184 protein-coding genes, 1 tRNA gene, 2 rRNA genes and 1 pseudogene are annotated in these 191,371 nt (G+C 41.9%); 130 read left to right on the top strand and 58 right to left on the bottom strand.

From position 1 onward, the window contains the following. The 3 genes from A9260_RS12445 to A9260_RS12435 form a co-directional block, all read left to right on the top strand. Nucleotides 1-260 (top strand): 23S ribosomal RNA (locus A9260_RS12445); the annotation flags it as partial. 91 nt (nt 261-351) lie between these two features. After that, nucleotides 352-467 (top strand): 5S ribosomal RNA (gene rrf / locus A9260_RS12440). An 86-nt stretch (nt 468-553) separates the two neighbouring features. Further along, a tRNA-Ser gene (locus tag A9260_RS12435) sits at nt 554-644 on the top strand. An 858-nt stretch (nt 645-1,502) separates the two neighbouring features. Here the strand turns inward: A9260_RS12435 and A9260_RS12430 are convergent. The 4 genes from A9260_RS12430 to hemC are packed head-to-tail and all read right to left on the bottom strand — an operon-like array spanning nt 1,503 to nt 5,518. After that, nucleotides 1,503-2,681, bottom strand: coding sequence for a heme biosynthesis protein HemY (locus tag A9260_RS12430; RefSeq protein WP_068699445.1), 1,179 nt, complete (start codon nt 2,679-2,681; stop codon nt 1,503-1,505). Continuing rightward, nucleotides 2,678-3,832 (bottom strand): uroporphyrinogen-III C-methyltransferase, encoded by a 1,155-nt coding sequence (locus A9260_RS12425; RefSeq protein ID WP_068699443.1) that lies wholly within the window; start codon nt 3,830-3,832, stop codon nt 2,678-2,680. Before A9260_RS12425 ends, A9260_RS12430 begins: the two co-directional genes overlap by 4 nt. Next, a complete protein-coding gene (locus tag A9260_RS12420) occupies nt 3,832-4,578 on the bottom strand; it encodes a uroporphyrinogen-III synthase (RefSeq protein ID WP_068699441.1) in 747 nt (248 codons plus the stop codon). The genes A9260_RS12425 and A9260_RS12420 overlap by 1 nt, the downstream gene beginning before the upstream one ends. Nucleotides 4,579-4,582: 4 nt before the next feature. Further along, nucleotides 4,583-5,518 (bottom strand): hydroxymethylbilane synthase, encoded by a 936-nt coding sequence (hemC, locus tag A9260_RS12415; RefSeq protein ID WP_068699439.1) that lies wholly within the window; start codon nt 5,516-5,518, stop codon nt 4,583-4,585. A 334-nt stretch (nt 5,519-5,852) separates the two neighbouring features. On the opposite strand from hemC, the gene A9260_RS12410 reads away from it, so the two are divergent. After that, nucleotides 5,853-8,378: a class I adenylate cyclase gene (locus tag A9260_RS12410; RefSeq protein ID WP_068699435.1), complete on the top strand. Its 2,526-nt coding sequence runs from the start codon at nt 5,853-5,855 to the stop codon at nt 8,376-8,378. A gap of 9 nt (nt 8,379-8,387) precedes the next feature. Here A9260_RS12410 and cyaY read toward each other — a convergent pair whose 3' ends face one another. Next, entirely contained in the window at nt 8,388-8,702 is a 315-nt protein-coding gene (gene cyaY, locus A9260_RS12405) for an iron donor protein CyaY (protein WP_068699433.1), read from the bottom strand. A 73-nt stretch (nt 8,703-8,775) separates the two neighbouring features. On the opposite strand from cyaY, the gene lptM reads away from it, so the two are divergent. Genes lptM through A9260_RS12380 form a run of 6 tightly spaced genes read left to right on the top strand, consistent with a single transcriptional unit; the run spans nt 8,776 to nt 13,360 of the window. After that, nucleotides 8,776-8,901 (top strand): LPS translocon maturation chaperone LptM, encoded by a 126-nt coding sequence (gene lptM, locus A9260_RS16820; protein ID WP_082957112.1) that lies wholly within the window; start codon nt 8,776-8,778, stop codon nt 8,899-8,901. 22 nt (nt 8,902-8,923) lie between these two features. Then, complete coding sequence (gene lysA, locus A9260_RS12400) at nt 8,924-10,177, top strand: diaminopimelate decarboxylase (RefSeq protein ID WP_068699431.1); 1,254 nt, start codon at nt 8,924-8,926, stop codon at nt 10,175-10,177. A gap of 9 nt (nt 10,178-10,186) precedes the next feature. After that, the gene (dapF, locus tag A9260_RS12395) at nt 10,187-11,017 is read left to right on the top strand and encodes a diaminopimelate epimerase (RefSeq protein ID WP_068699426.1); all 831 of its coding nucleotides are present in this window, start codon (nt 10,187-10,189) and stop codon (nt 11,015-11,017) included. Between the two features lie 24 nt (nt 11,018-11,041). Beyond that, nucleotides 11,042-11,743 (top strand): DUF484 family protein, encoded by a 702-nt coding sequence (locus A9260_RS12390; protein ID WP_068699424.1) that lies wholly within the window; start codon nt 11,042-11,044, stop codon nt 11,741-11,743. Next, nucleotides 11,724-12,644, top strand: a complete 921-nt coding sequence (xerC, locus tag A9260_RS12385) for a tyrosine recombinase XerC (protein ID WP_068699422.1) — start codon at nt 11,724-11,726, stop codon at nt 12,642-12,644. The genes A9260_RS12390 and xerC overlap by 20 nt, the downstream gene beginning before the upstream one ends. Next, nucleotides 12,644-13,360, top strand: coding sequence for an HAD-IA family hydrolase (locus A9260_RS12380; RefSeq protein ID WP_068699420.1), 717 nt, complete (start codon nt 12,644-12,646; stop codon nt 13,358-13,360). The genes xerC and A9260_RS12380 overlap by 1 nt, the downstream gene beginning before the upstream one ends. Nucleotides 13,361-13,363: 3 nt before the next feature. Here A9260_RS12380 and A9260_RS12375 read toward each other — a convergent pair whose 3' ends face one another. The 4 genes from A9260_RS12375 to A9260_RS12360 form a co-directional block, all read right to left on the bottom strand. Continuing rightward, nucleotides 13,364-13,948 carry a tRNA-uridine aminocarboxypropyltransferase gene (locus A9260_RS12375; RefSeq protein WP_068699418.1) on the bottom strand — a complete coding sequence of 195 codons (585 nt, stop codon included), beginning with the start codon at nt 13,946-13,948 and terminating at the stop codon, nt 13,364-13,366. Further along, nucleotides 13,948-14,970: a hypothetical protein gene (locus A9260_RS12370; RefSeq protein WP_068699416.1), complete on the bottom strand. Its 1,023-nt coding sequence runs from the start codon at nt 14,968-14,970 to the stop codon at nt 13,948-13,950. The genes A9260_RS12375 and A9260_RS12370 overlap by 1 nt, the downstream gene beginning before the upstream one ends. 34 nt (nt 14,971-15,004) lie before the next feature. Further along, nucleotides 15,005-15,832 (bottom strand): Cof-type HAD-IIB family hydrolase, encoded by an 828-nt coding sequence (locus tag A9260_RS12365; RefSeq protein WP_068699463.1) that lies wholly within the window; start codon nt 15,830-15,832, stop codon nt 15,005-15,007. 140 nt (nt 15,833-15,972) lie between these two features. Beyond that, on the bottom strand, nt 15,973-16,950 hold the full coding sequence (locus A9260_RS12360) for an alpha/beta fold hydrolase (protein WP_068699414.1): 978 nt from the start codon (nt 16,948-16,950) through the stop codon (nt 15,973-15,975). A 70-nt stretch (nt 16,951-17,020) separates the two neighbouring features. On the opposite strand from A9260_RS12360, the gene rhtB reads away from it, so the two are divergent. From rhtB to A9260_RS12330, 6 genes are all read left to right on the top strand, one after another. Beyond that, nucleotides 17,021-17,638: a homoserine/homoserine lactone efflux protein gene (rhtB, locus tag A9260_RS12355; protein ID WP_068699412.1), complete on the top strand. Its 618-nt coding sequence runs from the start codon at nt 17,021-17,023 to the stop codon at nt 17,636-17,638. Nucleotides 17,639-17,761: 123 nt separating this feature from the next. Further along, a complete protein-coding gene (locus A9260_RS12350; RefSeq protein WP_068699411.1) occupies nt 17,762-18,097 on the top strand; it encodes a metalloregulator ArsR/SmtB family transcription factor in 336 nt (111 codons plus the stop codon). A gap of 44 nt (nt 18,098-18,141) precedes the next feature. Then, entirely contained in the window at nt 18,142-19,149 is a 1,008-nt protein-coding gene (locus A9260_RS12345; RefSeq protein ID WP_068699410.1) for an ArsJ-associated glyceraldehyde-3-phosphate dehydrogenase, read from the top strand. Nucleotides 19,150-19,200: 51 nt separating this feature from the next. Next, the gene (locus A9260_RS12340; protein WP_068699408.1) at nt 19,201-19,695 is read left to right on the top strand and encodes a phosphatase domain-containing putative toxin; all 495 of its coding nucleotides are present in this window, start codon (nt 19,201-19,203) and stop codon (nt 19,693-19,695) included. 59 nt (nt 19,696-19,754) lie between these two features. Beyond that, a complete protein-coding gene (arsJ, locus tag A9260_RS12335; RefSeq protein ID WP_068699406.1) occupies nt 19,755-20,960 on the top strand; it encodes an organoarsenical effux MFS transporter ArsJ in 1,206 nt (401 codons plus the stop codon). Between the two features lie 96 nt (nt 20,961-21,056). Next, nucleotides 21,057-22,070: an acyltransferase gene (locus A9260_RS12330; protein WP_068699404.1), complete on the top strand. Its 1,014-nt coding sequence runs from the start codon at nt 21,057-21,059 to the stop codon at nt 22,068-22,070. Nucleotides 22,071-22,123: 53 nt separating this feature from the next. On the opposite strand, the gene A9260_RS12325 is transcribed toward A9260_RS12330, so the two are convergent. After that, nucleotides 22,124-22,453, bottom strand: a complete 330-nt coding sequence (locus A9260_RS12325; protein WP_068699402.1) for a DUF2500 domain-containing protein — start codon at nt 22,451-22,453, stop codon at nt 22,124-22,126. A 331-nt stretch (nt 22,454-22,784) separates the two neighbouring features. Between A9260_RS12325 and A9260_RS12320 the strand changes: the two genes are divergently transcribed. From A9260_RS12320 to A9260_RS12290, 7 genes are all read left to right on the top strand, one after another. Continuing rightward, nucleotides 22,785-23,150 (top strand): DUF4145 domain-containing protein, encoded by a 366-nt coding sequence (locus A9260_RS12320; RefSeq protein WP_068699400.1) that lies wholly within the window; start codon nt 22,785-22,787, stop codon nt 23,148-23,150. 82 nt (nt 23,151-23,232) lie between these two features. Then, the gene (locus A9260_RS12315) at nt 23,233-23,466 is read left to right on the top strand and encodes a YecH family metal-binding protein (protein ID WP_068699398.1); all 234 of its coding nucleotides are present in this window, start codon (nt 23,233-23,235) and stop codon (nt 23,464-23,466) included. A 590-nt stretch (nt 23,467-24,056) separates the two neighbouring features. Then, nucleotides 24,057-25,784 (top strand): dipeptide ABC transporter ATP-binding protein, encoded by a 1,728-nt coding sequence (locus tag A9260_RS12310; protein WP_068699395.1) that lies wholly within the window; start codon nt 24,057-24,059, stop codon nt 25,782-25,784. Between the two features lie 108 nt (nt 25,785-25,892). Then, complete coding sequence (locus A9260_RS12305; RefSeq protein WP_068699391.1) at nt 25,893-27,446, top strand: ABC transporter substrate-binding protein; 1,554 nt, start codon at nt 25,893-25,895, stop codon at nt 27,444-27,446. Between the two features lie 176 nt (nt 27,447-27,622). Then, nucleotides 27,623-28,600, top strand: a complete 978-nt coding sequence (locus tag A9260_RS12300; RefSeq protein ID WP_068699390.1) for an ABC transporter permease — start codon at nt 27,623-27,625, stop codon at nt 28,598-28,600. A gap of 2 nt (nt 28,601-28,602) precedes the next feature. Continuing rightward, the gene (locus A9260_RS12295; RefSeq protein ID WP_068699388.1) at nt 28,603-29,541 is read left to right on the top strand and encodes an ABC transporter permease; all 939 of its coding nucleotides are present in this window, start codon (nt 28,603-28,605) and stop codon (nt 29,539-29,541) included. A 214-nt stretch (nt 29,542-29,755) separates the two neighbouring features. Next, a complete protein-coding gene (locus tag A9260_RS12290) occupies nt 29,756-30,169 on the top strand; it encodes an SPOR domain-containing protein (RefSeq protein WP_068699386.1) in 414 nt (137 codons plus the stop codon). 55 nt (nt 30,170-30,224) lie between these two features. Here A9260_RS12290 and gorA read toward each other — a convergent pair whose 3' ends face one another. Both gorA and A9260_RS12280 read right to left on the bottom strand, forming a co-directional pair. Continuing rightward, a complete protein-coding gene (gorA, locus tag A9260_RS12285) occupies nt 30,225-31,580 on the bottom strand; it encodes a glutathione-disulfide reductase (protein ID WP_068699383.1) in 1,356 nt (451 codons plus the stop codon). Between the two features lie 47 nt (nt 31,581-31,627). Further along, nucleotides 31,628-32,467, bottom strand: a complete 840-nt coding sequence (locus tag A9260_RS12280) for a 23S rRNA (adenine(2030)-N(6))-methyltransferase RlmJ (RefSeq protein ID WP_068699381.1) — start codon at nt 32,465-32,467, stop codon at nt 31,628-31,630. 117 nt (nt 32,468-32,584) lie between these two features. Here A9260_RS12280 and prlC point away from each other — a divergent pair, with 117 nt between their 5' ends. Continuing rightward, nucleotides 32,585-34,627: an oligopeptidase A gene (prlC, locus tag A9260_RS12275; protein WP_068699379.1), complete on the top strand. Its 2,043-nt coding sequence runs from the start codon at nt 32,585-32,587 to the stop codon at nt 34,625-34,627. 238 nt (nt 34,628-34,865) lie between these two features. Here the strand turns inward: prlC and asnC are convergent, their stop codons facing one another. Then, complete coding sequence (gene asnC, locus A9260_RS12270; protein WP_068699377.1) at nt 34,866-35,327, bottom strand: transcriptional regulator AsnC; 462 nt, start codon at nt 35,325-35,327, stop codon at nt 34,866-34,868. Between the two features lie 93 nt (nt 35,328-35,420). Here asnC and A9260_RS12265 point away from each other — a divergent pair, with 93 nt between their 5' ends. Continuing rightward, nucleotides 35,421-36,197 carry a class I SAM-dependent methyltransferase gene (locus tag A9260_RS12265; RefSeq protein ID WP_068699461.1) on the top strand — a complete coding sequence of 259 codons (777 nt, stop codon included), beginning with the start codon at nt 35,421-35,423 and terminating at the stop codon, nt 36,195-36,197. Between the two features lie 75 nt (nt 36,198-36,272). On the opposite strand, the gene A9260_RS12260 is transcribed toward A9260_RS12265, so the two are convergent. Beyond that, nucleotides 36,273-36,704 carry a universal stress protein gene (locus tag A9260_RS12260; RefSeq protein WP_068699376.1) on the bottom strand — a complete coding sequence of 144 codons (432 nt, stop codon included), beginning with the start codon at nt 36,702-36,704 and terminating at the stop codon, nt 36,273-36,275. 212 nt (nt 36,705-36,916) lie between these two features. Here A9260_RS12260 and ftnA point away from each other — a divergent pair, with 212 nt between their 5' ends. The 3 genes from ftnA to A9260_RS12245 all read left to right on the top strand — a co-directional run bounded on the left by ftnA (nt 36,917) and on the right by A9260_RS12245 (nt 39,146). Next, on the top strand, nt 36,917-37,444 hold the full coding sequence (gene ftnA / locus A9260_RS12255) for a non-heme ferritin (RefSeq protein WP_068699373.1): 528 nt from the start codon (nt 36,917-36,919) through the stop codon (nt 37,442-37,444). A 78-nt stretch (nt 37,445-37,522) separates the two neighbouring features. Beyond that, nucleotides 37,523-37,846 (top strand): universal stress protein UspB, encoded by a 324-nt coding sequence (uspB, locus tag A9260_RS12250; protein ID WP_068699371.1) that lies wholly within the window; start codon nt 37,523-37,525, stop codon nt 37,844-37,846. 112 nt (nt 37,847-37,958) lie between these two features. After that, nucleotides 37,959-39,146, top strand: coding sequence for an NAD(P)/FAD-dependent oxidoreductase (locus A9260_RS12245; protein ID WP_068699369.1), 1,188 nt, complete (start codon nt 37,959-37,961; stop codon nt 39,144-39,146). 40 nt (nt 39,147-39,186) lie between these two features. Here A9260_RS12245 and A9260_RS12240 read toward each other — a convergent pair whose 3' ends face one another. Next, nucleotides 39,187-39,522 carry a hypothetical protein gene (locus tag A9260_RS12240; protein WP_068699367.1) on the bottom strand — a complete coding sequence of 112 codons (336 nt, stop codon included), beginning with the start codon at nt 39,520-39,522 and terminating at the stop codon, nt 39,187-39,189. Nucleotides 39,523-39,903: 381 nt separating this feature from the next. Between A9260_RS12240 and A9260_RS12235 the strand changes: the two genes are divergently transcribed. Beyond that, nucleotides 39,904-41,166: a hydroxymethylglutaryl-CoA reductase gene (locus A9260_RS12235; protein WP_068699366.1), complete on the top strand. Its 1,263-nt coding sequence runs from the start codon at nt 39,904-39,906 to the stop codon at nt 41,164-41,166. Here A9260_RS12235 and A9260_RS12230 read toward each other — a convergent pair whose 3' ends face one another. After that, on the bottom strand, nt 41,167-42,048 hold the full coding sequence (locus A9260_RS12230) for a DMT family transporter (protein ID WP_068699365.1): 882 nt from the start codon (nt 42,046-42,048) through the stop codon (nt 41,167-41,169). A 314-nt stretch (nt 42,049-42,362) separates the two neighbouring features. Here A9260_RS12230 and ubiE point away from each other — a divergent pair, with 314 nt between their 5' ends. The 6 genes from ubiE to tatC are packed head-to-tail and all read left to right on the top strand — an operon-like array spanning nt 42,363 to nt 46,820. Beyond that, nucleotides 42,363-43,136 carry a bifunctional demethylmenaquinone methyltransferase/2-methoxy-6-polyprenyl-1,4-benzoquinol methylase UbiE gene (gene ubiE, locus A9260_RS12225; RefSeq protein ID WP_068699364.1) on the top strand — a complete coding sequence of 258 codons (774 nt, stop codon included), beginning with the start codon at nt 42,363-42,365 and terminating at the stop codon, nt 43,134-43,136. A 12-nt stretch (nt 43,137-43,148) separates the two neighbouring features. Continuing rightward, nucleotides 43,149-43,754 (top strand): ubiquinone biosynthesis accessory factor UbiJ, encoded by a 606-nt coding sequence (locus A9260_RS12220; protein ID WP_068699363.1) that lies wholly within the window; start codon nt 43,149-43,151, stop codon nt 43,752-43,754. Then, a complete protein-coding gene (ubiB, locus tag A9260_RS12215; RefSeq protein ID WP_068699362.1) occupies nt 43,751-45,388 on the top strand; it encodes a ubiquinone biosynthesis regulatory protein kinase UbiB in 1,638 nt (545 codons plus the stop codon). The genes A9260_RS12220 and ubiB overlap by 4 nt, the downstream gene beginning before the upstream one ends. Nucleotides 45,389-45,415: 27 nt before the next feature. Continuing rightward, a complete protein-coding gene (gene tatA, locus A9260_RS12210; protein WP_068699361.1) occupies nt 45,416-45,673 on the top strand; it encodes a Sec-independent protein translocase subunit TatA in 258 nt (85 codons plus the stop codon). A 3-nt stretch (nt 45,674-45,676) separates the two neighbouring features. After that, entirely contained in the window at nt 45,677-46,018 is a 342-nt protein-coding gene (gene tatB / locus A9260_RS12205; protein ID WP_068699360.1) for a Sec-independent protein translocase protein TatB, read from the top strand. Between the two features lie 46 nt (nt 46,019-46,064). Then, the gene (gene tatC / locus A9260_RS12200) at nt 46,065-46,820 is read left to right on the top strand and encodes a twin-arginine translocase subunit TatC (protein WP_068699358.1); all 756 of its coding nucleotides are present in this window, start codon (nt 46,065-46,067) and stop codon (nt 46,818-46,820) included. Nucleotides 46,821-46,892: 72 nt separating this feature from the next. Here tatC and A9260_RS12195 read toward each other — a convergent pair whose 3' ends face one another. Continuing rightward, nucleotides 46,893-47,654 (bottom strand): TatD family hydrolase, encoded by a 762-nt coding sequence (locus A9260_RS12195; protein ID WP_068699356.1) that lies wholly within the window; start codon nt 47,652-47,654, stop codon nt 46,893-46,895. A 128-nt stretch (nt 47,655-47,782) separates the two neighbouring features. Between A9260_RS12195 and hemB the strand changes: the two genes are divergently transcribed. From hemB to polA, 3 genes are all read left to right on the top strand, one after another. Beyond that, nucleotides 47,783-48,796, top strand: a complete 1,014-nt coding sequence (hemB, locus tag A9260_RS12190; RefSeq protein ID WP_068699354.1) for a porphobilinogen synthase — start codon at nt 47,783-47,785, stop codon at nt 48,794-48,796. Between the two features lie 114 nt (nt 48,797-48,910). Beyond that, nucleotides 48,911-49,357 (top strand): GNAT family N-acetyltransferase, encoded by a 447-nt coding sequence (locus A9260_RS12185; RefSeq protein WP_068699352.1) that lies wholly within the window; start codon nt 48,911-48,913, stop codon nt 49,355-49,357. 335 nt (nt 49,358-49,692) lie between these two features. After that, on the top strand, nt 49,693-52,518 hold the full coding sequence (gene polA / locus A9260_RS12180) for a DNA polymerase I (protein WP_068699350.1): 2,826 nt from the start codon (nt 49,693-49,695) through the stop codon (nt 52,516-52,518). A gap of 534 nt (nt 52,519-53,052) precedes the next feature. Here the strand turns inward: polA and yihA are convergent. Continuing rightward, the gene (gene yihA, locus A9260_RS12175; protein WP_068699348.1) at nt 53,053-53,709 is read right to left on the bottom strand and encodes a ribosome biogenesis GTP-binding protein YihA/YsxC; all 657 of its coding nucleotides are present in this window, start codon (nt 53,707-53,709) and stop codon (nt 53,053-53,055) included. Nucleotides 53,710-53,920: 211 nt separating this feature from the next. On the opposite strand from yihA, the gene A9260_RS12170 reads away from it, so the two are divergent. From A9260_RS12170 to hemN, 5 genes are all read left to right on the top strand, one after another. After that, on the top strand, nt 53,921-54,538 hold the full coding sequence (locus A9260_RS12170; RefSeq protein WP_068699345.1) for a c-type cytochrome: 618 nt from the start codon (nt 53,921-53,923) through the stop codon (nt 54,536-54,538). A 658-nt stretch (nt 54,539-55,196) separates the two neighbouring features. Next, the gene (locus A9260_RS12165) at nt 55,197-55,847 is read left to right on the top strand and encodes a class I SAM-dependent methyltransferase (protein ID WP_068699342.1); all 651 of its coding nucleotides are present in this window, start codon (nt 55,197-55,199) and stop codon (nt 55,845-55,847) included. Next, nucleotides 55,834-56,394, top strand: a complete 561-nt coding sequence (yihI, locus tag A9260_RS12160) for a Der GTPase-activating protein YihI (RefSeq protein ID WP_068699340.1) — start codon at nt 55,834-55,836, stop codon at nt 56,392-56,394. The genes A9260_RS12165 and yihI overlap by 14 nt, the downstream gene beginning before the upstream one ends. 5 nt (nt 56,395-56,399) lie before the next feature. Then, nucleotides 56,400-56,894, top strand: coding sequence for a DUF2489 domain-containing protein (locus tag A9260_RS12155; RefSeq protein ID WP_068699338.1), 495 nt, complete (start codon nt 56,400-56,402; stop codon nt 56,892-56,894). Between the two features lie 130 nt (nt 56,895-57,024). After that, nucleotides 57,025-58,398 (top strand): oxygen-independent coproporphyrinogen III oxidase, encoded by a 1,374-nt coding sequence (hemN, locus tag A9260_RS12150; RefSeq protein ID WP_068699336.1) that lies wholly within the window; start codon nt 57,025-57,027, stop codon nt 58,396-58,398. Between the two features lie 76 nt (nt 58,399-58,474). Here the strand turns inward: hemN and glnG are convergent, their stop codons facing one another. The 3 genes from glnG to glnA all read right to left on the bottom strand — a co-directional run bounded on the left by glnG (nt 58,475) and on the right by glnA (nt 62,605). Continuing rightward, nucleotides 58,475-59,884, bottom strand: a complete 1,410-nt coding sequence (glnG, locus tag A9260_RS12145; protein WP_068699334.1) for a nitrogen regulation protein NR(I) — start codon at nt 59,882-59,884, stop codon at nt 58,475-58,477. A gap of 23 nt (nt 59,885-59,907) precedes the next feature. Continuing rightward, nucleotides 59,908-60,963, bottom strand: a complete 1,056-nt coding sequence (gene glnL, locus A9260_RS12140; RefSeq protein ID WP_068699331.1) for a nitrogen regulation protein NR(II) — start codon at nt 60,961-60,963, stop codon at nt 59,908-59,910. Between the two features lie 232 nt (nt 60,964-61,195). Further along, entirely contained in the window at nt 61,196-62,605 is a 1,410-nt protein-coding gene (gene glnA, locus A9260_RS12135) for a glutamate--ammonia ligase (protein WP_068699329.1), read from the bottom strand. Between the two features lie 565 nt (nt 62,606-63,170). On the opposite strand from glnA, the gene typA reads away from it, so the two are divergent. The 4 genes from typA to A9260_RS12115 all read left to right on the top strand — a co-directional run bounded on the left by typA (nt 63,171) and on the right by A9260_RS12115 (nt 67,512). Next, nucleotides 63,171-65,000, top strand: coding sequence for a translational GTPase TypA (gene typA, locus A9260_RS12130; RefSeq protein ID WP_068699327.1), 1,830 nt, complete (start codon nt 63,171-63,173; stop codon nt 64,998-65,000). A 223-nt stretch (nt 65,001-65,223) separates the two neighbouring features. Continuing rightward, entirely contained in the window at nt 65,224-66,138 is a 915-nt protein-coding gene (locus A9260_RS12125) for a virulence factor BrkB family protein (RefSeq protein WP_068699325.1), read from the top strand. Then, on the top strand, nt 66,110-66,544 hold the full coding sequence (dtd, locus tag A9260_RS12120) for a D-aminoacyl-tRNA deacylase (protein ID WP_068699323.1): 435 nt from the start codon (nt 66,110-66,112) through the stop codon (nt 66,542-66,544). The genes A9260_RS12125 and dtd overlap by 29 nt, the downstream gene beginning before the upstream one ends. Nucleotides 66,545-66,588: 44 nt before the next feature. Continuing rightward, complete coding sequence (locus A9260_RS12115; protein WP_068699321.1) at nt 66,589-67,512, top strand: bifunctional GNAT family N-acetyltransferase/hotdog fold thioesterase; 924 nt, start codon at nt 66,589-66,591, stop codon at nt 67,510-67,512. Between the two features lie 14 nt (nt 67,513-67,526). Here A9260_RS12115 and A9260_RS12110 read toward each other — a convergent pair whose 3' ends face one another. From A9260_RS12110 to hslR, 4 genes are all read right to left on the bottom strand, one after another. Further along, nucleotides 67,527-69,434, bottom strand: a complete 1,908-nt coding sequence (locus A9260_RS12110) for an AsmA family protein (protein ID WP_068699320.1) — start codon at nt 69,432-69,434, stop codon at nt 67,527-67,529. A 104-nt stretch (nt 69,435-69,538) separates the two neighbouring features. After that, nucleotides 69,539-71,167, bottom strand: a complete 1,629-nt coding sequence (pckA, locus tag A9260_RS12105; protein ID WP_068699319.1) for a phosphoenolpyruvate carboxykinase (ATP) — start codon at nt 71,165-71,167, stop codon at nt 69,539-69,541. Between the two features lie 348 nt (nt 71,168-71,515). Next, nucleotides 71,516-72,385 carry an Hsp33 family molecular chaperone HslO gene (gene hslO, locus A9260_RS12100; protein WP_068699317.1) on the bottom strand — a complete coding sequence of 290 codons (870 nt, stop codon included), beginning with the start codon at nt 72,383-72,385 and terminating at the stop codon, nt 71,516-71,518. 14 nt (nt 72,386-72,399) lie between these two features. Continuing rightward, nucleotides 72,400-72,786 carry a ribosome-associated heat shock protein Hsp15 gene (gene hslR, locus A9260_RS12095; protein ID WP_068699315.1) on the bottom strand — a complete coding sequence of 129 codons (387 nt, stop codon included), beginning with the start codon at nt 72,784-72,786 and terminating at the stop codon, nt 72,400-72,402. Between the two features lie 172 nt (nt 72,787-72,958). Here hslR and gspC point away from each other — a divergent pair, with 172 nt between their 5' ends. From gspC to cysQ, 14 genes are all read left to right on the top strand, one after another. After that, nucleotides 72,959-73,915, top strand: coding sequence for a type II secretion system protein GspC (gene gspC / locus A9260_RS12090; RefSeq protein WP_082957111.1), 957 nt, complete (start codon nt 72,959-72,961; stop codon nt 73,913-73,915). A 92-nt stretch (nt 73,916-74,007) separates the two neighbouring features. Further along, on the top strand, nt 74,008-76,035 hold the full coding sequence (gene gspD, locus A9260_RS12085) for a type II secretion system secretin GspD (RefSeq protein WP_068699457.1): 2,028 nt from the start codon (nt 74,008-74,010) through the stop codon (nt 76,033-76,035). Further along, nucleotides 76,035-77,543, top strand: a complete 1,509-nt coding sequence (gene gspE / locus A9260_RS12080; RefSeq protein WP_068699313.1) for a type II secretion system ATPase GspE — start codon at nt 76,035-76,037, stop codon at nt 77,541-77,543. The genes gspD and gspE overlap by 1 nt, the downstream gene beginning before the upstream one ends. Continuing rightward, nucleotides 77,543-78,760: a type II secretion system inner membrane protein GspF gene (gspF, locus tag A9260_RS12075; protein WP_068699311.1), complete on the top strand. Its 1,218-nt coding sequence runs from the start codon at nt 77,543-77,545 to the stop codon at nt 78,758-78,760. Before gspE ends, gspF begins: the two co-directional genes overlap by 1 nt. Before the next feature lie 28 nt (nt 78,761-78,788). After that, nucleotides 78,789-79,232: a type II secretion system major pseudopilin GspG gene (gspG, locus tag A9260_RS12070; RefSeq protein WP_197485279.1), complete on the top strand. Its 444-nt coding sequence runs from the start codon at nt 78,789-78,791 to the stop codon at nt 79,230-79,232. Between the two features lie 11 nt (nt 79,233-79,243). Further along, entirely contained in the window at nt 79,244-79,843 is a 600-nt protein-coding gene (gene gspH, locus A9260_RS12065; protein WP_068699307.1) for a type II secretion system minor pseudopilin GspH, read from the top strand. Continuing rightward, nucleotides 79,830-80,189 carry a type II secretion system minor pseudopilin GspI gene (gene gspI / locus A9260_RS12060; protein WP_068699304.1) on the top strand — a complete coding sequence of 120 codons (360 nt, stop codon included), beginning with the start codon at nt 79,830-79,832 and terminating at the stop codon, nt 80,187-80,189. Before gspH ends, gspI begins: the two co-directional genes overlap by 14 nt. After that, the gene (gene gspJ / locus A9260_RS12055; protein ID WP_068699302.1) at nt 80,176-80,817 is read left to right on the top strand and encodes a type II secretion system minor pseudopilin GspJ; all 642 of its coding nucleotides are present in this window, start codon (nt 80,176-80,178) and stop codon (nt 80,815-80,817) included. Before gspI ends, gspJ begins: the two co-directional genes overlap by 14 nt. Beyond that, on the top strand, nt 80,798-81,859 hold the full coding sequence (gene gspK, locus A9260_RS12050) for a type II secretion system minor pseudopilin GspK (protein ID WP_068699300.1): 1,062 nt from the start codon (nt 80,798-80,800) through the stop codon (nt 81,857-81,859). Before gspJ ends, gspK begins: the two co-directional genes overlap by 20 nt. Next, the gene (gspL, locus tag A9260_RS12045; protein WP_068699298.1) at nt 81,828-83,081 is read left to right on the top strand and encodes a type II secretion system protein GspL; all 1,254 of its coding nucleotides are present in this window, start codon (nt 81,828-81,830) and stop codon (nt 83,079-83,081) included. Before gspK ends, gspL begins: the two co-directional genes overlap by 32 nt. Beyond that, the gene (gene gspM / locus A9260_RS12040; protein ID WP_068699296.1) at nt 83,081-83,581 is read left to right on the top strand and encodes a type II secretion system protein GspM; all 501 of its coding nucleotides are present in this window, start codon (nt 83,081-83,083) and stop codon (nt 83,579-83,581) included. Before gspL ends, gspM begins: the two co-directional genes overlap by 1 nt. Further along, nucleotides 83,581-84,354: a type II secretion system protein N gene (locus tag A9260_RS12035; RefSeq protein WP_068699295.1), complete on the top strand. Its 774-nt coding sequence runs from the start codon at nt 83,581-83,583 to the stop codon at nt 84,352-84,354. The genes gspM and A9260_RS12035 overlap by 1 nt, the downstream gene beginning before the upstream one ends. 55 nt (nt 84,355-84,409) lie before the next feature. After that, nucleotides 84,410-84,973, top strand: a complete 564-nt coding sequence (gene nudE, locus A9260_RS12030; RefSeq protein ID WP_068699294.1) for an ADP compounds hydrolase NudE — start codon at nt 84,410-84,412, stop codon at nt 84,971-84,973. Beyond that, the gene (gene cysQ / locus A9260_RS12025; protein WP_068699292.1) at nt 84,973-85,791 is read left to right on the top strand and encodes a 3'(2'),5'-bisphosphate nucleotidase CysQ; all 819 of its coding nucleotides are present in this window, start codon (nt 84,973-84,975) and stop codon (nt 85,789-85,791) included. Before nudE ends, cysQ begins: the two co-directional genes overlap by 1 nt. Nucleotides 85,792-85,796: 5 nt before the next feature. On the opposite strand, the gene bioH is transcribed toward cysQ, so the two are convergent. Continuing rightward, nucleotides 85,797-86,561: a pimeloyl-ACP methyl ester esterase BioH gene (gene bioH / locus A9260_RS12020; RefSeq protein WP_068699290.1), complete on the bottom strand. Its 765-nt coding sequence runs from the start codon at nt 86,559-86,561 to the stop codon at nt 85,797-85,799. 286 nt (nt 86,562-86,847) lie between these two features. Between bioH and A9260_RS12015 the strand changes: the two genes are divergently transcribed. From A9260_RS12015 to nfuA, 15 genes are all read left to right on the top strand, one after another. Further along, the gene (locus A9260_RS12015; RefSeq protein ID WP_231892595.1) at nt 86,848-87,444 is read left to right on the top strand and encodes a ComF family protein; all 597 of its coding nucleotides are present in this window, start codon (nt 86,848-86,850) and stop codon (nt 87,442-87,444) included. Between the two features lie 247 nt (nt 87,445-87,691). After that, entirely contained in the window at nt 87,692-88,978 is a 1,287-nt protein-coding gene (urtA, locus tag A9260_RS12010; protein WP_068699288.1) for an urea ABC transporter substrate-binding protein, read from the top strand. A gap of 119 nt (nt 88,979-89,097) precedes the next feature. Continuing rightward, entirely contained in the window at nt 89,098-90,726 is a 1,629-nt protein-coding gene (gene urtB / locus A9260_RS12005) for an urea ABC transporter permease subunit UrtB (protein WP_068699286.1), read from the top strand. Between the two features lie 10 nt (nt 90,727-90,736). Continuing rightward, complete coding sequence (gene urtC / locus A9260_RS12000; RefSeq protein WP_068699284.1) at nt 90,737-91,903, top strand: urea ABC transporter permease subunit UrtC; 1,167 nt, start codon at nt 90,737-90,739, stop codon at nt 91,901-91,903. Next, nucleotides 91,900-92,751: an urea ABC transporter ATP-binding protein UrtD gene (urtD, locus tag A9260_RS11995; RefSeq protein WP_068699282.1), complete on the top strand. Its 852-nt coding sequence runs from the start codon at nt 91,900-91,902 to the stop codon at nt 92,749-92,751. The genes urtC and urtD overlap by 4 nt, the downstream gene beginning before the upstream one ends. A gap of 1 nt (nt 92,752) precedes the next feature. Beyond that, nucleotides 92,753-93,448, top strand: coding sequence for an urea ABC transporter ATP-binding subunit UrtE (gene urtE / locus A9260_RS11990; protein ID WP_068699280.1), 696 nt, complete (start codon nt 92,753-92,755; stop codon nt 93,446-93,448). Beyond that, nucleotides 93,445-94,362: an urease accessory protein UreD gene (locus tag A9260_RS11985; protein WP_068699278.1), complete on the top strand. Its 918-nt coding sequence runs from the start codon at nt 93,445-93,447 to the stop codon at nt 94,360-94,362. Before urtE ends, A9260_RS11985 begins: the two co-directional genes overlap by 4 nt. Before the next feature lie 25 nt (nt 94,363-94,387). Further along, nucleotides 94,388-94,690: an urease subunit gamma gene (ureA, locus tag A9260_RS11980; RefSeq protein WP_068699276.1), complete on the top strand. Its 303-nt coding sequence runs from the start codon at nt 94,388-94,390 to the stop codon at nt 94,688-94,690. A 9-nt stretch (nt 94,691-94,699) separates the two neighbouring features. Then, nucleotides 94,700-95,035 (top strand): urease subunit beta, encoded by a 336-nt coding sequence (locus A9260_RS11975; RefSeq protein WP_068699274.1) that lies wholly within the window; start codon nt 94,700-94,702, stop codon nt 95,033-95,035. Between the two features lie 68 nt (nt 95,036-95,103). After that, complete coding sequence (ureC, locus tag A9260_RS11970) at nt 95,104-96,807, top strand: urease subunit alpha (protein ID WP_068699272.1); 1,704 nt, start codon at nt 95,104-95,106, stop codon at nt 96,805-96,807. A 42-nt stretch (nt 96,808-96,849) separates the two neighbouring features. Next, nucleotides 96,850-97,299: an urease accessory protein UreE gene (gene ureE, locus A9260_RS11965; protein ID WP_068699270.1), complete on the top strand. Its 450-nt coding sequence runs from the start codon at nt 96,850-96,852 to the stop codon at nt 97,297-97,299. Between the two features lie 40 nt (nt 97,300-97,339). Then, nucleotides 97,340-97,903: a HupE/UreJ family protein gene (locus A9260_RS11960; protein ID WP_068699268.1), complete on the top strand. Its 564-nt coding sequence runs from the start codon at nt 97,340-97,342 to the stop codon at nt 97,901-97,903. 19 nt (nt 97,904-97,922) lie between these two features. Beyond that, a complete protein-coding gene (locus A9260_RS11955; RefSeq protein ID WP_068699266.1) occupies nt 97,923-98,615 on the top strand; it encodes an urease accessory protein UreF in 693 nt (230 codons plus the stop codon). Nucleotides 98,616-98,653: 38 nt separating this feature from the next. Then, nucleotides 98,654-99,286 carry an urease accessory protein UreG gene (ureG, locus tag A9260_RS11950; RefSeq protein ID WP_068699264.1) on the top strand — a complete coding sequence of 211 codons (633 nt, stop codon included), beginning with the start codon at nt 98,654-98,656 and terminating at the stop codon, nt 99,284-99,286. A gap of 93 nt (nt 99,287-99,379) precedes the next feature. After that, entirely contained in the window at nt 99,380-99,970 is a 591-nt protein-coding gene (nfuA, locus tag A9260_RS11945; protein ID WP_068699262.1) for a Fe-S biogenesis protein NfuA, read from the top strand. A 74-nt stretch (nt 99,971-100,044) separates the two neighbouring features. On the opposite strand, the gene envZ is transcribed toward nfuA, so the two are convergent. The 4 genes from envZ to A9260_RS11925 all read right to left on the bottom strand — a co-directional run bounded on the left by envZ (nt 100,045) and on the right by A9260_RS11925 (nt 104,820). Then, entirely contained in the window at nt 100,045-101,436 is a 1,392-nt protein-coding gene (gene envZ, locus A9260_RS11940; protein ID WP_068699260.1) for a two-component system sensor histidine kinase EnvZ, read from the bottom strand. An 18-nt stretch (nt 101,437-101,454) separates the two neighbouring features. After that, entirely contained in the window at nt 101,455-102,174 is a 720-nt protein-coding gene (gene ompR / locus A9260_RS11935; RefSeq protein WP_068699258.1) for an osmolarity response regulator transcription factor OmpR, read from the bottom strand. Nucleotides 102,175-102,414: 240 nt separating this feature from the next. Further along, on the bottom strand, nt 102,415-102,894 hold the full coding sequence (gene greB, locus A9260_RS11930) for a transcription elongation factor GreB (RefSeq protein WP_068699256.1): 480 nt from the start codon (nt 102,892-102,894) through the stop codon (nt 102,415-102,417). Between the two features lie 24 nt (nt 102,895-102,918). Beyond that, nucleotides 102,919-104,820 carry an ATP-dependent zinc protease family protein gene (locus A9260_RS11925; protein WP_068699254.1) on the bottom strand — a complete coding sequence of 634 codons (1,902 nt, stop codon included), beginning with the start codon at nt 104,818-104,820 and terminating at the stop codon, nt 102,919-102,921. A gap of 224 nt (nt 104,821-105,044) precedes the next feature. Here A9260_RS11925 and A9260_RS11920 point away from each other — a divergent pair, with 224 nt between their 5' ends. Beyond that, nucleotides 105,045-107,369, top strand: a complete 2,325-nt coding sequence (locus A9260_RS11920; protein ID WP_068699252.1) for a Tex family protein — start codon at nt 105,045-105,047, stop codon at nt 107,367-107,369. Between the two features lie 97 nt (nt 107,370-107,466). Here the strand turns inward: A9260_RS11920 and recG are convergent, their stop codons facing one another. Further along, a complete protein-coding gene (recG, locus tag A9260_RS11915; protein ID WP_068699250.1) occupies nt 107,467-109,545 on the bottom strand; it encodes an ATP-dependent DNA helicase RecG in 2,079 nt (692 codons plus the stop codon). Between the two features lie 380 nt (nt 109,546-109,925). Here recG and rpmB point away from each other — a divergent pair, with 380 nt between their 5' ends. From rpmB to A9260_RS11895, 4 genes are all read left to right on the top strand, one after another. Next, entirely contained in the window at nt 109,926-110,162 is a 237-nt protein-coding gene (gene rpmB, locus A9260_RS11910; RefSeq protein WP_004728407.1) for a 50S ribosomal protein L28, read from the top strand. Nucleotides 110,163-110,175: 13 nt separating this feature from the next. Then, nucleotides 110,176-110,343, top strand: a complete 168-nt coding sequence (gene rpmG / locus A9260_RS11905; protein WP_017029383.1) for a 50S ribosomal protein L33 — start codon at nt 110,176-110,178, stop codon at nt 110,341-110,343. A gap of 106 nt (nt 110,344-110,449) precedes the next feature. Further along, nucleotides 110,450-111,271 (top strand): bifunctional DNA-formamidopyrimidine glycosylase/DNA-(apurinic or apyrimidinic site) lyase, encoded by an 822-nt coding sequence (mutM, locus tag A9260_RS11900; RefSeq protein ID WP_068699248.1) that lies wholly within the window; start codon nt 110,450-110,452, stop codon nt 111,269-111,271. Beyond that, nucleotides 111,268-112,272, top strand: coding sequence for an NAD-dependent epimerase (locus A9260_RS11895; RefSeq protein ID WP_068699246.1), 1,005 nt, complete (start codon nt 111,268-111,270; stop codon nt 112,270-112,272). The genes mutM and A9260_RS11895 overlap by 4 nt, the downstream gene beginning before the upstream one ends. Before the next feature lie 30 nt (nt 112,273-112,302). On the opposite strand, the gene coaD is transcribed toward A9260_RS11895, so the two are convergent. Further along, complete coding sequence (coaD, locus tag A9260_RS11890) at nt 112,303-112,779, bottom strand: pantetheine-phosphate adenylyltransferase (RefSeq protein WP_068699244.1); 477 nt, start codon at nt 112,777-112,779, stop codon at nt 112,303-112,305. A gap of 3 nt (nt 112,780-112,782) precedes the next feature. Further along, nucleotides 112,783-113,826 (bottom strand): glycosyltransferase family 9 protein, encoded by a 1,044-nt coding sequence (locus A9260_RS11885; protein WP_068699242.1) that lies wholly within the window; start codon nt 113,824-113,826, stop codon nt 112,783-112,785. 92 nt (nt 113,827-113,918) lie between these two features. Here A9260_RS11885 and A9260_RS11880 point away from each other — a divergent pair, with 92 nt between their 5' ends. Then, nucleotides 113,919-114,623 carry a 3-deoxy-D-manno-octulosonic acid kinase gene (locus A9260_RS11880; protein WP_068699240.1) on the top strand — a complete coding sequence of 235 codons (705 nt, stop codon included), beginning with the start codon at nt 113,919-113,921 and terminating at the stop codon, nt 114,621-114,623. On the opposite strand, the gene waaA is transcribed toward A9260_RS11880, so the two are convergent. After that, a complete protein-coding gene (gene waaA / locus A9260_RS11875) occupies nt 114,600-115,886 on the bottom strand; it encodes a lipid IV(A) 3-deoxy-D-manno-octulosonic acid transferase (RefSeq protein WP_231892594.1) in 1,287 nt (428 codons plus the stop codon). The genes A9260_RS11880 and waaA overlap by 24 nt on opposite strands. A gap of 318 nt (nt 115,887-116,204) precedes the next feature. On the opposite strand from waaA, the gene A9260_RS11870 reads away from it, so the two are divergent. From A9260_RS11870 to A9260_RS11840, 7 genes are read left to right on the top strand one after another with little or no spacing between them, the layout of a single operon-like run. Beyond that, a complete protein-coding gene (locus A9260_RS11870; protein WP_068699238.1) occupies nt 116,205-117,395 on the top strand; it encodes a UDP-N-acetylglucosamine 4,6-dehydratase in 1,191 nt (396 codons plus the stop codon). A 12-nt stretch (nt 117,396-117,407) separates the two neighbouring features. Then, complete coding sequence (locus A9260_RS11865; protein ID WP_068699236.1) at nt 117,408-118,562, top strand: LegC family aminotransferase; 1,155 nt, start codon at nt 117,408-117,410, stop codon at nt 118,560-118,562. 10 nt (nt 118,563-118,572) lie between these two features. Continuing rightward, entirely contained in the window at nt 118,573-119,745 is a 1,173-nt protein-coding gene (gene neuC, locus A9260_RS11860; RefSeq protein WP_068699452.1) for a UDP-N-acetylglucosamine 2-epimerase, read from the top strand. Between the two features lie 7 nt (nt 119,746-119,752). Beyond that, nucleotides 119,753-120,826: an N-acetylneuraminate synthase gene (neuB, locus tag A9260_RS11855; RefSeq protein ID WP_068699235.1), complete on the top strand. Its 1,074-nt coding sequence runs from the start codon at nt 119,753-119,755 to the stop codon at nt 120,824-120,826. Further along, a complete protein-coding gene (locus A9260_RS11850) occupies nt 120,819-121,469 on the top strand; it encodes an acetyltransferase (protein WP_068699233.1) in 651 nt (216 codons plus the stop codon). Before neuB ends, A9260_RS11850 begins: the two co-directional genes overlap by 8 nt. A gap of 26 nt (nt 121,470-121,495) precedes the next feature. Further along, nucleotides 121,496-122,560, top strand: coding sequence for a nucleotidyltransferase family protein (locus A9260_RS11845; protein ID WP_068699231.1), 1,065 nt, complete (start codon nt 121,496-121,498; stop codon nt 122,558-122,560). Next, nucleotides 122,557-123,255: an acylneuraminate cytidylyltransferase family protein gene (locus A9260_RS11840; RefSeq protein WP_068699229.1), complete on the top strand. Its 699-nt coding sequence runs from the start codon at nt 122,557-122,559 to the stop codon at nt 123,253-123,255. The genes A9260_RS11845 and A9260_RS11840 overlap by 4 nt, the downstream gene beginning before the upstream one ends. Here A9260_RS11840 and A9260_RS11835 read toward each other — a convergent pair. The 7 genes from A9260_RS11835 to rfaD all read right to left on the bottom strand — a co-directional run bounded on the left by A9260_RS11835 (nt 123,252) and on the right by rfaD (nt 130,388). Further along, nucleotides 123,252-124,313 carry a glycosyltransferase family 52 gene (locus tag A9260_RS11835; RefSeq protein WP_068699227.1) on the bottom strand — a complete coding sequence of 354 codons (1,062 nt, stop codon included), beginning with the start codon at nt 124,311-124,313 and terminating at the stop codon, nt 123,252-123,254. The genes A9260_RS11840 and A9260_RS11835 overlap by 4 nt on opposite strands. Next, a complete protein-coding gene (locus A9260_RS11830) occupies nt 124,314-125,396 on the bottom strand; it encodes a glycosyltransferase family 4 protein (RefSeq protein ID WP_068699225.1) in 1,083 nt (360 codons plus the stop codon). Then, nucleotides 125,377-126,189: a glycosyltransferase family 2 protein gene (locus A9260_RS11825; RefSeq protein ID WP_068699223.1), complete on the bottom strand. Its 813-nt coding sequence runs from the start codon at nt 126,187-126,189 to the stop codon at nt 125,377-125,379. Before A9260_RS11825 ends, A9260_RS11830 begins: the two co-directional genes overlap by 20 nt. After that, nucleotides 126,186-127,205, bottom strand: a complete 1,020-nt coding sequence (waaF, locus tag A9260_RS11820; protein WP_068699451.1) for a lipopolysaccharide heptosyltransferase II — start codon at nt 127,203-127,205, stop codon at nt 126,186-126,188. Before waaF ends, A9260_RS11825 begins: the two co-directional genes overlap by 4 nt. Before the next feature lie 43 nt (nt 127,206-127,248). Next, entirely contained in the window at nt 127,249-128,400 is a 1,152-nt protein-coding gene (locus A9260_RS11815; protein ID WP_231892631.1) for an O-antigen ligase family protein, read from the bottom strand. A 68-nt stretch (nt 128,401-128,468) separates the two neighbouring features. Beyond that, nucleotides 128,469-129,434 carry a lauroyl-Kdo(2)-lipid IV(A) myristoyltransferase gene (gene lpxM / locus A9260_RS11810; protein ID WP_068699219.1) on the bottom strand — a complete coding sequence of 322 codons (966 nt, stop codon included), beginning with the start codon at nt 129,432-129,434 and terminating at the stop codon, nt 128,469-128,471. Nucleotides 129,435-129,446: 12 nt separating this feature from the next. Further along, nucleotides 129,447-130,388, bottom strand: a complete 942-nt coding sequence (rfaD, locus tag A9260_RS11805; RefSeq protein ID WP_068699217.1) for an ADP-glyceromanno-heptose 6-epimerase — start codon at nt 130,386-130,388, stop codon at nt 129,447-129,449. Nucleotides 130,389-130,502: 114 nt separating this feature from the next. Here rfaD and A9260_RS11800 point away from each other — a divergent pair, with 114 nt between their 5' ends. Beyond that, on the top strand, nt 130,503-131,669 hold the full coding sequence (locus A9260_RS11800; RefSeq protein WP_068699215.1) for a nucleotide sugar dehydrogenase: 1,167 nt from the start codon (nt 130,503-130,505) through the stop codon (nt 131,667-131,669). Between the two features lie 73 nt (nt 131,670-131,742). On the opposite strand, the gene hslU is transcribed toward A9260_RS11800, so the two are convergent. The 5 genes from hslU to priA form a co-directional block, all read right to left on the bottom strand. Further along, nucleotides 131,743-133,077, bottom strand: coding sequence for an HslU--HslV peptidase ATPase subunit (gene hslU, locus A9260_RS11795; RefSeq protein WP_068699213.1), 1,335 nt, complete (start codon nt 133,075-133,077; stop codon nt 131,743-131,745). A 9-nt stretch (nt 133,078-133,086) separates the two neighbouring features. After that, nucleotides 133,087-133,611 (bottom strand): ATP-dependent protease subunit HslV, encoded by a 525-nt coding sequence (hslV, locus tag A9260_RS11790; RefSeq protein ID WP_068699211.1) that lies wholly within the window; start codon nt 133,609-133,611, stop codon nt 133,087-133,089. A 147-nt stretch (nt 133,612-133,758) separates the two neighbouring features. Continuing rightward, nucleotides 133,759-134,310, bottom strand: coding sequence for an SPOR domain-containing protein (locus A9260_RS11785; RefSeq protein WP_068699209.1), 552 nt, complete (start codon nt 134,308-134,310; stop codon nt 133,759-133,761). A gap of 66 nt (nt 134,311-134,376) precedes the next feature. Further along, nucleotides 134,377-135,381, bottom strand: a complete 1,005-nt coding sequence (cytR, locus tag A9260_RS11780; RefSeq protein WP_068699207.1) for a DNA-binding transcriptional regulator CytR — start codon at nt 135,379-135,381, stop codon at nt 134,377-134,379. Between the two features lie 190 nt (nt 135,382-135,571). Beyond that, nucleotides 135,572-137,773 (bottom strand): primosomal protein N', encoded by a 2,202-nt coding sequence (priA, locus tag A9260_RS11775; RefSeq protein WP_068699449.1) that lies wholly within the window; start codon nt 137,771-137,773, stop codon nt 135,572-135,574. 287 nt (nt 137,774-138,060) lie between these two features. Between priA and rpmE the strand changes: the two genes are divergently transcribed. Both rpmE and A9260_RS11765 read left to right on the top strand, forming a co-directional pair. Further along, the gene (gene rpmE, locus A9260_RS11770; RefSeq protein ID WP_068699205.1) at nt 138,061-138,279 is read left to right on the top strand and encodes a 50S ribosomal protein L31; all 219 of its coding nucleotides are present in this window, start codon (nt 138,061-138,063) and stop codon (nt 138,277-138,279) included. Nucleotides 138,280-138,450: 171 nt separating this feature from the next. After that, nucleotides 138,451-139,713 carry a malic enzyme-like NAD(P)-binding protein gene (locus A9260_RS11765; RefSeq protein ID WP_068699204.1) on the top strand — a complete coding sequence of 421 codons (1,263 nt, stop codon included), beginning with the start codon at nt 138,451-138,453 and terminating at the stop codon, nt 139,711-139,713. A gap of 115 nt (nt 139,714-139,828) precedes the next feature. On the opposite strand, the gene metJ is transcribed toward A9260_RS11765, so the two are convergent. Then, the gene (gene metJ / locus A9260_RS11760) at nt 139,829-140,146 is read right to left on the bottom strand and encodes a met regulon transcriptional regulator MetJ (RefSeq protein WP_068699201.1); all 318 of its coding nucleotides are present in this window, start codon (nt 140,144-140,146) and stop codon (nt 139,829-139,831) included. Between the two features lie 193 nt (nt 140,147-140,339). Between metJ and A9260_RS11755 the strand changes: the two genes are divergently transcribed. The 3 genes from A9260_RS11755 to metF all read left to right on the top strand — a co-directional run bounded on the left by A9260_RS11755 (nt 140,340) and on the right by metF (nt 144,986). Beyond that, nucleotides 140,340-141,503: an O-succinylhomoserine (thiol)-lyase gene (locus A9260_RS11755; protein WP_068699199.1), complete on the top strand. Its 1,164-nt coding sequence runs from the start codon at nt 140,340-140,342 to the stop codon at nt 141,501-141,503. A gap of 2 nt (nt 141,504-141,505) precedes the next feature. Continuing rightward, the gene (locus A9260_RS11750; protein ID WP_068699197.1) at nt 141,506-143,914 is read left to right on the top strand and encodes a bifunctional aspartate kinase/homoserine dehydrogenase II; all 2,409 of its coding nucleotides are present in this window, start codon (nt 141,506-141,508) and stop codon (nt 143,912-143,914) included. 172 nt (nt 143,915-144,086) lie between these two features. Beyond that, nucleotides 144,087-144,986, top strand: a complete 900-nt coding sequence (gene metF / locus A9260_RS11745) for a methylenetetrahydrofolate reductase (RefSeq protein WP_068699195.1) — start codon at nt 144,087-144,089, stop codon at nt 144,984-144,986. Between the two features lie 69 nt (nt 144,987-145,055). Here metF and A9260_RS11740 read toward each other — a convergent pair whose 3' ends face one another. The 3 genes from A9260_RS11740 to argE form a co-directional block, all read right to left on the bottom strand. Beyond that, entirely contained in the window at nt 145,056-145,586 is a 531-nt protein-coding gene (locus A9260_RS11740; RefSeq protein WP_068699193.1) for a PadR family transcriptional regulator, read from the bottom strand. 592 nt (nt 145,587-146,178) lie between these two features. Then, nucleotides 146,179-148,809, bottom strand: coding sequence for a phosphoenolpyruvate carboxylase (ppc, locus tag A9260_RS11735; protein ID WP_068699191.1), 2,631 nt, complete (start codon nt 148,807-148,809; stop codon nt 146,179-146,181). Nucleotides 148,810-148,974: 165 nt separating this feature from the next. Next, on the bottom strand, nt 148,975-150,153 hold the full coding sequence (argE, locus tag A9260_RS11730) for an acetylornithine deacetylase (protein ID WP_068699189.1): 1,179 nt from the start codon (nt 150,151-150,153) through the stop codon (nt 148,975-148,977). A 133-nt stretch (nt 150,154-150,286) separates the two neighbouring features. Here argE and argC point away from each other — a divergent pair, with 133 nt between their 5' ends. The 6 genes from argC (at nt 150,287) to oxyR (ending at nt 156,856) form a co-directional block, all read left to right on the top strand. Next, complete coding sequence (gene argC / locus A9260_RS11725) at nt 150,287-151,306, top strand: N-acetyl-gamma-glutamyl-phosphate reductase (RefSeq protein WP_068699187.1); 1,020 nt, start codon at nt 150,287-150,289, stop codon at nt 151,304-151,306. Between the two features lie 21 nt (nt 151,307-151,327). Next, the gene (gene argB, locus A9260_RS11720) at nt 151,328-152,110 is read left to right on the top strand and encodes an acetylglutamate kinase (protein WP_068699185.1); all 783 of its coding nucleotides are present in this window, start codon (nt 151,328-151,330) and stop codon (nt 152,108-152,110) included. 76 nt (nt 152,111-152,186) lie between these two features. Continuing rightward, nucleotides 152,187-153,401, top strand: coding sequence for an argininosuccinate synthase (locus tag A9260_RS11715; protein ID WP_068699183.1), 1,215 nt, complete (start codon nt 152,187-152,189; stop codon nt 153,399-153,401). 52 nt (nt 153,402-153,453) lie between these two features. Further along, entirely contained in the window at nt 153,454-155,328 is a 1,875-nt protein-coding gene (argH, locus tag A9260_RS11710) for an argininosuccinate lyase (RefSeq protein WP_068699181.1), read from the top strand. 228 nt (nt 155,329-155,556) lie between these two features. Further along, nucleotides 155,557-155,904, top strand: a complete 348-nt coding sequence (locus tag A9260_RS11705) for a RidA family protein (RefSeq protein WP_068699179.1) — start codon at nt 155,557-155,559, stop codon at nt 155,902-155,904. A 67-nt stretch (nt 155,905-155,971) separates the two neighbouring features. Further along, nucleotides 155,972-156,856: a DNA-binding transcriptional regulator OxyR gene (gene oxyR / locus A9260_RS11700; protein WP_068699177.1), complete on the top strand. Its 885-nt coding sequence runs from the start codon at nt 155,972-155,974 to the stop codon at nt 156,854-156,856. A 70-nt stretch (nt 156,857-156,926) separates the two neighbouring features. Here the strand turns inward: oxyR and A9260_RS11695 are convergent, their stop codons facing one another. Continuing rightward, on the bottom strand, nt 156,927-159,578 hold the full coding sequence (locus A9260_RS11695; protein ID WP_068699175.1) for a penicillin-binding protein 1A: 2,652 nt from the start codon (nt 159,576-159,578) through the stop codon (nt 156,927-156,929). Between the two features lie 132 nt (nt 159,579-159,710). On the opposite strand from A9260_RS11695, the gene A9260_RS11690 reads away from it, so the two are divergent. The 16 genes and pseudogenes from A9260_RS11690 to A9260_RS11615 all read left to right on the top strand — a co-directional run bounded on the left by A9260_RS11690 (nt 159,711) and on the right by A9260_RS11615 (nt 175,140). Then, entirely contained in the window at nt 159,711-160,529 is an 819-nt protein-coding gene (locus tag A9260_RS11690) for a hypothetical protein (RefSeq protein ID WP_156684052.1), read from the top strand. Next, nucleotides 160,529-161,089 carry a hypothetical protein gene (locus A9260_RS11685; RefSeq protein WP_068699171.1) on the top strand — a complete coding sequence of 187 codons (561 nt, stop codon included), beginning with the start codon at nt 160,529-160,531 and terminating at the stop codon, nt 161,087-161,089. The genes A9260_RS11690 and A9260_RS11685 overlap by 1 nt, the downstream gene beginning before the upstream one ends. Continuing rightward, nucleotides 161,086-161,706, top strand: coding sequence for a hypothetical protein (locus A9260_RS11680; RefSeq protein WP_068699169.1), 621 nt, complete (start codon nt 161,086-161,088; stop codon nt 161,704-161,706). The genes A9260_RS11685 and A9260_RS11680 overlap by 4 nt, the downstream gene beginning before the upstream one ends. 178 nt (nt 161,707-161,884) lie before the next feature. Next, nucleotides 161,885-162,904: pseudogene (gene pilQ / locus A9260_RS11675) on the top strand (type IV pilus secretin PilQ); the annotation flags it as partial. Nucleotides 162,905-163,052: 148 nt separating this feature from the next. Next, entirely contained in the window at nt 163,053-163,571 is a 519-nt protein-coding gene (gene aroK / locus A9260_RS11670; protein WP_068699165.1) for a shikimate kinase AroK, read from the top strand. A gap of 35 nt (nt 163,572-163,606) precedes the next feature. After that, nucleotides 163,607-164,710 carry a 3-dehydroquinate synthase gene (gene aroB / locus A9260_RS11665; protein ID WP_068699163.1) on the top strand — a complete coding sequence of 368 codons (1,104 nt, stop codon included), beginning with the start codon at nt 163,607-163,609 and terminating at the stop codon, nt 164,708-164,710. A 23-nt stretch (nt 164,711-164,733) separates the two neighbouring features. Next, nucleotides 164,734-166,146 carry an SPOR domain-containing protein gene (locus tag A9260_RS11660; RefSeq protein WP_068699161.1) on the top strand — a complete coding sequence of 471 codons (1,413 nt, stop codon included), beginning with the start codon at nt 164,734-164,736 and terminating at the stop codon, nt 166,144-166,146. A gap of 67 nt (nt 166,147-166,213) precedes the next feature. Continuing rightward, nucleotides 166,214-167,035, top strand: a complete 822-nt coding sequence (locus A9260_RS11655; protein WP_068699159.1) for a Dam family site-specific DNA-(adenine-N6)-methyltransferase — start codon at nt 166,214-166,216, stop codon at nt 167,033-167,035. Nucleotides 167,036-167,138: 103 nt separating this feature from the next. Beyond that, the gene (gene rpe, locus A9260_RS11650; RefSeq protein WP_068699157.1) at nt 167,139-167,813 is read left to right on the top strand and encodes a ribulose-phosphate 3-epimerase; all 675 of its coding nucleotides are present in this window, start codon (nt 167,139-167,141) and stop codon (nt 167,811-167,813) included. Between the two features lies 1 nt (nt 167,814). Next, complete coding sequence (locus A9260_RS11645; RefSeq protein WP_068699155.1) at nt 167,815-168,498, top strand: phosphoglycolate phosphatase; 684 nt, start codon at nt 167,815-167,817, stop codon at nt 168,496-168,498. Between the two features lie 132 nt (nt 168,499-168,630). Continuing rightward, nucleotides 168,631-169,653 carry a tryptophan--tRNA ligase gene (gene trpS / locus A9260_RS11640; protein ID WP_068699153.1) on the top strand — a complete coding sequence of 341 codons (1,023 nt, stop codon included), beginning with the start codon at nt 168,631-168,633 and terminating at the stop codon, nt 169,651-169,653. 79 nt (nt 169,654-169,732) lie between these two features. Further along, nucleotides 169,733-170,323, top strand: coding sequence for an aminodeoxychorismate/anthranilate synthase component II (locus tag A9260_RS11635; RefSeq protein ID WP_068699151.1), 591 nt, complete (start codon nt 169,733-169,735; stop codon nt 170,321-170,323). Nucleotides 170,324-170,599: 276 nt separating this feature from the next. Beyond that, nucleotides 170,600-171,808 carry an aspartate aminotransferase family protein gene (locus A9260_RS11630; protein WP_068699149.1) on the top strand — a complete coding sequence of 403 codons (1,209 nt, stop codon included), beginning with the start codon at nt 170,600-170,602 and terminating at the stop codon, nt 171,806-171,808. A gap of 23 nt (nt 171,809-171,831) precedes the next feature. After that, the gene (gene astA, locus A9260_RS11625) at nt 171,832-172,851 is read left to right on the top strand and encodes an arginine N-succinyltransferase (protein WP_068699147.1); all 1,020 of its coding nucleotides are present in this window, start codon (nt 171,832-171,834) and stop codon (nt 172,849-172,851) included. A 23-nt stretch (nt 172,852-172,874) separates the two neighbouring features. After that, on the top strand, nt 172,875-174,338 hold the full coding sequence (gene astD, locus A9260_RS11620) for a succinylglutamate-semialdehyde dehydrogenase (RefSeq protein WP_068699146.1): 1,464 nt from the start codon (nt 172,875-172,877) through the stop codon (nt 174,336-174,338). Between the two features lie 10 nt (nt 174,339-174,348). Then, nucleotides 174,349-175,140: a DUF1338 domain-containing protein gene (locus A9260_RS11615; RefSeq protein WP_068699144.1), complete on the top strand. Its 792-nt coding sequence runs from the start codon at nt 174,349-174,351 to the stop codon at nt 175,138-175,140. Between the two features lie 92 nt (nt 175,141-175,232). Here A9260_RS11615 and crp read toward each other — a convergent pair whose 3' ends face one another. From crp to A9260_RS11585, 6 genes are all read right to left on the bottom strand, one after another. Next, entirely contained in the window at nt 175,233-175,865 is a 633-nt protein-coding gene (crp, locus tag A9260_RS11610) for a cAMP-activated global transcriptional regulator CRP (RefSeq protein WP_017036097.1), read from the bottom strand. Nucleotides 175,866-176,084: 219 nt separating this feature from the next. After that, a complete protein-coding gene (locus A9260_RS11605) occupies nt 176,085-176,954 on the bottom strand; it encodes a phosphoribulokinase (RefSeq protein WP_068699142.1) in 870 nt (289 codons plus the stop codon). Between the two features lie 72 nt (nt 176,955-177,026). Then, the gene (locus A9260_RS11600; RefSeq protein ID WP_068699140.1) at nt 177,027-177,248 is read right to left on the bottom strand and encodes a YheU family protein; all 222 of its coding nucleotides are present in this window, start codon (nt 177,246-177,248) and stop codon (nt 177,027-177,029) included. A gap of 26 nt (nt 177,249-177,274) precedes the next feature. Next, entirely contained in the window at nt 177,275-178,249 is a 975-nt protein-coding gene (locus A9260_RS11595; protein ID WP_068699137.1) for a hydrolase, read from the bottom strand. Beyond that, nucleotides 178,246-178,791, bottom strand: coding sequence for a TIGR02444 family protein (locus tag A9260_RS11590; RefSeq protein ID WP_068699135.1), 546 nt, complete (start codon nt 178,789-178,791; stop codon nt 178,246-178,248). Before A9260_RS11590 ends, A9260_RS11595 begins: the two co-directional genes overlap by 4 nt. 10 nt (nt 178,792-178,801) lie before the next feature. Then, nucleotides 178,802-180,721 (bottom strand): ABC transporter ATP-binding protein, encoded by a 1,920-nt coding sequence (locus A9260_RS11585; RefSeq protein ID WP_068699133.1) that lies wholly within the window; start codon nt 180,719-180,721, stop codon nt 178,802-178,804. 118 nt (nt 180,722-180,839) lie between these two features. Here A9260_RS11585 and kefG point away from each other — a divergent pair, with 118 nt between their 5' ends. The 4 genes from kefG (at nt 180,840) to slyD (ending at nt 184,060) form a co-directional block, all read left to right on the top strand. Continuing rightward, nucleotides 180,840-181,436, top strand: coding sequence for a glutathione-regulated potassium-efflux system ancillary protein KefG (gene kefG / locus A9260_RS11580; RefSeq protein ID WP_068699131.1), 597 nt, complete (start codon nt 180,840-180,842; stop codon nt 181,434-181,436). Beyond that, entirely contained in the window at nt 181,423-183,234 is a 1,812-nt protein-coding gene (gene kefB / locus A9260_RS11575) for a glutathione-regulated potassium-efflux system protein KefB (RefSeq protein WP_068699129.1), read from the top strand. Before kefG ends, kefB begins: the two co-directional genes overlap by 14 nt. Beyond that, the gene (locus A9260_RS11570; protein WP_068699127.1) at nt 183,224-183,421 is read left to right on the top strand and encodes a YheV family putative zinc ribbon protein; all 198 of its coding nucleotides are present in this window, start codon (nt 183,224-183,226) and stop codon (nt 183,419-183,421) included. Before kefB ends, A9260_RS11570 begins: the two co-directional genes overlap by 11 nt. 87 nt (nt 183,422-183,508) lie before the next feature. After that, nucleotides 183,509-184,060 carry a peptidylprolyl isomerase gene (gene slyD / locus A9260_RS11565; RefSeq protein WP_068699125.1) on the top strand — a complete coding sequence of 184 codons (552 nt, stop codon included), beginning with the start codon at nt 183,509-183,511 and terminating at the stop codon, nt 184,058-184,060. Nucleotides 184,061-184,181: 121 nt separating this feature from the next. Here the strand turns inward: slyD and A9260_RS11560 are convergent, their stop codons facing one another. After that, nucleotides 184,182-184,424, bottom strand: a complete 243-nt coding sequence (locus A9260_RS11560; protein ID WP_068699123.1) for a SlyX family protein — start codon at nt 184,422-184,424, stop codon at nt 184,182-184,184. Nucleotides 184,425-184,758: 334 nt separating this feature from the next. On the opposite strand from A9260_RS11560, the gene fkpA reads away from it, so the two are divergent. The 9 genes from fkpA to A9260_RS11515 form a co-directional block, all read left to right on the top strand. Continuing rightward, a complete protein-coding gene (fkpA, locus tag A9260_RS11555) occupies nt 184,759-185,553 on the top strand; it encodes an FKBP-type peptidyl-prolyl cis-trans isomerase (RefSeq protein WP_068699121.1) in 795 nt (264 codons plus the stop codon). 145 nt (nt 185,554-185,698) lie between these two features. Then, nucleotides 185,699-186,424: a helix-turn-helix transcriptional regulator gene (locus A9260_RS11550; RefSeq protein ID WP_068699447.1), complete on the top strand. Its 726-nt coding sequence runs from the start codon at nt 185,699-185,701 to the stop codon at nt 186,422-186,424. 1 nt (nt 186,425) lies between these two features. Continuing rightward, a complete protein-coding gene (gene tusD, locus A9260_RS11545; protein WP_068699119.1) occupies nt 186,426-186,818 on the top strand; it encodes a sulfurtransferase complex subunit TusD in 393 nt (130 codons plus the stop codon). Continuing rightward, complete coding sequence (tusC, locus tag A9260_RS11540) at nt 186,815-187,171, top strand: sulfurtransferase complex subunit TusC (RefSeq protein ID WP_068699117.1); 357 nt, start codon at nt 186,815-186,817, stop codon at nt 187,169-187,171. The genes tusD and tusC overlap by 4 nt, the downstream gene beginning before the upstream one ends. Before the next feature lie 2 nt (nt 187,172-187,173). Continuing rightward, the gene (gene tusB / locus A9260_RS11535) at nt 187,174-187,449 is read left to right on the top strand and encodes a sulfurtransferase complex subunit TusB (protein WP_068699115.1); all 276 of its coding nucleotides are present in this window, start codon (nt 187,174-187,176) and stop codon (nt 187,447-187,449) included. Between the two features lie 195 nt (nt 187,450-187,644). Continuing rightward, nucleotides 187,645-188,019: a 30S ribosomal protein S12 gene (rpsL, locus tag A9260_RS11530; protein ID WP_005417208.1), complete on the top strand. Its 375-nt coding sequence runs from the start codon at nt 187,645-187,647 to the stop codon at nt 188,017-188,019. Between the two features lie 117 nt (nt 188,020-188,136). After that, nucleotides 188,137-188,607: a 30S ribosomal protein S7 gene (gene rpsG / locus A9260_RS11525; RefSeq protein WP_017073678.1), complete on the top strand. Its 471-nt coding sequence runs from the start codon at nt 188,137-188,139 to the stop codon at nt 188,605-188,607. Between the two features lie 137 nt (nt 188,608-188,744). Further along, complete coding sequence (fusA, locus tag A9260_RS11520) at nt 188,745-190,838, top strand: elongation factor G (RefSeq protein WP_068699113.1); 2,094 nt, start codon at nt 188,745-188,747, stop codon at nt 190,836-190,838. 148 nt (nt 190,839-190,986) lie between these two features. Beyond that, nucleotides 190,987-191,371, top strand: a 385-nt coding sequence (locus A9260_RS11515) for a GTP-binding protein (RefSeq protein ID WP_231892593.1), incomplete at its 3' end; no start/stop codon positions are given.

Below are 191,371 nucleotides of genomic sequence, written 5' to 3'. Positions count from 1 at the left end.
GCTGCTCCTAGTACGAGAGGACCGGAGTGGACGAACCTCTGGTGTTCGGGTTGTCATGCCAATGGCATTGCCCGGTAGCTAAGTTCGGAATCGATAAGCGCTGAAAGCATCTAAGCGCGAAGCGAGCCCTGAGATGAGTCTTCCCTGGCACTTTAAGTGTCCTAAAGGGTTGTTCGAGACTAGAACGTTGATAGGCAGGGTGTGTAAGTGCTGTGAGGCATTGAGCTAACCTGTACTAATTGCCCGTGAGGCTTAACCATACAACACCCAAGGGGTTTTGTGGACTCGAAGAAAGAACGTTGAATGTGTGACATAACTTTTAAATAACAGTTTTCCGAATTTTAAAATTTGCTTGGCGACCATAGCATTGTGGACCCACCTGATTCCATGCCGAACTCAGAAGTGAAACACAATAGCGCCGATGGTAGTGTGGGGCTTCCCCATGTGAGAGTAGGACATCGCCAGGCTTTAATTAAGTTTTTAGATATTGAAAAATACCTAGAGACAAAAACTAGATAAGGCATCTATAAGACCTTAACTAGTAACAGTTTGTGGAGAGATGGCTGAGTGGTCGAAAGCACCGGTCTTGAAAACCGGCAACCGTTAATAGCGGTTCTAGGGTTCAAATCCCTATCTCTCCGCCACATTTAAGCCCCTGATTTATCAGGGGCTTTTTTTGTTTATAAGCTAATAAACCACTTCAAATCCAATGAGGTGAGTCAATTGGGCCTTTATAAATATCCCAACTCGGTGTTCTACACCAGATTCCCCCCCTCAAAGAAGTTAGTAAAACTGAGCTTCCCGTTCGATTTTAGAATGATCTTTGTACCAAATCATATCCAATAGCAGCGAACCAATATGGGAAATGATCAATTCAGCTTTGACTACACATTTTCGTGACACGATCTGTACACTACAGAAGCTATTCCAGGACTCTTTCAATATCGTTGTAATCAATGAGGTTCTGATTGGCTAAATAGTGTTGGTTCTTAATGTGTTCTGTATATCATCCGGTACAGGTTATGTATTGCGACCTTTAACATTTGTTCTAAGTAATTGAATATGATGTTTTTATTGAGCTGAGATAAGCTCGTACAACGCAACAACGCAACAACGCAACAACGCAACAACGGCATCAAAGCCTCAATGAGTTGTGGTATCAATCGTAGTAATCCCGATGGTAATAATACCAATCGTAGTAAATCTCTGATCAGCCTAGCTGGTTAAAACACTTGATAACCGCGTTGAAATTTTTGATTGTAGAATAACTACTTATCAAAAATATTCGCCTTGTTCTCAAGTGTTTTTCCTGCGCTATTTCTGATCATTTACTTACTGTGATTGGTATAAGTCACTGATCAGCAGAGCTGGTTATCAAGTGTTTTCTCTGCACTATTTCGGCGAATAATCTTACTGTGATTGTTATGAATTACTGTGAATTTAAGAAACGACAGACATAAAAAAACCGCTGATATACAGCGGTTTTGATGTATTAGGAGAGATTACTTGCCTAATAGTAATAGTGCTTTCTGTGAGACATCGTTAGCAGCATTGGTGTAGTTTTGCTGATGCAGTGCATTAGCTAATTGACCGTAATCATGCGCGCTTGGACGAATCTTTAATGCAGACTCAAAGTAGCCTTGAGCATCAGCCCATTTAGCTTCTAGCATTAAGATTTGGCCTATAACGCTGTGGATGTCAGCATTGTCGGAGAATCGCTTCTCTAGCCCTTTTAGATGCTTAAGTACTGAATGCCAATCGGTAATGTTTAAGGTTGGGTATACATTGAGTATCTCAGCCTGTTGGGACTTTTGAGTCGCCTCTTTGAGCACTGTAATTGCGGTATTGTCCGCGCCTCGCCCGATTAACTCGGTAGTAAAAGTTACCACGATCTGGCTTTCTGCTTTCATACTTTTAGATAGACTATCCCAATATCTGATTATGCCATCGACACCTTGTTGGTTAGATAGCTCAGAGATTCGACCAGCGTGCGCTTGTACTAATAGAGAGTGATGTTCTGCCTTAGAGACGCCTTTTGCTTTTTTAAGAATAGGTAGAAGATCCAATAGAGGCTGCCAACAATTTAATTGGACATAGCAGACTTTCAGAAGATTAAGCAAACGAGGGTTGTCAGGATGCTCAGCTTTTAAACTTGATAGAACATCAAAGGCACTGGCAAAATCACCCTCAGCCATTGCTTGCTTACCTTTGGTTAACCCAATCGCTAAATCAGAGTTTTTTTGCTTAGCAGCAAGCTCAAAGTATTTATCACGTTTTTCATGTTTACCGAGTTCATGGGCTGCTTCTGCGGCAACTAGATAACACAGTAGTGGCATGTCGTGAGAATTAGACCAACGAGTCACTTTCTTTTCAGCGGATTGCCAGTCACCTTCAATGAGCTTAATAATGCCTTCATTGGTTAAACGGCGAGCCTTTTTAAGTTTACGGTTACTAAACCAATTCCAAGTAGCGCTAGAGGCGCGAAGAGATCGTTTAATTAAAAATTCCGCTAAGAACAAAGCAACTAAAGCACCGATGACAAAGATGACCAGAGTGGTGACGCTCATCTCTATAGTGTAGTTAGCGAGTGATATTAGGACATAGCCTTGTTGACCTGCGTACTGCGTCCCTAAAAACAGACCAATACCTAGTGCGATAAAAACAAAGAATATACGGATCATTTGTTTACCTCCGTCGCAATGGTAGTCACTTCTCTGCGTAGACGCTCACGGATGATATCTGCGATCAATTGGTTCGTTTCTAACTTAGCTGGGTATTTTAAATCCACTTTTACTTTAGCTAGGCTAGCCAGTGAGCTTTCAAACTCTGTCACTGATGTTGCATCTTGGTCTAAATAGGTTTTGCTCCATTGCAGTGCCACATTAAGACTTTTTTGGTAGATCTCTTCTTGTTCAGAGTACGTTGCTTTGATCGCTGTCTCGAGTTTCGCTTTAATATTCTCTCTTAAGTAAAAGTGTTGCTGAGGAGAGAGTAGTGGTACAGCGCTGCCATCGCGCACTCTAAAGGTAATGAAGTGCTCAGCAAAGTTCTCTAGTGATGTAGAAAGGTTTGCCTTCCAGTCTTGAATATCTTGAGAGACATGCTTTTGAGTTTCTTGGGCTGCTTCAGGAAGAATCGCATTGGCTAAAGGAAGCTTATCGACTTGCTCTTGTAGAGCGATCAATTTAAGTGCAACACCATCTCGATCGATTAGAGGTAGGCTACGCAGTTTTGTAATGTCTTTTGCCATTGCTTTACGTAGTGGGACAAGGCTTGGATCATTTAGCGTAGCAATGCGTTGATCTGCCGCTTCCATTAACTTAGTTGTCGTTACTAGGTCGTGTTCTAGGTATAGTTTTCTTCCTGCTAGTTTTACTAAGTAGTCGGCTTCGGCTAATAACCAGTCATTTGGGCGACGACCTTTGACATCGGCGATAGCAAGTTGCAGGCTCTCAATACTTTTCTGTTGTTGATTAATCAGCACTTCAGCTTTATTGACTGCTTCATTAACCGCTTGAGTATTGGTTTGTTGAGATGCTTGGAGCTGAGAATTAATGCTTTGTTGTGCTGTTTTTAGTTGGCCTGATACGCTGAATAATTGCTGTTGTAGTTGCTGATTTTGTAGATTAACGTAATAAAACCCAGCGCCCGCAGTTATCAGTGAAATCACTACAGCGGCAATGGCAAGTCGTTTAGCTGGCTTGTTTGATGGTGTGTTTTGTTTGGTTTTTTGCTTAGCAGGGGTTATTGCTTTCTCTGACTTAGGCGAAGCAGGAACGGGTTTACTCTTGTCAACATGGTTGTCGTTATCGAGTTTTTTATCGTCAGTCATTATATTTTCCTATGTAATTCGCCTTGGATACTATTCATGATGGTTTGATTTGAAGCGCCCTTAATATTGCAGGTTTGTATAAAACCTAGCTGCAAGGCTAATTGAGCAACTCTTTCACTTGGAACCATCAACTTTAGAGAGTGTAACCAATTTTTATGCTGGTTAGGTATTTGTTGTGCAAAGAATTTTAATTGTTCGTAGCTGGTGACAATCAAAGTATCTATTTCACTCGCTTGCCATTGCAAGCTTAAACGGTGGCCATCGAAGCTGATCCATTGACGTGTATAGCTTTCTATATAGGCAACATCAGCGCCAAATTGCTGTAATTGATTAAAGAGCAGTTCGCGACCACTATCTCCCCGAAGTATCGATACTTTCTTGTTTTTAAGGCTTTTGAGGAAAAGTAGTTTAAGTAGTCCTTCGCTATCTTCAGAGCGTGGAGAATGGACCGTTTGCTGGCTATAAGATTGTAGGTAAGAGGCTGTTTTAGTCCCAACTGCTAAATATTGGCTGTGTTGAGGCCATTTTTTAGCTTTGTCTGACAATATCTCATGAGTAAAGTGAACCGCAGGTTGGCTTACACCAATGATAATCTCGGACTGATATAAGTGCTGTAGTTGGTTGTCGGATAATGCGGATTTTTGAAAAGAAACAACAGGGCAGTACTCAGAGACCACCCCTATATTATTTAGGGCATTACACAGTTCTATTGCCGTCGGTTGAGGTCGAACTATTAATGCCCTCATAACCTTATCCTTGGCTATAAACTTCGCTAAGAATCTCTTTGGCACCTGCGTTTAATAATTCCTGTGCAAGTTCCTCACCCATAGTGATGGCTTGAGAGCGTTCACCGCGGATTTCTGCTCTAATGATTTCAGTACCATCGGGTCTGCCAACTAAGCCTCTTAAATAAAGTTGGTTATCAGGTGTGATGACACAATAACTTCCAATCGGAACCTGACAGCCGCCCTCTAGAGCTAAGTTCATTGCTCGCTCGGCAAGTACTCGATCAGAGGTGTCGGTATCATTCAGTGGTTTGATTAAATCAAGAACACGCTGATCATTGAGGCGACACTCAATACCGACTGCACCTTGTCCTACCGCAGGAAGAGAAGTTTCTGGTTCAAGGTAGCTTTGGATACGTTGTTCCATTTCTAATCGTTTTAGGCCTGCCGCCGCTAAGATAATTGCGTCATATTGCCCGTCGTCTAGCTTCCCTAGTCGAGTTCCAACATTTCCTCTTAACTCTTTGATGATGATATCGGGTCTTGCCGCGCTGATTTGGCATTGACGGCGCAAGCTACAGGTACCGACAGTTGCTCCGTGAGGCAATTCATCAATAGAGTTATAAGTATTGGAAACAAAAGCATCTCTAGGATCTTCTCGCTCACAAATAACAGCAAGACCTAGCCCTTCAGGGAAATCCACCGGAACATCTTTCATTGAATGAACGGCAATATCTGCGCGCTCTTCTAACATCGCGACTTCCAACTCTTTGACGAACAACCCTTTACCGCCCACTTTAGCCAACGGTGTGTCTAGAATGATATCGCCTTTTGTCACCATAGTGACGAGCTCAATATCTAAGTCTTGATGAATTTCTTCTAAACGAGATTTAATATAGTGAGCTTGCCATAGTGCAAGAGGGCTTTTTCTTGTTGCTATTCGCAGAGTTTGTTTTGACATAATGACACTAAGAATATGAGAGATGAGGTAATTCTATCACTGCTAGTGGTAATTTTTCAGTAGGTAGTTCAGAGCTTGATGATATGACGCGTTATAATAATAAATTATCTAACTATCTGTGAGATCAGTCACGCTATTTATTGTATAAAGGGTTCATTTACGTGACCTTTCAGATCTTTCAGTTATCCTGCTGTGTCTAAATGTTACCACATGGTTGTGATAGGTGATTTTCTTTACCTATTGGCTCAAAAGTGTTAAATTGCTCACGTTTTGTGGGGTTTTTGTATAAAAATAAGGCACTCACCTTTTTTGTTTTTTTAGTTGGGAAGTTGACTTGCAGGCATACACTCATACATTAATTGCTAGACTCGATACGTTAAATGAACAACGTACACACCGTGCTCTAGGTATGATGGATGCTCAAGGTAGATACGTCTTTTCTCTTATCCCTCTTTTATTCCATTACAATCATCCTGCATTGCCTGGCTATGTCTCTGATAACGTACCGCAAGGTATTTTTGATTACTGTGCTGATACTGAACAACTCTGCTTTCTTGAAAATAGCGCTCGTTCTTACGGAGAACAAGTTGCCTCCCCTACGCAAACTGAAATCTTAGCTCTCTATACGATGGGGAGTACTTCCTCTATTGGTCAGAGCCTTACCAGTGATCTGGATATTTGGGTGTGTATTTCACCTGAAATGTCGACGGATAAACGCAGCATTCTAGCCAGTAAGTGTTTAAGTATCACCGAATGGGCACAGCAGCAGGGTGTAGAAGCAAATTTCTTCTTGATGGATGATCAGCGCTTTAAGGTTTCTAATCAAAGTGAAGCGATGACCGGTGAGAACTGTGGTTCTTCACAGCATATGTTGCTTCTTGATGAGTTTTATCGCTCGGCAATGCGCATGGCAGGTCAGAGATTGCTATGGAGCATCGTTCCTCCAGAAATGGAAGAGTGCTATGACCAATATATTTTTGAACTGTGTAATAGCGGGGAGATCAACTGTAATGAGTGGCTTGATTTTGGTCAGCTCAATAAAATCCCAGCAGAAGAATATTTTGGTTCTAGCCTTTGGCAACTATTTAAAAGTATCGATTCCCCTTATAAATCGGTATTAAAAGCAATTTTACTTGAAGCTTATTCTTGGGAATACCCACAGACTCAGTTATTAAGTATTGATACTAAACGTCGCTTCTTTATGGGTGATCCAGATCTTCACAGTATGGATGCCTATTATGTCATGCTGGAAAAAGTCACACGATACCTTGAAATGATCGGTGATCAGACTCGTCTTGATCTTGTTCGTCGTTGTTTTTACTTAAAAACTCACGAAAAGCTTTCGCAAACACCTAAACCCGGTTCTGTACCGTGGCGTCGTAAAGCGATGCAACAGATGACCTTGGGTTGGGGTTGGAGTGAGCATGATATTCAAGAGCTTGATACACGTCGAGACTGGAAAGTAGAGCGAGTCAAAGTTGTGCACCACAACTTGCTTGATGCTTTGATGGAAAGTTACCGTAATCTGATTCAGTTTGCGCGTCGTAACGACATCACCTCGGTGATAAGCCCACAAGACATCTCTATTTTAGCTCGTAAACTGTATGCCGCTTTTGAAGTTTTACCTGGCAAGGTGACATTGTTAAATCAGCAAATATCGCCTGATTTACATGAATCTGATTTGAGCTTTATTCAGGTAGAAGAAGGTCGTAGCAACCCTAAAGGTTGGTATCTTTATAAGCAATCTTTAGAAGCGAAGCACATTATTGGCCGTGCTCCTATAGAGCATCACCGCTCTTTGAGTAAATTGGTTGCTTGGGCTTTCTTTAATGGTTTGATTACCGAATCGACACGCTTACATTCAGTTGTTCGCAGTGCTGATATCGATATTGATAAACTGTATCAGATGGTTAGTGACCTAAGAAATACCTTTTCTTTGCGTAAGCGCCGTCCGACGATGGAAGCGCTTGCTAGCCCTTGTGAGATCAGCCAATTGGTTATGTTTATTAACCTTGAGGATGATCCCACAGCCAAGTTAAATCCACGCCAAGCTAAGAAAGATGGGCGCAACGTTAATTTGTTCTCTTGTGGTAAAGATAAAACCAGCATGATTGGCAGTGTCGATCTGGTGTATCGAAACTCTTGGCATGAAGTGCGTACACTGCATTTCCGTGGAGATACCAGTATTCTTGACGCACTAAAAACAGTGTTAGGTAAGATGCACCAAGATGCGTTACATCCAGAGTCAGTCGACGTATTTTGTTATAGCCAAAACTTCCGCGGACTGATGCGTAATACGGTATATCAGCTGTTGGCTGAGTGTATTGAGTTGCGTTTAAAACCCGTAGAGCAAGAAAAGCGTCGTCGTTTTAAAGCGATTGGTGTTGGTAGCAAAATGTACGGTTTATTCTTTGAGCGTCGAGGAGTATCAGTACAAACTTTAGAGAACTCGATAGATTTTTATCAAAGTATCTCTACTAATAAGCTGACCGGCTCACCGCTAGAGAAATTGAATAAAGAAAATGATTTCTCTTTACCTGATGTTATTGATGGGTTTGCTAGTGAAGGCTTAATTCAGTTTTTCTTTGAGGACACTGAAAACGGTTTCAACATTTATGTACTGGATGAAAGCAACATAGCTGAAGCTTATCATCGACGTGGTCATGACAAGAATGACGTGGTGGGAGAGATTAATAACTTCTACACCAATGATTTAAATGTTGAAGGAGAAAAGGCTAACTTTAACCTTCCTCAGTACTATCAAATTATCCATCAGCACGATAAAGATAGCTTTATCGTGCCATATCGTAGCGATAGTGAGTTCCACTCGACACCTTCAGCTGTCGTTGGTGCTTACTAATAGAGTGGCTTATTGCCACTCTATTTCTTCATCTGCCTGCTTTTCACATTCGGCTTTAACGAGTGCTAAAAGCTCTGCGCCTGTTTTAGAACAGATCCAAGCTCCCTCTTTTAAAGAAAAATGATACCCTCCCGATTTAGAGGCAAGCCAAATTTCACGCATTGGCTCTTGTTTATTAATAATGATTTGAGTGCGGTCTTCAAACTCTAAAGTCATTACATTACCTGATGTTTCAAAATCAATATCAGCGCCTGATTCTTCTATTGCTTGTTCAATGTTTTCTAGCTGTTTGTCAGCCAATTGATGAAACTCACTACTGTTCATGCATACTTCCTATTGCTTTTATTAATGGTGGTGCGATTATAGAGGTAAGGTCAAATATATCATCAACATCATCATGAAAAAAATTATCTCGCTATTGTGTTTAGGTTCTACATTGCTGTTGGCTGGTTGCGGTCAAACTGGCCCATTATATATGCCTAGTGATGCAGGGCAGGATACGCCCGCACAACCCACACAATAGTTATTGAAGTAAGGAAAGAATCTTGGACTATTTTAATTATCAGGAAGATGGTCAGCTTTGGGCTGAAGGTGTCTCCCTCACTCAAGTTGCAGAAAAATTTGGTACTCCAACCTACGTATACTCTCGCGCAACATTAGAACGCCACTGGAAGGCTTTTGACCAATCTGTTGGTGAGTTTCCACATTTAGTTTGTTATGCCGTAAAAGCAAACTCTAACCTTGGCGTACTCAATGCTTTAGCTCGACTGGGCTCTGGCTTTGATATTGTTTCGTTGGGTGAACTAGAAAGAGTTGTTGCCGCAGGTGGTGAACCATCAAAAGTGGTTTTTTCTGGGGTTGGTAAAACAGCAGCAGAAATTAAACGTGCTTTAGAGCTAAAAATTAAGTGCTTCAATGTCGAATCTGAGCCAGAGCTAGAACGAATTAGCCAAGTGGCTGAAGAATGCGGTGTAATCGCGCCGGTTTCTTTGCGTATTAACCCAGATGTTGATGCTAAAACACACCCTTATATTTCAACTGGCCTACGTGATAATAAATTTGGTATTGCGTTTGATCAGGCGCCACGCGTTTATCAGTACGCGCAGAAGATGCCAAACCTTAACGTGGTTGGTATTGATTGCCATATTGGTTCTCAGTTAACGGATATTGACCCATTTATTGATGCTGTTGATCGCCTTCTTGGCTTGATTGATAAATTAAAAGCACAAGGTATCAATATTAAGCATTTAGACGTCGGTGGCGGTTTAGGCGTGGTCTATCGTGATGAGATGCCACCTCAGCCTTCTGATTATGCTAAAGCGTTATTAGCTCGTTTAAGTAATCACCCTGAGCTTGAGCTGATATTTGAACCTGGCCGTGCAATTGCCGCTAATGCTGGCGTGTTGCTGACAAAAGTCGAATTCTTAAAGCATACCGAGCATAAAAACTTTGCGATTATTGATGCGGCAATGAATGACCTTATGCGTCCTGCGCTGTATCAAGCTTGGCAAGATATTGTTCCTTTATGCCCAAGAAAAGGCGAAGCAACAACCTATGATCTTGTTGGCCCTGTATGTGAGACGGGAGACTTTTTAGGTAAAGACCGTAACTTGGTATTAGAGCAAAATGATCTGCTGGCAGTGCGCTCTGCAGGTGCGTATGGCTTTACCATGTCTTCAAATTATAACTCTCGTCCACGAGTGGCGGAAGTTATGGTAGATGGCGATAGTATGCATTTGGTTCGTCAACGCGAGAGTGTTGAAAGCCTATGGCAACTTGAAAGCACCTTACCGGAGTAATTAAATAGCATGCATTTCCATTTTTCTAAAATGCACGGACTGGGCAACGACTTTATGGTCGTTGACTGCATTACTCAAAATATTTTCTTTTCTCCAGAATTGATTCGTCGTCTTGCTGATCGTCATACCGGTGTGGGCTTTGACCAACTATTGGTTGTAGAAGCACCTTATGATCCTGAGACCGATTTTCACTATCGTATTTTTAATGCTGATGGTTCGGAAGTCGAGCAGTGTGGTAACGGAGCTCGTTGCTTTGCACGTTTTGTGGCGATGAAAGGGCTAACCAATAAGTACAGCATTCGAGTGAGTACTAAAAAAGGCAAGATGCTGCTGCAGTTGGGAGAGGAGGATCAGGTTCGAGTCAATATGGGTATTCCTGAGTTTGAACCGAGCAAGATTCCTTTTAAAGCTAAGCAAAAAGAGAAAACGTATATCTTGAGAGTGGGACAGAGCACATTATTTTGTGGCTCAGTCAGCATGGGAAATCCGCATGTGGTTACGGTTGTTGATGATGTTGCAACGGCCAATGTTGAAGAACTGGGCCCACTGCTTGAGTCTCATGAACGTTTTCCTGAGCGTGTTAACGCAGGTTTCATGCAGATTATTGACCGTAGCCAAATCAGCCTAAGAGTTTATGAGCGTGGTGCTGGTGAAACTCAGGCGTGCGGCAGTGGTGCTTGTGCTGCGGTTGCTGTGGGCATTTTACAAGGCTCATTGGATGAGTCTGTTGAGGTTAATTTAACAGGTGGAAAGCTGCAGATTGAATGGGAAGGCCCAGGCCAACCACTGTTCATGACAGGCAGTGCAACCCATGTATTTGATGGGCAAATCAGCTGTTAACTCATTGCTATGTAGGGATAAGTATTGGATTCAACAGCAAAAAATATATCTACAGAGGTAGATATAGAACAATATTTGTTAGATAACCCTGACTTTTTTGAAGGCAGGGAATATCTTATTGATTCGTTAAGTGTCCCTCATCAACAAGAGGGTGCTATCTCTTTATTTGATCTGAAGCTAAAGCGCCAGCGCGAACAAATACAGGCTTTAGAAGATCAGAAAAACGAGCTACTTGCCGTTGCCAGTCGCAATGACAGTATCTTTCGCCATTTTATGGAGTTAGAAAAACGCATCTTGGTGGCTCATTCTGGTGAACAGATAATTAGCGCACTAGAGCAAAAATCTCAGCAACTTGACCTGACGGTTGTGGTTGGAGTCGTGGATCATGTTAGCTCGCAGCTTTGTTTAAATGAAGAGAGTTGGTCTAAGTTTAAAACTAAAAATATGGCGCAGCGTGGCGCTTATCTTGGCCGTCTTAAACGCAGTGATCGTGAGCTTATCTTTAAGCAAGGTACGCCGGTTTCTGAGTTAGGCTCTTATGCTGTACTTTCATTTGAGCATCCAAATTTAGACGGTTTTCTCTGCTTTTGTAGCGAAGATGGCGGACGGTTCCAGCCAAGTCAGGATACTTTATATTTAAGCCATTTAGCGATGGTCATCGCTCATCAACTTTATCATCTCGAGTGGCAAAAGGTTCAAACGCTACATGCTCAGCCCCATATCTAACGCCTATCAAGGGTGGATCGACTCATTCGTTTCTTATCTTCACAATGAGAAAGGAATGAGTGCGCATACTCAAAGTAACTATCAAAATCAGCTGCATATTATTGCGACTCAATTAACCAGTTTTGGGGTTGAGAATTGGCAACAGCTTGATATTGCCTGGGTCAGACAAATAGCCGCAAAAGGTGCGAGAGAAGGGTTAAAGCCCAATAGCTTAGCCACTCGACTTTCGTGTCTGCGTAGCTTTTTAGATTATATGGTTTTAAGGGGAGAGTTAAACGCCAACCCTGCCAAAGGAGTCAGTACTCCTAGAAACCATAAACGTCTTCCTAAGAATTTGGATGTGGATGAAACTGGCCAACTTCTTGATATTGATATGGATGATCCGTTAGCAATTCGTGATCGCGCGATGATGGAACTCATGTATGGTACTGGTATGCGTCTTTCTGAATTAATTCAGTTAAATGTTCGCGATGTACAAGGTGGACGTGGTGAGATCCGAGTTATTGGTAAAGGGGATAAAGAGCGTATTGTCCCGTTCAGTGGTGAAGCTAAGCGCTGGATATTGCAATGGCTGAATGTGCGTCCCTCTTTGTTAAAGCTAGAAGAAAATGCCTTATTTATTTCTAAGCGAGGTAGCCGGATTTCTCATCGAAATGTACAAAAGCGTATGTCGGAATGGGGCATTAAACAGGGCGTTTCTAGCCATATCACTCCGCATAAATTAAGACACTCATTTGCCACGCATATTTTAGAATCCAGTGGTAACTTGCGCGCAGTACAAGAGATGCTAGGACATGAAAGCCTATCAACCACTCAAGTTTATACACACTTGGACTTTCAGCATTTAGCCCAAGAGTACGATAAAGCTCACCCGCGAGCGAAAAAGAAACCGGAGTCTTAATGCGTTTTTATCGAAGCTTAAATCCAATACAAGCGATGACCTTCGACCTTGATGATACTCTGTATGATAATCATCCGGTAATTAGGCGATTAGAGCGAGATTTAAGGCACTGGATTAATCAAACTTACCCTAAGCTTGCAACCCTGACTGAGAGTGACTGGAAGGCTTTTAAACAGCAAGCACTGCAAAGTAGTGAGCGTTGTCGCCATGATGTGACTGTCGCTAGAGAGACCCAGCTAGGCTTTGCTTTTAGCTCTGTTGATATTATTGGCTCCAGTCAGATTGAGGCAATTAAACAGACTATGGAGCAAGTGACGATATTGAGAAATAGAGTCGATATACCTGAGTTAACATTTAAAACATTGGATGCGTTGCTTGGTCAGATACCTTTAATTGCCATCACCAATGGCAATGTGGATATTGAGCGTATTGGGCTACAACCTTACTTCACTGCGACGCTAAAAGCTGGGCCTGATGGCGCGGCTAAACCAAACTCAGATATGTTTGTTCAAGCGGCTAATATCTTACAGCTTCCGGCACATTCTATTTTGCATGTGGGTGACCATTTAGTGACGGATGTACTTGGCGCAAAAGCTTCGGGTTTTCAGGCTGCTTGGTTTAATAATTCTTCTATTGGTATTAAGGGAAATCAAAAAGCTAAGATCATGCCAGATGTTGAAATTAGCCGTATTGATCAGCTACTTCACTTTATTTGAGCACTATTTCTTCGCTAATGAGTGACCACACCGGTCAGCTTGAAAAACGTCTAGGTAGTACTGTAAAAAATCAGTGAGCGTCTGTGCTTGCTGATCCCATTCTTCTAAGCGCATGAGTTCAATGCCTACTTCACAAGTACATAAATTCCCCTCGCTTTGATTTCTTCTTAGGCTGTAGCTTGAAGTCTTGGATGGCGGTAAGTGAAATTGAGGCAGTGCTTGTAACCATGGGCTTTGTCGCCACATCTTCTTGGCTTCTTGCCAGGTGGCATCGAGCACAATATAAAGTCGCGCTTCTGCTTTCCCTTCAATATTATTTTTTTGCACAGGCAGGCTATGCTCACCAGGAAAAAGTAGTATTGGATTGGGGTGCTGAGCAATCAGTTCTAATAATTCTGTGGGTGATTCGCTTCTACTCCAAACAAACTGTTTCACCTCAGATTGCGTTTTTAGCAGGATCTTGCCGGTGTTTGTGGCTCTTTTTAACTCATTGGGATGGCACAGTAGTGCCACCTCAATTGAGTGTGCAAATACAGGAAACTGTTCACATAAGCAGTGATGTTTAAACCCGCAACCTGAGCAGACCATTACTGATCCTTTTTGAGGGTTAGTCCATCATTGGTCAAAGGGTAAGTCGCGCCATTGATGGTTTCATGCTGTGTAGAAAGAGTGTCATCTTTACGCTCAAACTCTCGAATAGCGATAATTGGCTGACCTTGATAGGTAACTGAGGTGACTTGTATTAGCCCGCTAATTAAGGTCTGCCAATGACCACTTTCTTTAATATCACCACTGCCATCGCTATAAGAATAACGAGTTTTAGCTTGGTGATCGGAGCTGAGTGTTAGAGTCAGATTGGTCGTCGCATCAATCGATTGGCTGTATTGACCTACGACATCATCAGTCGATAAATTGCCTTCAGAGTAGCAACCAGTAACAGTGCTTGTTGCTGTTTTAAGATCGGCAGTCCAACCATAAATGGAGTTACTCATCGTATCGCGACAAACTTGCGGACGAATATTGAGTTGCCCTTTAGTTAGATCGTAACGAGTATTCTCTATACTCTGTTCAAGGTTAACTACTGGCAGTTGTTGAGGCTCTTTTCCCAGAATATTAAGCTCTACGTTAGAGTCTGAAACACTTGCTGTCCATGCCGGCTCATTACCAAAGGCGCGTGCACCTTGTGTTGGTTTTTCACAGCGGTTAGGGTTTTCTGCGGTAATAATATTAAATTCAGTGACCACAAACTGACTACCAAACTCTGCTGCAAAGCCTGTTGTTGCAGGCTCAAAGTAACCAAAAACTTCGGCATACATAGCTTGGTGAGGTTCGGTTTTCATGGACTCAGTCATAGTGCGAACAGCATCAGGAAGTTTAAGCCAATAAGTGGCGTTGCTGTTGCATGGCTGGATAGTTCTAGATTCATGACCAACGATAATTTGCCCGCGCACAAGTACGCGAGCAGGCGCTTCTTTACTAGGAATGAGCTGCGGTAATGGTTGGGTGGTGTTATCAATAGCCGCTGTTTGAGGTTGCTGTGACTGCTCTGTGCTACTACAACCCAGTAGTACGATAGAAGTCAAAATAGAAAATAGTGCGCATTTTTTCATTATCTAGCCTGTAGTAGAACGATGGATCACTGGTCTATCTTAACAGGTGTTCCACTAGATAGTGAGCCACTGCATCATCTTCGTTGCTACCAATTATTTCATTATTAGGTAGAGCGTCTTTTACTTTTTGATGAGAGGTTTGCATCACTTTGCCCATACCAGCCATTAATAGCATCTCGGCATCATTCATGCCGTCACCAAATGCGATACAGTTACTAAGATCTTTATTTAAGGTTTTTGCTACCGCTTGCAGTGCATTTCCTTTTGAAACATTACCTTGCATCACTTCTAAACACCAAGGTGTAGAGAAGGCGATATTTAATTCGTCACCAAATACTTGGTTTAATTTGTCTTCAAAAGTGGCGAGGTACTCATGGCTTTCATGAGTAAAGAACACTTTTGCAATGCCTTCTTTTGGCGCATTCGTGTCATCAAAAAGTGCAAAGGCAAAGCCTGAGTGTTTGCTAAAAGCAAGCAACTGCTCATCAGTTTGATTTACCCACCATTTGTCATCTTGATAGATGTGAATAATGATTTCTGGGTCTTGGCGAATAATATCAATAACGGCTTGTACACGATCTGGATTAACGTTTTGGCTGTACATTAAATTGTTATTGATATCATGCACACGAGCGCCATTAGAGGTGATCATGTAGGCTGGTATGTCTACGTCTTGTCGAATATAAGCAACATCAATATGATGACGACCAGTTGCAAAAATGAAGGTATAACCTTGTTCATGCAACTGCTTTAATGTTTGCTTGGTGAAATCAGATAGCTGGTGGTCGGGAGCCAAAAGAGTGCCATCTAAATCAGAAGCGACAATAGAGATGTTTTCGAAATTTGTATTTTCAACAGTCATATTATTTAAAACCAGGTTGTCCAAGGTAGGCTTATTTATATTCAAAAGCCAATACATACTACGTTATTCAATGAGCAAGAAAGAGGGTAAACTGCGCTTTCCTCTTTTCCTTATTTTTTAAATTACCATTCAAAAGCTTATCACTGTTCAAAAAATCCAAGAATGGCGTCTAAGGCTTGGTTTCTTGCTTGGTCTTGCTCTATGAGTATTTCATGCATGGCATCTGCTACGGGTAATAAAATAGCGTCTTGTCGTACACGACTCAGTTTTGCGATAAATCTGTTTTGCGCGACATTATCGACAACAGAGTCCAGCGCTGGCTGTACTAAAAGCAAAGGAATATTGACCTTTTGAGCGTGTTTAACACATTGCTCAGAACCGAGCATTGCTTGCCAAACCCACTGCGATGTCGGCCCACCCATTTGAATTTCTTCTACTGCATCAAAAAGATCCGCTGACCATTCAAATCGAGCTTTGCAGCTACTTAATCTATTTTCTGCAAAAGAGGTTCTTTGATAGCCAGTTTGGCCTATCGCATAATGAGGTTCTTTCTTCCAATGGATTAATGTTTTACAAAGAGGTTTTGCAATCGCGCGAAGTGGAGAAGGCATTTTTATGCCAAACATTGGAGCACTAAGGGCAATAGCGTGAAATGGATGTGCAGGTGTGTTTTGAATGTAACGAGTGGAAATAGCTCCGCCCATTGAATGGGCCAAAATAAAGCGGCGACTATAGCGGTTGAGATCAAATTGTTTGGTGATGATTGCTAAGTCATCAACATAGTCTTCAAAGTCTTCGACATGCCCCATATGATAGTCATCAAGTAAGCGCTGAGACATACCTTGACCGCGATGATCGTAAGAGTAAATATCAAAGCCTTGCTTAAACAAGTCATAAAATAATTCTTGGTAACGGCAGGCACTTTCGGTTCGTCCATTGACAACCAAGATGGCCTTGTCATGCAGGGGAGAGGTGAGGCTAATCCAATACAGTTCTTTGTGGCCGACGCCTTTCACATACCCCTGCTGACGGTTTTTCCAGAAGCGTGCGATAGGCTGTTTTATTTGATATTCATAGTCATGTTCTTGAGTACAAACATCAATCGCGTTATTTGACATTGCATTAGTTCCCTGTTCACGTTACAAACAGCATAGCACCCACAATTGATAGTGAATACAAGGTATTAGCATGGAGTTGAAAGTTTGGTTAGCATACGTAGCTACGGCTGTTATTTTTAGCTTAGCACCGGGTTCAGGAACCGTTAATTCTATTGCCAATGGAATTAATTTTGGCATGCGAAAATCACTGTCGGCCATTGCCGGGCTGCAATTGGGGTTAGCCTTTCATATTGTATTGGTTGGCGCAGGAATTGGTGCATTAGTGGCTCAATCTGCACTGGCATTTACTTTAATTAAGTGGGTAGGTGTTGCTTATTTAATCTGGCTTGGCATTCAAAAATGGCGAGATAATAAAGGATTTAAGTTAGTCGAAAGTCATCAGCAGATTTCAGCGGGGACACTGCTCAAGCAAGCTGTCTTTATCAACCTAACCAACCCTAAGTCTATTGTTTTTTTAGTAGCGCTGTTTCCTCAATTTATTGATCCTAGTTTGCCTCATCTGCCGCAATTATTAATTTTGGGTGTGACCACGATTGCTATCGATGGCATGGTGATGCTCGGTTATACCGGGTTGGCGGCTCAAATGGGGCGCTTTATTCGCTCAGATAAGATCATCGGTAAGTTGAATAAAATATTTGGCTCTATGTTTATCGGATGTGGCTTATTACTGGCGGCAGCCAAAGGTTAATCAATTTTAATCTGACATTTTTTGTAACATGAATCTTTGATGACATCGGCGGGTTTTACTTGCTGATGTCTTTTTTTTGCCTAGTATATATGGATATTCGTATATGGTTATTTGGCGGTCGCAATGTTACCTCATCAGTTCTTTAAATTGCTTGCAGATGAAACGCGTTTACGTAGCTTACTGCTTATTGCTCGAGAGGGTAGTTTGTGTGTTTGTGAGTTAACACATGCTCTGCAAGAGAGTCAGCCAAAGGTATCGCGTCATTTAGCACAGATGCGCCGCTCGGGCATTTTAGTCGATGAAAGGCGAGGCCAGTGGGTTTATTACCATGTTGCGCTCGATCTGCCTGGTTGGGCTAAAAAAGTACTGGATGGTTTAAGGGATTCAAACTGCCTTAAAGAACAATACCAACAAGATACGCAAAGATTAGTTCACATAGACGCAATGTCTTGTGTGTAGCGGGTAATTTAAATGCTCACCTAGGTGGCAATAAAGGATAGAACATGACTATTAAAATCGGTATCAATGGCTTTGGTCGTATTGGACGCTTGGCATTAAGAGCTTCTTTTGATTGGCCAGAAGTTGAGTTTGTACAAATTAATGATGTTGCAGGTGATGCAAAAACACTGGCTCATTTATTGGAGTTCGATTCAATTCAAGGTCGCTGGCAGCATGCAGTAACTGCAGATGGTACGGATATGATCATTAATGGTCATGCAATCCAAACCTCTCAACAGCGTGATATTGATTCTGTCGATTGGTCTGGTTGTGATGTTGTTATTGAAGCAACGGGTGTTCATCGTAAGACGGCATTCCTTAATAAATACCTAGAGCAAGGTGTAAAGCGTGTCGTGGTCTCTGCGCCAGTGAAAGAGTCAGGCATCGCTAATATCGTGGTCGGTGTTAATGATGACATCTTTGATCCTGCGATACATAAGATTGTGACGGCGGCATCTTGTACCACCAACTGTCTTGCGCCAGTGGTTAAAGTTATCCATGAGAAATTAGGCATTGAACAAGCCGCATTTACCACGATTCATGATTTAACTAACACGCAAACAATTTTAGATGCACCGCATAAAGATCTGCGCCGTGCACGAGCGTGTGGCATGAGCTTAATTCCGACCACTACTGGCTCGGCAACCGCTATCGTTGAGATTTTCCCAGAGCTTAAAGACAAAATTAACGGTCATGCTGTGCGCGTTCCTCTCGCAAACGCTTCTCTTACTGACATTATCTTTGATGTTAAGCGAGATACCACAGCCGAAGAGGTCAACGCCTTACTAAAAGAAGCTTCTGAAAATGAACTAAAAGGCATTCTAGGTTTTGAAGAGCGTCCGCTAGTCTCTATCGATTATAAAGGCGATCAGCGTTCAACCATTGTTGATGGCCTGTCGACTATGGTCGTCGGTACTCGCATGCTGAAAATTTATGCTTGGTATGACAATGAAATGGGTTATGCGACTCGCACCGCTGAACTGGTGCGCACTGTTGGTTTGGCAGATAAATAATAAATTAGATTAATAAGCATGTTTCGACGTGCTTTATATAAGGAAAATAAAATGACGCATCCTACTTGGGAACTTTCTATCGATCATGGCGCAACACTTGTCCTTACGCCGTGTCCTGGAACTAAAGAGCTGGGTTTAGACGAATCTCTCCTTCAGCTAAAAGAGCAGGGGGTAAAAGCCATTGTGACAGCAATAAATCAGGCAGAAATGACCGAAAAGAACGTTGAAGCGCTAGGCGAGAAAAGTAAAGCGCTGGGTTTGCAATGGTTTCACCTGCCTATCGAAGACGATGATGTGCCTGATGGTGAGTTTGCTGAGCTTTGGGCAGAGGTAAGCCCAGAGCTACATAAGTTAGTTAATAGTGGCGACAAGATTGCAATGCACTGTATGGGCGGATCGGGTCGTACGGGTCTATTAGCGGCTAACTTATTGTTGGAGCTTAATTGGTCATTGCCAAAGGTTGTAACAGAAGTGAAAGCGCTACGTCCGGGGGCATTCACTAAGCCTGCGCAAGTGAATTACGTTGAAGCTCTCGTTCAAGGTTAATTTTATCTGTATACGTGCCTTTCTATGAGGGGCGCGTTTTAGTCGATGAGACTACTTCGATGCTATCAAGCTTAAATAAAAGTGTTCGCCAATATATGTTGGTGACATTTAATTATTGGAACTTCACTCTGACAGACGGCGCTTTGCGTATGTTGGTGGTGCTGTATTTCTATGATTTAGGATACAGCAGCTTAGCGATTGCCTCTTTATTCTTGTTCTATGAATTTTTTGGTGTGGTCACTAATCTTGTTGGAGGCTGGCTAGGCGCAAGACTTGGTTTAAATCGAACCATGAATATGGGCTTAGCACTGCAAATCTTTGCCTTGCTTATGCTCGCAGTCCCCCAAACGTGGCTAACAATACCGTGGGTAATGGCCGCGCAGGCATTCTCGGGTATTGCCAAAGATCTGAATAAGATGAGCGCTAAAAGTGCAATAAAAACACTGGTTCCTAACGAAAAGCAGGGCGCTTTGTATAAGTGGATTGCTATTTTAACGGGTTCAAAAAATGCGTTAAAGGGCGCCGGTTTCTTTTTAGGTGGTGTTTTACTGTCGGTTATTGGGTTTCAGGGGGCGGTACTTGCTATGGCGTCGGTATTACTACTGGTGCTAATAGGGAGTCTTACTTGGCTTGATAACGATATGGGTAAAGCCAAGAATAAACCTAAGTTTAAACATCTATTTTCTAAGTCGGGTAGCATCAATCGCTTGTCGGCAGCGCGCTTATTTTTGTTTGGCGCAAGAGATGTTTGGTTTGTGGTTGCGTTGCCCATTTACTTAGGCAGTGTTTTTGGTTGGAACCACTCAATGGTAGGTGGGTTTCTGGCAATATGGGTGATTGCCTATGGTGTTGTGCAAGGGTTTGCCCCTCGTATTACGGGCAAAGCAGAAGGCAAAGTACCCGATGGTAAATCGGCTCTTATTTGGGCTGTGATGCTATCGGTAGTGACCGGTATAATTGCTTATGGCGTACAAATCGGTTGGCAACCAGAGCTTGTGATTGTGGTTGGCTTGCTTATCTTTGGTGCAATATTTGCGGTGAACTCGTCACTGCATTCATACCTTATTGTAAGCTACGCTAAAGGTGATGGGGTTTCTATGGACGTTGGTTTTTATTATATGGCCAATGCTATGGGACGTCTTATCGGCACGATTTTATCGGGCTTAGTTTTTCAGATGGCAGGACTTGCGGCGTGTCTTTGGCTCTCATTTGCTTTTTTAATGCTGGCTAGCATTATTTCAATAAAGCTTCCGCGACATAGCTAATTGATTAAAAAATAACGATAAAAAGCTAACAAGGATTTCCTTCGCTAGCTTTTTTATTGTTATGATGCCAGTAGCATAAATTAAGGAAGCGGTATAATGAGACAAAGGGTTTTGTTTTTCGATCTAGCAAGATGTGTAGCGGCCATTGCTGTGATCGCAATCCATGTGTTAGCTCCTTATCGATATCAATTTGGTGAAATTCCATTTGCTGATTGGTCTACTGCGATCAGCATTAATAGTATTAGTCGCTGGGCTGTGCCGGTATTTATTCTTATTTCTGGCGCTTTGATGTTGAGTGACAGAAGACCCTTCGAATTTAAGTACTATGTTAAACGCCGCCTTGGCAAGGTCTTAGTACCGTTTGTTATTTGGTCAATCTTCTATGCGTACTTATCGGGTTGGAGTGTTTACGGCTTTGATACTGCTCATGCCAAAGAAGTGCTGGTGGATAGCTTAGATCATGCCACTTATTATCATTTAGGCTTCTTTTACTACTTTATTCCTCTTTATTTTGTGATTCCTTTTTTACAGATCTTTGTACGCCGTTACGATGATAAAGCGCTGTACGCTCTGACTGCTCTGTGGCTGTTCACAACAGCACTATTTTTATTCCGCATCGATGGATTATGGAATAACCAGATGTGGCTTTATTCGGGTCTACTGCCGCTAGGCTATATCTTGTATCAAAAAGTGCCATTGACTAAAGCATCGGTGAGTACGTTTGTGGCTATTGGGTTAGCAGCATTTGCGGTGACCATCTATCAGGTAATCTCTATGAGCATAGAGGCAAATGATTACACTTATGGTCGCTGGCTATCTTATAAAACACTAAATACTATCTGCGCGGCTAGCATGATCTTTATGGTCTGTCGTTACTTTGGTGAGGGGCTTTCTGCAGGGGCGAATAAGATTGTGGGCTTTATCAGTACTCACAGCCTAGGCATTTATATTTTGCATCCTATCTTCTTATGGCCAATGAAAGAGTTTGAGTGGTATCAAGGGCATCCAGCTTTGGTGATTCCACTGTGGATTGTGATTAGTGGCGGCGGTTCGTTATTGCTTAGCTGGCTTGTGTCTCGTTCAAGTAAAACCGCGTGGTTATTACCTTAATATTCGATATTCAGAGCCTATTGTTTGTTGTCATCAATAGTGCTCTGATTTTTCTATCGCTTTAACGCAAAGTGCATGAACTTATCACCTTGATAGGTGAGCACGCCTTGATGGCCTGGTGATAGGGCGTGATAGTAATGAATGCCAATTTTAAACTCTCGTTTTGGTCCAAAGCGGCCTTTCTGCACGTATATCCAATATTCTTGATCGTCTTCCCCAGGTTTTGCGTCGGGAATATCTACTGCTTGCTTATCAATAACGGTAACTTTTGCCGTTTGCTCTGGTGCATCCGCGCCATGTATGTGCTTACTGACAACGTATTTACAAGCAAAGGCGGCGATTACAACCAGCACTGCAACTAGAACAAATAGGGATATTGGCATATAGGTTATCCTGATAGTTTTTAGCTGAATGGTTTTTAGGCACTGAGTGTAGCCTGCGTCTATCTGGGATTAGTACAATTAGTGAGATAGCGTGATCTAAACGCCAAGTCGCGATAAGAAATGGTAATTAGGTCACAAAGTTTGCTGAACCTCATTTATAAATCATGGTCTTATTTTAAATATATAAAGAGTGAAATGATTGCTAAGCTTGATTTAGGTTCAATAATCCGCAGGCTTATTCAATTTTTTAGGCGGAACGGTATTAAATAGTCACTTGGATACGCAATGTGCAGATTCTTTGAATCAACAGGGTTTTAGACGGGGTAAGGATATGTCCGATATTGATCAGGTAGTAGTACGAACAAGACGTCTAGAAGGGATTCTGCGTACCCGTTTTCATGCCCGTGGACGAGGTCTTCATCAGTTGATTACAGATAGTGAAGAGCGCCTACCTAAAGAAGTGATCAGTAAATTACGTTATATCGCAACCGTGCGTAATAAGATGCTGCATGAAGATGGTTTCAAATTAGAAGACAGAAAAGAATTTGTGGAAGCATGCAGTACGTGCGAGAAAGAACTTACTCCTCGTAGTGGGCGTTTTATTTGGGGGATTGCGATCGCTTTAATGACGTTACTGACATTTGCCGCCGGTCTTTTTTACTATGTGAACTGGGCTGAGTTCAGCGTTCACCTTTAGCTTTATTTCCCCTCTTTAATTTACGGTAAGTTGTTTAATCTGTACCATTGCGACATTCAGATTCAACCTTTAGGAGTCTCCCATGTCTGTACATGCACATAAAATTTTAAACCAACTTCGCCTACAACCAATGTCAAAAGAAGAATTGAAAAGTTGGGTTACAGCTGAGTTTGGTGAAAATGCTCAGTTTAGAACTTGTAGTAAAGAGGGTTTTGATTTTGAATCTATCTTGGAATTTTTCTTATTGAGAGAAAAGGTTGTTTTAGACAATAACCAATTCAAACTTAATGAAGCAAACGTGTGCTCTCATAACTAATTTATATTTATTTAGAATGATTGTAAGGCTCCTTTAAAGGAGCCTTTTTTATTTGCATTACATTAACATTTATCAGTGCCTACTTGGTTGGAAAACTCTGCATATATGCTACTTGTTGGTGTTAAGTGTTGTTTTTGTGGTGATCTACGTCGTAATAATTAACGTAAATTGCTTTGTTTTTAGTCGTTTACTCTGTCTGTTCTGGTGGGGTAAAAAAGCATAAAAATTCGGGGGTTAGCTAGGGTTTTTATGTTTTTTTGATTGCCACACCGAAGATGCCAGATGTTTTGGGGCTTTTTAATATCTGACAAATACTCAAATTGCATTTGTATGAGTATTTATTCAGTGGGGTGGCATTTTCATTCATGGAATTATCTTTTATTTAGCGACAAAGCCAGTTTTTATCCTTTAAATGTTGCTTTTCTGTGTCTTTTTTGCCAAATTGTGCGTCGAACACAATATTTATCATTGTGTTTTGAGCGGAGGCACCACTTAAGGTGCAGACCTGAATTAAGACGGGTCACGTTCATTTCGAATGGATTCAATTTTGCAGACAAGGCAGAAAACTGTCCAGCAGTAGAGGTCTGGTAATGTCGTTATTAGAAGTAAAAAATCTTCGCATTGAGTACCCGTCAAGACACGGTGTTCACGCAGCAGTAAAATCTCTGTCGTTTAATATTGAACGCGGTGAAATCGTCGGTGTCGTAGGTGAATCTGGCGCGGGTAAATCCACTGTCGGCAACGGCGTGATTGATTTATTAAGCCCTCCTGGCGTTATTGCTGGTGGTGAGGTTTTTCTCGATGGGGAAAAAATATCAGGTTTATCTGCAGAAGAGATGCGTCAGGTACGTGGCTCTAAAATAGGATTTATCTTTCAAGATCCTATGACGTCTTTAAATCCGTTATTTACCGTAGAACATCAACTTAAAGAAACCATTCATGCCAATATGAAGGTCTCTGACGCAGAAGCCTATAAGCGTTCTTTAGAATTGATGAACAAGGTGGGTATTCCACAGCCAGAAAATCGTCTAAAACAATATCCGCACCAGTTTTCTGGTGGTATGCGCCAGCGTGTTGTTATTGCTATTGCGCTAGCTGGTGAGCCGGATCTGATTATTGCGGATGAGCCAACTACAGCATTGGATGTTTCTATCCAAGACCAAATTCTTAGCCTAATTCGTGATTTATGTGTTCAGCAAAATGTAGGCTGTATGCTAGTAACTCACGATATGGGCGTGGTTTCAAACGTCACTGATCGCGTTGCGGTAATGTACCGAGGCGATCTGGTTGAGTTTGGACCAACCAGTAAAGTGTTGGGTGACCCAGATCATCCTTATACGCGCAGTCTTATCTCAGCAGTACCTCGTTCAGACGTTAAATTAGACCGATTCCCATTGGTCAGTTACATCGAAGAAGCGGCAGAGCACGAACCTCTTAATGTAAAAAATCACTGGTTAGGTCAAAGCCAAGATCAGCGTGATTACACTGGACCTTTGCTGAACGTTGAAAATGTCGATCTTCGTTTTATTACCAAAGACTCACTGTTTGAAAGCCGCAGAGAATACGTGCAAGCGTCAAACAATGTCAGTTTTGAAGTGTTTGAAGGCGAAACCTTTGGCTTGGTGGGTGAATCTGGTTCTGGTAAGTCGACGATTGCTCGCATCATTGCCGGTCTGTATGCACCTGACGCCGGTAAAGTGACTTTTGAAGGTATCGATTTAACGGGACTAAAGAGCGAAAAAGAGCGTCGTCCAATGCGTCGCCAAATGCAGATGGTGTTCCAAAATCCTTATACGTCTATGAATCCACGTATGAAGATTTTCGATATTATCGCAGAGCCGATTCGTTTTCATAAGCTAACGGCTAATGAAAATGAAACTCGTCAGATCGTCAACGATCTACTTGATCATGTTGGTTTGGGCCGTATGGCCGCCGTTAAGTATCCTCACGAGTTCTCTGGTGGTCAGCGCCAACGTATTTCTATTGCCCGCGCGCTTGCTACTCGTCCTAGATTATTAATTTGTGATGAACCCACTTCGGCATTGGATGTTTCGGTGCAGGCGCAGATTCTTAATCTTTTGAAAGACCTTCAAGATGAATTGAACTTAACCATGCTGTTTATCAGTCACGATTTGCCGGTAATTCGTCAGATGTGTGATCGCATTGGTGTGATGCAGCAAGGTGCTCTTCTGGAAGTTGCGCCAACCGAGCAGTTATTTAAGTCACCACAACATGAATATAGCCAACATTTGATTTCACTGATGCCCGAGTTTAAAGGTTTACGCGAAGGCAGTGGTGAAGTAGCAGAATTAGCTTAGTCGTTTAAGCAAAAGCTCATAAGAGCGCAATACATAACACAACACACAGCAATCAATAATACATCGCAAACACAATAGGGATTCCATCCCGCATGAAGGAGATATGCAATGAAAACTATTAAGACCAAACTGGCTGTAGCACTTGCAGTCGCTGGCCTTGCATTTAACGCCGCCGCTGCTGATATCAAAGTCGCTTATGATGCTGACCCAGTATCTCTTGACCCACAAGAGCAACTATCTGGCGGCACGCTTCAACTGTCTCACATGGTCTTCGATCCATTGGTACGTTATAAGCAAGATTTATCATTTGAACCTCGCCTAGCAACTAAGTGGGAGCGTGTGAACGAAACTACAATGCGCTTTACATTGCGTGAAGGCGTTAAGTTCCATTCTGGTAATACTCTGACTGCTGACGATGTAGTTTGGACGTTTGACCGTTTGAAAGATTCACCTGACTTTAAAGCAATTTTTGCACCATTTGAAAAGGTGACAAAAGTTGATGACTACACATTTGATCTTGTATCTAAAGGCGCTTTTCCGCTAGTTCTACAAACTGCGACCTACATTTTCCCAATGGATAGCAAGTTCTACACTGGTAAAACAGAAGATGGTAAAGACAAGTCTGAGATTGTGAAGCACGGCAACTCTTTTGCTTCGACTAACGTTTCAGGTACAGGTCCATTTATCGTGACTGAGCGTGAGCAAGGCGTGAAGGTTGAGTTTAAACGCTTTGATGGTTACTGGGATACAGAGTCAAAAGGCAACGTTGATAACCTAACACTGGTACCAATCAAAGAAGATGCAACTCGTGTTGCTGCGCTACTTTCTGGCGGCGTAGATATGATTGCTCCTGTTTCACCAAACGATCATAAACGTGTTGAGTCAGCTAAAGGCGTTGAGCTAGTGACTCTGCCGGGTACTCGTTTGATTTCTTTCCAAATGAACCAAGAGAGCAACCCAGCTCTTAAAGATGTTCGTGTTCGTCAAGCTATCGTATACGCGATTAACAATGACGGTATTGCTAAGAAAATCATGAAAGGTTTTGCAACCACTGCTGGTCAGCAAGGTCCTGAAGGTTACGCAGGCTACGATGCAGATCTTAAACCTCGTTACGACTTGAAGAAAGCGAAGCAACTAATGAAAGAAGCAGGCTACGCAGATGGCTTCTCTCTAACCATGATTGCGCCTAATAACCGTTACGTGAATGATGCAAAAATTGCTCAAGCAGCGGCTGCGATGCTGGCTAAGATTGGCATCCGTGTTGATCTGAAAACAATGCCAAAAGCGCAATACTGGCCTGAGTTTGATAAGTGTGCAGCAGACATGCTAATGATTGGCTGGCACGCCGATACAGAAGATTCTGCGAACTTCTCTGAGTTCCTAACCATGACTCGTAACGAAGAAACGGGTAAAGGTCAGTACAACTGTGGTCACTACTCTAACCCTGAAGTGGATAAGTTAGTTGAAGCAGCGAACGTTGAAACAGACCCTGCAAAACGTTCACAAATGCTACAACAAGTAGAGAAGACGCTTTATGACGAAGCGGCTTATGTTCCTCTACATTGGCAGAACCTAGCGTGGGGCGCAAAGTCTAACGTTGAGATTAAACCAATCGTTAACGCAATGAACTTCCCTTACTTTGGCGACCTAGTTGTTAAGTAATAAGTAGCATAGTAAATAAAGGTGCGCTGCTCTTAATAATGCACGTACCTTGTTGCCTTTAAGCAACGTTTTTAAAAACGCAGTAATGCGCTTTTCGGTGCCTGACCTTGTTTCAGTCGGGTCAGGTACCATTTTTAAGACTGAAAATTGTTAGATTGGAAGAAAGGGGCAACGGAATGTTTTCGTTTCTAGTCAAGCGCCTGTATCAGGCACTGGTAGTGATGTTTGTGATCAGTTTGGTGGCGTTTGCTATCCAAGATAACCTTGGTGATCCCTTACGTGAATTAGTTGGTCAGTCGGTATCAGAATCTGAGCGCCAAGCGCTACGAGATGATCTCGGTTTGAACGACCCATTTGTGACTAAATATACTCGCTTTATTACGGCTGCCGTACAGGGTGATTTAGGTACATCTTATTTCTTTAAACGCCCAGCAGTGGACGTTATTTTAGATAAGCTGATTGCGACGTTAGAGCTCGTATTTGGCGCGACATTAATTATTGTCGTATTGTCGATTCCGCTCGGCGTTTATTCGGCAATCAATCCCAAAAGTTTTTTTACCAAGGTCATCATGGCGATGAGCTCGGTCGGTATTTCGATCCCCGTATTCCTTACCGCAATTATGTTGATGTATATATTCTCCATTACCTTAGGTTGGCTTCCATCCTATGGGCGAGGGGAGACGGCAAACGTTCTAGGTTGGGAGTCTGGCTTCTTCACCGTTGATGGTATTAAGCACTTGATATTGCCGTGTGTTTCATTGGCTTCGATCATGCTTCCTCTGTTTATTCGCCTTGTTCGTTCAGAGATGCTTGAGGTGTTAAGTTCGGAATACATTAAGTTTGGTAAGGCTAAAGGTCTGCCACTTAAGAAAATTCATTATCAACACGCATTAAAAAATACCCTTTTACCCGTATTGACGGTAGGCGGTGTACAGATCGGTACTATGGTGGCTTACACCATACTGACTGAGACAGTATTCCAGTGGCCGGGTACAGGTTTTCTATTCCTTGAAGCAATCAACCGTGTCGATACGCCATTAATTACCGCATACGTTATTTTTGTGGGGCTGATTTTTGTTGTTACCAACACCATTGTTGACCTTCTGTATGGACTTATTAACCCAACCGTAAACATTACTGGTAAAGGAGCATAATCATGGAACAGACTACACAAGCTCCAAGTCACTGGCAGCGTTTCAAAAACTCGAATATCGTTTATTACTTCTTGCGTGACAAAGTGGCTATGTTCTCGGCCTTTGTTTTTGCTTGTTTTTTAGTTGCTGCTTTAGCTGCGCCAATCATCGCCCCTACTGACCCATACGATCTGATGTCAATTGATATTATGGACTCAGAGCTGCCTCCATCGTGGATGGAAGAAGGGGATGCAAACTTTGTACTCGGTACGGATGAGCAAGGCCGTGATATTTTCTCAACCATACTGTATGGCTCAAGGTTATCACTGACCATTGGTTTTCTTGCGGTAGGCTTACAGCTCATTTTAGGTATTGTTATTGGTCTATCTGCCGGTTACTTCGGTGGACGTATAGATAACTTCTTAATGCGCTTTGCTGATATCCAATTATCGTTTTCAACCATGATGGTGGCAATTATTGTTTCCGCCATATTTAAGGCCAGTTTTGGTAGTGCTTTCTACAGTGAATACGCCGTAATCATGCTGGTGGTGATTATCGGTATTGCGGAATGGCCTCAATATGCTCGTACTATTCGAGCGTCTGTATTAGCCGAAAAGAAGAAAGAGTATGTCGAAGCGGCGCGAGTGATGGGCTTTAAAGCTCCTCGAATCATGTTCCGCCATATCCTTCCTAACTGTCTGTCACCAATTTTGGTTATCTCAACAGTACAGATTGCTAACGCAATCATGTCAGAGGCGGCGCTGTCGTTTCTTGGCTTAGGTCTACCGGTTGACCAACCCTCACTAGGCGCGCTGATCAGTACAGGCTTTAACTACATCTTCTCTGGTGCATGGTGGATTACCGCCTTCCCTGGCATTGTATTAGTGACCTTGGTGTTAGTGATTAACCTATTGGGTGACTGGCTACGTGATGTGTTTAACCCTAAATTATACAAAGGCTAATAGAGCTATCTTTGCATAGAGATATTTTTCTATAGAACGGCTTTTGTATAGATCCCAAAACGCCCAGTGATTTTTCTCACTGGGCGTTTTGAGTTTTACGGAACGGTGCTGGAGAGAAAAGATACTACGACCGTGGTTAATATTGGCGAATAACTAAACAATCGACTAACATTCTGTAGTGACTATTGAATAAAATTAGAGGGTTATAAATAAAATGAAAGGCATCAAACTACCTCTAATCGCATCAATTGCGCTGTTATCTTTAGCAGCCATCCCTGCCAAGGCAAATAGCTATCTCTGCTCTGCTACTCAAGAATCCTACGATAAACCTGCTCAGTTAGGAGAGGAGTGCCCCATAGGCATATCCCTTGTGGGAAAAAGAGACCCGGTTTACCGTAAATCGACCTTTTGGATTCAATGCGGCTTCTTTCCTAAAGAACTCACTCTTAAACAAGTTAATCTAATTTACCCCAACGTCTCCGCATCTATCTGGAATAAAGCCGAGTCCAAAGGTAGACGTTGCCTAATTGGCCCTTATGACGATTTTGAGCAAGCAAATCTAGAAGTAACACAGTTGCGAACGATAAATGGTTTTGAAAAGTCCTTTATAAGGGAAGTAGAAAAATAGAAAACATAAAAAAAGGATGGCGATTGCCATCCTTTTTAATTTGTAGATAATGCGATCAACGCATGGTGACAAATTCCTCAGAACCCGTAGGGTGTATTGCGACTACTGAGTCAAAGTCTGCTTTAGTTGCGCCCATTTTCATTGCGACTGCAAAGCCTTGGATCATTTCGTCAACGGTGAAGCCGATGCCGTGTAGGCCGACAACTTGCTCGTTATCACCAGCACAAACCAGCTTCATTTTACATGGCTGACGGTGCTTGGTTACCGCTGAGTACATTGCGGTAAAGCCAGAGGTGTAAACTTTCACATTGCCTTCGCCGTATTGGTCGATAGCTTGTTGCTCTGTTAGACCAATGGTGCCAATTGGTGGGTGACTAAATACCACGGTTGGGATTAGGCTGTAGTCCATTTTTGCATCTGGTTTGTTGTTGAACAAACGCTCAGATAGCTGACGACCCGCTTTTACTGCAACAGGTGTTAGCTCAACGCCACCTTCCATGATGTCACCAACACAGTAGACACCACTAACATTGGTTTCTTGGTATTCATTAACTTTAATGTAGCCACGTTGATTGGTTTCAACGCCAGTATTGCTTAGGTTAATGGTATCGGTTGCTGGGTGGCGACCAATGGCCCAAATTAGCTGATCAACGTTGTGGCTGCTGCCGTTTTCTAGGTGCAGAGTTAGGCTACCGTCAGCTTCTTTTACCACTTCTTTTGGTACAGAGTGAGTATGTAGAGTTGGCCCTTCTGCTTCCATAACCTCGGTAAGGGTATCGATGATCATTGGGTCAAAGCTACGCAAAGGAGACTCTTTACGTACAAATAAGTCAGTTTTGGTGCCGAGTGCGCTTAGTACGCCAGCGATTTCGACAGCGATATAGCCTGCGCCAACTACAGCAACACGCTTAGGTTGTTCGTTTAGTTCAAAGAAGCCATTTGAATCAATGCCGTATTCAGAACCTGGAATATTAGGAATAGTAGGGCGACCGCCTACAGCAATTAAAATATGATCAGCGGTATATAGCTCACCATCAACTTCAACGGTTTTCGCATCAACAAACTTAGCAAAGCCTTTGATAACATTAACTTTGTTGTTACCTAGAACGCGGTCGTATGATTGGTGAATACGTCCAATGTAGGCTTGACGGCTTTCGATAAGTTTTGACCATTTAAAGCTCTTTAGATCAACATCAAAGCCATAATCTTCAGCATAAAGATTGATAGCTTCGGCAATTTGCGCCCCATGCCACATCACTTTTTTAGGTACACAACCTACGTTGACACAAGTGCCGCCTAAGTCTTTTGCTTCGATTAGAGCAACTTTAGCCCCATACATTGATGCACGGTTAGCCGAAGCGATGCCACCACTACCACCACCAATACAGATATAGTCAAAATGCGTTGCCATTGAGTTCTCCAAAGTCGTTGTTGTCTTTATTGTTATATTGGGTGAATTTATTCAGGTACAACCCATTCAACCTTAAAATGTCCCGTTGCGGGTGCTATCGCTTGTTTTAGCGCAGGCAAGATTTCTTGCATTTGGCTTTCTAATTTCCATGGTGGATTAATGACAATCATGCCAGAGGCTGTCATACCACGTTCGTTGGTATCAGGAGATACGCCAAGCTCTATTTGTAGAATCTTACGAATGCCTAAACCTTGCAGGCCTTCTAGCATATCTTCGATATCGTAGCGATTAACCACAGGATACCAGATTGCATAGACTCCTGTTGCCCAACGCTTATAACTTTGCGCGATAGCTTGTACGACATCGCGATATTCTTTTGCTAGCTCATAAGGCGGATCTATGAGCACTAATCCACGGCGTTCTTTTGGTGGCAAACTGCCTTTTAAGCGAGAAAAACCATCTTCTTTGAATATCTTAACTTGGCGATCGCGGTGAAATTCTTGTTCCAACAATGGAAAATCACTTGGGTGTAATTCCGTTAGAACCATTCGGTCGCCACGACGAATTTGCGCTCGAGCAACACGAGGTGAGCCAGGGTAGTATCTAAGCTCGTCGCCATCGTTAAGTACACGAATAGACTCAAGATAGCTGGAGATTGCTTCTGGTAAGTCGCTTTGTTGCCAAAGTTTGGCTATACCTTGTTTGTATTCGCCCGTTTTTTCTGACCACTCATGGGTCAAGTCGTAACGACCGACACCTGAGTGAGTATCGTGATAGACAAATGGTGTCTCTTTTTGCTTTAACGCATCAAGAATAAGGCTTTGTACAATGTGTTTTAGTACATCTGCATGGTTTCCAGCATGAAAGCTGTGACGATAACTGAGCAAGGTAATTCCCCAAGTGAGTGTGTGACGGGATCAATCAACATTATACTCGACTATTGAATTTTGCATAAGTCGTCACCATCTAAACTCTCATAAGACGAAAATATACAGAGGATCATTATGTCTAATCCGCTTCTCAATGTTACGGATCTACCAAGTTTTGCACAAATTAAGCCTGAGCATATTAAGCCAGCTGTTGAAAAAGCTATTGCTGATTGCCGTAACAAGGTTGAACAAGTATTAGAAAATAATACTCAACCGACATGGGACAATCTGTGCTTACCTCTTGATGAGACTGACGTTGTACTTTCGCGTATATGGTCGCCAGTCGGACATTTAAATGCTGTAGCAAACAGTGAAGAGCTTCGTGAAGCTTACGAAAGCTGCTTACCAATTTTATCTGAATTTGGTACTTGGCTAGGCCAACATAAAGGTCTTTATGAGGCATATAAATCGATTCGTTCTGATTCGAGCTTTGAGCAACTAAGCCAAGCTCAACAGAAAACAATTAAAGACGCACTACGTGATTTTGAATTGTCAGGTATTGGTCTACCTGCTGAACAGCAGAGCCGTTATGGTGAGATCAGCAAGCGTTTATCTGAGCTTGCTTCTAAGTTCTCTAATAATGTACTTGATGCCACTATGGGTTGGAGCAAGCACATTGCTGATGTAGCCGATCTGTCTGGTATGCCTGAGTCAGCTCTAGAAGCGGCTAAAGCGGCAGCGCAAGCAAAAGAGCTTGATGGCTACTTGTTGACGTTAGATATCCCTTCTTATCTGCCAGTAATTACTTACTGTGATAACCAAGCATTACGTCAAGAAATGTACGAAGCATACAACACTCGTGCATCTGATCGTGGTCCGAATGCAGGAGAGTGGGATAACACAGAAATTATTGCAGAAGAGCTTAAACTACGTCATGAAATTGCACGTATGCTAGGTTTCTCTATGTATAGTGAGCGCTCACTTGCAACTAAGATGGCGGAGTCACCAGAGCAAGTACTTGGCTTCCTAAATGATTTAGCAGTTAAAGCAAAACCTCAAGGTGAGCGTGAAGCTGAAGAATTACGTCAATTTGCTGAGAAAGAGTTCGGTGTTTCTGAATTAAATCTGTGGGACATTAGCTACTACAGTGAAAAACAAAAACACAGCTTGTTTAGCATCTCTGATGAAGACCTACGTCCTTACTTCCCTGAACAAAAAGTAGTCTCTGGCCTATTTGAAGTGCTGAGTCGCGTTTTTGGAATGGAAGTAAAAGAGCGTCAAGGTGTGGAAGTTTGGCATGACTCTGTACGCTTCTTCGATATCTTTACTAAAGACGGTGAGCTTCGAGGCAGCTTTTATCTAGACCTATACGCTCGTGAACATAAGCGTGGCGGCGCCTGGATGGATGAGTGTCGTGTTCGTCGCATCGCTCAATCTGGCGAGCTTGAAACTCCGGTTGCTTACCTAACTTGTAACTTCAACAAGCCAGTAGGTGATAAACCTGCACTGTTTACTCACAATGAAGTCGTGACATTATTCCATGAGTGTGGACATGGTATTCACCATATGCTGACTCAAGTTGATGTATCGGCTGTTTCTGGTATCAATGGTGTTCCTTGGGATGCGGTTGAATTGCCAAGTCAGTTCCTAGAGAACTGGTGCTGGGAAGAGGAGGCACTTGCCTTTATTTCTGGTCACTACGAAACGGGTGAACCACTTCCTAAAGCAATGCTAGATAAAATGCTAGCGTCGAAGAACTTCCAATCAGCAATGTTCATCTTGCGTCAAATTGAACTGGGCTTATTTGATTTTACTTTGCATACCGAGTATGACCCTCAAGTCGGCGCTCAAGTATTAGAGACTTTAGCTCAAGTAAAAGAAAAAGTGTCAGTATGGCCTAGCGTAGAATGGAACCGTTTCCCACATGCATTTAGTCATATTTTTGCGGGTGGATATAGCGCGGGTTACTACAGCTACTTATGGGCAGAAGTGTTGTCTTCTGATGCATTTTCTCGTTTTGAAGAAGAAGGTATCTTCAATAAAGAAACGGGACAAAGCTTCTTAAACAACATCCTAGAAATGGGTGGCAGTGAAGAGCCAATGACGTTGTTCAAACGTTTCCGTGGTCGTGAGCCTCAAATTGATGCGCTACTACGACACGCAGGTATCGAGGCTTAATTGCTCGTACTTATATAGATATGTAAGCAGGGTGAGATCACGAACATTATTTGAACAAAATCATGTGGATTATAGGAACCAGTTTTTGTTGCATGGATTTGTGGCATGGATGCCACAATGAAGCCATCAAGGATGATTTCACGGCGTCTTGTGGAGATGATGCGCATGATTGGTCGAAAACTGTTCACTCATGCGTTCGCCCTAGATATGTAAGCCACCTCAAATGAGGTGGCTTTTTTTATGGATTCACATTGCGGTTAATTGGATTTTGTAGCGAAATTAGCGTTTCGGTTGATTGCACTTCATCAATCGCTTGCAGTTTGTTGATGAGCACATGCTGTAATTCTTCTATAGAGCGGCACATTAATTTGACAAAAATACTGTAAGCGCCGGTGGTGTAATAGGCTTCAACCACTTCATCAAGTGCATTGAGCTTTTCTAATGCCGAGTGATAATCTTTGGCTGCATTAAGGTTAATCCCAATAAAGCAGCATACGTCGTAGCCTAGCTTCTTGGTATTAACGATAACTTCAGTCCCTTCAATCACGTTAGCCGCTTTCATTTTCTCTATACGGACATGAATCGTTGCAGGGCTTACATTAAATCGTTTGCCCATCTCTGCATAAGGGGTGCGAGCATCTTCCATGAGCGTTTTGAGAATATCTTTATCTAGCTGGTCTAGCATGGGGTTGTTGTTCATTGATGTTCCTTAAGAGACAGAGATAAGAAGAATGCGGTAAACTATGAAATATCTTAAAAGGTCTGTAGACCCATAAACTTTAGAGAGATGACGTTGCAGATTCAACTTCTAGCACAGTCCGAAGACAAACAATCACACATTCAAGTTCTTGCTCAGCGTTGGGGGTTACAACATGATCCCGATAGCCAGTTTGCACTGCGACTAGGCGATCGTCTAGAGCTAATCAAACTTGATGAACCCAAGTTAGGTTCAATATGTGTTGATTTTGCTTCTGGAGCGGTAGCGCATCGTCGTAAATTTGGTGGCGGAAAAGGCCAAGCGATTGCCAAAGCTGCGGGATTGAATAAAGGGGCGCTACCGAGTGTGCTTGATGCAACCGCAGGGCTTGGCCGAGATGCGTTTGTATTGGCATCTCTAGGCTGCAAAGTGCAGATGATAGAGCGTAACCCTGTCGTTGCCGCTTTACTTGATGATGGACTTGCTAGAGCCAAGCAAGACCCAGAAATTGGTGGTTGGGTAACTGAGCGAATGTCTTTGCTGCATGCTTCAAGCTTGGATGCATTATCACAACTTGCTGCCGATGATGAGTTTCACTGCCCAGATGTTATCTATCTTGATCCTATGTACCCGCACCCAGAAAATAAAAAGAAAAGCGCATTGGTAAAAAAAGAGATGCGAGTTTTTCAAACTTTAGTCGGCGCTGATCACGATGCTGATGGTTTATTAGCACCTGCATTGCAACTTGCGAGTAAGCGAGTGGTGGTTAAAAGGCCGGACTATGCGGATTGGTTGGATCAAATAAAGCCGAGCATGGCGATAGAAACTAAGAAAAATAGATTTGACGTGTATGTCATTTCATCCATGAAATAACGATAGAAATGTCTGGAAACAGCAGAGGTTACATTACTTGATTTTTGTAGCCTCTAGCTGTTTTTCTAACCGTTGTTATTGGTCGTCGTGAAGTGGCACAATCAGAAGATCAACAGGCATATCGTGAATCATGTGACGCGTATTAGAAAGTAGCTTGCCCCAGAAATCATGATGATGTCCTGAAACAACAAGATCAAACTTTCTTTCATGAATCGCATCAGCTAACTCTTCAACCAGATCCCCGCGACCTAACAGTATATTACTCACTGGGTAATCAATTTTGTTGCTTAATTCTTGTAGCATTTTAGTTGAGGCTTTAACGACTGCAGCTTCACTATCCACTAGGTTCACTTCGATAAGCCCAGTATAAATTTCTGTATAATTTACATCGATATGAATAAATGACAGTTTAGCACCAAGAGCTTTAGCAAGATCAGCTGCTCGGTTTGCTAAGTATTCACTTTTGTCCCCTAAATCAAGGGTAACGACAATATTGTTATAGCTCATGATGACTCCTTGTTAAGAATATAAATAGAGTACGACTTATTATATTTTAGCAGGGAGTGCGCCCTTTTCTGTCTAAGTTATCTTAGGTTTAAGTAATAGATGAACAAAACAAAGACAATTTTGATTTGGAGCAAAATCTGTTAATTTAGTGCACAGAATCAAGTTGTATATTGAACTTAACGATACTAGACCATAAAGAAGAGGAATGTCTTATGCTGTCACAACAGATGGTTGATAATTTAAACGCACAAATAAACCTAGAATTTTTTTCATCCAATCTATACTTACAGATGAGTGCTTGGTGTGAAGACAAAGGTTTTGAAGGTGCAGCAGAATTTATGCGCAAACATGCCACTGAAGAAATGGAACATATGCAGCGTTTATTCACCTATGTGAGTGAGACAGGAGCATTACCAATTCTAGGGGCAATAGAAGCGCCAAAATATCAGTTTGCCAGCTTAGGCGAAGTTTTTCGTGAAACCTATGAGCATGAGTGCATGATCACTGAAAAGATCAACAAACTTGCTCATGTTGCCTTTACATCTCAGGACTACTCAACGTTCAATTTCTTACAGTGGTATGTGGCAGAGCAGCACGAAGAAGAGAAATTGTTTAAAGGGATTTTAGACAAGTTAGAGTTAGTTGGTGAAAACGGACAAGCGCTGTTTTTTATCGATAAAGACCTAGCAACAATGGCTAAAGAAGGTTCATCTTCAATAATGGATGTGGCACCCGAGTAAGGTTACCCTTATTCGTTTAAACAACTAATTTACACTGGTTGTCTTGCCACTTTCTAGAGGAAGTAGGGAGGAATAAAGATGATCAGTGGAGATTTGATTATTTTTGCGCTTATGACGGTGACTGCCGTTAATTTTATGCGGTATATCAGTACATTAAGAGCTCTTATTTTTGTTATGCGTGAGGCACATCCATTGCTCTATCAACAGGTAGATGGACGAGGTTTTTTTACTACTCAAGGTAATGTCGTAAAGCAGTTTAGACTATTCCATTATTTGAGAATTAAAGAATACTCCCAGCATCATGACCCAATATTTGTTGATAAATGCGACAAAGTGCGAGAACTATTTATATTGAGCTGTGTCCTGTTAGGCGTTACTTTACTAGCCGCTTTTAGCGTATAAAAATAAATCTAGTTTGAAAGTTTCCCCTGCATCTGGGTAAAATGTATTTCTTTAGAAGGGTATGCGAGTGTTCGCATGCCCTTTGTTGTTTTAATAGTTTGAGATATAAAGAATGAGTGAACACTTTGATGTCGTGATTATTGGTGCTGGTGCAGCGGGTTTGATGTGTGCGGCGCAAGCTGGAGAACGACACAAACGAGTGCTGGTGGTTGATCATGCCAAAAAGCCAGGTCGGAAAATTCTTATCTCTGGCGGTGGTCGTTGTAACTTTAGTAATTACGATGTATCCCCTGCTAACTTTATCTGTAATAACCCACATTTTGTAAAATCCGCATTGTCACAATATACCAATTGGGACTTTATCTCCTTAGTCAGCAAGCATGGTATCGAGTTCGAAGAGCGCGATCATGGGCAATTATTTTGTCAAGATTCAGCCAAGCAAATCGTCAAAATGTTGATCGATGAATGTAACCCTGACTGGGTGCAATTTCAGTATCAAGTTGCGGTTAGCAATATCGAGAAAACCGACAGTGGCTTCACATTGTTAGCAAATGGCAAGGCTATAAGCTGTGACTCTTTAGTGGTGGCAACGGGCGGGCTATCAATGCCTAAGCTAGGTGCAACTCCGTTTGGTTATCAAATTGCAGAACAGTTTGGTTTGGATGTTGTGCCAACAACAGCAGGCTTAGTTCCATTTACCCTGCATAAGCAAGATAAGATCGATTTTAGCGAATTGTCGGGTATTGCTGTGCCGGCAGAACTTACTGCCGAAGACGGGACGGTATTTAAAGAGGCATTATTGTTCACGCATCGAGGTTTATCAGGCCCTGCTGTGCTGCAAATTTCATCTTATTGGCAAGCAGGTCAAAAGGTAACTGTAAATCTTGTACCAGAAGCAGATGTCTCTGAATTGTTAGTACAAAATCGTGAGAATCACCCAAATCAATCATTAAAAAATACTTTATCTAAAGTGCTACCTAAGCGCTTAATCGAAGTGATGATTGAGCGTAAATTATTGGTAGATAAACCTTTAAAACAGCTAGATCATAAAGAATATGATCATATCGTCGCAACACTGGAAGGATGGCAAATTGTACCCAATGGTACAGAAGGTTATCGAACAGCAGAAGTGACATTAGGTGGTGTGAATACCGATCATCTATCATCAAAAACAATGGAATGTAAAACCATTCCTGGCTTGTACTTTATTGGCGAAGTGATGGATGTTACTGGCTGGTTAGGGGGCTTTAATTTTTGTTGGTGCTGGAGTTCTGGTTACGTTGCAGGGCAGAGCGTGTAATAACCACAATGGTCGGCACGAACAGTATGTTTGTGTCGTACTAGTAGGCTAACTCTTGATAGCGCTGCTGTGCTCTTTGCATTCTCTGTTTTCTTTGCTCAACGTGTGCTGTTAATTCGTTAAGTGCTGCACTATGTGCTTGTTGCTGTGCGGGGCTTAAACGATGAAAGTTAGCAATAGAATGAGATAATTCAATTTGCAGTCTTTGATAACTCGACTGCGCCTTTCGATATTCATCAGCCCAATAACCGGTTTCTTTAAGGTATTGACTGATTTCTTCATTGGTTTCATCTGCGACATTAGGGCGTTTTTTTCTTACAATGCCTACTGCTAGACTGACACCTGATAACGCCACTAAAGAATACATAAATAACATGATGACAAAACCCCTAAAACCACAATATCTGTGCGGGCTGTAGTGTGCCATCGTTTAAAAAACAATCAATACGCAGAACAGACAATGTTACATTCCATTTTTATGCCCATTGAGCATATAAAGTGGTTTATTTAGGATTATCTATTTGTTATTTAGTGAAATAATGCAGGCGCATATCCATAACTGACAAAAACTGTACATTGCTTGTTACATTTGATTGATGAATAGATTTATTATTGTTTATATAACGATGTAGGATTCAGTTTGCATTGTAATTGGTAAGGAATGTTCGTATTCTGCTCAATTATGCTATTTGTATGATTAAAAAATTGCACTAGGGAAGGAATCTTAGCAATTAGTGATAACTCCAAAGTGAGAAATATGCCTAAATTAAATCTGCACCGACGTGACCACACTTCATCTATTAGTTCTGAACTTGACTCATCATTTCGTAATGAGGCTTTGCAACCTCACTTTGAGCAGCCCAAAGTAAAGCTGACTAAAAGCCCTTATCTGACCGAAAAAAATGTTCAGCGTCGCTGGGATACTTTAGATAACACGGATGCTAAACAACACCTTTTAGATGCACACACCCAGCAGCATATGCTTGATTATTCAAAGAACATTGAGCACTTTATTGGCACGATTAAGATGCCCGTGGGTATGGCTGGACCTTTAAGGGTCAATGGTTTGTTTGCAAAACAAGATTTTCTGGTGCCACTAGCAACGACCGAAGCGGCTTTGGTTGCGTCTTATAATCGAGGCTCACAACTGTTAACCGCTGCTGGTGGTGCGACGGCGATGCTACTAAATGAAGGGGTGACTCGTACTCCTGCATTTGCATTTTTTAATCTTAGTGAAGCGGGCCAATTTGTTGCATGGGTTGTTAATCAATACGCCACCTTTAAGACGATTGCTGAGCAAACCACATCTCACGGTAAGTTAACTGATATCAGCGTTAATATTGAAGGCAATCATGTTTATCTCGTGTTTGAATTTTTGACCGGTGATGCGTCTGGTCAAAATATGGTGACGATTGCGACCAATGCTGTGCTTGAGTTTATTTTGGAGCACACACCTGTAGAGCCAGAGCATGCTTTTCTTGATGGTAACTTGTCTGGTGATAAAAAAGCCAACGCACAAACACTGCGTAGCGTTCGTGGCAAGAAAGTGACTGCCGAAGCACATATCCCAGCTAAACTCATTGAGAAATATCTACATACAACACCACAAAAGATGATGCAGTTTGCGCAAATTACCACTGTGGGCGGCGCATTAAGTGGCACTATTGGTATTAATGCTCACTACGCGAATGCATTAGCTGCTTTGTATATTGCCTGTGGTCAGGATGCGGCGTGTGTTGCCGAATCGGCAGTGGGTATGACGCGACTTGAAGTAGATCGAAATGGCGATCTTTATGCCAGCGTAACCTTACCTAACTTGATGGTTGGTACTGTTGGCGGAGGTACGGGATTACCTAGCCAGAAAGCTTGCTTGGATTTAATGGGCTTACATGGCAACGGTAAGTCTCAGGCACTTGCCGAGGTTGCGGCTGCATTGTGTCTTGCGGGTGAACTCTCGATTGTGGGGGCTTTTTGCGCTGGACACTTCTCAAGAGCGCATCATAAATTGGCTCGTAAATAATTACGCCTTCTTTAGTTTAAGTTGCTGGACGAGCAGTCCAGCAACAATCAAAATCAAACCGACTAAGGTTGAAGCGTGAATCTCTTCTCCAACAATTTGTGAAAGTAGAATTAAGGAGATAAAGGGCGAGATAAAAATTAGGTTACTAATTCTTGCCGTATTTTGTGTTGCTTTTAAAGCGCCTAGCCATAATACAAAAGTAATCCCCATCTCAAATAGCCCTACATAAGTTACCGCTAGCCAACCTTTTGTGCTCATCTGCCAACTTGCTCCCTCCCAGACTGCCAGAGCGATAATTAAAGGGATGGCAACTAAGAAACCTAGTAAAACAGCAATCACTGGGTCAGCTTTATTCTTGGTATTTAAGATCCAATATCCAGCCCATAGCAGGGTGGATAATAGTGCTAATGCGACGCCTAAGCGACTTTCAAACTGCAATCCTAATACATCGCCTTGAGTGGCAATCACGACCACACCTAAATAACCTAATGCGCAAGCAGCCCAGTCTTGAGCTCGTATCTTTTGCCCAAGAAAAACCGCTGCCATCAAGGTAAGGGTTATCGCCCAGCTGTAATTAATGGGTTGCGCTTGCGAGGCGGGCAACAGGTCATAGGCCTTAAACAGAATAAGATAATAGGCAAGCGGGTTAATGAGGCCGAGCAACAAATAATATAGAGGATTTGCGGTAAACGTTTTGACTATGATGTGCGTTTTTCTTTGGGCAATACATACGCCTAGCAATGTGATTGCAGAAACAACACTGGCACAGGTGAGCATTTGAATGGGCGTAAATTCAGCTAATGTTAGCTTAAAAGCGGTTGCGACTGTTGACCACAGTAATACAGCGCTGAGTCCCAAAAGAAGGGCTTTACGTTCATTCATAGCTTGTTCGGTGCTCCAAATTATCGAGTCGATATCAAAGAGAGCTCAGTCTATAGATTTTATAGTTATGCGCCAATCGGCAATTTCTGTGACGCATAAAATCATTATGGGGTGAGTTTTTTTGAATGTACCATTCACACTTATATAAACTGAGTGAGATTGAATATACATCAACAAAGACAAGCGCTAACGTATGAAGTAAACTGCTTTATTCGCTTGCATGCCTTTTGTGAGCGTAGCCGAAAGAGAGGCCTAAATAATACATTTATCGGCCCCTTTCGTTTGGAATACGAATTCAGAGAAAGAACATAGATATGAGTGTTAAAGAATCCCAAGAACAAGCCTCGCAGAATACTACTCACTTTGGCTTTGATACTGTCGCAAAAGATGAAAAGGTCGCCAAGGTCGCTGAGGTTTTTCATTCGGTTGCGAGTAAATATGACCTGATGAATGATTTAATGTCTGGTGGAATTCATCGCTTATGGAAACGCTTCACCATTGATTGTAGTGGCGCACGTCCAGGACAACGTATATTAGATTTAGGAGGCGGTACCGGAGATCTTACTGCTAAGTTTTCTCGTATTGTTGGGGATAAAGGACACGTTGTTCTTGCAGATATCAATAACTCAATGCTCAATGTCGGTCGCGATAAACTAAGAAATGTTGGTGTCGTTGGAAATGTACATTATGTACAAGCCAATGCCGAAGAACTGCCGTTCCCTGATGATTATTTTGATTGTATTACTATCAGCTTTTGTCTGCGTAATGTAACGGATAAAGATAAAGCATTGCGCTCTATGTATCGCGTATTGAAGCCAGGTGGCCGTTTATTGATACTTGAGTTCTCAAAGCCTGTTTTTTCGCCACTTTCAAAAATTTACGATACCTATTCATTCCATATCTTGCCTAAAATGGGCGGTTTAATTGCCAATGATGCGGAAAGTTATCGCTATCTTGCAGAATCTATTCGTATGCATCCAAACCAAGAAACATTAGAAGGTATGATGCAAGACGCTGGATTTGAGCAAACTAACTATTACAACCTCACCGGTGGCATTGTTGCTTTACACCGCGGTTACAAATTTTAGTGGATTGTCGAAATGCCTATTGATGCCTTAGTGACCGCAGCCGTTGAAACTTCATTTAATGCGCTGATAAAAGAGCAGCCAGAGAGCCAAAAACAATTGGCTCGAATGAAAGGTTTAATTATTCGCTTAAATCTTAAAGAGCTGAATAAAAGCCTCATCTTTATATGTAGCCAGCAAGTCGATGTACTGGCTGTATTTGAGGGTAAAGCGGATTGTGAGTTAACTTTAAGCTTAACGGCATTGAGAGACTTACAGCAGCAAGCCAATATAAATGAGTTGTTTAAGCAAGATAAGCTCATGGTTGCTGGAGATATGCAGGTAGCACAGCAATTTGCGACCTTAATGCAGCTTAGCAAGCCAGATATTGCTGAGATTTTATCAAAGGTGGTAGGTGATGTTGCCGCTCATACGTTAGTCAGTGGTGCGAAACATAGCTTGTCATTTTTAAAGAGCAACGCACAAAAGCATACTCGCCATTTAAAACATGCGATTACCGAAGAGTGGGCGCTGGCTCCTTCTCCGTTAGCGGTAGCCAACTTTTGTGATCAAGTTGAAGAGGCGCAATTGCAGCTAACCTCTCTTGAACAGCGTTTATCGCATTTATTGGAGACGGAATGACGCCCTCAGAGCTAAAGCGCCTTTACCACATTACACGAGTTCAACTTGAGTACGGGCTAGATGAACTCATTCCTGAGCACGATCTTGCTAAATTTCCTCGCCTAGCTCGCAAGGCACTATTTTGGGTCAAAAACAAACATCCAGATAAAGACTTAGGTCAGCGCATGCGTTTGGCATTGCAAGAACTTGGGCCTGTCTGGATCAAGTTTGGTCAGATGATGTCTACTCGTCGCGACCTTTTTCCTCCCTATATCGCCGATCAACTGGCTTTGCTACAAGATCGGGTTGACTCCTTTGATGGTCAATTGGCAAAAAAACACATTGAACTTGCTTTGGGTGGACCGGTAGAAAAGTGGTTTGATGATTTTGATATCAACTGTCTAGCTTCTGCTTCTATTGCCCAAGTTCATACCGCAAAACTGAAAGATTCAGGGCGCGATGTCGTTCTAAAAATTATCCGTCCCGATATTCGACCTGTTATCGATGCTGACATAAAACTCATGCTACGCATGGCTCGTCTACTGACCAAAATGGTACCAGAAGCTCGCAGGCTTAAACCTGTGGAAGTAGTGGCCGAATACGAAAAAACACTACTTGATGAACTGGATTTACGCCGAGAAGCGGCTAATGCAATGCAGCTGCGACGTAATTTCGCAGAAAGTGAAGAGCTATATATTCCTGAGATTATCCCTGATCTAAGTAGCCGGAACCTGATGGTTTCTGAGCGAATCTACGGAATCCAAGTTTCGGACATCGAAGGCCTGAAACGCAATGGCACTAATATGAAGTTGCTGGCGGAGCGAGGGGTAACGGTTTTCTTCACTCAGGTATTCCGAGACAGCTTTTTTCATGCCGACATGCATCCTGGCAATGTATTTGTGCAGTATTCTCATCCTGAAAATCCACAATGGATTGGTTTAGATTGTGGCATTGTTGGGACACTGAATGCTGATGACAAGCGTTACTTAGCAGAAAACCTGTTAGCCTTTTTTAATCGAGACTATTACAAGGTGGCACAGCTACACGTTGATTCAGGTTGGGTCCCCGCTGACACTAATGTACAAGAGTTTGAGTTTGCGATTCGCATGGTGTGTGAGCCTATTTTTGCCAAGCCATTATGTGAGATCTCTTTTGGGCATGTATTGCTGAATTTGTTTAATACGGCTCGTCGTTACAATATGGAAGTTCAGCCTCAGTTAGTATTACTGCAAAAGACGTTATTGTATGTCGAAGGGCTCGGAAGACAGTTGTATCCGCAATTGGATTTATGGCAAACCGCAAAGCCATTTTTAGAAAAATGGATGGGTCAACAAGTTGGTCCGCAGGCTATGATTAATTCAATCAAAGAACGTGCGCCATTTTGGGCTGAGAAATTGCCAGAATTGCCAGAGTTACTGTACGACAACCTAAAGCATGGTAAGCAATTGTCTATAAAAGTCGAACATTTATATGAGGGATATCGACAAACGAAAAGACAACACGCTACAGGCCAATTTATGTTTGGAATAGGGGCTACATTTATCGTATGCTCGTCCATACTTTATGTTAACGATAACCCTTTGATTTCTTCAGGGGTTGGCGGACTTGGGGTGCTAGCTTGGGTTTTCAGCTGGCTCACTTACCGCAAAAAATAATTTATCTAAAGGATAAGGGTAATTACAATGGGTGGAATTAGTATTTGGCAACTTTTGATCATTGCAGTGATCGTAGTTCTATTATTCGGTACCAAAAAACTTCGTGGCATGGGTGGAGATCTCGGCTCTGCGGTTAAAGGCTTTAAAAAAGCAATGTCAGAAGATGACGTAGCAACAAAGGACTCAAAAGAAGCTAAAGATGCAGACTTTGAGCAGAAAAACATCTCAGAAAAACAAGCTGCTGAGAAAAGTGCTGAAAAGCAAAAAGATAAAGAGCAGGTTTAATCTGTGTTCGATATAGGTTTTTGGGAGCTTATATTAATCTCGGTATTGGGATTAGTTGTATTGGGCCCTGAGCGTCTCCCTGTCGCTATCCGCAGTGTTGTTCGCTTTATCAGTTCTGCAAAATCTATGGCCAATAACGTCAAAGATGAACTTGAGCATGAACTAAAAGTGCATGAGCTTCAGGAGAACCTGAAAAAAGCGGAAAATTTGGGGATGAAAGATATGTCACCTGAATTACGAGAATCTGTGGAAGAGCTCAAAGAGGCTGCTAAGAGTGTTCAGCAACCTTATAAACAACCCTCAGAGAATTCAAGCACAGCGTCTTCTCCCAAATCACAAGATTAATCAATAGGGGCCAAGTTGCCCCTTTTGTTATTTTATAGAGGTTTCTATGTCTTCGGTTGATTCCAACCAGCCATTGATGAGTCATTTAATTGAGCTAAGAACTCGTCTATTGCGCGCGATTAGTGCCGTGATGGTTGTATTTTTATGTTTGATATATTTTTCTGGTCATATCTATGAGTTTGTTTCAGCCCCTTTAATTGATCGTTTACCTGAAGGGGCAACGATGATTGCAACAGACGTTGCATCACCGTTTTTTACGCCACTTAAATTGACGTTAATTGCATCGGTGTTTATTGCCATTCCGTTTGTATTGCATCAGGTTTGGGCGTTTGTTGCGCCGGGGCTTTATAAGCATGAAAAGCGTTTAGTCATGCCTTTGATGTTCTCTAGCTCATTACTTTTTTATTGTGGTGTAGCATTTGCGTATTTTGTTGTGTTCCCGCTGGTTTTTGGCTTCTTTACTGCTATTTCATTGGGCGGTGTAGAGTTCGCAACTGACATTTCCAGTTATCTGGATTTTGTCTTAGCGCTATTTTTAGCTTTCGGTATTGCCTTTGAAGTGCCTGTTGCCATCATCTTGCTGTGCTGGACAGGTGCAACCGACGTCGCCACGCTGAAAAGAAAAAGACCATTTGTGGTGGTTGGGGCTTTTGTCATCGGTATGATGTTAACGCCTCCAGATATTATCTCGCAGACGCTACTGGCCATTCCAATGTTGCTTTTATTTGAAGTGGGTTTGTTTTTTGCTCGCTTCTATACCAAAAAAGACGATGAGAATGAGGCTGAAAACGAAGAGGCTTAATTGCTTTGAGTTGATGGTTATACTAAAAAATCCCCTTTATTAAGGGGATTTTTTATAGGTGCTATATAAGCCTTATAAATTAAACAGTGTCGTCGCATTTTGCGTAGTGATGCTATCGACTTCTTGTAGGCTGAGTTGTCTTAGGTCGGCTACTCGCTGCGCCACTAACTGCGTGTATGCGGGCTCGTTACGCTTTCCTCTGTGCGGTACTGGCGCAAGATATGGACAGTCGGTTTCAAGGATGACCCGCTGCATATCTAGGTGTGGAATAATCTTATCCATACCGCCATTTTTAAATGTAGAAACGCCGCCAAGTCCTAGATGAAAGCCTAAGTCATTAATGGCTTTAGCCTCTTCTACACTGCCACCAAAGCAGTGAAATACCCCTCGCAAAGAGCCGTCTTGTTCTTTGCTGAGTATTTTTAAAGTATCTTCTATTGAATCACGAGTATGGATAACGACCGGTAGTTCTCTTTCTTTTGCCCAGTTAAGTTGGGTTGTAAAGGCATACTCTTGTTCTTGACGAAAGGTTTTATCCCAGTAGAGGTCAATGCCAATTTCGCCAACAGCAATAAAGTTATGTTTATCAAACCAGCTTTCAACTTCAGCTAAAGCTTGTTTAAAATCTTGCTTAACATAACAAGGATGTAAGCCCATCATCGAGCGACAGATCTCAGGAAATTGCGCCTCGGTGGATAGCATAGGTTGAATTGAATCAAGGTCGATATTAGGCAGTAAAATTTTCTGAATACCTTGCTGCAGAGCTCGCGCTACGACTTGCTCTCGGTCTTGGTCAAATTCACTGGCGTAGATATGTGCGTGGGTATCGATCATGGATAAACATCATTAGTTGGCGATTTTTGCCTAGTATATGTGCATTCGTTTTATTTTTCATGTTTGCGCCATTTATACATTGAGCTTAGTGGTATAATTTTTTGATTGATTTACACAAGGAGCGAACCGTGTCCACACTTATTCAGAGTCCATTTCCTGCGCGTAGAATGCGCCGTATGCGTAAGCATGATTTTAGTCGTCGATTGATGGCTGAAAACAAAATCACGGTAGATGATTTGATTTATCCAATGTTCATTTTGATGGGGAAAAACCGTCGTGAATCCGTTGAATCAATGCCGGGTGTTGAGCGTCTTTCTATTGATCTGATGTTAGAAGAAGCGGAAAGGTTAGCCAATCTTGGTGTACCTGCAATTGCTCTATTTCCAGTGGTAAATCAGGATGCAAAAAGTATCTGCGCAACAGAAGCATACAACCCTGAAGGCTTGGTGCAAAGAGCGGTTCGCCTGTTAAAAGAACATGTGCCACAAATGGGCGTCATTACTGATGTTGCTCTGGACCCTTATACCACTCATGGTCAGGACGGCATTATTGATGACGAAGGTTATGTCATTAATGACCAAACCACTTCGGTACTGGTTAAACAGGCTTTGTCTCATGCTGAAGCGGGAGCCGATGTGATTGCACCGTCAGATATGATGGATGGACGTATTGGTAAAATACGTGAAGCACTAGAAAAAGCTGGCTTCATCCACACTCAAATCATGGCGTACTCGGCAAAATATGCTTCAAATTACTATGGACCATTTCGTGATGCGGTCGGTTCGGCGAGTAACTTAAAAGGCGCGGATAAGAAAAACTATCAGATGGATCCGGCCAATAGTGATGAAGCACTACACGAAGTTGCACTCGATATTGCTGAAGGTGCAGACATGGTGATGGTGAAACCTGGTATGCCGTATCTAGACGTTGTACGTCGCGTTAAAACAGAACTACAAGTACCTACTTTTGCTTACCAAGTTTCTGGTGAATATGCGATGCATAAAGCCGCTATTCAAAATGGCTGGCTAAAAGAAAGAGAAACAGTTTTAGAGTCGCTATTGTGCTTTAAACGTGCAGGCGCTGACGGCATTTTGACTTACTTTGCAAAAGACGTTGCGCAGTGGTTAGCCGAAGATAAGTAAACGAAATAATCGATACGATGCAGGCCCTCACTTTTGAGGGCTTTTTATTTTTTAACTCGCTAGACTGATCGGATATTTACTGCGATTGGTATAATCGGCGCTAAAGGAAGTGCGATGTCAGTTATTGTTCGTCAAGGTTCGCTATCAGAAGCACTCGCTGTCATGGATTCTATTTCTGAGTTTGCCAAGCCAGAAAGCGTTGACTCTTTTCGGAGGCGTTTAGCCGATAAAAAACATCTAGTGCTAGTTGCACAAGAGCATGACTGTGTGCTTGGTTTTAAAATTGGTTATCAACAAGATAATGATACGTTTTATAGTTGGCTCGGGGGCGTAAATTGTGCGGCTCGCGGCAAGGGAGTGGCGCAATTACTACTTAATGAACAGCAAAACTGGGTCATTAATGAAGGTTACTCTTGGTTGACGGTTAAATCTCGCAACTGTTTTCCTGCAATGTTACGACTGCTACTGAGAAATGGATATTGGATAGAGAAATGTGAATCCTATTCTAATCCAATGAATAACAGGCTTTATTTCAAAAAGTCGATGCTGTCTGAAAATTAAGCGACTCTGTGCGTAGTATTTGTTGCGCAACTATTAGCGTAGTTATTTTCCACTGAAAATCTTTGTCCACACGCCCCGATCACGCAAGGATCTTTCTGTATAATATTAGATCTATATTAAGCTGTTGATTTTAAATGGCTTTAATGTGTGATTTTGATTTTTATCTACAGGCTTTTTTATCCAGAAAATAATTTGCACACAAACTTATCCACAGTCTGAAGCTTTGTGTTAAGTAATATTTGTTGGTGTAAATAAAGGCTATCTAGATAAGCGAGGTGACTCGTGGCATCCTATACCTAAGTTATCCCACTTCTTAATAAGCTGGACACCAATACATGGCAACTATTCCTGAAAATCCACTGATATTAATCGATGGCTCTTCATACCTATATCGAGCATTTCATGCTTATCCGGGCACTATGAGCAATGGCGAGCATCCAACAAACGCAGTTTATGGCGTTATGAATATGCTGAGAAGCATGATGCGTCAGTTTTCTAGTGACCGTATTGCTGTCATTTTTGATGCAAAAGGTAAAACATTCAGAGATGACATGTATCCGGAATATAAGGCCAATCGTCCACCGATGCCGGATGATCTTAGAAGCCAAATAGAACCATTGCATAATATGATTAAGGCAATGGGTTTACCTCTAATTTCAGTGTCTGGTGTTGAAGCCGATGATGTTATTGGTACATTATCCGCAGCTGCCTCAAAACAAGGTATGCCAGTGCTGATCAGCACCGGTGATAAAGATATGGCTCAGCTAGTTGATGAGCATGTGACTTTAATCAATACCATGACCAATGTTGTTTCAGACAGAGAAGGGGTGATTGAAAAGTTTGGTATTCCACCTGAGCTTATTATTGATTACCTCGCATTAATGGGCGATAAGGTTGATAACATTCCCGGTGTACCTGGTGTTGGTGACAAGACTGCGACTGCACTTTTGCAGGGCCTTGGTGGGCTTGATGATATTTATGGCAAGCTTGATGATATTGCCGCTCTAGGTTTTCGCGGTTCTAAAACGATGGCGAAGAAGCTCGTCGAACATAAAGACTCGGCTTACCTTTCTTATCAGCTTGCGACCATAAAACTGGATGTTGAATTAGAAGTCGGCCTAGAAGACCTCGTTAAATCGACGCCAGATAAAGATCTGTTAATTTCTTACTATGGTCAAATGGCATTCAAATCTTGGCTTAATGAGTTACTTGAAGGTGGCACGGGTATTGTTGAGGCTGATGAGAAATCAGGCCGTACAATAAGTGCTGGTTCTAAGGGTGCTAGTAGCAAGGGCGCTAACAGTGCAGTCTCATCATCTGTTGCGACAAAAGCAATCACCATAGATCGCAGTCAGTACCAAACAATTCTAGATGAACAAAGCTTCAATACTTGGTTAGAAAAGCTCACTAAAGCTGAGGTTTTTGCTTTTGATACTGAAACAGACAGCTTGGATTACATGGTGGCTAATTTAGTCGGCTTATCTTTTGCCACAGCGGAAGGTGAAGCCGCGTATGTACCTGTCGCTCATGATTATTTAGATGCACCGGCACAGCTTGATCGCGATTGGGTGTTAGAGCAACTTAAGCCTCTACTTGAAGATCCACAACAAGCAAAAGTGGGTCAAAACTTAAAATATGATATGTCGGTATTGGCACGATACGATATTGAAATGCAAGGTATCGCGTTTGATACCATGCTTGCTTCATACGTTTACAATAGCGTAGGTGGCAAACATGACATGGATAGTTTAGCGCTGAGATTCTTACAGCACCCATGCATCTCTTTTGAGCAAATCGCGGGTAAGGGTAAAAAGCAGCTAACGTTCAATCAGATCGATCTTGCTGAAGCATCGCCATACGCGGCAGAAGATGCTGATGTTACCCTGCGTTTACACAATCATATCAATGGACTTTTAAAAGAGAATGAACAGATCAACTCTGTTTACCTTGATATTGAAATGCCTTTAGTTCCTGTTCTTTCTCGTATCGAACGTCGCGGTGTCTTAATTGATGACATGTTATTAGGCACTCAATCCCAAGAAATTGCACAGCGTCTTGATGAGCTGCAAATTAAAGCATTTGAGCTGGCAGGCAAAGAGTTTAACCTTAGCTCGCCAAAGCAGCTACAAGCCATCTTGTTTGAGGAAATGGGGCTGCCGGTTATTAAGAAAACCCCATCAGGTGCTGCTTCAACCAACGAGGAAGTGCTGCAAGAGTTGGCACTAGACTACCCACTACCTAAGCTTATTCTTGAGCATCGTGGGCTGGCTAAACTCAAATCTACCTATACCGATAAGCTACCTAAGATGATCAACCCCACTACTGGGCGAGTGCATACTTCTTATCATCAAGGCGTGACGGCGACAGGTCGTTTATCTTCAACCGATCCTAACTTGCAGAATATCCCAATTCGTAATGAAGAAGGTCGTCGCATCCGTCAGGCATTTGTCGCGCCACATGGTTGGAAAATATTAGCGGTCGATTACTCTCAAATCGAACTGCGTATTATGGCGCACCTATCGGCTGATAAAGCGTTACTGGAAGCATTTAGAACTGGTAAAGATATTCACGCTGCTACGGCCGCAGAAATCATTGGTGTTGATATTAATGAAGTATCAAGCGAGCAACGTCGCCGAGCCAAAGCCGTTAACTTTGGTTTGATTTATGGCATGAGTGCATTTGGCTTAGCTAAGCAATTGGGTATCCCTCGTGGTGAAGCTCAGCATTATATGGATACGTACTTCGAGCGTTACCCGGGTGTTATGCAGTACATGGAAGAGACTCGTAGCCAAGCAACAGAGCAAGGCTATGTTGAAACCTTGTTTGGACGTCGTTTACATCTGCCTGAGATCAACGCTAGCAATGGTATGCGTCGAAAGGCCGCTGAACGTGCTGCAATCAATGCGCCAATGCAGGGTACTGCGGCGGATATCATCAAGAAAGCGATGTTATTAGTTGATGAATGGATTGAAAGCCAAGAGGGTGAGCCTAAAGTTCGTATGTTAATGCAAGTACACGATGAATTGGTATTTGAGGTTCGTGAAGATGTATTACAAGAAATTGAAAGTAACATACAGAAATTGATGGAAGCCGCTGCAGAATTGGCAGTACCGCTAGTGGCTGATGCAGGGCACGGTGACAACTGGGATCAAGCGCACTAACGCGTTATTGAAGTATAATTGCAACATTACTGAGATGCCGATCACTTAACCAATATTTATTTTAGTGTTAAACGCACAACATAGCTCTGTTAAGTGGTGGTGTCTTTTTTGAAAAAAAACTACAAAAAGTGTTTGCTTTTGCTCTCAGATCGGGTAAATTTATCTGTGTAGGGTACAGAGGTAAGATGTTCCATCTTTCAGACCTTTTGTTTCACGTTATTAGAATTTATATAAATTCATACGCCTCAGCCGTTATTTGGCTGAGGCGTTTTTTATTGCCTAAAAGAAAATATTCCTCTTTATATATTAGTATATTAGCTTTCCATTCTATACATTAAACTAGCCTGTATAGGCTTATTCCCAGTCTGTAAGCTTGTTCAGTTATTCATGTGCTACTGAGCCATGTATGGGATGAATTCGATTGATATGTAGCGTATGGGCGGTATTTGAAGACTTGTTAAGGTTTGTATGTAACTTACAAACAAAAAACGCGACCAATAGGCCGCGTTCGATATTACTGAGTAAATTTAAGCGTTATTCTTGCTCTGGAGCATCGCTATTGTTTTCTTCTTCTATTACTTGCTCAAAAGCAGGTGCGAACCAAGTGTCTAGACGGGCGCGAAGTTGATCAACGCCAAATCCTTTCAATGAAGAGAATGCTTCAACATTCACATCACCACCAAAACCAATAGCATCGTTTTGAACTTTAAGCAGTGCCGCTTTACGAGCACCACTTTTCAGTTTATCTGCTTTTGTTAATAGCACTTGCACCGGAATACCTGAGTCTACCGCCCAAAATATCATCTGCTGATCAAGATCTTTCATTGGATGACGAATATCCATCAATACCACAAGACCTTTTAGGCATTGACGCTTTTGCAGGTATTCACCCAAGCTTTTTTGCCATTTCTTTTTAAGTTCGATAGGAACTTGAGCAAAGCCATACCCTGGTAAATCGACGATATGACAGTTTTCATCAACTTTAAATAAGTTAATAAGCTGAGTACGGCCTGGGGTTTTACTGGTTTTTGCTAGTGAACGTTGGTTCGTTAGGCGATTGAGCGCACTAGATTTTCCCGCATTAGAACGACCAGCGAATGCAATTTCGATACCTTCATCTTCTGGTAGGTGGCGAATATCTGGGGCACTGGTTATAAAATGAGTATTTTGGTAATGAATTTTTGCGCTCACTGTTAACTCCATCGCGACTTTGTGTAGTCGACTGATTACTTTTTTGTGAATTTGTGTAAAATAACCGTGTTCGGCATTAGTACGCCTATTCTAGCACGACAAAAGGCGGCACCTATGGCTTGTTCAACTTTTCGGGTACTTTTATTCAATCTAGTAGATAAATACTGAGCAAAACTTCGCCTTGGAAGCTCAACTATTATAATGGAATGTCATGAAGAAATTAGTTCTAATCGCAACTCTTTTTGCTAGCTGCTCTGTATTGGCTGCAGGTAGTATTGAAGCAGGCAAAACAAAATCAACAACTTGTGTCGCTTGTCATGGTACAGACGGCAATAGTCTAGTGGCTATTTACCCAAAACTGGCTGGCCAACATGAAGGCTATATGATCAAGCAGCTTAAAGATTTTAAATTAGGCGCAACCAGTGGTGGTAAGCAAGGTCGTTATGATCCTGCGATGAGTGCGATGGCTATTCCTTTATCTGAACAAGATATGGCTGATTTGGCTGCTTATTATGCCTCTATACCAACGTCAGAAAATACCACACCAGAAAATGTTATTGAGCAAGGCCAAGAGTTGTATCTAGCAGGGAACGCAGAGCGCGGAGTTACCGCTTGTGTTGCTTGTCATGGACCACGAGGTAACGGTACTAGCTTGTCAGGTTTCCCTAAAATTTCTGGACAGCACGCCGATTACATTAAGTCGCAATTACAGAAGTTTGCCTCTATGGATAGAGATAATGACCTCAATGGCATGATGCACGATGTAGCCAAGAAGCTAACAGAAGAAGAAATGGACGTATTAGCGAAATATGTCGGTGGTCTTCACTAATTTATGTACTTTATAAAGGCTCATTTTTTGAGCCTTTTATGCATATGGTTTTGATTTTATTCATGCTTAATTAGTTATAAAACAGACAGTTTAATCAGAGTGTGATTTTTTATCCTTGTATATTGAATATCCCGTTAACTAATTGAATAATAATACAATATAGTGGTTTTGTTTAAAGTGTGATCAGCCGGGTTGTTTAGTAATTGCACATTTTTCTATCAAGAGTAAAGTAGTCGCTGTTGAAGGATATGATGATTGACGATTTAATCTTACTCAGGATGAGTAGAAGGAATCCATCGCCTTTGGCGATCTTGGGATAACATTGGATGGTTTGTTTTCTCATGTGAGAACCCGAATAGGAATGGCTTGAATGAGCCTCTGCAAATGGATATTTTGCCACGGATAATAAAAATCATCAGGATGATGAATAACAAAATACTGGCACGGAAAGCACTAATAACAAATGGAATTTAGAGAGCGATAGGGCAACCTATCGCTTTTTTATTGCCTATAGATTCCAATGTAGAGAATTTAGCCCTCTTTGTTTTATTCGTTATTGCCTAATAAACAGAAAAAAACCGCTAAATTGCAGATTTTTTCTACACTCTTTCTTCATATTTTGTTAAGTTGCGCCTCTTAAGCTAAATAGGCGTCTTGAATGTTTGATTGTCCACTTTGTCATCACGATGACATTCAATTTTATTGGGAAGACAAGCGTAGGCAGTATCATCAGTGCCAGCGTTGTCAGCTGGTGTTTGTTGATCCCAATCAGAGATTAGATTCAAGCCAAGAAAAGGCCCACTACGATCTGCATGATAATGACCCATCCGATGCTGGATATCGTCGATTTTTATCTCGTGTACAGAAGCCTCTTATTGAGAGAGTCGGTCAGCAAAAGCAGGGATTAGACTTTGGTTGTGGTCCAGGCCCTACATTATCTTTGATGATGCAGGAAGCGGGTCACAATGTAGACTTATACGATCTCTACTACTATCCAGATACCAGTGTATTAAATAAGCAATATGATTTTGTTACCGCAACTGAGGTAATAGAGCATTTGTATACACCAGATACTGTTTGGAATCAGTGGATTAACTTGCTGAAACCCGGTGGTTGGTTAGGCTTGATGACAAAAATGGTACATGATGTCGATGCCTTTTCTACTTGGCATTATAAGAACGACCATACCCATGTGGTATTTTTTAGCAGAAGCACTTTTGAGTTTTTAGCTGACAGAGACAAGCTAGAACTAGAGTTTATTGAAAACGACGTAATTTTATTGAGGAAGTCGAGCCATGAGTCGACATAAAAAATCGAGAAAAGCAGGTTCAACCGGCGATGTAGATCTAATTGTAACCCGTAACCGCTCTGAGTCAGATGTTGAGGGACGTGAACGCAAGAAAGTGAAAAAGCGTAAAGGTCAGAAAGCTGGTAACCGCCACTCGGCTGGCAATGAGTCAAAAGATATTCTTGGACGCGGTCAACGTGATCCTCGTATTGGCTCTAAGAAAAAAATTCCGCTTATTATAGAGGCGAAAGTGAAGCCGACTAAGCAGCAGCGTAAATTGACTGCTGAGCAAGAGTTGGATGCACTAGAGAATGATGCACAACTAAATGTGTTACTTGAGCGTATCGAAAACGGTGACTCTCTAGGTGTAGGTCTACAGTCTTATGTTGACCAAAAATTGGATCGCATTGAAGCACTGATGAATCAACTGGGTTTACTTGAACCAGAAGAAGAGCCAGAAGCGGTTGTAGAAGCGCCAAAAGCAGAACGTAACAGCAAGAAAGCTAAAACGGAAGACGAGCTACTTGCATCATTTGAAGACCTAGATTTAGGCGACTTTAGGGACTAAAGGCAATGGATATGGCTGTGCTGGCTTTAATTGGAGCTATCATCATCCTTGGGTTGGGGAGCTATGCGGTTTATTTACTTAATAAACTCAAAAAGCAAAAGCAACTCATTCAGCAGCATCAAGCTTTAGCAATTGAAAAGCGTAATGCCAAGATTTTTGAAAGCGTTGATACCTTATGCCTTGCCGGTATACAGGGGCAATGTGACCTTTCAGAGCTGAGTATTCGTCTTTGTAATATTCTGGATTACGTTCAAGGGGAGCAACGAATTGACGTTGCTTCTCGTCATCCAGCATTAAGTGAGTTATTTGAGATTGTTAAGGGTATGGAGCGAGGCGAAGAGCGTCAGAAACTAGCCAAGCAAGATCGAATGAAACAGAACTTAGCTCGCCATAAAGCAGAGAATCGCTTAAATGATGCAATTATTGAAGAGTTAAAAGATCTTCAAAGTCAGGTTGCTCCTCTAAATAACCAAATATCCATTCAAATGCGCAACATCTAATTGGTAGCATTGATGTGATTTAGCTAGAAAATATGCAGGGTTTTTCTCGATATTTGCTGGCTATCATCATTGTCTATCGATAGATGTGGCAAAATACCCACCCTTAATTAGTAGTACTCAGGATATAGACATGTCTAGTCAACAAATTATCTGGGATCAGAGTGTATTAGATAAATACAATTATTCTGGACCACGTTATACCTCTTACCCAACGGCTGTGGAATTCCATGAAGCATTTACCGTTGCAGAGTTAGACATTGCGTATATGCAGTATCCTGAACGTCCATTATCTCTTTATATCCATATCCCATTCTGCCATAAGCTTTGCTATTACTGTGGCTGTAATAAGGTGATTACTCGTCATCAGCATAAAGCGGATGAGTACCTTGATGTTTTAGAGTTTGAGATTCGCCAGCGCGCAGCTTTACTTACCGATCGTAAAGTAAATCAACTGCACTTTGGTGGTGGCACACCTACTTTTCTGACCAAACCACAAATCACTCGCTTAATGACGGTGATTTATGACGAATTTAACTTCAATGACAGTGCAGAAATTAGCATAGAAGTTGACCCGCGTGAGATTGAACTAGATATGCTCGATCATCTGCGTGAGAGTGGCTTTAATCGCTTGAGCATTGGGGTTCAAGATTTTAATAAAGAAGTACAAAAGGTAGTAAACCGTGAGCAAGATGAAGAGTTCATTTTTGCTATGGTTGATCGAGCGAAAACGTTGGGTTTCCGTTCAACTAACCTAGACCTTATTTATGGTCTTCCGTTACAAACGGCCGCTTCATTTGCCGAAACAATGCGTCAGGTTCTGACAATGCGTCCTGGACGTCTATCTGTGTTTAACTATGCGCACATGCCTCAATTGTTTGCCGCGCAGCGTAAGATCAGAGATGAAGATTTGCCAGTGGCCTCTGAGCGTATGGCTATTTTGCAACAAACTATCGAGACACTGACCTCTGAAGGGTATCAGTTTATTGGTATGGATCACTTTGCATTGCCTGAAGATGAATTAGCGGTTGCTCAGCGTAATGGTGAGTTGCATCGTAATTTTCAAGGTTACACCACTCAGGGTGATTGTGATTTGATTGGTTTTGGTGTGTCGGCTATCTCTATGGTTGGAGATACTTATGCGCAGAATCAAAAAGAGCTAAAACTGTATTACGCGCAGATGGAAGAAAAACGCTATGCACTATGGAAGGGCGTGTCTCTTGATAGTGATGATTTGATTCGTCGCGAAGTGATTAAACAGCTGATTTGTAACTTTACTCTTAATAAGGGTGAGATAGAGCAGCAGTTTGGTCTGACTTTCAATGAGTATTTTGCTGAAGATTTACAGCTTCTACAGACCTTCATTAATGATGAACTGGTTGAAGTGACTGATTCGGATATCTCAGTAAATTTACGTGGTCGTTTATTGATTCGAAATATCTGTATGTGTTTTGATAAGTACTTTAGAGCTAAGGCTCGCCAGCAACAATTTTCACGCGTTATTTAACCGAAAATAAAAAAAGTGGTCTGCATATTGCGACCACTTTTTTGTTGTTATTTTCGGGGGATATTACCGCACCAAATTAAGTCAGGCTGAGTTCTTTTAGCTTCCGAGTCAGGGTGTTTCTTCCCCATCCCAGTACTCGCGCCGCATCTTGTTTATGTCCATTGGTGTGGTTAAGAGCCGCTTTCAATAAGATGCGCTCAAATTCTGGCAATGCGTGGGAGAGTATTTCCGTTTCACCAGACGCCAAAGCCGTTCTCGCCCACTTATCTAATAACTCCTGCCAATCTGAATTATCACTAGTGAAGGAAATACTGCGCTCTTCAACCAACTCTTGTGGTAAATCCGATGGTAATATTTCACTGCCGCTTGCCATTACGGTTAACCAGCGACAAGTATTCTCCAGTTGTCTTACGTTTCCGGGCCAGCTTAATCGCGTCAGAATTTCGATGGCTTCCTTCGACAGTGTTTTGACTTCTACAGTGAGTTCTTCTGCGGCGAGATTAAGGAAGTGCTGCGCAAGCTTTTCGATGTCTTGCTTGCGCTCTCGTAGCGAGGGAATGTGCACTCGAATGACATTTAAGCGATGAAACAGATCTTCTCGAAAACCGCCGTCCTTAACCAATGATTCTAAGTTTTGGTGAGTTGCCGCAATAATACGTACATCCACTTTAATCGCTGAGTGTCCACCGACACGATAAAACTGACCGTCGGCTAAGACACGCAATAATCGAGTTTGGATATCCAACGGCATATCACCGATCTCATCAAGAAACAGCGTGCCACCGTTAGCTTGTTCAAAGCGGCCTTGGCGAACACTATTCGCGCCTGTGAAAGCCCCTTTTTCGTGACCAAACAGCTCTGATTCAATGAGATCTTTTGGAATTGCCGCCATATTAAGTGCGATAAAAGGGTTTTTACTACGAGGGCTATGTTTATGCAGAGCGTGAGCAACTAGCTCCTTACCTGTCCCTGACTCACCATTAATAAGTACCGAAATAGACGATCGAGAAAGGCGTCCAATAGCTCGAAACACTTCCTGCATCGCAGGCGCTTCACCGATAATTTCTGGTGTTTCATCTCGGCTAATATGAGCAGGGTTGTTGCTTTGTTTCTGTTCATGGCTATGCGTAATAGCACGTACCGATAAAGCCAGCGCCTCATCAATATCAAAGGGCTTAGGAAGGTATTCAAATGCCCCTTCTTGGTAAGCATTGACTGCCGCATCAAGATCGGAGTGTGCCGTCATAATAATGACCGGTAAGACAGGATCCGCTTTTTGAATCTGCTTGAGCAATTCCAGCCCGTCCATACCGGGCATACGGATATCCGATATGATGACGTCGGGAACCTCGCGCTCTAATGCTAAGAGTACACTCTCAGCATCGGCAAAAGTTTCACACTTAATATTTGCGCTTGAGAGTGTTTTCTCTAGAACCCAGCGTATAGAACTGTCGTCATCAACGACCCATACATAGCCTTTACTCATTGTTATGTCTCCTAGCGCTGTTTCTAATAATCTAAAATGGGTAGATACACGGTGAATGTTGTTTTTCCGGGCCAACTGTCTACGTCAATTTTTCCATGGTGTTGGTCTACGAGGTTTTGCGAAATAGAGAGTCCGAGTCCGGTTCCTCCTTCACGCCCACTGACCATGGGATAGAATAATGTATCGAGTAGCTCAGGCTTGATACCGGGGCCGTTATCTACGATTTCAATTTTTGCCGCGAGCTTAACGCGCTCGCCATGGATATTGACCTGATGTTCTGTACGAGTGGTTAAAGTGATTAAAGCATCACTATTACCTTGTAGAATTTGCGCCGCATTACTGACGATATTAAGTAATGCTTGTTCGATTTGTTCGCAATCCATTTCGATATCAGGAAGGCTAGGGTCGTAGTCTCGTTGAATACGAACATTATCGCCTACTTCCAGTGCGACCAGCTGACGTACCTTTTCTAATATTACGTGAACATTTTCAGGCTTTTTGGTGCCTAACCTTTGTGGACCCAGTAAGCGGTCAACCAAATTTCTTAATCGATCAGCCTGCTCTATGATGATTTGAGTGTATTCACGCAGTGATTCTGACGGCAGCATTTTTTCGAGTAATTGCGCCGCGCCGCGTAAACCACCAAGTGGGTTTTTTATTTCATGAGCAAGGCTTCGTACTAGTAGTTTTGCTGCTTGTTGCTGAGCATGCTGGTTGAGCTCTTGGTTCAGTCTTCTTTGCTGATCTACCTGTCTTAATTCCACAAGTAGCATTAATTTCTTTTCCCAAGAGACCGGGCTAATAGTGAGTTCTAATAGAAGTGGTTTTCCGTCAATAACAAAAGTAACACCACTGTCGGTGATGCTTTGCCCTGAAATCAGAGGCTGCTCAAATACGGAAAAGTCGATTGAAGAGTGATCAACCATTTCTGGCAAGTGCTGATGAATGCAACGGCTTTTGCTTTGCCCGAACAGCTGTTCAGCTGATGGGTTTAAATAGCAAACTGTTAATGATTCGTCCAATAGCAAGGTGGCTGTAACAAGTTGCTCTAAGACGGTTTCAGCTAATGCTTTACTCACAGAAAGTCCTTTTTGGTGCACTGGGTTAGTCCATATAAATTATTGCACATATTTGGTGCAATAAAAGCTACAGCTTAAGGTTATTGTTGCTTATGTTTAATGATGCAAAAAGCTTGCCGTTTATTAATGTTATTTCGATTGAGATGGGTGGTTTGTATTAATTATTGAGTGAAAAATTTGGGTAAAAAAAAGGCCTACCAATGGTAGGCCCTTTCAATGTTTAAATTAAAGATTAAACAGAGTAGTAAAGTTCAAACTCAAGTGGGTGAGTTGTCATGTTGATTTTCTCAACATCTTGAGATTTCAGAGTGATATAAGAATCAATGAAATCATCAGAGAATACGCCACCGGCTGTTAGGAACTCACGGTCTCCATCAAGAGCTTCTAGAGCTTCCTGTAGTGAAGCTGCAACTGTTGGGATTTCAGCTGCTTCTTCTGCAGGAAGGTCGTATAGATCTTTATCCATAGCTTCGCCAGGGTGGATCTTGTTCTTAATTCCGTCAAGGCCAGCCATTAGCATTGCAGAGTATGCAAGGTATGGGTTTGCCGCTGGGTCACCAAAACGAAGCTCGATACGACGTGCTTTAGGGCTTGGTACTACTGGGATACGGATAGAAGCAGAACGGTTACGTGCAGAGTATGCAAGCATAACAGGAGCTTCAAAACCAGGAACTAGACGCTTGTAAGAGTTAGTTGCTGGGTTAGCAAATGCGTTGATTGCACGTGCGTGTTTGATGATACCACCGATGTAGTAAATCGCTAGGTCAGAAAGGCCGCCATATTTATCACCAGCAAATAGGTTTACGCCATCTTTTGCTAGAGATTGGTGAACGTGCATACCAGAACCGTTATCGCCAACAAGTGGTTTAGGCATGAAAGTTGCTGTTTTACCGTAAGCGTGAGCTACGTTATGAACAACATACTTATAAATTTGAGTTTCATCAGCTTTAGTTGTTAGCGTGTTAAAGCGAGTAGCAATCTCGTTTTGACCAGCAGTAGCAACTTCGTGGTGATGCGCTTCAACTACTAGACCCATTTCTTCCATGATTAAACACATAGCAGAACGGATGTCTTGAGATGAATCAACAGGAGCTACTGGGAAGTAACCGCCTTTAACGCCAGGACGGTGACCTTTGTTACCGCCTTCAATCTCAGAACCTGAGTTCCAAGAAGCTTCAATGTCATCAATCTTGTAGAAAGAACCTGACATGTCAGTGTTAAATTTAACATCATCGAATAGGAAGAATTCTGGTTCTGGACCGATTAATACGGTGTCAGCAATACCAGTAGAGCGCAAGTACTCTTCAGAACGTTTAGCAATAGAGCGAGGGTCACGATCGTAACCTTGTAGCGTAGCTGGCTCAAGAATATCACAACGAATGTTCAGAGTTGAATCTTCAGTAAACGGGTCAAGAACAGCACTTGCTGGATCTGGCATCATTACCATGTCAGATTCGTTAATGCCCTTCCAACCTGCAACAGATGAACCGTCGAACATTTTACCTTCTTCGAAGAAGTCAGCGTCAACTTGGTGCGAAGGAATAGAGATATGTTGCTCTTTACCTTTAGTATCTGTGAAGCGTAGGTCTACAAACTTAACTTCGTTTTCTTGGATCAGCGATAATACATTTTCAACTGACATCGTGGATAACCTCCAGTGTTGTTAAACGTGATTGCTCAATTTTGGTGAGCGTAAAGTCCTAAGACTCAATTTACACTCTTTTTTAGTCATCGAACAATGAATATTTTCTATTGATTTTCTTAATGCGAAAGCTGTGCCAACTTTAATTAACTCTTTAATATCAATGGTTTGACGTTATTTGCACTGTTTTGATTTGTCTTTGATGCACCATAATGATCCGCTAATGCACTGTTTTGGATCAATAAATTGCATGGTTTATCGACTTTGATTTCATTTCGTCGACGGACTTAGAGTTAAAAATACAAAATAGTGTGAGATCGCCCAACCTTGGTGCGAATAAGTATCGGTTGATGATCCATCTCTATATAGGTGTTTTTTTGTTTGTGCTGCTCATAATTTGGCGATTTAGAAAGAAAATGGTCGATTTATAGAAAATATGGCAGGAATAAGTAAGGGATAGATCACATCTTGTTGGGATTTTGGTTAAAATCTGATACATTACGGCAAATTTTTTTTATTCCTGTCATCGGCAAACCGCCGAGACGCTACTGAGTGAACTCTATTCATGTCTACTCCACAGATTGAAAAGTTAAGAAATATCGCCATCATTGCGCACGTTGACCATGGTAAAACAACACTGGTTGACAAGCTGCTACAGCAATCGGGTACGCTTGAGTCTCGTGGTGAAGCTGAAGAGCGCGTAATGGACTCGAATGATATCGAGAAAGAACGTGGTATCACCATCCTGGCTAAAAACACGGCGATCAACTGGCACGATTACCGTATCAACATCGTAGATACTCCTGGACACGCCGATTTCGGTGGTGAAGTTGAGCGTATCATGTCTATGGTTGATTCTGTTTTGCTAATTGTTGATGCAGTTGATGGCCCAATGCCTCAAACTCGCTTCGTAACACAAAAAGCATTTGCACACGGCCTTAAGCCAATTGTTGTTATCAACAAGATTGACCGCCCTGGCGCTCGTCCTGATTGGGTTATGGACCAAGTATTTGACTTGTTCGACAACCTAGGCGCAACTGATGAGCAACTAGACTTCACTGTTGTTTACGCTTCAGCACTTAACGGCTGGGCTTCAATGGAAGAAGGCGTTGTTGGCGAGAACATGGAACCATTGTTCCAAGCAGTAGTTGATACTGTTGAAGCGCCAAAAGTTGATATCGATGGTGCATTGCAAATGCAAATCTCTCAGCTTGATTACAGCTCATACGTTGGTGTTATTGGTGTAGCTCGCGTAACTCGCGGTAGTGTTAAACCTAACCAGCAAGTAACGATTGTTAACGCTGAAGGCAAAAAACGTAATGGTAAAGTAGGTACTGTTCTTGGTTACCTAGGTCTTGACCGTCACGAAGTTGACCAAGCTAACGCGGGTGACATCATTGCAATTACAGGTCTTGGTGAACTGAAAATTTCAGACACTATCTGTGACGTTAACAATGTTGAAGCTATGGAACCACTTTCTGTTGATGAACCAACAGTAACAATGACTTTCCAAGTAAACACTTCTCCGTTCGCGGGTAAAGAAGGCAAGTTCGTTACTTCACGTAACATTCTTGAGCGTCTTGAAAAAGAATTGGTTCATAACGTTGCATTGCGTGTTGAAGAAACTGAAAGTCCAGACCGTTTCCGTGTATCAGGCCGTGGTGAGCTTCACCTATCTATCCTGATTGAAAACATGCGTCGTGAAGGCTTTGAGCTTGCTGTATCTCGTCCAGAAGTAATCATCAAAGAAGAAGATGGTCAAAAACTGGAACCGTTTGAAACGGTAACTATCGATGTAGTTGAAGAGAACCAAGGTGCGATCATGGAAAGCATCGGTCTTCGTAAAGGTGAGCTAACAGATATGGCACCAGATGGTAAAGGTCGTGTTCGCATGGACTTTATGATGCCTTCTCGTGGTCTTATCGGTTTCCAAACTGAATTCCTAACAATGACGTCTGGTTCTGGTCTTATCTACCACTCATACGATCACTACGGTCCATACAAGGGCGGTATCATTGGTCAACGTAACAACGGTGTTCTAGTTTCAAATGCAACTGGTAAAGCACTGACTTACGCATTGTTCTTCCTACAAGCGCGTGGCCGTCTGTTTACTCAGCATGCTGATGAAGTTTATGAAGGTCAGGTTATCGGTATTCATAACCGTTCAAACGACCTAACTGTAAACTGTCTTAAAGGCAAGCAGTTAACTAACGTTCGTGCATCTGGTACAGATGAAGCACAGGTTCTTTCTCCACCGATCAAACATACTCTTGAGCAAGCTCTTGAGTTTATCGATGAAGATGAACTAGTAGAAGTAACGCCACTAAACGTACGTATCCGTAAGAAACTTCTTACTGAAAACGAACGTAAGCGTGCATCTCGCCCAGCAAAATAAGAGTGCATTAGCTTTTAGCTAATCTGCTAACTTATTAAGCCCTGCAGTAGTCGTCTTTGGACTGACCTCTGTGGGGCTTTCTTTTACTGTTGAATGAGTTTTGCTAAACTGATTTAACTTTGTCAGGGAATTGATTTTAAGACTTATTTTTTAACCACTTAATTTCCCAAACCTCACTCTGTAGGTTAGAAATTAAGATTGGTATTACAGCAGGATGCAGTAAATGCTCAATCTTCCAAACTGGGTGCATGTGATGTTGCACTACTTTAGCTACCTTTACCAAAGAGGCAAACACGATAGGTTACCTGTGAATGCAGGTTATATGGCCTACATTACGTTGCTCTCTTTAGTGCCGTTGACCACGGTGACTTTAACCGCATTATCGCGAGTGCCGATGTTTGATGGTGTCGGAGATACTATTCAGAAGTTTGTGTTTAGTAACTTTGTCCCGACAGCGGGTGAAGCCATTCAGCATACGCTTAACGAGTTTATTGCAAATACCGGTAAAATGACCTCAATCGGGTTGGTTTTCCTATTTTTTGCCGCATTATTGCTGATCTCCGCTATCGATAAAAACCTCAATTATATTTGGCGTGTTCGTAAGAAGCGTCGTACGGTTTATTCGTTCTCAATGTACTGGATGGTATTAACCTTAGGTCCGTTACTAATGGGGATGAGCCTAGTGTTTTCTTCTTACATCAGTTCCCTAAAAGTTTGGAATGAAGATACGCTTCATCTGATGTACAGCTTACTTCCTATTACATTTTCTTTTTTAGCATTCTTTGGGCTTTATTTATTAGTGCCTAATATTAAGGTTCGTTTTAATCACGCACTTGCTGGCGCATTGGTTGCCGGTTGCTTATTTGAAGTCAGTAAAAAGCTGTTTGCGTATTATGTGTCTCAATTTCCATCGTACCAGTTAATCTATGGGGCTCTAGCTGCGGTACCGCTATTGTTCATGTGGATTTATTTGTGTTGGATGATCGTATTGATAGGCGCTGAAATCACCGCCAGTTTGGGTGAAGATGAAGTATGGCGAGTGAATGAACCATTTAGTATTGAGTGGTTTTTGCATTACCAAACATTATTAATGAGAAAAAGGATTCGAAGTGATAGCTCTGATACAGAGAGTGAGTGAAGCGGCAGTTAAAGTTGATGGCAAAGTTATCGGTGAAATAGAACAGGGCTTACTTGTTCTATTAGGCGTTGAAAAAGACGATGATGAAGCGAAAGCCAAACGACTGATGGAACGCGTCACCACTTATCGCGTCTTTAGTGACGAGCAAGATAAAATGAATCTGAACGTAAAGCAGGTTAATGGTAGTGTATTAGTAGTGTCTCAGTTTACGTTGCCTGCTGATACTAAGAAGGGGACGCGAGCAGGTTTTTCTCGTGGCGCAGCGCCGCAAGATGCACAGCGACTTTATGATTACTTCTCCGATAAATGTGAGGAAGTACTTCCGACCCAACGTGGTCAATTTGCAGCAGATATGAAGGTCTCTTTAGTCAATGATGGACCGGTGACTTTTTGGCTGCAAGTCTAGGGTTAGCCACCCATAACTAATTGATTCAATGGATCTGAAATCGTATGTTTAAGCTAATTACCCCAAGTACGGAAAACCAATTACAGAAGTATTATCACTTTCGCTGGCAAATGCTACGTGAGCCTTGGCAAAGACCTAGAGGCTCAGAAAGAGATGAATATGATGAGTTGAGTCATCATCGAATGATCGTTGATGGGCGAGGACGCCCAGTGGCGATTGGTCGTCTGTATGTGACGGCCGATGATGATGGTCAAATCCGCTACATGGCCGTTAAAAATAACCGCCAAGGTAAAGGTGTCGGTTCTTTGATTATGGTGGCGCTAGAGTCACTTGCTCGCGAAGAAGGCGTAAAGCGACTGGTCTGTAATGCTCGCGAAGATGCGATTGAGTTTTATCGTAATAATGGCTTTGAGAGCCAGGGAATGATGAGTGATGAGCGTGGTCCGGTTCGTCACCAGCAGATGATTAAAGCTATCGACCCAATGGCAAATGTTCTGCGTCGTCCTGATTGGTGTAATGAGTTACAAAAACGCTGGGAAGAGCAAATTCCGATCAGCGACAAAATGGGCATTAAGATTAATCAGTACACAGGTTACAAATTTGAGTGCGTTGCTCAATTAAACCCAAACCTTAATCCGCACAATACCATGTTTGCAGGCTCTGCATTTACACTGGCTACTTTGACTGGTTGGGGCATGGCATGGTTATTAATGAAAGAGCGAAATCTGCATGCTGATATTGTTTTAGCTGACAGTAATATTCGCTATCGCTGCCCAGTAAAAGAAAGCCCTAAGGCCAGCACTTCATTAGATGGAATTAGTGGCGATCTTGCCAGACTAGAAGGTGGTCGCCGCGCGCGAATTATCATTAAAGTCTTTATCTATAGTGGTACTCAAACAGCGGTTGAGTTCACCGGCACTTATGTGTTGCTTCCTAGTTCACAAGCAAATCAAACTTTAAGCGTTTAAGCCGATAAACCTGTTTAAGGTTGCGGGCAGGTCACTGCAATTTGGCTTCGCCCTTTAGGTAATGTTGATGATAGAGAGACGCAATCGGCATCGATTTTTAATGTAATGCCGCCTTCATTTGGAGTGACTAGATCAAGACTACCTTGTAGATCCCCTGTAAGGTTGTTACTCACAAATAGTGTCTCAGGTACATTGATAATCCCACGCTTTGCCTGAATATTAATTTCAGGAATAATCACCGTATGCTGTGGTTGAGTGGCGAAAGGTATCGAAATCTTCACATCATGAGGCGCAATGTTAATCTCGCCATCTAGGCTGTGTCTTAGCATTAACTCATCACCACCGAGACCGTTTAAATCGGCACTGACATCCGTCAGTCCTTGCCAATCTACAGCGATACCCAATGGGCTGGCGAGTTCTTTTAAAGGAATGCCATACGCTCGAACTGATAACTCCCATGGGGTACTTATTAGCCCAAGGTTTATTAGTGAGTTAGCTTTGATTAACCCATCATTAATTGGCAGAAATAACTGCTTAATTCGCCAAAGCCCATCAACAGTTTGAGTTTCTAGGTAGGGCTTAATTGACGTGATCCCCCAAGCGGTGAAGCTATTGGCGCTGGCAGCAAAAGAGCCATTCCACAATGCCCATTGATTATCTTGTTTTACTGTTAAATTCTCACCTTGTGCATTAAGGCTAGAGAACTGCCAATGACTGGCATTTGAAATATCAATTATTTGGCTACGTTCAACTTTAAGCGTATTGATTTGAATCTGCTTTAAAGTGTCAAAATAGCGAACTAAAGCACCTGAAACTTGTGGATCAGTGATGCTCCATTCTAGATTTTTCACATCAAGTTCATTAAGTAATAAATGCTCGGGGGACAATTCTCCGCTCGTATTAAACTGTCCTTGTTCAAAAAGAAAGCTAAGTTGATCAAATTGAATGTGTTGCTGTTCAATTTGTGCGGAAAGTTGTGGTTCGAGAATAACTTGCTCATGCCACGCAACACTTTCTGCGGAAAAAGTCAGTTTACTTTTTTGCATCCAAACGGGGGTTTTTAAGCTCCAGTGATCTAGCTGTAATTGCACTTGGTTTAAGGCTAGATCATCTTGTTGCCAACTTGATTGCTCAACTTTGATGTGCTCGATTATGTCTATATTGTTGAGTAGTTCGGCTAAAGACAGGTGTTGTGGCAGAGAAACTTGAGTTTGAGAAACCTCGGGTTGAACAAATTGAGCTTTAGATAGATGCAGGTTACGTATCAATGCATCGTTTATTGTCCATGATTGGCCATGTTGTTCTGCAATAAGCTGAATGTCACCGCCGCGCCAATTAAAGCTAAGTAAGTTTAATTGTGTGTTGTCTTGTTGGTAGTTGAGTCTAGCTTTGAAATTATCCAGCGCTTCACCTTTCCAATACACTTGTTCGCTATCAATGTTGATATCGCCTTCGGGGAAAGTTGCACTTGGTGTGAAGGTTAGGTGGATATCGCGGGCGATAAAATCATGGTTAGCAAAGTCCATTCCTTTAACGTCGATATACTGCGGCTGCCATTGCTTAAAGAGCTGTTTTAACTCGTGAGTATCTGAAATGCCATGCGGTAAGTTCACCCCAGAAATCGCAATGTTAGACATAACAATAGGGGCTGACCAATCCCAATGTGTATCAATAGTGATTTGCACGTTGTCGATAGCGATTGCCGTATTATTTGCTTGCTCAATCGTTACTTGGGAGAGAGTTAGGGTATTGGGATACTGATAATGAGATTCACCAATGCTGACTGCTTCACTGGTGACACGGGATAAGACTTGTTGGGTAAGCCAATTTGAGTGAGATGTTTTTAGATACAAAAACAGTGCTACACAGCTGGTAAGCAATAGCAGTAGAAACCAGCCACTGATTTTTAGTGCAGCTCTCATTATATTTCCCAAAGATTTTCACGTATGGCTAAAGATGACTGATATCTTATTGTTTATCAATAAAAAAGCCCCTGAAACAGGGGCTTGATAGGTAAGTTATAACGTTAATCCAGTTGTGGGCCAGCTTTCACTAGTGCTTGTCCATCTGCATTGTCTGTATATTTCTCGAAATTATTGATAAAGCGAGCGGCTAAATCTTTTGCCTTGCTTTCCCATTGTAGCGGGTCAACATAGGTGTCTCGTGGATCAAGAATCTCAGTATTTACGTCATGCAATGCGGTTGGTACTTCTAGATTAAATATTGGAATAGTCGTCGTTTCGGCGTTTTCAATCGAACCATCTAAAATGGCATCAATAATGGCGCGAGTATCTTGAATAGAGATACGCTTGCCTGAACCATTCCAGCCAGTATTGACAAGGTAAGCTTCAGCGCCAGCCTCTTCCATGCGCTTCACTAACACTTCTGCATACTTAGTTGGATGTAGAGTAAGGAACGCCGCTCCAAAGCAAGCAGAGAAGGTTGGGGTTGGTTCTGTAATACCACGCTCTGTACCTGCCAGTTTAGCGGTAAATCCAGATAGGAAGTGATATTTAGTCTGCTCTGGTGTCAGTTTAGAGACGGGTGGTAATACACCGAAGGCATCAGCAGAAAGGAAAATCACCTTGTTTGCATGACCACCTTTGGAAACGGGCTTAACGATGTTTTCAATATGATGAATCGGGTATGAAACGCGAGTATTCTCAGTTTTTGAACCGTCATCAAAGTTGATTGAACCATCATTGCGCACCGTGACGTTTTCTAGCAGCGCATCACGACGGATGGCATTGTAGATATCAGGCTCTGCTTCTTTAGATAGCTTGATGGTTTTTGCGTAACAACCACCTTCGTAGTTAAATACGCCGTCGTTATCCCAACCATGTTCATCATCGCCGATTAACGCGCGTTTAGGATCAGTCGATAGGGTAGTTTTACCAGTACCGGAAAGGCCGAAGAATACCGCTACATCACCTTCTTCTCCCATATTGGCAGAGCAGTGCATTGAAGCTATTCCCTGCAAAGGAAGGAAGTAGTTCATCATAGCGAACATGCCTTTCTTCATTTCACCGCCGTACCAAGTACCGCCGATAAGCTGCATTTTTTCGGTTAGGTTAAATATGGTAAAGTTTTCAGAGTTTAAGCCATGCTCTTGCCATTTGCTGTTAGTGCATTTGGCGGCATTCATTACGACAAAATCAGCTTTAAAGGTGGCTAACTCATCTTCTGAAGGGCGCAAAAACATGTTTTTCACAAAGTGAGCTTGCCATGCAACCTCTGTTATCACTCGTACTGCAAGGCGGGTATCAGGGTTGGCACCGCAATAACCATCGACAACAAAAAGACGCTTATTAGATAGCTGAGTAGTGACGACCTGTTTAAGATCATTCCATATTGCTTGATCTATCGGTTTGTTATCATTTTTTACAGTATCTGTAGTCCACCACATATTGTCACGAGTCGTGTCATCTTTGACAATGAACTTGTCTTTAGGTGAGCGACCAGTAAATATTCCAGTATCAACCGCCACTGCGCCTAGTTCCGTCACAATACCTTTCTCGTAACCCTGAAGAGTGTCGCTAGTCTCTTCGGCAAAAAGCATTTCGTAACTCGGATTACGAATGATCTCTGTTGAGTCGTTGATACCATATTCAGCAAGATTGATGTTTGCAGTCTTAGTATGTTCCATAACGGTCATAGATGCTCCTTGTCGGGTATTTATAATAATGTGTAAAACGCTACCGAATTTATAAGTTTTTTAATAAGTAACAGTATTGACTATATATGGCTTTATTGATTATTTTTTCAACAAGGATCACGTTTCTGAAGTTAAGAAGTGTGAGTAATTGTGTGCAAATTTGACGCGAAAAACGCGAACTTTGCTGTGTTGTTGTCGTAAAATATGACAAGAGGTGTGTGTTTTTGGAGTTTTTATTCTATTAAATTGCTTGCATATAAAAAGCCGGCATAAAAAGCCGGCTTTTTATATTTAAAAAATCTGAGCAGGGCGCTCAATTTTTAGTAAATATTTTAATTTTGTCACGGATTAGTGAAGAGTGGGTTTATCGGCTTGAGAAAATAACTCTTCTACTTGAGCAGAATCAAAATCATAAGTTGTTCCACAGTAGTCGCAATGTAAGCCGATGCTTCCTTCTGTCGCCAGAATATCATTCACTTCTTCACGAGCTACGGTCAAAATTGCAGCACCACTACGCTCTCTTGAGCATCCACAGTAAAATTCAACGGCTTGTGGTTCAAATAACTTAACGGTTTCTTGGTTGTATAAACGATAAAGCAGTTCATCAGCCGGTAGAGTGAATAATTCTTCATCCTTCACGGTATCGGTTAATTGCTCTAAATGTTCAAAATCATTTTCTGAACCAGTACCGTCAGGAACGACTTGCAATAGCATACCGGCAGCATGAGCTTTACCTTCTAGCTTACCAATGCGGAACCATAGGCGAGTTTTGAGCTGCTCTGAGCGTTCAAAGTATGTCTCTAGCACTTCAGAAAGTGTATTACCCTCTAAGCCAACCACACCTTGATAGCGTTCACCCTTATCTGGCGAAATGGTAATAACAAGATGGCCCTTGCCGAGCATTTCATGCAAAGTGGCATTTTCTGCAATGTCGCCTTCAAAACGCGCAACACCACGAACTTTTTGATTATTGTCGCCATTAATAACTGCCAGAGATAGCGGACCGTCACCTTGCAGCTGAAGAGTAATTGACCCTTCAAATTTTAATGTTGCGGTGAGTAGTGATGTCGCCACTAGTAATTCACCAAGCAAGTTTTGAACTGCAACCGGATAGTGTTTGCTGTCTAGGATGGCTTGATATGCCTTATCCAGTTGTACGAGTTCACCACGTACAGATAAGTCTTCAAATAAATAACGATTTAATACGTTGCTTTCCATTAGGAAACTCCGGCTTATTGATTCTTAAATTTAATAATATCACGTCGCTGCTTCTTATCTGGGCGGCGTTCAGGGCTTGGATTATGTGCGTGCAATTTGCGTTCAAGAGCGGTTTTTTCACGCTTAGCTATGCTCTCATCAGTCTCGTTATACAGTAGTTGTGCTTCGGGTGCACCGCGTCGTTGATCGGATACTTTTATGATCACAACTTCTTTCTCAACAAGCCCTTGTCGTAGGGTAATTGTTGCACCTTCTTCGACCATTTTACTTGGCTTACTGCGCTGTCCATTGTAGTGGACTTTACCGCCATCGATCATATTTCGAGCGATTGAACGAGTCTTATAAAAGCGTGCTGCCCAAAGCCATTTATCGAGTCGAACTGAATCTAAATTGGAACTCATGGGGGTCTCTGCTCTCTAAGTGTTGTTTTGCTGGTTGATTAATGGTGACGCAGATATCATTTTTCAAGTAAATGTCTTTATTTGCAAATGAATTAATTACGTCTGTAATTATTGGTAATAATATGTATGGTAGTCTTGCACAACCGTTTAACCCAGTAGCACCAATGCCTCAATGGCATATAGTCCGAAAATTGGTATATCAAAGGGACCTGTTTTGTCTAAGTTTTCCACATATTCTCACAAAGCTAATCAACTGCTGACTAGTGTCGTGAATCAACAGTCAAGTATTGCCCGAGTATTGACGCTTTTTTTACTCGTCACTACTGCCTGGCTATGCGGTCACTTATTCTGGCACTTAGTTGGTTCAGACTCTGATGTTGAGCTTTGGAGACCTAATTCTGGGGTTTCAACGCATACGGCTGCACCGCAACAAGGTGTTGATATTTCTTCGTTACTGAATGCGAACCTTTTTGGATCAGAATCAGAAGAAGCTCCAAAGGTAACCGAGCAGGTTGTTGATGCACCTAAAACACGTTTAAGTCTGGTGTTGGTCGGTGTCGTGGCAAGTACTAATCAAAAGAACAGTTTGGCTGTTATTGCTAACAAGGGCAGTCAAGATACTTATGGAATTGGCGAGACTATTGATGGTACTCGAGCTCAATTGCGTAATGTATTAAAAGATCGAGTGATCATTGAAAACCAAGGTCGTGATGAAACATTAATGCTGGAAGGTTTAGAATATAAACGTGTTAGTGATATCAAAGATGTTGTTAAAAAGCAGCCTGAGTCTAATGTTCAGGGTAATAACCCTAAAGTAGATTTAGACAACTTAGAGAGCATTAAAGCGGCCATTTCTGAGAACCCACAGCAATTTCTTAAGTACATTCGACTTTCTCAAGTTAACCGTGAAGGTAAGTTAGTCGGTTATCGTGTGCGTCCTGGACGTGACCGTGCTTTATTTGACTCTATTGGTTTAAAAGATGGTGATATCGCGGTGGAATTGAATGGTGCCGATTTGACTGATCCTTCAGCAATGGGCGCTATTTGGAAGTCTTTGAGTGATCTAAGTGAGATTAATCTCACTGTCGAGCGTAATAGTCAACGCTACGATATTTATTTACAACTATAGTGTGATAGCAGTATAGCTATCATCGTAACAACATGAGCCTAATCGTATGTGCCATGTTGGGCCGAAGTGCCATTGATTTTTGGGAGTATCAAGTGAAAGGTTGGTTTAGCAAGAGCGCATGGCTGTTGGTCGGTAGTTTGGTGTGTACACCAGCATTCAGTGCCAATGAATTTAGCGCTAGCTTCAAAGGCACAGATATCGGCGAGTTTATTAATATCGTCGGGAGAAACTTAGAGAAGACCATTATTGTCGACCCTTCGGTCAGAGGCAAGATTGATGTTCGTAGCTATGATGTGCTAAACGAGAAACAGTATTATCAGTTTTTCCTTAGTGTTCTTGAAGTGTATGGATATGCCGTTGTCGAAATGGAAAATGGCGTCATAAAAGTCATTAAATCTAAGGATGCTAAAACTTCTGCCGTTCCTGTTGTCGGCGATTCTAATATCAAAGGCGATGCTGTCGTAACTCGTGTTGTTGCGGTACGTAATGTATCGGTACGTGAACTTTCTCCTTTGCTTCGTCAGTTAAATGACAATGCAGGTGCAGGTAACGTGGTTCACTATGACCCTGCAAATATCATTTTGATTACTGGCCGTGCTGCGGTAGTTAACCGTTTAGCAGAAATTATTGAACGTGTTGATAAGGCCGGCGATAAATCCATTGAAGTGGTGACATTACAATATGCTTCAGCTGCAGAAATGGTACGTATCGTTGAAGCTTTGAATAAAACCACTGAAGCTAAAAATACTCCAGCCTTCTTACAGCCAAAACTGGTTGCTGATGAACGCACTAACTCAGTATTAATCTCGGGTGATCCTCAGGTGCGTAAGCGTCTGAAAAGAGTCGTTTCTCAACTAGATAAAGAGATGGCTGTTAAAGGCAATAACCAAGTTGTTTACCTGAAGAATGCCAATGCTGAAGATTTGGTTGATGTACTTAAAGGTGTATCCGATAACCTTTCTGCTGCTAAGAAAACCGCTAAAGGTGGCTCTTCTGCTCGAAATGCAAACTCTGACGTTATGATTTCTGCTCATAAAGGAACTAACTCCCTAGTTATTACTGCTCCGCCTGACATCATGAAGGCGTTGCGAGATGTTATTGCACAGTTAGATATTCGTCGTGCGCAAGTATTGATTGAAGCTTTGATTGTCGAAATGTCTGAAGGTGACGGTGTTAACCTTGGTGTGCAATGGGGTAACTTAGAAACGGGCGCTATGGTTCAGTATGGTAACTCTGGTGCATCTATAGGTAGTGTAATGGTGGGCTTAGAAGAAGCCAAAGATACCAGCCGTACGGAAACCTATACCGATCCTTCTACGGGTCTAACAACCACTAAAACAATCGATGAATCGGGTGACTACTCAACACTGGCGAGCGCGCTAAGTGGAGTGAATGGTGCTGCGGTAAGTTTGGCAATGGGTGACTGGACTGCATTAATTAGCGCAGTTGCAACAGATTCTAATTCAAACATTCTGTCTTCTCCAAGTATTACGGTCATGGATAACGGCGAAGCATCATTTATTGTGGGTGAAGAGGTACCAGTACTGACTGGATCGACTTCAGGCTCAAATAATGAAAACCCATTCCAAACGGTTGACCGTAAAGAAGTGGGTATCAAACTTAAAGTTGTTCCTCAGATTAACGAAGGTGACTCTGTTCAGTTGAAGATTGAGCAAGAAGTATCCAACGTACTGGGCGCAAATGGCGCGGTAGATGTTCGATTTGCTAAACGTCAGCTAAATACATCAGTAATGATACAAGATGGGCAAATGCTCGTGCTTGGTGGTTTGATTGATGAAAGAGCGATGGAAAGTGAATCTAAAGTGCCAATCTTGGGCGACATTCCATGGTTAGGTCAGTTATTTAGATCAACCAGTACTCAAGTTGAAAAGAAAAATCTAATGGTGTTTATCAAGCCAACCATTATTCGTGATGGTGTATCCGCCGATGGTATTACTCAGCGTAAATATAACTACATCCGTGCTGAGCAGTTATACAAAGCAGAAGAAGGTCTAAAACTAATGTCAGACGATCTTATCCCTGTAATCCCTAAATTTGGTGATGACGCAGTTCGTCCAACAGAGTTCCAAGCCTTTATTGAGCAAGTGGATCGCAAGTAATGGAAAACGGAGCAATTGCAACGCATAAAACAAGCATGACACGCTTACCGTTTGGTTTTGCTAAACGTTTTAGTGTTGTGCTTGAGCTCAACGCTGAAGGCAATGAATATCAACTGTTTTATGTTGACCCTATACAAACAGCAACATTGTTAGAGGTGACTAGAGTGTCGCCTCTACCTATCGAGTTGGTTGAGTTAGATAAAAGCAGTTTTGAATCTAAGCTTTCCGATTCCTATCAGCGAGACTCGTCTGAGGCGAGGCAGTTGATGGAAGATATTGGCGCAGACAGTGATGATTTCTTCTCATTGGCGGAAGAGATTCCGCAAAATGAAGATTTATTAGAAGCTGAAGACGATGCGCCAATAATTAAGCTAATTAACGCCATGTTGGGTGAGGCAATTAAAGAGGGCGCCTCGGATATTCATATCGAGTCCTTTGAAAAGCACCTTTCAATTCGTTTTCGTGTCGATGGCGTTTTGCGTGATGTATTAGCCCCTAACCGTAAACTTGCACCTTTATTGGTGTCTAGGGTTAAGGTTATGGCAAAGCTTGATATTGCAGAGAAACGAGTTCCTCAAGATGGACGTATTTCATTATTGATCGGTGGTCGAGCCGTTGATGTACGTGTTTCTACCATGCCTTCATCTCATGGTGAGCGTGTGGTAATGCGTCTTCTGGATAAAAACGCCACTCAACTTGATCTTGATAGCTTGGGTATGTCTAAGAACAACCATGTTCGTTTGCAAACCTTAATTAAGCGACCTCACGGTATTATTTTGGTTACAGGCCCGACAGGTTCTGGTAAATCAACCACTTTGTACGCGGGGCTACAAGAGCTCAATAGTGCAGAGCGTAATATCCTTACCGTAGAAGATCCGATTGAATTTGATATTGATGGCATCGGGCAAACCCAAGTAAACCCTAAAGTTGATATGACCTTTGCGCGAGGCCTAAGGGCTATTTTGCGTCAAGATCCAGATGTGGTGATGGTTGGTGAGATTCGTGACCTTGAAACCGCTCAAATTGCGGTGCAAGCGTCCTTAACGGGTCACTTAGTTATGTCTACTCTGCATACCAATACAGCCGTAGGTACAATTACGCGATTGAGAGATATGGGTATTGAACCTTTCCTTATCTCGTCTTCTCTATTGGGTATTTTGGCTCAGCGATTGGTCAGAACGTTGTGCCAACACTGTAAAGCACCGTATCAAGCCGATGAAGAACAAAAGAAATTATTCCACCTTAAGCCTAACGATGATTTGATCCTTTATAAGCCAAATGGTTGTGAGCACTGTAATAACAAAGGTTACAGAGGTCGAACTGGTATTCATGAGTTATTAGTGGTTGATGAGAAAGTTCAGTCATTGATTCATGGTGAGCAGAGCGAGCAAGAAATCGAGCATGAAATTCGTGCGACTACAGCAAGTATTCGTCAAGATGGTCTCGATAAAGCAAGGGCTGGCAAAACAACCCTAGAAGAAGTTTTGCGAGTAACTAGGGAAGAATAATGGCAGCATTTGATTATAAAGCGTTAGATGCTAAAGGCCGCCAGAAAAAAGGCGTAGCCGAAGGTGATAATGCTCGCCAAGTTAGACAACGTTTAAAAGAGCAGGGTCTTATACCGGTTGAAATAACCGAGACTCAGACAAGAAAGAAATCAACAAAGTCTAAAGGTTTCCAGCGAGGCATTAGTACTCCCGATCTTGCTTTGTTAACTCGTCAATTATCGACACTTGTTCAAGCAGGCATGCCCTTAGAAGAGTGTTTGCGAGCGGTTGCTGAGCAGTCGGAGAAGGCTCATATTCGCAGTATGTTAGTGAGTGTGCGCTCAAAAGTTGTTGAAGGGTATACCCTGGCAGACAGCATGGGAGAATACCCCGCAGTTTTTGATGATCTTTTTTGTTCTATGGTTGCGGCAGGTGAAAAGTCGGGACATTTAGATTCGGTTTTAGAACGTCTGGCTGATTATGCTGAAAAGCGTCAAAAGCTACGCTCAAAGCTACAACAAGCGATGATCTATCCAACGATGTTGACGTTAATTGCCGTTGCCGTTGTTGGTTTCCTACTCGCCACAGTTGTCCCCAAAATTGTTGATCAATTTGTTCAAATGGGCCAAGGGCTTCCAACTTCAACGCAAATATTGATTAATGCGAGTGACTTTGTACAGGACTACGGCGTGTTGCTTGTGATCTGTGCGATTGTCTTGGTTGTTGTGACTAAAATCTTGCTCAGGAAGCCTGATTTAAGGTTGCGATGGGATCGCCGAGTGTTAAATATCCCTGTTATTGGTAAGGTAGCAAAAGGTCTAAATACTTCCCGTTTTGCTCGTACTTTAGCCATTTGTTCGGCCAGTGCTATCCCTTTATTGGATGGGATGATTGTTGCGGCCGATGTAATGGGTAACAAGTATTTTAAAAAGAAAGTACTTGAGGCTTCAGATAAAGTTCGAGAAGGGGCAAGTCTGCGCCACTCATTACAGCAAAGTAAATTGTTTCCACCGATGATGCTGCACATGATTGCCAGTGGTGAACAATCGGGTGAGCTTGAGCAAATGCTGACACGCGCCGCAGATAACCAAGACCAAGACTTTGAATCACAGGTTAACCTTGCTTTAGGTATATTTGAGCCTCTGCTCATTGTATTTATGGCCGGTATTGTACTTTTTATTGTAGTTGCGATTATGATGCCGCTACTAGCACTGAATAATTTGGTATCGGGTGCTTAGTCATTTACCCGAGTATATGGAGAAAAATATGAGACAAAACAAGAAACAACAGGGCTTTACCTTGCTAGAGGTTATGGTTGTTGTGGTTATTCTGGGTATTTTAGCAAGCTTTGTTGTACCTAACCTTTTGGGTAACAAAGAGAAAGCTGACCAACAGAAAGTAATTACAGATATCGTAGCGCTAGAGAATGCACTTGATATGTATAAGTTGGATAACAGTGTTTATCCTACGACAGATCAAGGCTTAGATGCATTGGCAAGCCGCCCTACTGGTTCTCCAGAGCCTCGCAACTATCGTGCTGATGGTTATATTCGTCGTCTTCCAAAAGACCCATGGGGTTATGAATACCAATACCTAAGCCCTGGTGATAACGGCAATATCGATATCTTTAGTCTTGGTGCTGACGGTCAGGCTGGAGGCGAAGGTTCATCAACTGATATTGGTAACTGGAACCTACAAGACTTCCAGTAATTCTTGTTACAGTGAGAAAGCACAAGCAACAGCGTGGCTTTACCTTACTTGAGATTATGCTGGTCATGATCTTAGTGTCGGTAAGTGCCATTGCTGTAATTATCAACTTACCTCGAAGCAGTGCTGATGCTGCTGAGGTTCGTGCACAGCAACTCTTCCAGCGTTTAACTCTTTTGCACCAAGATGCGATTTTGAATGGCTGGGATCTTGGCATTCGCTTTGATCCTACCGGAAAGAAATACCGCTTATTACGATTGACCAAAGATGGCTGGCAAGCGTTAGATCATCGCCGTATTCCTGCCGATACAGAGCTAGAAGACGGGTTAGTTCTTGCTTGGGAATTGGGTGACGGAGTATGGGGCAAAAAAGACTCTTTGTTTAAACAAGGCTCATTATTTGATGAGGAAATGTTTGCAGAAGAAGATAAACAAGAGCAGGAAAAACCACCGCAAGCGTTCATATTATCAAGTGGAGAGCTAACACCATTTGAGGTGTATATACATCCTAACTCTGAAGCTCAGGGCGATCAAAACTGGCGTGTATTTGCATTAGAAAACGGTAGTGTGAAACTGCTTAGGCCGGGTGAGGATCTTGATGATGAAGTCCGCTAAGGGTATGACTTTACTTGAGGTATTGATAGCACTTGCGATATTTGCCACAGCATCAATTAGTGTTGTGCGAGCTGTCTCGCAACACATCAATAGTATCAGCTATTTGGAACAGAAAACGTTTGCCGGAATGGTGGCTGACAATCAAATGACTCTGATGATGCTAGCGGATGAACCACCAAAGACGATTCGTAAAGGTACTTCTGAGCTAGCAAATTATCAATGGTATTGGTCTGTTACACCGGTCTCTACTGGTAATGATTATCTGCGTGCGATTGATATCAGTGTCTCTTTAAATCAAGGGTTAAAAAATCCCCTAGTAACGGTAAGAAGTTATGTCCCGTTATAAGCGCACTAAAGGGTTTACCCTAATCGAAGTTTTGGTGGCTATTGCTGTTTTTGCTGGTTTAAGTATTGCCGCGTATCAAGTGGTATTTCAAATTCAATTAAGCAATAAACAGTCTCAAGATAAACTCGGACGCTTACAAGAATTGCAAGCCACATTAGTTTATCTCGATAGTGATTTTCGTCAGATTGCGGTTCGTCGTTTTCGCAACGATGGACAAGAAGCAGGACAAGCACTGATCTATTGGCAGGATAACTTAATCGATTCAGATGCTAAGGGTGTTTTGTTTAGTCGTTTAGGCTGGATTAATCCTCAGCAACAATTTCCTCGAGGCGAAATTACCAAAGTTGGTTATCGAGTCCGAGGGGATAAATTAGAACGCGTATGGTGGCGATACCCTGACACTCCAGTCGGCCAAGAAGGTATTGTCACACCGCTTCTGAGTAAAGTTGAAAAGTTTGATTTGCGTTTTTACGATGGTGAAGCTTGGGTGAAAGAGTGGACCGATAACGGAGCACTACCCAAAGCGATAGCCGTTGATATCAAACTTGAAGATTATGGCAAGTTAGAGCGTATCTATCTTACCGCTGACGGTAAGCTTGAGAGGATCAATGAAGATACGTCAGAGTAATTTATCGTCTTTAATGAACAACAGATCGCCAGCTAATAATAAGCAGCAGGGCGTTGCTTTATTAGTGGTATTACTGTTACTTGCAGTAATGACAGCCATTGCCGCTACTATGTCTGAACGTTTGGTTCTAAGTGTCGACAGAGCAAGTAATCAGGTGAATAATCAACAGGCATACTGGTATGCGATCGGTGTTGAGGCATTAGCCAGATATGGGATTGAACAGAGTCACGAAGATGGTGACACGATTAACTTGAGCCAGCCGTGGGCGATTGAAGAGCAAACATACCCATTAGAGTATGGTGATGCGCGTGGTGCTATTCGTGACATGCAAGCGTGTTTTAATGTTAACTCGCTGGCCGCAATCCAGTTAGACGCCACTTCCAGCTCCAGACCTTATTTGTTAGAGGTGTGGCGCACGTTATTAGAAGAAGCGGGCTTAGATAATTACCAAGCAGAAGTCGTCGCAGATTCGACTTGGGAATACCTAGATGATAATGATGTAGTGACAACACAATCTGGCGTTGAAGATGCAACCTATGAAGGGTTATCGCCTGCTTATATGGCACCCAATAGTCTGATTGCTGATTTAAGTGAGCTTAGAAGTGTTTACCAGATGGATGCGTCATCCATGCGAAATATTTCTTGGTTAGCCTGCGCACTACCAACAGATGACTTACGCATTAACGTCAATACGATACGACCTTGGCAAGCAAAGCTTCTGGTCGCATTATTTGACTCTGCAATAAGTGAAGAACAAGCAAAACAAGTGCTTGAAGACCGCCCATACGATGGTTGGGAAAGTACCGCTGATTTTTTAGCTGAACCTGATATTGCAAGTGTGAGTGACGATGTAAAAACCCAAGCCAATCAATATCTATCGGTAGATAGTCATTATTTTGAATTGGATGTAGAAGTATTTGTGCAGGATGCTCGAGTTCGCTTGAGAAGCCTGCTTTATAGTGAAAATAAAGACGAATCGCGAGTTGTACGCCGACGATTTGGAGGAATTAGTGAGCGAAATCCTGACAGTTCGGCTCAGTAGGCAGAATTTAAATACAGTTCCATGGCTAGTTTGGTCTTCTACAGAAGACGAAATTATTGCAAGTGGAGAACTTAATAGCTTAGATGAACTAGGTGAGTTAACAACTTACGCAACAGAGCGAAATGTTGCCTTATTACTTGATGGGCAAGATGTTGCTTTGAAGGAAGTGCAGGTCCCTGCGGGTGCAACTCGTCAGTTTTCGACCATGCTTCCTTTTCTTGTTGAAGAAGAAGTAGCGCAAGATATCGATGAGCTGCATTTTTCTATATTTAAGCTGGTAGGTGATAAAGCTTGGATTGCGGCTGTAGATAAAAGTTACTTAAAGCAGTGTGTGGCTCGTTTTGCTGAAGCGGGTATCGAATTACACAAAGTGCTACCTGATGTATTGTCTCTTCCTTTAGAGGAGGAGGGCATAACTGTGCTTCCTTGGAATGGCAATTACTTAATTCGTCATCATCAATTTCAAGGCATGACTCTTTCTGAAAACTTGTTGGCACTTTCTATTACGCAAGAGCCATTTGTGCTGGCAAAAAGTGAAAGTGATGAGTCTGATGAGGAAGTAGAGGTTGAGCCGGTAAATATTCGATGTTTTGGTGCGCTTCCTGACTCTTTAAGAGAGAAAGTCACCTCTCCTATTGAAGAGCTACCTGCTGAATTGCCTATGGCGCTATTGGCTAAAAATGCTCAACTATCAACAATTAGCTTACTCAGTGGTGAGTTTAAACGACAATCTTCTTGGTTAAAAAACATTAAGTTTTGGCGTGCTCCAGCGATTGCTGCGTTAGTTCTTCTGGTTGTCTTTAGTATCAATACTTACACTCAAGTCAGTCAAATGGAGATGACCGCTAAGTCTTATCGAGCTGAGAGTGAGCGTATTTTTAGAGCGGTTTTCCCAGATAAACGCCGTATTCCTACAGTGAGTTATTTGAAGCGTCAGATGAACGATGAAAAAACTCGATTGAGTGGTGGTTCGGTGGAAGCACCATTGCTCACCTGGCTGATTGAAGTTCAAGCATCACTTAAAGACAGTAGCAAAGTTAAGATTCTAAGCATGAAGTATGACGGCGAACGAGAAGAATTACGTATTCAAGCTCAAGCCAGTGACTTTCAGACTTTTGAGCAGCTTCGTGTTGCTTTTGCTAAAAAATTCTCAGTAGAGCAAGGGCAAATTAATCGAAATGGTGACTTGGTCAGCAGCAGCTATATATTGAAGGTGAAATGATGCGAAGATTACAAGAATCCATATTAGGTTATTGGAATAGCATTAGCCTTAGAGAACAGCGAATGCTGATTATTGCGATTGGTTTTGGCCTTGCTGGTTTGCTGTATTGGGGTGGCTTTGCCCCCCTAAAAGAAAAAAGTGAGCTGGCTCAGACTCGATTGGTTAATGAGACTCAGCTACTAGGTTGGGTACAAAAAGAAGCCAATACCATTACTGAATTACGTAAGACCAGTAATGTGCCATCGATATCTAATCAACCGCTAAATCAGCTGATATCCACATCAACACGACGCTTTAAAATTGAGCTAATTCGACTTCAGCCTCGTGATGATATGGTGCAAGTTTGGGTTCAGCCAGTTTCGTTTAATCGATTAATGAACTGGTTACTGTATCTACGCCAAGAAAAGGGTATTGATGTTGCGTTTTTAGACATCAATAATTCTGATAAATCAGGTGTCGTAGAAATCAACCGATTACAGTTTAAGAGAGCAGGTAGTTAATGTTTGGTATCAGTTTTAAAAAGCTCTTTGGCTACAGTTTTTTACTGCTTATTGTTTTTGTATGCAGTGTCATCGTTAACTTACCTGCAAAGTTTGCAATAGAGCAACTGCCTCGTATTAATGGGCTGACTATCTCTGGTGTTAGTGGTTCGTTATGGCAAGGCACCGCCAAACGTGTCACTTGGCAGCAGTATGGCTTTGGTGAGGTTAATTGGGATCTGCAAGTTTGGAAATTATTTCAAGGCAAGGCGGAGTTAAATGTTCGATTAGGTCGTAATAGCGAGCTAGATTTAACCGGTCGAGGCACTATTGGCTATGGGTTTAGTGGCCCTTATGCGAGTAACTTGGTGCTCTCTATGCCAGCTAAGCAAGTATTAAAACATGTCACTATTCCAGCGCCAGTCACGGCTGATGGCCAGCTTGATTTGGTACTAAAAGATTACGAGTACGCATCACCATGGTGTAAAACGGGTACGGCTAACCTGGTATGGAATCAAAGTAAGGTATCTTCTCCACTAGGCGACTTAGATTTAGGCACTATTATTTCAGATGTGAATTGTGTTGATAGTCAGTTAAGTGCCAAAGGAAGTCAGGAAACCGCTCAGGTTTCTAGCCAGTTTAGCGCTTCTTTGAGCCCAAGCATGACTTACGATCTTGATGCATGGTTTAAGCCGGGCGCTGAGTTCCCTAAAAAACTAGGGGATCAATTACAATGGCTAGGTAAGCCGGATGGGGAAGGACACTACCCATTTGTATACTCTGGTAAGTTGTGATTTTTTGCTTTTAAGGTAATGTTTGTATTGGTGAATTTTTAAGAGGCTAACAAGTATGGCAGGCAATAGAAAGCCAAAGATTTTACACAAAGCAGAAGTTGCGCGCTCGCGTCTCTTTAGCATTGAGGCTTTAGATCTAGAATTTTCTAATGGAGAGCGCCGTACCTATGAGCGAATGCGTCCTAGTGGTCGCGATGCTGTAATGATTGTGCCTTTAACTGCCGATGGAGACTTGCTCCTGATTAGAGAATACGCCGCTGGTACCGAAAGCTATGAGCTAGGTTTCCCTAAGGGTTTGATTGATGCTGGAGAGACTGAGGTTGAGGCTGCCAATCGAGAGCTGAAAGAAGAAATCGGTTTCGGTGCCAAGCAGTTTACGCCTTTAAAACAGGTGATTCTGGCTCCGTCTTATTTTTCAAGCAAGATGACCTTATTTGTTGCTACAGACTTATACCCAGAAACCTTAATTGGGGATGAGCCTGAGCCATTAACTTTAGTGCGTTGGCCACTTGCTCAAGCTGATGAATTACTTTCACATATGGATTTTTGTGAGGCTCGCAGTATCAGTGCTCTGATGTTGGCACAGCGTCATTTTGCTCAGTTAAAGGATGAACAATAATGAGACAAGACCTTTCCCATTTATTGCCTAATGTTATCGAAATTGCACGTTCAGCAGGTCAACTGATCCTCGATATCTATCAAAAGCGTGATTACGAAGAATTCATTAAATCGGACGATACGCCAGTCACTAGTGCAGATTTAGCAGCGCATAAGTTGATTATGGAGCGCTTGCCTGAACTTACTCCTAATATCCCCGTGTTATCTGAAGAAGATGCCGATGTTAGCTTAGCTGAGCGTGAGCAGTGGGAGCGTTATTGGCTGGTGGATCCTCTTGATGGGACCCAAGAATTTATTGCTCGTAGTGGTGATTTTGCCACGATTATTGCTCTGGTTGAGAACAATAAACCAGTGATGGGGGTAGTTTATGCTCCGGTCTCAGGTGTGGTTTATTACGCATATCATGGCAAAGGTGCGTGGAAAATTCCGAATATGGATGAACATATTCGTATCAATACACACACCCATGAACTACCAAAGCAAAATGTCGCCATCGCGATTAGTCGCCGTCAGGATATTAACCGTATCACCGATCGAATGAGCAATAATTGGAATTATGAACTGATTCCTTTAGGCTCTGCGGCACTCAAAGCTTGTTTGGTTGCGGAAGGCAGCGCTGACTGTTACCTGCGTTTAGGACCAACAGGAGAGTGGGATACGGCCGCCACACAGTGCATTGTTGAAGAGGCGGGCGGTAGCATTCTTGATACTAAACTCGCGCCTCTTTCTTACAATTTACGTGAAACGCTTGAGAACCCTAACTTTATTGTTATTGGCGATCGCAAGCTTCCTTGGAATGAAATACTCACCCAAGATTAGTATTGTTACAGCTGTTGTATTAATTCGCAAAAGGCCTGTTTTTCACTCATAAATGGTGCGTGAGAGGAGGCCTTAAATATATGCGATTGTGCTTGAAGCTGCTTATCTAAAACTGCCGCGACCTTGACCGGCACTAACCCATCTAATCGTCCATACAAGCGATGTATAGGCACGGTAATCTCATTGAGCTGCTGACGATAATCTATTGTTGCCAGTAGTTCTAATCCTAAATGAAGCGCCTTTGGATTCGGCATAGGACGGGATAGGACAACACTTTTAAGTTGTTTAACGTCTTGCCTTGCGGAAGGGCTACCCATTGCCTGCAGAGCCATAAAACGCTCTATAGTGCCTTGAAAGTCATTAGTTAGCTGATGAGTAAAGTCATTGAGTACTTTTGGATCAATACCGCGCCATAAACGTCCTTCGGCTGAGAATCTTGGTGAGCTTGCTAGGGTAATTAGTTTTAAAACTCGCTCAGGGTGATGTAGCGCCACATGAGTTGCAACTAATCCACCTAAAGACCAGCCAAGCCAGATCGCTTTTTCAGGTGCATCTTCTAATACTGCGGTCGCAATTTCAGCAAGAGAGTGGCTTTGCACTTGATGGCTGTGACCATACCCTGGAAGATCAACAACATGAACACAAAAATACTGGCTAAGCTCCTCAACAACTTGCTGCCACACAGCGCCATTCATTCCCCAACCATGGATAAGTATTAGGTTTTCACCTTTACCGTAAATATCCCAATGTAGCTTTGTGCTTAAACTCATCCATTTCACCTATATTTCATACCCTTTTAAACCCCTTATCGATAGAAAGTAAGCTAAAAGTAATGTTAGAACCTGTTGACGATAAGGGAAGATTATTGGAAATCGACAATTAACTCAATATCTAGTGCGTCTCACTAACAAACTGTCGTGCATTGCATTTGAGCTACTGGGATCAAATTGCTATGAATGCCATCAGCCTTTACCAAATAAGGGCAATTCGCAGCATGAAAAACATAAGTGGTGCCATGAATGCTATCAGCTATTTGACGCAGTATCGCGCTGTGAAATGTGTGGAATTACTACGCCAACCCCTATGGCGCGCTGTGGTATTTGTATCTCTAATCCGCCAGCTTGGGATAAGCTTTTTTGTGTTGGAGACTATCAAGCGCCCTTATCAAAATATGTGCAAGGGCTTAAGTATCACCGTCAGGTATGGCATGCACGAGAGTTGGCTACATTACTTAGCCGAGACATCACATCACCAGCGCCTATTTTATTGTCAATACCGCTGCATTGGCGCAGACAACTGCAACGAGGCTTTAATCAAAGTGATTACCTTGCTCGTTACCTTACGCAGCAGCTTGCTGCTAAGTCCCCACTGCAACCCGCAATACAATACCTACCAAATGCAGTCAAACGCACCAAAATGACACGAAACCAAATGGGTCTTAATCGTCGCCAGCGTTTAATGAACCTAAAAAGTGCTTTCCAGTTATCCTCTAAAATGAAAGAGAAAATTAAAAACCAACCTCACATAGCCTTACTCGATGACGTGGTGACCACCGGAAGCACTGTCTCTGAAATCTGCCTACTACTTAGAAAACAAGGCGTACAAAGAATTGATGTTTACTGTATTTGCAGAGCATCTAAGCCTGTTTTATGAGGGCTAGATAAAGATCATGCACCAATTTGAATATATTACTCGTGCATTAGTAAAATAATCCTCATCTTGGGTCAATATGAGGACTGTCGCACTAATGTGATGCATTGGTATATATGTGCATAAGAAGAGTTACTTAATTAACCGCTTGAAAAATAAGGGTTAAAAATGAGCTTTTTGACCTTTTACACTTTGGCACTCTTTTTGCTTTATTTGATATGAATAATAATGCATAAATGGAGTTCACATAATGAACAAGAAGTTCAATTTAACACTCGCTACGCTATGTAGCACCCTAGCACTTTCTACCGGTGCTGCTTTTGCAGAAGAAGATACGATTAAAGTTGGTGTTTTGCATTCCTTATCTGGAACGATGGCAATTAGTGAAACCACATTAAAAGATACTGTTTTAATGTTAGTTGATGAGCAGAACAAAAAAGGTGGGTTATTAGGTAAAAAATTAGAAGCTGTTGTTGTCGATCCTGCATCAAATTGGCCGTTATTTGCAGAGAAAGCACGTGAACTGATTGAGAAAGAGAAAGTTGATGTTGTTTTTGGTGGTTGGACATCTGTATCACGAAAATCAATGCTACCGGTGTTTGAAGAGCTGAATAGTATTTTATTTTATCCAGTGCAATATGAAGGTGAAGAGTCTTCTAAAAACGTATTTTACACAGGTGCAGCGCCAAACCAGCAGGCAATTCCTGCTGTAGATTATTTGATGGATGAGCTTGAAGTAGAGCGTTGGGTTCTTGCCGGTACGGATTATGTTTATCCACGTACAACGAATAAAATTCTAGAGTCTTATCTGCACAGCAAAGGCGTTGCAGCTGAAGATATCATGATTAACTACACACCATTTGGTCATTCTGATTGGCAGTCAATTGTGTCTGATATTAAAAAGTTTGGTTCAGAAGGTAAACAAACTGCGGTTGTTTCTACCATTAACGGAGATGCAAACGTCCCTTTCTATAAAGAATTAGGTGCACAAGGCGTTTCTTCTGAAGATATTCCAGTTATTGCTTTCTCTGTTGGTGAGGAAGAATTATCTGGTATGGATACAAAACCTTTAGTTGGTCACTTGGCTGCTTGGAACTATTTCATGAGTGTCGATACTACTGAAAATAGTGAATTCATTGAAGCTTGGCATAAGTTTATAAAGAATGAATCTAGAGTGACTAACGATCCAATGGAAGCACATTACATTGGATTTAATATGTGGGTTCAAGCAGTAACTAATGCAGGCACCACTGATGCTGAAGCGGTTCAAGATGCTTTGATTGGTGTTTCTGTCCCAAATCTAACAGGTGGTTATTCAACCATGATGCCTAATCACCATATAACTAAACCTGTGTTGATTGGTGAAATTCAAGATGATGGTCAATTTGATGTTGTATGGGAAACAACGGGCTTAGTTGCGGGAGATGCATGGTCAGATTATTTACCAGAATCAGCCAAATTATTCTCTAGCTGGTCTAAACCTTTCTCATGTGGTGCATTCAATATTGAAACTAAGAAGTGTGCCGGTAGCAATTAATTTACCGTGTCAGGTGCTCTAGATCTAGAGCACCTTTTCGTTGTATCCGAGCAAAAAACAGGCATCTCCCAAGTCTATCTAATTCCAATAAAAGGCTCGGTTGATCAAGGACGTAGGTCATGAGAAATGTATGGATCATATTGAGAGTAGTAGCATTGTTACTGGTTTCAATGAATATTAGTTGGGCAGCAATTACAGATTTGTCTAGCTTTGAAAAAGCATTAATTGGTAAGAAAAATGCGCAGAAACAACAGGCTATTGCATGGCTTGTAAATAATCAACAAGCAGAAATCGCGCAAACAGTACTTAATGCTTGGCTTGCAGGTAATCTGTATTACTTGAACCCATCATTAAGCTCCAATCAACAATCACTCTATATCACCACAAATGTAAAAACAGCAACAGAAGCTACTTCAGCTTGGAGCGAACAAATAGTTGCGATTGAAAATAGTCGTCAATTAAAAAAAGTTCGAGTAAACAATCGTCTAAGAAAAGAAATTCGCTTACAACTTGCAGTATTAGGGATTAATAGTTCCGATAGTCATATACGTTATAACGCAATAATGGAGCTTCTAGGTACAGATGATAAGGAGCTACTCAGCACTATTTCTGAACGACTTAGTATTGAGGAAGATAAGCGTGTTATTGAGATGATTAAGCTGTCTATGGCTATTCACTTATCTCAAGACATAACTGGCTCGAAGGATGAACGAATTTTAGCTATAGAAACAGTTGCACAGTATAAGCTACCTATAGTTGCCGAAACACTGAATCACGTTTTATCTGAAACTGAAGACCCTGCCATCCTAAAGGCTGCAAACCTTTCTTTAACTCAATATCAGCAATCACAATCCCTTTATTCTGGTCTTGAAACCGCTTTCTTTGGTTTGAGTATGGGCTCAGTTTTAGTTCTTGCTGGTATTGGTCTTGCGATTACTTTTGGAGTAATGGGAGTCATCAATATGGCTCATGGCGAGTTAATTATGATTGGTGCCTATACGGCGTATGTTATTCAACAATTAATGCCAAACCATATCGGAGTAGCCTTGCTAGTTTCAATCCCTGCAGCATTTATTGTTGCTGGTTTGGTCGGAATTGTGATTGAAAGAAGTGTTATTCGCCATCTTTATGGTCGCCCATTAGAAACATTATTGGCGACTTTTGGTATCAGCCTAATTTTACAGCAAGCTGTTCGTTCTATCTTTTCCCCACTTAATCGCTCCGTTAGTACTCCTGAGTGGATGTCTGGCGCACTAGAAATAAACCCAATGCTCTCTCTTACCTATAACCGTTTATACATTGTTTTATTTTGTGGACTGGTATTTTGGGGATTATTAATGGTTTTGAAGAAAACACCATTGGGCTTGCAAGTTCGAGCTGTTTCACAAAATAGAGGTATGGCTCGAGCAATGGGGATTCGCTCAGAGCGTGTTGATGCTTTGACCTTTGGTTTAGGTTCGGGAGTGGCAGGCATTGCTGGTGTGGCTCTTTCTCAACTCACCAACGTAGGCCCTAATATGGGTCAGGCTTACATTATTGATTCATTCATGGTGGTTGTATTTGGTGGTGTAGGTAATTTATGGGGAACCTTGGTCGCGGGTCTAAGTTTAGGGCTATTTAATAAAGTGCTTGAACCTTGGGCTGGTGCAGTATTGGCCAAAATTTTAGTTCTAGTTTTCATTATTTTATTTATTCAAAAGCGTCCGAGAGGGTTGTTCCCTCAACGTGGTCGTGCGGCTGAGAGCTAAGGAGACCAGTATGCGTTCGAAATCTTTTGTTCTTTCTTCAATTCAAGGGGATAGAGGTGGACAGTTAACACTGCTAGCGATTTTTGCTGCTGTTATCTTTGTTCCGCTAGCAAACCTATTACTACCAAGCGGACATCCTCTGCACGTTGAAACTTTTACGGTTTCATTAATGGGTAAGTATTTAAGTTACGCCATGCTTGCTCTGGCTTTGGATTTAGTATGGGGCTACCTCGGAATATTAAGCTTAGGTCATGGTGCTTTCTTTGCTATTGGTGGCTATGCGATGGGTATGTACTTAATGCGTCAAATAGGCGATCGCGGTGTATATGGCGACCCCATCCTTCCTGACTTCATGGTATTTCTTAATTGGCAAGAATTGCCTTGGTTCTGGTTAGGTTTTGACCATTTTTGGGTTGCGTGCGCCATGGTTGTTTTGATCCCTGCGATATTGGCTTATGTGTTTGGTTATCTGGCCTTCCGCTCCCGTGTATCTGGCGTTTATTTATCAATAATGACTCAAGCTTTGACCTATGCGCTAATGCTTGCATTTTTCCGAAATGAGATGGGTTTTGGTGGTAACAATGGTCTAACCGATTTTAAGGATATTTTAGGATTTAGTTTACAAAGTGATATGACGAAATTAGTGCTATTTATGAGTACCGGTATTGCATTGATGATTAGCTACATTGTATGTCGAATGGTTGTCACTAGCCGTTTAGGTCGAGTGGCAATGGCTATTCGTGATACAGAATCTCGTACACGATTTATGGGGTATGACGTTGATGGCATTAAATTATGGATCTTTGTGTTATCAGCCATTATTGCCGGAGTTGCAGGTGCTTTATACGTGCCACAAGTTGGCATTATAAATCCAGGTGAATTTGCACCACTAAACTCAATTGAAATTGTTGTTTGGGTTGCGTTGGGAGGTCGAGCAACATTGTTTGGTGCCATTGTTGGGGCATTAATTATTAACTATGCAAAAAGTTGGTTTACGGTTGAGTTTCCTGAAGTGTGGTTATTTGCACTAGGTGGGCTATTTGTCTTATCAACTATGTACTTTCCAAAAGGTGTCATTGGTTTTATCAGTGACCGAAGTAAGACCTTACATAGTAAGGTCAATAAAACGAAATCTGTACACAGTAATGATGACGTAGCTAAGAAGGTGACAGTATGAGCGTACTGAATTCAGTTCAACAACTTAAAGATAGCTATCAGACGATAACTCGCCGAGATGAAGTATTTTCATTTCTAAAGCCTGAAGTTCACCCCGCGATCGATACACGACATAACGTATTACTTTATGTAGAAGGCGTAAATAAGAGCTTTGATGGCTTTAAAGCAATTAACGATCTCAATCTTTATATTCGTGAGGGGGAGCTACGTTGCATTATCGGACCTAATGGTGCAGGCAAAACAACGATGATGGACATCATTACTGGAAAAACTAAACCTGATACCGGAGAGGTTTGGCTTGGTTCTAATATCAATTTACTCAAGATGAATGAGGCACAAATTGCTAATGCTGGGGTGGGACGAAAGTTTCAAAAACCAACGGTAATCGAATGTTTGAGTGTATGGCAAAACCTAGAGCTCTCCATGTCAGGTGTTCGTTCCGTTTGGGGGACATTTACGGCCAAAATGAGTGGTGAACAAATTGATAAATTAGAATCAGTTATGGAGCTGATTCACCTTAAAGATGAGGCAAAGAATAGTGCAGGTAACCTTTCTCATGGCCAAAAGCAGTGGCTAGAGATTGGTATGCTACTTATGCAAAACCCTAAACTATTGCTTGTTGATGAACCTGTTGCGGGAATGACGCATCAAGAGATGGATCGTACTTCTGAACTGCTTAATTCACTTGCAGGGAAACACTCAGTTGTTGTGGTGGAGCATGATATGGATTTTGTTCGCTCAATAGCTAGTCATGTGACTGTATTACATCAAGGGCATGTATTGGCGGAGGGTTCAATGGATCAAGTTCAAGCCCACCCAGAAGTTAAACAAGTTTACCTCGGAGAATAAGATGCTATCAATTCAATCACTAAATCAGTTTTATGGTGAGAGCCATACGCTGTGGGACCTAGACATGGTTGTTCCTGAAGGAAAGTGTACTGTTCTGATGGGGCGAAACGGTGTAGGAAAAACGACATTACTGCAATGCATTATGGGGCAAGTTAAAGTAAAAAGTGGCGACATAACTATGAGTGATTTGTCGTTATTACAATTAGATGCCGAAGATCGTCCAAGGCATGGTATTGGTTATGTACCTCAAGGGCGTCAAATTTTCCCCATGCTGACAGTTCAAGAAAACTTAGAAGTTGGGTTACCTATCCGAGATAAAGGTGATCGTGAAATTCCTGAGTTTATCTTTGATCTTTTTCCTGTTCTTAAAGAGATGCTACATCGACGAGGCGGAGATTTATCAGGAGGACAGCAGCAGCAGTTAGCGATAGGTCGAGCTCTTGTTGTAAGTCCTAAATTACTTATTCTTGATGAGCCGACAGAAGGGATTCAACCAAATATAGTGCAAGAGATTGGTGACATTATTCGCATGCTTAATGAGAAGATGGGATTAACGGTTTTATTAGTTGAGCAGAAACTTCCGTTTGCACGCAAAGTAGGGGATCGGTTTTGTATTCTTGACCGAGGTCGACAGGTTGCAGAAGGAGATATGGATACTTTAGATGACAAGCTTATAAAGGAGTATCTAACGGTATGAGTCTGCTATTTAAAAGTGATGAATATAATGTCTTTAATCATTCGATAGAAACGGCTATCCAACAAGATTTGCATGACGGTTGGAAGGCTGAACTGGGTTTAGTCTTTACTCAGCGTGGTGATAAAACTGTCTTAAAGCATCGTTTTCAACGAGGTCCACTCGCTATTCAGCGTCCGTTATATCCTGATGGTTCTACTTGTCATACTTACTTATTGCATCCTCCTGGTGGTGTGGTCGGTGGCGACTCATTAAATATAGATGTTACTTTGGAGCCTGATGCGCAAGCTTTTATTACTACACCTGGAGCAACTAAGTTTTATCGATCTAATCAAAAATATGCTCATCAGACTCAAAAGCTCACCGTGAAATCTGGCGCTCGTTTAGAGTGGTTTCCACAAGAGAATATTTTCTTTCCTTATGCTCATTCCCGTCTCGATACACAAGTATACCTAGATTCTAATGCACAGTTTTGGGGCTGGGAAATGCACTGTTTTGGTCGTCCTGCACTAAATGAGGTATTTGGTCATGGTCACCTTGTTGGTAAAACAGAAATATTCATCAATAAGAAAAGAGTGCTCACTGAAGGCCTTAATTTTTATGGTGGTGATAAGTTAATGATAAATAAGGGGATGATCTCATATCCGCTTATAGCGACACTTTATGTGAAGTCTGATGATATTCAACTTGTTGAGTTGGTACAGAACTTGCTATCTATTAGAGCAGAAGAAGCACAACAACTGTCTGGAAAGCCAAAATTAGTGGTTGGCGTTACTCAACTCGAGCACTTGTTAATTGTAAGAGCTTTAGGCTTTTGGAGTGAAGACCTGATTGGAGCCCTAAGTGAGGTGTGGCAGTTAACTCGACAGCAGTTAACTGGAGTGTCACCAGATCTACCAAGAATATGGGCAACATAATTGATTCATAAATGCGAGTTGTAATATGGAATTATCACCAAGAGAGAAAGATAAATTACTAATATTTTGTGCTGGAATGTTGGCTCAACAACGTAAAGCCAAAGGTTTGAAACTCAATTATCCTGAGTCGATTGCATTTATTAGTTGTGCCATTCTGGAAGGGGCTCGTGAAGGAAAAACAGTGGCTCAATTAATGGATTTTGGGCGAACTTTATTGAGTGTTGATGATGTCATGGAAGGTATTCCCTCAATGATTCCGGATGTACAAGTTGAAGCTACGTTTCCAGATGGTACGAAATTAGTCACCGTTCACGAACCCATTGTTTAAGGATTGGTTATGGCATATAGCAACAAGGGGCGTAGCGGCTTAATTCCTGGTGTTATCGAGACAGCCGAGGGGACTATTACACTTAATCAGGGGCGAGAAACCGCGACTGTTAAGGTTGAAAATCTAGGTGATCGTCCTATTCAAATTGGCTCTCATTATCATTTTTTTGAAGCAAATAATGCTTTAGCTTTTGACCGAGAAAAAACAAAAGGCTTTCGTCTTAATATCCCAGCAGGTACTGCAACTCGATTTGAACCAGGTCAGCGAAGAACTGTTGAATTAGTACGTTATGCAGGAAAGCTTGAAGTATATGGTTTTCAAGGAAAGGTAATGGGAAAACTCTAGCGCTTAATGTGACATTTTTTCAAGCGGCAAGTTATTGATATTTAACAAACATTAGCAAGGGATTGGAAATGGCGACAATATCCAGACAGGCTTATGCCGAAATGTTTGGTCCAACAGTTGGCGATCGTGTGCGTTTAGCTGATACCGAATTATGGTTAGAAGTAGAAAAAGATTTGACGGTGTATGGCGATGAAGTGAAGTTTGGCGGTGGTAAAGTTATCCGTGACGGTATGGGACAAAGCCAACGACCGAGTATAGAAACGCCAGACCTTGTTATTACTAATGCCGTCGTTCTCGATTACTGGGGCATTATTAAAGCCGATGTTGCAATAAAAAATGGGCGAATTCAAGCATTAGGTAAGGCAGGGAATCCAGACGTACAGCCGGGTGTAGATATTGTCATTGGCCCTGGTACAGAGGTACTTGCGGGGGAGGGTAATATATTAACAGCTGGTGGCATTGATTCACATATACACTTTATTTGTCCGCAGCAAATTGAAGAAGCACTAGCTTCCGGCGTAACCACAATGATCGGTGGTGGAACCGGTCCAAACACAGGGACAAATGCGACAACATGTACTCCTGGACCTTGGAATATGCACCGTATGCTGGAGTCGTTAGATCAGTTTCCAATGAACTTTGGCTTGTTAGGCAAGGGTAATGCAAGCCAGCCTGAGGCATTGAGAGAGCAGGTTGCAGCAGGTGCCGTAGGACTAAAGCTTCATGAGGATTGGGGGACAACCCCTGCATCTATTGATACCTGCTTATCTGTTGCAGATGAGATGGATGTGCAAGTTGCCATTCATACCGATACGCTCAATGAGTCTGGCTTTGTTGAATCCACATTAGGTGCGATTGGTGGTCGTGTTATTCATACCTATCATACTGAGGGTGCTGGCGGTGGTCATGCGCCAGATATTATTAAAGCAGCTGGTGAAGCTAATGTTTTACCTTCTTCTACTAATCCAACACGTCCTTATACGATTAATACCGTTGATGAGCACCTCGATATGCTAATGGTCTGTCATCACTTATCCCCTTCTATTGCAGAAGACGTTGCATTTGCGGAATCACGTATTCGCCGAGAGACAATCGCGGCTGAAGATATTTTGCACGATCTCGGAGCGTTTTCGATGATAGCTTCAGACTCTCAAGCCATGGGGCGTGTTGGTGAGGTGATTACGCGAACTTGGCAAACTGCGCACAAAATGAAAGTACAGCGTGGCAGTTTAGCTGAGGACTCAAGCTACAGTGATAATTTTCGTTTAAAACGCTATGTAGCAAAATATACGATTAATCCTGCAATCACCCACGGAATGTCTCATGAAATAGGTTCTGTTGAGCCAGGTAAGTTAGCGGATTTAGTACTGTGGAAGCCTGGCTTTTTTGGGGTGAAGCCAAGTGTGATACTTAAAGGCGGGATGATTGCTATGGCTCCAATGGGTGATCCCAATGCGTCTATACCAACACCCCAACCAGTGCACTATCGTTCAATGTTTGGTAGTTATGGAAAAGCCTGCCAAAACACGTCAATGCTATTTATGTCGCAACAAGCAAATCAGGACGGAGTTGCCGAACAATTGGGTCTACAAAGTTTGATTGGAGAGGTTAGTCATTGCCGAGACATTAGTAAATCAGATATGAAGCTCAATGATTGGATGCCAAAAATTGAAGTGGACTCTCAAACTTATCAGGTTAGAGCCGATGGCGAGTTATTGGTATGTGAACCTGCTGAGGTACTGCCAATGGCACAGCGTTACTTTTTATTTTGATAATACATTTCATATTAGTGATATAGGAATACAGCATTTTACATGATTGAATTTACTGAAATTTGCACCAATGGTGCTAAGACAGCGAGTGGTTTTTTGAGTTTACCAATCGATAGTCGTATTAAGAGCAGACTTAAGGTCACATTAGATGATGGGCGTGATGCAGGGTTATTTCTTCCTCGTGGTCATATTTTGCGTGGTGGAGAGAGATTAAGTAGCCAATGTGGTTTGGTGGTTGAAGTTAAAGCTGCACCAGAGCAAGTATCAACAGTGTATTGCGATAATGCTCATTTATTGACGCGAGTCGCTTATCATCTTGGAAATCGTCATGTTCCATTGCAGGTTGAAGCTGGTTGGGTTCGCTATCAGCATGATCATGTATTAGATGAGATGGTTGAAGGTTTAGGAGCACAAGTGACCTCTGAAATTAAACCATTTGAACCAGAAGGTGGTGCTTACGGAGGCCGTTCTGGTGGTCACCACCATCACTAATTAGATTGATTGGATAAGTAATTAAACAAGGAACGAGATAATGAAAACAAAATTTATAGCCCTTCTGGCTTTGCTCATCACACCAACATTGGCTTTGGCTCATCCAGGTCATGACCACCATTCTTTTTCTGCGGGGATTACCCATCCGATAACCGGAATGGACCATCTCATTATGCTATTTGCCTTTGGCTTACTGGTTGGCTGTACGGCAGTGGCTAATCGTAAAAAATCAGGCTTGATTATCGCAGGTATGATCTCCTTAGTTAGCGGCCTTTTTGTTGGTGAAATCATAGGTTTTTCTATGATTGTTGAACCAGCCATTATTGCTTCTCTTCTTATAGTAAGCATTTCTTTGTGGCACGTATTCTCACCATTAACAGCACGCGTTGCTATAGCAGTGTCTGCATCAATAGGAATGTTATTTTTCCACGGATATGCACACGGAGTCGAAGCGACAGGTAATGTGTCTTTATTTGCCTCTGGTATGTTTATCAGTGCCTTAATGTTGATGACTCTTGGTTGTGTAGTCGGCTATTTTTTCCGTTCCAAATGGTTATCTGTCGGAGTTGCTTCTGTTAGTGCGTTACTGATAATTGCTGCTTAATTAGCTTGGTATTTTACCTATGAATCAGTCAGTAAAATTAGCTAGTGACTTGGCTTGCTACCGCTTATTTCAATTGACCAGTCCATCACTACCTATCGGTGGTTTTACTTATTCTCAAGGTCTTGAATATGCCGTTGAAGCTGGGTGGGTGACCGATCGAGATGGCTTAGAGCAATGGCTTAAATATATGGTTAATGGCAGCGTTGCAACTCTTGAATTACCCATTCTTGATAGGCTTTATCATGCGATAAAACAACAAGATATCGAAACAATTGAGCATTGGTGTGACGTTTTATATACCAGCCGAGAAACCAGTGAATTGAGAGCTGAAGAACGCCAGCGGGGACAGGCGTTTTATACATTGTTAACTAAGTTGGGTATTGATATAGATTTGGCTAACGGTCTCTCAAGTCAACCCAATCAGTTACTGGGGCTTTGTATTGCAGCGCATGCTTGGTCTATTGACCTTGAAAGCCTTAAACAAGGTTATCTATGGAGTTGGTTGGAAAATATTGTTACCGCCGGAGTGAAATTAGTTCCGTTAGGGCAAACCGACGGACAGTTGGCATTGATTCATATTACGGAATCTTTTCCAAAAGTATTAGCGCAAGTATTGAAAATTGAAGAGTGGATGATTGGTAGTTTTACGCCGTCAATAGCGATAGCGAGTTCATTACATGAGACCCAGTACACTCGTTTATTTCGCTCATAAGTTTAGCTTCAAGCATTTATAAATTAAGGATTAATAAAATGGAAACATACAAACAGCCTCTGCGAATTGGTATTGGAGGCCCTGTTGGTTCAGGTAAGACAGCATTGCTTGAGGTTCTGTGTAAGGCTATTCGAGATAAAATAAATATTGCAGTTGTAACTAATGATATTTATACCCAAGAGGATGCCAAAATATTAACACGTGCAGAAGCGCTTGAACCTGATCGTATCATTGGTGTTGAGACCGGTGGTTGTCCTCATACCGCAATTCGAGAAGATGCCTCGATGAATTTAGCCGCAGTGGAAGAGCTAGCCAAATTACATAAGAACTTAGATGTCGTATTTGTTGAAAGTGGTGGTGATAATTTAAGTGCCACATTTAGTCCTGAACTTGCAGACTTAACTATTTATGTCATTGATGTTGCTGAAGGTGAAAAAATACCGAGAAAAGGTGGCCCTGGCATTACTCGATCTGACTTATTAGTGATCAATAAAATTGATTTGGCGCCTTATGTAGGGGCGTCGTTAGAGGTTATGGAGCAAGATACTAAGCGAATGAGAAAGACCAAACCTTATGTATTTACTAACCTTAAAGAGAGCAAAGGGCTAGATACAATTATTGATTTTATTGTGACGCAGGGGATGCTAACTCTGAAAGAGCCTGTTTCATGAGGGCTAGATGTTGATTGTGATTCCTTGTTTGAAAAAAAAATCTAACAAGGTAGAATACCGTTAATAACCTACAGAATTACTCAGGTATTTTTCATGTCTACTAAAATTACTATTACAGAATCTGCTCAGTCGCATTTTGCTAACTTGTTAGCGCAACAAGCAGAGGGAACTAACATCCGAGTATTCGTGGTTAATCCAGGAACTCAAAGTGCAGAGTGTGGCGTATCTTACTGTCCACCAGAAGCTGTTGAAGCCACTGATACTGAGTTATCACTTGACGCTTTTTCTGCTTATATCGATGAATTGAGCCTGCCATTTTTAGAAGATGCAGAGATCGATTATGTTACTGATAAAATGGGCTCTCAGCTTACGCTAAAAGCGCCTAACGCTAAGATGCGTAAAGTAGCAGATGATGCATCTCTACTAGAGCGTGTTGAGTATGTAATCCAAACTCAAGTTAACCCTCAGCTAGCGAGCCATGGCGGTCACTTAAACCTAGTTAAGATTACTGATGATGGTATTGCATTGGTTCAGTTTGGTGGCGGTTGTAATGGCTGTTCTATGGTTGATGTGACTCTAAAAGACGGTATCGAGAAGCAACTTCTAGAAGAGTTCTCTGGTGAATTAGTTGCGGTTAAAGATGCAACTGAGCATGAGCAAGGTGAGCACTCTTACTATCAGTAATAGTGGCAACCAATAAATATAAAAAAGGGGAGCTCAATAATATTGAGCTCCCCTTTTTAGTTCGGTTTAATAGATTATTTTTTGTGTGATTTCTTGCTGTAAGCATCAAAGGTTAGCTTAACCATTAAGCCACCTTGTGTACGATTACTCATTTCGATAGTCGCATTGTGCTCTGCAATGATTCTTTTCACTATCGATAACCCAAGTCCGGTCCCTTCACTGCCTCTAGCGGTATCACCACGGGTAAATGGTTCAAATACTTTCTGCATTTGCTCATCGCTGATACCAGGACCATTATCTTCTATTGAGATCCATACCTTTTGATTGTTCTTTGAAGCCCCAGTTTTGATACTAATCCAGTTGCCCCCATAGCGTTTAGCATTCACTACAAGGTTACTCAATGTTCTTCTTATCGGGATATAACTGGCGTAAATATTCGGTAGTCCCTCTTTTAATTGGATATCAAAAGTATAATTTTGGTTATCCTCACCCAGTTCATCTTCTAGCGAACCGTCGGCTTGATAGATGTTGAGAGTACGCTCAAACTCTTCAGCCATAGTGTTGAGGTTTAATTTGCCAAAATCATTTCGATCAATTGGCTTTAGGTAGTCAATAAACTGCGCAATGATCTCATTACATTCTTCAATGTCCTGATTCATACCATCGGCTAGGTAACTATCTTGCTCGGACATCATTTCTGTAGCGAGTCGAATACGTGTTAATGGAGTGCGAATGTCATGACTGACGCCTGCGAGCATTAAGCGGCGGTCAGTTTCGAGCTCTTCAATGCCTCTAGCCATTTTGTTAAATGACTTGGTTACCGCTCTTATTTCGGTGGCCCCGTTTTCTGGAAGCGGTTCAGGTATGACCCCATTACCAACACTAATTGCAGCGGCTTCCAGATCTTTAAGAGGCCTATTTTGCCAACGAATAAAGCCCCAACCACCGAATATAAATAAAATGGTGATTAATAAGCTATTGATAAATAGAGGTTTGAATTCGTCTTGGGTGAGCTCGGTGAGAGGGATTCTGAGAATCCAATTCGGCATGACATCAAGCTTTATCCATAACAAATAACTTTTGCTATCACGAGCCAGTCGCGCTTCTGCTGGGGAGCCAATTTCTTCTGTGATTTCATCGCTCATGAAATCGAGATAAAAGGCTTTTTGGAACTCTTCTTCAGCAACGCCATTCATCGGGTGAACACTCACACCTAGCCTTAGTAGCAGGGCTTGTCTTAGTGGTGTTGTTCGTTCACTTTCTGGAATGCCAAGTTCAGATTCTTGGCGAATTCTTGCGTACTCTTCTGTGACCAGATTGATCTCATAGGAAAGAATGCGGTTGAACTGCTTTAAGCTGGGGAGCAATGCATAGTTGAAAATCGCGTAGTAAGAAAAGGCTTGGCTGGCAATCAAAAGAGCCATAAAGCCAATGATTGATTGAGTTATCGAACTACGCGATCGCATTAGGTTATCCTGAAAATATTATACTTTTTTACCATCTGGAACAAAGACATAGCCTAAGCCCCAAACTGTTTGGATGTAGCGTGGGTGGCTTGGATCTTCTTCTAGAATACGGCGTAAACGAGAGATTTGAACATCAATAGAACGTTCCATTGCCGAGTATTCACGTCCACGAGCTAGGTTCATTAATTTATCACGAGACATTGGTTCGCGTGCATTTGTTACCAGAATCTTAAGCACAGCGAATTCACCAGAGGTAAGAGGAATTAACTCTTCATTGCGGTGCATTTCACGAGTACCTAAATTTAAAGCAAACTCACCGAATTCTACAATAGACTCTTCTGAGCTTGGCGCTCCTGGAGCTTCAATAGATTGACGGCGCAATACTGCTTTTGCACGAGCAAGTAGCTCTCTAGGATTGAATGGTTTTGGCAGATAGTCATCAGCACCCACTTCAAGACCCACAATTCGATCAATCTCATCGCCTTTTGCGGTAAGCATTAAAATTGGTAGCATGTTGTTGGCACTACGCAGACGTCGACAAATGGATAGACCATCTTCACCCGGTAGCATTAGATCGAGGATCATTAGATTAAAGTTTTCACGGGTAAGCAAGCGATCCATTTGATCTGCATTTGCTACAGAACGCACTAGGAAACCTTGCTCTGATAAATAACGCTCAAGCAATGAACGAAGGCGAACGTCGTCATCGACAACTAAAATTTTGAAGTTTTCTTGCATTATAAAGACCTACTTAATCTAATTTTTAAATTTAAAAGTGGGAGTTGCGAGTGCGATTAAGTAGTCCGTCACTTTTGCAAATTCGCTTGTTATCACACTTGGTTGATAATACCCGTAGAAATGTAACAAAACTGAGTTAATTATAGACATATAAAGTGTTAGATAATATTAACCACGTCTAAAAATATGACATTTATGGTTGTAACTTGTTATTTTTATTGGCTTTACATTAGGTCGGATTTAATAACTGATTTTGTTTATAAACCATTCTTTATTTCCTTCAGGCGTTTTAACCATTACTTCATCATCCACTTCTTTTTTGAGTAACGCTCGCGCCATAGGGGAATCAATAGAGATATATTGTTTAATCTCTATCTCTTCACCATAAATTTCATCAGGTCCTACAATACGGAAGTTTTTGATATCGCCTTGCTCATTTTCTATCTCAACCCAAGCCCCAAAGAAAACTTTTCCGTCTTGAGCTGGTGAATGGTCAACTACTTTTAGGTCGGGCATTCTCTTGCGCAGATAGCGTACTCGGCGGTCAATTTGACGCAGTAATCTTTTATTGTACTGATAGTCTGCATTTTCGGAGCGGTCACCTAGGCTAGCAGCCCAAGTGACAATTTTGGTTACCTCTGGACGACGTTCGTGCCAGAGGTAATCGTGCTCTTTTTGCAATTTGTCAAAACCCTCTCGGGTAATTAAATTAGTTTTCATTTAATGCTTTGGTTCATGTTGATGTTATTTACCTAGTAGATAGGTGTCATCGCTACTGACTACAACCCCATTTTTAAGGAAGTTCTTTCCAAGGATCATGCTGTATTCAAAACGGCTTCTATCTTGAAGGTTAACACGCACCGGTTTATTTACCTCACCAAGTTGAACATTCATGATGACAACGGGGCGTTCATTAGGTTTTTCACCGGCTTTGGCTCGAATTCGCATGATATCCACGACTTCTTTAGTGAAGGTTTTTTGTAAGCCATCGGCGTTTTTATAATCAAAAGTAACCATTGGCTTATTATCTTTATCAAAGCGTTGAATATTGAGTGCGTTGATGGAGCTAATATCCGCTCCAGTATCCAGTTTTACTGGGATATTTAAACCTTCGACTTTGGCTTTTTCTATATGCCCGGCATGAAACAGTGGGCGAGGGTCGAGGAGATCTTCTGTTCGAGTATTGATTAAGACACCTTCTTTTTGAAAGGCTCGGCCGATAGCAAAGTAGGGCTTCTCATTTTTTCGAGTGGCTTCTAAGGCAAATTCCAAGGTGATTTTTTTGCCACCAATGACGACTTGTTCATTCAGTACTGGGCGCACGGTTTCGCCAATTCGTATTTTACGGTCGACTTTCTTGATGACCTTTTTATCTTGGCCATTACTCGCTGGAATATAAAAGCTTACTTGCTCACCATGCTTGCCTTTGCTTAGCTCAAATCCATCCACAAAAAGCACTGGGGTATTGATAGAAAATGAAGGCTCAGCATTTACTGGCGTATTATCAAAGTAAATAATTTCATGTGTAGTCACTACCAGTGGATTTCTTTTTTCTATCTTCTGAGCAAAGGTGATGTCTTCTGAACGAAGTATGTTTTTGTCGTAAGTATCGATAATAAAGTATTTGCTTAGGGTGTTTTTACCTAGGCGTAATTGGGAACTGAGTTTAGAGCGGTCTTTAAGGTAAGCTAAAATAGGTTGCTCAAAAGTCCCTGCTTTAGCGGGGATAAATACCAATGGACGCTTTTCGCCACCCACTCTAAGCATGCGCTCTAGTGGTAGAGTTAAGGTTGTTTGTTCACCTTTTTTATTCGCAGTATCAAAAGTGACCGTACTCTTATCTTTGCTTACTTTAATGTTTAGCGCATGTATTTGGCTGTAATTATTGTCCAGTGAGAAGCTGGTTTTTAATGAGATGCCATTAACAAAAAACTCTTCACTGCGACCGACAATGCGAGCATCATTTTGCGACTGAAGGTAATCGTAACCGGCAAATACCCAAGCATTTTGTTTGAGGAATGTTTTACCAATCAGAATAGGCGCTGAGAAATTGCTGCGATCGGTGAGGTTTACATCGGTATTGACGGTAACACCGGCAATTTGCAAAGGAATATTGATTACTGGGCGATATAAAGGGATTTCACTAGTACGACTACGAATGACACTGGTACGGGCCAATGGTCGTTCTTGCTGAATTACCTCTCCTGATATTGGATGACGAATATCAAATTTTACAATACCTTGGATATTGCGCTCTGGTGTATCAAAGCTCTCTAGCCACCAGTTGCTTTTAGAACCGCCAAACTCATCCACAATGGTTTGCATTAATTCTATGTCTTGTAGACCTTTGTATTTAGGGTTGTTGCTGTAGACGTGAATATTTTCGGCATGCATTGATGTGGTATCAGCACCAGTATCAATTTTGCCAATAAAAGCTTGTTGATTGAGTGATTCTATATCTTGGTAATACACATTTTCTATGCGTCCTAAGATCACTTTATCTTGCCACTTTAATGCAGGCTCTGCTGTGGTGTAGGCGTGTTTACTGTCCTTCATCATAATAGGGCTCGCCTTCTCATCTGCGAGAATAGGTAAACTGGCTAAAGAAGCCATTAGCAATGAGAGGGGCTTAATTATTTTTTTCATTATCAACATCCATGTCTAATGCAGTTGTCTTAATTGAGTTTTTATCGATTAATCTGTGTTAATTCTAACTAATAATCAGTAACTTGCAGGGTAATGTGAGATTAAATCTTTAATTTACCTAGTTGATTGCAGTTTATTCGGCTGGATTACAGTTGAGAACTCTGGTTTTTCTGACATTTGCCCCCATAGTTAGTTTCAACTTCAAACAAAAAATGTGAATCAAGATGAGTCAGACGATTTTTCAGATTATTGCCACTGAGCTTAGTGTTTCTACACAACAGGTAACCGCAACCGCGAATCTGATTGATGAAGGAAACACCGTGCCATTTATTGCTCGTTATCGAAAAGAAGTCACCGGTGGGCTTGATGATACCCAGTTGCGTACTTTAGACAGTCGTTTGACTTACCTTCGTGAATTGGCTGAACGTAGACAATCCATTTTGAAATCTATTTCTGAGCAAGGAAAGTTAACCTCGGCATTAGAAAAAGAGATTAATCAGGCTGACAATAAAACGCGTCTAGAAGATCTGTATCTTCCTTATAAACCTAAGCGTCGCACCAAAGGGCAAATCGCCATTGAAGCTGGGCTAGAGCCGTTAGCGGATGCGATTTGGAATACACCTTCACTGGTGCCAGAAACGGTAGCTCAAGATTATGTCAATGCAGAAAAAGGTATCGCCGATAGCAAAGCTGCTTTAGATGGTGCACGTGCCATTGTAATGGAGCGCATTGCTGAAGATGCCGATTTACTGGAAAAGCTAAGACGTTACTTAAACAAACACGCACAGCTACAATCGAGCGTTGTTTCTGGTAAAGAATCGGCAGGTGAGAAATTCAAAGACTACTTTGAACACAATGAGTCGATCAGTCGCGTACCTTCTCATCGTGCGCTGGCGATGCTTCGTGGTCGCAACGAGGGCTTTTTACAGCTGTCATTAAATGCCGATCCTGCTCAAGAGCCTTCTATTCGCACCTCATATTGCGAAACGATCATTGCTGATCACTATCGTATTTCTCTTAGCGATGCTCCTGCAGATGTTTGGCGCAAACAAGTCATCAGTTTTGCGTGGAAAGTAAAAGTATCCATGCACCTTGAAACAGAATTAATGTCTGCGATGAAAGAGCGCTCTGAAGTAGATGCGATTGAGGTTTTTGCTACTAACTTAAAAGACTTATTGATGGCCGCACCGGCAGGTCCGCGAGCGACGTTAGGCTTGGATCCAGGTTTAAGAACGGGTTGTAAAATTGCGGTTGTTGATGGTACCGGTAAAGTGTTGGCCACTGAGGTCATTTATCCTCACGCACCGCAAAAGCAATACGATAAATCTTTGCAGGTTATTGACCGTCTAATTAAACAACATAATGTTGATTTGGTGGCGATTGGTAATGGCACGGCATCTCGTGAATCAGACAGCTTTATTGGCGAGTTAATTAAAAATGGCACTAAGGTGCAAAAAGTGGTTGTTAGTGAGGCGGGTGCGTCGGTTTATTCGGCATCAGAGCTTGCGGCCAATGAGTTTCCTAATATGGATGTTTCGCTGCGCGGCGCGGTCTCTATTGCTCGTCGCTTGCAAGATCCATTGGCTGAGCTTGTGAAAATTGAGCCTAAATCTATTGGTGTTGGTCAATATCAGCATGATGTAGGTCAGTCTTCTTTAGCAAAACGTCTGGATGCAGTGGTGGAAGACTGTGTGAATGCGGTGGGTGTGGATGTGAATACCGCATCTGCAGCCTTGCTAAATCGTGTAGCGGGTTTATCCACAACATTAGCGCAAAATATTGTTACGCATCGTGATGATAATGGCCGCTTTGAAAGCCGAGCTAGCCTTAAAAAAGTGGCGCGAATGGGGCCAAAAGCCTTTGAACAAAGCGCCGGCTTCTTACGTATTATGAATGGTCGTAATCCTTTGGATTCATCTTCTGTTCACCCGGAAGCCTATCCGGTTGTAAAAAGTATCGCTGAAAAAACCAGTAAGCCTATTTCCAACCTTATTGGTGATAGCGACTTCTTGGGTAAGTTAAGTGCGATTGACTTTACTAACGAGCAATTTGGTTTGCCAACGGTTACCGATATTATTAAAGAGCTAGATAAACCGGGCCGCGATCCAAGACCTGAATTTAAAACGGCGACCTTTGCTGAAGGCATTAATAAGGTATCAGATCTGGAAGTGGATATGATTCTTGAAGGTGTTGTCTCTAACGTGGCTAACTTTGGCGCTTTTGTCGATATTGGTGTGCATCAAGATGGATTGGTGCATATCTCGGCATTAACCGATAAGTATGTGTCTGATCCTCGCGAGGTAGTAAAAGCAGGCGACATAGTGAAGGTTAAGGTCATGGAAGTGGATATTCAGCGTAAGCGTATTGCATTATCGATGCGTTTAACTGATCAGGCAGGGCAAGATAACCGTGCTAGCCGCCCGCAACCTTCGCAAGATAGCAAACGTCCAGTGAAGAATGAGCGCCGTGATAATCGTGGCTCTACCGATAATGGTGTGGGCGGTGCAATGGCTGCCGCTTTTGCTAATGCTGGTAAAAAGCGCCGTTAATGATATTTTCTATCTAGTTGCTTATTTTTATAATTTAGCCCCAAATTTTGGGGCTTTTTGTTGCTTGTTAGAGATTGACTACGATTGGTATTTGATTTTACGCTTTAGCGTATTCATCACTATTGATGATCCAGCGTTCAATAATAGCTTGTGCATTTTGCGGGTATTGCTGGTGGATAAAACGTGCCATCTTTTGCACTTGGGGAATCAGGTGCTGATCTCGCAGTAAATCTGCGATTTTAAAATCTGCGACGCCAGTTTGTTTAGTGCCAAGCAGTTCACCTGGCCCTCTTATTTCTAAATCTCGCTGAGCAATAATAAAACCATCGTTACTTTCCCTAAGTACCCCTAAACGTTTTTGCGCTGTTTTAGACAGTGGTGCGTGATATAACAGAACGCAGTGACTAGCAACGGTGCCCCGACCAACACGACCGCGTAATTGGTGCAGTTGAGCAAGACCTAGACGTTCAGGGTTTTCTATGATCATAAGGCTAGCATTAGGGACATCAACGCCAACTTCTATGACTGTCGTAGCGACTAGAAGCTGTAGTTCATTAGCTTTAAATTGTTGCATGATGGATTGTTTTTCAGCCGGTTTCATGCGGCCATGCACAAGTCCTATTTTTAACTCAGGCAGTTTTGCGGTTAGCTCTTCGGCAATTTCTGCGGCGGCTTGCGCTTCTAACACTTCAGACTCGTCAATAAGTGTACACACCCAGTAGGCTTGCTTGCCTTCGTGTGCACAAGCACTGCGAATACGCTCAATAATATCAGCGCGTTTGGTATCAGGAATGGCCACGGTCTGGATTGGCGTACGCCCAGGTGGTAGTTCATCAATAATTGACGTTTCCAGATCGGCGTAGGCGGTCATGGCTAAAGTTCTTGGAATTGGCGTTGCGGTCATGATTAACTGATGAGGATAGTGACCAGCAGATGCGCCTTTTTCTCGAAGCTCTAAACGTTGATGCACGCCAAAGCGGTGCTGCTCATCAATGATCACCAGTGACAGGTTATGAAATTTCACCTGCTCTTGAAAAAGAGCGTGAGTACCCACTACCATTTGCGCTTCACCACTGGCGATAGCGGCAAGCTGAGTTTGTTTTGCTTTACCTGTGACCTTACCGGCTAGCCATCCTACTTTTATACCAAGCGTTTCAAACCAATGACTAAAGTTAATCGCATGCTGCTCAGCAAGCAGTTCAGTCGGTGCCATTAATGCCACTTGCTTGCCTTGCTCTATCGCAGTTACAGCAGCAAGTGCGGCGACAAGAGTTTTACCTGACCCTACATCGCCTTGTACTAAGCGCATCATAGGGTGGGGCTTTATAAGATCGTCCTCGATCTCTTTTACTACTCGAGTTTGGGCGTTGGTAGGAGAAAAAGGCAATAAATCTAATAATTGTTGTTTAAAGCGAGTTGATGCAGGAAGATCAATCGCATTGTCGAGCTGACCCTTACTTCTCAGTGCTAGCATGGAAAGGTTCTGTGCCAGAAGCTCTTCAATGATTAGGCGCAATTGCGATGGGTGACGTCCAGAATCAAACTGTTCGATATTGATTTCTGGTGAAGGTCTGTGAACGATATGCAAAGCTTGGTTTAAGGACAGTTGTGAATCATAAAGTCCGTCAGGTAGTAGCTCTTTAACGGCCGATTTATCAAGCAACTCTAAAGCTTGATCGGTGAGGTTACGCAGTGTTAACTGACGCAGTCCATCTGTCGTGGGGTAAACTGGCGTTAAATTAGATTCAGTGGTTGTTTCTTTGCCTTCATTGAAAAACTTAAAATCAGGATGAACGATCTCTAATCCTTGATTGCCTCGTTTAACCTCACCATAAGCATGTACCCATTTACCTTCACTAAAATTATTCTTCATTCCTGCGGTAAAGTTGAAAAAACGCAGAGTAATGGTGCCATTTCCATCGCTAATTTTTACCGTGAGCATTTTTCTGCGAGCAAAAACGGTATCCACCGTCATGACTTTGCCCTGTACTCCCGCCCAGATGCCAGCATGTAAACCGATCATCGGATAAACGCGAGTTCGGTCTTCATAACGATGCGGAAGATGGAATAAAAGGTCCTGAACAGAGCTAAGACCCACCTTGGCAAGCTTCTCAGCAACTTTTGCACCAACGCCATTTAGGGAAGTTAGTGGGATTGAAGATAGGAGTTGCGACATTCTGGCCTCAGTAAGTAAATGATTTATATAAGTATGATGGTAAATTATGAACTTCGCTAGGTTAACAATTTACCCTAGCGAAACACAAATCGCAGTCATGTTTAATTAAATATAGGTCTGATAGGTAATTAGTTGTTGTAGGGTGTAAGAAATCTGGTAACATACGCGCACTATTTTTGAACATAAAATCAGCTCTGCTCAAAAAAGATCACCAAATTCTGTAAAAAGGATCTGTTCGGGTCTTGAGCAATTCTCGTCAAGTTAGTATAATACGCGACCTTTGATAGCCTTGTATGGATTTTCCATAATGGTTTTTGACCTCCTTGGAGGTTCGACCATCAAGGTTGATATCGAGCTGAAACGATTTGGAGAAGACATTCATGTCCCGAGTATGCCAAGTAACTGGTAAGCGTCCTGTAACGGGTAACAACCGTTCTCACGCACGCAACGCTACTAAGCGCCGTTTTCTGCCGAACCTACAAACTCATCGTTTCTGGGTAGAGAGCGAAAAACGTTTTGTTAAACTACGTCTAACTGCTAAAGGCATGCGTATTATTGATAAGAAAGGCATTGATGCTGTACTTGTTGATATCCGTGCACGTGGCGAAAACGTTTAAGAGGAATTGAGCAATGGCTAAAGGCATTCGCGAAAAAATCAAACTTGTTTCTTCTGCTGGTACAGGTCACTTCTATACTACAGATAAAAACAAGCGTAACATGCCGGGCAAATTTGAGATCAAGAAATTTGATCCAGTTGTTCGTCAGCACGTTATGTATAAAGAAGCTAAAATCAAGTAATTGATACTTCTTTAAGCAGAACATAAAAACCCAGCACTTGTTGCTGGGTTTTTTTATGCCTAAAAAACGTTAGACTTGAGTTATTACTGAATTATTTGAGCGATTCATGCCAGAGTTACCAGAAGTTGAAGTATCCAGAATGGGCATAAGCCCTCATATTACTGGTCAAAAAATCAAAAAGATTGTGGTACGCCAACCTCAATTACGTTGGTTGGTACCCGATAGGCTACAACAACTGGCGGGAGTCACCATTGATACAGTCAGTCGCCGTGCTAAATATCTACTGCTTGAAACCAAGCAGGGGAGTATTGTGGTGCACTTAGGCATGTCGGGATCATTGCGAATCCAAGATGAAAACCTTGATCCCACTAAGCATGATCATGTGGATCTTGTTCTGCAAAATGGCAAGATGCTACGCTATAACGATCCTCGCCGATTTGGTTCGTGGCTGTGGATCGATAAAGGTGAATCTCTATCTCTTATTGATAACCTCGGTCCTGAGCCGCTTTCGGATGAATTTTGTGTCGAGCATATTGTTCAATTAGCCGCAAAGCGACGCATCGCCGTAAAGCAATTCATTATGGACAATAAGGTTGTGGTTGGTGTGGGAAATATCTACGCTAATGAATCCTTATTTAATGCTAAAATTCATCCATTAAGACCTGCTAATACATTGAGTTATGAAGAATGGCAGTGGCTGGTGGAAGAAATCAAACAGGTTCTTGCGAATGCCATTAAACAAGGCGGAACCACGTTGAATGATTTTGAGCAGCCCGATGGTAAACCGGGGTATTTTGCTCAAAAACTACAAGTTTATGGTAAAGCGGGTCAGCCGTGCCTTGTTTGTGAAACAGAAATTAGCCAACAAATGATTGGTCAAAGAAATACATTTTGGTGTGAAGCATGCCAGCAAAAGGAAATAGTATGAAATATTTAGTGACTGGAGCTGCCGGCTTCATTGGTAGTGCTGTGGTTGAGCGTTTAACGCAGGCAGGTCATGAAGTTGTCGGTATCGACAATATGAATGATTATTATCAAGTATCTTTAAAAGAAGATCGTCTAAAGCGTATTGTGCATGACAAATTTAAGTTCGTAGAGCTAGATTTAGCGGATCGCGAAGGCATAGCGACTCTTTTTGCTGATGAACTGTTTGATAAGGTGATTCATTTAGCCGCTCAAGCTGGGGTTCGTTATTCTATTGATAACCCACTAGCCTATGCAGATAGTAACCTTGTTGGCCATCTAACGATTCTTGAAGGCTGTCGCCATCATAAGATCAAGCATCTTGTGTATGCATCATCAAGCTCTGTGTATGGGCTTAATAGAAAAATGCCATTTGATACGACAGATTCTGTGGATCATCCGATTTCACTGTATGCTGCCACCAAAAAATCAAACGAGCTGATGGCGCACAGCTATTCACACCTTTATGGTATCCCAACAACCGGATTACGTTTCTTTACCGTATATGGCCCTTGGGGACGCCCAGATATGGCGTTATTTAAGTTTACTAAGGCTATTGTGAACGGCGAAGCCATTGATGTGTATAACAATGGTGATATGCAGCGCGACTTTACTTACATTGATGACATCGTTGAAGGCATTATTCGCATTCAAGATGTGATACCTGAAACCAATGCTGATTGGAGTGTTGAGCAAGGCTCCCCAGCTACAAGCTCAGCGCCATACCGAGTGTACAATATCGGTCATGGTAGCCCTGTAAAATTGATGGAATACATTGAAGCGCTAGAAGATGCATTAGGCATCGAAGCGAAGAAAAACTTCATGCCAATGCAGCCGGGCGATGTTTACGCAACGTATGCCGATACTGAAGATCTGTTTAAAGCAACAGGCTACAAGCCACAAGTTAAGGTCAAAGAAGGCGTGCAAGCCTTCGCTGACTGGTACAAAGCTTACTATCAGTTATAGTCGATAAAGGTTTAGTGCTCACATTGAGCACTAAACCTTCTGTTGTATCCGCTTAAATACAGAAGCAGGAACAAACCCTTCGACATCTCCCCCGTGAATCGCCACTTCTCGCACGATTGTTGATGAGAGAAAAGCAAACTCTTCCGATGGTGTTAAGAAGATGCTTTCTAGAGTCGGAAGCAGCTTTCGGTACATGCTCGTTAAGCCAAATTCATATTCAAAGTCCATCGTAGTGCGTAGACCTCGCACTAGTAGATTGGCTTGTTTTTCTTTAGCAAATTCAATCAATAGCCCAGAAAATCCTTCCACATTGACATTATTTAAATGTGCGACAGACTTTTTTAGCATCTCAACTCGCTCTTCTAAAGAGAACATCGTATTTTTGCTTGGGCTAGCAGCTACACAAACGGTGACGGTTTCAAATAGATTCGCCGCACGAGTAATAATATCTAGGTGACCATTGGTTAGAGGGTCGAAAGTACCAGGGTAGAGGACATGATTTTGCATCGATTAATTCTTCTCTAAAGTCTTATTAAGTAACTGACAAACCTGCTCAACACTAATGGAGGCCATAAGGTTGTCACCTTTTGCGCGTGTTCCCCAGATAATATCTTTAAGGGGCTTTCCTATTTGACTTTGAATGTGCTCATCATAAGCATTAGCGACTAAATCTAGGCTGTTGTATGGCCCTGTACGGCGAGGATCACTATGAGCATAAAGCCCAATAACCGCTGTACCTTGTGTTGTGGCTAAGTGAGCCGGGCCAGAATCCGGTGCTAAGACCACAGCGGCTTCTTTTAGTAACGCAGTCAGCTGTTTTAGTGAGGTTTTACCGACCATATTGGTCATATCACTTTTGGCCAATTGCTGAATATCATTCGCTAATGTGACCTCTCGCTCGCTCGGAGAGCCACAAAGTATAACCTGCATTCCTTTTTCTGAGGCGTAGTCTGCCAGTGCTGCGTAGCGCTCTGTTAGCCAGTTGCGTGAATCTTTACTCGCAGCCGCAGAAATAATTAAAGTAGGCTTATTGTCGATCGCTTTTGTTGCAAATTGAATGTCGGCATCAGTAAGCGGAATATTCCACTTTGGTTCTGAAAAAGGTACGCCAATATATCGAGCAAAGTCTGCAAAATTATCGAGAACATGAAAGCTTTGAGAGTGGGGAAGGTGCTTATTGGTAAAGAACCATTGACCTTCTTTTGTTCTGTTTTTAGCAAAGCCCACTTTATATTTGGCTTTAATACCAAAGGATAAAGCGCTGGCCCTAAGAGCTGCCTGCATGTGTAACAAAGCATCAAACCGGGTCGCTGAAAGTTGTTTCCAAACGGCTTTCATACCTTTGAATCCCAGTTTTTTATCAAATATCACTATCTTGATATTGGGCAAGTCGCCAATAAGTTGTGCTTCAATTTTTCCGCAAACCCAAGTGATGCTTGTTTCGGGCCAGTGTTTTTGAATAGCCTGAACCACGGCAATAGCATGGCAAACATCACCAATGGCTGAAAGGCGAACAATACAGAGTGATTTTGGTGCTGATTTGAACAGTGTCATGCAATTAACTCGTAAATAGGATAGATAAATTATGCAGGTGCTAGAGTTAATTGTAAAATTAGGAAGTCATTGATTTTTATTGGGGCTAAAGATTGAAAACGTTACAAAACGGAACACAAGTGATTTGGTTTGAACCAGATCTATTAAATGTGCCACCAGAGATGTGTTTCGAAGCCCCGTATTGGCTAGTACAAAATAAAGTAACGGGCAGCGCCAAAGGGCGAGGCACGACTTGGTTTGTGCAGTTAGACGGTTTACAAGGCGCGCTGCGACATTATCGTCGTGGTGGGTTGTTTGGCAAACTGGTTAAAGACCAGTATTGGTTTTCTGGCTGGGAGAACACTCGTAGCTATCAGGAGTATCAGCTTTTACAACATTTGCGTAGCAAAGGGGTCAATGTGCCTAGGCCCATTGCCGCTCAAGCCGATAAGTTTGGCCCATTTTATACCGCAGATTTATTGAGCGAAAGAATCCCCAATGCTCAAGATCTTGTGGATAAACTGCAGCAATCTTCTTTAAGTGTGGAGCTGTACCACTCCATTGGTCAGCAGATTAAAAAACTCCACCAAGCTCAGGTAAACCATACCGATCTGAATATTCACAACATACTGCTCGATACCGACAATAAAGTATGGATTATTGATTTTGATAAATGTTATGAACAACCAGCGGATGACTGGAAGCAAGATAATCTAGATCGATTAAAGCGCTCATTTCATAAAGAAGTGACGCGCTTTTCGATACATTGGCAAGAGAGTGATTGGCAGCATTTATTAAGTGGCTATCACGCAAGCTAGTGCCGCTATTGTTTTATTGACTGCGCCTTGATTACGTTTAACCACTTGATAGGCGTTTTGACCCATTTGGATTCGATTTTTCGGATTATTGAATAAGTGGATCAGTTGAGAGCTGATTTCTTCATCTGACTGGCAGATTACTAATGCCTGCTCTTCTATTAACTGCTGGGTAATGTCCTTAAAGTTAAAGTAACTCGGACCATTTAATATCGGCTTTTCTAAGGCCGCAGGTTCGAGCATATTATGCCCCCCAACCTTGTCGCCAATAAGACTACCAGCCATAAAGCAGATGTCGGCAGCACTGATAAGAGTCAGCATCTCTCCCATAGTGTCACCAAGGTAAACTTGTACATTTGAGCTTACCTCAGCATTAGAAGTTCTACAGACAGTATTTAAACCGTTATCTATACCTAACTGAGCAACGCGAGTAAATCTTTCTGGATGGCGCGGTACTAAAATAAGCAGAGCATCAGGATGCACATTTAATAATTTTTTATGTGCCTCATAGATGATCTCATCTTCACCTTCATGAGTGCTTGTTGCAATCCAAACCGGTCTATTAACCCCAAGTTGCTGGCGAAGTTGCTGGCCTTGTTTATTCACATTTTCAGAGATAGAAATATCGAATTTTAAGGAGCCAGTAACGGAAACCTTTTTACTGGAAAGACCGAGATCTTCAAATCTTTTGGCATCATCTGAGTGTTGACAAAGTACTTGGTCTAGATTTTGAGATATGAGGTTAAATACGGATTGAAATTTTTTATACCGATGGGCAGAACGCTCAGATAGTCGGGCATTTATGACCGCGATTGGAACCCCTGACTTAGACACGGTATAAAGTGTATTAGGCCACAATTCGGTTTCCATAATGAGCATACACCTTGGATTGACGTGTTTTAGAAAGCGCCTAACACACCAACTAAAATCAACCGGCATAAATCGGTGCTCAGCAATATCAGCAAGTTTTTCCGCCTGCTCTGCACCCGTGGTGGTGGTGGTGGTAATTAAGATGTTTTGCTGTGGGTATTTTTCTTTTAGCGCACGGATAAGGGGAGTTGTCGCAATGGTTTCTCCAACGGAAACGGTATGAATCCAAATAGGACGTGAACCTAATAATTTCGGCGTAATCCCAAAATATTCTATCCAACGTTTTCCTATGCTTGGTTTACCCTCTTTCTTTCTTAGCAATGACATAAAAAGCAAAGGGCTTAAAAGTGCAAGAAGAGTAGTGTAGATTGCTCTAATAAAAAATTTCATGGTCATGTGCAGTTTAGTATCTATGCAGTGAGGTTAAGATAGGCGCATTTACGCTGTATCTTAAGTTACAATACATAAGTGAGATCAGGTATGTGATGAATAAAAATCTATACTATTTATGTGTATTAAGACAGCTTTTTCAAATTGCATACATTCGTAAATTGTAAGAGTACACTGGTGATATCAATAACTTGGATATTTGCTAGTGCAATTGTCACTCGTTTGACTAAAGCTGACTTTATGCAGTGTAACATAGATAAGACATTTCAAAATTTGATGTGTTGCTTATGGCACATCCCAACTTGAATATTAATGAGTAACTAAATGAACAGTGTTTTGGACTTAATAGGCAGAAAAAAAGAGTTATTTTCTGGTGATATCGAATCAAAAGCTAAAGAGTTGAGTCAGATTGTTTCTGAATCTCGATTCTTGGTTCTCGGCGGTGCGGGCTCAATTGGCCAAGCGGTGACGAAAGAGATTTTCAAACGTAACCCAAAAAAGTTGCATGTTGTTGATATCAGTGAAAACAACATGGTTGAACTTGTTCGAGATATTCGTAGTTCATTTGGTTACATCGATGGAGATTTTCAAACCTTTGCATTAGATATTGGCTCATTAGAGTATGACGCATTCATAAAGGCCGACGGTAAATTTGATTATGTGTTAAACCTATCAGCCTTGAAGCACGTTCGAAGTGAAAAAGATCCTTTTACTTTGATGCGAATGATAGACGTAAATGTATTCAATACTGATAAAACTATCCAGCAGTCAATAGATGGTGGGGTTAAAAAGTATTTCTGTGTTTCTACAGATAAAGCCGCCAACCCAGTAAATATGATGGGGGCATCTAAGCGCATTATGGAAATGTTTTTGATGCGTAAGAGTGAGAATATTGCCATTTCAACTGCTCGCTTTGCCAACGTAGCATTTTCTGATGGCTCACTGCTACATGGCTTTAACCAACGTATACAAAAGCATCAGCCTATTGTTGCTCCAAATGATATCAAGCGTTACTTTGTGACTCCTCAAGAGTCTGGTGAGCTTTGTTTGATGTCTTGTATCTTTGGTGAAAATAGAGATATTTTCTTTCCAAAATTGAGTGAAGCTTTGCACCTTATTTCTTTTGCAGATATCGCCATTAAATATCTTGAGAAGCTAGGGTATGAACCTCATCTTTGTAGCTCCGAAGAAGAAGCTCGTGAACTTGCTAAGACTTTACCTCAACAAGGTAAATGGCCATGTTTGTTCACTAAGAGTGATACTACTGGTGAGAAGGATTTTGAAGAATTCTTTACCGATCAAGAAACTCTAGATATGTCTCGATTTGAAAATCTAGGAATCATTAAAAATGATCCGCTCTATGAGCAAGAACTACTGACTTTATTTGAAAACAGCATCACGATAATGAAAAATAATAAAGCTTGGAGTAAAGAGCAAATAGTTGATCTCTTCTTTACCATGATCCCAGATTTTGGGCATAAAGAAACGGGCAAATATTTAGATAGTAAGATGTAAGTGGAGTGCGTCATGAAAGAAACATCAATTGTTGAGTTTGTACGAGATATATACCAAACCAATGACTTTATTCCATTGCATGCCCCTACTTTTAATGGGAATGAGAAAGCCTATGTAATGGAAACGTTGGACAGTACCTTTGTTTCTAGCGTAGGTAAATTTGTAGATGATTTTGAAAAAAAGATTGAAGATTATACGGGCTCAGAAAAAGCCGTAGCGACAGTTAATGGCACAGCTGCTTTGCACGCAGCGTTATATATGGCAGGTGTTAAACAAGGTGATCTTGTTATTACTCAAGCTCTGACATTTGTTGCTACTTGTAATGCGCTTCACCATATGGGAGCAGAGCCGATATTTGTTGATGTTTCCCCTGTAAGTTTAGGACTTTGTCCTAAAGCGGTGGATGAGTATCTTAATGAGTATGCTGAGCAAACAGAAGTAGGCTGTATCCATAAGACTACCGGTCAACGTATCCAAGCGATTGTACCTATGCATACCTTTGGTCATCCTGTTGAACTTGATGAATTGCTTGCGGTTTGTTTGAAGTGGAATATTACTTTGGTTGAAGATGCTGCGGAAAGTCTTGGCTCTTTTTATAAAGGTAAACACACCGGTACGATTGGTGACTTTGGAGCTGTCAGTTTCAATGGTAATAAAGTGATTACTACTGGTGGCGGTGGCATGGTGCTTTGTAAAACATTGGCACTGGGTCAAAGAACCAAGCACATCACCACAACAGCGAAAGTCCCTCATCCTTATGAATTTTTTCATGATGAAGCAGGTTTTAACTATCGAATGCCCAATCTGAATGCGGCCCTAGGTTGTGGCCAGATGGAAGTGCTTGAAAATTATTTAGAGAAAAAAAGACGACTTGCTGACGCATATAAGGCATTTTTCAATAAGTCAGAGTTTAAGTTTGTCGTTGAACCTGAGTATGCACAGTCTAACTATTGGTTGAACGCCATAATTTGTCCAGATAAGCAAAGTAGAGAGGACATGTTAAGCGTCACTAATAGTGCTGGTGTGATGACTCGTCCAATTTGGCAATTAATGCATCGTTTACCTATGTTCAAAAATGCCATGCGTGGAGACTTGAGCTATTCAGAGTTTATTGAAGCGCACTTAATTAATATTCCAAGCACGCCGGTTTCTTTCGTATCTAAGTGAGATATTTATGATGCAGACTCATAAAAATGTAGCAGTTTTTACTGGTACACGAGCAGAATACGGTCTGCTTTTTTGGTTACTTAAAGATATAGAAAGTGATCCTGAGCTAACACTCCAACTATTGGTTTCTGGGATGCATTTGTCGCCAGACTTTGGAGATACCTACAAGCAGATTGAGAGTGATGGTTTTAAGATAGATGAAAAAATAGAAATATTATTATCATCAGACTCTGCTGTTGGAACGGCAAAAAGCATAGGGCTTGGTGTTTTAGGTTTTGCCGATGCATTAGCTCGAATGCAACCAGATGTACTTATTGTGTTAGGAGATCGCTTTGAAGCTTTGGCGGCCGCACAAACCGCGATGATATTACGTATTCCGATTATACATCTTCATGGTGGTGAAATAACGGAAGGTGCTTATGACGATGCGATTCGCCATGCAATTACTAAATTGAGTTATCTTCATGGCACGTCTACAGATGAATATCGACAGCGAGTCATTCAGTTGGGGGAATCCCCGGACAGAGTGCGAAATGTAGGAGCTATTGGATTAGATCATCTAAACCGAGCTTCTTTTATGAGTGTATTGGAGCTAAGTGAATCACTAAAATTTCAATTATCTAATCCTTATTTTGTGGTTACGTATCATCCGGTTACTCTCGGTGATGAATCACCAGAAGAGAGCTTTCAGTCTTTGCTTGATGCTTTAGATGAGTATCCAGAACACCAAGTGATATTGACCTATCCGAATGCTGATGATGGTGGGCGTCGTATTATTCCATTATTAGAAAACTATGCTGCAAAGCAGCCTAATCGTGTATTAGCTATTCCATCTTTGGGGCAGGCTCGCTATTTAAGTGCGATAAAGCATGCTGCGGCAGTCATTGGTAATTCATCTAGTGGGATCATTGAAGTGCCTGCATTTGATGTTCCAACGGTGAATATTGGTTCAAGACAAAAAGGGCGTTTAGCAGCTAAAAGTGTCTTAAATGTTGAGGCAACAAAAGGGATGATTACCAAGACCATTGGAGTGGCTATTACTAGAACTTACAAAGAGGAGGATGAGATTATCGTTAATCCATATGGACAGGGCGATAGTAGTGGGCAGGTAATCGATATGATCAAAACCTTGCGCTTTGAATCCTGTAAGTCATTTTTTGATATAACACCTGAGGTAAAGTGAGATATTTATGACTCTAATTATTGCTGAAGCCGGAGTAAATCATAATGGACAAGAGGAGCTTGCTTTTTCTCTTGTAGATGCTGCGCATAAAGCAGGTGCTGATATCGTTAAGTTTCAAACATTTAAAGCTAAAAACTTGGTTACTAAAGAAGCAAAACAGGCTGAGTACCAAACTACAAATACGCAGAAGCAAGAGTCACAGTTGGCAATGCTAAGCCGTTTAGAGCTTTCATATGAAGCTCATCATAAGCTCGTAAAGTATTGTAACTTTATCGGGATTGAGTTTTTATCAACAGCCTTCGATCCTGAAAGTCTAGATTTTTTAGTTAATGATCTAGGTTTAACTAGACTGAAATTACCATCAGGGGAACTCACCAACGCCCCTCTGGTATTAAAACATGCCCGTACCGGTTGTGATCTTATTGTGTCTACTGGAATGGCGACACTTTCTGAGATTGAGATGGCTCTAGGGGTTATAGCCTTTGGCTACACAGCAGATAAAAATGCAGAACCTTCACTGTTAGGCTTTCAAGAGGCTTATGCCTCAGAAATTGGGCAAAAAGTATTAAAAGAAAAAGTGACGATACTTCACTGTACAACTGAATATCCAGCGCCAATGGAAGAGATTAATTTGAAAGCTATGGATACACTTGCTCAAGCTTTTAATTTAACTGCCGGTTATTCAGATCATAGTGAAGGTATTGTTATTCCTATTGCCGCTGTAGCTCGGGGTGCTGTATTGATTGAAAAACACTTTACACTCGACAAGAGCATGGAAGGCCCTGACCATAAAGCTTCATTAGAACCTAGTGAGCTAGCTGCGATGGTTAAGGCTATTCGACAGGTAGAGGTTGCATTAGGTAGCAATGTAAAAACGCCTACAAAATCGGAAGTAAAGAATAAAATTGTGGCAAGAAAGAGCTTAGTGGCTGCAATAGAGATTAAATCTGGAGAGCAATTTAGTGATTCGAATCTTACTATCAAACGACCTGGTACTGGGGTGTCACCTTATCGGTATTGGGAGCTTGTGGGTAGTAAAGCAACTAAAGATTATAAGGTTGGAGATTTGATCGTTGAGTGATAGTGATGAGACAAAGCTACCTATTGTTATTATTGGTGGCGGAGGACATGCTTCAGTTTTAGCCGATATTTTACAGAGACAGAATAGAGAAATTCTAGCCGTTGTATGTCCTGATGAGATTAATCAGCGAAGTGTTTTTTCGGGAATATTGCATATTAAAGAGGATGTGGGTATCACTCGTTTTCCTCCAAGTCAGATTTGTCTTGTTAATGGTATTGGCATGCTTCCTAAATCGAATTTTAAGCAAAAGATTAATGAGTATTTCTTATCTTTGGGCTATAAGTTTGAAACGATCATTTCTGAACATGCATTGGTATCGCCTTATGCAACAATAGAAAGTGGTGCTCAAATATTGCCAATGGCTATTGTTCAGGCGGGAGCGGTGGTTGGTAGCCATAGCATAATTAACACAGCGGCAATTATTGAACACGATTGTAATATAGGTTCATATAACCATATAGCCCCAAAAGCGACTCTTTGTGGTGATGTTAAAACAGAAGATAGTGCCTATATTGGTGCTGGTGCCATTATCATCCAAGGGCTATCTGTGGGTTATAAAGCGATAGTAGGCGCTGGAGTATGTCTCACCAGTAATTTGAAATCTAATTCTATCGCATATCCGGCAAAGATAAGTATTAAATAATATTCATTAAAAATGAAAGGTATAGCATGAGTCATTCTTGGCAAAAAACTCTAATTACAGAATTAAGTACAATCAAGCAAGCTTTAGAGATCATTAATAGTGAAGCTCTGCGTGTTGCTGTGGTTGTTGATAAAGATAAAAAATTGCTGGGAATGGTGACCGATGGTGATATTAGGCGAGGTTTGCTGAATAATTTAACATTGGCTGATCCTGTAGTAAAAATAATGAATACCAATCCAATAGCTGCTCTTGAAGGGACGTCAAAAGAACAACTTGTGGATTTAATGGATAAAAAACAAATCTTATCTATCCCTTTACTTAATGAAAATGGGGTAATTCTTGGTCTGGAAACCCTGCATAGTGCTATGCGTAAAGAGTGTCGTCAAAATCCTGTTTTTATCATGGCTGGTGGATTTGGAACACGCTTAAAGCCCTTAACAGATAACTGCCCCAAACCAATGTTAAAAATTGGCGGGAAACCAATCCTAGAAACCGTGATCAATAGTTTCGTAAAAGCAGGCTTTGTTAACTTTTATATATCAACTCATTATATGCCAGAGCAAATAGAGAATTATTTTGGTGATGGTAGTAATCGAGGAATAAACATAGAGTATGTTTATGAAGAACAACCCTTGGGTACTGGTGGAGCTTTAGGCCTTTTACCTAATAATTTATCGGATGATCTGCCTTTAATTATGATAAACGGTGATGTTTTAACAAAAGTGAACTTTTCTCGCTTGTTAGAGTTCCATCTTGATAATAATGCTGATGCTACTATGTGCGTTAGAGAATATGATTATCAGATCCCATATGGTGTTATTAATGGAGAGGGTAATAAGATAACTAGTATGGTTGAAAAGCCCGTGCAACGCTTTTTTATTAATGCTGGAATATATGTTGTTTCACCTAAGATATTTAAATCCGTGCCTCGAAACCATAAAGTGGATATGCCTACATTATTAGAACAGCAAATGGAAAAAGATAGTGATGTGCTGATGTTCCCTATACATGAATACTGGCTGGATATTGGACGTATGGATGACTTTAATCGGGCACAATCAGATATTTTGGGCTTGGGGGTTTTACAGTGATTGATGGTAAAAAGGTAGTCGCTCTTATCCCTGCAAGGGGGGGGAGTAAACGACTACCAAGAAAAAATATCCTTCCACTAGCCGGAAAACCTTTGATTAGTTGGACAATTGAGGCTGCTAGTACCTGCTTATATATTGATGAGGTTATTGTTAGTACAGACGATCAAGAGATTATGAATGTTGCTGTTGACTGTGGGGCTAAGGTTCCAGAGTTAAGACCTGAGTCACTATCATCTGATCAAGCTAAAACCGAAGATGTCGTACTTTATACATTGGATAAATTTGCTCAGGATGCGGATATACTGGTTTTATTACAGCCAACATCACCATTAAGGCAGGCTAAGCATATTGAGCAAGCATTAGATTTATTTAAGGATAAAGATGCGTTTTCAATTGTCTCTGTAACAGCATGTGAGCATTCGCCTTTATGGTCTAATATACTCCCTGAAGATCATTGTTTGGGTCGTTTTATCTCTGACAATGCAAATAAAAGATCTCAGGAATTAGATGATTATTATCGATTAAATGGTGCTATTTATATATTTGATGTTTCTAGTTTAAAGCGACTGAAAAAGCTAGCTTATACTGATAATTCGTACGCTTATATTATGAGCAATAAACATTCTATTGATATTGATACCCAATTAGACTTTGACTTTGCTAGCTTTATTTTAACCTGCAATCATCGTATCTAGGATAACTTATCTATTATTATGCTATCTAAGGCATCACTTGAAGAGTGCCAGAGTTTTAATCTTTCATTAATGTGTTTTACTTCATCATCATCAATTAATGTTTTCCTTGTGCAGTACTCTTCAAACCCCATGCCAGCAGATGAAAATAAAGATACTATTGTAATGTCTTTATTTTTTCCAATCAAATAGGCTTCTAATGGGGTTTGCTCTGATATGACTCTAGAGTGTTCGGAAAGTATATCATAGGACTCTTTAGATTCTTGTGGATGTGGTTTTACTATAACATTAATGTTTTTCTTAGAATAAAAAGCTATTATTTGTTTGTATATTTCCATGTGAAAATCTGTTGGTATAGATAACCGCTCTAAATAACCTATAATAGGTTGGGTTGCTAATATAACATAAGTTGATGGAAGTGATTCGAGGTTGAAAACGGTTTCAATAGTAGTAAATACAGATTTATTATTAAGGAAGTAAATGTCTTTACCTTTATTTTTAATTTCTTTAGGTAATTTTTGTGGTTGAATGGCATAAATATAGAGGCAGTTTGAGTCATCACCTGAAATTCTTTTGTTTGAAAGGTTACCTTGAACTATGTTGCCTATCATTTTTAAAAATGGTAAGGGTAATTTAGCGTAGTTAGCTAACCCATCTTCAATAATTCTATATTCTTCAAATAGAAGCCGAAATAGACGAGCAGTCTTATTCCTTTCATTGAATGTGTACAATTCCTCTACAGCGTCAATATCAAGGCCATTGATCGATGATACTAGTTTAGCCGTGAGCTTTTCCTTCATATAATTATTGATTCTCATCTCTCTCATAGAAAAAAAGTAAATTATTTTCCCCATAAAATCTGACTTGATATTTTGAGCTATTTTCTTTCTTGAAACTGAGTGCACTTTTATATGATTTGGTAATTCGGAGAAGTTTAGGTTTGAACTATCTATATTTTGATGGTCAACTAAAAATATAATTTGAGATGCTTCATTATCAACTATCGATTTTGATATACTAAATAAAAGATGTCTAAGAGTTGAACATATATATAGTTGCATTTATTTCTGTTCCGATATTTTTTTGAAAAATTCAAGATGCTCTGACACTGTAGTGTTGTTACTAAATAACGTGTCGACTCTTTTGGTTGCTTCATGTCCCATTGTAGCAATAAGATTAGGTTTAATAAGAAGCTTGTTAATTGCAATGCCTAGCTCTTCTGAGTTACCTGCTTCAACTACATAACCAGAAATATCATTTTCAACTTGTTCAGGCCCTCCTCCGGTTGTGGTAACAATAGATGGGGTACCAACAGCCATAGCTTCAATAATAGCCCTCGAAAACCCTTCTCCACTAACGGAGGGTTGAATTTGAAAGTCAGCCATTTTCATCAAATTAGGTATGTCGTTACGCTGACCTAACAGATGAATTCTACTTGCCATCCAGCTATTTTTAATTTCTGTTGCATGTTTTTCAAAGCCATTACCAGCTAATAATAAGTGAAAGTTTTCTTGAGTAACTTGCTCTAGAGAGCGTAATAATACGGAAATACCTTTGCTTGGTCTTACGTTACATGCACATATCCCAACTAAGTCATCTTCATTTATTTTGAACTCAGAGCGTGGTGTTGCGATTGTCTGATACCAAGAGGATTTATGGCCTTTATAGATTTTCTTTACTGCTACTTTTGAGCCCCATACTCTTGATTGGATATCTTTTCTTACTGCATCTGAATTACAAATAATAGCATTAACTCTAGGGTGTAAATGAGTCAGATAGGCTGTTGGATCGTGACGATATAATCCGCCAGTAGTGCCACGATAGGTCACCATTTTTACTTTTGTTCCTATTGAAGCAAAAGCAGCGTTGGGGATTGTTTTTGAATCAAAAGCATAACAAATATCATAATCACCATCCTTTAATTCAGCATGAAGTAGGCTAATTGTTTTTTTGCAGATTTTCTTTGACGGATAGTTATCAATAATTTTAATACCGTTTTTAGAGCATATCTGTGCGTATTCAGCATTTGCTTGGGTCATAATTGTTACTGTATGCCCAAGATTAGCCATAGCAATGAATGTTTCAGCTTCAGGTCTAACGGTATTGATTGGTCCAATATAAGAGCTACATACAAGGATTTTCATTATTATCTCGAGTGGTATGATTGGTTAAGCCATTGTTACAATATACTAATTTATTAGTAATCGTATTTTCTAATATCTCGTCATTCTTCTTCAGTGATCCTCTTGAGTTTTCTTGGTGATATAAATGAAAGCCAAGTGCTGAAAACTTTAAGTACAATCTATTTAGCCCTAGATTAAAAAACCGATAGACTAATTCACTGTCTTCTCTTCCCCAACCAGTAAAGTCTTCATTGAAGCCATTAACAGCAATAATATCTTTTTTCCAAAAACTCATATTACAACTACGCGTGGATTTTTCAGAATTCCAAATTCTAGAGAATAATGAGCACAAAATAGGGTTATGGATCAAATTCTTTCTGTTTTTAATGTCCTTTGCATAAAAGCTAGGGTAAGTGTTATTAGATATTACTAAAGCACTAGTTTTGTCCCCAATTTTCGCTCTACCACCTTGAATGAAATTTCCTTTTTTTGCCATTTTCTTGTGGTCTTGAACAAAATGCTTATGGATTACAATATCACCATCAATAATAATAATATAATCACCAATAGCACGACTGATCGCTAAATTTCGACTTCTTGATGCACGAAATCCATCATCTGGTTGCCAAGAGTGTATTAGGGGAATAGGAAACAAAGACTGGAAGTGTTGAATTAAAAGCTTTGTATCGTCTCTTGATCCATCATCCGCAACAATCACTTCATCTGGAAGGCAGGATTGCTTCAGTATACTTTGAAGCACAGCTGCTAGTGCTTCTTTCCAGTTGTAGGTTGTAATGATTAAAGATACTTTCAATCTAGCTCCGATAATCTATCTTGTTCATTAGTAAGGCGCATAAATGCGTCCATAACTCTTAATGGTTCGAGATCCTTTAGACATTTTAAGTGCCCATATGGACATACTTTCTTAAAACAAGGACGACATTCAATATCAGTGTGCAGAATTTCTAGGTTCTTAGTTAATGGAGGAGTGTAATCTGGTGATGTTGACCCATAAATACCGATAATTTTACATCCCACTGCAGCAGCTAAATGCATGGCGCCAGAATCATTGCTAATGATGGTTGAGCAGCAGCTTATTAGGTCTATTGCTTCTATTAAATTAGTTTGTCCCGTTAGGTCATGGATGCTGGATTTTTCTTTGGTCAGCTTAGTGATTTCTTGTCCAGTAGTTGCATCATTTTTGGAACCCAATATCCAGATATCATAGCCTTTGGCTATCAGTGAATTAGCAACACTTGCAAAATGCTCAACAGGCCACTGTTTGGCGGGTCCAAATTCTGCACCAGGACAAAGACCTACAATAGGTTTATTTCGCGATAGCTTTAGTTTGGATGATATTGCAGTTTGTGATTCCTTACTGACGCTAAGCTTGGGAAATGGAAGCGTATCTAGACCACCTAAAGAGGACGAAGATTGCATTAGATGTTTGGGACGCGCCAAAGCAACATATCGTTCAATCATATATTGAAACTGTTTTTTGTTTGGCCTTAGATCTGTGAGCAATCCATAACGCATTTCTCCTTTCCAACCTATTCTATTTGGTATCTTAGCAAACATTGGAATTAGAGCGGATTTAGCCGAGTTTGGTAATACATACGCGTGAGTGTATTGTTTCTCGCGAAGGGATTTTCCTAACAGATAACGCTCTTTTAAACTTATATCACCATGCCCAATTGGCATCTCAATTGATTGTGATACTTCAGGCATTCGCTCGAGTACAGGCTTACACCAGGCTGGTGCTAATACATCTATTTCAGAATCTGGATATTGTGACTTTAAGTCTATGTAAAGACTTTGAGACATAACCATGTCTCCAACCCAAGATGGACCAATAATTAGAATTTTTTGAATATCATTTTTCAAAGGATGGTTCCTTTATACTTTCATAGTTAGTATCTTCCGCAGCAAATGCGAGTATTAACCCTGTAATAACTAAATACACAACGTAGCTACTGCCATTTGTTGCTGGAGTATCTGTTAAACATGCAAAAAAATATAACAGTGGAGGAGTTGAAATTAAGGGCAAATGTTGCCGGTATTTTGTCCAACCATAAACTAATGGCATACCAAGCCAAAGAAACATGGTCATAATACCTAAGAGTCCAGAAACGACGGCTTTTTCTATGAAGTTATTATGAAAGTTCCATCCTAGAACTCGTCGCTCTAGTTTATTAATTTCTTTATTTTTGAGCATGGTATCAAGAATCGATGGAAGGGCATCTTTACCATATCCAATAAAAGGATGTTTTTGAATGAGGCTAAGACCAACTTGATATACTTCCAAGCGTTGAGCAATTGAAGTGCTATTATTACCTTTAGTTATTTTTTTTATTTCTACAACGGTATTTTCATATCGAGATTCAAGTATTGGGTAGGTTATATAAACAACACAAACCATCATTGATAAAAAAATAGCTATTGATTTTAAATTAATATTACCTTTGATTATATGATAAATAGATAGTGCGGAAAATGTACATATAATAGCGAATAAAGGTCCTCGACTTTCAGTGAGAAAGAGGGCAGTGAGGCTTATACCAGAGGATAGGATAAATATAAACTTAACTAGTTTTGTTTTAGAATGAGTAGCTAGAATTGCTGAGCAACCAATGATTAGTGATATATATGATGCGAACGGAATAGCATTGACTGGCCACATTCGTCGACCAATTGGTGTGATGTACTGATATTTATAGGCAATGAAAGCGGCACTGGTGGCTGCTAAAAAAACTAACGTACTAATAATATTTAGATTTAAATTTTTCAAATCTAAGAATAAAAGAAAGATGGTTACAGTATAAAGTGCTCTTAGTTCGCGACTACCAAACCCATGGTAAGCTTCCGAAATCAACCCAAAGATAACCAAGGTTATAATCCATTTTATCCATGGATAAGTATTCCAGTTGTATTTGACTATTTCAAGTTTATTTATACAGGTAGATAGAAGTGCACAAATACCAATGATTATAAGTAAAATCTTATCACCACGCTCTATAGAAAACATAAATGTTGAAATCCAAAATAATGGAATGTAGACAATGTTTTCAGATATGACATTCTTAATATTAGAGTTCATGATTTATTGTTTTTATAGATATAAGAGTGATCTTTCTGAGAAAGTAGAAGCTTCAGATTCCACATATATTGTTCGGGCTTATCCTCACAACATTGCTCGATAAATTGATTCATCGCAATGGCATCTTCTTCCGGTGATTCTGTTGGAAGTGCTTCCAAAGCAGGGTAAACATCAATTTCAAATTTACCAGAGTTGGTATTAAACTCAGTCCATATCGGAATCACTTTTGATTTAGTGGCTTTTGCTAAGAAACCCATAACTGGTAAGGTTGCTTTTGTTGTGGCGCAAAACTTCACAAATACACTTTTTTTCGGTCCATGGTCTTGGTCTGGTAGAAAGTAACCGGTATAGCCGTCGTTGATGGCTTTTATGAACGGTTTAATACCGCCTGATCTTTCATACAATCGTCCGCCATAATGCTTGCGTTGCTTTGACATTGCCCATTCACTTAGCTCATTTTTTTGGCTCTTGACCATAGTGCATATAGGGTATCCTTTTGAGGCAAGCAACATGGCAAAAACATCAACAGACCAAGTATGGGGAACCAAAAATATCACGCTCTGATTTTCATCTTTTAGTTTGATGAAATGCTCTAGACCATTTACTACTGTATTCTTTGCTAACCATTTTCTACTGCGTAGAGTTAGCAACGGAAAGCGCATTAGATAGCTGCCTGCCGTTGTTAACATATTGAATATGATACCTTCTCTTTGTGATTCTGGCATCTGCGGATAGCAGTAACTTAGATTCACTCGTGCTCGATGGGCTTGCCCTCGAGTTTTAGACATTATTTTTTTTGCGGCCACAGAGGAGAGCCAACGATGTAGTGTCAGAGGAAGAAAGCTAAAAGGTATCGCGAATAGGATTCCAAGCCAAGTAGTCCAGTATTTAGGTGACAGAAACTGCCACTTAAATTTTGGATTGTAGGCTTTTGGATCAAAGTCATTACGAGTATTTTTCATAGATCGTTGCGACTACTTATTGATGATATCTAGATACTCAGCAACACCTTCTGCTACTGATTTGAACCGATGACTGCAGCCTGTTGCTCTAAGCTTGCTTAGATCTGCCTGGGTGTACTCTTGATAAGCGCCTTTCAGGTGTTCAGGAAACGGGATAGTTTCAATCTTTCCTCTTCCATGGTGTTTAATGGTCGCTTTGGCTACTTCGTCAAAAGATTCCGCATTACCTGTACCTAAATTAAAAATACCAGAGACAGAGTGCTCTAAGAACCAAAGGTTTACTGCTGCCACATCACCTACGTATACAAAATCACGCTTGAAATGCTCACTGCCAGCAAATAATTTAGGGTTCTCACCTGCATTGAGTTGATTATTTAAATGAAAGGCAACAGAGGCCATTGAGCCTTTATGCTGTTCACGAGGCCCGTACACATTGAAATAACGAAAGCCTGTAACTTGAGAAAGAGTTTCGCCGTGAGCTTTCGCATCTTCTACAAATTTGCGCACATAATTATCAAATTGTTGTTTTGAGTAGCCATACACATTTAACGCACCTTCATACTGTTTCTCTTCAATGAAGGTGTCTGTTTCGCCATAGGTGGCAGCAGATGAGGCATACAGAAATGGAATTTGGCGTTCAATGCAGTAATGAAGAAGCTCTTTTGAATACTCATAGTTATTGAGCATCATATACTTACCATCCCACTCAGTGGTGGCAGAGCAAGCACCTTCGTGGAAAATGGCATCAATAGGACCGAAATCATCACCGGCCATTATTTGAGTAAGAAAATCATCGCGATCCATGTAGTCAGTGATATCAAGATCGACTAGGTTGACAAATTTTTTGCCATTTTTAAGGTTGTCGACAACCAAAATATCGTTGATGCCTTTATCATTTAGTGCCTTGATAATATTGCTGCCAATCATGCCAGCGCCACCAGTTACTATGATCATTTTGTATTTTCCTTCAAATTTAACTATTGCTGAGTATAACAAGGAACTAAAATCTAGGGAATAAATGAAAGATTTATGAGAAACTTAGATTAGAGCAAAATTAGAGAATAAATTATGAAAATAGCGATTGCCGGAACAGGCTATGTAGGCTTGTCAAACGCGATGTTGCTTGCGCAGCATAATGAAGTCATTGCAGTTGATATCATCCCAGAGAAAGTAGAGCTGTTAAATAATAAAAAGTCGCCAATTGTCGATACGGAAATTGAGCAGTTTCTTTCTGATAAAGCACTTAACTTTACCGCGACTTTAGATAAAGAGTTAGCTTATAAAGAGGCTCAATACGTCATTATCGCAACGCCAACAGACTATGATCCACAGACGAACTACTTCAATACTTCGTCTGTAGAAGCGGTGATTAAAGAGGTGATAAAAATCAATCCTCAAGCCGTTATGGTGATTAAATCAACGGTGCCTGTAGGTTATACAGCTCGAATCAAAGAAGAGTTTGGCTGTGACAATATTATTTTCTCACCAGAGTTTTTACGCGAAGGTCGAGCTTTATTTGATAACTTATACCCATCTCGCATCATAGTTGGCGAGCGTAGTGAACGTGCTGAAACGTTTGCAAACTTGTTGGTTGAAGGTGCGATAAAAGAAGATATTTCGGTTCTTTTTACTGATTCAACAGAAGCAGAAGCGGTTAAGTTATTTTCTAATACTTATCTAGCGTTACGTGTTTCGTATTTTAATGAACTGGATTCTTACGCTGAGGCGATGGGATTAGATTCACGTCAAATCATTGAAGGTGTTGGCTTAGACCCTCGCATTGGCCATCATTATAACAACCCATCATTTGGTTATGGCGGATATTGTTTACCAAAAGATACCAAACAATTGTTAGCCAACTATCAAAACGTACCTAACAACATTATTGGTGCCATTGTTGACGCTAACCGTACTCGTAAGGATTTTGTTGCAGACTCAATCATTAGTCGTAATCCTAAAATCGTTGGTATTTATCGTTTAATTATGAAGTCTGGTTCGGATAACTTCCGTGCTTCGTCTATTCAAGGAATCATGAAGAGACTGAAGGCGAAGGGTATTGAAGTTGTGGTGTATGAACCTGTTCTGCAAGAAGACCATTTCTTCCATTCTCGTAATATTCGCGATTTAGAAGAATTTAAAAAACTGTCAGATGTGATTGTTTCTAACCGTATGGTTGAAGAAATAAAAGACGTAGAAGCGAAAGTCTATACTCGTGATTTGTTTGGTAGCGATTAATTACATTGCTGTAGAGTGTGATTGATAAAGCAAAGGCGCCCTACGGCGCCTTTATTAATTTATTTGAAGAGAGTTAAAGAATAAAGCGACTTAAGTCTTCATCTTCAACGAGCTTGCCTAGTTTACTGTCCACATAGTCAGCATCTACTTTAAGCTCAAAGCCAGATTTCTCTGTCGCTTCATAAGACATCTCATCCATTAAGCGCTCCATAACAGTGTAGAGGCGACGAGCACCGATATTCTCGGTCGTTTCATTGACTTGCCACGCGGCTTCTGCAATGCGCTTAATACCGTCACTGGTAAACTCGACATCGACATCTTCTGTTTTAAGAAGAGCAATGTATTGCTCCGTTAATGATGCGCGAGGCTCCGTTAGGATACGCTCAAAATCGTGGCTAGAGAGTGCTTCTAATTCAACGCGAATAGGCAAGCGACCTTGTAGCTCTGGGATAAGATCCGAAGGCTTAGCAATTTGGAATGCGCCAGATGCGATAAATAAGATATGGTCTGTTTTTACCATGCCGTGCTTTGTTGAGACTGTGCTGCCTTCAATAAGAGGCAGTAGATCGCGCTGTACACCTTCACGAGACACATCTGGACCTGAGCTTTCACCGCGCTTACAAATTTTGTCAAACTCATCAATGAAGACAATGCCATTATTTTCTACATTGAAAATGGCATCTTCTTTCAGCTCTTCTTGGTTAACGAGTTTTGCTGCTTCTTCTTCAACCAGTGATTTGAAAGCATCTTTAATTTTTAGCTTACGACTTTTCTTAGTGTTGCCAGCAAGGTTTTGGAACATACCTTGCAGTTGATTGGTCATCTCTTCCATGCCAGGAGGAGACATGATTTCAACACCCATCTGCGGAGCGGCAACATCAATCTCGATCTCTTTATCGTCTAATTTGCCTTCACGTAATTTTTTACGAAAGATCTGGCGAGTATTCGAGCTAGTATCTTGTGGTTTTTCATTTTCACCCCAAGTATCACGAGCAGGAGGTAATAGAGCATCTAAAATACGTTCTTCCGCTTGCTCTTCTGCGCGAAATTTCACTTTCTCAGTGGCTTGTTGATGAGTCATTTTGACGGCAACATCAGTTAAGTCACGAATGATAGTTTCAACTTCTTTGCCAACATAACCCACTTCGGTAAATTTAGTGGCTTCAACTTTCATAAAAGGCGCATTCGCAAGTTTTGCTAGGCGGCGAGCAATCTCAGTTTTACCCACACCCGTTGGGCCGATCATTAAGATGTTTTTAGGTGTTACTTCTGCACGCAAGCTTTCTTCAAGCAGCATACGGCGCCAGCGGTTGCGTAAAGCAATGGCCACAGAACGTTTGGCATTGTCTTGACCAATGATGTGTCTATTTAGTTCGTGAACGATTTCACGAGGAGTCATCGCAGACATATTAATTCCTTAGTAATCAAGTTCATCAATGGTGTGATGATGGTTGGTAAATACACAGATGTCGCCAGCAATATTTAATGATTTCTCTGCTATTTCTTTTGCGTCTAATTCTGTGTTTTCGAGTAATGCAGTTGCGGCAGCCTGAGCAAAGTTACCACCTGAGCCAATCGCAATAAGATCGTTTTCTGGCTGAACAACATCACCATTACCTGTAATGATAAAAGAGGCAGTTTCATCTGCAACAGCAAGTAAGGCTTCTAAACGGCGTAGGGCTTTATCACTACGCCAGTCTTTGGCAAGCTCAACAGCGGCACGAGTGAGATGGCCTTGATGCATTTGTAACTTACTTTCGAGTTTTTCAAATAGCGTAAAGGCATCCGCGGTACCGCCAGCAAAACCAGCAAGCACTTTGTCGTTGTAGAGACGGCGAACTTTTTGTGCGTTGCCTTTCATTACGGTATTGCCTAGAGAAACTTGTCCATCACCTGCGATGACGACTTTATTATTTCGACGTACGGATATTATGGTAGTCACGAGGATTCCTTCTGATTTCACCAGTGATATAGAAATAAGGTGGGGGTGAATACAGATAAATTCAAGGTGGGATATTGATAGGACAGTTGTATCTGAATAAAAACTAAAACGGCTTCAGTGGTTATTTACTGAAGCCGTTAGGTAGGTCTAGTAGCCGGGATCTTTCATTATCATACACGGCTCAATTTTAGCTCTTTGTAGCTTATGCTTATCTCTTTCTGCATCACGCTTACGAGCGTAAGGGCCCAGTATCACTCGATACCAACTGCTGCCTTTCTTTTGTCGAATTTGGCTATTTACGCCCTGAAAAGCGATATCAACCTTTCGTCCATCCGCTTGAGTATGAGACTTATAGGCACCACACTGCATGACATAAGGGACTTTAGAAAGTACCTCCGCTTTTGGAGTAACCTTAATTTCTCGCTCAGGCAATGTCTTGACGTAATCCCACTGCTCTTCTGGGGGCGGTGGTAAGTTCTCAGCATTTTTATTTGTTGAGGACCTTGCTTTTGTCGATACATCAACTGCAACAGGCTTGGCTGGTTTAGGATCTTGGCTTAGGTGGTAAAGCCCATAGCTAAATCCGCCAAGCAACAAGCCAGCAAGGATAATTGCTTTCCAAGGTTTTTTTGACGGAGCTGGCTTACGCGCTTTCTTTGATTGCGTCTTGCCACTCTTTACATAATCTTTTCTAGCCACTCGAATTAGTCTATTCCGTTATTCACACTTACTATGTTAATGCAGAAAACGTTTAGATAATAGACCTTAATAGCTTGGGGGTAGCGTACTTTGGCGTATGATCAGTTCGGTATCTAACAGTCGAGAGTCGCAACTGACTTTTTGACCACTAAGAAGCTCAAATAACATCTGAGTTGCCTGATAACCTATATCATAGCGAGGCTGAGAGACAGTGGTCAGTGGTGGATCGCAGTACTGTGAGAACTCAATATTATCAAATCCAATAAAAGAAATGTCCTGTGGAACTCTTAGTCCCATATTTTTGGCTTCTTTGATTGCACCAATTGCCATCATATCGTTGTGGCAAAAAATAGCACTTGGTGGAGAGCCTGCGTTCATGAGCTTACGTAATGCAGTCGCACCTGATTCAAAACTAAAATCGCCTGAGGCTGAATTGGTTAGATCAATACTGAGTCCTGCTCGGCGCAATGCTTGTTGAAACCCTTGGCTACGAAAGCTAGACAGTGGCGCACTATCTGGGCCACAGATCTCACCAATACGTTTGTGTCCTAGTTTTGCTAGATAATTGACGGCCTGAAAAGAGGCGGTCAAGTTATCAATATGAACAGTCGGTAATTCAAGTTCAGGCGCGTACTCACAAGCCATTACCATAGGTGGTAAGTTCTTTTGTTCTGCGATACTGGCATCGATAGGAAGGTTGGTGCCAAGCAGGATTAGTCCATCGGCCTGTTTTGAATAAACAAGATTAACCAGTGAGTTGTCACGACACTTTTGTTGTGAACTATCACCCAGTAAAACAAGATAGCCTTGTTCTGATGCCGCAGTTTCTATGCCGCGAATAATTTCCGAGAAATATGGGTCACAAAGATCAGGCACAATGACAACTAGAGTTTTAGATTCATTACGTTTTGTACTGCGCATTATTGTGCTTGGGCAGTATCCTGATTCAATCACAGCATCTTCAACTCGTTTACGAGTAGATGATGACACCTTTTCTGGATTCATTAGCGCTCTTGATACCGTTGCGGTTGAGACGCCAGCGAGCTCAGCAACATCTTTCATTGTCGCCATAGTTGATTTATCCCCTATGATAATTAGCTCTGCTTACGCACCCATGAAGCAAACTAATTACAAAAATTTAAGCTTGGTAGTAAATGGAAAATAAGTGTAAACAGTTTTGTCTGAATAGTTTACGGGGCAAGTAGCATAATTGCATAACTTACTGTGAGGTAACTCGCATTCTGTTGTATGTATTGCATATTTAACTTAAATCTACCGGCTCTACATCTATGTTCCACCTAACTTTTTTGGCATTGGGTAGAATTTCTAATGCCGGTTTTGCACTCATGAGTAGCTTGTGCATGGTTGAGCGTAACTGGCATTGTAAAATGAGTTGCCAGCGAGATTTGCCTGCTCTTTTTGCCATTGGCGCAGGAGTGGGGCCAAGCACCCAGCATTGCTGATCAAATAAAGGATGAGCTTCCAATGTTTGTCGAACTTGCCTCAAAAAATCTTCAGCAAGTTGTGAGTGGTTAGATTCCGCTCTAAATAATGACAGGCTAGCGTAAGGAGGAAGTTGCGCTACTCTTCGTTCCATTAAGGCACTTTGAGCGAACTCGGGATACCCTTTATGTAATAAAGCCTGCAGTAATGAGTGCTCAGGGTGATGAGTCTGTAACACCACATGCCCAGGTTTGCTTGCTCGTCCTGCTCGCCCTGCCACTTGAATAAATAACTGAGCGAGCTTTTCTGATGCTCTAAAATCACTGCTGTATAACGACGAATCTACATCGAGTAAGCCCACTAAAGTAACGTCAGGGAAGTGATGTCCTTTGGCTAGCATTTGTGTACCAATAAGAATCTGATATTCCCCATTACGAATAGACTCAAGAGCGGCCTCTAAGCTGCCTTTACGACGAGTATTATCTCTATCTATACGGATGGTTTTAAATTCAGGAAATAAAGCTTCTAGATGCGCCTCAAGTTGTTCTGTACCAACTCCGACGGTAACGAGATTGGTTGAGCCACAACCCTCACATTGATGCACTACCGCTTTTTGTGAGCCGCAATGATGGCAGCGCATCTCTCTACTACCTTGATGAAAAGTATAGTAAGCATCACATCGGTGACACTCTGCTATCCAGCCGCACTCATGACACATTAACGCCGGAGAGAAGCCGCGACGATTGAGAAATAGCATGACTTGATTGCCTTGCTGTAAATGCTTACGCATCTGAGCAATGATAGGAGCACTTAAGCCACTTTCTAAATACAGACCTTTTACATCAATGACACTATTTTTGGCTGGTTTTGCACCGCCGGCGCGCTCGGTGAGCTGTAGGTGTAAATATTTACCTGACAGAGCATTGTTTAAGGTTTCCAATGATGGAGTCGCAGAGCCCAGAACAATAGGAACCCCCTCAGAGTGGGCGCGCATTATAGCCATATCCCTTGCATGGTAACGTAAGCTATCTTGCTGCTTGTAAGATGAATCATGCTCTTCATCCACAATAATAATACCAAGCTCAGCAAAGGGAGTTAATAAAGCAGAACGCGTTCCAATCAGTATGCCACACTCTTTATTTTTTGCGGCAAGCCAGGCATTTAAACGTTCGCTATCATTAAGACCTGAATGAATAGTGGCGATAGGGACATTGAAGCGTCGTTTAAAGCGATTAATGGTTTGCGGGGTTAAACCAATTTCAGGCACCAAAACTAACGCTTGTTTCCCCTGATTAATGACAGATTCAATCAGTTGAAGATAAACCTCAGTTTTACCCGAACCCGTGACACCATCGAGTAATGCACATTCGTAACCTTCTACATGATTGACGGTGACCACTGCTAGCATTTGTTCGTGGTTAAGCTCTCGCTTATCAGTTTCGTTGACTCGAACGTCCTGCCACTGGTCATTTATTTCAATAACTTCCGTAGAGTCTATCCATTGCTTTTGTTGTAAGGTCTTTAATACGCTGCTAGAAACTTCTAGATCAATGAGTTCATGATGAGGCAGAGCGCCATATTGCAAGGCATTCATCACCTTAGCTTGCTGAACTGCCCGCCCAAAGCCTTGCATTAACTGGTTTTTCCCAGACTCTGTTAATTGCCAAGTTTTTTGCGCTTGTTTTTGTGCGGGCTTGCCTTTGCGTAATGCTCCAGGCATTGCGCCGTTTAAGGTTTCACCTAGAGGGTATTGATAGAATCGGCTTCCCCAGTGAATTAACTTATACAGCTTCTCCGGCCAAATCGGCTCAAAATCAAGTACTTCAATCAGAGGCTTGAGTTTATTGATGTCGTATTCTGATTGATGAGTTAGCGCTGTAATAACACCAAGACGTTTGCTCGGGCCAAACGGGACCCATACCCGCGTACCAAGCACTGGAAATAAGTGTGCCGGGATAAGATATTCAAACTCTTTATCCAGAGGAACAGGAAGGGCAACTCTGGCTATGGTTGGTCGCATGGGCTCACTTTGATGTTTTGCAATCACGAAATTATCACCATGATAATACGAGAAAAGGCAGATGGCATTAGCTTAAATAACCACAGGCCGCTTTAACATCACATCTATATTGACATTAAATAGAGAAAGTGATGAAAAAAAGGACAAATAAGTTGATCCTAACTGACTAATTAATTACTATACTGCGCCTTGAAGATAGCGTATTTACACACTATCACTGTTAGAAACTACGTGTGGTGTCCAGCATAGAACTGGATAGCGACACGGCCTATAAATGAGGTCTTCCCATGAAACCAGGTATCCATCCTGAGTACAAATCAGTTACTGCAAACTGTTCTTGCGGCAACACTTTTGAGTTCAACTCAACTCTAGCTAAAGAATCTATCCACCTAGACGTATGTGACAAATGTCACCCGTTCTACACTGGTAAGCAACGTATCGTTGATACTGGCGGCCGTGTTGATCGCTTTAACAAGCGTTTCGGTGCTCTTGCTTCTAAGAAATAATCTTAGTTGTAAAGAAACAGAAAAAGGTCGCTTAGGCGGCCTTTTTTGATCTTGGTCTAAAATGGATATCATGTTTCATACTCTGTTTGCCCTGTAGTACATTGCCTGCTTTTTAATTACAATCGAAGATTAGTCTATTTTTAGCTTATACCTATAAAGGAACCCCTTAGGATGCCAGATGACCAACTTATAAATAACTTTCGCCAGCAAGCTCTTGATTATCACGAGTTTCCAAAACCAGGTAAAATTGCTGTTGAGTTAACGACTCCGGCAGATTCAGTCAATGACTTGGCTTTAGCTTATAGTCCTGGTGTGGCAGAGCCGGTGCGTGAAATTGCTCAAAATGCTGACAACGTTTATAAGTACACAGCAAAAGGCAATATGGTTGCAGTTATTTCAAATGGCACCGCTATTTTAGGTTTGGGTAATCTTGGGCCAATGGCTTCTAAGCCAGTAATGGAAGGCAAAGCACTGTTGTTTAAACGTTTTGCTGGTCTAGATTCTATCGATATAGAAGTAAAGCATCGCACTATTGATGAGTTCGTCGATACCGTTGCCGCTATTGCCGATACCTTTGGTGGTATTAACTTAGAAGATATTAAAGCGCCAGATTGTTTTGAAATTGAAAGTCGTCTGATTGAACGTTGTGATGTTCCTGTTTTTCATGATGATCAACACGGCACTGCAATTGTGACTGCCGCAGGTATGCTCAATGCTATTGAGTTGCAAGGTAAGCAACTGTCTGAATCGACCATAGTTTGTCTTGGCGCGGGAGCGGCGGCAGTTGCGTGTATGGAACTGCTGATTAAGTGTGGCGCTCAGCGTGAAAAAATCTACATGCTGGATCGTAAAGGTGTCATTCATACTCGTCGTGACGATTTAAACGAATATAAACAGCTGTTTGCCAACAATACAGATAAGCGCACTTTAGAAGATGTCATTGAAGGTGCCGACTTATTCTTGGGTGTATCAGGTCCTAACTTACTTTCTCCAGAGGCATTAGGTTTAATGGGGGATAACCCTGTTGTTTTTGCTTGTTCTAATCCAGATCCTGAAATTAAGCCAGAGCTTGCGCACAAAGTGCGTAGCGATCTTATTATGGGTACAGGACGTTCAGATTATCCAAACCAAGTAAACAATGTCATTTGTTTCCCGTTTATTTTCCGTGGCGCTTTAGATGTAAGAGCCAGTGAAATTAATATCGAAATGAAACTGGCTGCGGTAGAAGCGATTCGTCAATTGGCTAAAGAGCCAGTACCGGCAGAAGTAATGAAGGCGGCTGGGGTGGAATCACTTGAGTTTGGTCACGGTTATATTATTCCTAAACCAATGGATCCTCGCTTATTGCCTCGCGTAGCGCGCGCTGTAGCAGAAGCTGCAATCAAATCAGGCGCAGCCCGAATCGAACTTCCTGATAATTATATGCAAGATTAATATCAATATTAATTGCTTACAAAAAAGGGCTTAGAGTGTGCACACTCTAAGCCCTTTTTTTGTCTATATTTTAGCTTTTAAGAGTTTATATAGTTAAAAACTATGCAATTTCTGATTAGTCATCAAAGACTTCTAATTCGATGCCTAAGTCAGACATAATTTGTTTAGCTTCAACAGGGATTTCATCGGGGCAGTCTTTTCTTAGATCTTCATCGGTCGGTAATGGCTGGCCGGTGTACGCATGTAAGAATGCTTCACACAATAGTTCGCTATTGGTGGCATGACGTAGGTTATTTACCTGACGACGAGTGCGTTCATCGGTAAGGATTTTGAGAACCTTGAGGGGAATAGACACAGTGATCTTTTTAACTTGAGTGCTTTTTTTACCGTGCTCAGCATAAGGGCTGATGTATTCGCCATTCCAGTCTGCCATTGGAAACCTTTAATTATTATCTAAGAGTAAAGTTGATAACTAATTTTAGCGATATTTACTGCTAAATGTAAAGGCATTTAGACGTCTAGATGTGTTGAAGTCTAATTATTATCGGGGTAATCTATATACAGATTTAGATTATTTTGATTGATACTAAACTCTATCAGTCATTGTCAAAGGAAAGGACAAGAAAATGAGCCGTAAACATAAGTCATCGACGATTGCCGTCCGCACTGGTATCGAGTCTGATACACAGCACCATGCTGTTGTTCCCCCAATTTATCTGTCCACCAATTATGGTTTCCCTTCTTTTGGGGAAGTACCTAAATATGACTATACTCGCTCAGGAAACCCAAATCGTGGTTTACTAGAGACGGCACTATTTGAATTAGAGTCAGGTAAAGGCGCGGTGGTAACTAACTGCGGCACTTCAGCGCTAAACTTATGGGTTTCTGCATTTTTAGGTCCAGACGATTTAATTATTGCACCACATGATTGCTATGGTGGTACTTATCGCTTGTTCAATTCTCGCTCTTTGAAGGGTGATTTTAAAGTTGAATTTGTTGATCAGTCCAATGAGCAAGCTCTTGCCGCTGCAATCGCTAAAAAACCTAAGCTTATTTTAATCGAAACTCCGTCTAATCCACTAGTTCGAGTAGTGGATATTGAGAAGGTGTGCACGCAAGCGGCAGAAGTTGGCGCACTTGTTGGGGTCGATAATACGTTTTTAACCCCTATTTACCAAAAGCCTCTGGAGCTTGGCGCTGATTTTGTCATCCACTCCACCACTAAATTTATCAATGGTCATTCCGATGTCATTGGTGGCGTTGTGATCACCAAAACAGAACAACATGCAGAAGAGCTTGGCTGGTGGGGTAACTGTATTGGCGCAACGGGCACTCCGTTTGATAGCTATATGACACTGCGCGGTATTCGAACTCTTGGCGCACGTATGCGTGTTCATGAAGAAACGTCACAAGAAATTTTGCAATATCTGGCATCTCAGTCACGAGTTAAAACAATTTATCACCCGAGCCTGCCTCAACATCCTGGTCATGAAATTGCTAAGCGTCAGCAAACTGGTTTTGGCAGCATGCTCAGCTTTGAGTTTAATGGTAGCAAAGAGCAGCTCATTGAGTTTGTCGATGCATTAAAACTGTTTTCCCTAGCCGAATCCTTAGGTGGGGTAGAAAGCTTAATTTGTCACCCAGCAACCATGACTCATCGAGCTATGGGTGAAGAAGCGTTAGCAGAAGCTGGAATTTCTCATTTTTTATTGCGTCTTTCTGTTGGTTTAGAAGATGCAGAAGATCTCATCGATGATCTTGCTCAAGCATTTGATTCTGTGAAGGGGTAATTATGAATAACGTAACTCAACTGCATAAGTTTGGTGGCAGTAGTCTTGCGACTGTTGAGTGTTTCGAGCGTGTTGCGAATATTTTATCTGAATATTCTAATGCTGGAGATTTGATCATTGTTTCAGCTGCAGGCTCGACAACCAATAACTTATTGAGTTGGTTAGCGGCGTTGGAAAAAGATGGGCGTATTGCGCATGAGATTTTGCTTGAATTAAGAGCCTATCAAAATCAACTGATCAGTGATTTGCTTCCGACAGAACAAGCTCAAGCCTTACAAGCACAACTTAATGCTGAGTTCACCGCATTAAGTGCATTAAATAGCCCTTTATCTGACTCGCAAAAATCAGAGGTATTAGGACATGGTGAGGTTTGGTCATCACGACTTCTAGCCGCTGTTCTTAGTCATAAAGACATGCAAAGTGTAGCGATTGATTCACGTCGTTTTTTGCGTGCAGAAATTGGCACTCAGCCAGAAATCGACCGCAACTTATCTTGGCCATTAGCGAAACAAGTTATCGCTCAGCACCCATTGAAACGATTAGTGATTACCGGATTTATGGCGCAGAACGAACAGGGCGAAACTGTTCTTCTTGGTCGAAATGGCTCTGATTATTCAGCGACAATTGTCGGTGCTTTAGCGGATGCAGCAAAAGTGACTATTTGGAGTGATGTTGCTGGTGTATACAGCGCTGATCCTCGAATTGTAGAAGATGCTTGCTTGTTGCCATTGCTTCGTCTTGATGAAGCCAGTGAGTTAGCTCGTTTAGCTGCGCCAGTACTACACAGTCGTACATTACAGCCTGTGGCTCAAAGTGCTATGGATTTAGAACTACGTTGTAGTCATCAGCCTGAATCTGGCTCAACGAAAATAGAGCGCGTTTTAGCGTCTGGCCGAGGCGCTAAGATAGTGACATCACTTGATGATGTAAATCTTATTGAGCTTACATTAGGTCAGTCGCATGATTTTGAACGTTTAGAGCCACAAGTTATCGCTTTGCTAAATAAGGCTCAGCTTGCTCCATTGGCTTATGAATCTCAGTCAGATAATCATTGTCTTCGCCTTGCTTATACCAGTGAGCTACTAGCTGGAGCGTTGGAGTGTATTCAATCAGCGCAGCTTGATATCAAAATTGATGTTAAAGAAGGTTTATCTTTAATTGCCGCAGTAGGGGCTGGGGTCACTAATAACCCTAACCATTGCTTTGGTTTTTATCAGACATTAAAAACGGTATCTGTCGAGTTTATGTTTGAAACCGAGTCTGAACTTAGCCTTATTGCCGTGGTGAAAAGTACCGATATTCCGTCGCTACTGAAACAACTACACAATCAGCTGTTTCAAGCTCAAAAGCGTGTTGGACTTATTCTCTGTGGCAAAGGCAACATTGGCTCTAATTGGCTTGAATTGTTTGCGACGCAAAAAGTTGAGCTCGAAAAACGCCGAGGCATGAGCTTTGACCTTATCGGGGTAGTGGCGAGTAATCGTTATTGGCTTGATGAGAAGGGTATTGATGCGACATTGGTGAACTCCCATTTTGCCGATCAGGCGATTACCGCAGAAGAAGATTGGTTGTCTCTGGTAAGAAAACAATCACGCTTTGATGAGATTATTATTTTAGATGTTACGGCAAGCCAAGCGGTATCTGACCGTTATTTAGAGTTTGCCGAGCATGGCATGCACCTTATATCTGCTAATAAATTAGCCGGTTCGGCTCCTAGTGAATACTATCATCAAGTACAAGATGTCTTTGCTAAAACGGGTCGTCATTGGTTATATAACGCGACTGTTGGCGCAGGGCTTCCGGTTAACCATACTGTGAGAGACTTGCGCGAGAGTGGCGATGAAATAGTGGCATTATCAGGCATTTTTTCCGGCACGTTATCTTGGTTATTCCAGCAGTATGATGGCTCTATGCCATTTAGTGAATTGGTTGATCTTGCATGGCAGCAAGGGCTTACCGAGCCAGATCCAAGAGCGGATTTAGATGGTACTGACGTTATGCGTAAGTTAGTCATTTTAGCGCGTGAATCAGGGCTAGATCTTGAGCCTGAAGGGGTTAAGGTCGAATCTCTAGTACCTGATAGCCTTTTAGATTTGTCTGTAGATGAGTTCTTTTCTCAAGCAAGCGTTTTGAACGAAGCCTTAGCAGAGCGTCTAGCGAAAGCTAAAGGGGAAGGGAAGGTTTTACGCTACGTAGCTCGACTTTCTAAAGAAGGTACAGCGACAGTGGGTGTAGAGGCGCTTTCTGTGCATCATTCACTTGCTAACCTATTGCCATGTGACAATATTTTTGCAATAGAGAGCAAATGGTACAAAGATAATCCTTTAGTTATTCGAGGTCCCGGTGCTGGGCGTGAAGTAACTGCCGGAGCCCTCCAATCAGACCTAAACCGCTTATCTAGCCTACTATAATCTTAGTTAAGTATCCGGCATCGCGGGATGTTGGATACTTCTTATCTTAAAAAGACTCAAACTTTGTACTGATTTTTGTTGACATCACTCTCATAAATTTACATTATCTAGACATACAGACGTCTAAACGTTCGTGATTATGTGATTGTGCTAAGGCACAGGGAGAAGAGTAATGGGATATACACACGCTGGGCACATTGATGCATTGAATCAAAATATTGCTGAGCTTTCAGATAACATCAATGTTTCGTTCGAGTTCTTCCCTCCAAGTAGTGAAAAAATGGAGGAGACACTTTGGAACTCTGTACACCGTTTAAAAACGCTACAGCCTAAGTTTGTTTCCGTTACTTATGGCGCTAACTCTGGTGAACGCGATCGCACTCACTCTATTATTAAAGAAATCAAAAGCCAAACCAACCTCATTGCAGCGCCACACTTAACCTGTATTGATGCTTCTCGTGATGAACTGTTTAATATTGCAGAAGATTACTGGAGAAATGGCATTAAAAGCATCGTTGCTCTGCGTGGTGATATTCCGCCAAATGGTGGCCAGCCAGAAATGTATGCGTCTGATTTGGTTGAGCTACTAAAATCTCGTCACGACTTTGATATTTCTGTTGCCGCTTTCCCTGAAGTTCATCCTGAAGCGAAAAGTGCTCAATCCGACTTACTTAATTTAAAGCGTAAAGTGGATGCTGGTGCAAACCGTGCCATTACTCAGTTTTTCTTTGATGTAGAAAGCTATCTTCGATTTAGAGACCGCTGTGCGGCAACAGGGATTGATGTTGAGATTATCCCAGGTATTTTACCCGTTTCAAACTTTAAGCAAGCCTCTCGCTTTGCTGCAATGAATCATGTGAAAGTGCCCGGATGGATGGCAAAACAGTTTGAAGGTTTGGATGATGATCCGACGACTCGTCAGTTAGTAGGAGCAAGTCAGGCGATTGATATGGTGCGTACTTTAAGCCGTGAAGGGGTAAAGGATTTTCATTTTTACACACTTAACCGTGCAGAAATGACGTATGCCTTGTGTCATACGTTAGGAGTGCGTCCTCAGGCAGTGGCAATTTAAATCATTGATAATAAGTTGATAAAAACAAAGGACCTAGAGCATAAACAGCTAGGTCCTTTTGTTTTTTGATTAAGCAATCTCGCCTAACACTTCTTCAGCCCACTCATTCCAAGCTTCACGAGTAAGAAGATTACGACGTAAAGTTAGTCGTTCAATCTTTTCTTTGTGGCTCAAGATACGAGTATCTGAATAGTGAGTACCTTCGATTTCTTTGTAATACTGAACTAGCTTACGTGAATCGTTAAGTGCAAGTTGTAATTGGTCAGAAAAACCTTCAGCAGGTTGTACTTCACATGCGTAAAGCTTAGCTGCAAATTCATCTCTCACTGTTGGGTGTGAGATTGGTTGTTCAAACCATTTAGACAGTGCCTCACGGCCGTTCTCTGTAATTGAGTAAATTTTCTTATCTGGCTTTCCTGATTGAGGAAATAACTGACAAGTCACCAATCCATTTTCAGCAAGTTTGTTCAGTTCACGATAAACTTGCTGGTGGCTTGCTTTCCAAAAATAGCCAATGCTATAGGAAAATTCTTTTGTAATGTCGTAACCGGTAGCATCTTTTGTGCTTAGTACGGTCAATATAACGTGTGGTAATGACATGTTGTTCTTCCAAATATACTGCATATAAAAAACAACGCACTCTTCAGACTCTATTGGTCATGATTGAAAAGTGCGATCCACTCAGGAATTTCGAGAGTGCATGTATTACCTTTTAAGCCATTATCACCTGAAAATGATTAATATTATTATGTTTAATAAGTAGGGGATATTGCGTCTCTTTTTTGAATAATGAAACCCAAGATGCCCTATCTATAAGCTAACAGTTTACTATCATTTTTGGCCGTTAGATTAACGCAAAATAAGTATTACAAAAACAGGTTTACAGCTTTTTGTCTCATATTGCCAACTGGATCATAAACTAAAAAATCCTATGCATTTGTTGTATTAAAAAACGGATGCTAAAGCTCAATAATTAAATAAAATCCCAGCAATCTCAAGCGGTTAGATAATAATCAATGGTCGTTTGTTGCAGATAAGATAATGTAAAGAAATGGATTTAGATAAGGTTTGTTATGGGCTCAGGCGAGCTTTGTTTATTTCTATTAAGAATAAGAAAAGCCCCAATTCAAAGAATTGAGGCTTAAATAATGACTAGCTTCTAAATAACTATTTTAAATAAACAGTCTTGAACTTAGCCTGTATTACGCATACCCGCAGCGATACCAGCGATGGTAATCATCAGAGCTTCTTCCAGTTCCGGGTTATTCTCTTCTGTCTGTCTGGTACGTTTAAGAAGCTCTACTTGAAGCATATTCAATGGATCAACGTAGATGTTGCGTAAACGAATAGACTCAAGCCCCCAAGGGTCGCTTTGCATTAAGTTTTCGTTGTTTTCAACTTTTAATACAGCTTGAATATCTTTTTGTAATTGCTCACGTAGGTTTTCACCTAAGCGCCATAGAGATGGGTCGGTTAGCTTCTCATCATACAGTTTGGAAATTTCCATGCTGCATTTGTAGTAAACCATTTCTAGCATACCTAAGCGGGTAGAGAAGAATGGCCATTCACGACACATTTCTTCTAGTAGCGTTAAGTGTCCTTGATCGATGGAGTACTGAATTGCTTCACCAGCCCCAAGCCATGCCGGTAACACTAGGCGGTTTTGGCTCCATGAGAAAATCCAAGGAATTGCACGTAGGCTCTCAACGCCACCTTTAGGGTTTCGTTTTGATGGACGAGAACCTAATGGCAGTTTGCCAAGTTCAAGTTCTGGTGTCGCCGCTCTAAAGTAAGCAACAAAATCATCTTCGCCACGTACAACATTACGGTAAGACTCACATGATACTTGAGATAGCACTTCCATTAGGTCGCGCCAGTCTTGTTTAGGCTCTGGAGGCGGAAGAAGGTTTGCTTCTAATATTGCACTCGCGTACATGTTAAGACTGTTTACTGCAACTTGAGGTAGACCCAGTTTAAAGCGAATCATTTCGCCTTGTTCAGTTACACGCAGACCACCTTGCAAGCTTTTTGGTGGTTGAGATAATAAAGCTGCGTGTGCTGGAGCGCCACCACGACCGATAGTACCGCCACGACCATGGAATAACGTTAGGTCGATGCTTTGTGCTTCACATACCTTAACCAGTTTATCCATTGCATCATACTGCGCCCAACCAGCTGACATAACACCAGCATCTTTTGCTGAGTCAGAGTAGCCAATCATTACCATCTGCTCACCTTGGATAAATCCACGGTACCAGTCGATATTAAATAGCTGCTGCATAACAGTTTCTGAGTTATTTAAATCTTCTAGTGTTTCAAATAGTGGACAAACACCTAGGCGGAATTTACAGCCAGCTTCACGCAATAATAGGTGAACCGCAAGTACATCAGAGGCGGTACGAGCCATCGAAATGACGTAAGAGCCAAATGCTTCTCTTGGATGCTCAGCAACTGTCTTACAGGTATCAATGATCTCTTTTACTTTTGCAGAAGGTTCCCAATGGTGTGGGATAAGAGGGCGATTTGAGCTGAGTTCTTTAACTAAGAATGACACTTTATCTTGTTCATTCCACTGGTCATAGTCACCAAGACCTAAATAACGAGTCACTTCTGATAGTGCGTTGGAGTGCTCAGTACTTTCTTGACGAATATCTAAACGAACTAAGTGCGCACCAAAACATTTAATGCGGCGCAGTGTATCTAGCAGAGAGCCTTCGGCAATAACACCCATTCCACATTCGTGTAAAGAGGTATAGATGGTATGCAGTGGATCCCAAAGCTGATCGGCAGTCTCTAAAATAGGTGTATTAGGAACGACTTCACCAGCAAGTTTTGCACTAATGACTAGTCGAGTATTTTTAAGTAGCAGACGAAGCTGTTTAAGAATGCCGCGATAAGGTTCGTGACTATCACCGGCTAATTCACGTACGCTCTGGTTACAAGCGGTCATAGAAAGCTCAGTAATTAGCTCTTCAATATCAGCATGATAAAGATCAGCCGCTTTCCAACGAGATAACCAAAGTACTTCTTGAGTGATGTCATGCGTTACAAACGGGTTACCGTCTCGGTCGCCACCCATCCATGAAGAAAAGTGCACTGGGCGAGCATCAATAGGTAGGCGTTCATCAAGATGAGTTGAAACGCGCTCATCGAGCTCACGTAAGAACTCTGGAACCGCTTCCCAAAGAGAATTTTCGACGACAGCAAAACCTGATTTAGCTTCATCAAGTGGTGTTGGACGTTGTTGACGAATCACATCTGAGTGCCAGCTTTGAGCGATTAATTGCTCAAGTCGACGTTCTGTTTTAATGCGTTCTGCAGGGCCTATGTCACTCAGCTCTAGTTTAGATAAACAATCGTTTATCTTGACTAGTTTGTTGATCATAGTACGACGAGTAATTTCAGTTGGGTGTGCTGTTAAAACGAGTTCAATGTTGAGATTTTTAATTGCCTCAGACGCTTCGGCGTTTGAAATCTCTTTAGATTCTAATTTGCTAAATAGAGATTGCAGAGCATCAGATTCACAAACTTGCTCTCTGCCATTGCGAGAAATCGTGTGGTATTGATCAGCAATATTGGTCAGATTCAAAAATTGGTTGAATGCACGAGCAACAGGGATGAACTGCTCATCAGGTAGGTTCTCAATCTCATGAATGAGAGTCTCTCTGTCTTCTTTATTACCGCCACGAGCTGATTTAGATAGTTTACGAAGGGTCTCAACTTTATTGAGAATGTCCTCTCCGTGGGCATCTTTAATGGTTCTGCCTAGTAGATTACCCAGCATTTTTACATTACTGGTGAGTGCAGAATATTTCTTATTCATTTCATTGAGCCTCGTAATTAAATTACACACCTGTCCTTGAGTTAAGTAACAATCTATCCAAGAAAAGGGGCATGAGTCAAACTTTGAATAAATTTGATTGAAAAACCAGCGTTCGATTTGATTTGAATCATACTTGCTGGTTTATGTGAATCAAATGTTGAAAATTTATTTCACAAATCCTGTCGAATCATTAGAAAAACAGTAATGGTTTATGGATTTCTTAAGAATATCGATGGTTGGGTTAATAAAATCTAAGCTGAGGTATTCATCTGGCTGATGGGCCTGATCGATAGAGCCTGGTCCCATAACCAGAGTCGGGCATAGCTCCTGCAAGAAAGGTGCTTCAGTGCAGTAATTGACGGTTTGAGACTCTGTTTCGCAAATGTGCTGCATTTCGTGCACAAAAGGGTGGTCAGCTTGGCATTCATAACCCGGAATTGGGTTGTGCAAAGGTGTAATGTCTATTTTGCCTGGCCACTTTTGCATAATAGGCCGTAAATACTCTTGAAGCAGTTGATCTAAGCTTTCAAGGCTTAACCCCGGTAGTGGTCTCAAATCATAATGCAATTCACAACAGCCGCAGATTCTGTTGGCACTGTCACCGCCATGAATGTGCCCTAGATTTAGGGTTGGATTAGGTATCGCAAATCCTGGGTGATGATAGTCTTTGACTAAACGCTGCTTAAGTTGCATTAACAGATACATGATTTCATGCATTATCTCGATAGCATTAATGCCTAGCGCAGGATCAGATGAATGACCAGAACGTCCTGTGACGCGTATGGAGTTAGCCATATGACCTTTATGACCACGTACAGGCACAAGCTCAGTCGGCTCACCTATGATGCAATAGTCAGGCTTAAAAGGTGCGCTTTCGGTGAAGTGCCTTGCACCAAGCATGGTCGTTTCTTCATCACAGGTTGCCAGAATATACAAAGGTTTAGTTTGTTTACTCCAATCTGTACCACTGGCTTGCATTTGCTGTACTGCATCTAAGATAAAGGCGAAGAAGCCCTTCATATCAGCAGTACCTAATCCGTAATATCGATTATCAGCCAAAGTCAGCTGATGAGGATCAAAATTCCAGCGTCCCTGATCAAAAGGTACGGTGTCTGAGTGACCTGCGAGCAATAACCCACCTTCGCCACTGCCTAGTTGGGCCATTAAGTTTACTTTGCCGGGCTCGACTTCTTCAGTCGTAACTGAAAAACCCAGATCTTCAAACCAAGTTGCAAGCTTTGCGATAACTTGAGCGTTTCCTTCGTCCCACTTGAGATCGGAAGAACTAATAGACGAAGTGCTGATTAAACCTTGGTATATATCAACAAATTTAGGTATTGGCATATTATCTTTGCATCCACTATTGACAGATAACTAATGAAAGGTTAAAACACATACTAAGTCATAAAAAATGAATAAAAAAGCAAAATATAGCGAATTCATTACATTTATAATCACATGAATACAGAGTCGGCTGATGATTAACGAAAGACAACTAAAAGTAGCGATTATTGGAGCTAGCGGTTATACCGGTGCTGAGCTTGCAAGTATGGTGTCAAAACACCCTAAGCTCACGCTATCAGGTTTGTATGTGTCAGCCAATAGCTTAGATGCAAATAAGCCTATCAGTCAGTTGCACGGTAAATTACTTGGACAAATTGACTTACCACTGCTTCCGTTACAAGACGTTACCGCGGTAGCAAAATCAGTCGATATAGTTTTTCTCGCGACGGCTCACGAAGTTAGCCATGACCTAGCTCCTGAGTTTTTAAAGCAAGGTTGTCAGGTTTTTGATTTATCAGGGGCTTACCGAGTTCAAAGTGATGGTTTTTACCCTCAGTACTACGGATTTGAACATAAGCATTTAGCTGAGCTAGATAAAGCCGTTTATGGCCTAGCTGAGTGGAACAAAAAAGAAATTGCTGAAACGGATCTTATTGCGGTAGCGGGTTGCTACCCAACAGCATCGCAACTGGCCATCAAGCCAGCATTAGAAGCGGGTTTGGTTGATAGTCAGCAATGGCCAGTCATTAACGCAGTGAGCGGTGTGTCTGGCGCAGGTATCAAAGCAAGCAAAACCAATAGCTTTTGCGAAGTGAGTTTACAGGCTTACGGTGTCTTTACTCACCGTCATCAGCCGGAGATTGCCAGTCACTTAGGGCGGGAGGTTATTTTTACTCCGCACCTTGGTAATTTTAAGCGCGGCATCTTGGCCACAATCACTATTAAGCTGGCAGAGAATGTAACGGCTGAGCAAGTGAATGAAGCTTTTGAGTCAGCGTATAGCGAAGCGCAGTTAGTCAGATTGAAGCACCAAGTGATGCCAAAAATTCAAGATGTAGAACAGACGCCATTTTGTGATATTGGCTGGAGCGTACAGGGGCAACATTTAATTGTTGTTTCAGCGATAGATAATCTTTTAAAAGGTGCTTCATCGCAAGCAATGCAGTGTTTAAACATTCGTAATCAATTCCCAGAAACAACAGCGTTGTTTTAGTCGCAGTATAGGAAGACATTTATGAGCACATTACCATTGGTGATCAAATTAGGCGGAGCTGCACTGGAGTGTAGTGAAACTCTATCTAAGTTATTTAAAGCGATTGAACAAGTATCTCAGCAATCTCAACGCGCGATTGTTGTGGTTCATGGCGGAGGTTATTTGGTGGATGAGCTACTAAATAACTTGAACATGGTTTCCACTAAAAAAGATGGATTACGTGTTACACCGCAAGAACAAATTCCGGTTATTACGGGCGCTTTAGCCGGTACAGCCAATAAAATGCTACAGGGTGAAGCCATCAAGTCTGGCTTAAAAACCATTGGCTTATGTCTTGCTGACGGTGGATTGTGTAAAGTGGAAGAGCTTGATCCTGAACTGGGTGCGGTTGGGCATGCTTCTCCGGGAGATGCAGGCCTACTACAGAGCATTCTTGCAACCAATACACTGCCTATCATTAGCTCTATTGGGTTAACTGATAATGGTCAGATGATGAATGTGAATGCCGATCAAGCCGCTGTTGCTGTTGCCGGCGCTTTAGATGCAGAGCTTGCACTGTTGTCGGATGTCAGCGGTGTATTAGATGGCAAAGGGCATTTGTTAGAAAGCCTTAATAAACAACAAGCTGATGAACTGATTCATGCTGAAGTCATTACTGATGGAATGATCGTAAAAGTTCAGGCAGCCCTACAAGCTGCGAGTGATTTGGGTCGACCAATTCAAGTGGCGTCATGGCGATACCCAGAAAAATTAGAACAATTATTTGCCGGACAAAACGTTGGCACACTTTTTCAGCCTGAATAACAGTCAAATAGATTTTTAAAATAGAACTTATTAGGAATGGTGTTGGTACAGCTTTCCTACTTATCGGAGAATTATTATGAGCAAAGTAAACGTAAAAAAAGTGGTTGTAGCCTACTCAGGTGGCCTAGATACATCAGTAATCATCCCTTGGCTAAAAGAAAACTATGACTGTGAAGTTGTTGCTTTTGTTGCTGATGTAGGTCAGGGCGAAGAAGAACTGCAAGGCATCGAAGAAAAAGCAAAAGCATCAGGCGCTTCTTCTTGTTACATCGCAGACCTTAAAGAAGAGATGGTTGCAGACTACATCTTCCCAACGTTAAAAACGGGTGCATGCTACGAAGGTAAATATCTTCTAGGTACTTCAATGGCGCGTCCTATCATTGCGAAAGCGCAAGTAGAAGTAGCTCGTCAAGTTGGCGCTGATGCGTTGTGTCACGGTTGTACTGGTAAAGGTAATGACCAAATTCGTTTCGAAGGTGCATTCGCAGCTCTAGCACCAGACCTACATGTTATCGCTCCTTGGCGTGAGTGGGATCTAGTTAGTCGTGAAGAGTGTCTAGATTACCTTGCTGAACGTAACATCCCATGTTCTGCATCACTGACTAAGATTTACTCTCGTGATGCTAATGCTTGGCACATCTCAACAGAAGGTGGCGTTCTGGAAGAAACGTGGAATGCACCAAATGATGATTGCTGGGCATGGACAGTCGATCCTGAGCAAGCACCTGACCAATCTGAAACCGTAACCATTAAAGTTGAAAACGGTGAAGTGACTGAAATTGATGGTGAAAAATTGACGCCATACAATGCGCTAGTGAACTTGAATGAAAAAGGCGTTAAACACGGTATTGGTCGTATCGACATCGTAGAAAACCGTCTGGTTGGCATGAAGTCTCGTGGCTGCTATGAAACTCCGGGTGGCACTATCATCATGGAAGCATTGCGTGCAGTAGAGCAATTGGTACTCGACAAAGCAGCATTTGAGTTCCGTGAAGAACTCGGTATTAAAGCTTCTCATCTTGTTTACGATGGTCGTTGGTTTACTCCATTATGCAGCTCTATTCTTGCCGCTTCTGATGAGCTGGCAAAAGATGTAAATGGTGAAGTGGTTATTAAACTGTACAAAGGTCAAGCAACTGTTATCCAGAAGCGTTCTGATAATAGCCTTTACTCTGAAGAGTTTGCTACATTTGGTGAAGATGAAGTGTATGATCAAAGCCACGCGGGCGGCTTTATCCGTCTGTACTCGCTTTCAAGCAGAATTCGCGCTTTGAACGAACTAAAGAAATAGCAACCAAAATCGAATACAGTAAGCACTAGACCAAGGATTTCAGGAGAACACAATGGCATTATGGGGCGGTAGATTTACCCAAGCAGCAGACACTCGGTTTAAACAGTTCAACGATTCACTTCGCTTTGATTACCGATTGGCTGAGCAAGACATTGTTGGCTCAATTGCTTGGTCTAAGGCTCTGCATTCGGTCAACGTTTTAACCGAAGAAGAGCAGCAGAGACTTGAGCTGGCACTTAACGAATTAAAACTTGAAGTGATGGAGGATCCTGAACTGATCCTTCAATCTGATGCTGAAGATATCCATTCTTGGGTCGAGCAACAGTTAATTAGTAAAGTTGGCGATCTGGGTAAGAAACTGCACACCGGTCGTTCACGTAACGATCAGGTGGCAACCGATCTTAAACTCTGGTGTCGTCAGCAGGGCAATCAATTACTGATTGCTTTAGATAAGCTGCAAACCAAAATGGTTTCTGTCGCAGAGCAGCATCAAGGGACAGTACTACCAGGTTACACTCACCTGCAACGTGCTCAGCCGGTGACTTTTGCTCATTGGTGTTTGGCTTATGTTGAAATGCTAGAGCGTGACTACTCAAGACTGAGTGATGCGATTAAGCGTTTAGATACTTGTCCGCTTGGTTCTGGTGCACTTGCCGGTACGGCTTACCCTATGGATAGAGAGCAATTGGCTCACTCTTTAGGCTTTCGCCGCGCTACGCGTAACAGTTTAGATTCAGTGTCTGATCGTGACCATGTGATGGAGCTGATGTCGATAGCTTCACTTTCAATGCTTCATTTATCTCGCCTTGCAGAAGATATGATCTTCTACAACTCGGGTGAATCAAACTTCATTGAATTGGCTGACACCGTGACTTCTGGCTCTTCATTGATGCCACAAAAGAAAAACCCAGATGCATTAGAGCTTATCCGTGGTAAGTGTGGTCGTGTATACGGTTCACTTGCTGGCATGATGATGACAGTTAAAGCTCTGCCTCTTGCGTACAACAAAGACATGCAAGAAGACAAAGAAGGCTTGTTTGATGCGTTAGATACCTGGAATGACTGCATGGAAATGGCAGGATTGTGTTTCGAAGGTATCAAAGTTAATGGCGAGCGTACTCTGGAAGCGGCCAAACAAGGCTATGCGAACTCTACTGAGCTTGCTGATTACCTAGTTGCTAAAGGCATTCCATTCCGTGAAGCTCACCATATTGTGGGTGTTGCGGTAGTCGCTGCAATTGAAAAAGGTTGCGCCCTTGAAGAGCTAACCATCGAAGAGCTGAAACAGTTCTCTGAGGTTATTGAGCATGATGTTTATGAGATATTGACCATCGACTCATGTCTTGAAAAACGTTCAGCTCTTGGCGGCGTGAGCCCTACGCAGGTGGCTTATGCAGTTGATCAAGCTCAGCATCGTCTAGAGCAAAGAGATACTTCTGGCGTGAAAGTACGTGCCGCTCGCTTAACGGACATTGATACCTTAGAGGGAATGGTTGCGTACTGGGCAGGTCTTGGTGAAAACTTACCGCGTAGTCGCAGTGAGCTTATCCGTGATATCGGTTCATTTGCTGTTGCTGAGCACCTTGGTGAAGTAACCGGTTGTGCATCTCTATATGTTTATGACTCTGGACTGGCTGAAATCCGCTCTCTTGGCGTTGAAGCCGGTTGGCAGGGACAAGGGCAGGGTACAGCAGTTGTACAGCATTTAGTGGAACGTGCGCGTCAAATGGCGATTAAGAAAGTGTTTGTATTAACTCGTACTCCTGAGTTCTTTATGAAGCACAGCTTTATTCCAACATCTAAGATGCTACTGCCTGAAAAAGTACTAAAAGATTGTGAGCAATGTCCGCGTCAACATGCGTGTGATGAGGTTGCTCTAGAGCTTAATTTGAATGAACAAGTGATATTGAAAGTGAATGTCGCGTAACAGACAAATTAAATCTTTTTAGACTAGGAACTAGTTTGAAAATGCAGGGTCTATATTTGTACCACTGCTTTTCTTAGACAATTTCTAAGATAGCCCTTGAGCAAATCTGTTCAGGGGCTTTTTGTTTTTTACTCTTTCGATCCAGCCGACAATTTTACATTAACCTCCTATCCCCGCAGGCAGTAACTTCTTTACAATGCGCGTGTATTTTAAAGGGGAAATAATCACATGATCGAACGTCAGCAAACAAAACAACGAATGAGCCGTATTGTTAAGCACAACGGTACTATTTATCTATGTGGTCAGGTTTGCGCTGATGCAACTCAAGGCATCACTGAGCAAACTCAAACAATGTTAGATAAAGTTGAGCAACTTCTACTTGAAGCGGGAAGTGATAAAGAAAATATGCTTTCGGCAACCATTTATCTAAAAGACATGCAGTATTTTCAACAGATGAATGCGGTTTGGGATGCATGGGTACCAGAAGGTTATGCTCCAGCAAGAGCGTGCGTTACTGCTGATATGGCAAGAGATGCATTATTGGTTGAGATTTCTGTTATTGCCGCTGAGAAATAAATCTTTTTGATAGGCATGAGCGTTCGGTGATATTGTTTTAATAGGTAAATCTTATTGAGATTAATGTATGAACATTAGAGATTTTGAATATTTAGTATCTTTAGCTGAGCATAAGCACTTTCGAAAAGCTGCTGAAGCATGCTTTGTTAGCCAGCCAACGTTAAGTGGTCAAATTCGTAAGCTGGAAGATGAGTTAGGAACAACACTACTGGAAAGAAGCAGCCGTAAGGTGTTATTTACGGATTCTGGTCTTTTGCTGGTGGAACAGGCTAAGATGATTCTTGCTGAAGTGAAGCAATTTACTGAAATGGCCAGCGCTCAAGGCGATTCAATGCAAGGCCCAATACACATTGGTTTTATACCGACTGTGGGGCCTTATTTAATGCCGCTTATTGTGCCTAAGATTAAACAAGACTTTCCCGATCTGGAAATGTTTCTTTATGAAGCTCAAACTCATCAACTGGTAGCGCAATTAGAAGAGGGTAAGTTAGATTGTATTATCCTAGCGGCAGTGGAAGAAACAGAGCAGTTTAAAGAGCTAGAAATCTATGAAGAACCATTGATGCTAGCAGTTCCAGATAATCACCCTTGGAGCCAGCGTTCACATATTGATATGCAAGAGCTCAATGGTAATACAGTGCTTTCTTTAGGGGATGGTCATTGCCTGCGAGATCAAGCTTTGGGTTATTGTTTTGCTGTTGGGGCAGTGGATGATCTGCGTTTTAAGGCGACCAGTTTAGAAACACTAAGGAATATGGTTGCAGCCGGTGCTGGCATTACATTGCTACCAGAATTAGCTGTACCAAAAGAAAACGCTAAAGATGGGGTTCATTACCTTAAAGCTGAAAACCCGTTACCTTGTCGAAAATTAGTTTTAGCTTATCGCCCCGGTTCACCGTTCAAACCTAGATTTGAAGCATTATCTAAATATATTGCCGATTGTTTAAACTAAAAAGACCCAGCCAATTGGCTGGGTCTTTCTTTATCAATGCTGGGTTATTTACGCCCAACTATGCATCGGATCAGAACAAGCTTCCGCTATCTTCTCCATCATCATCGGATGTATCACTAGAGAATATATCGTCACCGTAAAAACCATTGCTGGTGTTATCTGGTTCATATTCTGTTGGTGCTGTTCCTTGTAGGAAGTATTCAAAGCGAGATGTTTCGTCTGCTTTTTGAGTCAAAAGACCCGAAGAGCGGTCGATACGTGCTTGGATGATTTTTCGTGGCACTTTTTTGTGTTGAGCAGGTGTATCTGCCAGTGCAACACGCATGAAATCAATCCAAGCGGGTTGCGCCGTTTTCGCTCCGGCTTCACCACCTGATGCTTGTTTCTTTCCTAGATTTGTATTTTTAGCCGTGCGACCTAGGTTTCGATTGTGATTATCAAATCCAACCCAAGTTACCGCAACAACGTTTGGTCCAAAGCCACTGTACCATGCATCTTTTGATGAGTTAGTGGTTCCGGTTTTACCGCCAATATCACGACGGTGTAATGTCTGAGCTCGGAAGCCAGTGCCATTCCAACCGGTGCCTTTAGACCAAGTACCGCCACCCCAAATATTGCTATACATTAGCTCACGAACTAAGAATGCCGTTTGTGGAGTTACAACGCGAGGTGCGTATCTTGGCTGCGCATCTTGATGAGCAATACTTTCGCCTTTCTCATTAGTTAACTCAGTCAGTGCCACTTCTTGGTTCTGTGCGTGAGCGGTGACATCAGTGACTAAATGATTATCACAGTGATGCTTACAGATAACCGTTGGGTTAGCTTGGAAGCGCACTTCACCGTATGGGTTTTCTACACGTTCAATATAGAAAGGTTCCACATAGTAACCACCGTTAGCAAATACCGAGTAGCCTTGAGCCATTTGTACCGGTGTTAAACTGCCAGCACCAAGAGCTATAGTCTCAGAGCGTGGGGTATGTTCTTTAGCAAAACCAAAGCGAGTTAAGTAATCACGAGTTTTGTCTAAACCAACCGCACGTAGTACACGAACTGCCATTACGTTCTTCGATTGAGCAAGGCCAATACGCAGACGTGTTGGACCTAAGTAAGTTGGTGGTGAGTTTTTAGGTCTCCACGCGGTACCTGCACTTTCATCCCATTGGTTGATTGGTGCATCGTTAATCAAGCTTGCCAGTGTCATACCGTCATCAATTGCTGCTGAGTAGATGAAAGGCTTAATACTTGAACCTACTTGACGCAATGACTGTGTTGCACGGTTAAATTTGTTGTGCACAAAGTTAAAGCCACCGACCAGTGAGGTAATTCGTCCAGATGTTGGCTCTATCGATACCATTGCAGTGTTTGCACTTGGTATTTGACTTAGGCGCCAAACAATAGGAGTGACTTCTGGTGCAGTTTCATCTTCTTGGTTTGCTTCAGCAACCACATCAGATTGCGGTGTCAGAATACGAGCCACGTCTGTTGGACGTACCCAAACTTGCTGTCCTACTTCTAAAATATCAGACGCTTTCTTCGGTGATGGACCTTGAGTTTTGTCGGTTTTAAAGCGACGAGCCCAGCTCATTCCATCCCATTCGATGGTTTGATAACCGTAAGTCTTAATGAATACTTGCGCTGTTTTACCGTCAATCTTAGTCACAATTGCAGGACGCATTGCGCCGTAGCTAGGTTGTGAACGAAGATACTTTGTAAATTCACTTTGATCCTGCGGCAATGCATCAGGTTTCCATGCCACTTTCTCTTCACCACGATAGCCATGACGCTCATCGTAGTTAATTAAGTTATTTACTGCTGCAATATTTGCCGCATTTTGTAGTTTAGAGTCAACCGTTGTGTAGATGCGCATACCAGAGGTATAGGCCGCTTCTTCACCAAATTTCTTCACCATCCAAGCACGAGCAATTTCGGCTACGTATGGCGCTCTAACTTCTGGCTGTGAACCATGAGTTTCGCCGTTGAGATCTTCAGCTCTAGCATCATCAAACTGAGCTTGAGTGATTTTGTGTTCTGCGAGCATTCGACCCAATACAACATTACGTCGAGTGGTTGCACGTTCGATAGAGTATATCGGGTTCATAGTCGAAGGTGCTTTAGGAAGACCGGCAATAACCGCAAGTTCACCTAAGGTGAGATCTTTTATATCTTCACCAAAATAAACTTCCGCGGCAGCACCCACACCATAAGAGCGGTGGCCAAGATAGATTTTATTGAGGTAAAGCTCGAGAATTTCTTGTTTGGTTAATAGCTGCTCGATATGAACTGCAATGAAGATCTCTTTGATCTTACGCATGATTTTCTTCTCATTAGAGAGGAAGAAGTTTCTTGCGAGCTGCTGAGTGATGGTACTTGCACCTTGGCTTGCTGAACCTGTCGATATAACAGCAACGGCAGCACGAGTAATACCAATTGGGTCAAAACCGTAGTGCTCATAGAAGCGGCTATCTTCGGTTGCGATAATGGCGTCAATAAGTTCCTGAGGAATATCATCGAGCTTTAAAGGGACGCGGCGCTTTTCACCAAATTGAGCAATCAGCTTGCCGTCGTGTGTATACACTTGCATCGGCGTCTGTAGCTCTACATCTTTCAGCGTTGCAACATCTGGCAATTGTGGCTTCAGATAATAGTAAAAACCAAAAATTGTACCTAGCCCAAGAACTATGCAAGCCAGTGCAAGGACTAATGTAATTTTTATGAACTTCACCCAAGTTTCCTTGTTTTTGAAAGATTGAAATTTGCTCAGATTAACAACGAGCGTAAACAATAACTTAGTGTAACTGCTTTTTTACCAAGCTACCTATATTTTTGAACTTTACCGTACTTAACAGGGATTTGTATGCTTTATTCAACATTTTCTGGAATAGCGATTTTTCACAATACGCTTATCTGTGTTGTGCTAAAAAGTAGCAAAACCAGTTGGAATTTGCAGCGTTGCCTAACCTATTCACTACCCAATGGAAATGATTGGCGGTTTATCAGTACGCAATTAAATAAGCATTTACCAAAATGGCGGAATTGTGTCGCAATGAGCCTTGGATTTGAAGAGGTGTTAAGTAAAAGTTCTGTTATAAATTCGTCGTTATCAATAGAAGAAGAGTCCTCTTATATACAAGAGCAGGTTTCTCAAGTATTAGGGCAAACGAAACTTGCTTATGATTATAAGCGGCAAATTAATGAAGACTCAGAAGATGAGGTGAATCTTTTTCTGTGTAAACAGGACACATTAAATACTCAGTTAAGTAATAACGGAATCAATATTGATGTGGTCGGTTGGATGCTAACCGACCTTTATATTTTAAGCCAAGAGCTTCTGACAAAAGCCAATCTTACGGCTCATTACTTTGTGGATATTAGTCAAAAACGTATCTTGGTGGTTTCTTGTAATGCTCGCCTTGAGTCAGCGTCATTTGAGTTAGATTCTAACAATCTTGCCCAGCAGATTCAGGCTTTGTGTTTAGCGGATATAACCTCAATGCTGCTATATGGTGACGAGGCGAATATTGCGCTGTTTAAAAACCAAACCCGTGCTGTGAAAGGCATTTCATTTATTGATGCTCGCTCGCTTATGCCCGTTGAACACAATGGTTCATTTTCATCTCTCTATCCTGCATTGGCTTGCGCGTTAGGCGCAATGTACTGGAGTGAGAGTATTTAATGATCAATCTACTGCCATGGCGAGAAGATATTGCTCGTAGAAAAAAACAAATTTTCGCACTGCGGATTAGCTTATTACCAACCTTGGCAGTGATGGGAGTAGTGATTGTTTTTGGATTTGAATATCACAAGCAGCAGCAATTACGCAGACAACTGCAGGCTGTAGAGTTTGATGTTCGCTTAGTGCAGCAAGCTTATGCGGATGCTTTATTGTCTAAAAAGAAGCAGCAAATTTGGCAAGATAGATTAGCTCTCACTCGATACTATCAAGCACAGCGTCAATTACCTCTCCCCTTCGATATTTTGCCGCATAAGCCCCGAATGAGCGGTATTCATCTGTTATCTCTTCATTGTCAGCTTGCGCAGTGCGAGATTAAAGGGATAGTCAATGAACTCCATCAACTGAGACCGTTTATGGATGAGCTTTCAAATTCTCCGCAGGTGACAAAACTACAGATTGAACAATTGCTGCCTAATAAAGCGATGAGGTCTGATGGAATAAATAGTAGCGGAAGTAGCTTATTTTTGGTGTCGTTACAGTTAGTAAGCGAAGTCTTATGAGTTGGTTGCTGTTTTTTGATTGGAATCGCCTATTAGATTTCTCAAAATTATGGGTGTATAGCGTAGGTTTTGCACTTGCCAGCGTGAGCGTATTGACTGCCTGGTTTATATGGAGCGAAACTCTAAATCCTCAACAAGAGGATCTAACCCAGCAACTGACCTTGCAGCACACTACGCATATAGCCTACTTAAATAAGCTAGAAGAGCTAAGTATTACACAACAAAATCATCAGCTTCTCTATCAACAGCAAGTGCTTGAACCACCAACAGCATTATCAAAAGTAGATGTTTTCAATCATATATCGTCACGATTAAGCCATTCGCCATTAAGTGAGTCACTATTGAGTGAACCCTCGGTGCTATTGACTCATTGGCAATGGCAAGCCAGTGATAATAGTCATCGTTTGGTGATTGAACTTGAGGGCGAATTTTTATCTGTGGGCACTTTTGTAAGGTGGGTAATGGGATATTCTGATTTTGTTATTATGGAGTCGATAGCATTGTCACGAGAGTCTGTGCATTCATCTGGTGTTAAGGGAAGGATTGAGTTTGCTTTCTTATCTTTAGTCGATCCCCTACAAGATGAATTGGCAGGGGGTAGGGGTGAAGATAAATAGCATAAGCAATGTCGCCTTCGTTTTAACAGTCTTTACTGTCATGTTCTACGTGATGATAGGCGGTAGTGCTGTAGCGGAATCGCAGTGGTTTTCAGTACCGAGTGAAGTCAATCCAGCCCAAGAGACTAATACAGAATCGGTGGTCGAATCTAAAGCGGGGCTTATTTCTGATTTAGCTGCCGATTTAACCTCGAATCCCCTGCAAGGGACAGTATCGCTGAAACCTGAACAACATAATGTGCTTATTGCATCGCGCCTATTTGCCATTAAATATGCTAAAGCCTCTGATATTGCCAATATCCTATCTCAGCACCGAAAAGTAGGAAGTATGTCAGAGTTTGGCTCTATCGCCGTCGATGAGCGCACTAATGCTTTACTGATTTACGATCAACCTGACAATCTGCTGCGTATTTCAGGGATTATTGATTCTTTGGATATTCCAGTAAAACAAGTACAGATTGAAGCGCGAATTGTGACTATTAATGAAGGGGAGCTAGATGAATTAGGTGTGCGTTGGGGGTTTTCTAAAATGAACAGCAATGGCAAAGTCACGCCTAGCATTGAAGCGTCAAAGGGCAGTGCAGTGTTAACTGACCATCTGAATGTTAATCTTGGGCTAGCTAACCCAAATGCTTCAACAATTGCTTTTCAGTTGGCTAAGTTAGGCTCCGATACTTTACTTGATCTGGAACTTTCAGCATTACAGGCAGAGTCGAGAGCAGAGATAATTTCAAGTCCAAGACTAGTTACTACTAATAAACAAGCTGCATATATAGAGCAAGGGCAAGAAATCCCTTATTTGGAAGCCGCATCCAGTGGCGCTACCTCTATTTCCTTTCGCAAAGCGGTATTAAGTTTGAAAGTGATTCCGCAAATTACTCCGGACAATCATTTAGTTTTGGATCTCATTGTGACCCAAGATAGGCCCGGTCAAGTCGTCAAAACAGGCATAGGAGAGTCGGTCGCAATCGATACTCAGCGTATTCAAACTCAAGTTTTGGTGAAAAATGGTGAAACTTTAGTTTTGGGGGGGATTTATCAAAAGAGTATTATCCGAACTACGGAGAAAGTGCCGTATGTTTCTGATATTCCTTGGTTTGGTAAGTTATTTAAGCGTACTTCTGAGCAGTTTGGACGCAGTGAGTTGTTGATATTTGTGACTCCTTCTATCCTCTTTCCAAAAAAAGATAAAATATAATTTGCAATATAGTTGGCAAATCCAGATAATTTCGGGTCTTATCACGATCCATCTGTGAGGAACTTGGCGTCATTCATCAACACTGACTAATTAGTAGTGAAGAAAATGGCGGTGTAATTTGACTTTAATGTTGTAAATACTGCTAAACATGGCTGAAAAACGTAATATTTTCCTTGTTGGCCCAATGGGCGCCGGCAAAAGCACAATAGGTAGACACTTGGCACAGCAACTTCATATGGAGTTTGTTGATTCTGATACGGTAATCGAAGAGCGCACTGGCGCTGATATCGCTTGGGTATTCGATGTGGAAGGCGAAGAAGGCTTCCGCAAGCGTGAAGAAGGTGTGATCAATGATCTTACCCTAGAACAGGGTATCGTTCTTGCGACCGGTGGTGGCTCAGTAATGAGCAAAGAAAACCGCAACCGTCTATCTGCTCGTGGCGTGGTAGTGTATCTAGAGACTACTATCGAAAAACAACTTGCTCGTACTAATCGCGATAAAAAGCGTCCGCTCTTGCAAACTGATGAACCTCGTGAAGTTCTTGAGGCTTTAGCAGCAAAGCGTAATCCTGAGTACGAAGAAGTTGCTGACTATACGGTTAAAACTGACGATCAGAGTGCAAAAATAGTTGCAAATCAAATCGTTAAAATGCTGGAAGAGCGTTAATCTTTCAGCGTTAATCTTACTGAGGAGAGCATCCCATGGAACGGATCACGGTAAGTTTAGGGGAGCGAAGCTACCCAATTTCAATTGGTGCTGGGTTATTGGGTAACCCGGCCCTCTTTTCAAATTTATTCCCATCGTCAAAAGATTTGTCGTTACAACAAGTTGTTATTATTACTAATACAACGGTTGGCCCTCTATATGCAGACAAAGTGAAACATCAATTTGTTGAGCTAGGGTGTCAAACACAAGTTTTAGAGTTACCTGACGGTGAGAAATACAAATCATTAGACACCTTCAATGATGTCATGAGCTTTCTACTTGAGAACAACTATAGCCGTGATGTGTTATTAGTTGCGCTTGGTGGTGGCGTTATTGGCGATCTTGTTGGTTTTGTCGCGGCGAGTTATCAGCGCGGTGTTGATTTTGTACAGATTCCAACGACGTTATTATCTCAAGTCGATTCTTCCGTGGGAGGAAAGACCGCAGTTAATCACCCGTTAGGTAAGAATATGATAGGTGCCTTCTATCAGCCTAAATCAGTCATTATTGATATTAATACGCTAGCCACTTTGCCTGATCGCGAATTTGCTGCGGGTATGGCTGAAGTTGTTAAGTACGGCATTATCATTGATAGACCATTCTTTGAGTGGATTGAACAACATATCGATTCGTTGACTGAGCTGGAAAGCACAGCCATCACCAAAGCGATCGCCAATTGTTGCCAAATCAAAGCTGATGTTGTTGCTCAGGATGAAAAAGAGTCTGGTGTTCGAGCATTATTGAATCTCGGTCATACTTTTGGTCATGCTATTGAAGCAGAATTAGGCTATGGTAAATGGCTTCATGGAGAAGCCGTCTCATCAGGCACGGTTATGGCTGCGCGAGCTGCAGCTCATGCTGGAATGTTAGATGCGATTGATGTCGAAAGGATTGAATCCTTGCTTGTTGCTTGTGATTTACCTGTGCATACGCCAGATAGCATGTCTGGCGAAGATTTCATGAAGCATATGATGCGCGATAAAAAGGTATTGTCGGGCCGCTTACGTCTTATCCTGCCAGATTCTATTGGCAGCTCTAAGGTAGTGAGCGATATTAATCTTACTCATGTCTATCAAGCTATTGAGGACGGTCGTAAGTAAGAGTAGCGAAGTAGGGAGATTGAATGAGCCGAGCTCAAGAAGCCAAATCATTAGAATTACAGTCGCAGACGCTATTACTAGATAAGTTGCGTCTAATGACTCGATTTGGCTCAAATCTCGTTACTTTAATCGGCTCAGGGGGATCAGGTAAATCTTGGCTCCTTGAGCGTTACTTTTCTAAATATATTACCGCACAGCACAAAGCAAAGCTCACCGGCGATGCTTCTACATCTAAGTGCGATATGAAGCGTACTTTACTTGCGCAATTATCTCCCAATACTGTTTTTGATAGTAGTCTCTCTACATTTGAACATCTGGATAATGAATTTGGCTTACAGAGCTTAGAATTTGTCATTTTGGTGGATGATGCGGGGTTATATACCGAAGATGTCTTACTGTCTTTATGGTATTTAGTTGAGCGTATTCAGGCTCACCCAACTTGGACATTGAGTCTCATCATGGCTTGTGGCCCAGATTTACTGTCAAAGAAAATACTCCCTTTATCTCATCGGTTTAACGTCCAGCCATCACAACTGAATATTGCTCCGTTATCTCCCAAAGAAGTCGACTTTTTCTTAGAGCTTATGGTTCTTCGGCAATTTGAAAGCTTAAAAAAACGAGATAATATTCGCAAGAAGGCCAATCGCGGCGTGCAATATCCTGGTGAGTTAATTGCATTAGGAAGCAAATTGAAATCAACTAAATCCCGTTTGTCCTCTCATAATGGTTCTGCTAAATCAGCGGTCATTGCGATACTCTTGATTCTTGCCTTTGCATTACTTGCTTGGTGGGTATTCTTTAAGTCTAATCAAGCGGATGAGATAAAATCAGTGCCGGCGAGTACAGACAGTACTGAGCAGGCATTGCTTCAGCCACAATTAGGTGAACCAACGGATGTAGCGGATTTTTCGGCTGTAGAAGAAGACACACTAGTGGAAGATACTCAGCAATTACCACCTCCTGTCACGGGAAAGACCATTACATTAGATGATAATAGTCATGGTCAAGAGCGGGTTGTTGTTCCTGATGCTGTAGTCGATTCGCTGATTGATACAGAATCAAACGTGGTTAAGCCTAAGCTTGAAGCGGCAGTCAAACCTACAGCGTTAGATAAAAATAATGCGCTGGTACATTTTTCATTTGCTCGCGACGAATTACTCGCAATTAGCAGTAAACGTTATACGGTTCAATTGGGCGCTTTGCCGACTATGGCCGAGGTGCAGTCATTTATTGATGAGCATCAATTACAAAGTGAAACTCGTATTTATCCGACTCTACGTTCTGGCAAAAAAGTGTACATTATTACGTACCATGATTTTCGCTTTGTAAAACAAGCAAGTAAGGCAATAGAACAATTACCAGCGGCAGTTCAAGCGGTAGGTCCTTGGGTGAAGTCGATGGCTCAAGTGCATAAAGAAATCGAAGTAGGAAAATAACGCTGAGAGATGTGTCATTTTATGGTACATTCCGCGTCCTAGAAACTATGGGTAGTGAAGACCGGTAATGAAGAAGCAACGAGCCTTTTTAAAGTGGGCAGGTGGCAAATATGGACTTGTTGATGAGATTCAACGCCATCTACCACAAGCAAAAAAGCTAGTTGAACCTTTTGTTGGTGCAGGCTCTGTATTTTTAAATACGGACTACGAGCAATATTTACTGGCAGACATTAATCCAGATCTAATTAATCTGTATAACCTCCTGAAGGACGATCCGCAAAGCTATATCAATGAAGCTAAGCGCATGTTCACGCCTGAATACAATCAAAAAGAAGCTTATTTAGAGGTTCGTCGTCAGTTTAATGCCACAGATGACATCCCATTTCGTTCGGTTGCCTTTTTGTATATGAATCGATTTGGCTTTAATGGCCTATGTCGTTACAACAAAAAAGGTGGCTTTAACGTCCCGTTTGGTTCGTATAAAAAGCCTTACTTCCCTGAAAAAGAGTTGGAGTTTTTTGCAGAGAAAGCGAAAAAAGCTACTTTTGTTTGTGAAGGGTATTTAGAGACGTTTAAACGAGCGCGTAAAGGCAGTGTGGTTTACTGCGATCCTCCTTATGCACCTCTTTCGACAACCGCAAACTTTACCACTTATTCTAGCAATGGTTTCTCTTTGGATGATCAGGCTAATTTGGCTGAAGTTGCAGAGAAAGCGGCTTTTAAACGTGGTATTCCTGTATTGATTTCAAATCATGATACCAAGCTAACCAGACGTCTTTATACTGGCGCAGATTTAAGCGTAGTGAAGGTTAAACGAACCATTAGTCGCAATGGTGCAGGTCGCAACAAAGTGGACGAATTATTGGCCTTGTTTAATCAAGACGCGTAACTTTGCTCCCAACTATTACAATCATTTCCAAATTGTCCTTTTAGTTTATCGTTTGCTTTTGTAGAATTGCGCGCAAATTGAACGCCTTATTACAGGGACAAGTATGACCGACTTTCTTATTGCACCATCTATTTTATCTGCAGATTTTGCTCGTCTAGGCGAAGATGTAGATCGTGTTCTCGCCTCTGGTGCTGACGTTGTGCACTTTGATGTTATGGACAACCATTACGTGCCAAACCTGACTTTTGGTGCACCAATCTGTAAAGCGTTACGTGATTATGGCATTACAGCGCCAATCGACGTTCACCTTATGGTTAAGCCTGTAGATTCTATTGTTCCTGAATTTGCCAAAGCAGGCGCAAGCATGATTACCTTCCATATCGAAGCATCAGAGCATGTTGATCGCACGCTACAACTAATCAAAGAACACGGTTGTAAGGCTGGAGTCGTTCTTAACCCTGCAACGCCTTTATCTCACCTAGATTACATCATGGACAAAGTTGATATGATTTTGTTGATGTCAGTAAACCCAGGTTTTGGCGGTCAATCCTTCATTCCAAATACTTTGGACAAACTGCGCGCAGTACGTAAACGCATTGATGAAAGTGGTCGTGATATTCGCTTAGAAATTGATGGCGGTGTAAAGGTCGATAACATTCGTGAAATTGCAGAAGCGGGCGCAGATATGTTTGTTGCAGGTTCTGCCATCTTCAATCAGCCAGATTACAAGCAAGTCATTGATGAAATGCGTGCGGAACTGGCGAAGGTAAAAAAATAACGTGTCTGTTGGCTTAATCAAACTGATTGCGTTTGATCTCGATGGTACTTTACTTGATAGTGCGCCTGATTTGGCAGTGGCGGTGGATCTTGCAATGCAAGCCATGCATTGCCCTGGTGTATCAGAGGCGCAAGTGCGTACTTGGCTTGGTAATGGTGCCGATAATTTAGTGGCTCGAGCATTGAGCCAAAATATGACTATCGACCCGAGCATAAGCGAACAGAGTAAGCGACAGGCAAGAGTGCATTTTGATCATTATTATGCTCAATGTGGTCACAGCAAAAGTACCTTATATCCCCAAGTGAAAGAGAGCCTACAAGCTTTGCTTGAGGAAGGCTTTCAATTGGCGATTATTACTAATAAGCCATATCAGTTTGTGCCTGATATTTTATCTCAGCATGGTATTGATGATTTATTTGTCGATGTTCTAGGTGGAGATTCTCTACCTAAAATAAAGCCAGATCCTATGCCACTTATCCACTTATTGGATAAGTATCAGCTGACTGCTGATGAGATGATTATGATCGGTGATTCAAAGAATGACATTCTTGCGGCGAAAAATGCGGGGGTTGTTTCTGTGGCGTTACCTTATGGATATAATCATGGCGAACCTATCGAACTGGCGAACCCTGATCACTTAATTGATGACTTATCGCAACTGCTTAAATTGTTAACCCACCTGTAAATTCCAATTAATGAGCCTGAATAGTCAACTTAGGCTCGTTTCTCTATTTTTTTCTTTCAATATATTCGTCGATGAGTACACTGTTTTATCGAATGAAAATTTTATTTTAGAAGTATTGAGGAAGTAATTATCATGACCAAACCAATAGTGTTAAGTGGTGTTCAGCCATCCGGTGAATTAAGCATTGGCAACTATCTTGGTGCTTTGCGTCAGTGGAATCAGATGCAAGATGATTATGACTGCCAATACTGTGTTGTAGACCTACACGCGATTACCGTTCGTCAAGATGCTAAAGCATTGCACGAAGCGACTCTGGATGCCCTTGCCATTTGTCTTGCGGTTGGCGTAACCCCAGAAAAGAGCACTTTGTTTGTTCAGTCTCACGTACCTGAGCATGCTCAGTTAGGTTGGATTCTTAACTGTTACACCCAAATGGGTGAACTGAATCGTATGACTCAGTTTAAAGACAAATCACAGCGTTATGCTAATGATGTCAACGTAGGCTTATATGATTACCCTGTATTAATGGCAGCCGATATTTTGCTGTATGGTGCTCACCAAGTGCCTGTGGGTAATGATCAGAAGCAACATCTTGAATTGGCTCGCGATATTGCAAACCGTTTTAATAATATTTATAGCACGCCTGAAGCGCCTATCTTCCAAGTTCCAGAACCTTATATTCCTTCTGTGAATGCTCGTGTGATGAGCCTGCAAGATGCTAATAAGAAGATGTCTAAATCTGATGACAACCGTAAAAATGTCATTACTCTTCTTGAAGAGCCAAAGTCGATTCTTAAAAAGATTAACAAAGCGCAAACCGATCCTGATAATCCACCACGCATCATTCATGATGTAGAAAATAAAGCGGGCATTGCAAACCTTATGGGTCTGTATTCTGCGGCAACAGGTCAAACATTTGCCGAAATTGAAGCGCAATATCAAGGCGTTGAAATGTATGGACCATTCAAGAAAGATGTCGGTGAAGCGCTTGTGACTATGCTAGAGCCGATTCAATCTGAATATCATCGTATTCGTCAGGACATGCCATACCTAAACGAAGTGATGAAAGCGGGCGCAGATAAAGCATCAGCAAGAGCGGCAGTAACACTCGATAAAGTGTATGAAGCGGTAGGCTTTGTACGTCGTCCTCGTTAAGAGACAACACTTGCTCAAATAAGTTGTGATAGAATGCCATCGCCGTCAGGGGGATGGCATTTTTTGTTTGGATTTTAGTATGCTGTTGATCATTGATAATTACGACTCCTTTACCTACAACCTGTACCAGTACTTTTGTGAATTAGGTTGTGAGACTAAAGTGGTGCGCAATGACGCAATTACTATTGCACAGATCGATGCTTTACAACCCGATGCCATCGTTATCTCTCCTGGACCTTGTACACCTAATGAAGCCGGTATCTCTTTACAAGTTATTGAGCATTACATGGGGCGCTTACCATTACTGGGTGTCTGCCTAGGGCATCAAGCCATTGCGCAAGTGCTTGGCGGCAAGGTGATTCGTGCAGATAAAGTTATGCACGGCAAAACATCGCCGATTCAACATACAGGACAAGGCGTGTTTACCGGTTTAAATAACCCGCTAACAGTCACTCGATACCACTCCCTAATTGTCGAAAAAGACACGCTTCCAGATTGCCTAGAGGTGACTTCTTGGACCTTAGATGAGCATGGGCAAGCAAAAGAAATTATGGGTTATCGCCATAAAACACTACCGATTCAAGGAGTACAATTTCACCCTGAGTCGATTAAAACTGAGCAGGGACTCGATCTGCTTAATAACTTCCTAAAGACCTTTTCTTCAAAGTAAAGCATATCTATTGATATTACTTGCATAAGTTTTTATCAGTCCACATCAGTCCTTTCGCAATCTTGTTATGTAATGTGATGTGTTTTTCCAATTATTATCCATGCAGAGTCACACCCTATACATTTTCTTCGGTATACTAGCGAGAATACGGGTGTTTTTTACTTGAAATAGTTAATAAATTGTAAATACAATGCCTAGGCAGTACAACTATCTCCTACTGTGCATAAATAACGAGTTTTATTAATTGCAGGGAGAGTGCATAAAGGAGCGAAAGAGATGACAGAAGTAACGCGTAAAGACTTCGATGAGGTGATGGTGCCTTGTTATAACCCTATGTCGATTATTCCGGTTAGAGGCGAAGGCTCGCGAATCTGGGATCAGCAAGATAATGAGTTTATTGATTTTGCCGGTGGTATCGCGGTGAGTTGCTTGGGGCATTGTCACCCGATTATGGTTAAAGCTTTATCTGAGCAGGCGAACAAGTTGTGGCATTTGAGTAATGTGATGACCAATGAACCCGCTTTGCGCTTAGCTAAAAAACTCGTGGAATTGAGCTTTGCTGATAAAGTCTTTTTTGCTAACTCTGGAGCGGAAGCAAACGAAGCAGCTTTAAAGCTAGCACGTCGTTATGCTGTGGATGAGTTTGGTGCTCAAAAATCAAAAATCATAGCATTCAATCAAGGCTTCCATGGTCGTACTTTCTTTACTGTAACGGTAGGTGGACAAGCAGCATACTCTGATGGCTTTGGTCCTAAACCTGGCGACATTGAGCATATTCCTTATAACGACATCAAAGCATTTGAAGCTGCAATTTCTGATGATACATGTGCTGTGATGATGGAACCGTTGCAAGGTGAGGGCGGCATCATTTCGCCCACTTCCGAATTTGTACAAACCGTACGTGAATTGTGTGATAAGCATAATGCACTGCTGATTTTTGATGAAGTTCAAACAGGTAATGGCCGTACTGGTGATTTTTATGCTTATCAAGGTTTGGGTGTTACACCTGATATTTTGAGCACAGCAAAATCTTTAGGTGGTGGTTTCCCTATTGCAGCGCTTCTTACGACTGATAAATTGGCGCAACACCTTAAAGTAGGGACTCACGGTTCAACTTACGGTGGTAATCCTCTGGCGTGCGCTGTTGCTGAGGCGGTGGTTAATCACATATCTGAACCTGAAGTTCTGCAAGGGATTAAAGAGCGTGAAGCACTATTTCGCAGTGAGCTTGAGCGCATTAATAGCCTATACCCAATTTTTTCAGAGTTTAGAGGCAAGGGGTTATTAATTGGCGCTGAACTTAATGAGCAGTGGCAAGGCCGAGCTCGCGATGTTTTGGTAGCAGCCGGTGAAGAAGGGTTATTGGTACTTGTTGCTGGCGCAAGTGTGGTGCGTTTTACCCCGTCACTGGTTATTTCTAAAGATGAAATTAAGCAAGGCTTCGTACGCTTTGAGGCAGCGATAGCTAAACTTTATAAGGCGTAGTTTTTTATCAGAAGGATGCTGATATGTTGGTAGTGCGACCTATTGTTAAAAGTGATTATGATGCGTTGTCGCTATGCGCTGATGAATCGGGTCATGGTTTTACATCTTTACCTGTAAATGAACAACTATTGAAAAATCGAATTGAACATTCGGTGAATAGCTTTCAAAAATCTAACGTGACAGAACCCGGTGATGAGGGGTATCTGATGGTAGGTGTTGATAGCAATACAGGTGAAGTGGCGGGTACTACTGGGATTGAGGCATCGGTTGGTTGGGATGTGCCTTTTTACTCTTATCACATTAGTAAAATAGTGCATTCGTCCGCTAAATTAGGCGTCAATAATGTAGTGAAACTACTGACGTTTGGTAATAACTACACTGGGTGCAGCGAAATCTGCACCTTATTTCTCCGACCTAAATTTCGCGGTGGTCTAAACGGCAGATTATTATCAAAATGTCGCTTTCTGATGCTAGCCGAACACCCTCATCGTTTCTCAAAGACCATTTTTGCGGAGATGAGAGGGGTCTCTGATGAAAACGGTAACTCTCCTTTTTGGGATTGGCTGCAAGAGCACTTCTTTTCTATCGACTTTACGATGGCTGACTACTTAACGGGGATTGGAAAAAAAGGCTTTATTGCCGACCTTATGCCCAAGCTTCCCATCTATATCAACCTACTGAGTAAAGAGGCGCAAGCGGTGATCGGTGAGGTTCATGACAATACTCGCCCGGCTTTAAAGCTGCTTGAAAATGAAGGTTTCACTTGTCGTGACTATGTGGACATCTTTGATGCTGGGCCAACGGTAGAGTGTGACTTGAGCAATATAGATATGGTGCGCAAATCCTTTCGCGCTAAGGTGTCGATTGCTGAACACGGCAGTTCTACGCACTATTTAATCAGCAATACTTCGTTTGAGAATTTTAGAGCGGTTGCAGAGAAAGTCGCTTTTGATGCTGCCACTCAAAGTGTCATTATTAGTCCACAAATTGCACTGGCACTTGAAGTTGAAAGTGGTGATTGGGTTCGAATGGCTGCAATGTAAAGAGCACAACAAGGATGAATAACATGCAAACACATTTTATTGCTGGCGAATGGATTTCAGGGCAAGGCCATGAAATTCAATCGTTATCTCCCTATAACAGTGACGTTATTTGGCAAGGACACAGTGCAAGCACAGGTCAAGTTGACTTAGCGGTATCTAGCGCTCGACATGCCTTTTTGAGTTGGAAGAAATACTCTTTTGCACAACGAGAAAAAATTGTGCTCGGTTATGCGCAGCTACTCAAAGACAATGCCGAATTAATTGCAGAAACAGTGGCGAAAGAAACGGGCAAGCCATTATGGGAGACTCGAACAGAGGCGGCTGCAATGGCAGGCAAGATAGCTCTTTCGATTCAGTCTTATCATGAACGTACTGGTACTAAGCATAAACAAGTTGCTGGTAATGATGTTACTTTGCAGCATAGACCTCTCGGTGTTTTAGCTGTTTTTGGCCCGTACAACTTTCCTATGCACCTTCCTAATGGGCATATTGTGCCTGCGTTACTTGCCGGAAACACAGTGGTATTTAAACCTTCTGATCTTACGCCATTGTGCGGTGAGTTAGCGGTTAAGTTATGGCATGAAGCAGGGTTACCAAATGGTGTTATTAACCTAGTACAAGGTGCCAAAGATACTGGGGTAGCGCTTGCCCAATCTTCGCAAATTGATGGGCTGCTATTTACTGGCAGTGCTAATACCGGTCATATTCTTCATCGTCAATTTGCCGGTCAACCAGAAAAAATGTTGGCGTTAGAGATGGGTGGAAATAACCCGCTGATTGTGAGTAAGCAGTATGGAGAGATCGATGCTGCGGTGCATACCATTGTGCAATCGGCGTTCATTAGTGCAGGACAGCGCTGTACTTGCGCTCGCCGCCTATATATCCCTCAAGGAGAAGCAGGGGATACTTTACTTCAGCGCCTTGTTGACGTTACTGCAAAGCTTAATATGGATCAGCCTTTTGCTAAGTCACAACCTTTTATGGGCTCTCTCATTTCTCAAACGGCAGCCGAGCAAATTATCTCAGCTAAACAATCTCTTATAGCCCTTGGCGCTAAAGTGTTATTAAACGGTGAATTGCTCAATGATGCGTTTGTCGCCCCGATTATTTTGGATGTAACGGATATAACGCAATTGCCTGATGAAGAGTATTTTGGTCCATTGCTGCAAGTAGTGCGTTTTTCTGAGTTTAGCGATGCGGTTGCACTGGCCAATAACACTAAATATGGTTTATCAGCGGGGTTGATTTCGACCAATGATGATGAATGGGCACTGTTTTGCGATGAAATTCGCGCCGGTATCGTAAATCGAAATCGTCCTATTACTGGGGCAAGTGGCGATGCTCCGTTTGGCGGACCTGGCGCTTCGGGTAATTTACGCCCAAGTGCGTTTTATGCTGCGGATTACTGCGCGTATCCGATGGCGTCAATTCAAGGAGAAGCACCAATTTTGCCGGATACTTTGTCTCCGGGAATGGTGTTTGATTAGGGGAGGGGTTATGGGTGTCCAAAAGCTACTTGACCGGTTGTGGGATGATTTTAATCTACGACTGTGTCCATCATCGCAAGTCATTCATGAGTTATTAAAGCAAGATAAAACCCTAATTAATGATCATATTGCGTTGCGTACATTCTCTTGTTCACCCATTGATTTAGAGGTGTTAGCAAGACCATTTATTGAACTTGGCTATCAAGTGGGAGGTGATTATGTCTTTAAAGCTAAGAAGCTTGTCGCTAAGCATTATCAGCACCCTGATCCTTTAATGCCCAAGGTCTTTATCAGTCAGTTACAACTGGATTTATGTTCTGCTGAATTACAAACCATTGTGGCCAAATTGACGGCTCAGATAGAGATAGGAAAATTAAAAGGTTCGGCTTTCCTGCATGGCGGAAGGTTATGGGATTTAAGCTTTGCTGATTACCAAACATTGGCGAAAGAGAGTGAATATGCGTCATGGGTGGCCGCCCATGGGTTTGGTGCAAATCACTTTACGGTGAGTGTGAATCAATTAGCGCAGTTTACTGAAGTGGGTGAGGTGAATTGTTTTTTAAAGAAACACTCATTTGTGATTAATGAATCAGGCGGAGAAGTAAAAGGTACACCGCAAGTATTACTAGAGCAGTCCTCAACGATGGCGGATAAAGTTACAGTACAGTTTTCTGAGGGCAAGCAGCAGATTGCGGGTGGTTTCTATGAATTTGCTAAGCGCTATGAAGATTGTAATGGAGAGCTTTATCAGGGGTTTGTAGAGGCGTCTGCCAATAAGATATTTGAGAGCACTAATGGGTAGCGATAGCCATTAACTATTAATTATTGAGCTTATAAAAAAACCGCGGTTATATGTATGACCGCGGTTTTTTGCATCTATAAATCTAGTATGGATTAACGAGTACCGTAAACCACAATAGTTTTGCCGTGTGCAGAGATAAGATTCTGCTCTTCTAGCATTTTCAAGATACGACCAACAGTCTCACGAGAACAACCTACAATCTGACCGATCTCTTGACGAGTGATCTTGATTTGCATGCCGTCTGGGTGAGTCATTGCATCAGGTTGTTTAGCTAGGTTTAGTAGAGTCTGAGCAATACGACCAGTAACATCAAGGAATGCAAGATCACCTACTTTTTGGCTAGTAACTTGTAGACGATTAGCCATTTGCGAAGAAAGACGCATTAGGATGTCTGGGTTCACTTGAATAAGCTGACGGAACTTCTTGAATGAAATTTCTGCAACTTCACATGGAGATTTCGCACGTACCCAAGCAGTACGTTCTTGATCTTCTTCAAAAAGGCCTAACTCACCGATGAAGTCACCCTGATTTAGATAAGAAAGAATCATTTCTTTCCCTTCTTCATCTTTGATCAATACTGCAACTGAACCTTTTACGATGTAGTAAAGAGTTTCAGCTTTCTCACCAGCGTGGATCAATGTGCTTTTTGAAGGGTATTTGTGGATGTGGCAATGTGACAAAAACCACTCTAAAGTTGGATCTGTTTGAGGTTTACCTAAAACCATAATCTTATCTTCCTCTCTCAGCGAGTATAATTATATTCCCAGACGTCGCCATCGAGCGGGCGCGGGGCGTAGTTGCTGCTACTACTTTTTTTTGCAGTACGAATAGTAACTTTTTTTCAGCTACATTTCTTGATCTTGATCGGTTTGAATTGCTTATTTTGCAAGCAAAAGCGTGTCCTCAATCACACTATCAATAAGAGTGTGATTTGAGTCGAAGCTCTAACCTATCTTTCCAGTCTCTAGTAGCTGTTGCAAGATAGGACGGATAATCAATTCCATAGCAAAGCTCATCTTACCGCCAGGGACAACTAATGTATTGTGCCTTGACATAAATGAGCCATCAATCATGGCTAAAAGGTAGGGAAAATCGACATTTTTAAAACCGCGCATACGGATAACAACAAAGCTTTCATCTAAGCTGGGTATCCCTTTTGCGTTAAGTGGATTAGAGGTATCGACGGTAGGAACGCGCTGAAAATTAATATGAGTGCGTGAAAATTGCGGTGTAATAAAGTTTAGGTAGTCATCCATTGAACGAACAATAGAATCCATGACCGCTTCTCGTGAATGGCCTCTATCGCGAGTATCACGTACAAACTTTTGAATCCATTCAAGGTTCACAATAGGAACCATACCAATCAAAAGGTCGACATGCTTGGCAACATTACAGGTACTGTCTACCACACCACCATGTAAGCCTTCGTAAAATAATACATCGCTATTTTCTGGGAGTTCTTGCCAAGGGGTGAAAGTGCCTGGCATTTGATTGTGCGGTACGGCTTCATCAAAAGTATGCAGATAACGGCGTACTTTACCTTCCCCTTTTTCACCGTACTCTTGAAAGAATGTCTCCAGTGCCGGGAAGTCATTAGCTTCAGGTCCAAAGTAGCTAATATGTCGTCCTTGCTCTTTGGCTTTGCGGATAGCGACGTCCATTTCAGGGCGAGTAAAGCGATGGAAACTATCACCTTCAATCCATGCCGCTTTTACATTCATCATGTTGAACATCTTGCGGAAGGCTTCAGAAGTGGTCGTTGTACCTGCGCCAGAGGAACCCGTTACCGCAATGATTGGATGTTTAGCTGACATGACTTTCCTTGTCTATGTAATGGTCTTAAATAAAAATGGACGGTATATAAATACCATTATATCAATCTTATGTCATAAAGGCTTTTCATTACGACTGGCTTTTATGTCAATACTTTCGTGTAGCTCAGAGTAAACAATAATGGCCGTACCTTGTTGTAGCTGACCTTTAATCTGTTCAATTTTATTGTCTAGAGAGATTTCAATCTCTCCATAGTCGGTACCTTCTCTTAGAATATATTCTTTGATCAGATTATCGAGTGTTTCTGGGGCAATCTCTTTCCAAGGGACAATCATGTTATAGGTACTTATAGGCTTGGCGATTAACGCGTAAATTTATCATAAAAGTTGGGTAGAGCCATCTCTAGCCAAAAATTAGGTGCTTTTAAGGAACCAGCAACAAATCCAACGTGTCCGCCGTGATTCATTAAGTGGTATTGCAAATTGTTATTTAGGGTAAATGTCGGAATGACCTCATCTGTCATGAATGGGTCGTCTTTAGCATGAATGATGTTGGTGGGTATACGAATGTCATTTAGCCTAGGAAGCCCTGAACATTGTGTGTAGTAATCCTTTGCATCGACGTAACCGTGCAATGGTGCCGTAATCGCATCATCAAACTGATGTAGAAAACGCATGTTATTTAAAGTCGTGCTATTGATAGTGATCACATCTTCCAGCAAATGCATTTTTTGTAATGTGTGTTTTTTAAGAGAGTTAAGTAGATAGCTTTGATAGAGCTTAGAAAACCCTTGTTCAATACGCTTAGAGCAAGCGGCTAAATCCAAAGGAGCACAAATTACAGTGGCTTCATCAACTAAAGGTTGCTCAGTATAGTTTGCCAAATAGTTGACCAACATATTGCCCCCTAAAGAGACACCAACCGCCACTTTTGGGTTGTTGGGGTAGCGTTTGTGAATGTGCTCAAGAAAGAAGCGTGCATCTTCGGTTTCTCCTGAGTGATACGCCCTTGCTTGTTTGTTCGGTTTTCCGCTGCAGCCTCTAAAATGCATCATTACTGACAGCCAACCTTTATTGGCAAAAGCGTGCATTAGGCCATTGGCATACGTGCTATTAAAACTGCCTTCTAAACCATGAAATAAAATGAAAATAGGCTTGTTGTGTGTCTGTGCATTTTGCCAGTCCTCACTCCAAGCAAGATCAAGAAAATCATCATCTGTTGTATGCAGAGTTTCCCATACGGGTGTAAATAAAGGCTGTCTGCGAATCAATCTTGGCATCAAGGTTTGTAGGTGTGGATTGCGTATACCCCAATGGGGAGAAAAGCTGTTGTTCATGATTTTTTCTTAGTGCTTATTTTAGACAGGGTTTTCTTAGGCAGTGGTTTGTTGAGTATTTTAATTAGTGATATCGCGCCAAGTTGGTGGCAGTAGTTATCGACCAAATGGGCTGAGTCAGTTTTGCTTAGCTCAAGACTGAGAATTGCGTTCAGAATATCGTTTTGTTGCTGACGCTCTAGCTGTAACTCAAAGCTTAAAACATCTTGATAGATGCAGGTAGGCAGGTGTTGTTTTGTTTTACGCCTTAATGCCCTAAAGGGAGTCAACAAAGCCTCGGTTGGCTCTAGGCTATGCTGTATCTGAGTCCATTGTTTTTGAGCTGATTGCATCTGGGGCGACTGCTTGAGAGATGACGGATCAGAACAAAAACCAATATCCTGTGCATCAAGCCAGCTTAATGCAATAAGCAGATTAACGTTGCCATTGAACTGGTCTTGAAGGATCAAACACGCTTGATTAACTTCTGGCCTTGAGTAGTACAGTAAGCCGTACTGCCATAGATGCTCAGAAGTTAACTGATTAAGCGTGTGTTGATTCATCTATTACCTGCTATTCACTATCAATCTGCGCTTGCATATCTTCGAGGGTTTCTTGGTCTGTCATCCATTCCATTTCGACCTCTTCAAGCTCAGATTTAGCACTGGCTTGCTTGCTCAGTACTTGAGTGAGTGTAGCTTTGTTTTCTGCTTGATAAAGGTCAGTATCAGAGAGTTGTTCTTCACACTGTTCTAAAGCTGAGTTGAGTTTATCCATTTTCTTTTCGAGCACAGTGATGTTTTTACGAATTGGTGCCGTGAGCTTGCGAAATTCTGCTTCTTTACGTTTTTGATCTTTTTTAGTGGCAGCCGAGTGTACCGAGGATTTAACAGTATCTTTTGATTGTGCTTTTTTGATTTCTTTTTGTTGGTCGGTTAGCCACTTGTAGTAGTCAGTCAGGTCGCCATCAAAAGGTTCAACTTGTTTGTCGTGTACAAGATAAAGATCATCGGTGGTAGCACGTAATAGGTATCTATCGTGACTGACAATAACCATTGCACCTTCAAAGGTTTGTAGCGCCATGGTTAAGGCTTGACGCATGTCTAAATCAAGGTGGTTGGTTGGCTCATCGAGTAGTAGCAAGTTTGGTTTTTGCCATACCAGTAGCGCGAGCACAAGGCGTGCTTTTTCACCACCAGAGAACGGCGCGACTTTATCTAAAGCTTTCTCACCTTTAAAGCCAAAACTACCCAGATAATCACGCAGTTGTTGCTCGGTATATTTAGGGGCAATTTGCATTAAGTGTTGCAGTGGTGTTTCTTCTGGGTGCAGTGTTTCTAACTGATGCTGGGCAAAGTAACCAATTTTAACGCCTTGGGAGTAGGTCAGTTCGCCGCTTTTTGGCGCAAGTTCACCGGAGAGTAATTTGATTAGTGTGGATTTACCCGCGCCGTTTCGCCCGAGTAGACCAATACGACTACCGGGGACTAGATTTAAACGGATCTTTTCAAGGATGAGCATGTCATCGTAACCGGCAGATACATGATCCATCATAACGATTGGATTAGGTAGCGTTGCAGGCTCACGAAACTCAAAGCTGAATGGATTATCAAACTGAGCAGGAAGTACTTGCTCCATTTTCTCCAATGCTTTAATTCGGCTCTGCGCCTGACGTGCTTTTGACGCTTTATAACGAAAACGGTCGATATAGCTTTGCATGTGCGTCATTTGCTTTTGCTGCTTTTGGAACATCGCTTGTTGCAGCATTAATTTTTGCGCACGCTGATTTTCAAACGAAGAATAGTTACCGGTGTATTCGTTTAGTGCTTCGTTCTCAATATGAATAATGCGACCAATAATTGGGTCTAAGAAGTCTCTATCATGGGAAATGAGTACTAAAGTACCTCGATAGTTTTGCAGCCAGCGTTCAAGCCACATTACCGCATCAAGATCCAAGTGGTTGGTTGGCTCATCGAGTAGTAGTAAGTCTGAACGACAAAGTAGTGCTTGCGCTAAGTTAAGGCGCATACGCCAACCACCAGAAAACTGGGTGAGGTTCCATTCCATTTGCTGCTGAGAAAAACCTAAACCATCCAGAAGTTCGGCGGCGCGTGCACGGATAGAATAGCCACCGATGGTTTCTATTTTGCCATGCAGCAGTGCCACTTTATTACCGTCATCTTCTTGTTCCGCCTTGGCTAAGTCGGCTTCTAATTGACGATATTCTCGGTCACCATCAATAACATATTCGATAGCGGCTCGCTCTAAAGCTGGTGTTTCCTGAGCAACCCAAGCCAGTTCCCAATGTTTAGGCTGTTTGAAGTCGCCTGCATCTATGCTTAATTCGCCTTTCATCAAAGCAAAAAGTGTTGATTTACCACATCCGTTTTTCCCAACAAGGCCAACCTTGTCACTAGGGTGGATAGTGGCTGATGCATCTTGTAGAAGGGGTTTACCGCCGCGCAGTAATTGAATGTTTGAAATCGTTATCATGAGAATGTAGGTACTAATCGAATATGTTGGTTCGCATATTAGGGTGAATAGGGGTAAAAGTCGATCTCTTGGCGTGATAGGATGAGGTTAACGTAACAGTTAAGGAAAGTGTCAAGGAATGACAACACTATCTGCTTACCCCTCAAATCCCCCGAAAGTGCTGGTGATTTATGCGCACCCAGAGCCTAATAGCTCTGTGGCAAACTTGCGCATGATTAACGAAATTAGCTCTTTACCTAATGTCACAGTGCATGACCTTTATGCTGAATACCCAGATTTTTTTATTGATGTCGCCATAGAGCAGCAGCGCTTGTTAGAGCATGATGTGATTGTATTTCAACATCCGATGTTTCTTTATTCATGCCCTTCATTACTCAAAGAGTGGATGGACCGAGTGCTTGATAAAGGTTTCGCGTTTGGTTCGCAATGTGCCCTTAGCGGCAAGTATTGGCGTAGTGTGATTACCACTGGTGGGCAAAAGTCGGCTTTTTCTCCTCAAGGTTATAATAAGTATCCGTTAGAGCAAATTTTACAACCATTTGAACTTACCGCAGCCCTTTGTCGAATGGAGTGGTTTGAGCCGTTGATTTTGTACTGGTCACGAGCGATCTCTGATGCCGAGCGTGATGCACATGCTTGCCAGTATCGACAGTGGTTGTCTGACCCTTTTGCTGAACTCACTCATCAAAAGGAGAATCATGATGGCTCTAACTAATGAGTTAATTGAAAGCAGTGTGCTCTTTCTTGGCGCGGCAGTTATTGCCGTCCCTTTAGCACAGCGTTTAGGGCTTGGCTCTGTCTTAGGTTATTTGCTTGCTGGTGTTGTGATTGGCCCTTGGGGTCTGTCATTAATTAGTGATGTGGACTCCATACTGCATTTTTCTGAACTTGGCGTGGTACTGCTTCTATTTTTAATTGGCTTAGAGCTTAATCCGAAAAAACTATGGGCGATGCGCATGCCTATTTTAGGGTTAGGCGGAGCTCAGGTTGTTGTTTCTACGTTATTCATTTCTATGGCCGCGTATCTGTTAGGGCAGACATGGGCCAGTAGCTTAGCCATCGGTATGGGGCTTGCTTTATCTTCTACCGCTATTGCTCTTAGGGTAATCGACGAACAAGGACTCGCAGGCTCCGAAACTGGCCAGTCTGGTTTTGCGGTTTTACTATTTCAAGATATTGCCGTGATTCCTATGCTGGCGCTGTTGCCTTTACTTGCCGGAGAAGTGACTGGAAACTGGACTGATAGTGGTATGACACTATTAGCCGTGATTGGATTACTTGTTGCAGGACATTTTTTACTGCGACCGCTATTTCGCTTTGTTTTGTCTACCGGAACCCGAGAATTATTTACCGCCGCCGCATTATTGGTGGTATTTGGTATCGCCGTCTTTATGCAGCACCTAGGTTTATCTATGGCCTTAGGTACTTTCTTGGCAGGGGTGTTGTTAGCAGAGAGTGAATATCGACATGAATTAGAAATTACCATCGAGCCTTTTAAAGGCTTATTACTGGGGCTATTTTTTATTTCGGTCGGAATGTCCGTTAATCTCGGATTGTTATTTGAAAATCCAGTGCTGATTTTGGCAACGGTAGTGGGATTGGTGGCCAGTAAAGGGCTTATCTTGTACGTATTAGCCCGTTTATTTGGCACTAAATCTAAGTCACGCAGTCGAATGGCGGCCATTTTAAGTCAGGGTGGCGAGTTTGCTTTTGTTATTTTTACCGCGGCGTTAGCTCTGGGATTATTATCTTCTTCAGTGGCCAGTTTTCTGTTGGTCGTGGTCAGTTTATCAATGGTGACTACGCCATTAATTTTGAAAGTTCAATCGTGGATTTATTCACGCAGTATCAATACACAAGATGAGTCTATTCCTCATGAGCAACTGCAAAATCGCAGTCCACGAGTAATTGTGGCCGGTTTTGGTCGATTTGGTCAGGTCGTTGGCCGTTTGATGTACGCCAATAAAATAAAAATCACCATACTAGAGAGCGATCCTAGCCAGATAAAATTGCTACGCAAATTTGGTTATAAAGTCTATTACGGCGATGTCACCAACTTAGAGTTACTGCGTTCAGCGGGTGCGGAGCAGGCAGAGGCCATTGTGTTGTGTACCGACTCTCCAGATGAAGTCATCCAAACTGTTGAGCTTTGTCAGCAGCATTTTCCAAATCTTAAAGTGTTAGCGCGCGCGCGCAGTCGAGTAGAGGCTTATCAATTGCTAAATCATGGTGTCACTAGCTATTCGAGAGAAACCTTTTTAGGTGCTTTGGATTTAGGTCGACAATTGCTGGTGGCCCTGGGAATGCATCCACATCAAGCTTCACGCGCCGAAAAGCACTTTAGTAAATTGGATAACACCATGCTTAAAGAGTTGCTTCCGCAGCATAGTGATGAAAGTGATTTAAGCTTGCGAGCAAAAGAAGCACGTAAAGAACTCGAAGAGATTTTTGGACGAGAAATAGAAAATGAACGTCAGTCCAACTACTACTGGAATAAACAAGATGAAGACTAGAAAACGATTTATTGCCGGAGCCCAATGCCCTGAGTGCAGTACTACTGATACTTTACGTTGGTGGGAATTAAATAATATAGAGTGGGTAGAATGTGTCAGTTGTGACTTTAAAGAGCAACGGACTCCAGCAGAAAAGCCAACCCAATTACAAGAACAGGAAATGATTGGGATCTTTAAACCAGAATAAAATTAAGCGCTAGCCATTACAGAGCTAAATCTGTATTATTGCGCCTCTTTTTTGAACAGTTGAATGACCAACTTTTTTGGAGTGACTATGAAAATCGACAATAACTCAGTAGTAAGCCTAGCGTATCAAGTAAAGCTTGAAGAAGGCGTAGTTGTTGATCAAGCGAGTATTGATGCACCATTGGATTATCTTCACGGACACGACAACCTAGTAGTTGGTTTAGAAAAAGCACTTTCTGGCCGCTCTGTAGGCGATAAGTTCAGCGTAACTGTCGGTCCTGAAGAAGCTTACGGTGAGCATAGCGATACTATGGTTCAACGTGTTCCTGCGAACGTTTTCCAAGGCGTTGAGCAAATTGAAGTTGGCATGCGTTTCCTTGCTGAGACAGATCAAGGTCAAATCCCAGTAGAAATCACTGAAGTTGATGGTGATGAAGTTGTTGTTGATGGCAACCACATGCTTGCTGGCCAAACTCTAAGCTTTGAAGTTGAAGTTGTCGCTGTTCGCGCTGCAACTGAAGACGAAATTAAGCAAGGCCACATTCATAAAGAAGATGCTCATAGTCACGATGATGATCATGAGTGTTGTGGTGGTAAAGGCGATTGTGGCAACGGTGATGATTGCTGCTCAAGCCACTAAGAATACCTAATTAATAAAGCCTCCCTTGTGGAGGCTTTTTTGTTTTAACCAACTAGGCTGATCAGAGAATTGCTACGATTGGTATAAAATAGGCTGTGATTATTTTACCTAGCAACACTAATTAATAGTGTGGTGGTGGTGTCTCTTCAGTAGGGTCCGCTAAATTAGAGCCATCGATATTTTTTACCTTACCGACAACATATTTCATTTGATGCTGCATTTTAGAAATAAGCAGTTGCTGCTGACTTAGAGCGTCATTTAACTCATCGATAGTTTGTTCTTGAAATGCCGCTTTACATTCAAGATCATCAATTTTTTGATTGAGTTGCTTAATTAAGTTAGAAATCTCTGACGTACTTGACATTAAACTGAGCCTATTGAGTCGATAACGGTGTGCAGTTTACCTTAGATTACCTTGTTCTTCATCTCCTATCCCTTTGCTACCATTATTGTGTTTTATTACTAAAATGAACCAATATTACTTTTATCTATAGGATGTTTAGGGAACTAATAGAAATAAAGGGGTCTAAAAGCCTACCGCGCACATTTTTACGTAGAAATGACAATTAATAGTTGTCGTGAAGTAATTATAAATCGTACATTGAACTGTAATTTGTTAATTTTAATAAGGTTAACAACAATAATCTGCACCTATGAGTGCTTATAGCAAATGGCTAGGCCATGATTTGGAGAATTAAATGAAATCAATGCTAAAATTTTCTCTGCTTGCAGCAACTGTTGCCCTAGCAGTTGGTTGTCAAAAAGAAGAAGCACCAAAGGCAGATACAGCAGCTCCAGCGGAAACAGCCGCTGCGGCAGATGCAAACGCAATGCAATTTAAATCTGATGATGATAAAGCGGCATACGCAATCGGTGTTTCATTTGCAACTTACCTGAAGTCTAGCGTAGAGAAACCAAAAGAAATTGGTATTGAACTCAAAGATGAGATGGTACTTAAAGGCATTACTGATGCATTCGGTGGTAACGCTGGTCTTAACGAAGATGAGATTCGTCAAACTCTTGAAGGCCTAGATGCTCGAGTTAGCAAAAAAATGGCTGACCAAGCCGCTGAGAAATCAGCTGCAGCATTAAAAGCGGGTAAAGACTTCCGTACAGAATTTGCTAAACAAGACGGCGTGATGAAAACTGACTCTGGTATTCTTTACCAAGTTGAGACTAAAGGCGACGGCGCAACTCCTAAAGCAACTGACGTAGTTAAAGTTAACTATGTAGGTACGTTAACAGACGGTACTAAGTTCGATAGCTCTATCGATCGTGGCGAACCTGCAACGTTCCCTCTAAACCGTGTTATCCCAGGTTGGACAGAAGGTGTTCAACTTATGAAAGTGGGTTCTAAGTACAAGTTTGTAATTCCACCTGAGCTTGCTTACGGCGACCAAGAGTCTCCTTCAATCCCAGCTAACTCAACTTTAGTCTTTGAAGTTGAGCTTTTAAGCATTGAAGCACCTGCTGAGCAACCCGTTAAAAAGTAATATGAAACACTTATAAAACCGAGGCTTGCCTCGGTTTTTTTTTGTTTTGTTTATGATTTGGATCAGAATATTGGGGCGTTAATTAAGCCAACACTCTCTTTTTTCAAATAATCTGATAAACTTTAATCTAATATTTGAATTGAAACTGGATAAGCTAGTGAATACAGAAACTGTGAACACAGAATCACTTTTAGAGTTAGATTCTGTTGATATCAAACCTTTTACTGAGCATGACAAGATTATTCTTCGTTCGTATGAGGCTGTGGTTGATGGTATTGCTAGCTTAATTGGACAATTTTGTGAGATTGTTCTGCATTCGTTAGAAGATCTTAATACCTCTGCCATTCGTATTGCCAATGGTGAAAATACCGGCCGTAAAGTGGGCTCTCCTATCACTGTTTTGGCATTGAAAATGCTAAAAGACATTGAAGGCTCAGAAAGAAACTTCTCTCGCTCTTACTTTACTCGTGCAAAGGGTGGGGTGCTTATGAAGTCGATTACGGTTGCGATTCGCAATGGTGATAATCGTGTTATCGGTTTGCTGTGTCTTAACGTCAACCTTGATGCGCCTTTCTCTCAAGTTCTGACTTCATTTATGCCAACAGAAGAAGCGCAAGCGGCAGCTTCATCGGTTAACTTTGCTAGTGATGTTGAAGAGCTAGTCGATCAAACGGTTGAACGCACAATTGATGAAGTTAATGCTGATAAGCTAGTTTCAAATAACACTAAAAACCGTCAGATCGTGATGGAGTTATTCGACAAAGGCATCTTTGATATTAAAGATGCGATTAACCGTGTAGCCGATCGCTTAAATATCTCAAAACATACCGTGTACCTTTATATTCGTCAGCGTAAAACTGAGGACGAATAAGTTGAGCTTAAGCTATACCTTAGTGGTCAGCGGTGAGGTCTATGGTGAGCAATCAAGTTTAAATGCTTACCAGTTTGCCCAAGCGTTGATTAAGAAAGGTCATCGTTTAGTCAGTGTGTTTTTTTATCAGCAAGGTGTGACTAACGGTAATACCCTGACGGTGCCTGCCAACGATGAATTTGATTTAGTCTCTGCATGGCAACAACTTAGCCTAGAGCATGGTGTGTTATTACAGACCTGTGTTGCGGCCGCTTTACGTCGAGGTATTGTTGGTGAAGAAGAAGCCGGTCAACATCAACTTCCTCAGTCAAATTTAGCGAAAGGCTTTGAACAATCAGGTTTGGGCAGTTTGGCTGAATCTTTGCTTACTCAAGATAGAGTGGTGCAGTTTTGAAGAAGATCGCTTTTATCTTTAGCCATAGTCCGCATGCGACATCCCATGGCCGTGAAGGGTTAGATGCGGTACTTGCGACCTCCGCTTACAGTGAAAACTTAGCATTGTATTTTGTGGGAAAAGGCGTGAGTCAGTTACTCAAAAATCAACATCCACAATCTATTCTTAGTCGAGACTATATTTCGGCCTTTGGTCTGCTTGAACTCTATGATGTAGAAGAAGTGTTTGTTTGTGCGACAAGTTTGTATGAACTTGGCTTTACCGAGCAAGATTTAATATTAGAAGCAACGGTTCTAGAGCATGCTGATATTGCACAGAATATTGCAAGCTGCGATGTCGTACTAAGGTTTTAATTATGCTGCATATAGTGACTCAATTACATTTAATAGAAGATGCTGCTCGATACGCACTTGATAAAGATTGCCTTTTATTAGTTGAAGAAGCCGTTTATGCGGTTAATCCACAACATAAAGCACACAAACTGTTGCCAAAAGAGGTGACTATTAAAGTACTTAGTGCTGATCTTATCGCAAGAGGGCTTGAGTCAGCTTGTGCTAAAAATATTGATAGTGTCGATTTTTCTGGTTTTGTTGACCTTACTGCGGAACATAGTAAGTCTCTTACTTGGTAACTAGACACTTTTATAGCCTGTGACAATCCCCAAACCTTCATGATTTAGCACACTTAGCCCTAGTGGTTAAAAAAGATCCGTATATTTCTTGACACCCCCCCCGTCCCCGAATAGAATTTCGCGTCCCTAATTGCACTAGTGTGATAGGGCTTAGATTTTTCACAAAGCTTATTTTCAGTAATCAGGAGCTAGTTAATGGCAACTATTAACCAGTTGGTACGTAAGCCACGTGCAAAGCAAGTTGTTAAAAGCAACGTGCCTGCACTAGAAGCGTGCCCACAAAAACGTGGTGTATGTACTCGTGTTTACACTACTACACCTAAAAAACCTAACTCAGCACTTCGTAAGGTTTGCCGTGTTCGTCTAACGAACGGCTTTGAAGTGACTTCGTACATCGGCGGTGAAGGTCACAACCTTCAAGAGCACAGTGTTGTTCTTATCCGTGGCGGTCGTGTTAAAGACCTTCCTGGTGTACGTTACCACACTGTACGTGGCGCACTTGACTGTGCTGGCGTAAATGACCGTAAGAAAGGTCGTTCTAAATACGGTGTGAAACGTCCTAAGTCTTAATGTTTCCTTTCTTTTAAAGAAAGGCGTTAAGTAAGGCCAAACACTCAATTTCATATTTTTAATTTTGAAGAAACTGAAAAGTTTTGGATAACCTGAAGAAGACAATGGAGAATTCCTATGCCACGTCGTCGCGTTATTGGTCAGCGTAAGATCCTTCCAGATCCTAAGTTCAAATCTGAACTGCTGGCAAAATTCGTTAACATCCTTATGGTTGACGGAAAAAAATCTACTGCAGAGAAGATTGTTTACACTGCACTAGAAACTATGGCTGAGAAGTCTGGTAAAGACCACTTAGCTGTATTTGAAGAAGCTCTTGAAAATGTTCGCCCAGCGGTAGAAGTTAAATCTCGCCGTGTAGGTGGTTCAACTTACCAAGTACCTGTAGAAGTACGTCCGGTTCGCCGTAACGCACTTGCTATGCGTTGGGTAGTTGAAGCTGCGCGCAAGCGTGGTGAAAAATCTATGGCTCAACGCCTAGCTGCTGAAATGCTAGACGCGTCTGAGAACAAAGGTACTGCGGTTAAGAAACGTGAAGACGTTCACCGCATGGCTGACGCTAACAAAGCGTTCGCACACTACCGCTGGTAATCCCTCGGTAATACCTTTAGTGCAGCGAGCCTTGCTCGCTGCATTTCTCTATTTTTCAGAAAGGAAAAATAGGGTCTATTCATATTTTAAAATCCCATTTTTAAAACATTAATAGTCCCTAATAAGAGGATAGAATCGTGGCTCGTAAAACTCCTATTGAGCGCTACCGTAATATTGGTATCGTAGCTCACGTAGATGCAGGTAAAACAACCACAAGTGAGCGTATTCTATTCTATACCGGTCTCTCTCATAAAATTGGTGAGGTTCATGACGGCGCAGCTATCATGGATTGGATGGAGCAAGAGCAAGAGCGTGGTATTACTATCACATCTGCGGCTACCACCACCTTTTGGCGCGGTATGGAAGCTCAATTCCAAGATCATCGCATCAACATCATTGATACCCCTGGACACGTAGATTTTACTATCGAAGTAGAGCGTTCATTGCGCGTACTTGATGGTGCAGTTGTTGTATTCTGTGGTGCGTCTGGTGTTGAACCACAATCTGAAACCGTTTGGCGTCAAGCTGATAAATACGGTGTTCCTCGTTTAGTGTTCGTTAATAAAATGGACCGTACGGGTGCAGATTTTCTGCGTGTAGTTGACCAAATCGAAGAGCGCCTTGGTGCGACTCCAGTGCCGATTCAATTGAATATTGGCGCTGAAGATGAGTTTGCTGGCGTAGTTGATCTTATCAAGATGAAGCGCATCAGCTGGAATGAAGCTGATCAAGGTATGTCTTTTAGTTATGAAGATGTGCCTGCTGATATGCTTGAAAGTGCAGAAGAGTGGCGAGTTAACTTGGTTGAAGCTGCGGCTGAAGCTAACGAAGAGTTAATGGACAAGTATCTTGAAGAGGGTGAATTAAGCGAAGCGGAGATCAAACAAGGTCTGCGTATTCGAACCCTTAACAATGAAATTGTATTAGCAACTTGTGGTAGTGCCTTTAAAAACAAAGGTGTTCAAGCTGTACTTGATGCTGTTGTTGATTTCTTACCATCACCAATTGACGTACCTGCGATCAAAGGTGTGGATGAGAATGAAAACGAAGTTGAGCGTCATGCAGATGATAAAGAACCGTTTGCCGCACTCGCATTTAAGATTGCAACTGACCCATTTGTCGGTACTCTGAGCTTTATTCGTGTTTACTCTGGTGTTGTAAAAACAGCAGAGACAGTTTACAACTCAGTAAAACAGAAAAAAGAACGTCTTGGACGTATAATGCAAATGCATTCGAACAAGCGTGAAGAAGTGAAAGAAGTGCATGCAGGTGATATTGCCGCGATTATTGGTCTTAAAGACGTAACCACGGGCGATACTCTATGTGATCAGAACCATAAAGTGATTCTGGAACGTATGGAATTCCCTGATCCTGTAATCCAAATTGTGGTAGAACCACGTTCTCAAGCAGACCAAGACAAAATGGCCATTGCTTTAGAGAAGTTGGCTGCAGAAGATCCTTCTTTCCACGTAGAAATGGACGACGAAACGGGACAAACACTGATCTCTGGTATGGGTGAGCTTCACCTAGACATTATCGTTGACCGTATGAAACGTGAATTCAGCGTTGGTTGTAACGTAGGTAACCCACAAGTGGCTTACCGTGAAGCAATTCGTGGCACAACTAAAGTTGAAGGTAAATTTATTCGTCAAGGCGAGCGTAATCAATATGGTCACGTTTGGCTGAAACTTGAGCCATCAGAGCCGGGCGAAGGTTTTGTTTTTGAGAATGAAATTGTGGGTGGTGTTGTTCCTAGCGAATACATCAGTTCAGTATCGAAAGGTATTGAAGAGCAAATGATCAATGGTGTGCTTGCTGGCTATCCTATGCAGGATGTCAAAGCAACTTTGATTGATGGTTCTTACCATGATGTCGACTCAAGTGAGATAGCGTTTAGAATCGCTGCCTCAATGGCGTTTAGGGAAGGTGCACTTAATGCACAACCAATTCTCCTTGAACCAATGATGAAAGTTGAAGTGACCACCCCAGAAGATTGGATGGGTAGTGTAGTAGGGGACTTAAACCGTCGCCGAGGCATTATAGAAGGCATGGAAGATGGTACTGCTGGACTGAAAGTAATTCGTGCACAAGTACCACTATCTGTCATGTTTGGCTACTCAACAGACTTGCGTTCAGCGACACAAGGCCGTGCTTCTTACTCTATGGAGTTTAGTGAGTACGCTGAAGTGCCGAAGAATGTGGCTGATGCTATTATTGCCGAGCGTGGTTAATAATTTGGCGCAATCTAGAACTGATGAAATTTTCAGATCAGCGCGCCTAAATATTGCGCTAAAGGCGTTTGATGCTTAAAATAGCAAATTCTGGCGCGCCTCGACTATTTTCAGTCGTGGCGAATCATAACTAGGAAGGAACACGATCGTGTCTAAAGAAAAATTTGAACGTACGAAACCGCACGTTAACGTTGGTACTATCGGCCACGTTGACCATGGTAAAACAACTCTAACTGCTGCTATCTGTACTACTTTGTCAAAAGTATACGGTGGTGAAGCTAAAGATTTCGCATCTATCGATAACGCTCCTGAAGAGCGTGAGCGCGGTATCACAATCGCTACTTCTCACGTAGAGTACGATACTCCTGAACGTCACTACGCACACGTAGATTGTCCTGGACACGCCGATTATGTTAAAAACATGATCACTGGTGCTGCTCAAATGGACGGCGGTATCCTAGTTGTTGCTGCTACAGATGGCCCTATGCCACAAACACGTGAGCACATCCTACTTGGTCGTCAGGTTGGTATTC

The sequence above is a fragment of the Vibrio sp. UCD-FRSSP16_30 genome (genome assembly GCF_001676025.1).
In the GTDB taxonomy this organism is placed as follows: Bacteria; Pseudomonadota; Gammaproteobacteria; order Enterobacterales; family Vibrionaceae; genus Vibrio.
Note: the sequence above shows the minus strand (reverse complement) of the source record. Positions and strands in the feature narration are given on the sequence as shown.

Excerpts from the sequence above, each read along its gene's own strand:
- xerC (WP_068699422.1), top strand. The coding sequence starts at position 11,724 with ATGCTCAGCCCCATATCTAACGCCTATCAAGGGTGGATCGACTCATTC.
- A9260_RS11690 (WP_156684052.1), top strand. The coding sequence starts at position 159,711 with ATGCTTTATTCAACATTTTCTGGAATAGCGATTTTTCACAATACGCTT.
- A9260_RS11800 (WP_068699215.1), top strand. The coding sequence starts at position 130,503 with ATGAAAATAGCGATTGCCGGAACAGGCTATGTAGGCTTGTCAAACGCG.
- A9260_RS12340 (WP_068699408.1), top strand. The coding sequence starts at position 19,201 with ATGACGCATCCTACTTGGGAACTTTCTATCGATCATGGCGCAACACTT.
- gspM (WP_068699296.1), top strand. The coding sequence starts at position 83,081 with ATGCGAAGATTACAAGAATCCATATTAGGTTATTGGAATAGCATTAGC.
- A9260_RS12310 (WP_068699395.1), top strand. The coding sequence starts at position 24,057 with ATGTCGTTATTAGAAGTAAAAAATCTTCGCATTGAGTACCCGTCAAGA.
- A9260_RS12230 (WP_068699365.1), bottom strand. The coding sequence starts at position 42,048 with ATGAATGAACGTAAAGCCCTTCTTTTGGGACTCAGCGCTGTATTACTG.
- A9260_RS12325 (WP_068699402.1), bottom strand. The coding sequence starts at position 22,453 with ATGCCAATATCCCTATTTGTTCTAGTTGCAGTGCTGGTTGTAATCGCC.
- A9260_RS11705 (WP_068699179.1), top strand. The coding sequence starts at position 155,557 with ATGATCGAACGTCAGCAAACAAAACAACGAATGAGCCGTATTGTTAAG.
- ureC (WP_068699272.1), top strand. The coding sequence starts at position 95,104 with ATGGCGACAATATCCAGACAGGCTTATGCCGAAATGTTTGGTCCAACA.
- neuB (WP_068699235.1), top strand. The coding sequence starts at position 119,753 with ATGACTCTAATTATTGCTGAAGCCGGAGTAAATCATAATGGACAAGAG.
- aroB (WP_068699163.1), top strand. The coding sequence starts at position 163,607 with ATGGAACGGATCACGGTAAGTTTAGGGGAGCGAAGCTACCCAATTTCA.
- cysQ (WP_068699292.1), top strand. The coding sequence starts at position 84,973 with ATGAGACAAGACCTTTCCCATTTATTGCCTAATGTTATCGAAATTGCA.
- nudE (WP_068699294.1), top strand. The coding sequence starts at position 84,410 with ATGGCAGGCAATAGAAAGCCAAAGATTTTACACAAAGCAGAAGTTGCG.
- argB (WP_068699185.1), top strand. The coding sequence starts at position 151,328 with ATGAGCACATTACCATTGGTGATCAAATTAGGCGGAGCTGCACTGGAG.
- A9260_RS11585 (WP_068699133.1), bottom strand. The coding sequence starts at position 180,721 with ATGATAACGATTTCAAACATTCAATTACTGCGCGGCGGTAAACCCCTT.
- A9260_RS12165 (WP_068699342.1), top strand. The coding sequence starts at position 55,197 with ATGTTTGATTGTCCACTTTGTCATCACGATGACATTCAATTTTATTGG.
- A9260_RS12305 (WP_068699391.1), top strand. The coding sequence starts at position 25,893 with ATGAAAACTATTAAGACCAAACTGGCTGTAGCACTTGCAGTCGCTGGC.
- gspI (WP_068699304.1), top strand. The coding sequence starts at position 79,830 with ATGAAGTCCGCTAAGGGTATGACTTTACTTGAGGTATTGATAGCACTT.
- mutM (WP_068699248.1), top strand. The coding sequence starts at position 110,450 with ATGCCAGAGTTACCAGAAGTTGAAGTATCCAGAATGGGCATAAGCCCT.
- ureE (WP_068699270.1), top strand. The coding sequence starts at position 96,850 with ATGATTGAATTTACTGAAATTTGCACCAATGGTGCTAAGACAGCGAGT.
- hslU (WP_068699213.1), bottom strand. The coding sequence starts at position 133,077 with ATGTCTGCGATGACTCCTCGTGAAATCGTTCACGAACTAAATAGACAC.
- A9260_RS12260 (WP_068699376.1), bottom strand. The coding sequence starts at position 36,704 with ATGAGCTATAACAATATTGTCGTTACCCTTGATTTAGGGGACAAAAGT.
- greB (WP_068699256.1), bottom strand. The coding sequence starts at position 102,894 with ATGAAAACTAATTTAATTACCCGAGAGGGTTTTGACAAATTGCAAAAA.
- A9260_RS11605 (WP_068699142.1), bottom strand. The coding sequence starts at position 176,954 with ATGTCAGCTAAACATCCAATCATTGCGGTAACGGGTTCCTCTGGCGCA.
- pckA (WP_068699319.1), bottom strand. The coding sequence starts at position 71,167 with ATGACCGTTATGGAACATACTAAGACTGCAAACATCAATCTTGCTGAA.
- A9260_RS12315 (WP_068699398.1), top strand. The coding sequence starts at position 23,233 with ATGTCTGTACATGCACATAAAATTTTAAACCAACTTCGCCTACAACCA.
- A9260_RS11595 (WP_068699137.1), bottom strand. The coding sequence starts at position 178,249 with ATGAACAACAGCTTTTCTCCCCATTGGGGTATACGCAATCCACACCTA.
- A9260_RS12380 (WP_068699420.1), top strand. The coding sequence starts at position 12,644 with ATGCGTTTTTATCGAAGCTTAAATCCAATACAAGCGATGACCTTCGAC.
- ubiB (WP_068699362.1), top strand. The coding sequence starts at position 43,751 with ATGACGCCCTCAGAGCTAAAGCGCCTTTACCACATTACACGAGTTCAA.
- A9260_RS11830 (WP_068699225.1), bottom strand. The coding sequence starts at position 125,396 with ATGAAAATCCTTGTATGTAGCTCTTATATTGGACCAATCAATACCGTT.
- A9260_RS12110 (WP_068699320.1), bottom strand. The coding sequence starts at position 69,434 with ATGAGAGCTGCACTAAAAATCAGTGGCTGGTTTCTACTGCTATTGCTT.
- A9260_RS12245 (WP_068699369.1), top strand. The coding sequence starts at position 37,959 with ATGAGTGAACACTTTGATGTCGTGATTATTGGTGCTGGTGCAGCGGGT.
- urtE (WP_068699280.1), top strand. The coding sequence starts at position 92,753 with ATGCTATCAATTCAATCACTAAATCAGTTTTATGGTGAGAGCCATACG.
- A9260_RS12155 (WP_068699338.1), top strand. The coding sequence starts at position 56,400 with ATGGATATGGCTGTGCTGGCTTTAATTGGAGCTATCATCATCCTTGGG.
- kefB (WP_068699129.1), top strand. The coding sequence starts at position 181,423 with ATGGCTCTAACTAATGAGTTAATTGAAAGCAGTGTGCTCTTTCTTGGC.
- asnC (WP_068699377.1), bottom strand. The coding sequence starts at position 35,327 with ATGAACAACAACCCCATGCTAGACCAGCTAGATAAAGATATTCTCAAA.
- A9260_RS11655 (WP_068699159.1), top strand. The coding sequence starts at position 166,214 with ATGAAGAAGCAACGAGCCTTTTTAAAGTGGGCAGGTGGCAAATATGGA.
- A9260_RS11715 (WP_068699183.1), top strand. The coding sequence starts at position 152,187 with ATGAGCAAAGTAAACGTAAAAAAAGTGGTTGTAGCCTACTCAGGTGGC.
- urtB (WP_068699286.1), top strand. The coding sequence starts at position 89,098 with ATGAGAAATGTATGGATCATATTGAGAGTAGTAGCATTGTTACTGGTT.
- ftnA (WP_068699373.1), top strand. The coding sequence starts at position 36,917 with ATGCTGTCACAACAGATGGTTGATAATTTAAACGCACAAATAAACCTA.
- envZ (WP_068699260.1), bottom strand. The coding sequence starts at position 101,436 with ATGCGATCGCGTAGTTCGATAACTCAATCAATCATTGGCTTTATGGCT.
- glnG (WP_068699334.1), bottom strand. The coding sequence starts at position 59,884 with ATGAGTAAAGGCTATGTATGGGTCGTTGATGACGACAGTTCTATACGC.
- recG (WP_068699250.1), bottom strand. The coding sequence starts at position 109,545 with ATGTCGCAACTCCTATCTTCAATCCCACTAACTTCCCTAAATGGCGTT.
- cyaY (WP_068699433.1), bottom strand. The coding sequence starts at position 8,702 with ATGAACAGTAGTGAGTTTCATCAATTGGCTGACAAACAGCTAGAAAAC.
- A9260_RS11570 (WP_068699127.1), top strand. The coding sequence starts at position 183,224 with ATGAAGACTAGAAAACGATTTATTGCCGGAGCCCAATGCCCTGAGTGC.
- A9260_RS11755 (WP_068699199.1), top strand. The coding sequence starts at position 140,340 with ATGAGCCGTAAACATAAGTCATCGACGATTGCCGTCCGCACTGGTATC.
- gspE (WP_068699313.1), top strand. The coding sequence starts at position 76,035 with ATGGAAAACGGAGCAATTGCAACGCATAAAACAAGCATGACACGCTTA.
- kefG (WP_068699131.1), top strand. The coding sequence starts at position 180,840 with ATGACAACACTATCTGCTTACCCCTCAAATCCCCCGAAAGTGCTGGTG.
- A9260_RS11895 (WP_068699246.1), top strand. The coding sequence starts at position 111,268 with ATGAAATATTTAGTGACTGGAGCTGCCGGCTTCATTGGTAGTGCTGTG.
- ppc (WP_068699191.1), bottom strand. The coding sequence starts at position 148,809 with ATGAATAAGAAATATTCTGCACTCACCAGTAATGTAAAAATGCTGGGT.
- rhtB (WP_068699412.1), top strand. The coding sequence starts at position 17,021 with ATGGAGTTGAAAGTTTGGTTAGCATACGTAGCTACGGCTGTTATTTTT.
- ureA (WP_068699276.1), top strand. The coding sequence starts at position 94,388 with ATGGAATTATCACCAAGAGAGAAAGATAAATTACTAATATTTTGTGCT.
- A9260_RS11815 (WP_231892631.1), bottom strand. The coding sequence starts at position 128,400 with ATGTTTTCTATAGAGCGTGGTGATAAGATTTTACTTATAATCATTGGT.
- tusB (WP_068699115.1), top strand. The coding sequence starts at position 187,174 with ATGCTGCATATAGTGACTCAATTACATTTAATAGAAGATGCTGCTCGA.
- A9260_RS11985 (WP_068699278.1), top strand. The coding sequence starts at position 93,445 with ATGAGTCTGCTATTTAAAAGTGATGAATATAATGTCTTTAATCATTCG.
- tatC (WP_068699358.1), top strand. The coding sequence starts at position 46,065 with ATGTCTTCGGTTGATTCCAACCAGCCATTGATGAGTCATTTAATTGAG.
- rpmG (WP_017029383.1), top strand. The coding sequence starts at position 110,176 with ATGGCTAAAGGCATTCGCGAAAAAATCAAACTTGTTTCTTCTGCTGGT.
- oxyR (WP_068699177.1), top strand. The coding sequence starts at position 155,972 with ATGAACATTAGAGATTTTGAATATTTAGTATCTTTAGCTGAGCATAAG.
- polA (WP_068699350.1), top strand. The coding sequence starts at position 49,693 with ATGGCAACTATTCCTGAAAATCCACTGATATTAATCGATGGCTCTTCA.
- rpsL (WP_005417208.1), top strand. The coding sequence starts at position 187,645 with ATGGCAACTATTAACCAGTTGGTACGTAAGCCACGTGCAAAGCAAGTT.
- gspC (WP_082957111.1), top strand. The coding sequence starts at position 72,959 with ATGGCATATAGTCCGAAAATTGGTATATCAAAGGGACCTGTTTTGTCT.
- urtA (WP_068699288.1), top strand. The coding sequence starts at position 87,692 with ATGAACAAGAAGTTCAATTTAACACTCGCTACGCTATGTAGCACCCTA.
- metF (WP_068699195.1), top strand. The coding sequence starts at position 144,087 with ATGGGATATACACACGCTGGGCACATTGATGCATTGAATCAAAATATT.
- nfuA (WP_068699262.1), top strand. The coding sequence starts at position 99,380 with ATGTCTACTAAAATTACTATTACAGAATCTGCTCAGTCGCATTTTGCT.
- ubiE (WP_068699364.1), top strand. The coding sequence starts at position 42,363 with ATGAGTGTTAAAGAATCCCAAGAACAAGCCTCGCAGAATACTACTCAC.
- A9260_RS12350 (WP_068699411.1), top strand. The coding sequence starts at position 17,762 with ATGTTACCTCATCAGTTCTTTAAATTGCTTGCAGATGAAACGCGTTTA.
- A9260_RS12235 (WP_068699366.1), top strand. The coding sequence starts at position 39,904 with ATGCCTAAATTAAATCTGCACCGACGTGACCACACTTCATCTATTAGT.
- A9260_RS11765 (WP_068699204.1), top strand. The coding sequence starts at position 138,451 with ATGCCAGATGACCAACTTATAAATAACTTTCGCCAGCAAGCTCTTGAT.
- gspG (WP_197485279.1), top strand. The coding sequence starts at position 78,789 with ATGAGACAAAACAAGAAACAACAGGGCTTTACCTTGCTAGAGGTTATG.
- lptM (WP_082957112.1), top strand. The coding sequence starts at position 8,776 with ATGAAAAAAATTATCTCGCTATTGTGTTTAGGTTCTACATTGCTGTTG.
- prlC (WP_068699379.1), top strand. The coding sequence starts at position 32,585 with ATGTCTAATCCGCTTCTCAATGTTACGGATCTACCAAGTTTTGCACAA.
- gspJ (WP_068699302.1), top strand. The coding sequence starts at position 80,176 with ATGTCCCGTTATAAGCGCACTAAAGGGTTTACCCTAATCGAAGTTTTG.
- A9260_RS12370 (WP_068699416.1), bottom strand. The coding sequence starts at position 14,970 with ATGAAAAAATGCGCACTATTTTCTATTTTGACTTCTATCGTACTACTG.
- A9260_RS12430 (WP_068699445.1), bottom strand. The coding sequence starts at position 2,681 with ATGATCCGTATATTCTTTGTTTTTATCGCACTAGGTATTGGTCTGTTT.
- A9260_RS11590 (WP_068699135.1), bottom strand. The coding sequence starts at position 178,791 with ATGAATCAACACACGCTTAATCAGTTAACTTCTGAGCATCTATGGCAG.
- slyD (WP_068699125.1), top strand. The coding sequence starts at position 183,509 with ATGAAAATCGACAATAACTCAGTAGTAAGCCTAGCGTATCAAGTAAAG.
- A9260_RS12345 (WP_068699410.1), top strand. The coding sequence starts at position 18,142 with ATGACTATTAAAATCGGTATCAATGGCTTTGGTCGTATTGGACGCTTG.
- A9260_RS12295 (WP_068699388.1), top strand. The coding sequence starts at position 28,603 with ATGGAACAGACTACACAAGCTCCAAGTCACTGGCAGCGTTTCAAAAAC.
- neuC (WP_068699452.1), top strand. The coding sequence starts at position 118,573 with ATGCAGACTCATAAAAATGTAGCAGTTTTTACTGGTACACGAGCAGAA.
- A9260_RS11925 (WP_068699254.1), bottom strand. The coding sequence starts at position 104,820 with ATGAAAAAAATAATTAAGCCCCTCTCATTGCTAATGGCTTCTTTAGCC.
- yihI (WP_068699340.1), top strand. The coding sequence starts at position 55,834 with ATGAGTCGACATAAAAAATCGAGAAAAGCAGGTTCAACCGGCGATGTA.
- gorA (WP_068699383.1), bottom strand. The coding sequence starts at position 31,580 with ATGGCAACGCATTTTGACTATATCTGTATTGGTGGTGGTAGTGGTGGC.
- arsJ (WP_068699406.1), top strand. The coding sequence starts at position 19,755 with ATGCTATCAAGCTTAAATAAAAGTGTTCGCCAATATATGTTGGTGACA.
- tatA (WP_068699361.1), top strand. The coding sequence starts at position 45,416 with ATGGGTGGAATTAGTATTTGGCAACTTTTGATCATTGCAGTGATCGTA.
- A9260_RS12220 (WP_068699363.1), top strand. The coding sequence starts at position 43,149 with ATGCCTATTGATGCCTTAGTGACCGCAGCCGTTGAAACTTCATTTAAT.
- hemN (WP_068699336.1), top strand. The coding sequence starts at position 57,025 with ATGTCTAGTCAACAAATTATCTGGGATCAGAGTGTATTAGATAAATAC.
- A9260_RS12015 (WP_231892595.1), top strand. The coding sequence starts at position 86,848 with ATGTGTGGAATTACTACGCCAACCCCTATGGCGCGCTGTGGTATTTGT.
- urtC (WP_068699284.1), top strand. The coding sequence starts at position 90,737 with ATGCGTTCGAAATCTTTTGTTCTTTCTTCAATTCAAGGGGATAGAGGT.
- A9260_RS11845 (WP_068699231.1), top strand. The coding sequence starts at position 121,496 with ATGAGTCATTCTTGGCAAAAAACTCTAATTACAGAATTAAGTACAATC.
- A9260_RS12035 (WP_068699295.1), top strand. The coding sequence starts at position 83,581 with ATGTTTGGTATCAGTTTTAAAAAGCTCTTTGGCTACAGTTTTTTACTG.
- A9260_RS12375 (WP_068699418.1), bottom strand. The coding sequence starts at position 13,948 with ATGGTCTGCTCAGGTTGCGGGTTTAAACATCACTGCTTATGTGAACAG.
- A9260_RS11885 (WP_068699242.1), bottom strand. The coding sequence starts at position 113,826 with ATGACACTGTTCAAATCAGCACCAAAATCACTCTGTATTGTTCGCCTT.
- A9260_RS12425 (WP_068699443.1), bottom strand. The coding sequence starts at position 3,832 with ATGACTGACGATAAAAAACTCGATAACGACAACCATGTTGACAAGAGT.
- A9260_RS12290 (WP_068699386.1), top strand. The coding sequence starts at position 29,756 with ATGAAAGGCATCAAACTACCTCTAATCGCATCAATTGCGCTGTTATCT.
- uspB (WP_068699371.1), top strand. The coding sequence starts at position 37,523 with ATGATCAGTGGAGATTTGATTATTTTTGCGCTTATGACGGTGACTGCC.
- rpmB (WP_004728407.1), top strand. The coding sequence starts at position 109,926 with ATGTCCCGAGTATGCCAAGTAACTGGTAAGCGTCCTGTAACGGGTAAC.
- hslR (WP_068699315.1), bottom strand. The coding sequence starts at position 72,786 with ATGAGTTCCAATTTAGATTCAGTTCGACTCGATAAATGGCTTTGGGCA.
- typA (WP_068699327.1), top strand. The coding sequence starts at position 63,171 with ATGTCTACTCCACAGATTGAAAAGTTAAGAAATATCGCCATCATTGCG.
- A9260_RS12185 (WP_068699352.1), top strand. The coding sequence starts at position 48,911 with ATGTCAGTTATTGTTCGTCAAGGTTCGCTATCAGAAGCACTCGCTGTC.
- A9260_RS11680 (WP_068699169.1), top strand. The coding sequence starts at position 161,086 with ATGAGTTGGTTGCTGTTTTTTGATTGGAATCGCCTATTAGATTTCTCA.
- glnA (WP_068699329.1), bottom strand. The coding sequence starts at position 62,605 with ATGTCAGTTGAAAATGTATTATCGCTGATCCAAGAAAACGAAGTTAAG.
- A9260_RS12365 (WP_068699463.1), bottom strand. The coding sequence starts at position 15,832 with ATGACTGTTGAAAATACAAATTTCGAAAACATCTCTATTGTCGCTTCT.
- A9260_RS12240 (WP_068699367.1), bottom strand. The coding sequence starts at position 39,522 with ATGTTATTTATGTATTCTTTAGTGGCGTTATCAGGTGTCAGTCTAGCA.
- astA (WP_068699147.1), top strand. The coding sequence starts at position 171,832 with ATGTTGGTAGTGCGACCTATTGTTAAAAGTGATTATGATGCGTTGTCG.
- A9260_RS11600 (WP_068699140.1), bottom strand. The coding sequence starts at position 177,248 with ATGATTGTCCCTTGGAAAGAGATTGCCCCAGAAACACTCGATAATCTG.
- cytR (WP_068699207.1), bottom strand. The coding sequence starts at position 135,381 with ATGGCGACAATGAAAGATGTTGCTGAGCTCGCTGGCGTCTCAACCGCA.
- argE (WP_068699189.1), bottom strand. The coding sequence starts at position 150,153 with ATGCCAATACCTAAATTTGTTGATATATACCAAGGTTTAATCAGCACT.
- lpxM (WP_068699219.1), bottom strand. The coding sequence starts at position 129,434 with ATGAAAAATACTCGTAATGACTTTGATCCAAAAGCCTACAATCCAAAA.
- rfaD (WP_068699217.1), bottom strand. The coding sequence starts at position 130,388 with ATGATCATAGTAACTGGTGGCGCTGGCATGATTGGCAGCAATATTATC.
- priA (WP_068699449.1), bottom strand. The coding sequence starts at position 137,773 with ATGCGACCAACCATAGCCAGAGTTGCCCTTCCTGTTCCTCTGGATAAA.
- A9260_RS11630 (WP_068699149.1), top strand. The coding sequence starts at position 170,600 with ATGACAGAAGTAACGCGTAAAGACTTCGATGAGGTGATGGTGCCTTGT.
- coaD (WP_068699244.1), bottom strand. The coding sequence starts at position 112,779 with ATGCAAAATCATGTCCTCTACCCTGGTACTTTCGACCCTCTAACCAAT.
- gspF (WP_068699311.1), top strand. The coding sequence starts at position 77,543 with ATGGCAGCATTTGATTATAAAGCGTTAGATGCTAAAGGCCGCCAGAAA.
- A9260_RS11750 (WP_068699197.1), top strand. The coding sequence starts at position 141,506 with ATGAATAACGTAACTCAACTGCATAAGTTTGGTGGCAGTAGTCTTGCG.
- ompR (WP_068699258.1), bottom strand. The coding sequence starts at position 102,174 with ATGCAAGAAAACTTCAAAATTTTAGTTGTCGATGACGACGTTCGCCTT.
- A9260_RS11685 (WP_068699171.1), top strand. The coding sequence starts at position 160,529 with ATGATCAATCTACTGCCATGGCGAGAAGATATTGCTCGTAGAAAAAAA.
- A9260_RS12320 (WP_068699400.1), top strand. The coding sequence starts at position 22,785 with ATGTCCGATATTGATCAGGTAGTAGTACGAACAAGACGTCTAGAAGGG.
- rpsG (WP_017073678.1), top strand. The coding sequence starts at position 188,137 with ATGCCACGTCGTCGCGTTATTGGTCAGCGTAAGATCCTTCCAGATCCT.
- crp (WP_017036097.1), bottom strand. The coding sequence starts at position 175,865 with ATGGTTTTAGGTAAACCTCAAACAGATCCAACTTTAGAGTGGTTTTTG.
- urtD (WP_068699282.1), top strand. The coding sequence starts at position 91,900 with ATGAGCGTACTGAATTCAGTTCAACAACTTAAAGATAGCTATCAGACG.
- rpe (WP_068699157.1), top strand. The coding sequence starts at position 167,139 with ATGACCGACTTTCTTATTGCACCATCTATTTTATCTGCAGATTTTGCT.
- trpS (WP_068699153.1), top strand. The coding sequence starts at position 168,631 with ATGACCAAACCAATAGTGTTAAGTGGTGTTCAGCCATCCGGTGAATTA.
- A9260_RS11865 (WP_068699236.1), top strand. The coding sequence starts at position 117,408 with ATGAAAGAAACATCAATTGTTGAGTTTGTACGAGATATATACCAAACC.
- A9260_RS11560 (WP_068699123.1), bottom strand. The coding sequence starts at position 184,424 with ATGTCAAGTACGTCAGAGATTTCTAACTTAATTAAGCAACTCAATCAA.
- astD (WP_068699146.1), top strand. The coding sequence starts at position 172,875 with ATGCAAACACATTTTATTGCTGGCGAATGGATTTCAGGGCAAGGCCAT.
- A9260_RS11660 (WP_068699161.1), top strand. The coding sequence starts at position 164,734 with ATGAGCCGAGCTCAAGAAGCCAAATCATTAGAATTACAGTCGCAGACG.
- A9260_RS11960 (WP_068699268.1), top strand. The coding sequence starts at position 97,340 with ATGAAAACAAAATTTATAGCCCTTCTGGCTTTGCTCATCACACCAACA.
- waaA (WP_231892594.1), bottom strand. The coding sequence starts at position 115,886 with ATGACCATGAAATTTTTTATTAGAGCAATCTACACTACTCTTCTTGCA.
- fkpA (WP_068699121.1), top strand. The coding sequence starts at position 184,759 with ATGAAATCAATGCTAAAATTTTCTCTGCTTGCAGCAACTGTTGCCCTA.
- A9260_RS11870 (WP_068699238.1), top strand. The coding sequence starts at position 116,205 with ATGAACAGTGTTTTGGACTTAATAGGCAGAAAAAAAGAGTTATTTTCT.
- A9260_RS12170 (WP_068699345.1), top strand. The coding sequence starts at position 53,921 with ATGAAGAAATTAGTTCTAATCGCAACTCTTTTTGCTAGCTGCTCTGTA.
- aroK (WP_068699165.1), top strand. The coding sequence starts at position 163,053 with ATGGCTGAAAAACGTAATATTTTCCTTGTTGGCCCAATGGGCGCCGGC.
- A9260_RS11635 (WP_068699151.1), top strand. The coding sequence starts at position 169,733 with ATGCTGTTGATCATTGATAATTACGACTCCTTTACCTACAACCTGTAC.
- A9260_RS12195 (WP_068699356.1), bottom strand. The coding sequence starts at position 47,654 with ATGATCGATACCCACGCACATATCTACGCCAGTGAATTTGACCAAGAC.
- A9260_RS11740 (WP_068699193.1), bottom strand. The coding sequence starts at position 145,586 with ATGTCATTACCACACGTTATATTGACCGTACTAAGCACAAAAGATGCT.
- dapF (WP_068699426.1), top strand. The coding sequence starts at position 10,187 with ATGCATTTCCATTTTTCTAAAATGCACGGACTGGGCAACGACTTTATG.
- rpmE (WP_068699205.1), top strand. The coding sequence starts at position 138,061 with ATGAAACCAGGTATCCATCCTGAGTACAAATCAGTTACTGCAAACTGT.
- waaF (WP_068699451.1), bottom strand. The coding sequence starts at position 127,205 with ATGGTTATGTCTCAAAGTCTTTACATAGACTTAAAGTCACAATATCCA.
- A9260_RS12420 (WP_068699441.1), bottom strand. The coding sequence starts at position 4,578 with ATGAGGGCATTAATAGTTCGACCTCAACCGACGGCAATAGAACTGTGT.
- A9260_RS12300 (WP_068699390.1), top strand. The coding sequence starts at position 27,623 with ATGTTTTCGTTTCTAGTCAAGCGCCTGTATCAGGCACTGGTAGTGATG.
- A9260_RS12360 (WP_068699414.1), bottom strand. The coding sequence starts at position 16,950 with ATGTCAAATAACGCGATTGATGTTTGTACTCAAGAACATGACTATGAA.
- A9260_RS12330 (WP_068699404.1), top strand. The coding sequence starts at position 21,057 with ATGAGACAAAGGGTTTTGTTTTTCGATCTAGCAAGATGTGTAGCGGCC.
- A9260_RS11835 (WP_068699227.1), bottom strand. The coding sequence starts at position 124,313 with ATGCAACTATATATATGTTCAACTCTTAGACATCTTTTATTTAGTATA.
- bioH (WP_068699290.1), bottom strand. The coding sequence starts at position 86,561 with ATGAGTTTAAGCACAAAGCTACATTGGGATATTTACGGTAAAGGTGAA.
- A9260_RS11955 (WP_068699266.1), top strand. The coding sequence starts at position 97,923 with ATGAATCAGTCAGTAAAATTAGCTAGTGACTTGGCTTGCTACCGCTTA.
- argC (WP_068699187.1), top strand. The coding sequence starts at position 150,287 with ATGATTAACGAAAGACAACTAAAAGTAGCGATTATTGGAGCTAGCGGT.
- hemC (WP_068699439.1), bottom strand. The coding sequence starts at position 5,518 with ATGTCAAAACAAACTCTGCGAATAGCAACAAGAAAAAGCCCTCTTGCA.
- argH (WP_068699181.1), top strand. The coding sequence starts at position 153,454 with ATGGCATTATGGGGCGGTAGATTTACCCAAGCAGCAGACACTCGGTTT.
- A9260_RS11920 (WP_068699252.1), top strand. The coding sequence starts at position 105,045 with ATGAGTCAGACGATTTTTCAGATTATTGCCACTGAGCTTAGTGTTTCT.
- A9260_RS12125 (WP_068699325.1), top strand. The coding sequence starts at position 65,224 with ATGCTCAATCTTCCAAACTGGGTGCATGTGATGTTGCACTACTTTAGC.
- A9260_RS11975 (WP_068699274.1), top strand. The coding sequence starts at position 94,700 with ATGGCATATAGCAACAAGGGGCGTAGCGGCTTAATTCCTGGTGTTATC.
- hslO (WP_068699317.1), bottom strand. The coding sequence starts at position 72,385 with ATGGAAAGCAACGTATTAAATCGTTATTTATTTGAAGACTTATCTGTA.
- A9260_RS12115 (WP_068699321.1), top strand. The coding sequence starts at position 66,589 with ATGTTTAAGCTAATTACCCCAAGTACGGAAAACCAATTACAGAAGTAT.
- gspK (WP_068699300.1), top strand. The coding sequence starts at position 80,798 with ATGAAGATACGTCAGAGTAATTTATCGTCTTTAATGAACAACAGATCG.
- metJ (WP_068699201.1), bottom strand. The coding sequence starts at position 140,146 with ATGGCAGACTGGAATGGCGAATACATCAGCCCTTATGCTGAGCACGGT.
- ureG (WP_068699264.1), top strand. The coding sequence starts at position 98,654 with ATGGAAACATACAAACAGCCTCTGCGAATTGGTATTGGAGGCCCTGTT.
- A9260_RS11615 (WP_068699144.1), top strand. The coding sequence starts at position 174,349 with ATGGGTGTCCAAAAGCTACTTGACCGGTTGTGGGATGATTTTAATCTA.